At 46.6% G+C, this 230,686-nt stretch carries 186 protein-coding genes, 2 pseudogenes, 1 riboswitch and 1 other annotated feature (1 of these 190 cut by a window edge); of the genes and pseudogenes, 40 read left to right on the top strand and 148 right to left on the bottom strand.

Features of this window, described 5'->3' with window-relative positions; genetic code table 11:
* Positions 1 to 106: 106 nt before the first annotated feature.
* Together modB and modA are read right to left on the bottom strand one after the other, a co-directional pair.
* On the bottom strand, positions 107 to 793 hold the full coding sequence (modB, locus tag MKX68_RS17285; protein ID WP_340913224.1) for a molybdate ABC transporter permease subunit: 687 nt from the start codon (positions 791 to 793) through the stop codon (positions 107 to 109).
* Positions 790 to 1,662, bottom strand: coding sequence for a molybdate ABC transporter substrate-binding protein (modA, locus tag MKX68_RS17280; RefSeq protein ID WP_036673450.1), 873 nt, complete (start codon positions 1,660 to 1,662; stop codon positions 790 to 792). Before modA ends, modB begins: the two co-directional genes overlap by 4 nt.
* 237 nt (positions 1,663 to 1,899) lie before the next feature.
* On the opposite strand from modA, the gene MKX68_RS17275 reads away from it, so the two are divergent.
* Positions 1,900 to 2,943 carry a substrate-binding domain-containing protein gene (locus MKX68_RS17275; protein ID WP_249912876.1) on the top strand — a complete coding sequence of 348 codons (1,044 nt, stop codon included), beginning with the start codon at positions 1,900 to 1,902 and terminating at the stop codon, positions 2,941 to 2,943.
* A 132-nt stretch (positions 2,944 to 3,075) separates the two neighbouring features.
* Here MKX68_RS17275 and MKX68_RS17270 read toward each other — a convergent pair whose 3' ends face one another.
* Positions 3,076 to 5,148: a beta-galactosidase gene (locus MKX68_RS17270; RefSeq protein ID WP_340913221.1), complete on the bottom strand. Its 2,073-nt coding sequence runs from the start codon at positions 5,146 to 5,148 to the stop codon at positions 3,076 to 3,078.
* 181 nt (positions 5,149 to 5,329) lie between these two features.
* Here MKX68_RS17270 and MKX68_RS17265 point away from each other — a divergent pair, with 181 nt between their 5' ends.
* Positions 5,330 to 6,181 (top strand): helix-turn-helix transcriptional regulator, encoded by an 852-nt coding sequence (locus MKX68_RS17265; protein WP_340913219.1) that lies wholly within the window; start codon positions 5,330 to 5,332, stop codon positions 6,179 to 6,181.
* A gap of 74 nt (positions 6,182 to 6,255) precedes the next feature.
* Here the strand turns inward: MKX68_RS17265 and MKX68_RS17260 are convergent, their stop codons facing one another.
* The 30 genes from MKX68_RS17260 to MKX68_RS17115 all read right to left on the bottom strand — a co-directional run bounded on the left by MKX68_RS17260 (position 6,256) and on the right by MKX68_RS17115 (position 38,088).
* Positions 6,256 to 6,489, bottom strand: a complete 234-nt coding sequence (locus MKX68_RS17260) for a helix-turn-helix domain-containing protein (RefSeq protein WP_036605834.1) — start codon at positions 6,487 to 6,489, stop codon at positions 6,256 to 6,258.
* 9 nt (positions 6,490 to 6,498) lie between these two features.
* Positions 6,499 to 6,975 carry a DUF2975 domain-containing protein gene (locus MKX68_RS17255; RefSeq protein ID WP_192136289.1) on the bottom strand — a complete coding sequence of 159 codons (477 nt, stop codon included), beginning with the start codon at positions 6,973 to 6,975 and terminating at the stop codon, positions 6,499 to 6,501.
* Between the two features lie 276 nt (positions 6,976 to 7,251).
* The gene (locus MKX68_RS17250; protein WP_340913215.1) at positions 7,252 to 7,587 is read right to left on the bottom strand and encodes a DUF3024 domain-containing protein; all 336 of its coding nucleotides are present in this window, start codon (positions 7,585 to 7,587) and stop codon (positions 7,252 to 7,254) included.
* Positions 7,588 to 7,631: 44 nt separating this feature from the next.
* Positions 7,632 to 7,901, bottom strand: a complete 270-nt coding sequence (rpsN, locus tag MKX68_RS17245) for a 30S ribosomal protein S14 (RefSeq protein ID WP_036605831.1) — start codon at positions 7,899 to 7,901, stop codon at positions 7,632 to 7,634.
* A gap of 310 nt (positions 7,902 to 8,211) precedes the next feature.
* Positions 8,212 to 9,408 carry a GTP-binding protein gene (locus tag MKX68_RS17240; protein ID WP_340913213.1) on the bottom strand — a complete coding sequence of 399 codons (1,197 nt, stop codon included), beginning with the start codon at positions 9,406 to 9,408 and terminating at the stop codon, positions 8,212 to 8,214.
* A gap of 559 nt (positions 9,409 to 9,967) precedes the next feature.
* The gene (gene cntE, locus MKX68_RS17235; protein ID WP_340913211.1) at positions 9,968 to 11,188 is read right to left on the bottom strand and encodes a staphylopine family metallophore export MFS transporter CntE; all 1,221 of its coding nucleotides are present in this window, start codon (positions 11,186 to 11,188) and stop codon (positions 9,968 to 9,970) included.
* A gap of 41 nt (positions 11,189 to 11,229) precedes the next feature.
* Positions 11,230 to 12,423 (bottom strand): staphylopine family metallophore export MFS transporter CntE, encoded by a 1,194-nt coding sequence (cntE, locus tag MKX68_RS17230; RefSeq protein ID WP_340913209.1) that lies wholly within the window; start codon positions 12,421 to 12,423, stop codon positions 11,230 to 11,232.
* A gap of 13 nt (positions 12,424 to 12,436) precedes the next feature.
* Positions 12,437 to 13,189 (bottom strand): ABC transporter ATP-binding protein, encoded by a 753-nt coding sequence (locus MKX68_RS17225; RefSeq protein WP_340913206.1) that lies wholly within the window; start codon positions 13,187 to 13,189, stop codon positions 12,437 to 12,439.
* Entirely contained in the window at positions 13,190 to 13,999 is an 810-nt protein-coding gene (gene cntD / locus MKX68_RS17220; RefSeq protein ID WP_340913203.1) for a staphylopine uptake ABC transporter ATP-binding protein CntD, read from the bottom strand.
* The gene (cntC, locus tag MKX68_RS17215) at positions 13,980 to 14,876 is read right to left on the bottom strand and encodes a staphylopine uptake ABC transporter permease subunit CntC (protein WP_340913201.1); all 897 of its coding nucleotides are present in this window, start codon (positions 14,874 to 14,876) and stop codon (positions 13,980 to 13,982) included. The genes cntD and cntC overlap by 20 nt, the downstream gene beginning before the upstream one ends.
* Complete coding sequence (gene opp1B, locus MKX68_RS17210) at positions 14,876 to 15,808, bottom strand: nickel/cobalt ABC transporter permease (protein ID WP_340913199.1); 933 nt, start codon at positions 15,806 to 15,808, stop codon at positions 14,876 to 14,878. Before opp1B ends, cntC begins: the two co-directional genes overlap by 1 nt.
* 13 nt (positions 15,809 to 15,821) lie before the next feature.
* Complete coding sequence (gene cntA / locus MKX68_RS17205; RefSeq protein WP_340913197.1) at positions 15,822 to 17,450, bottom strand: staphylopine-dependent metal ABC transporter substrate-binding lipoprotein; 1,629 nt, start codon at positions 17,448 to 17,450, stop codon at positions 15,822 to 15,824.
* Between the two features lie 282 nt (positions 17,451 to 17,732).
* On the bottom strand, positions 17,733 to 19,019 hold the full coding sequence (locus MKX68_RS17200) for an opine metallophore biosynthesis dehydrogenase (RefSeq protein WP_340913194.1): 1,287 nt from the start codon (positions 19,017 to 19,019) through the stop codon (positions 17,733 to 17,735).
* Between the two features lie 57 nt (positions 19,020 to 19,076).
* The gene (locus tag MKX68_RS17195; RefSeq protein WP_340913192.1) at positions 19,077 to 19,871 is read right to left on the bottom strand and encodes an SAM-dependent methyltransferase; all 795 of its coding nucleotides are present in this window, start codon (positions 19,869 to 19,871) and stop codon (positions 19,077 to 19,079) included.
* A gap of 42 nt (positions 19,872 to 19,913) precedes the next feature.
* Entirely contained in the window at positions 19,914 to 20,774 is an 861-nt protein-coding gene (locus tag MKX68_RS17190) for a diaminopimelate epimerase (RefSeq protein ID WP_340913190.1), read from the bottom strand.
* Positions 20,775 to 21,104: 330 nt separating this feature from the next.
* Positions 21,105 to 22,331 carry an amidohydrolase gene (locus MKX68_RS17185; RefSeq protein ID WP_340913188.1) on the bottom strand — a complete coding sequence of 409 codons (1,227 nt, stop codon included), beginning with the start codon at positions 22,329 to 22,331 and terminating at the stop codon, positions 21,105 to 21,107.
* 50 nt (positions 22,332 to 22,381) lie between these two features.
* On the bottom strand, positions 22,382 to 23,443 hold the full coding sequence (locus tag MKX68_RS17180; protein WP_340913185.1) for an LLM class flavin-dependent oxidoreductase: 1,062 nt from the start codon (positions 23,441 to 23,443) through the stop codon (positions 22,382 to 22,384).
* 121 nt (positions 23,444 to 23,564) lie between these two features.
* The gene (locus tag MKX68_RS17175) at positions 23,565 to 24,437 is read right to left on the bottom strand and encodes a LysR family transcriptional regulator (protein WP_017692495.1); all 873 of its coding nucleotides are present in this window, start codon (positions 24,435 to 24,437) and stop codon (positions 23,565 to 23,567) included.
* A 69-nt stretch (positions 24,438 to 24,506) separates the two neighbouring features.
* Positions 24,507 to 25,055: an NADPH-dependent FMN reductase gene (gene ssuE / locus MKX68_RS17170; protein ID WP_074096318.1), complete on the bottom strand. Its 549-nt coding sequence runs from the start codon at positions 25,053 to 25,055 to the stop codon at positions 24,507 to 24,509.
* A 25-nt stretch (positions 25,056 to 25,080) separates the two neighbouring features.
* On the bottom strand, positions 25,081 to 25,995 hold the full coding sequence (locus MKX68_RS17165; protein WP_340913180.1) for an ABC transporter permease: 915 nt from the start codon (positions 25,993 to 25,995) through the stop codon (positions 25,081 to 25,083).
* 60 nt (positions 25,996 to 26,055) lie between these two features.
* Entirely contained in the window at positions 26,056 to 26,988 is a 933-nt protein-coding gene (locus tag MKX68_RS17160) for an ABC transporter permease (RefSeq protein WP_036605816.1), read from the bottom strand.
* Between the two features lie 41 nt (positions 26,989 to 27,029).
* A complete protein-coding gene (locus tag MKX68_RS17155; protein WP_340913177.1) occupies positions 27,030 to 28,673 on the bottom strand; it encodes an ABC transporter substrate-binding protein in 1,644 nt (547 codons plus the stop codon).
* Positions 28,674 to 28,844: 171 nt separating this feature from the next.
* Positions 28,845 to 30,188, bottom strand: a complete 1,344-nt coding sequence (locus MKX68_RS17150) for an LLM class flavin-dependent oxidoreductase (protein ID WP_339789192.1) — start codon at positions 30,186 to 30,188, stop codon at positions 28,845 to 28,847.
* Between the two features lie 322 nt (positions 30,189 to 30,510).
* The gene (locus MKX68_RS17145) at positions 30,511 to 30,789 is read right to left on the bottom strand and encodes a glutaredoxin family protein (RefSeq protein ID WP_339789189.1); all 279 of its coding nucleotides are present in this window, start codon (positions 30,787 to 30,789) and stop codon (positions 30,511 to 30,513) included.
* A gap of 352 nt (positions 30,790 to 31,141) precedes the next feature.
* Complete coding sequence (locus MKX68_RS17140) at positions 31,142 to 32,854, bottom strand: glycosyltransferase family 2 protein (RefSeq protein ID WP_340913174.1); 1,713 nt, start codon at positions 32,852 to 32,854, stop codon at positions 31,142 to 31,144.
* 66 nt (positions 32,855 to 32,920) lie between these two features.
* Positions 32,921 to 33,568, bottom strand: coding sequence for a GT-D fold domain-containing protein (locus MKX68_RS17135; protein WP_340913172.1), 648 nt, complete (start codon positions 33,566 to 33,568; stop codon positions 32,921 to 32,923).
* 899 nt (positions 33,569 to 34,467) lie between these two features.
* The gene (locus MKX68_RS17130) at positions 34,468 to 35,199 is read right to left on the bottom strand and encodes a sugar phosphate nucleotidyltransferase (RefSeq protein WP_036605812.1); all 732 of its coding nucleotides are present in this window, start codon (positions 35,197 to 35,199) and stop codon (positions 34,468 to 34,470) included.
* A complete protein-coding gene (locus MKX68_RS17125) occupies positions 35,196 to 35,969 on the bottom strand; it encodes a glycosyltransferase family 2 protein (protein WP_047841258.1) in 774 nt (257 codons plus the stop codon). Before MKX68_RS17125 ends, MKX68_RS17130 begins: the two co-directional genes overlap by 4 nt.
* A complete protein-coding gene (locus MKX68_RS17120; RefSeq protein ID WP_340913169.1) occupies positions 35,969 to 37,081 on the bottom strand; it encodes a glycosyltransferase family A protein in 1,113 nt (370 codons plus the stop codon). The genes MKX68_RS17125 and MKX68_RS17120 overlap by 1 nt, the downstream gene beginning before the upstream one ends.
* Positions 37,082 to 37,122: 41 nt before the next feature.
* On the bottom strand, positions 37,123 to 38,088 hold the full coding sequence (locus tag MKX68_RS17115; protein ID WP_340915415.1) for a glycosyltransferase family 2 protein: 966 nt from the start codon (positions 38,086 to 38,088) through the stop codon (positions 37,123 to 37,125).
* Positions 38,089 to 38,529: 441 nt separating this feature from the next.
* On the opposite strand from MKX68_RS17115, the gene MKX68_RS17110 reads away from it, so the two are divergent.
* Both MKX68_RS17110 and MKX68_RS17105 read left to right on the top strand, forming a co-directional pair.
* Positions 38,530 to 38,802 (top strand): hypothetical protein, encoded by a 273-nt coding sequence (locus tag MKX68_RS17110; RefSeq protein ID WP_340913167.1) that lies wholly within the window; start codon positions 38,530 to 38,532, stop codon positions 38,800 to 38,802.
* A 45-nt stretch (positions 38,803 to 38,847) separates the two neighbouring features.
* Complete coding sequence (locus MKX68_RS17105; RefSeq protein ID WP_340913166.1) at positions 38,848 to 40,413, top strand: M4 family metallopeptidase; 1,566 nt, start codon at positions 38,848 to 38,850, stop codon at positions 40,411 to 40,413.
* Positions 40,414 to 40,586: 173 nt separating this feature from the next.
* Here MKX68_RS17105 and MKX68_RS17100 read toward each other — a convergent pair whose 3' ends face one another.
* Positions 40,587 to 45,791: a WIAG-tail domain gene (locus tag MKX68_RS17100; RefSeq protein ID WP_340913164.1), complete on the bottom strand. Its 5,205-nt coding sequence runs from the start codon at positions 45,789 to 45,791 to the stop codon at positions 40,587 to 40,589.
* Positions 45,792 to 46,306: 515 nt separating this feature from the next.
* Here MKX68_RS17100 and MKX68_RS17095 point away from each other — a divergent pair.
* Positions 46,307 to 47,437 carry a YheC/YheD family endospore coat-associated protein gene (locus tag MKX68_RS17095; RefSeq protein WP_338588446.1) on the top strand — a complete coding sequence of 377 codons (1,131 nt, stop codon included), beginning with the start codon at positions 46,307 to 46,309 and terminating at the stop codon, positions 47,435 to 47,437.
* An 85-nt stretch (positions 47,438 to 47,522) separates the two neighbouring features.
* Positions 47,523 to 48,314: an archaetidylserine decarboxylase gene (asd, locus tag MKX68_RS17090; protein ID WP_047841263.1), complete on the top strand. Its 792-nt coding sequence runs from the start codon at positions 47,523 to 47,525 to the stop codon at positions 48,312 to 48,314.
* Between the two features lie 347 nt (positions 48,315 to 48,661).
* On the opposite strand, the gene MKX68_RS17085 is transcribed toward asd, so the two are convergent.
* Positions 48,662 to 49,447 (bottom strand): AraC family transcriptional regulator, encoded by a 786-nt coding sequence (locus tag MKX68_RS17085; RefSeq protein WP_036605807.1) that lies wholly within the window; start codon positions 49,445 to 49,447, stop codon positions 48,662 to 48,664.
* Between the two features lie 369 nt (positions 49,448 to 49,816).
* Entirely contained in the window at positions 49,817 to 51,274 is a 1,458-nt protein-coding gene (pdxR, locus tag MKX68_RS17080; protein ID WP_340913162.1) for a MocR-like pyridoxine biosynthesis transcription factor PdxR, read from the bottom strand.
* A 155-nt stretch (positions 51,275 to 51,429) separates the two neighbouring features.
* Between pdxR and MKX68_RS17075 the strand changes: the two genes are divergently transcribed.
* The 3 genes from MKX68_RS17075 to MKX68_RS17065 all read left to right on the top strand — a co-directional run bounded on the left by MKX68_RS17075 (position 51,430) and on the right by MKX68_RS17065 (position 53,867).
* Positions 51,430 to 52,047, top strand: a complete 618-nt coding sequence (locus MKX68_RS17075) for a pyridoxamine 5'-phosphate oxidase family protein (RefSeq protein ID WP_338588448.1) — start codon at positions 51,430 to 51,432, stop codon at positions 52,045 to 52,047.
* A 178-nt stretch (positions 52,048 to 52,225) separates the two neighbouring features.
* Positions 52,226 to 53,524 (top strand): aminotransferase class I/II-fold pyridoxal phosphate-dependent enzyme, encoded by a 1,299-nt coding sequence (locus MKX68_RS17070; protein ID WP_340915413.1) that lies wholly within the window; start codon positions 52,226 to 52,228, stop codon positions 53,522 to 53,524.
* A 217-nt stretch (positions 53,525 to 53,741) separates the two neighbouring features.
* Complete coding sequence (locus tag MKX68_RS17065; RefSeq protein ID WP_206759599.1) at positions 53,742 to 53,867, top strand: YjcZ family sporulation protein; 126 nt, start codon at positions 53,742 to 53,744, stop codon at positions 53,865 to 53,867.
* 179 nt (positions 53,868 to 54,046) lie between these two features.
* Here MKX68_RS17065 and MKX68_RS17060 read toward each other — a convergent pair whose 3' ends face one another.
* From MKX68_RS17060 to MKX68_RS17040, 5 genes are all read right to left on the bottom strand, one after another.
* Positions 54,047 to 55,264, bottom strand: a complete 1,218-nt coding sequence (locus tag MKX68_RS17060; RefSeq protein ID WP_340913157.1) for an ABC transporter permease — start codon at positions 55,262 to 55,264, stop codon at positions 54,047 to 54,049.
* A 2-nt stretch (positions 55,265 to 55,266) separates the two neighbouring features.
* Entirely contained in the window at positions 55,267 to 56,019 is a 753-nt protein-coding gene (locus MKX68_RS17055; RefSeq protein WP_340913155.1) for an ABC transporter ATP-binding protein, read from the bottom strand.
* A 27-nt stretch (positions 56,020 to 56,046) separates the two neighbouring features.
* Positions 56,047 to 57,420, bottom strand: a complete 1,374-nt coding sequence (locus tag MKX68_RS17050) for a DEAD/DEAH box helicase (protein ID WP_315937820.1) — start codon at positions 57,418 to 57,420, stop codon at positions 56,047 to 56,049.
* Positions 57,421 to 57,857: 437 nt separating this feature from the next.
* Positions 57,858 to 58,631, bottom strand: coding sequence for an SDR family NAD(P)-dependent oxidoreductase (locus tag MKX68_RS17045; protein WP_340913153.1), 774 nt, complete (start codon positions 58,629 to 58,631; stop codon positions 57,858 to 57,860).
* Positions 58,632 to 58,687: 56 nt separating this feature from the next.
* Positions 58,688 to 59,146: a chemotaxis protein CheX gene (locus MKX68_RS17040; RefSeq protein WP_036605799.1), complete on the bottom strand. Its 459-nt coding sequence runs from the start codon at positions 59,144 to 59,146 to the stop codon at positions 58,688 to 58,690.
* 457 nt (positions 59,147 to 59,603) lie between these two features.
* Between MKX68_RS17040 and MKX68_RS17035 the strand changes: the two genes are divergently transcribed.
* Positions 59,604 to 60,506, top strand: coding sequence for a LysR family transcriptional regulator (locus tag MKX68_RS17035; protein WP_036605798.1), 903 nt, complete (start codon positions 59,604 to 59,606; stop codon positions 60,504 to 60,506).
* Between the two features lie 30 nt (positions 60,507 to 60,536).
* Entirely contained in the window at positions 60,537 to 61,346 is an 810-nt protein-coding gene (locus MKX68_RS17030) for a histidinol-phosphatase (RefSeq protein ID WP_091020855.1), read from the top strand.
* A gap of 450 nt (positions 61,347 to 61,796) precedes the next feature.
* On the opposite strand, the gene MKX68_RS17025 is transcribed toward MKX68_RS17030, so the two are convergent.
* From MKX68_RS17025 to MKX68_RS17000, 6 genes are all read right to left on the bottom strand, one after another.
* Positions 61,797 to 62,429 (bottom strand): GNAT family N-acetyltransferase, encoded by a 633-nt coding sequence (locus MKX68_RS17025; RefSeq protein ID WP_340913149.1) that lies wholly within the window; start codon positions 62,427 to 62,429, stop codon positions 61,797 to 61,799.
* Positions 62,430 to 62,597: 168 nt separating this feature from the next.
* Positions 62,598 to 63,329, bottom strand: coding sequence for a metallophosphoesterase family protein (locus MKX68_RS17020; protein WP_340913147.1), 732 nt, complete (start codon positions 63,327 to 63,329; stop codon positions 62,598 to 62,600).
* A gap of 226 nt (positions 63,330 to 63,555) precedes the next feature.
* Positions 63,556 to 64,530 carry a metallophosphoesterase gene (locus tag MKX68_RS17015; RefSeq protein WP_340913145.1) on the bottom strand — a complete coding sequence of 325 codons (975 nt, stop codon included), beginning with the start codon at positions 64,528 to 64,530 and terminating at the stop codon, positions 63,556 to 63,558.
* Between the two features lie 175 nt (positions 64,531 to 64,705).
* Positions 64,706 to 65,470 (bottom strand): succinate dehydrogenase iron-sulfur subunit, encoded by a 765-nt coding sequence (gene sdhB, locus MKX68_RS17010; protein ID WP_036605794.1) that lies wholly within the window; start codon positions 65,468 to 65,470, stop codon positions 64,706 to 64,708.
* Between the two features lie 542 nt (positions 65,471 to 66,012).
* Positions 66,013 to 67,755, bottom strand: a complete 1,743-nt coding sequence (sdhA, locus tag MKX68_RS17005; protein ID WP_036673387.1) for a succinate dehydrogenase flavoprotein subunit — start codon at positions 67,753 to 67,755, stop codon at positions 66,013 to 66,015.
* Between the two features lie 43 nt (positions 67,756 to 67,798).
* Positions 67,799 to 68,467, bottom strand: coding sequence for a succinate dehydrogenase cytochrome b558 subunit (locus MKX68_RS17000; protein WP_091037822.1), 669 nt, complete (start codon positions 68,465 to 68,467; stop codon positions 67,799 to 67,801).
* 295 nt (positions 68,468 to 68,762) lie between these two features.
* Between MKX68_RS17000 and MKX68_RS16995 the strand changes: the two genes are divergently transcribed.
* Positions 68,763 to 69,686: a LysR family transcriptional regulator gene (locus MKX68_RS16995; protein ID WP_091037825.1), complete on the top strand. Its 924-nt coding sequence runs from the start codon at positions 68,763 to 68,765 to the stop codon at positions 69,684 to 69,686.
* 60 nt (positions 69,687 to 69,746) lie between these two features.
* Here the strand turns inward: MKX68_RS16995 and MKX68_RS16990 are convergent, their stop codons facing one another.
* A complete protein-coding gene (locus tag MKX68_RS16990; RefSeq protein WP_017692455.1) occupies positions 69,747 to 70,418 on the bottom strand; it encodes a potassium channel family protein in 672 nt (223 codons plus the stop codon).
* Positions 70,419 to 70,472: 54 nt separating this feature from the next.
* Complete coding sequence (locus tag MKX68_RS16985) at positions 70,473 to 71,792, bottom strand: TrkH family potassium uptake protein (protein WP_371129102.1); 1,320 nt, start codon at positions 71,790 to 71,792, stop codon at positions 70,473 to 70,475.
* Between the two features lie 446 nt (positions 71,793 to 72,238).
* Here MKX68_RS16985 and MKX68_RS16980 point away from each other — a divergent pair, with 446 nt between their 5' ends.
* The gene (locus tag MKX68_RS16980; RefSeq protein ID WP_340913139.1) at positions 72,239 to 73,936 is read left to right on the top strand and encodes a CPBP family intramembrane glutamic endopeptidase; all 1,698 of its coding nucleotides are present in this window, start codon (positions 72,239 to 72,241) and stop codon (positions 73,934 to 73,936) included.
* On the opposite strand, the gene uvrC is transcribed toward MKX68_RS16980, so the two are convergent.
* Both uvrC and trxA read right to left on the bottom strand, forming a co-directional pair.
* Positions 73,905 to 75,992: an excinuclease ABC subunit UvrC gene (gene uvrC, locus MKX68_RS16975; RefSeq protein WP_340913136.1), complete on the bottom strand. Its 2,088-nt coding sequence runs from the start codon at positions 75,990 to 75,992 to the stop codon at positions 73,905 to 73,907. The genes MKX68_RS16980 and uvrC overlap by 32 nt on opposite strands.
* Before the next feature lie 294 nt (positions 75,993 to 76,286).
* The gene (gene trxA / locus MKX68_RS16970) at positions 76,287 to 76,604 is read right to left on the bottom strand and encodes a thioredoxin (protein WP_017692451.1); all 318 of its coding nucleotides are present in this window, start codon (positions 76,602 to 76,604) and stop codon (positions 76,287 to 76,289) included.
* 263 nt (positions 76,605 to 76,867) lie between these two features.
* On the opposite strand from trxA, the gene MKX68_RS16965 reads away from it, so the two are divergent.
* Complete coding sequence (locus tag MKX68_RS16965) at positions 76,868 to 77,023, top strand: YqzM family protein (RefSeq protein WP_091037832.1); 156 nt, start codon at positions 76,868 to 76,870, stop codon at positions 77,021 to 77,023.
* A gap of 179 nt (positions 77,024 to 77,202) precedes the next feature.
* On the opposite strand, the gene dnaI is transcribed toward MKX68_RS16965, so the two are convergent.
* From dnaI to MKX68_RS16910, 11 genes are all read right to left on the bottom strand, one after another.
* Complete coding sequence (gene dnaI / locus MKX68_RS16960; RefSeq protein WP_062837925.1) at positions 77,203 to 78,153, bottom strand: primosomal protein DnaI; 951 nt, start codon at positions 78,151 to 78,153, stop codon at positions 77,203 to 77,205.
* Positions 78,154 to 78,417: 264 nt separating this feature from the next.
* Positions 78,418 to 81,201, bottom strand: a complete 2,784-nt coding sequence (locus MKX68_RS16955; RefSeq protein WP_340913133.1) for an alpha-mannosidase — start codon at positions 81,199 to 81,201, stop codon at positions 78,418 to 78,420.
* Entirely contained in the window at positions 81,198 to 84,377 is a 3,180-nt protein-coding gene (locus MKX68_RS16950; RefSeq protein WP_340913131.1) for a beta-galactosidase, read from the bottom strand. Before MKX68_RS16950 ends, MKX68_RS16955 begins: the two co-directional genes overlap by 4 nt.
* Positions 84,374 to 85,693: a glycoside hydrolase family 125 protein gene (locus tag MKX68_RS16945; protein WP_340913128.1), complete on the bottom strand. Its 1,320-nt coding sequence runs from the start codon at positions 85,691 to 85,693 to the stop codon at positions 84,374 to 84,376. Before MKX68_RS16945 ends, MKX68_RS16950 begins: the two co-directional genes overlap by 4 nt.
* 257 nt (positions 85,694 to 85,950) lie before the next feature.
* Entirely contained in the window at positions 85,951 to 89,175 is a 3,225-nt protein-coding gene (locus tag MKX68_RS16940) for an alpha-mannosidase (protein WP_340913126.1), read from the bottom strand.
* Between the two features lie 4 nt (positions 89,176 to 89,179).
* The gene (locus MKX68_RS16935; protein ID WP_340915411.1) at positions 89,180 to 91,534 is read right to left on the bottom strand and encodes a glycoside hydrolase family 3 N-terminal domain-containing protein; all 2,355 of its coding nucleotides are present in this window, start codon (positions 91,532 to 91,534) and stop codon (positions 89,180 to 89,182) included.
* Positions 91,535 to 91,570: 36 nt separating this feature from the next.
* Complete coding sequence (locus tag MKX68_RS16930) at positions 91,571 to 92,491, bottom strand: carbohydrate ABC transporter permease (protein ID WP_289390314.1); 921 nt, start codon at positions 92,489 to 92,491, stop codon at positions 91,571 to 91,573.
* Positions 92,492 to 92,515: 24 nt separating this feature from the next.
* Positions 92,516 to 93,445 carry an ABC transporter permease gene (locus tag MKX68_RS16925; protein ID WP_091037846.1) on the bottom strand — a complete coding sequence of 310 codons (930 nt, stop codon included), beginning with the start codon at positions 93,443 to 93,445 and terminating at the stop codon, positions 92,516 to 92,518.
* Between the two features lie 77 nt (positions 93,446 to 93,522).
* On the bottom strand, positions 93,523 to 94,995 hold the full coding sequence (locus MKX68_RS16920; protein ID WP_036605779.1) for an ABC transporter substrate-binding protein: 1,473 nt from the start codon (positions 94,993 to 94,995) through the stop codon (positions 93,523 to 93,525).
* A 281-nt stretch (positions 94,996 to 95,276) separates the two neighbouring features.
* Positions 95,277 to 96,791, bottom strand: a complete 1,515-nt coding sequence (locus MKX68_RS16915) for a response regulator transcription factor (RefSeq protein ID WP_340913121.1) — start codon at positions 96,789 to 96,791, stop codon at positions 95,277 to 95,279.
* A gap of 1 nt (position 96,792) precedes the next feature.
* Positions 96,793 to 98,622, bottom strand: a complete 1,830-nt coding sequence (locus tag MKX68_RS16910) for a sensor histidine kinase (RefSeq protein WP_445671079.1) — start codon at positions 98,620 to 98,622, stop codon at positions 96,793 to 96,795.
* A 438-nt stretch (positions 98,623 to 99,060) separates the two neighbouring features.
* Here MKX68_RS16910 and MKX68_RS16905 point away from each other — a divergent pair, with 438 nt between their 5' ends.
* Positions 99,061 to 101,841, top strand: coding sequence for an endo-beta-N-acetylglucosaminidase (locus MKX68_RS16905; RefSeq protein ID WP_340913119.1), 2,781 nt, complete (start codon positions 99,061 to 99,063; stop codon positions 101,839 to 101,841).
* Between the two features lie 127 nt (positions 101,842 to 101,968).
* Here the strand turns inward: MKX68_RS16905 and MKX68_RS16900 are convergent, their stop codons facing one another.
* From MKX68_RS16900 to MKX68_RS16890, 3 genes are all read right to left on the bottom strand, one after another.
* Positions 101,969 to 106,090: an immunoglobulin domain-containing protein gene (locus MKX68_RS16900; protein ID WP_340913117.1), complete on the bottom strand. Its 4,122-nt coding sequence runs from the start codon at positions 106,088 to 106,090 to the stop codon at positions 101,969 to 101,971.
* Positions 106,091 to 106,430: 340 nt separating this feature from the next.
* Positions 106,431 to 107,966 carry a helicase DnaB gene (locus MKX68_RS16895; protein ID WP_074096359.1) on the bottom strand — a complete coding sequence of 512 codons (1,536 nt, stop codon included), beginning with the start codon at positions 107,964 to 107,966 and terminating at the stop codon, positions 106,431 to 106,433.
* A 383-nt stretch (positions 107,967 to 108,349) separates the two neighbouring features.
* Entirely contained in the window at positions 108,350 to 108,643 is a 294-nt protein-coding gene (locus tag MKX68_RS16890; protein WP_091037866.1) for a YuiB family protein, read from the bottom strand.
* 412 nt (positions 108,644 to 109,055) lie between these two features.
* Here MKX68_RS16890 and hemQ point away from each other — a divergent pair, with 412 nt between their 5' ends.
* The gene (gene hemQ, locus MKX68_RS16885) at positions 109,056 to 109,802 is read left to right on the top strand and encodes a hydrogen peroxide-dependent heme synthase (RefSeq protein WP_062837936.1); all 747 of its coding nucleotides are present in this window, start codon (positions 109,056 to 109,058) and stop codon (positions 109,800 to 109,802) included.
* A 210-nt stretch (positions 109,803 to 110,012) separates the two neighbouring features.
* Here hemQ and MKX68_RS16880 read toward each other — a convergent pair whose 3' ends face one another.
* Positions 110,013 to 110,264: a hypothetical protein gene (locus MKX68_RS16880; protein WP_340913111.1), complete on the bottom strand. Its 252-nt coding sequence runs from the start codon at positions 110,262 to 110,264 to the stop codon at positions 110,013 to 110,015.
* Entirely contained in the window at positions 110,261 to 111,454 is a 1,194-nt protein-coding gene (locus MKX68_RS16875; protein ID WP_036605766.1) for an NAD(P)/FAD-dependent oxidoreductase, read from the bottom strand. Before MKX68_RS16875 ends, MKX68_RS16880 begins: the two co-directional genes overlap by 4 nt.
* A gap of 654 nt (positions 111,455 to 112,108) precedes the next feature.
* Here MKX68_RS16875 and MKX68_RS16870 point away from each other — a divergent pair.
* Together MKX68_RS16870 and MKX68_RS16865 are read left to right on the top strand one after the other, a co-directional pair.
* On the top strand, positions 112,109 to 113,083 hold the full coding sequence (locus MKX68_RS16870; protein ID WP_210437008.1) for an NAD(P)/FAD-dependent oxidoreductase: 975 nt from the start codon (positions 112,109 to 112,111) through the stop codon (positions 113,081 to 113,083).
* Between the two features lie 76 nt (positions 113,084 to 113,159).
* A complete protein-coding gene (locus MKX68_RS16865) occupies positions 113,160 to 113,411 on the top strand; it encodes a hypothetical protein (protein ID WP_340913109.1) in 252 nt (83 codons plus the stop codon).
* Between the two features lie 21 nt (positions 113,412 to 113,432).
* On the opposite strand, the gene MKX68_RS16860 is transcribed toward MKX68_RS16865, so the two are convergent.
* A complete protein-coding gene (locus tag MKX68_RS16860; protein WP_017692430.1) occupies positions 113,433 to 113,576 on the bottom strand; it encodes a sporulation histidine kinase inhibitor Sda in 144 nt (47 codons plus the stop codon).
* Positions 113,577 to 113,931: 355 nt separating this feature from the next.
* Entirely contained in the window at positions 113,932 to 114,591 is a 660-nt protein-coding gene (locus MKX68_RS16855; protein WP_340913107.1) for a YheC/YheD family protein, read from the bottom strand.
* Between the two features lie 238 nt (positions 114,592 to 114,829).
* Here MKX68_RS16855 and MKX68_RS16850 point away from each other — a divergent pair, with 238 nt between their 5' ends.
* Together MKX68_RS16850 and MKX68_RS16845 are read left to right on the top strand one after the other, a co-directional pair.
* Positions 114,830 to 115,084 carry a hypothetical protein gene (locus MKX68_RS16850; protein ID WP_340913104.1) on the top strand — a complete coding sequence of 85 codons (255 nt, stop codon included), beginning with the start codon at positions 114,830 to 114,832 and terminating at the stop codon, positions 115,082 to 115,084.
* A 26-nt stretch (positions 115,085 to 115,110) separates the two neighbouring features.
* On the top strand, positions 115,111 to 116,640 hold the full coding sequence (locus MKX68_RS16845) for a Ppx/GppA phosphatase family protein (RefSeq protein WP_340913102.1): 1,530 nt from the start codon (positions 115,111 to 115,113) through the stop codon (positions 116,638 to 116,640).
* Here MKX68_RS16845 and ppk1 read toward each other — a convergent pair.
* Positions 116,600 to 118,681, bottom strand: a complete 2,082-nt coding sequence (gene ppk1, locus MKX68_RS16840; protein WP_036605760.1) for a polyphosphate kinase 1 — start codon at positions 118,679 to 118,681, stop codon at positions 116,600 to 116,602. The two genes, MKX68_RS16845 and ppk1, sit on opposite strands and share 41 nt — an antisense overlap.
* 248 nt (positions 118,682 to 118,929) lie before the next feature.
* Here ppk1 and MKX68_RS16835 point away from each other — a divergent pair, with 248 nt between their 5' ends.
* From MKX68_RS16835 to MKX68_RS16825, 3 genes are all read left to right on the top strand, one after another.
* Positions 118,930 to 119,157, top strand: a complete 228-nt coding sequence (locus MKX68_RS16835; RefSeq protein ID WP_338588477.1) for a hypothetical protein — start codon at positions 118,930 to 118,932, stop codon at positions 119,155 to 119,157.
* A 347-nt stretch (positions 119,158 to 119,504) separates the two neighbouring features.
* Complete coding sequence (locus MKX68_RS16830; protein WP_445671078.1) at positions 119,505 to 120,554, top strand: glycoside hydrolase family 53 protein; 1,050 nt, start codon at positions 119,505 to 119,507, stop codon at positions 120,552 to 120,554.
* Positions 120,555 to 121,234: 680 nt separating this feature from the next.
* Positions 121,235 to 121,690, top strand: a complete 456-nt coding sequence (locus tag MKX68_RS16825; protein WP_310339808.1) for a hypothetical protein — start codon at positions 121,235 to 121,237, stop codon at positions 121,688 to 121,690.
* A gap of 538 nt (positions 121,691 to 122,228) precedes the next feature.
* On the opposite strand, the gene rarD is transcribed toward MKX68_RS16825, so the two are convergent.
* The 5 genes from rarD to MKX68_RS16800 form a co-directional block, all read right to left on the bottom strand.
* A complete protein-coding gene (gene rarD, locus MKX68_RS16820; RefSeq protein ID WP_340913098.1) occupies positions 122,229 to 123,107 on the bottom strand; it encodes an EamA family transporter RarD in 879 nt (292 codons plus the stop codon).
* 150 nt (positions 123,108 to 123,257) lie between these two features.
* Positions 123,258 to 123,836 (bottom strand): hypothetical protein, encoded by a 579-nt coding sequence (locus MKX68_RS16815; protein ID WP_340913095.1) that lies wholly within the window; start codon positions 123,834 to 123,836, stop codon positions 123,258 to 123,260.
* 337 nt (positions 123,837 to 124,173) lie between these two features.
* On the bottom strand, positions 124,174 to 124,569 hold the full coding sequence (locus tag MKX68_RS16810) for a hypothetical protein (RefSeq protein ID WP_340913091.1): 396 nt from the start codon (positions 124,567 to 124,569) through the stop codon (positions 124,174 to 124,176).
* Between the two features lie 256 nt (positions 124,570 to 124,825).
* Complete coding sequence (locus MKX68_RS16805; RefSeq protein WP_340913089.1) at positions 124,826 to 125,467, bottom strand: NAD(P)-dependent oxidoreductase; 642 nt, start codon at positions 125,465 to 125,467, stop codon at positions 124,826 to 124,828.
* Positions 125,468 to 125,692: 225 nt separating this feature from the next.
* Positions 125,693 to 126,049, bottom strand: a complete 357-nt coding sequence (locus MKX68_RS16800) for a HesB/IscA family protein (protein WP_253440679.1) — start codon at positions 126,047 to 126,049, stop codon at positions 125,693 to 125,695.
* A 636-nt stretch (positions 126,050 to 126,685) separates the two neighbouring features.
* Between MKX68_RS16800 and mqnE the strand changes: the two genes are divergently transcribed.
* Complete coding sequence (gene mqnE / locus MKX68_RS16795) at positions 126,686 to 127,792, top strand: aminofutalosine synthase MqnE (protein WP_315937868.1); 1,107 nt, start codon at positions 126,686 to 126,688, stop codon at positions 127,790 to 127,792.
* A 240-nt stretch (positions 127,793 to 128,032) separates the two neighbouring features.
* Positions 128,033 to 129,094: an NAD(P)/FAD-dependent oxidoreductase gene (locus tag MKX68_RS16790; protein ID WP_036673332.1), complete on the top strand. Its 1,062-nt coding sequence runs from the start codon at positions 128,033 to 128,035 to the stop codon at positions 129,092 to 129,094.
* On the opposite strand, the gene MKX68_RS16785 is transcribed toward MKX68_RS16790, so the two are convergent.
* Entirely contained in the window at positions 129,091 to 129,345 is a 255-nt protein-coding gene (locus MKX68_RS16785; RefSeq protein ID WP_036605750.1) for a YuzB family protein, read from the bottom strand. The two genes, MKX68_RS16790 and MKX68_RS16785, sit on opposite strands and share 4 nt — an antisense overlap.
* A gap of 80 nt (positions 129,346 to 129,425) precedes the next feature.
* On the opposite strand from MKX68_RS16785, the gene MKX68_RS16780 reads away from it, so the two are divergent.
* Positions 129,426 to 129,671 (top strand): NifU family protein, encoded by a 246-nt coding sequence (locus MKX68_RS16780; protein ID WP_053783253.1) that lies wholly within the window; start codon positions 129,426 to 129,428, stop codon positions 129,669 to 129,671.
* Positions 129,672 to 129,811: 140 nt separating this feature from the next.
* Here MKX68_RS16780 and MKX68_RS16775 read toward each other — a convergent pair whose 3' ends face one another.
* Entirely contained in the window at positions 129,812 to 130,591 is a 780-nt protein-coding gene (locus tag MKX68_RS16775; protein WP_340913080.1) for an SDR family oxidoreductase, read from the bottom strand.
* Positions 130,592 to 130,806: 215 nt separating this feature from the next.
* Here MKX68_RS16775 and MKX68_RS16770 point away from each other — a divergent pair, with 215 nt between their 5' ends.
* Positions 130,807 to 131,763 (top strand): DUF2167 domain-containing protein, encoded by a 957-nt coding sequence (locus tag MKX68_RS16770; RefSeq protein WP_340913079.1) that lies wholly within the window; start codon positions 130,807 to 130,809, stop codon positions 131,761 to 131,763.
* A 132-nt stretch (positions 131,764 to 131,895) separates the two neighbouring features.
* On the opposite strand, the gene MKX68_RS16765 is transcribed toward MKX68_RS16770, so the two are convergent.
* The 6 genes from MKX68_RS16765 to MKX68_RS16740 all read right to left on the bottom strand — a co-directional run bounded on the left by MKX68_RS16765 (position 131,896) and on the right by MKX68_RS16740 (position 137,597).
* The gene (locus MKX68_RS16765) at positions 131,896 to 132,735 is read right to left on the bottom strand and encodes a MetQ/NlpA family ABC transporter substrate-binding protein (RefSeq protein ID WP_340913077.1); all 840 of its coding nucleotides are present in this window, start codon (positions 132,733 to 132,735) and stop codon (positions 131,896 to 131,898) included.
* A gap of 74 nt (positions 132,736 to 132,809) precedes the next feature.
* Entirely contained in the window at positions 132,810 to 133,469 is a 660-nt protein-coding gene (locus MKX68_RS16760; protein ID WP_340913075.1) for a methionine ABC transporter permease, read from the bottom strand.
* A complete protein-coding gene (locus MKX68_RS16755; RefSeq protein WP_340913073.1) occupies positions 133,470 to 134,504 on the bottom strand; it encodes a methionine ABC transporter ATP-binding protein in 1,035 nt (344 codons plus the stop codon).
* 126 nt (positions 134,505 to 134,630) lie between these two features.
* Positions 134,631 to 134,772: riboswitch (SAM riboswitch) on the bottom strand.
* A gap of 136 nt (positions 134,773 to 134,908) precedes the next feature.
* Positions 134,909 to 135,625 carry a Cthe_2314 family HEPN domain-containing protein gene (locus MKX68_RS16750; protein ID WP_340913070.1) on the bottom strand — a complete coding sequence of 239 codons (717 nt, stop codon included), beginning with the start codon at positions 135,623 to 135,625 and terminating at the stop codon, positions 134,909 to 134,911.
* Positions 135,626 to 135,824: 199 nt separating this feature from the next.
* Positions 135,825 to 136,763: a COX15/CtaA family protein gene (locus tag MKX68_RS16745; RefSeq protein ID WP_340913068.1), complete on the bottom strand. Its 939-nt coding sequence runs from the start codon at positions 136,761 to 136,763 to the stop codon at positions 135,825 to 135,827.
* Positions 136,764 to 137,252: 489 nt separating this feature from the next.
* Positions 137,253 to 137,597, bottom strand: a complete 345-nt coding sequence (locus tag MKX68_RS16740) for a thioredoxin family protein (protein WP_340913066.1) — start codon at positions 137,595 to 137,597, stop codon at positions 137,253 to 137,255.
* A gap of 142 nt (positions 137,598 to 137,739) precedes the next feature.
* On the opposite strand from MKX68_RS16740, the gene MKX68_RS16735 reads away from it, so the two are divergent.
* Positions 137,740 to 139,026: a DUF2515 family protein gene (locus tag MKX68_RS16735; RefSeq protein WP_340913064.1), complete on the top strand. Its 1,287-nt coding sequence runs from the start codon at positions 137,740 to 137,742 to the stop codon at positions 139,024 to 139,026.
* Positions 139,027 to 139,226: 200 nt separating this feature from the next.
* Here MKX68_RS16735 and MKX68_RS16730 read toward each other — a convergent pair whose 3' ends face one another.
* The 11 genes from MKX68_RS16730 to MKX68_RS16680 all read right to left on the bottom strand — a co-directional run bounded on the left by MKX68_RS16730 (position 139,227) and on the right by MKX68_RS16680 (position 152,556).
* Entirely contained in the window at positions 139,227 to 140,855 is a 1,629-nt protein-coding gene (locus tag MKX68_RS16730) for a putative polysaccharide biosynthesis protein (RefSeq protein WP_339789040.1), read from the bottom strand.
* A gap of 61 nt (positions 140,856 to 140,916) precedes the next feature.
* Entirely contained in the window at positions 140,917 to 141,357 is a 441-nt protein-coding gene (locus MKX68_RS16725) for a DUF456 domain-containing protein (RefSeq protein WP_047841365.1), read from the bottom strand.
* Between the two features lie 54 nt (positions 141,358 to 141,411).
* The gene (locus MKX68_RS16720; protein ID WP_076253219.1) at positions 141,412 to 142,161 is read right to left on the bottom strand and encodes a Cof-type HAD-IIB family hydrolase; all 750 of its coding nucleotides are present in this window, start codon (positions 142,159 to 142,161) and stop codon (positions 141,412 to 141,414) included.
* 393 nt (positions 142,162 to 142,554) lie between these two features.
* Positions 142,555 to 143,427 carry a metal ABC transporter permease gene (locus MKX68_RS16715; protein WP_340913059.1) on the bottom strand — a complete coding sequence of 291 codons (873 nt, stop codon included), beginning with the start codon at positions 143,425 to 143,427 and terminating at the stop codon, positions 142,555 to 142,557.
* Positions 143,427 to 144,386, bottom strand: coding sequence for a metal ABC transporter permease (locus MKX68_RS16710; protein WP_339237544.1), 960 nt, complete (start codon positions 144,384 to 144,386; stop codon positions 143,427 to 143,429). The genes MKX68_RS16715 and MKX68_RS16710 overlap by 1 nt, the downstream gene beginning before the upstream one ends.
* Before the next feature lie 3 nt (positions 144,387 to 144,389).
* Complete coding sequence (locus MKX68_RS16705; RefSeq protein ID WP_338588493.1) at positions 144,390 to 145,211, bottom strand: metal ABC transporter ATP-binding protein; 822 nt, start codon at positions 145,209 to 145,211, stop codon at positions 144,390 to 144,392.
* Positions 145,212 to 145,242: 31 nt separating this feature from the next.
* The gene (locus MKX68_RS16700) at positions 145,243 to 146,187 is read right to left on the bottom strand and encodes a metal ABC transporter solute-binding protein, Zn/Mn family (RefSeq protein WP_340913056.1); all 945 of its coding nucleotides are present in this window, start codon (positions 146,185 to 146,187) and stop codon (positions 145,243 to 145,245) included.
* Positions 146,188 to 146,423: 236 nt separating this feature from the next.
* The gene (locus MKX68_RS16695; protein WP_445671077.1) at positions 146,424 to 148,397 is read right to left on the bottom strand and encodes a peptidoglycan D,D-transpeptidase FtsI family protein; all 1,974 of its coding nucleotides are present in this window, start codon (positions 148,395 to 148,397) and stop codon (positions 146,424 to 146,426) included.
* A 370-nt stretch (positions 148,398 to 148,767) separates the two neighbouring features.
* Entirely contained in the window at positions 148,768 to 150,804 is a 2,037-nt protein-coding gene (locus tag MKX68_RS16690; RefSeq protein WP_340913054.1) for a peptidoglycan D,D-transpeptidase FtsI family protein, read from the bottom strand.
* Positions 150,805 to 150,909: 105 nt separating this feature from the next.
* Positions 150,910 to 152,055, bottom strand: a complete 1,146-nt coding sequence (locus MKX68_RS16685) for a transglutaminase domain-containing protein (protein ID WP_124117457.1) — start codon at positions 152,053 to 152,055, stop codon at positions 150,910 to 150,912.
* Positions 152,056 to 152,073: 18 nt separating this feature from the next.
* Positions 152,074 to 152,556, bottom strand: coding sequence for an ATPase (locus MKX68_RS16680; protein WP_174806458.1), 483 nt, complete (start codon positions 152,554 to 152,556; stop codon positions 152,074 to 152,076).
* A 190-nt stretch (positions 152,557 to 152,746) separates the two neighbouring features.
* Between MKX68_RS16680 and MKX68_RS16675 the strand changes: the two genes are divergently transcribed.
* Both MKX68_RS16675 and MKX68_RS16670 read left to right on the top strand, forming a co-directional pair.
* The gene (locus MKX68_RS16675) at positions 152,747 to 153,922 is read left to right on the top strand and encodes an MFS transporter (RefSeq protein ID WP_340913051.1); all 1,176 of its coding nucleotides are present in this window, start codon (positions 152,747 to 152,749) and stop codon (positions 153,920 to 153,922) included.
* A gap of 489 nt (positions 153,923 to 154,411) precedes the next feature.
* Positions 154,412 to 154,759 carry a toprim domain-containing protein gene (locus tag MKX68_RS16670; protein ID WP_036605733.1) on the top strand — a complete coding sequence of 116 codons (348 nt, stop codon included), beginning with the start codon at positions 154,412 to 154,414 and terminating at the stop codon, positions 154,757 to 154,759.
* 75 nt (positions 154,760 to 154,834) lie between these two features.
* Here the strand turns inward: MKX68_RS16670 and MKX68_RS16665 are convergent, their stop codons facing one another.
* The gene (locus MKX68_RS16665; RefSeq protein WP_340913048.1) at positions 154,835 to 155,446 is read right to left on the bottom strand and encodes an SCO family protein; all 612 of its coding nucleotides are present in this window, start codon (positions 155,444 to 155,446) and stop codon (positions 154,835 to 154,837) included.
* Positions 155,447 to 155,886: 440 nt separating this feature from the next.
* Between MKX68_RS16665 and MKX68_RS16660 the strand changes: the two genes are divergently transcribed.
* A complete protein-coding gene (locus tag MKX68_RS16660; RefSeq protein WP_338588498.1) occupies positions 155,887 to 156,867 on the top strand; it encodes a metal-dependent hydrolase in 981 nt (326 codons plus the stop codon).
* A gap of 115 nt (positions 156,868 to 156,982) precedes the next feature.
* Here MKX68_RS16660 and MKX68_RS16655 read toward each other — a convergent pair whose 3' ends face one another.
* Positions 156,983 to 157,201, bottom strand: a complete 219-nt coding sequence (locus MKX68_RS16655; protein WP_017692386.1) for an alpha/beta-type small acid-soluble spore protein — start codon at positions 157,199 to 157,201, stop codon at positions 156,983 to 156,985.
* Between the two features lie 120 nt (positions 157,202 to 157,321).
* Between MKX68_RS16655 and MKX68_RS16650 the strand changes: the two genes are divergently transcribed.
* Complete coding sequence (locus MKX68_RS16650; RefSeq protein ID WP_017692385.1) at positions 157,322 to 157,522, top strand: hypothetical protein; 201 nt, start codon at positions 157,322 to 157,324, stop codon at positions 157,520 to 157,522.
* Positions 157,523 to 157,637: 115 nt separating this feature from the next.
* Here MKX68_RS16650 and trpS read toward each other — a convergent pair whose 3' ends face one another.
* Complete coding sequence (gene trpS, locus MKX68_RS16645) at positions 157,638 to 158,630, bottom strand: tryptophan--tRNA ligase (RefSeq protein ID WP_133387433.1); 993 nt, start codon at positions 158,628 to 158,630, stop codon at positions 157,638 to 157,640.
* Positions 158,631 to 158,706: 76 nt separating this feature from the next.
* Positions 158,707 to 158,973: a binding site (T-box leader), on the bottom strand.
* A 245-nt stretch (positions 158,974 to 159,218) separates the two neighbouring features.
* On the opposite strand from trpS, the gene MKX68_RS16640 reads away from it, so the two are divergent.
* Positions 159,219 to 160,193, top strand: a complete 975-nt coding sequence (locus tag MKX68_RS16640; RefSeq protein ID WP_340913044.1) for an aldose 1-epimerase — start codon at positions 159,219 to 159,221, stop codon at positions 160,191 to 160,193.
* A 205-nt stretch (positions 160,194 to 160,398) separates the two neighbouring features.
* Complete coding sequence (locus MKX68_RS16635) at positions 160,399 to 160,632, top strand: alpha/beta-type small acid-soluble spore protein (RefSeq protein ID WP_047841310.1); 234 nt, start codon at positions 160,399 to 160,401, stop codon at positions 160,630 to 160,632.
* An 85-nt stretch (positions 160,633 to 160,717) separates the two neighbouring features.
* Here MKX68_RS16635 and MKX68_RS16630 read toward each other — a convergent pair whose 3' ends face one another.
* Together MKX68_RS16630 and MKX68_RS16625 are read right to left on the bottom strand one after the other, a co-directional pair.
* Positions 160,718 to 161,128: a hypothetical protein gene (locus tag MKX68_RS16630; RefSeq protein ID WP_017692381.1), complete on the bottom strand. Its 411-nt coding sequence runs from the start codon at positions 161,126 to 161,128 to the stop codon at positions 160,718 to 160,720.
* Between the two features lie 282 nt (positions 161,129 to 161,410).
* Positions 161,411 to 163,216 (bottom strand): M3 family oligoendopeptidase, encoded by a 1,806-nt coding sequence (locus MKX68_RS16625; RefSeq protein ID WP_340913040.1) that lies wholly within the window; start codon positions 163,214 to 163,216, stop codon positions 161,411 to 161,413.
* A gap of 118 nt (positions 163,217 to 163,334) precedes the next feature.
* Here MKX68_RS16625 and MKX68_RS16620 point away from each other — a divergent pair, with 118 nt between their 5' ends.
* Positions 163,335 to 163,505, top strand: a complete 171-nt coding sequence (locus MKX68_RS16620) for a YycC family protein (protein ID WP_017692379.1) — start codon at positions 163,335 to 163,337, stop codon at positions 163,503 to 163,505.
* Positions 163,502 to 163,735 (top strand): hypothetical protein, encoded by a 234-nt coding sequence (locus MKX68_RS16615; RefSeq protein ID WP_017692378.1) that lies wholly within the window; start codon positions 163,502 to 163,504, stop codon positions 163,733 to 163,735. The genes MKX68_RS16620 and MKX68_RS16615 overlap by 4 nt, the downstream gene beginning before the upstream one ends.
* A gap of 12 nt (positions 163,736 to 163,747) precedes the next feature.
* On the opposite strand, the gene MKX68_RS16610 is transcribed toward MKX68_RS16615, so the two are convergent.
* The 3 genes from MKX68_RS16610 to MKX68_RS16600 all read right to left on the bottom strand — a co-directional run bounded on the left by MKX68_RS16610 (position 163,748) and on the right by MKX68_RS16600 (position 165,310).
* Complete coding sequence (locus MKX68_RS16610) at positions 163,748 to 164,479, bottom strand: DUF2225 domain-containing protein (RefSeq protein WP_338588502.1); 732 nt, start codon at positions 164,477 to 164,479, stop codon at positions 163,748 to 163,750.
* Between the two features lie 43 nt (positions 164,480 to 164,522).
* A complete protein-coding gene (locus MKX68_RS16605) occupies positions 164,523 to 164,900 on the bottom strand; it encodes a globin domain-containing protein (RefSeq protein ID WP_036605723.1) in 378 nt (125 codons plus the stop codon).
* A 245-nt stretch (positions 164,901 to 165,145) separates the two neighbouring features.
* Entirely contained in the window at positions 165,146 to 165,310 is a 165-nt protein-coding gene (locus tag MKX68_RS16600; protein WP_155984997.1) for a hypothetical protein, read from the bottom strand.
* A gap of 153 nt (positions 165,311 to 165,463) precedes the next feature.
* Here MKX68_RS16600 and ylbJ point away from each other — a divergent pair, with 153 nt between their 5' ends.
* Both ylbJ and MKX68_RS16590 read left to right on the top strand, forming a co-directional pair.
* Positions 165,464 to 166,720 (top strand): sporulation integral membrane protein YlbJ, encoded by a 1,257-nt coding sequence (ylbJ, locus tag MKX68_RS16595; protein WP_340913037.1) that lies wholly within the window; start codon positions 165,464 to 165,466, stop codon positions 166,718 to 166,720.
* 100 nt (positions 166,721 to 166,820) lie between these two features.
* Complete coding sequence (locus tag MKX68_RS16590; protein WP_036673293.1) at positions 166,821 to 167,624, top strand: NAD kinase; 804 nt, start codon at positions 166,821 to 166,823, stop codon at positions 167,622 to 167,624.
* Between the two features lie 28 nt (positions 167,625 to 167,652).
* Here the strand turns inward: MKX68_RS16590 and MKX68_RS16585 are convergent, their stop codons facing one another.
* Both MKX68_RS16585 and lipA read right to left on the bottom strand, forming a co-directional pair.
* Complete coding sequence (locus MKX68_RS16585) at positions 167,653 to 168,072, bottom strand: YutD family protein (RefSeq protein ID WP_340913035.1); 420 nt, start codon at positions 168,070 to 168,072, stop codon at positions 167,653 to 167,655.
* Positions 168,073 to 168,086: 14 nt separating this feature from the next.
* Positions 168,087 to 168,986 carry a lipoyl synthase gene (gene lipA / locus MKX68_RS16580; protein WP_017692371.1) on the bottom strand — a complete coding sequence of 300 codons (900 nt, stop codon included), beginning with the start codon at positions 168,984 to 168,986 and terminating at the stop codon, positions 168,087 to 168,089.
* A 241-nt stretch (positions 168,987 to 169,227) separates the two neighbouring features.
* On the opposite strand from lipA, the gene MKX68_RS16575 reads away from it, so the two are divergent.
* Entirely contained in the window at positions 169,228 to 170,298 is a 1,071-nt protein-coding gene (locus MKX68_RS16575; RefSeq protein ID WP_340913032.1) for a M23 family metallopeptidase, read from the top strand.
* A gap of 88 nt (positions 170,299 to 170,386) precedes the next feature.
* On the opposite strand, the gene yunB is transcribed toward MKX68_RS16575, so the two are convergent.
* The 4 genes from yunB to zwf form a co-directional block, all read right to left on the bottom strand.
* Complete coding sequence (gene yunB / locus MKX68_RS16570; RefSeq protein ID WP_340913030.1) at positions 170,387 to 171,265, bottom strand: sporulation protein YunB; 879 nt, start codon at positions 171,263 to 171,265, stop codon at positions 170,387 to 170,389.
* 264 nt (positions 171,266 to 171,529) lie between these two features.
* Positions 171,530 to 172,174, bottom strand: coding sequence for a fructose-6-phosphate aldolase (gene fsa / locus MKX68_RS16565; protein ID WP_036605718.1), 645 nt, complete (start codon positions 172,172 to 172,174; stop codon positions 171,530 to 171,532).
* A gap of 86 nt (positions 172,175 to 172,260) precedes the next feature.
* Entirely contained in the window at positions 172,261 to 173,154 is an 894-nt protein-coding gene (gene gnd, locus MKX68_RS16560) for a phosphogluconate dehydrogenase (NAD(+)-dependent, decarboxylating) (RefSeq protein ID WP_017692367.1), read from the bottom strand.
* A gap of 544 nt (positions 173,155 to 173,698) precedes the next feature.
* On the bottom strand, positions 173,699 to 175,153 hold the full coding sequence (zwf, locus tag MKX68_RS16555; protein WP_340913029.1) for a glucose-6-phosphate dehydrogenase: 1,455 nt from the start codon (positions 175,151 to 175,153) through the stop codon (positions 173,699 to 173,701).
* Positions 175,154 to 175,568: 415 nt separating this feature from the next.
* On the opposite strand from zwf, the gene MKX68_RS16550 reads away from it, so the two are divergent.
* On the top strand, positions 175,569 to 175,889 hold the full coding sequence (locus tag MKX68_RS16550) for a winged helix-turn-helix transcriptional regulator (RefSeq protein WP_036605715.1): 321 nt from the start codon (positions 175,569 to 175,571) through the stop codon (positions 175,887 to 175,889).
* A 178-nt stretch (positions 175,890 to 176,067) separates the two neighbouring features.
* Here MKX68_RS16550 and MKX68_RS28710 read toward each other — a convergent pair whose 3' ends face one another.
* The 40 genes and pseudogenes from MKX68_RS28710 to MKX68_RS16355 all read right to left on the bottom strand — a co-directional run.
* Positions 176,068 to 176,235 carry a helix-turn-helix domain-containing protein gene (locus tag MKX68_RS28710; RefSeq protein WP_445671076.1) on the bottom strand — a complete coding sequence of 56 codons (168 nt, stop codon included), beginning with the start codon at positions 176,233 to 176,235 and terminating at the stop codon, positions 176,068 to 176,070.
* 2 nt (positions 176,236 to 176,237) lie between these two features.
* Entirely contained in the window at positions 176,238 to 176,381 is a 144-nt protein-coding gene (locus tag MKX68_RS16545) for a helix-turn-helix transcriptional regulator (protein ID WP_340913027.1), read from the bottom strand.
* A gap of 307 nt (positions 176,382 to 176,688) precedes the next feature.
* Entirely contained in the window at positions 176,689 to 176,964 is a 276-nt protein-coding gene (locus MKX68_RS16540; protein WP_340913025.1) for a hypothetical protein, read from the bottom strand.
* 30 nt (positions 176,965 to 176,994) lie between these two features.
* Positions 176,995 to 178,308 carry a lipase family protein gene (locus MKX68_RS16535; protein ID WP_340913023.1) on the bottom strand — a complete coding sequence of 438 codons (1,314 nt, stop codon included), beginning with the start codon at positions 178,306 to 178,308 and terminating at the stop codon, positions 176,995 to 176,997.
* An 88-nt stretch (positions 178,309 to 178,396) separates the two neighbouring features.
* Positions 178,397 to 178,678 (bottom strand): hypothetical protein, encoded by a 282-nt coding sequence (locus MKX68_RS16530; protein WP_340913021.1) that lies wholly within the window; start codon positions 178,676 to 178,678, stop codon positions 178,397 to 178,399.
* A 173-nt stretch (positions 178,679 to 178,851) separates the two neighbouring features.
* Positions 178,852 to 182,187: a DUF5704 domain-containing protein gene (locus tag MKX68_RS16525; RefSeq protein WP_340913018.1), complete on the bottom strand. Its 3,336-nt coding sequence runs from the start codon at positions 182,185 to 182,187 to the stop codon at positions 178,852 to 178,854.
* Positions 182,188 to 182,222: 35 nt separating this feature from the next.
* Positions 182,223 to 183,539 carry an S-layer homology domain-containing protein gene (locus tag MKX68_RS16520; protein WP_340913017.1) on the bottom strand — a complete coding sequence of 439 codons (1,317 nt, stop codon included), beginning with the start codon at positions 183,537 to 183,539 and terminating at the stop codon, positions 182,223 to 182,225.
* Between the two features lie 93 nt (positions 183,540 to 183,632).
* Positions 183,633 to 184,946 carry a lipase family protein gene (locus MKX68_RS16515; RefSeq protein ID WP_405170643.1) on the bottom strand — a complete coding sequence of 438 codons (1,314 nt, stop codon included), beginning with the start codon at positions 184,944 to 184,946 and terminating at the stop codon, positions 183,633 to 183,635.
* Complete coding sequence (locus tag MKX68_RS16510; RefSeq protein ID WP_340913014.1) at positions 184,903 to 185,211, bottom strand: hypothetical protein; 309 nt, start codon at positions 185,209 to 185,211, stop codon at positions 184,903 to 184,905. The genes MKX68_RS16515 and MKX68_RS16510 overlap by 44 nt, the downstream gene beginning before the upstream one ends.
* A gap of 175 nt (positions 185,212 to 185,386) precedes the next feature.
* The gene (locus MKX68_RS16505; protein ID WP_340913012.1) at positions 185,387 to 188,752 is read right to left on the bottom strand and encodes a DUF5704 domain-containing protein; all 3,366 of its coding nucleotides are present in this window, start codon (positions 188,750 to 188,752) and stop codon (positions 185,387 to 185,389) included.
* A gap of 14 nt (positions 188,753 to 188,766) precedes the next feature.
* Positions 188,767 to 190,002, bottom strand: coding sequence for an S-layer homology domain-containing protein (locus tag MKX68_RS16500; RefSeq protein ID WP_340913010.1), 1,236 nt, complete (start codon positions 190,000 to 190,002; stop codon positions 188,767 to 188,769).
* A 622-nt stretch (positions 190,003 to 190,624) separates the two neighbouring features.
* Positions 190,625 to 190,909, bottom strand: coding sequence for a hypothetical protein (locus tag MKX68_RS16495; protein ID WP_340913007.1), 285 nt, complete (start codon positions 190,907 to 190,909; stop codon positions 190,625 to 190,627).
* 233 nt (positions 190,910 to 191,142) lie between these two features.
* A complete protein-coding gene (locus tag MKX68_RS16490; protein WP_340913005.1) occupies positions 191,143 to 191,313 on the bottom strand; it encodes a hypothetical protein in 171 nt (56 codons plus the stop codon).
* Complete coding sequence (locus MKX68_RS16485; RefSeq protein ID WP_340913001.1) at positions 191,307 to 191,777, bottom strand: RHS repeat-associated core domain-containing protein; 471 nt, start codon at positions 191,775 to 191,777, stop codon at positions 191,307 to 191,309. Before MKX68_RS16485 ends, MKX68_RS16490 begins: the two co-directional genes overlap by 7 nt.
* A 16-nt stretch (positions 191,778 to 191,793) precedes the next feature.
* Positions 191,794 to 192,027 carry a hypothetical protein gene (locus MKX68_RS16480; RefSeq protein ID WP_340912999.1) on the bottom strand — a complete coding sequence of 78 codons (234 nt, stop codon included), beginning with the start codon at positions 192,025 to 192,027 and terminating at the stop codon, positions 191,794 to 191,796.
* Between the two features lie 187 nt (positions 192,028 to 192,214).
* A complete protein-coding gene (locus tag MKX68_RS16475) occupies positions 192,215 to 192,751 on the bottom strand; it encodes an imm11 family protein (RefSeq protein WP_340912997.1) in 537 nt (178 codons plus the stop codon).
* A 194-nt stretch (positions 192,752 to 192,945) separates the two neighbouring features.
* Positions 192,946 to 193,089, bottom strand: coding sequence for a hypothetical protein (locus tag MKX68_RS16470; protein ID WP_340912994.1), 144 nt, complete (start codon positions 193,087 to 193,089; stop codon positions 192,946 to 192,948).
* 452 nt (positions 193,090 to 193,541) lie between these two features.
* Entirely contained in the window at positions 193,542 to 194,807 is a 1,266-nt protein-coding gene (locus MKX68_RS16465) for an S-layer homology domain-containing protein (RefSeq protein WP_340912992.1), read from the bottom strand.
* 303 nt (positions 194,808 to 195,110) lie between these two features.
* Complete coding sequence (locus MKX68_RS16460) at positions 195,111 to 195,665, bottom strand: hypothetical protein (RefSeq protein WP_340912990.1); 555 nt, start codon at positions 195,663 to 195,665, stop codon at positions 195,111 to 195,113.
* A gap of 44 nt (positions 195,666 to 195,709) precedes the next feature.
* On the bottom strand, positions 195,710 to 196,948 hold the full coding sequence (locus MKX68_RS16455) for an S-layer homology domain-containing protein (RefSeq protein WP_445671075.1): 1,239 nt from the start codon (positions 196,946 to 196,948) through the stop codon (positions 195,710 to 195,712).
* Positions 196,949 to 197,483: 535 nt separating this feature from the next.
* A pseudogene (locus MKX68_RS16450) lies at positions 197,484 to 198,611 on the bottom strand (IS3 family transposase).
* A gap of 196 nt (positions 198,612 to 198,807) precedes the next feature.
* Positions 198,808 to 199,335 (bottom strand): hypothetical protein, encoded by a 528-nt coding sequence (locus tag MKX68_RS16445; protein WP_340912985.1) that lies wholly within the window; start codon positions 199,333 to 199,335, stop codon positions 198,808 to 198,810.
* Positions 199,336 to 199,337: 2 nt separating this feature from the next.
* Positions 199,338 to 200,636, bottom strand: coding sequence for an RHS repeat domain-containing protein (locus tag MKX68_RS16440; protein ID WP_340912983.1), 1,299 nt, complete (start codon positions 200,634 to 200,636; stop codon positions 199,338 to 199,340).
* Between the two features lie 89 nt (positions 200,637 to 200,725).
* The gene (locus tag MKX68_RS16435; RefSeq protein ID WP_340912981.1) at positions 200,726 to 201,427 is read right to left on the bottom strand and encodes a hypothetical protein; all 702 of its coding nucleotides are present in this window, start codon (positions 201,425 to 201,427) and stop codon (positions 200,726 to 200,728) included.
* 81 nt (positions 201,428 to 201,508) lie between these two features.
* Positions 201,509 to 201,991, bottom strand: coding sequence for a hypothetical protein (locus tag MKX68_RS16430; protein ID WP_340912978.1), 483 nt, complete (start codon positions 201,989 to 201,991; stop codon positions 201,509 to 201,511).
* Position 201,992: 1 nt separating this feature from the next.
* Complete coding sequence (locus MKX68_RS16425) at positions 201,993 to 206,855, bottom strand: RHS repeat-associated core domain-containing protein (RefSeq protein ID WP_340912976.1); 4,863 nt, start codon at positions 206,853 to 206,855, stop codon at positions 201,993 to 201,995.
* 175 nt (positions 206,856 to 207,030) lie between these two features.
* On the bottom strand, positions 207,031 to 210,513 hold the full coding sequence (locus MKX68_RS16420) for a DUF5704 domain-containing protein (protein WP_340912974.1): 3,483 nt from the start codon (positions 210,511 to 210,513) through the stop codon (positions 207,031 to 207,033).
* Between the two features lie 32 nt (positions 210,514 to 210,545).
* Positions 210,546 to 211,802, bottom strand: coding sequence for an S-layer homology domain-containing protein (locus tag MKX68_RS16415; protein ID WP_340912972.1), 1,257 nt, complete (start codon positions 211,800 to 211,802; stop codon positions 210,546 to 210,548).
* A 682-nt stretch (positions 211,803 to 212,484) separates the two neighbouring features.
* Positions 212,485 to 213,015: a SecY-interacting protein Syd gene (locus tag MKX68_RS16410; RefSeq protein WP_340915405.1), complete on the bottom strand. Its 531-nt coding sequence runs from the start codon at positions 213,013 to 213,015 to the stop codon at positions 212,485 to 212,487.
* 243 nt (positions 213,016 to 213,258) lie between these two features.
* A complete protein-coding gene (locus MKX68_RS16405; protein ID WP_340912970.1) occupies positions 213,259 to 214,521 on the bottom strand; it encodes an S-layer homology domain-containing protein in 1,263 nt (420 codons plus the stop codon).
* 814 nt (positions 214,522 to 215,335) lie between these two features.
* Positions 215,336 to 215,812, bottom strand: coding sequence for a hypothetical protein (locus tag MKX68_RS16400; RefSeq protein WP_340912968.1), 477 nt, complete (start codon positions 215,810 to 215,812; stop codon positions 215,336 to 215,338).
* Between the two features lie 208 nt (positions 215,813 to 216,020).
* Complete coding sequence (locus MKX68_RS16395; RefSeq protein WP_340912965.1) at positions 216,021 to 216,224, bottom strand: RHS repeat-associated core domain-containing protein; 204 nt, start codon at positions 216,222 to 216,224, stop codon at positions 216,021 to 216,023.
* 144 nt (positions 216,225 to 216,368) lie between these two features.
* Positions 216,369 to 216,773 carry a hypothetical protein gene (locus MKX68_RS16390; RefSeq protein WP_340912963.1) on the bottom strand — a complete coding sequence of 135 codons (405 nt, stop codon included), beginning with the start codon at positions 216,771 to 216,773 and terminating at the stop codon, positions 216,369 to 216,371.
* A gap of 22 nt (positions 216,774 to 216,795) precedes the next feature.
* Complete coding sequence (locus MKX68_RS16385; RefSeq protein ID WP_340912961.1) at positions 216,796 to 221,643, bottom strand: RHS repeat-associated core domain-containing protein; 4,848 nt, start codon at positions 221,641 to 221,643, stop codon at positions 216,796 to 216,798.
* A 184-nt stretch (positions 221,644 to 221,827) separates the two neighbouring features.
* A complete protein-coding gene (locus MKX68_RS16380) occupies positions 221,828 to 224,551 on the bottom strand; it encodes a DUF5704 domain-containing protein (protein WP_340912958.1) in 2,724 nt (907 codons plus the stop codon).
* A gap of 783 nt (positions 224,552 to 225,334) precedes the next feature.
* Positions 225,335 to 226,600 (bottom strand): S-layer homology domain-containing protein, encoded by a 1,266-nt coding sequence (locus MKX68_RS16375; RefSeq protein WP_340912956.1) that lies wholly within the window; start codon positions 226,598 to 226,600, stop codon positions 225,335 to 225,337.
* A 684-nt stretch (positions 226,601 to 227,284) separates the two neighbouring features.
* The gene (locus tag MKX68_RS16370) at positions 227,285 to 227,803 is read right to left on the bottom strand and encodes a SecY-interacting protein Syd (protein WP_340915402.1); all 519 of its coding nucleotides are present in this window, start codon (positions 227,801 to 227,803) and stop codon (positions 227,285 to 227,287) included.
* Between the two features lie 381 nt (positions 227,804 to 228,184).
* Positions 228,185 to 228,432, bottom strand: a pseudogene (locus MKX68_RS16365) (hypothetical protein).
* A 223-nt stretch (positions 228,433 to 228,655) separates the two neighbouring features.
* Complete coding sequence (locus MKX68_RS16360) at positions 228,656 to 229,108, bottom strand: SMI1/KNR4 family protein (RefSeq protein WP_340912954.1); 453 nt, start codon at positions 229,106 to 229,108, stop codon at positions 228,656 to 228,658.
* Between the two features lie 24 nt (positions 229,109 to 229,132).
* A protein-coding gene (locus MKX68_RS16355; protein ID WP_340912952.1) for an RHS repeat-associated core domain-containing protein crosses the window boundary here: on the bottom strand, positions 229,133 to 230,686 show its 3' portion. It continues 3,282 nt past the right edge of the window; 1,554 of the gene's 4,836 nt are visible here — the last part of the coding sequence; the start codon falls outside the window, past its right edge — the gene reads right to left on this strand; the stop codon is at positions 229,133 to 229,135.

Raw genomic sequence — 230,686 nt, 5'->3', positions numbered from 1 at the left:
ACTGAACGATTAAATTTTGGGAAAATTTTTATTTTTTTATGTTAAAAAAGCTTTACATTTCCATTAAGACCAATTTGGCAGGATATTGATATTGGTACATATGAAATCAGACATTTTTTCCATCTCGCTGCTGTCTGGTCATCAGTAACATGATAAACGAGATGATGATAATGGAAATAGTCCATGCCCAAGCCATGGTCTGATTGCCCGAATCCACAGCGACATAGATTGCCGTGGGTACCGTTTGCGTTTTGCCCGGAATATTCCCTGCAATCATCAGTGTCGCACCGAATTCCCCCAGTGCACGGGCAAAGCCCAGGATGAAAGCGGTCATCAATGCTCTGCCTGCGAGCGGCAGGGAAATATAACGAAAAACCTGCCACTCATCCGCCCCAATCGAACGACCCGCATCCTCCAGATCCCGATCCACACCACTGAATCCCGATTTCATCGTCTGATACACAAGTGGAAAAGCAACCACCACCGAAGCAATCACCGCAGCCCACCAGGTGAAAATAACCGGAGCGGAGAATATGGCTTCAATCCATTGTCCAAACAGACTTTTACGCCCCAGTATGACAAGTAACAGAAATCCAACCACCGTTGGGGGAAGGACTAGCGGCAGCATAAATGCCGTTTCCAGCAGGATCTTTCCCCGAAATGAAGAACGTGACATCTTCCAGGCTATCGCAATTCCGAGCACAGTGGCCACCACGCTGGATAACAGCGCAACCTGAAGTGACAAGCGCACCGGTGACCAGAATACGGACCAATCTATGGCATTCACATTCATTCCGGAATTGTGAATCCGTATTTCGCAAAGATATCGAGCACTTCAGGGGTTTGTAAATACGCATAAAATTGTTCGGCCTCTGTACGGTGTTTGGTTCCTTCAATAATGCCTATTGGATAATTGGCGGGTGTGTAACTGTTCTTGTCCACCTCAAACGCAATTTTCACCTGATCCGAAGTAAGAGCATCCGTTTTATATACAAATCCTGCATCAGCATTACCTGTCTCTACATATTGAAGAACCTGTCTAACGTCTTTCCCCTGCACAAGCTTGCTTTCCAGTTCATCCCACAGCTTGGCATTGGTCAGAGCTTCCTTGGCATAGGTTCCCGCAGGAACACTTTCCGGAATCCCAATGGCTACCGTCTTGATGGAGTCGCTGGTGAGATCCGTTTCACTGGTTACTGTGTGAGTCCCATCTGCTGGCACTATGGCCACCAGTGAATTCTGTAGCAAATTCTTCTGATCGCCCGATGCAATCAGGTTTTCATCCACTAGCGCATTCATATTTTTTGTTGCCGCCGATACAAAAACATCAGCCGGGGCACCCTGTTCAATCTGCTGTTGCAAGGCACCCGAGGCGCCAAAGTTAAAATTAAGTTCTATATAAGGATTAGCTAGCTCATAATTGGTTTCAATCTCTTTCATCGCATCGGTCAGACTGGCCGCCGCAGAGATTGTCAGATCTACCGTTTCCTGCGGATCAGTATTTCCTGCTGACGAACTTTCACCTGATGCCGCTGGCGTTGAGGTCGTTTGTTCTGCACCCGTGGATGTATCCGTAGTGCCCGTGCTTGCGCCACAACCAGCCAATACAAGAGCCAGTCCCAGTGACATACTTCCCAACACATATCCGATTCTCTTTCTCATTCATTTCTCCCCCAACGTTATCTTTGGTTATAACTAGTTATAATTGATTATATCTAATTATACACAAGACAAAAAAAATGGGAAGGTGATTAAGATCACATTTGATTTTTGTTATCTGTCCTATGCGTTTATTGCGTGTTCTCAGGTTTATGGCATCCCTCAATTAATGATATAGTACAAGAAACATTCATAACAAAACCATAATTGCTCTATACCTTTGAAGGAGGATCTTCACTTATGACGGAGGAGCAATCCTACACTACCGAAGAAATATCCAAGCTGCTCAAAATATCGAAACTGACGGTCTATGACCTGATCAAAAAGGGAGACCTCGTGGCATACCGTGTGGGTAAACAAATGCGAATTGATGCAACCGATCTGGAGGCATATAAACGTCGCTCCAAACAACTTCAGTCCTCAGGTCAGCGTATCCCGACTCCTCATCAGACCTCGGCATCAGGAACTCATCCAGGTCAGGGTGATTTTCAGGGAACTTCCTTACAATTGACTACACCTGTAGGGTCTGCGCATGCGATTACTCCAGCGAGTTCTGCTCATGCAATGACTGCTGTACCACGGCATCTGGTCATAACAGGTCAGGATGTCAGTCTGGATATCCTAATGCGCCATATGGAAAAACAAACTCGGGACATTCGTCCGCTACGCTCGTTCATGGGTAGTCTGGATGGGCTTATCTCGATGTATCGCGGTGAGTCCGATCTGGTCAGCACCCATCTGCTCGACGGAGATACCGGTGAGTATAATCTGCCGTATATTCGCAAAATTCTGACGGGACGATCTTATGTTGTGGTGAACCTGCTGTCACGACCTGCCGGACTGTATGTACAGCGTGGTAATCCGCAGAACTTGCAGAATTGGACCGATCTGAGCAAGTCTGAACTTCGACTCGCTAACCGGGAGATAGGTTCTGGCGCGCGAGTATTGCTGGATGAGCAACTTCGACTGCATGGAATTCCTGCCGCAGGTCTGATCGGATATCAAGTCGAAGAAACCAGTCACATGGGCGTGGCGGCCAAAGTCAGTTCAGGCGAAGCTGATGTCGGAGTTGGCATTGAGAAGGCTGCGCGACTTGTGGGACAGGTTGATTTTATCCCGCTCGTTCAGGAACGTTATGATCTAGTCATGCTGAGGAAGCAAGGTAATGAAGCCTGGACAAAATCTGTACTGCGGATTCTCCAATCGCCGGAGTTCAGGCAGGAACTGCAATCATTCGAGGGATATGATGTATCCCGGACAGGTGAAATTTTGTACGAAGCATAGTTATACGAAATAAGTTCATGCTAAATATATGTTACACATCACATCATGCATATACAAAACGCCTTGCAATGGCTGCAAGGCGTCTTTGGTGTTTCTTTCTATATATAACGCATATATGGATGAATGGATTGCTTAATGCGGCAAATCGATCTCAAAAATGAACACACCATACGCGGACATGTTGATTTCATTCTGCATTGTTGTGCCCGATAGTAACTCTTTTGCTTGTTTCTTAAGCTTGATGGGTACTTGTTGATCAGAGTAGTTGAGTAAAAAGACATAAGCTTTATCCTTACCGGAACGGATACCAAGCTCAACTTCGGACGGTACCTCTACCAGGTCATCCACAGGCGAGACTAGCCCGATTTCATCCAGGAGAGCATCTACGACCGGTTCATTGTAAGCCGCTCCATAATACCATACTTGTCCCTGACCTACCGCACGTTTGGTCAATGCAGGACTACCTGCATAATATTCGGATGCATACTCGGCTACGACCTGTACGTCAGGATGCTCCACATGAAGAACTTCGTTAAATCCGGCCGTTGACGTTCCCTCCTGAAGTCGCTCACTCGCCCCACTCCATTGCAGTTTGGCTGCTGGAATGGTTCCTTTGATTAAGGTAAAGTCCTCTACGGTTACACCACACAACTCAGCGACAGCCCCAGGGAACGGTCTCATATAACAATGTCCCTTGAGATCCTTATAGCCGGTGCGGGCACCGAAAAACAGGATTCCCCCTTGACTGACATAGGCTTGGAGAAGTTCTGCTGTCTCGTCTGTCATGATGGCCGGGTGAGCATAGATGATCACCTTATATTCGGATAACTCTTCCAGTGTTGTCGTTGGTTGCAGTGTAACCATGTCCGTCGGAATATGACGATACTGGAGCTGCTTATACCAGGAGCGTACACTCTGTTGCTGAAGCGGGCCGTGCCACTCGTCCAACTCTCCGTCCCAGATGTTATCGTAATCCTGCAGGATGGCAACATCGGCTTGATATGTAGTGCCCGCAATAACACGCCCGATCTTGGCAAATTCTTCCCCTACTTGTGCAACCTCGCGTACCCTTCTGTTGGGCTGATTATGGTAATCATTGATGCCATGCCAGTACATCTCGGTGCCAAATGTTGCCGTCCGCCAGCGGAAGTAGACGAGCAGATCTGTTCCATGAAGAACAGATTGATACGACCATAATCGGATCTGTCCCGGTCTTGGCGTACCCATGCCTATACTGTCGACCCAGCCTCCTGGCCCAGACTGTTGTTCCATGACGCAGAAATTCGGTGACATATTGCGTACGTTCGACAGTTTCATGCTCCAGGCCCGATCTTGTAATGAGTTATCGTCTGTCCCTGGGAAGATCGTGGCAAACTGCGGATACGAATCATAGGAGAAGAAATCCAACAGGTCTTCTGTCATTTCATGATTATCCAAGTGTCCAAACGTACCGTTCGTTGTGATCCAATGTTTCGGATCCAGTTCCCGAATGATGTCCACCTGAAGCTTGGCAAATGAAATGGTATTTGCTGAGATGAATCTCTTTTCATCTAATGCCAGGTGAGGATTTGGCGATTGGCTGACCATATTTCGGGTAAGGTGAACTTGCTCCCAGTCGGAATAGGTCTGACTCCAGAAAACGGTTCCCCAAGCCTGGTTCAGGTTCTCCAACGATTCATAACGATTCTTAAGCCATTCACGGAAGGCGACATGGTCAGCCTCAGCATAGAAAACATCCATATGACAATTGAATTCGTTATCGATCTGCCATCCAATGAGAGCAGGATGATCTTTATAGGCAATCACCATATTACGCACGATTTTCTCACATTGCTGTCTGTAGATTGGGCTGCTGTAGTTGGTATGGCGTCGCATACCGTGTTGATACAATACCCCGTCCTTATTTGCGTTTAATACTTCAGGATATTTGGATGTTAACCATGCTGGTGGAGTTGCAGTAGGTGTTCCCAAAATAACGCTTAAACCGTATTGATGCGCCAGATCCAGTGCCTTCTGGAAAAAACTAAAATCGAACTGACTTTCTTCCGGTTCAAAGATGGACCATGCAAATTCAGCCATCCGAATAACTGTGATATTCATCTCTTTCATTCTACGGAAATCGTCCTCCCACAACGCTTCCGACCAGTGCTCAGGGTAATAACAGACCCCCATTTTTAATTCATCCAATTGGATTGATTTTGCCACCTTTAATTGCCCCCTTAACCTGCCATATTGCCTCCATTCTATTGGAACCTTCACATATAATAAATGACAAGATTATGCGACTTATAATAAAATATTGTCATTGCTGAATATTCAAATAACAGTGGGCTGAATCTATTTCAGTTCACTACATAAAAATATTGCGTTTAAATGGAGGATGCACGTGAAAGAACACATCTTTCTCCCCAAGCCGGTTTTCCCCAGACATGTATGTTTTCCCGATTTTATTGGAGGGTACAGTGACTTTCCCAAGCATCATGTGAATCGGGAATATCGAACCAAAGATATCAACTTAGATCATTGCTACAATATGCACCTTGTACTTGAAGGTAAAGGGTTCCTGGACACTGGAACCGCTTGTTATGAGTTAACACGTGGGCAGGGATTTCTCTATGGTCCCGGTCTTAGACAAACCTACTATTCAGATTTGGATGATCCTTGGAGTATTCGTTGGATTCACTTCTACGGAATTCGTCTCGAAGAACTGTTAAATGGAAAAGGCGTTGACGAGCCATGGCTGTTTCAATGCTCCAACTTCCCGGTGGTTACCGCGCTCATGGATCGATTACTGGAGCTCGGAAGAGGCTATCAGGTGGAGGACGAGCACAGCATGGCAGCTACTTTATATGAACTTCTGACCCAATTGCAATCCGCAGCGAGCCAAATTAATGTTTCGTTAAATCACACATCAGAGCGAATTCGTGAAGCAGGGAATTATATTCGTTCTCATAGTAACGAGCACATTACACTTGACCACGCTGCCGGGATTGCCGGATACAGTACAACATACTTTAGCCGCAAGTTCAGTCAGACGTTTGGTATCTCCTTCCCGGAATTCCTGATGGAATCCAGGTTATTACATGCGAAACAGCTGCTTGCCACAACCAACCTTTCCATTAAACAAATTACGCTGGAAACGGGATTTTCACAGTCAAGCTACTTCATCCGCTGTTTTAAAACCCAGGAAAACGTAACGCCTATGCAATTCCGTATGATGCACAATCATTCGTTATAGGCAAATGTTTCTTGAACAAGCTGACGCCAAAGAAGACTCTGCATACAACATGCAGAGTCTTCTTTGGTCATTTTTCATATAAGTTCATTTGTATCTTCGTCCTCGTCAGCCTTATATTCCAATATATCTCCAGGCTGACAATCCAGTGCTTTACAGATCGCATCCAAAGTAGATAAACGGATCGCTTTTGCTTTTCCTGTTTTTAATATGGAAATGTTGGCGATCGTGATCTCAACTCTCTCTGCAAGCTCGGTAACCGTCATTTTCCGCTTTGCCAACATTACATCAATATTGATTATAATGGCCATATATTCACCTCAGACCACTAGGTCATTTTCTGATTTGATATCAATCGCTTCCTGTAACAATCTTTGGAGTACAGCAGAAAACACTGCGATGACCAATGAAGCAAAAACAGGAACCATTCCCATAAGAATGAGGCCTGGGGCATCATCTTTCTCTGCTACAACATAAACAAAAGGCAACATCACAAAATAGAGACTACTGATTACAATAGCACAATATTTTATTGTTTTTAAGGATTTCACTGATATTAGAGAGAACGCTTCATTTTTGTCGATGTAGCTCAGCAGACGGAATGCCTGGTACAGTGCAACGATAAACGGAATAACGGACACATACATAATAATCACTATGGGGTATAGTGCACCTGCATAATTCGGATTCACCGGATTATTCGCTAACCAAGGTATGCCGAATATACATAAGGCAAGAATGGGAACACCAATAAGCAACACAGCCAATTTTAAAAAGATGGTTGTACCTCGCTTCACAAAAAGCACCTCACTTGTTTTAAGTGATATGAATTTATCATAATATTTATTGTTTTACAATAAATTTTTATTGTAAAACATATTTTATTTATTCTTTTGCCCACTAAGGAAGGAAGACCAAAAGATCCCCCCTCTTTGCTTCAGTGATTCTTGGACACAAAAAAAGCCCGAAGCTAGCCACTGTTTCGCTAGCTTCGAACTCGGTTGCATATACGCCATATTTGTCTGAATTAACATTAATTTTCACGAATGAAATATACTCTTAACCGATCTCGCTCACGTACGCCAGAACAGTCCAGCCTCATCCCGTTCCACCTGCTCGAGCACATTCTCAAAATCGGAACAAGGTGTAATAACATCTACCGGATTCCAGCTGCTCTGTTCATCTCTGGCATACACTTTCCACTGATTTTCTTCCCAGTAAAATCGGGCAATATACATCTTATCCCATTGATACCGTTCCTCGGCAGGTCTTTCTTCGGTCAGGATCAATTCATTGTCATTCATCTCATATGTCAACTTCACCATCGTACGCAGTGGCGCAGGTACCTTCTCGTGAATATATCCGTTCATTACGGACTCAATTCTCCGTAACGTAAACAAGTCCAGCATGAAGATGCACATCCTTTCAGCAAAATACGCAACCCTTGATCATTTTACCAGCTGGATTTAGTTACACCAGGAATCTGACCTTGATGAGCCAATTCACGGAACTTAATTCGAGATACCTTGAACTTGCGTAGATAACCCCGCGGGCGACCTGTCACTTCACAACGGTTCTTCAAACGAGTCGGAGATGCATTCCGCGGCAATTTCTGCAATGCCTCGTAATCCCCTTTTTCCTTCAGTTCCCGGCGCAGGTCCGCATATTTTGCTACGATCGCCTGACGTTGCTTCTCACGTACCACTTTTGATTTTTTAGCCATGAATTACAGCTCCTTTATTCATCGAATTTATGTTTATGACAGAACAACCTTCCGATCGCTGTTATCCCCAGATTTTTTTGATTCCTATTATAAAGGGTAAATCCGGGGATAGCGTATGCTTCCGATGTAGCTTTCTTGCAGAAAGCTTGTAGGCGAAGTGTATGCTTTCGAAGTAGCTTTCCTGCAGAAAGCTTGTAGCTCCGCTTCTTCAGGTCCTTTCTGTCCTCTCCGTTTTGTGTAAATGTTTATTTCAATTTATATAGATGTGCTTATACAGCGCTACTCCCAATGCAGAACATCATCTTCCGAGTTATAAGACTTCCACAGGCCATGGCAGTGGATTGTCGAAATGGCCCCAGTCGCCCAGCATTTCTTCATCACTGAGCAGGCACTGGTCCAGCTCGTCTTCAATGCTCTCACGCTCCATTTCAATCCCAATCATGACAAGTTCCGTCTGACGATCTCCCCATTGGGCATCCCATTTCTCCAGAACATCTGGCTCGTTACGTAAAATCTCTTCTTTGTCCGCTTCCGGCAACGCCGCGATCCAATGTCCCGCAGGACCGAATTGAATGGATGGTCCCGCCTGACTCAGGCTTGCAGCAACATCCCCTTCGGCCGCGAGCCATACCAAACCTTTGGCACGTACCACTTCTTCCGGCCAGTAACTCATGAATTCAGCCAGACGGGAAGGATGGAACGGCTTTCTGCGGCGATATACAAAGGAACCAATGCCATATTCCTCGGTTTCCGGTGTATGCGACTCCTTCTCCAACTCCTGAATCCATCCAGCGGACATGCTCACCTTCTCAAAATCAAAGCGGCCTGTATTCAGAATCTCGGACGGATTCACCTGTCCATTCTCGGTCCGAATGATCTTGGCGTTAGGCTGTAACTTGCGAATGATACCTTCGAGCTTGTTCAGCTCGGTGTCATCGACCAGATCACATTTGTTCAGCAGCAGCACATCACAGGTTTCGATCTGATCAATCAACAAGTCTACGACGTCACGGGTGTCCTCATCTCCGGTCGCTTGGTTACGATCCAATAGACTCTGCCCTGATCCAAAATCATGCCAGAATCGATTGGCATCCACCACCGTTACCAGACAATCCAATCGGGCCAGACTAGTCAGGTCAATACCCGACTCCTCATCGGCGTATGTAAAGGTCTGTGCAACGGGAACAGGTTCACTGATGCCGGTGGATTCGATCAAAATATAATCATACTTGCCTTCGTTCACCAGCTTCTCAATCTCCTGCATCAGATCATCCCGCAAGGTGCAGCAGATGCAGCCATTCGATAACTCCACCAGTTTCTCTTCGGTTCGAGACAAGGTTGCCTCCCCCTTAACCAGCGCTGCATCAATGTTCACCTCACTCATGTCGTTAACGATCACGGCAACCTTAAGCCCTTGTCTGTTGTTCAACACATGATTCAAAACCGTCGTTTTCCCTGAACCGAGGTAACCACTCAGTACGGTTACCGGAACTTGCTTTTGTGTCATAGAAATCTACTCCTTATATGTGCAGTCTGCGTAATCCGGACTTTAATAGTAATTATTACGATTAACAACAATGACTATAATCCTGTTGGACGGTCGTTGTCAAACTATTTTTGATTCAACCTGCAAAAAAAGGTTGATGACCGCCCCTTACACTTTCGCATCCTGATGATACGTTTTGGCAAGAAGTGAGTCATAAACCTCCTCTGTAAATGTTCGCACTACATGCGGGATAGGCTAGACAGCGGAACTATCAATATAAATTAGAAGTACGCCTGTACCGGGACATATTCAACAAAACTATATAGATTGAACTGAACATTTACACGAAACGGAGAGGACAGAAAGAACCTGAAGAAGCGGAGCTACAAGCTTTCTGCAGGAAAGCTACTTCGAAAGCATACACTTCGCCTACAAGCTTTCTGCAAGAAAGCTACATCGGAAGCATACGCTATCCCCGGATTTAACCTTATAAAAAGGAATCAAAAAAATCTGGGGATAACAGCGATCGGAAGGTTGTTCTGTCATCGGAGTGATCCGTGTAAATGTTCTTTAGTTCAATTTATATAGTCACCACAGATCTGGCCTTATTGCCCGCTTCCATCCGTTGCCTGAACACCAACACCAGTACCATCGCTGCAATAGACAGCAACGTGCAGATCATAAACATGGTCGAATACGAACTCACCTGTACAATGAGCCCCATCGCCAGTCCTCCCAGAGAGAATCCAAGGTCATACGAGGACATGAAAATCCCCATGAGTACATATCTGGAATCCGCAGGCAGCATAAAAGATAGATATGTGGTTAATGTCGGGTACAACAATGCCAGGGCAAAACCGCTGAACACCGCGGAGAGATACACCAATGGCCCGATGATCTCCATCAGGCTGAGTAACTGGGTTCCCAGTGCTGCACACAGCATTAATCCTGCCATCAGCCAGGTATTCCAGCTACCGTCGGACGGAATTTTTTTACGCAAAATAAACCTGCACAGGATCACAACCAATCCCTGTATCGTCAGAAATACGCCTGCACTCGCCGTTCCGGTGGATACCATATACAAGGGAAGGAAGGTCGCTGTTGCCCCAAAAACGCAGGACGCAAACAGCATCACCACACTGCTGATCAGCAGTGGCGTACTGCGCCAGATGCCGCCGAATGAACGAAACATATCGCCCAAGGTATACGATTTGTTCTGCACGGTACTCCGCGGCAGATCCACATTATATCCAATCAGAAGTGGCAAAGCCGCCAGTCCGATCATCAGCAGCGTAAACGCCAGATCACTGGCATTTTCCCAGATTTGTATGGCCAGGATCGGAATGACCAGAGAAGGAACCATCGTAAACAGGGTGTACATGGACAGCCCTTGTGCCCGGTCTTTGTCCTCCAGCTTTTCCACAATGCCTGCCTGCATCGTCATGGAGAAAAACGCCGTAGCCACCCCTTGCAGGGCTCGCAACCACAGATACGTCTCCACACCAAAAACAACAAACAGCAGTAGCGTGCCCGCATGCAAAAGCAATAACCATTGCATCACTCGAAGTGGACCATACTTGCCCAGCAGCTGTGCTGCAAAAGGTCTCAAGAGCATACAGGTGAACATATATGCCCCCATCATCAGACCAATCTCGGCCTGGTTCAATCCGGCGGCCTCGCTTCTCAAAGGCAGAATAATCGTCAAAGCAGAATTCGCCGCAAAAAATAAAAAGGCCAGCATATAAAACCGGATAAACGAAAAGGATACCGGATTTAATTTCCCATTGGATGTTGCCGTCATTGAAGCCTTCAAACGTTCGTCACCACTTTCTCTTCTGGCAGTCAATTCATAGATGTACCTGTCACGGGTCTACGCCGTTCATAGGCAAAAACGATCATTACCGCTCCTAGGATAGCACAGATCATGTACATAAATGAATAGGAAGAGAAGTCAGCGACGGGTCCCATAATCACACCACCCAGAGAAATACCCAGATCGGCCATCGCGATAAATAACCCGATCAGGACGTTCCGGTTCAGCTTAGGCAAGACAAAAGATAAATAGGTCGTGAGTGTCGGATACAGGATCGCCTGACCGATTCCCATGAATACAGCGCCCACATAGAAAAAGACCACCCCGCCTGTCACGGCAAAACTGACACATTGCGCAGCTACGGCGAGCAGACACATGGTGCCCATCATGAAAGGAGAATGCCAACTGCCATCAGAAGGAATCCTTTTTCGAAGCATAATTCGAGCCAGCACCACCGTTCCTGCCTGAAGCATCAGATATACGCCCGCATTCCCGTTTGGTACTTGGCTCGCATACAGCGGAATAAAGGTGGTAATCGCGCCAAATACAACCGAGGCAGCGAGCATTAACACACTACAGCGAAATAAATACGGATTCTTCACCAACTGACCAAAGGATTCCCACATGCCCACATTCTGCTCCGATGGATTCTCAGCAGGTTGCTCCTTGTTTGGTTCCATTTTGGCGGTATATCCGAAGATACCCGTACAGATGGCAATACCGATCAGAACCACTGTAAAATAATCCATGCCTCCCGCCTGCCATATCCCCAATGCGAGCACAGGCCCCAAAATCCCTGGTATGTAACTGAACAGCGAATAATACGAAATGCCCTGTGACCGATCTTTCTCCGGAAGGGCATCAATAATGCCAATCTGCAAAGCCATAGAAAAGAACGCTGTCGATACCCCCTGCAAAATACGAGCAACCAAATAACCGCTGAGTCCCGTAAAGGTATATAAAATCAGCGCAAATCCATTGATAATCAGAATCAGACGTAATATTTTGATTGGTCCGTGCTTTTGAATAATCCGACCTGCCCATGGTCTGAAGAACATCGTTGTGAACATATAAGCGCCCATGATCAGTCCAATCGTTGTACCGCTCGCACCCAAGGACTCCCCTTGCAATGGGATGATCACGTTAAGAATGGCATTGGCACTGAAATATAGAAGAACCAATATGTACAAACGTAGAAAAGGCCAAGACATCGCTCCACTCACAATGGGGCTCCTCCTAAAATGGTATTAAATGCTTCAATAATCGCTTCGCATAATCGGACTGTACGTCCTTAAGTTGCTTGGTCGGAACGATTTCTACAACCTGTCCCTCTCTGAAAATGATTACCCTGTCACAGATATAGGCTGCCGCCTGTATATCATGCGTGATAAAAACATAGCTCAGCTTGTAGATTTCTTTCAGCTCTTTCAACAATTGCAACACCTGAATCTGAACAGATACGTCCAGTGAGCTGATCGCTTCATCAAACACGATAAGTTTAGAAGCGGTAGAGATGGCCCTCGCAATGCACACTCTCTGAGCCTCACCGCCCGATAGTTCATGCGGATATTTGGATCTATAGGAAGGGTCCAGTCCAACTTGGCTCAGCAACAGATCCACCTTCTCTGAATTACCCTGATCCTTTCGCAGCTTTTGCTGTGCTTGCTTCGGTTCCATAATGGCATCTTCAACCGTAAGAAACGGATTAATAGAAGACGTGTAATTTTGAAAAACGGCGCTGATGTTACCCATCCGTACACGTCGATCCTGTACGTCTTTACTATCGAGCGAGATCGTTCCACGATCCGGGCGTTCAATGCCCAGAATCAGACGGCCCAACGTAGATTTACCGCTTCCGCTTTCACCGATGATACCGAGACACTCGCCCTGCTGGCATTCAAAGGTAACCTGTTTCAAAACTTGTTGTTTGTGCTTGGAGAACAGTCCGCCTTGGTTATATGATTTTTCGATACCTTCCACCTTTAGCATCTATGAGTCCCCCTGCATCAACGCCTTAAAATGATTGCTTAGCTCCAGCCGGGTAGAGACCAGATACTGCGTATAGGCATGCTTCGGCTCTGTCAAAACAGAATGCATGCTGCCACGCTCAACGATCTTGCCGTCTTTCATAACCATCACGTCATCTGCAATCTTCTGGACGACGCCGAGATCATGGGAGATGAACATCATGGAACAGCCCATGCGTTCACGTAATTGAATCAATTGCTCCACCACTTCATATTGAGAGATCGTATCCAGTGCCGTTGTCGGCTCATCCGCAATAATCAGATCGGGCTCCAGCACCAATGCCAGTGCAATCATGATTCGTTGCAGCATCCCACCAGACAGTTGATGTGGATATTGATTCAGAATCTCGCGTGGGTATCTAAGCATGACGCTTTCCATGGCATGGATGATTTTCTGTTCAATCACGCGGGTGTTCCAGCCAAAATGCTGCTGAAGCGTCTCCCGGATATGCACACCAATGACACAGGAAGGATCAAATGCACTCATGCCATTCTGCAAAATCATACACAGATGCTTGCCCCGCTTACGCCGCATCTCCGGTTCCGAAAGCTGGTTCAGGTCTTCGCCCTGAAATAACATTGTGCCCGATTGGCGAATCCATGGCTTGTTCAGTCGCATGATAGCCCTGCACGTAACGGACTTCCCACTACCACTTTCCCCCACGATGGCCATACAGCTTCCCTGTTTGACTTCAAATGAACTGTCATGAATAATCACTTTGCCTGTATTGCTGTCCCATACTTTTAAATGTTCAACCTCGACTATATTCATAAGTGGCCTTTCTCACCTCACTTTCGTAAGACTTGTCAGACTTACCTTGAGAGGTCATCAATTTGGGGTCCAGAGCCACTTGAAGCGCATCCGACAGAAAATTAAAAGCAGACACCACCACCACAATGGCCAGGCCTGGTGCCAACATCAATTCAGGTCTGGAAAACATGACTTCCCTCGCCTCATTGAGCATCATGCCCCACTCCGCATGCGGAGCCTGAATGCCAAGCCCCAGAAAGGAAAGGCCGGAGATCTGCAACATCATCGAACACATGGAACCGCTGGCAATGACAGCAATATCGGCAAATGTAACCGGAACAATATGTTTGGTTATAATTCTCAGATTAGGCGTGCCGGAGGCTTTAGCAAATTTTACATAATCCATATCAGAGAATTGCATCACAGATGTTCGAATAACGCGGGCAAACCAGGCCCATTTCATCCACACAAAGGCAATCAAAATATTCTCCAGTCCTGCACCCAGAATGCCAACCACCGCCAGTGTCATCACGTATCCGGGAAAAGACAGCATAATGTCACAGACTCTCATGATCCACGCATCCACTTTCCCCTTGAAGTAACCTGCGATGAATCCAACAATGGCCCCGATCAGAACAGAAAGGCTCAGCGCAACCAGAACCCATAACACACTTGGACGGATGCCATAGATAAGCCGAGATAATACACATCTACCCAGATGATCATTGCCTAATAGATAATCCCAGGATGAGGAGGCATACCGAAGCTTCATGTTCACTTGTCCAGGATCATGCGGCGCAATAAGCGGAGCCAGTACGCCCGCCATAATCGTGACCATAATCACTACCAAAGAGGTCATCGCAAGCTTGTCTTTGCTCAGATTTTTCAGTATTCGCATCAGAATTCCTTTCTCAACCGGGGATTCATCGTCGCATTAATGATGTCGGATAACGTATTAAACAAGACAAAGGTGACAGCCAACATCAGAACATACGCCTGAATAATCGGAAAATCCCTGCTTAAAATGGATTTTACACTGAGCCTACCGAGCCCCGGCCAGGCAAATACATTTTCGATGACCACCGTACTGCCCAATACGATCGGGATCGCCATGCAAAAGATGGACACGGCCACCTGTAATGAATTTCTTAGAATATGCAGGGTAACTTTCTTCTCGCTCAGACCGCTTGCCCTTGCATATAATACATAGTCCTCATTCATATTGCTCAGCATGGAACTTCGAACCGTTCGGAAATAAATGCCTGTATAACTGACCGTGATTACAATCACCGGAAGAATGTAGCTTCGATATGAGTCCATACCACTGGTAGGTAGCAGATCCAGCTTGACGGAAAAATACCAGATCATCATGGCTGCAAGCCAGTAGGATGGCATGGCGGTAAGGAAAAATGATACGCCTCTGACCGATCGATCCAGCAGCTTGCCTTCTCTCATGGCACAGATCACTCCCAGCAGAATGGACAGCGCAATAATGAATACCGATGAGACAAGCGTTAACTTCAATGTGTTCATAAAAGCCGGCCCCATCATTGACCATACGGGTTCACCAGATACATAAGAGTTGCCAAAGTCCAACTGCACAACAGCCATGATCCAGTTCACATACTGGATCATGAACGGCTGATCGAACCCCAATGCCTTGTTGGTCTGGGCAATTAATTCCTCTGTGATCTGCGGAACTTCCTGTGCCTGTAACACAACAACCGCCGGGTCCAAAGGAGATAAATTAATCAGAACAAACGTTATAAATGAAATGATAATCAGTAAAGGGATGGTTAACAGAATCCTTTTGACGATATAACTTCCCATATCCATCTCCGCTCTATTTAAAATTCATTTGTTCAAATGGCAGTTCATATTGAGTCTGCTTGAATGAGATTCCATCGAGATTCTCGGGAGCGACAACGGTGACACGTCCGTTGGTAATCGGAATGAACAACGCTTCATCATGGACGATCTTCATAATGTCGGCATACAGGGATTGGCGTGAAGCCTCATCCGTGGAAACCATGACCGCATCGATTTTTTTGTACAATTCATCTGCTTTGGCAATTCCGCTTGTTGTATGCTTGTATGCCGAATCTGATGTAAATGCAGCAATGGTACTCTGTGGATCATAGGCCAGTCCCCAGGTTTGATTAAAGAGTAGATCATATTCCCCGGTTGCTCTCCGATTCGCGATGGAAGTAGACTCTTCGCCCACGATCTCAAGCTGAACACCCAATTCTTTCATCGAATACTGGATCAATTCGGCCTGTATTTTCTGTGAAGACGAGTTGCTGTCATAGTATAGTTTCATGGCTAAAGGCTGACCGTTCTTCGTTCTCACCTCTTTACCATCTGCCAATGTCCAGCCAGCTTGGTCCAGAAGCTTTTTAGTCATTTCCGGATCATATTCCCGTTTCTTCAGGTCTACCTTGGCGTAATTGACATTGGCTGAAAATAGCGTGTCCGCTACGGTCTGCGTTCCGTTGAAAATATCTTTACTGATCGTTTCCCGATCGATGGCAACCCAAAGCGCTTCCCGAACTGCCGTTTCCTGAACCGGACTATTCTGGCGACTGCTATTGGCTACGATCATATTGGTATTCATCGCTTCACTTCGGACCACTTGATAACCACCAGATTCAGCCAATTGGTCCATGGCTTCGACATCGATACTGTCTGCTCCCCGGTCATCGGTAAACACAAAGTTGATCTCTCCCTTTTGTAATGCCAAGAATGTCGTTTCGCCAGCCGGAAGAACCTTGGATGTGATTTTCTTGATTGCAGGTGCACCACCCCAATAGTCTTCATTGGCTTCAAACGTGGCATTCTCTTCGACTTTATGAGCAGTAAGCTTGTAAGGTCCTGTACCGTGGAAACCACTCACTCCGTCTTTGGTTCCGCCATCTTTGAAATCCTTGGGTGATATGAAGACGTAAGGTCTTGTCATGGACAATTCCACCAGTGCCGGATAATAGGCTTCCGATAGCGACAGCTCCACCGTGCGCTCATCGATAACTTTTACACTCGTGATTTTGGTAGACAGCTTGATCCAGGCATGTTTTTCGGCATTCGCCTGTACTGCATCGATATTTTTTTTAACTGCCTCTGCGTTGAACGGCTCTCCATCATGGAATTTCACATCTTGTCGCAGATGAAAGGTAAAGGTCTTGCCATCCTCCGAGATATCCCATGATTCCGCCAGCAATGGCTTGATCCCATCAGGTGTGTTTTCCACCAGAGACTCATATACCATCCCTTGCGCAGGCATGGAGCCTGTGTACAGATGGGGGTTCATATCATTAATATCTTTGGCCGAGGCATAGATGAGTTCCGTTTGCACCTGACTATTGGCGGACTTCGTTTGGGCACTCTCTTTCTCTTTTGTACTCTGAGCGCATCCTGCCAGCACCGTAATGGCAGATACCAGCAATAATAACCATTTAAAAGTACTACCTTTTTTCACAACATTTCCTCCTGATGATGAAATTACAAGCAGACCTTGTAGGTTACATCGGGCAACTCCGATTGCAGTACCATCTTCCGATCGCTGTTATCCCCAGATTTTTTTGATCTCTTTTCCAAAGAGAAAATCCGGGGATAGCATATGCTTCCGAAGTAGCTTTCTTTCAGAAAGCTTTTAGGCGACCGCTTCGCTTCTTCAGATTGGTTCTGCACTCTTCGTTATGATGTAAACATCAGGTTCAACTTGATTAATTTGAGATGTAATTAACCCAATTACTCAAAGTCAAAGTCCGGTGCAGATCATGCGGATATCCTCGTCAAAGGATTGAATCGCAAAGGCGTTGGACAAGCGCTGATTCGGGTGTGCGTCAGCTACTCCCTGAATTTTTGCCTCATATGTGGCGATGAATTGATCAATCGTTGGGCAGCTCACATCGAGATGTCTGGCAATGCCCTGAATGATTTTGATGCGGTAGTAATCTTCCTTGGGCATCCGGGGGATGTCCAGTTCCCCTTCGCGGTTCATGAACGTTTTGCGGAATGGGACTGCTGAAAAGTCAAAATATTTCCCTGCCGAATCGGGTTCCGAGAATGGATCAATCAATAAGGAGGTGTACCGTATGTATAATAAATACTCTTGATGAATGACCTGCAGCTGATTGAAATTCTCGATATCCTGGCGTGATATACTCTCTAATCGAACCGGATAGTTGTCATCCGTCATGAATTGAAGCAGGTTCACTCCCTGAATATCAAGTCGGTCCGTAATATTCATAATCTCCTGCCACTGTGCCCGCATTTCCCGTATCAAAACTTGTGTAATCGGACCTTCAGGATACATCTTGTATACGTATTTCTGAGTATCTGGAGCTCCAAAGATGGCTTCTAATGAGAAGTCATTCATGAACAAGGGTGGATGCACGTACAACGAGATATTTCTCGTTTCCGCCTCCAGTGGAGATCGCATCACTTCCAGCGCAATACCCAAACGTTCATAAACTTGGCGTAACATACTGACCTGTTCAGACGGGTAACGAGCGGAACCGATATAGACCTTTTTCTTCACCCCTGTAGTAATCACATGATTGGACGGATGTTCGTGCATCCAACGGGTATCTCCAAGGTAGGTAGAGAAACTGATCACTTCCGGCGTTGCATTCCGCTCTCTCATATAATGGGTCACGAGTCGATTCGACCCAAACGTTGGAGAAATCAAAATGATACATTTCAGTTGTTTGATGAATTCATTTTTCATTTTTTCCAATACATCGATATAAGCATCGGTGGTAACCGCCAAAATGAGTGTATCCCATTCCCCCTGGGTGGTGTCATATCCCTTGAACACATGATCAACGAAACACTCACCTGCGAGCGATTGATGTTTCTCATTTTGAATGCTGACCTGAATACGTTGATTGTTCTGTTCGAGGGCTTCGTACAGCGAAGCTGAACGAACCGATGGTCTCCCTACAATACCTATGCAACAGTTAAAATGAGCTTTGAGCGTTACCGCCAACTGAATGGATACCGGTCCGGTTCCAAGTAACAAAATTCGCTGAAGATTGCTCATATAAGCCTCCTTTATTTCAAAGTTCAACCTGGACTCCATTTAGATTAACTTGGATGGCTATGCTTTTTGGTACAACGCAATATCGAATACATCATCCGGACGCAAAATCTTGTCGACTAGCCTCCACTTGCTGTTGTCCGTCTCTCTCATGGGATAATTGAACAAGGACTTCAACTGGTCACCATATCTCATAGCTACTACCACCTGCGCATTCGTCAGGGTATGCAATTGATCTAGCAAATCATATTTTGTAGCGACGGTAGAGCTGAAAATGATATGTGTTGCTTCCTGGGTATACTCCAGATTTTCCAGCAATGTTGACTCCAAACGAATCTTCAAGCCCGCGCCCAGCGTCTCCACCACTTTTCGCCCGAGTGTAATGGACTCTTCATCAATATCGATCCCGACAACCTGTGCACCTGTTCGCTTGGCGATGAGTAATGGTGTCATTGGGAATGAACCTGAGCCTACCAACAACACTCTGGAATCGGAGGTGACATGGAAGCTGCCGAATTCTTTATCGATACACTCTTCTATGTTTTTGAAATAATCGGCAATCTGCACATCCCCGTTCTCTAACTTTAATGCACGATATTTCTCCATGATCGCCACACACTGGGCGGATTTATTTCTTAACTGCCACACAAGCAAATCAAGCTCTTCCAGCTCGGAATGCTCCAACTGTTCCCAGGCTGCCTTATTCTCCTGATCGGTCACAAAGCGGGAGTAGTCATTGATCACAGCCTCCAGCTCCGAACTATGCTGAATCGTATGATCATACTTGCTCGCGAGCTTATCGAATATCTCTGCAAATTCACTCAAACATGTCTGAAAATGGACCAATGTGATCATTTCTTTTCCCCCTAAACCTTGTATTTATCATGATCATGTCCCTCATGTATTTACAACGCTCCATTCTGCTGGAGCATCTATGAAGGCTTTGCCCTGAGCCACGATGCCAACAGATCCCTCAATTGTAATACTCCCAAGTTCTGCGCCATTCCACTGGGCTACCACTTTAATCGCACCACCAGGCTGCTTGATGTACTGTGTAATCTGCCTCTGCTGGCTCCATGCGAGATACGCTCCGACGGAGGCCGTACCCGAACCACACCCTCTCTCCCAGATCAGACTATCCAGCTCCGGAACATAGATGAGGGGGGCCATTTCTTGCGAGTGTGATTGATATAACAGGATACCGATCAGCTTATCTCCCAGTGTTAGTCCAAGTAACCTTGCAAGAGTCTGTGCCCTCTTCTTCATCGTATCGTCGAAGTCATCAACTTCGATCACAATATGGATGAACTCAGCGTACCGGATGATCACCATATCGAGTTCGATGCCTTCGTATCGGATTGTTCGTTGTTCGATCTGCTTCGGAATCGGCATAGTTACCTGGCAGTTGTATTCGTTCTGCTGTTTCTTCACATGGCACATGATCAATTGATCGGTTCCGGAAACCTCCAGCATGATATCCATAAATTCCTGTTGTGCCAGTCCTGCTTCAGATGCGAGGTGTGCTGCAAGTGCCATGCAGGCATTGCCACAGAACTCGCCTCCGGCCATTTCCAAACGGGCAGCAGCTTCCGGTCTCCTCGTTGGTTTAATGAATCCCACTTGTTCAGCGTAAACGTTATCATACGACATTAGACGAGTCGCAATATGATTGTATTTCTCTGCTGCATGATCCGTTTTAACCAGAATCGTCATGTTTTGGGTGGGACTGAACTTGATAAAATCGATCTCCTGTTTCATCGCAGCAGCTACTCCTGTCCTTCATTTTTCACTAATAGTAATTATTACTATTAAAGGTCGAGAAAAATATAGCACACCCTTTTAGGGAGCGTCAACAAATATTTCCATTAAAAAAATAAAATTTAACAATACCTTCAGCTGCCCCTCCTGTAAGAAAACCCAAACAAAGCTGACGCTTATGCGCCAGCCCTAGCCATAACTACACCATATAACAAGATTCAACGAATCGTCGTTCCTACCTCGCTCTCATTTAAAAAAGGGAATTCGAAAAACGGTTGCCGTCGAACGGAACCGTTTCGATCTGGATATGCCAGAGATTAACAATACTCATCACTCTTGATGTGCTTGCACATTGTGCAGTGCTTTCTCAGCCAGTGCAGCCAGAAGATGTGCTCCGAGCGGCAGTGCCTGTTCATCCACATCAAAGCCAGGGTGATGCCACTCGTGCGGGCCAGAGGTGCCCAGGAAGAGGAACAGGCCGGGAACTTCTTTTTGATAAAAAGAGAAGTCCTCACCTGCTGGAGAAGGTAACGGTCTAACGCTATTTAATCCAATCTCACTTGCAACTTGTTCCGCCGCAGATGCGAGAGCTTCATCGTTGACCACGGCAGGTGGTCCCTGAATCCAGCGAACCGTAGCTCGTGTGCCATAGGCTGCCGCCACACCGGCGACCACCTGATTGAAACGCTCGCGAATCCGTGCACGCACTTTCTCATCAAAGGTACGTACTGTGCCATCAAGGATTGCTTCATCCGGGATAACGTTCCAGGCTGTACCGCTGTGGAGCTTGGTGACGCTAATTACGGCACTCTCCTGTGCTCCCACATTACGGCTCACAATGGCCTGTAGTGCCGTAACAATGTGGGCAGCAACCACAATCGGATCAATGCCTGCTTCCGGCACGGCTGCATGGGTGCCTACACCTTCCACTTTGACAACAAAACCGTCTGCTGCTGCCATCAACGCACCTTCCCGAATGCCCACTGTACCCACCTGGAGATCAGGCTTGTTATGCAACCCAAATACGGCCCGAACATCGGACAATGCGCCGCTCTGGATCACTTGTCGTGCACCCGTTGCTTTTTCCTCCGATGGCTGGAATATCAACCGTACTTTCCCAGGAAGCGTGGACTCACGCTGCTTTAACAATCGTGCTGCACCAATCAGAATCGCCGTGTGTGCGTCATGTCCGCAAGCGTGCATCTTTCCATCTACCTGGGAGGCAAATTCCAGCTTTGTCTCTTCTTGAATAGGCAGCGCATCAATATCTGCTCTTAGGGCAACCACAGGTCCGTCCCCTTGGCCTACTTCAGCGACAAGCCCTGTCCTCAGCGCATATTTGTCTGCAATACGGACGCCTTCCTCTTCCAGCCAACTGCGGATGGCTGCCGTCGTCTCTCTTTCCTCGCCGGACAACTCCGGGTTACGATGCAGGTGTCGCCGAATAGTGATTAAACGTTCCGCGAATGCTTCTGCCCGTTCACCGTGAAGCTCATGCTCGGCGCCCTGTACTAATTGCTCAGTCTGCTGCTCGGGCTGTTCCAGATCACTTTTCATCACATGGCCTCCCATTCGTATATATTCACTGCTATATTAACTGCCTAATTCTATCCGATTGCAGCTTCCTGTTCCTTGGATTCCAGTGCAAATTCGCTTAGTCCCTGCTCTGCCAGAATCTCACGCAACAATTCAAATGAACGAATTCGCTTGGTAAAGTCCCGTGTAGCTGTAGTCACAATGAACTCTTCCACAGCAAAATCCTGCTGGAACTTCAGCAGCGCCTGACCTACGCTTTCCTTCGTACCTCGGGTCACACTTGGCTCCAGAATCTCGATCCGATAGGTTTCGTTTGATTGACGTCCGAATTCTTCCGCCTGTTCCACAGAACCCACCGTCAGCACCTTTCCACTCTCCAGATGGATCTTCACCAGCATATGCTCACTCGCAAGACCTTCCGCTTCTTCCTCACTTTCGGCCACAATTAACGATATGGCTAATGCAGCGTAAGGCTCCCGTCCCTGGGAACGATCAAATTGTTCACGATATACACGGATCGCTTGAAGTGCTACCTCTATATTACTGTTAATGAACAGTGAAAAGACATATGGAAGTCCCAGTTCCGCAGCCATGCCTGCACTATCGACACTTGCTCCAAGTACGTACAGTTCCGCTGGAATGTCGGACACAGGCGAGGCGCTGAGACCTGCAAGTGGATGCGACTGATCTTCAAGCGGCTCATTGTGGATGTATCGTTTCACCTGAACAATCTTCTCTTGAAGAGAGGCAGCTTCCTGAATACCTTCCTGCAACGCCTGCGTCGAACGAGGTAACCCGCCTGGTGCACGACCGATTCCCAGGTCAACTCTTCCTGGTCCAAGCGCTGCGAGGATATTGAAATTCTCGGCGACTTTGTATGGACTATAATGCTGGAGCATTACTCCGCCAGACCCCAGCCGAATCCGCTTTGTATGCGCAAGCAAGTGGGAGATGAGTACCTCCGGGGAGGAACCTGCAACATGCCCTGAATCATGGTGCTCCGATACCCAGAACCGATGGAATCCAAGCTGCTCTGCCCGCTGTGCCAGCTCAATCGTATGCCGAAAAGCATCCACCGCCGTTTCCCCTTCATAGATGGGAGTCTGATCCAAAATGCCAACACGAATACTCATATCCTTCTCCTCCTTGATTGAGCTGAACCACTGTTCTTGAATCCCTATTAAGTTGAACTGGAGATGTTAAAGTTCTGCACTCTCCGTTTTGGTGTAAAAGTCAGATTCAACGTTAGACGCTTTATAGTTGCCGCAGCAGTTCCCCGAAGGGCTCTGCCAATGGCGAATATTCTTCCTTTAACGTGACAACGCTGATCTGCAACGATACACCTGCTACCTCATGTACCTGAATGGGGAACAGCTCCTGATTCTGCACTTCCTTCTTCACCGTCAGTCCCGGGAGAAAAGCAATGCCTGCCCCTTGCATAACCAGTTTCTTCGCTGTCTCCGAATTATCGACATGATATGTAATATTCGGCGGATGTTCCAGCGAGTCGAAAGCCCGGTGAATGCGAAGCCAATCCAGTGAACCACATTCGAAAAAGACCAGTTGCTCATTCCGGATGGCTTCCATGCTGACATGCCCGCTCTCAATGAATGGATGTCCTTTGTACACATAGAGCTGGATCGGATCTTCATAAAAAGCAACCGTACGGATCGCAGGATGCATGACCTTGCGTACAAAGGCAAGATCGATCTCCTGACCAAGCAGTTTGGCAATCAGCTGATCCGTCGTTGCTGTCGTCAATTTGATGTTAATTTCGGGGTAAGCTTCCTTGATCTTGGGTAGAAAATCAGGAATGACATAATTGGACACCGATACTGTACTACCGAGCCGAAGCGCATCCGGTGTTGATCGCCGTTGCTGAATCTTCTGCTTGCCCTTCTGAATCACTTGCAGCACTTGCTGCGCATATGGCAGGAATTTCCGACCTTCCTCTGTCAGCACAATTTGCTTGCCAAGCCGATCAAACAACTTGCAGCCCAGCTCCCTTTCCAGTGACTGAATGCGAGCTGTGACCGAAGGTTGGGACAAGAAGAGTACTTCGGCAGCCTTATTGAAGCTTCCATAATGATTGATATATACAAATGCTTCAATATTCTCGATATTCATGAGCGCCTCCGTATCCACGTCCGCAGACGTTTGATCTTATATTGATTTATCCAATATATTTACTTGGTTTTATGATATCGTAATCCCATCCTTTTCCAGTGTCAATATCAATTCATCCAGCGAGCGATCCAGACGTGTAGTAATATCCGCCGAGAGCACAAATTTCCCATCATCCAATCGTTCAATTCCCTGATCCACAGCATACACGCCACCCAAGATATGTCTTCCACCAAGGGCTGCCAGTACAGGCTTCAATGCATAATCAATGGCGAGCAGATGAGCAATGGAGCCACCAATAACGAGTGGGAGTGTCAACTTACCCCGTAGCCCTTCTTGCGGAATCAGATCCAGGAACAGCTTGAGCACTCCCGAGTACGATGCCTTATACACAGGTGTAGCCACAATAACTGCATCCGCCGCTTCCACGACAGCAAGTGCATCACGAATGAACGAGCTGTCAAACCGGGCTTGCACCAGATCCTCAGCGGGAAGATCCACAACATGAATGACTTCAACGGTGATGCCTGCCTCCGTTAATTTTTGGCTGCTGTAATCCGTCAGACCTGTCAAACGCGAACGTTTGGAAGGTGATCCGGCAATAATGACAACATGTGACATAACGTATTCCTCCTTGGAATAGCGGTCAAGCCGCTCCTTTTACTTTGGGATCCAACCGATCGCGAATATCGTCTCCAATCAGATTAACCGCCAGTACAAACAAAGTGATCGCCAGACCCGGGAACGTACAGATCCACCAGGCAACCGTCAGATACCCTCTACCTTGCGAGAGCAATGCGCCCCAATCCGGTATTTCCTTCAACACCCCAAGTCCCAGAAAACTGAGTCCGGAACCCGTAAGAATTGATGTCCCTACGCCCAGTGTAGCCATGACCAGCAAGGGTGACAACGAATGTGGCAGTACATGTTTCCAGAAAATGCGTGTATTGGAACCGCCCAGTGAACGTGTCGCTGTAATGAAAGGCAGACCTTTAACTGATATGACCTGCCCACGCATCACCCGTGCGTAGCCCGGAATGGAGGAAACCGCAACAGCCAGTGCAATATTCATCAGTCCTGGCCCGAGAGCAGCTGCAACAGATAATGCAAGCAGTACGCCGGGTACAGCCATCAGAATATCAACAGCCCGCATGGTGATGGTATCAACAATACCTCCGGCATAACCGGAGATAATACCAAGAGCACTGCCAACAATCCCGCCTACAAGTACCGAGGCGAATCCAATGAGCAATGAATCTCTGCTCCCATGCACAACCACGCTGAAGATATCTCTGCCAAAATAGTCCGTCCCGAACAGGTGCGCAGCAGAGGGAGCCTGCAGGATGGCATCCGTCATCATCTGAGTTGGATCATACGGAGCAATCCAGCCCGGTACAATCGCACATGCCACGGTAAACACGACCACCAGCAATGCTGCATAAAAGAATAATCGGGATACCGCGAGTGAAACGCGATAGCGCCAAGGGCGGCGATTCCACAGACGTATGCGTCCTACGTCCGCCCATACTTTTTTGTCACCAACCAAAGGTTTCATGCTCATGAGCAACAACTCCTCCTTCCATACTCCGCATCAGGACACTTCTGACTGTTCCGGCTGTCATCATGTTCGGACTGCACGCCGAACCCGGGGATCAATGTACGAATACGAGATGTCCACCAGCAAATTCAAGACCACATAGATAATGGATGTAAAGAAAACAACCCCTTGCACCACGGGCAGATCTTTGGCCATTAGCGCATCTGCAATAATCCGGCCGATTCCTTGTCTGGAGAAGACAGTCTCCACCACAACCGTACCCGCAAGCAGATCACCGATCAGCATGCCAATTACCGTTACGGCAGGGATCAGCGCATTACGCAGCGCATGGCCATACATGATGGCGCGCTCCGAAAGTCCTTTGGCCCGTAAAGCCACGATAAATGGTTCATTGATCACTTCCAACATGCTGTTCCGCACCATTCGTACGATAAACCCTGCACCAACGAGACCCAGCGTAGCTGCCGGAAGAACCAGTGAGCTGAATCCGTCGGAACCCATCGCAGGGAACCAGCCAAGCTGTACTGAAAATAACAGGATGAGCAGTATCCCCGTCCAGAAGGTTGGCATAGAGATACCGAACAGTCCAACGAGCCGGGCGACGAAATCAATCACGCCATTGCGATGAATTGCAGACAGTACACCAAGTGTAATTCCAATCGTGATGGCAATGATTGAACTGAGTGCGGTCAAAGCCAGTGTCGCTGGAAAATGTTCCAGGATTTTTGGCAAAACCGGATCCGAATTGATCATCGATTTACCGAAATCCCCACGCAGCATATCACCGAAATAGTTCGCAAACTGGATGTAAAACGGCTGATCCAGTCCAAGCTGAACCCGCAGATTCTCGATCATCTCCGGGGTAGCCGAGGACGGGTCCAGCATGAGTAGAACCGGATCACCCGGCAGGAGATACATGATGCAGTACACCAGCACCGAAGCTCCGAAAATAACCAGAAGCGATGTTGCGAGTCGTGACAGTATCGTTTGAACCATACCGGGATATCTCCTTCCTGAATCTGGATTGGCCGTTCATGTTAGGGCTGAATGCGGACATCGTTAAAGAGTGGATACCCCAGTGAATCAAACTTGATGCCTTCGACCTTTTTGGATGCTGCGACAGTATAAGGGAATACATAGATCGGCAGAATTACCGCTTGCTCAATCAGGTATTGTTGGATCTGATTGTAGATCTCGACACGTTTATCCGCGTCACTCTCAACCGCCCCCTGTTCCAGCAATTCATCGATCTTCGGATCAGACAAACCGGATAATGTCGGACGCTGTCCCTCTGCACTCGTATGATAGAAAGCGTACAAGGCATTGGGATCGGAGTTGACCTGGCTATTGCCATATAGATCATAATCCCAGTTTTGATAGATGACCGTTGCTACGTCTTTGGTAATTTCCACTTCAACAGCGATGCCTACCTGCTTCAACTGTTGTTGAATAATGGCGGCAATGTCATTTCGTTTCTCCCGATTGGGCGAACCATCGACATAACGCAGGGTCAGCTTCTGGCCGTCTTTTGCACGAATGCCATCGGCACCTTTCACCCAGCCTTGTTCGTCCAGCAGCTGATTGGCTTTGTTGATGTCCGGGTTAATGCTTCCTTCCAGCGATGCATCATAACCCAGAATTCCAGGAGACAGTGCAGACCACGCACGTTCGTAGTTGCCCAGATACAATGTTTTAACAATCGATTCCACATCTACAGCGGATTGTACCGCCTGCCTTACTTTCACATCATCCCAAGGCGCTTTGCGCAGATTGAAAAAGAGTGTATATGGCAATCCCACCGTGTTAGCCTGCAACAGTTGCTGGTTCGGATCGTTTTTCAATGCAGCGATATTTTGCGGTGGAACGGTCTCGGCAGCGAGTACCTGACCACTTTGTACACTTCCGATGCGTGTCGCTTCTTCCGGTACAATTTTGAATGTGATCGTATCCACATGGGGCGCGGCTTTATTTTCAACCGTCTCAGGTCCCCAGTTGTAATCCTTGTTCTTGGCAACGACGATATCCGCATTTTCATCCCATTTCACAAAGGTATACGGACCTGTGCCCACCGGATTTTCACCTAATTGGTCTCCATATTTTTGAGCAGCCGTAGGGGATACGATTCCCAGCAGCGCCTGACTCAAATTGCCAAGAAAAGCTTGTGATGGTGATTCCAGATTTACCTTGATCGTATATTCATCAATGACCTCGGAGGAGCTATAGGGTCTAATCAGGGCAAGGGAATTGGCAGCTTTGGTGGCCGGGTCAATCACCCGGTCCAGATTGTATTTCACGGCTTCCGCATTAAAAGGTGTACCATCATGGAACTTCACACCTTCACGCAGCTTGAACGTATAACTCTTGCCATCTTCGGATACGCTCCATTCCGTGGCGAGCCAAGGTTTGATGGAACCATCAGGCAACTGCACGACCAGATTATCGTAGATCGTCCGGATCGCACGTACCGTTACGGCAAGCCCACTGCGATGAGGGTCTAGTGTATCCGGTGAAGTCGCGAGTGCAAAAGTCAGGTTGCCTCCTTCAGCTTGCCCGGCCTGCCCCCCACCTGATGCCTGTGCCGTACTGTTCGTGCTGCCTCCCGCCGCTCCGCAACCGGATAATACCATCACCAATACTGCTGCCAATGCCATATATTTCATCCATGAGATAGACCTGTTCATATCGCTTCCCCCTCTGTGTATACAGGTGTCATTATATTGATGCATATACTTGATACTTGATATATCCTATGAGTTAAGTCGGTTTTAAGATAGTACGAAACGTAGTAATTACTTTATTACCGGTTGGAGATAACAGCAGACAACATCAGATGCTCGTTCGCTCCCTATCCGTCATGCCAAATCAGATACGACTTGTTCCTTGGCAGCCGTATAACGGTTAACCGGAATCTGTACCCCAAGGTTCCCCCGCAAAGTATCGTGTTCATAGTCCGTACGATACAGACCGCGTTCTTGCAGAATCGGCACAACGAGTTCCACAAAATCAGACAACCCACTTGGCAACTCCGAAGCAATAATGAAACCATCCGCTGCTTCCGTCTCAAACCATTCCTGAATCTTGTCAGCGACCTGCTCCGGTGTTCCAAGGAATTTGCTACGCGGTGTTGCTGCCCGCAGAGCCACTTCACGCAAGGTCAATCCTTGCTCTTTGGCGTCCTTCTTGATCTTGTCGGTTCCACTGCGGAAGCTGTTGCTTCCAATGCCATTCAGCTCCGGGAAAGGCTCATCCAATGGATATTGGGAGAAATCATGATGTTCGTAGAAACGTCCCAGATAATCCAGCGCTTTATCAATGGTGACCAAGCTTGCGATTTCCTGATATTTCTGTTCAGCCTCCTCTTCCGTCCGTCCAACAATAGGATTGATGCCTGGTAGAATGACAATATCCTGTGAAGAACGTCCATAGGAAGCCGCTCGTGTTTTGACATCCTTATAGAATGCCTGTGCATCTTCAATACTGTCGTGCCCAGTGAATACTGCATCCGCTTCTTGTGCCGCCAGCGTTTTGCCATCTTCCGATGAACCTGCCTGGAAAATCACCGGCTGTCCTTGCCGTGAACGGGCAATATTGAGCGGACCTTGTACGGAGAAAAACTCTCCTTCATGATTAAGCGTGTGCAGCTTGGATGGATCGAAGAAAACGCCGCTCTCTTTGTCTCTTACAAAGGCATCATCTTCCCAAGAGTCCCACAACCCTTTGGTTACCTGTAAATATTCTGCGGCAATGCGATAACGTTCCGGATGCGAAGGGTGACTGCTCTTACTATAATTCTTCGCCGTCCCTTCCAGCGGAGAAGTCACGACGTTCCAGCCTGCACGGCCATCACTGATCTGATCGAGAGAACCGAACTGTCTGGCTACGGTGAACGGATCACTATAGGATGTTGAGAGGGTACCCACCAGTCCAATGCGTGAAGTAACGGCAGCCAAAGCGGAGAGGATACTGATTGGTTCGAAGCGATTCAGGAAATGCGGAATGGATTTCTCAGTAATATACAGACCGTCTGCGATAAAGACCAGATCGAACTTGCCTTCCTCCGCTTTCAGTGCCTGACGTTTGTAGAATCCAAAGTTAACGCTGGCATCCGACAGAACCTCCGGGTGTCTCCATGTGGTGTTGCTTCCTCCAACCCCATGAATAATGGCTCCAAATTTCAAACTGCGTTTCGCTGTCATATGCACTCCGCCTTCCTTGGATTAGAATCTTCAAAAGAATGATCAAGGGCCAACTGAACTGATTACGTATGCAAAATAACTTAAAAGTTAACTATTCCTATGAGTTTGGTTTGTTTTAATTTCACAAATCTTATCACTGCCCCGTAAAAGGGTCAACAGCGTGACTAATAGATTTTTTCTATATGAACATTGAAGATGTAAATAAGACCATTTACATCCCAAGTGAGCCATAACTTATGAACGTTCCAGCTGCTGTACAAATGCGATCTTGCATCATGCAACAGCCGGAACGGCTTGCTTCAAAGGTATATATTAACTCCCGTTAGACTGCTGCCGCTTCGTCCGTTCGTGCCAGAAGTTCAGCCAGCTTCTCCAGATCAGGTTCCAGCAAGGCTTCAAACTTGCCGTCCCCTCCCACTTCAATGACAGGTACATGCCGAATGCCATATTTTGCTTCAAGCACATCTCGCAGCACGTCATTTCCCTGCACTTCAATGTTCTCAAAAGGCTGGTTTCGCTCTGTCAGAAATGCTTTCACTTCCCCGCAGAAATGACAGCCTGTTTTGCTCCACAGCACGACTTTTTTGGTTGATGATGACATCGACATACCTCCTGATTGGTTTTAAGATCAAGGTCTGGGTGATTAACTATGAACGCCCTAGACCTTCAATTCCCATCTGTTAAATAAGAATTATGGCTCTAAATGTACTCCTGCGCCCCTCATGCGTCAATGGATTTGCTAATAGAATAAACCTATAACCAAATAGAAAGATTAAATTATAAATTTGAAAGATGGCTTATTTTACAGGAATGAATCGCTCTGCTTCAGTAGTCTAGCTAACAACTCATATGTAATATTCGGATGCGGAATGAATCAGAGCGATTACACAGGGTACCGCTACATTTTCCATTCCGCATCATACTGCCAATCTGGATAAACAGATCGCCTGACATTACAGATCCGGGTTCAAGAGCTGAGGTGGGGCGATAATGGGCCAGCCTTCTTCCATTGAATTCAGTTGGTCCGCAGACACGCTGATAATATGCCCAGAATGTACACCCCAACGTTCTGCCGCATAGACCGAAACAAATCGTCTCCGCTTGTCTCCGCTGATCTGATATCGACTCTCGGGTGCATCCACTGCGGCAACAATACTTCCTTCTGCCCAGCCATGGTGAGAACCATGAACCGCTGTCGTATGCACCTGTTGTGATTCCCTCGGCCATCCTTGCACGTCCCCCGCTGATATCAGTGCTTCTCCGGCAGGAATGGCGAGCAGGTCCGGTTTGGCAACCTGAACAGGAGATATTCCACGCGGTACAGGGATATTCAGCTTACGCCGCCGACCGCCAGTTAATGTATAGACATCTCCTTTGGCATCGGACAGGAACGAGCCTTCCGGGTAGAAGTCATAACTGTGTCTGAATTGTAATGCTGGATCTTGGCTGCCCTGCGTTGAGATTCGCTGACGCGGATCCATTGGGTTTGTGTCACCATCCTCTTGTTGACCAGATGGGGTACCAGAGGTTTGTTCTCTAGCCAACCGGGAGGTTTCGGCAACCAGCGCATGGGGATCTCCCCACTTTTGGCTATAAAACTGCTCGTTATCCTTATTCACTACAGCAAAGTCCTGCTCACCCAAGGCTTTCATACTGACACTTCCGAAGTGGTGGATAAAAGCATCCCCGGCTACCGCAAGCTGGTATCCTGCCAGCTTCACCCGAATGATCCAGTCATCATCTTCGAAATTGCCCACCGCGTACCCTTCGTCCAGATAACCTACTCGTTCCAGCAGCTCCCGTGAGAACAACCAGCAGAATCCGACCAGGCGATTGGTTATTCGATGTTTGTCTGCATCCGGACGATTATGTGTCGCGGCAAAAGGCCACATCTCTTCTACCTCACGGTACGGAACCTGAATCTGCTGATCCCCACCAATATAGTTGGTCACCGGACCCACCACACCAATCTTCGGATCACTGGCAAGACAAGTCATCATGTTATCCAGCCAGCCTGGAGTAACGAGCGTATCGTTGTTCAGCACGATGATATGTCGTCCTCTCGCCATCATCAGCCCATGATTGACACCTCCGGCAAACCCCCGGTTCTGATCAAGGGCAGCCACCCTCACCATGCCGCCTTTGCGGAGCATGGCCTCGGCAGTTCCATCCTTGGAGCCATTATCCACGACAATGATTTCGAAGGGGGCAGGGGTATGTTTCTCGATACTGGACACACATTGCAGCACATACTCCCGCTGATTGTACGTGGGGATAATGATGCTGACTCCTTCAAAAACAAGACCAAATGAACTCTGTCCCTGGCGGACACCTTCGTCGTATCCTCTACGATACCCCTGTTTGTAGATCCTGGCGCCTTTGGCTGTGCGCCTGCTTTTGCCTTTACGTCTGGATTTCTGCATTGAGCGACGACCTGCTGCATGCAGGACTGCCATCGCAGGTCTCGAGACATCGCGCTGCGCGGCACGGCGGTTCGCTTTTTTTTCGCTGCTTACGCTGCCATTCCGGTTGTTTTCACTGCGAGTGCTGATATTTGGAGTGATGTTGTGATAACTGTGACCATTTCGACGAATGACGTTTCGAGCATTAACCTTGTTGCTGCGGCCATGACGTTTTTCCCCGCGCTGTTGATCGGGTGTGCTCATGTTGCTCCCTCCATTTCCACTTGTCCGTGAGGCCAACACGCACATAACCAGCCCCCGGACGGTCCACTAGAGTTGAAGCTCTCCTGTTACCAGTTTGTCAGCCAAATGTCCAAAATCCAGAGCGACCTTGCCGAGTTCACCTGCAATTCGCCGACACAGAATGACCGCCGGAATTCCCGCCGCCACCAACGCGATATCAAAAGCATGTTCTGAGGTTTGCTGCATCACCCTCGGAATATCCATAACTCCTGCCACAGAACCAATGATGCCTGTGACATGAATCCCCCGGTTATGCAGCAGTGCCGCAAGCTCTGGTGCCTGGCTACCTATGAGCAGAACCCGCCGTCCTTGCAGCAAGGGCAACACCAGGCCGGACTGATGCAGACTGTAATTGATCGTGGAACTGGTCAATTTCAGCCGGGACCAGTCGATCCCGAAGTAGCGCAATACCGGGAATAACAGCCCCTGGAATGTCGGCGCCCGCGAGATCGGCACGCCAACCCAGTCGGCGGCCTGTATGGCTTCCGCAAGCATCGCGCGGATGTCTGGCGTTGAGCTTGGCACCCCTGCATAGGGCAGAAACGGTGCCAGCTCCTGCACTTCCTGGCCTGGCAGCACCGTATCGGCTGCCAGCGTGAGCAGTTCGCCATCTCCGAGGCGAACGACAGACAAGGGGCGCTGCGCATCCAGCGCCGCCGTGATGTGTCCAGCCATCTCATGAGGGCTGGACAGCCGGGCCAGGCTGGGCGCGTATTGGCGGAATCCCGCCGCGATCAGATCTGCCGCCGCCACGGCAGGCAGAATGTGATCCGGCGGGATGTGCTGCGCCACCAGCGCCTCCCCGCCGGCGAATACGCCGTCGCGGTAGCCCTCGGCGTAGCCGCCGGGCACGGCCTCCGCCTGCACTGCGTGCTCCGCGGGCGGAGGCGGCAAACCCTTCGCGCTGCCCGCCTTCGCGCCGGCAGCGCCTCCCCGCCCCGCGGGGGCGACACCCTTCGGGTGTGTCACCTGGCGCGGGGCGGGGCCAGCACCGCTGGCAGGCATCGCCTGTGGCGTGCTGGCTTGCGGTGCTGGCATGGGCGCACGGCGCATCGCCGTGCGCTGCTTGGCGCGGGCAGCGGCACGCCGGCCCCGCGCTGGTGCAGGCCTGCGCCCAGCAGTGGCCCGGCGCAGGCCGGCTTTGCCTTTGCCGGTGCGGCTGGCTCTTGCCGCTTTGCTCGCGCTCGCAGAGCCAGCTTTGCCTGCTCTGCCAACAACACTGCCTGTGCTGCTCGCTTTGCCTGCACGGACCTTATGCGCTGCGCCTGCAGATGTACCCGCTTTGGTCAGGGTACTACGTTTCCCTGACTTCACACCTCTGACTCCAGCAGACCCTGTATCTGCTGCTGCCGGAGTGCCACTGCCCATAAATACGGCCGGGTGGATGCCCCGGGGCTTACCCGACACGGAGGCCCTAGCGGCCCCGGTGCGTGTCACTACTCTCACGCCATTCCCTCCTTTGGCATGCACGAGAATTGTCGCTGCGCAAAGCGCCGGAGCATCCTTCCAGCTCCGGCGCAGAGTGTTCTGCTCCCATGGGGCACCGCACAGCGGCAGCATCAGTCGCATATATTTTAGGGCAATTGTCCTTTCATACGGACAGCTGCTTCCTGGAGGGATTCAAATGTACCTGCATCACTCCAGTATTTCTGCAAAATATCGTATTCCAGTCCGCCAGCAGATGCGTAGTGATTATTCACATCCGTAATTTCAAGTTCTCCACGCGCAGACGGCGCAATGTTGCGAATCAGGTTAAATACATGATCGTCATACATATATATGCCCGTCACACAATAAGAGGTTTTCGGCTGGCTTGGCTTCTCCTCAATGTACGAGATTCGCTCTGGATGCTTTGGATCAAAAACAGGCACCCCGTAACGTCGTGCATCATCCACCTCTTTGAGCAGAACTCGCGCTGTACCAGCAGGTTGCTGCATGTAACGGTCCACATAAGGCTTCAGATCATCGCTGAAGAGATTATCTCCGAGAAGCACAACGAATTTTTCGCCAGGAAGAATAAAAGAAGTTGCCAGATCCAACGCTTCCGCAATCCCGCCTGCCTTTTCCTGAATGCGATAAGTCAACTTGACCCCATGATCCGCTCCGCCACCAAGATACTCTGTATATAACCCGGCGGAATGTTTGTTGATCACAATCAATAGTTCATCAATGCCTGCCTGGCGGAGCCTGTCGATGCCATACATAATCATCGGATGTTTACCGACTGGAAGCAGATGTTTGTTAATGAGCCGGGTCAGCGGATACAGTCTAGTTCCTGTTCCGCCGGCAAGAATTACACCTTTCATTCCACGTTCCCTCCTTCATCGGATATGTCCATATATTCAAGCGGATCGACATGCCATTTGTTCATAAAAATCGAACGATTACGCTCAAGCAGCTGTTTCCACGCTACCGGATCTGTCTTCTGGAAGCTGGCACTTCCCTGATGATGCACGAGAACATCTCCACATACCAGCAGGCGATATCCCTGCAATCTTGCTCTATAACAATAATCGTCATCCTCATAGTGTCCCGGAGAATATGCCTCGTCAAGCAGTCCAACCGATTCCACGACATCTCGTTTCATCAGCATGCACAGACCGACGATCCGGCGTACTTCCCTCCACCTTGAAGAATCCGCAACATTATTGGAATTGGCCAACTCCTGAAAATGCTCCATGTCCCGAAACTGCAGTTTAATCTGCTGGATGCCGCTTGCATAATTCGTAACAGGCCCCGTGATCCCAATACTTGCGTCACTGTACAGAGCCGTTCGCAGGTTCTCCAGCCAACGGGGCGTGACCGTAACATCATTGTTCAACAGCAACAGCTCATCCCCGCAAGCTGCACGAAGTCCAGCGTTACACGCTGCCGGAAACCCACGATTGTCCGGGAACCTTACAAATCGAATTCGCTCCAGCGCACAATATTCAGCCGTTCCATCCGTCGAACCGTTATCTACCACGATAATTTCATATGACGCAGGATCGCCCGAGTATTGACGTATGGCATCGATGCAGGGCCTGATCAGATCCAGACCATTGTAAGTTGGGATAATCATACTCGTCAGTGTCATTAGGCGTTCCTCCTGTAAGCCACTTCTACACGGGAGAGTGTATGTGCCTGGGCTGGATTCCAACCTGTACCCAGCAATGTAGCCAGTGCCTCCAGATGATCTCCAATGATCAATTTGGCGACATCATTCCCACTTCCCGTGTTACCAGGACGCAACCGATTGGAACGAATAACATCCACCTGACTTGGTGCCGAGACGTTCATTCCATGCTGAATAGCTAGACTTTGTGCCTTCGGTGGAACGGCCAGTGATGCTGACTTCACCGTCTGAATCATACGACGAGATAATGCATGAGGCACGGCTGTCATGGAATTGGAACCAAGATCTGCCCTGCCTAATGTTCGGTTCAGATATGCTTTGATCCGGCTTACCTCATCCTGCCCGGCAAACGCAGGAAGCAAAGACGTCAGATTATTCAACGCCACATCCTGTCCCCGATCAACCGCGAACAGAAAGGGTGCAAGCTGTTCAGCAGAGACGACCATATCTCCATCCACAAAAAGTACCGTCTCCGCATCCGTCATCTTGGCTCCAAGTGCCCGGCCCACATCATGTCCTGCCCGATCCGGTTCATAGATTACTGTAAGTCCCGGCTGCCCTAGTACCTGCTTCAAACTGTCATCTGTCGTTCCATTCAGTACCACAATAATATCCGTCAGAGGCAACCGCTTTAGTTGCAATAACACCTGCCCCAGTGTATGTTCCTCATTACAGGCACAGACAACGGCAGCAGCCGAATGACGAAGGGGTAGCGGCACGATCTGGAATGAATGTCCCGAGGCCTGAGCATAACCCTGCATAAATGCCTTACCTGACTTCAGAGCTAGCTCGAAGTTACTTAGCTCCCCAACGTTCGCCGCGTGTGCATTCCATACGAGACGTGCATGTTCTTCTGATACTGTGTTGTTCGCCTTTGCCTCGCTTCCTGCAACTTGCCCCGCTTTCCACATCAAGTGCAGATCTACTTGGCCAGACTTTGCTCGGCTTCTTCTTTTTTTTTGAATATCTACATGTTTCTTTTTCCTATGACGCTTGTTCATTACTGTTCTTCCTGCTGTCATTTGTCTACTTGTTGTCCGCCTGCGGCGGACAACCCCTGAACGTCCCTTCATTTCCTCACCTCCAGCATGCTGCATCATCCGATGCGACATGCTTACCTCGCCAGGTTGCGAACACGTTTCAGATCGGTATAACCTCCGCGGGGACCGAGCGTATCCGTAATCCACTTAATCGCTGCCATATGATCATTCAGTACCACTTGACTGAGCGGATCAGGTCCGCTTCGCTTCTTGATTCGCACTGCATTCATTCTACCCACAGGTACGTGATGAACAGCGCGTACTCGAAGTCCGCCGATCACTGCCTTCGCTTGTGCGAGTGGCGGAACTTCCAGTGAGGATATGCCCATGACCTCAAGTCCTTTTCGGCTTATTGCATGTGGAATAGCTGTCATGGATGCCCCCCGGAGATCGGATCTTGCGAGTATGCTGTTCAACATGTGTTTGGCCTCCACTACCGGATGAACAGGATGATGAGTGACCGGCCCATGGTAGTCGTTGAGTGCCACATCCGTTCCCTTCAGCACAGCCTTCACGTAAGGTGCAAGATGCTCTGCGGGAATTGCGATATCTGCATCAGTAAATAGCAACACCTGACCACGCGCCTCCGCTGCGCCTACTTTTCGTCCTCCATCATGCCCTAGCGCTTCTGCATACGTGAGCACTCGTGCTCCAGCCCGTTTGGCTGCGCTAGCCGTACCGTCTGTTGAACCATTCACAATGACAAGCACTTCAGCATCACGGCATATCCGCCGCGCTTCACGAACAACTGCACCAATCCTTTTCTCCTCATTCATAGCAGGGATAATGACCGAGAGGATCGGTCGCTGAGAAACATCCCTGTGTGAAGGAGCATCACTCATGCCATTTTCCGCTCCATTCTCTACTCCATCCTTAGCCTGTGACATCAGCTGTTTGGATGGAATAACGAACGTATAGGCCTTTGTACCCTTTTTGTGTCCAGACTTCCATCTTCGTTTCTTCAGCACCGTTTTTCTTCGTGTCACATTGGATCGAGTTGCATAACGTGCTGTAGTACGGGTTTTGCGCAACAGTTTCACCTCCCGCATTCGATCATCGGCATGCCAAGGGAGTACACGTTATTCTATGTATTCGTGGAGCAGTGGAAACGGCGTTTGTCCTTGCACTAAGCAGGTTCTCCCTGTAAACACGAGAGTACAGGCCTTGCTTTTAGACAAAATACGCCAAAATATGTGAAAAACGCTACCTCTCCCCTACTTCAGACACAATTTTAGCAAAAATCTAAATTTGTATCTTTTCCAAAGTTTTACATTGTGTTAATATACGTTCCAAGCAGTTTTATTTACAAAAATAACCTTGTTGTGAACATAAGTTCTCATTCATTTTTTAAATCATTTATTGACCTTAGGTTGATTAGATTATGACCTCATTCACAGAACCTGTTAAGCAGATACATTTTACTCTTGAGAGGAGTGATGCCGTTCAGAACACACTGCCTTTGTCATTTACGCAAACCCGGATTGAACACCCCAGTTTTCCGTGAACGTATCTTCTACCTGCGCAATTGGACAACCCCCGGCTTTCTGAAAGAGGAACACAATAGACGATTAAACCTTCGGGTTGAACTGAATAAACGGTTATCCTTTTCGTTTGGTGTTGCGCTTAACACTTCCCGAGCTAAGGCCAAGCCGATTTTGTTCCAATCGTTTCTTGTCTCATTCCACGCTTCAGGTTCAGCCCCACGCTCCGCGCTGCCCAAGTTGCAGACGGAATTCCAACCGAGACTGGCATGAACATTTTCCAACCAAAAAATAAGTATAAGAATGGGAGAGTTTACTATGAAATTTGCCAAAGTTATGCCAACAATTCTTGGAGGAGCTCTTTTGCTCGCTTCCGTATCCTCTGCTACTGCAGCTCCAGTGTCTGATCAATCCATTCCACTTCAGGCCCCTTATGCCTCTGAGGAGGGTATTCCATTGAACAGTGGAACAGATGACACCATCTTTAATTATCTTGGACAGCAGGAACAATTCCTGAATTCCGATGTGAAATCCCAGCTCAAAATTGTCAAAAGAAACACAGATACATCTGGCGTAAGACACTTCCGCCTGAAACAGTATATTAAAGGTATCCCGGTATATGGTGCAGAACAGACGGTGCACCTGGACAAAACCGGAGCCGTGAGTTCCGCACTTGGCGATCTTCCACCGATTGAAGAGCAGGCCATTCCGAATGATGGTGTAGCCGAGATCAGCGGAGAAGACGCGATCCGTATTGCAACCGAAGAAGCAACTTCCCGGATTGGAGAACTTGGTGCCGCGGAAATCACACCTCAAGCTGAATTGAACATCTATCATCATGAAGAAGATGGTCAGACGTATCTGGTTTACATTACGGAAGTAAACGTACTGGAACCTGCCCCTCTACGGACCAAATATTTCATTAACGCAGTGGATGGCAGTATCGTATCCCAGTTTGACCTCATTAACTTTGCCACTGGAACAGGTACAGGTGTGCTTGGAGATACCAAAACCCTGACAACCACCCAATCCGGAAGCACCTTCCAACTGAAAGACACCACTCGCGGCAATGGCATCCAAACGTACACGGCGAACAATGGCTCCTCACTGCCTGGTACCTTGCTCACGGATTCGGATAATGTATGGACCGATCGTGCAGGTGTAGATGCTCACGCTCATGCAGCTGCTACGTATGATTTCTACAAGAACAAATTCAACCGTAACGGTATTAATGGTAACGGATTGTTGATCAGATCAACCGTGCACTACGGCTCCAATTACAATAATGCCTTCTGGAACGGGGCACAGATTGTCTTTGGGGACGGAGACGGAACGACGTTCCGATCCTTATCTGGTGACCTCGATGTTGTGGGTCATGAACTAACGCATGGTGTTATTGAATACACAGCCAATCTGGAATATCGCAATGAACCAGGTGCACTCAATGAAGCCTTTGCCGATATTTTCGGTAATACGATCCAAAGCAAAAACTGGCTGCTCGGTGATGATATCTACACACCTAACATTCCAGGAGATGCGCTGCGCTCCCTCTCCAACCCTACATTGTATGGTCAACCTGACAAATACAGCGATCGCTACACAGGCACACAGGACAACGGCGGTGTCCATATCAACAGTGGTATCATCAATAAAGCCTATTTCCTTGCTGCTCAGGGCGGAACACATAATGGTGTAACTGTTACCGGAATCGGCCGGGATAAAGCGATCCAGATTTTCTACAGCACACTGGTGAACTACCTGACAACAACGTCCAAATTTGCCGCTGCCAAAACAGCTACCATTCAAGCAGCCAAAGATCTGTACGGAGCAACTTCTGCTGAAGCTACTGCTATTACCAAAGCATATCAAGCTGTAGGCCTGTAAAATCTTATTTTATTGTGGTTGAACTTATAATGTACTCATCATAATGGTAACGAAACGTTCAGACACCCCCTCACCGTCCGAACGGATTAAGCTTATATCAACCAAAAGCGGTGTCCCGGACAACTCTGGACACCGCTTTTGTCATTTGTGTATTACGGATACAACAATCGGCACTATTCTTGCGAAGGTCCCGCAGCAATCCATGACAACAACCCGTACGTATGCTTGCAATCTGCTGTACGTGACACTTCAAGTACCGCTTCGTCCTCACTCTGTGAGAGCAGGGAAATCTGGAATCCCCGATCATTGCTCATGCCCACAATCACATAATGTTCTGAAGCAAATGATTCTTCAAAAACAACGGTTACTTCTGTGCATACTTCACTCTCTGGCAGTACAAAAGCTTCCATCCCGAATTGTTGTACAACCGGTTGTTTGCTTACGCTGCGAACGGGTTGGAAGGCCAGATGTTTGGCCTGAACTGCCCCCGATTGCAACTGGCTGCTGCCCACGGCATCATCACAGAGATGTTCCTGTTTAATCGATTGTTCACTCAACATAAACTCCGTAGTTCCAGCGATCTCTTGTGACTGTTCAAGCTGTGGTTGCTGAGCCTGATCTGCCTCATCTGCCTGCTCCGTCGTGAACAAAGCTGCCGGTAGTTCACCAAGCTGATCTGTTTCGGATATCAGCTCTTGTTGTTGCTCCAGATCAGTACTCGGTAATGCCTCAACGATTACCTGCTGTGATTGCTGTACACCTTCATTTTCTGGTTGAAGCAATCCCTCTTGTCTTTTGATAGCTGCCAGTTGCTCCAGCGTTTCTCCACTGAACTGACGGATCGCATTCCATATCTCTTCGCTCAGATGCGCTGGACCTACAATCCCCGCATTCAAATGATTAGAGGTAATACTCTGCTCACTCAGTTTGCTGCCGTTCACGCTGCCATCGGCCAATTTGGCACTGGTGACAGACCCATTTTGCAGATGAACCCCGCTTACTGCTTCCTCTTCCAGATGGGTTGTGCGAATACTGCGTTCCTGAATATGATCAGCAAGAATGGTTCCATCCTGAATATGACGAGTTTGCACACTTTTGTCTGCTATGTGGATAGCCGATACCGCACCTTCAAGCAATTTATTTCCGTTTACACTGCCGTCAGCCATCTTGGCACTTGTAATGGAACCATTGTGCAGGTGAATCGCACTTACCGATTCCGCTTTGAGGTGGGAGATCCCAATGCTTCGCTCTTGAATATGGTCAGCATGTATGGCTCTCTCTTGAATATGACGGGATTGCACACTTCCATTGGCAATATGGACATCCGACACCGCATCTTCAAGCAGTTTGCTACTGCTCACACTGCCATCCGCCAGTTTGGCACCCGTTACGGCCCCATCTTGCAGATGAATCGCACTTATTACTTCCTCCTCCAGATGGGACGTACCGATGCTATGCTCCAGAATATGATCAGCAAGGATCGCTCCTGCCTGGATGTGGCGTGTTTGCACACTTTCCGATGCGATATGGCTCCCCAATATAGTATCTTCGAGCAATTTGCTGCCGCTAATGCTACTGTCAGCCAATTTGGCACTTGTTACGGACCCATTTTGCAGATGAACCGCACTTACTGCTTCCTCTTCCAGATGGGCTGTGCCGATGCTTCGCTCCTGAATATGACCAGCCTGAATAGCTCCTGCCTGAATATGCCCGGATTGCACACTCTCCGATGCGATATGAATCCCGGATACGGTACCTTCGAGTAACTTGCTGCCGGTTATACTGCCATCCGCCAGTTTGGCACTCGTTACAGATCCATTTTGCAAATGAATGGCACTTACCGATTCCTCTTCCAAATGTGCTGTGCCGATACTCCGTTCTTGAATATGATCAGCAAGGATTGTTCCCTCTTGAATATGACGGGATTGCACACTATCGTCTGCAATGTGGATATCCGATACTGCTCCTTCAAGCAACTTGCTGCCGGTTACACTGCCGTCGGCCAACTTGGTACTTGTTACAGATCCATTTTGCAGATGAATGGCACTTACTGCTTCCTGTTCCAAGTGAAGCATGCCAATACTGTGCTCCTGAATATGGTCAGCAAGGATTACTCCTGCCTGGATATGGCGGGATTGCACACTTTCAGAGGCGATATGGATTCCCGACACCGCATCTTCGATCAACTTGCTGCCGGTTACACTGCCGTCGGCCAGTTTGGCACTGATGACAGACCCATTTTGCAGGTGAATCGCACTTACTGCTTCATCCTCCAGATGGATTGTGCCGATGCTCCGCTCCTGAATATGGTCAGCATGAATGGCGTCTGCCTGAATATGCTCGGATTGCACGCTTTCGGATGCAATATGAATCCCCGATACCGTACCTTCAAGCAATTTGCTACCGTTAATACTGCCATCCGCCAGTTTGGCACTTGTTACAGATCCATTTTTCAAATGAACCGCACTTACAGAGTCCTCATCCAGATGAATGGAGCCAATACTGCATTCTTGAATATGTTCAGCAAGGATCGCTCCTTCTTGGATATGACGGGTTTCCACACTTTCGTTGGCAATGTGGGCAGCCGATACTGCCCCTGCAGCTAATTTGCTGCCATCTACACTACCACTCGCCAGTTTGGAGCGTGTGACAGATTCATCCTGCAAAATAATCGTACTTACCGCTTCTTCTTCCAGATGCATCGTTCCGATGCTGCGTTCATGGATGTGATGAGGAAGAATTTCACCATCTTGAATATGACGGGAATGTACAGCTCCTTGCTGCAGGTGAACAGCACTTGTCGACTCTGCCTGAAGATGCAAACCACTGATCAAACCTGGCTGAAGATGAGCCGCTGTAATCGATAAAGGTGCCAGATGGTCTGTTTCCACAGATCCAGGTGCCAAGTGGTGGGACGTGACCACCTGTTCAGCAATATGCTCCTCATGAATGATGTCCGGCTTCAGATGTTGTGAGTTCACTACTTGAGTTCCCAAATGTTCCGATTTCACGCTGCCTTCAGCCAGATGGACCGATTGTACAACGGATGGCTGCAAGTGCTCGCTACCTACAGCAGCCTGTTGTAGCTCTGTCCCGGATACCGAGTCTGCTGTCAAATGGTCTGCACTTACGGAACCATGCCGAAGTTTGTTGCCCGTAATACTGCCATCAGCGAATAATTCCGGCGAGCGTATTTCTTCCGACAAATGTTCCAGTGAAACGGCATGCTGCTTCAGGTGATACCCGCGAATGGTTCCTGCTGGAATATGTTTGGCGTTAATGCTCTCTGCCATAATCTTGGAAGAAGTCACGCTGCCGTCTGCCAGTTTAGCTGACGTGACAGCAAAATCCGCCAGTTTATCTGTGGCAACACTCTCTGGTGAAAGCTTGGGGGAGGTAACCGCATGATCTGTTAGATGAGGCGGAAAAATGGACCCGCCAGCCAACTGGGCTGAAGTTACACTATCAATAGCCAATTTGTCAGTTGTGACCGCGGCCCGTGCAATCGCATCCGTTTCAACACTGCCCGGCTGAAGATGAGGTACACCTACGGCATGTTCTGTCAGGTGTTCCGATTTCACTGCATAAGGTCTCAGGGCCTCGGAACCCACGCTGCCTGGAGCCAGATGTGTACCTGTGACTCCACCACTCGCAAGATGCGAGGATATAACACTTCCCGGGGCAAGCGCTCTGCTACTCACCGATGCCGTTCCAAGCTTTTCTGTTGTCACACTTCCATCCGCGAGTTTAACGTCTGTGACGGCAGCATCCTGTAATTCATAACTACCCACGGCCGCCTCTGCAAGATGCCGCTCACACACCACGTCGTCTGCAAGAGCGTCTCCGGACACACTTCCGGCAGATAGATGAGTTGCCTCGATGCTTCCACTTGCAATGTGAATGGAGTGAATTGCAGAATTGTCCACATGTACCGGTGTGATTCCTCGATTCGCAATGTGTTCCGCACGAATGGACCCTTTGGCAAGATGTTTACCTTGTACGGCTTCATCCGCAATTTTGGAAGAAATGACGCTCTGATCAGAGATCTTGGATGACGTAATGGACTGCTCCAGCAATTTTGCTGTTCCCACAGACTGGTCTGCCAGTTTGCTGCTGGTTACTGCACCTTCCGTCAAATGCTCACTGCCCACTTCTCCATTGCCTATCTGCTCCTTGCCAACGGAATGAGCGCGAATCTGACTTGATCCGATTGAACCATCCAAGAGATGTCTTCCACTTAGTGAACCCTCAGCTAAATGTCTTGTTTGTATGGATCCATCTTCTATCTGGTCACTTCCAATACTGCCATTTAAAAGTTGTGAACGACCGACAGACCCTTCTGCCAGATGTGTCTGTTTAACAGCACCTGCCTGAATATGGTGAGACTCGATGGATAGTTCTTCGATTTTGCTGCCTGTGACAGCAGCTTCCCGAATTTTGGATGTAGTCACTGCATCGTCAGCCAGTTTGGAGGTATTCACAGCTCCCCCCGTGAGATGTCTTGTATCCACCCCGCTAATCGCAATTTTGTCTCCAGTTACGGCATGATTCTTGATTAATTCTTCCGTTACCAGCATGCGGCTGAGGTGTCTTGTGCCGATGGAACCGTCGGCAATTTTGGTCGAATCGATGACCTGGTTGCCAAGCTTCTGAGAAGTAATACTGCCATCTCTGATTTTCTCACCGGCAATCGAAGCATTTCGTATTTTATGACCAGACACAGAGCCGTCTATCAGGTGTTCCTCAGATACAGACGCTTCCGCAAGTTTCGCCGAAACAATGGCCCCGTCTGCAATGTGAATGCTGGTCACCGCATAATCCTGCAATGCTTCACTGCCGACCGCATCCGGTTTCAGCTTGGAGGCATCCACAGAGAAAGGAGCCAACTTGCTCTCCGTAACAGCAAATTCACTCAAGTCGTCCGTGTAGATGTAGTGTCCGGTATGACCCGGCATCTGATTTTGGTTCAGGATCTGCAGCCGATCCTTGCTTGCTAACTCCTGCTTGTTGATGTCCTGCTCTTCTTCCAGAGCAAGCGTAGCCAAGCTGCTAACCTGAATCTGCTTTTCCGAACTATCTTGTGTCTCAACTTCCTTGCTATCAGACTCTACGGGTTCCGGCTTGATTTTGGCTTCGATCTCTAGCTCTTCCAGCTCGTTCGTTGAAGCAGGTAGCTCTGTTGATTCAAATAGAAATTCTTCCGACTCCTGAACAGCCCTCGAATCCCTTTTATTCGTATTCAAACGTTCTTCCCTATTCACAGTAAAACCTGAGTTCATCTTGTCTGCCCGGCGATCAGTCAGTTCCAATTCCTTGAATTTCGGGCTCACATGCCGCAGTTTCGGCGTCGGAACCTTCTTTTTGCCATTTTTACTCATGCAGCTTGCTCCTTCCTCTAACGTTCGTCTCCGGCATCATATGCTTCCATATGGGCATCTGCCACTTCATTTATGACTTTTGCGGATTCCAGAGCACGAATGTACAGGCGTGAAGACAGGAAGGTTCGATGATCTTTGTGGAAATAGGCGTGTCAGGGCTTCAGATGAAAGGCGGCTGTCCACGCCCCCGTCCCAGTCATGTCATAGGATATTATATCTAGGTCGTGTCTGAAAACTCGCTGAAGTGCATCTTTCAGCGTCTTTTCGCCCTCTGCTACGTCACTTTCCCTTGACGTGCCCCGGCACGCATGCGGAAAACTTCCTTGCTTGGAACGGAAATTCGGCAAAACCTGCTTCCTTCGGAGTTTTAGACACGCCCTGAGCAAGCACTAGTGCTTGGCGATGCATCTTACACACCGGTCTGCGTTATCGCGATGTCTGAGCCATGCGGTGACAGGCCGGCATTCCATGAATGGACGATCCATGGTCGCGATAACATCGAAGGAGGAACGGTCATGCTCCAAGAAACGATCGGCATTATGTTCGATTCACGCATGTACCGGGGGATACCGGCCGGAAGGACCGGTCAGGAATCACTCGCGAATTATGAACAGGCAGCGGCCAGTTATGGATTAACCCCCTGCTTTTTGAGGCTGGAAGATATTGATTCGGATCAAAAGACTTGTCTTGCCTATGTAAAAAAAGAAGGCAGATATGTTCGCGAGCGCATGCCACTGCCCTCCGTCATTCATAACCGATCACTCCAACTTCGCCGGACGGAACAGCATCAGATTACCAAGCTGATGTTGCAGGGTATCCAGGTATTTAATGTTCGCAACCGGTACCGTAAAGATCACATTCATGACATGCTTCATCAGGACCTCGCCTTGCGAGAACACCTGCCCCACGCAGTTAAAGCTACGCCAGAGTCTCTGGCCTATATGATGGAACAATATGATGACCTCGTCATCAAACCATGCAGCGGTAGCATCGGTCATGGGATTATGCGAGTCTTTGAGCGAGATGGACAGTGGAAACTAACCTGTGAGACGAAGGCTGCACGCAAAGGGTGGGCTACCTTCCGATTGAGCAAAGGACAGCTTCCTTCCGCCACCCTAAGGCGGATCTTTCGCCATGCCTACCTCATTGAAGAGCGTATCCCACTGGTACGTTATGAGGGCAGGCCAGTAGATTTGCGGGTATCTGTACAACGTGGCAGCGATGGTCTTTGGGGAATAACAGGCATGTTTGCCAAAGCCGCTCCTGCCCATACGTTTGTCACCAACATCGCCCAGGGCGGTAAAGTCATGAAGCTCGCAGAGGCCCTTGGATTAGAAGAATCTGGCTTTGACCTGGCTCGACTGGAATACAGAATCGGACTCGTTGCACTTCAAATTGCCCAGAACCTGGCGACCAGTCTGCCACATCTGGCTGATCTGGGCCTTGATCTCGGGATAACGCGCAGCGGCCAAATCTATTTTATTGAATGCAATGGACGGGATCAGCGTTACGGTTTTCGCAAGGCGGGAATGTCGGAACACTGGAAGGCAACGTACAGCAAACCGATGGCTTATGGGCGTCTGCTGCTGGAACAGAATTCGAGGATTCCGAGACAACCGCAGACATACGATAGGAGACTATATTGATTTCGTGTGCATTCTGTGTCAATATTATGCAGAACGGCCGGTCTTGCCGGCCTTGAAGTTCGCATTAACCCTAAGGGGGATATTCATGGCAAAAACGCTGTTGCGATTAATGACCGAGCTTTCTTCGCGCAAATGGATCTCCCGGACTGTGGGAGCCTTCTCCAAAAGCCGGGGAAGTAAGGCATTTATCCCTTATTTTGTCCGGACCTACGACATCCCTGTTCAGGAGGCCGAGAAAGACTGGAAGGAATACCGTTCACTGAACGATTTCTTTACCCGCAAATTAAAGCCGGGCATGCGCCCGTTGGAACTTTCAGAGCATGCACTGATCAGCCCGGTAGATGCCAAGATTACGGCAGCCGGTCCAATATCTGCAGGAACACTCCTGAATGTTAAGGGACAAAATTATACACTTGCTGAATTATTAAACCATTCTCCCCATCTGGAGAAGTACAAGCACGGGTACGGGTTCGTCCTCTATCTCAGCCCTCGCGACTATCACCGCATTCATGCACCTGTCAGCGGCCGCAAAATAGAGAGCGAACACATCAAAGGCAAAGTTTATCCCGTGAATGACTTTGGCCTGACCCATATGAGATCCGTGCTTAGTCGAAACGAACGGCTCATTACGTATATCGCACACGATTACGGTGAAGTGGCGGTTGTCAAAGTAGGCGCGATGAACGTGAGTAGCATACAATATGCTGATACGGACACAAGTACCTGGGCACAAGGCGATGATCTGGCCTATTTTGAATTCGGTTCCACCGTTGTTCTGCTGACGCAAAGTGGCACATTCGAACCAAACCCGGGCTTACAGCCAGGCGATTCGGTCAAAATGGGTGCATTGCTTGGTCGTTTGAAACCGAAAAACTAATGAGTCCATACGCAAATAAAGAGGATGGCGCAGCACCTGTAACCAGGTATTGCGCCATCCTCTTTATGCTTTCATATCCATCCATGTATACATGCAATACGAAGCTTCGCTCCGTCGTTATTGGTCTGCTGAGTTCTCCTCAAAACCACACATCTTGCAAGTCCTCTGCCGGTTTGAAGCGACGCAGACGGTTCCGGAAAATATTGCATCCCTTCGTAGAGCATCCCCGGTTGCGGACCCGACGTTTTCCGTTCATCACAAGTTCCCCCTTTTGGTCATCTGGAATGCTAGATAATTACCCTTGCATTCCAGACTTGAAACGGTGCCATGTTCTTCCCATCAGAATTTTAACGAATCTCGGACGGGCTTTTGCCGGTATACTGCTTGAATTGACGACTGAAGAAGAAAATATCCCGGTAGCCCAGAGCATCCGCCACTTCGGTCACATTCATGCCGGTATGCACCAGCAGATGTTCCGCCCGTTCAATACGCATGCGGATAATATAAGATTGCACTGATGATCCCACCAGTTCCTTGAACTTGATCGAGAAGTATCGGGGCGATAAGCCGGCCCGGGCAGCCAGATCTTCCACCCGATGCGTAATCCCCGGATGCTGACGCACATAATTGGCGACCTCCTGGATGACATCGGACAACTGGTTGCTTACCTTTTTCTCTACAGGTTCTTCCGTATCGGCGCGCAGCAAATGAATCATCAATTGCTTCAGAATCAATCGACTCTCTTCATCACGTCCGTACACATCCGATAAGAATAGTCTTACATAACGTGCCAGCAAGTGCTCAAACTCCACCGTTTCCTGTACCTCGCGATAGGACTGGGGAACGTCAGCAACAGGCACGTCCACATCAAAATGAATATACGTAAGTACCAACGGTTTTTGCTTATTATGCGTTGCAGTAGGATGATCTCCTGGCCTGAACAAGAAACAACTACCCTTGCCAACTTCATACGACTGGTCATTCAGTACAAGCGTTCCTTCACCACTCCATACATAAAATAAATCATAGTTTTGCATCGGTTTTTCCCGTTTCTGCCACTTCCAGCCCGGTTCACAGACAATTTTGGCGACAGCGGGCAAAATAACAAATGATGACGGCGATGCCTGCAGCATGTCGCCACTCCCCCTTGATAGTTAATCTCTCTGCATATGGCATCATTCTGATCTGAATCTCACTTCTTCAATCCAGGCCATATGTATTTCAGTATCTATAGAAATTGAACTAAAGAACATTTACACTTGCCACTCCGATGACAGAACAACCTTCCGATCGCTGTTATCCCCAGATTTTTTGATTCACTTTTTCAAAGGTGAAAATCTGACGATAAAGGCGAACGCTCCGCTTCTTCAGGTTATTTCTGCCCTCTACGTTTTCGTGTAAATAATTTGTTCAACTTGTATAGCATCATTCAATCCAACTTGCTCATATATGATCTCTGCTCTTACAGGAGCGAAATGTCTTATCCCATTATACAGCGGAATTCACCGAAACGAAAATGTGCACTTCTCCCAGGCTAGCCGCATTCGCCGGATTCCCTCTGTTATCTCTTCTTTCTCCAGATGTGCAAAAGCAAAGCAGGCCGCCGGATGACCTGAAGTCAACCGATATCGCTCTGCATCACGGAACAATATGCCATCCTCCTCAGCAAGCTTTTTAAATCGCTGATAACTGTCCACATCGCCATTCCAGGTGGCGTAAATATGCAGTCCAGCATCACCAAGCTGCATCTTGAATGCTTCCGGCAACTGTAGTTCCATCTCTCGGACAAAAAAATCATGCCGTTCCCCGTATAACCGGGTTAACCGTCGTAAGTGCCTCAGGTAACCTCCTCTGGTCATAAATTTCGCCAGTGCGCGCTGCTCTAACAGCGCCGGAGGTACCGGTTCATACAGCGCCTTGGCGGCAAGAAGAGGTTCTACCAGACCAGGCGGCAGTACGGCATAGCCAAGTCGGAACGAAGCAACCATCGTTTGTGAGAATGAACCGACATAGATGACACGCTGTTCACGATCAAGCACTTTGAGGGGTTCAATCGGTCTTCCGCCCCATCGGAATTCACTGTCATAATCATCTTCTATAATGACTGCATTCCGCTTTGAGGCCCACGTAAGCAAGGTACGTCTTCTGTCCAACCCCAGTACGGCACCAGTTGGAAACTGCCGGGTAGGGGTGACAAATAACGTCTGTGCCTCCCAAGGCTGAGGAATAATGCCTGCGGTATCCACCTCTGCCGGGATGATGTGCCCACCGCAGGATTTGACGGCATGGGCAATGCCCGGATAACCCGGATTCTCCAATACAACTGCTGTATTCTCCGTAATCAGCAGTTGAGATAACAGGGTGATGCCTTGCATTGAACCACTGAACAATACTATCTGAGATGCTTCAGCCTGGATACCACGTGTCCATCTGAGATGAGAGGCGATGGCCTCACGCAGTTCCGGATCACCGGCTGCACCACTCGATTCTCGCCAACCACTGCGATGAACAGCAGCGAGTGCACTCTTCCACTCCCCTAGCGGGAAATGTTCTGCAGGCATGCGCTGCATTTGAAAATTAATGACGGACGGCTTCGGTGAAAACATCTGAGTCCGCAGGACTTCATGTTGCGTATTCAACATCTGTACTCGTTCGCCCCAGGGAGACAGCTTGAGAACGGCTTCCTGTTTTTCATTTTCCTGAGTGGATAATGTTTCGGTTACAAATGTACCTCTTCCCCGATGAGCATGGACATAACCATCCGCAAGCAGCATGTCGTATACCTGAGCCACCGAACCACGTGACATCTCATATTGCCTTGCCAACTCACGGGTGGAAGGAAGCCGCGTGCCTCCCACCAATGTGCCTGCATGAATGGCATCGCGTAACGCATGGTACAGTGCCTCATACTTGTATCGATGCTGAAGTTCATAGGTTTCCATCGGCAGCCACAATTCCATCATGCACCTCTCTTCATTTGTCTTCATCTGTGATCCCCGACGAATTGGCCTACTAAAGTGAATGTAAATTGGATCTATTTCATTGTCAATGTATGAACTATTGTTATCCATAAGATATGGCGTTCTATTATACATTCAATGATGGGGGAATACACATGAGACGGAAAGAATTCACAGTAGATGAAGAACAGGAGATTACCGCATTTCTGGATCAGTGCTCCTTCGGGTTTCTGGGAACGGTCAGCCCGGACGGACAACCACGGGTTACACCACTGAATTTCGTATATATGGACGGTTGCTTTTATTTTCATGGCAGTCTGGCTGGAGAGAAGATGAAACAGATCAAACAGGATTCATCGGTCAGTTTCACGGTAGCTGAAGAGTTCTCCCTGATTCCATCTTATTTCAGTGATCCTGAGCTTGCTTGTCCGGCGACTTCTTTCTTCAAAAGTGTCATGGCCTTTGGTGAGGCTGAACCGGTTAAAGATCTGGACATCAAAGGTAAGGTACTGCAACGATTCATGGAGAAACTCCAGCCGCAAGGCGGATATGTACCCATTGACGCTACTGACTCGCGTTACACAGGCAACCTCAAAGCTGTAGCCGTAGTCCGAATTAATCCAGAACGGATCAGTGCCAAGTTTAAATTTGGACAAAACCTCTCGAGTGAACGATTCGATCATATCAATGGTCAGTTGGAACAGCGCAATGAAGGAAGAGATGCCGAAACTGCTGAAATGATGCGGAAATACTGTCCATTTCATCAGCAATAAGTTTCATTTCTTGAGGATTACTTCAAGGTTGAATTCAACGATAACCCACCTGAAAACCCTCTGCAACAACGCGGTAAAGTGATATAACTGTCATATTGCGTAATTTCCGTGACGGGGGCATGTCAAGGTGATATAATGTTAGGCAGTTGAATCACAAAGACTTGGAAGGATGAAAAGAATGAATCCACTGGCTGAACAGTTGAACGAAAGTATTCAGACAGGCAGCAGTCACGTCTACTCCATGCTGTCACAGCTTGGCAAAGAAATTTATTTTCCTAAAGAGGGGATTTTGAGTCAATCTGCTGAAGCAGCAAGCTTGGCCAAGACCCATAATGCCACGATTGGTATCGCCCTGGAGGGTGGTGTGCCGATGCATCTTCAGGTTATTCAGGAGAAGCTGTCTGCATTCCAGCCAAAGGATCTGTATCCTTACGCTCCACCTGCAGGCAAACCTGAATTGCGGACCGTCTGGAGAGACAAGATGCTGAAGGAAACGCCTTCCCTGGAAGGCAAAACGTTTGGCAATCCAATTGTAACCAATGCATTAACCCATGGACTAAGTATCGTAGCCGACCTGTTCGCCGATGAAGGGGACGCTGTCATATATCCGGATAAAAACTGGGAAAATTACGAGCTGACCTTCGGAATTCGTCGTCATGGCCAGTTGGTTCATTATCCCCTGTTCGATGATCAGTTGAACTTCAACAGTGAGGGTCTGCTTCAGGCTTTGCTTGATCAAAAGGACAAAGGTAAAGCGATCGTTCTGCTCAACTTCCCGAATAACCCAACAGGTTATACGCCTGGAGCGGAAGAAGCAGATGCAATTGTGAACACGATTCTTAAGGCAGCTGAAGCCGGCGTTAACGTGGTTGCTGTAACAGATGATGCTTACTTCGGACTGTTCTTCGAAGATTCCATTCATGAATCCCTGTTTGGCAAACTTGCCAACATTCATCCACGTGTGTTGACTGTAAAAGTGGATGGTGCAACCAAGGAGGAGTTCGTATGGGGCTTCCGCGTTGGATTCATTACGTATGCCCATGAAGATGCAGCCGTTCTGCATGCATTGGAACAGAAAACACTCGGTATTATCCGGGCAACGATCTCCAGTGGCCCGCATCCTTCCCAGACTTTTGTACTGGATGCGCTCAAAGCACCGGAGTTTGAAGCACAGAAACAGGAGAAGTTCGAGATTATGAAAGGCCGCGCCAATAAGGTAAAAGCCATTCTCGATAGCGGCAAGTATGGAGATGCATGGGACTATTATCCTTTCAACTCCGGTTACTTCATGTGCCTGAAGCTGAAAGAAGTTGGCGCTGAAGAACTTCGAAGCCATTTGCTGCACAAATATGGTGTGGGTACAATCGCGCTGGGTGAATCGGATCTTCGAATCGCCTTCTCCTGTATTGAAGAATCCGGGTTGGAAGATCTGTATGAAACCATTTATCGTGGAGTTCAGGATCTGCGGACGACTTAGTTAACATAGACCTGAACCCTGAATGATATAAGAACCCTTTGTATAACGGCGACGCTTCATGTCTCTGGATATACAAAGGGTTCTTTTGTGTTTTATCAGCCCAAAAGCGTCAATTTCTGGCTTTACCGGGCATCGGCCCAATCAGCCTACCCCCAAGGCACATAATATACGATGTACGCAAGGGCGTGCCAAACAACCACTTGAAAGGGGAATGACCATGTCTGGAGTTGAAGATACAAGAGGCGGTTATGGATGCGGCGGTTACGGAGGATTTACTAACACAGGTGCCATTCTCGTTCTGTTCATCTTGCTCGTGATTATCACTAAATCGTTCCTCTGTTAGTACCAATACACACTTGCGCGAGAACCCAGTGATCTGATTGCATGATTCCATTACAGCAGTAAGAAGGGTATTCCGGGATACAGCCCGGAATACCCTTCTTTGTTAATTTAAGTAGAAGTCACCCTCCACCTCGACCCACCATCTTGGCTGGCGAGAGGTACGAAGGTACGGTCTCTTGTTTACTCGTCTTCTTCTTCCTTCAACCACTTGTTGCCTTGCGAACGCCGCATGATCACAATCACCAGTATACCCAAAATAAGTGCTACTCCGGTGACAGTCAGTCCATTTGCTCCGGCAACCAGCATAGGCAACCACATGAGTAACGCAGCCAGTGCGTGTAGATGGAATATGAATCCCAACACCTGAGAACGACGACTCTCACCCGAGATTGGATAGATCATAATCCAAAACGATTCACTATGACTGCGACGCAGCGCACCAAGCTGTACACCTGCAAGCAACAGGAAGAACAAATACACACCGACACCAAAGTAGCTGCCTGCTGTCCACCAGGATAGTAACATGCCCAGTACAATTAGGCGTAACACGATTGAGAACACTTCGGTTCGAATAAACGTTTTGGTTATCAAGTAACGGTAAGCTTTCCCCGCATTCCAGGGAAGAGCGTTCCCCAATTTGCTAAGCCAGCGACGCGAACTTACTTTCTGTCCGGATGAATGTACATCCACAAACCAGCCAAGCGTCCGCATAACCCTTCCAGCCTGACCCTGCTCCACCTGAATCAGTCTTTCCCACGCTACCCGATGTTTCACTGGTATACGCAAGGCGACGATGTAGACAACAGCCAGCAACAACAGGAACCATACGCTCCGCTGCGGTGGTTGCCATAGCCAGGCGCCAACCGCCAGCACTGCCAGAGCCCATCGCAAGAGGCGATATCCTCTTGCTGCCCCAACCTGAACCATTCTTAGCTCTTGCCATGCTCCATAACTGGACAACCCTTTCCACAGCAACAGGAATACGATGAACCAGCCAAATGGCCTTGCATCCAGATCTGCTCTGACATAGAGGGGCCACAGTGTAACAAACACAAGCAGCAAGCCCAGAGTTTTATAGATGATGCCCCGGGCAAAGCTGTTCTTCAAATATTCCTGCATCCGGTATTCCTGTGGTCGCAGGAACACGATATCTGCCGGAAGCAGATATGTACGAAAACTGCTAAACAGCACCAGTGGTGCCAGCAGCAGCAATGCAATCCAGCGAATGGGGAATTCTGCGGGAATGTTCTGAACAAACGATGTATACCAGGCGGAGAACGCAATGACGAGAAATAAAAAGACCATAGCTACACCGCTCTGGATCACATAACCCAGATAAGGAAGAATTCCGTTCCAGAATCCTGTGCGTCTTTGCTTCCATAGCAGCTTGAGATCCATGCTCAATCCCTGCCTTGTACGAGGGAATAGAACATGTGCTCCAGCGTGGCATCCGATTCCCCGAATTGGGAGCGCAGTTCATTCAGCGTCCCTTGAGCAATAACCTGCCCACGGTGCAGAACGATAAAACGGTCACAGTAATTTTCAATCGTGGACAGAATGTGTGAACTGAGCAGAATGGATGATCCCGAAGCTTTCATCTCAAGCATAAAATCAAGCAAGGAGCGGATACCCAGCGGGTCCAGCCCCAGGAAAGGCTCATCAATGATGTACAGTGGTGGTCCGGCCACAAAAGCACACATGATCATGACCTTTTGCCGCATCCCCTTGGACAGGTGAGTCGACAGACTTGTACTTTTTTCATTCATACGGAACAGTTCAAGCAGTTTCTCCGTACGTTGTTTGAAATCAGCCTCCGACACATTGTACGCTCTTGCCGTAAACTCCAGATGCTCCATCACCGTCATCTCATCATACAGTTCGGGTGATTCCGGTACAAATGCCATGGCCGATTGGTAGATCTGCGCATCCTCGTCCCGCTTCTTGCCCATCACTCGCACTTCGCCCTGTTGAGGTGTCATCAAGCCGAGGATATGTTTCATGGTTGTACTTTTTCCAGCACCGTTTAAGCCGATTAGTCCGACCATCTCTCCACGTCCAACTTCCAGATCGATGCCGTGAAGGACTGGCCTTTTGGCACTATAACCTCCGCTTAACCCGCTGATTTGCAGAACAGGTGATTGAACGTTCCCCATCTATCTCTGCACCCCTTTCGTCAGATTCTATTCTTCGGAGCGTGGCGTTTTGTCTTTACTCCACTTGGGTGCTCCTTTGTTTTTACGATCCTGGTCGCGCTCCGTACGACCTGTATTCCCCGTTGGTTTGCTACCTGCTGGACGCGAATTGGAGATTGTAGCTCTAGTTCCCCCATTACGATTGCCCTGACCTGGTTTGCGATCTCTGGATTGCCCTGGTTTTCTGGAGAACGAATGTCCCTCAGGCCGCGTGTCCGGACGCGGATCAGCCTCCAGTACTTTACCGCCAAAGAGTACACGTTCTGACAGTTCTATTCCGAGTTCGCGTGCGAATTTACGCATAATAAAGATCTGTGTTTCATCCACAATGGACAAAACGATACCCGAACGTCCCATCCGGCCTGTACGACCTGCACGGTGAACATAGTGCTCCGAGTCAAAGGCAGGGTCATAGTTAATGACCATTGGCAAGCCTTCAATATCCAGTCCTCTGGCAGCGACTTCGCTGGCAATCAGCAACTGAAGTTTGCCATTACGGAAGGCAGACAATACGTTACTGCGGGTCACTTTGTCAGCATCCCCATACAGCGCAGCAGCAGACAAGCCCAGATGATTCATTTTTGCTTCAACTTCACCAATATCTTCGGTTGCATTCACAAATACGATCGCCCGATCCGGATTGTACTGTCTGACCAGACGACGCAACATGTCAATTTTGTTCCGGTTTTCTTCTACAAAATAATAATGCTCCAGGCCCGCAGCCGTAGCTCGATCCGGTTCAATTCCGATCTGAACAGGCTCTTTCATCTCACGCTTCGCGAGTCCGGCCGTATTCTCATCAATTGTTGCTGACAGGAAGATCAACTGACGATCCCGCAATGCGCTCTTGAGTACAAAGTTCACGTCACTTACGCCGCCAAGTTGGAACACTTGGTCCGCTTCATCGATAACAATCGTAGAGACGTTGTGCATTTTCAGTTTTTTGAGTGTAATCAATTCCTTCAGTCGTCCCGGTGTACCCACAACCAATTGGGGATGCTCACGCAGCTTCTCGATCTGACGTTTAGCCGCTGCGCCACCAATCAGACCTAATACGCCGATCTTGCGTTCTTCCCCGTAGCGCTGTGCCTCACGTACAATCTGCATCGCCAGCTCTTGTGTAGGTGCAATAATGAGTTTCTGCGTACCTTTGATATCCATTTTGATGGATTGTAACAGTGGCAGCAGATATGCCAGCGTTTTTCCTGTTCCCGTCTGGGATTTGGATACGACATCCCGGCCTTCCAAAATAACCGGGATCGTCTGAGCCTGTACAGGTGAAGGTTCGTTAATGCCATGTTTCGCCAAAACGGCCTCCAGATCCTGTTCCACGCCAATTGAAGCAAATGTTTGATTCGTCATGTATGTCCATCCTTTTAATTTTATTCATTTTGATGTTATATAAGTTCAACTAATGATTATTTACACTGACACTTCGAGGACAGAACAACCTTATGATCACTGTTATCCCCAGATTTTTTTGATCGAATTTTTCAAAAGGAAAAATCCGGGGATAAAGGCGAAGCATATGCTTCCGATGCAGCTTTCTTTCAGAAAGCTTTTAGCTTCGCTTCTTCAGGTTATTATTTCTGGCCCCTCCGTTATTGTGTAAAAGTTTAGTTGAACATATAAGTTGCTTGTATAAAACCGAAGCCTGTCATCACATTACCTTTCATTATATGCGAAAAAAGCCTGTGTACCAAATCTTATTCCAGAATTGTATGTATACACGCCAAAAAAAAGAAAAGCCCCTCGGCGGAGCCTTTCTTTCATTCCGTATATGATGCCTCGTATCACATTTACTTCTGATTCATTACACCGTGCGACAATCGATCTGCAAGACGAGGAAATAGCTGGTACAACCATATGCCAGCAGAAGCAAGTCTTGGCAGATTCACTTCTTCCTTGCGCTTTTTCATCGCCCGAATCATATGACCCGCAACGTCTTCCGGTTTCAACATCATCCAGCGTACATTATTCACATAATTGCCAGAAGGGTCAGCCCGATGGAAAAATGGTGTATCAATCGGACCTGGATTAATCGTTGTCACCATGACGCCAGTCTTCCGAAGCTCTTGACGCAGCGCATTACTAAATCCGAGTACAGCATGTTTCGTAGCAGTATAGGAAGCGGATTTGGCTGTACCGATTTTGCCAGCCATGGAGGCCACGTTCACAATCTGACCTTTGCCCCGTTCCAGCATCTGTGGAAGCACTGCTTTGGTACAGCGGACAATGCCCATGTAATTAACGTCCATCATCTCATCGAATTCCTGTACAGACATCTCTGTCATCGCTGCGAATTTCCCGTAACCTGCGTTGTTCAGCAAAATGTCAATTCGTCCGTATTTATGCAATATCACATCCACAGCTGCCTGAACCTGCTCACTATCCGTAACATCAAGCGTGAGTAATTCATGCGGCCCTTTCAGCGAGGCACCAATCTCTTCCAGCTTGTCCCGCGAACGGGCAGCCAGAATTGGGATGGCTCCTTCTTCTATCAGCATCTGCGCACACAGCGCACCGATACCACTCGATGCACCTGTGATAAACACTACCTGATCTTTCAGCATCCGTGATGTCCTCCCGTATTGAACACATATTGCCTTTTGAGGCGTATGGTTCTATTCTACGAGATCATGACCTGAATATCCATCTCACCAATGCCGTCCATCAGCAAAGGAATACTCAGTGCTTTCGTTGCACTAAATGTAGTCAGATGTTCGGACTTCATCACTTGTGGAGGTGTAATATCGACCACAACACCCTGGTTCGACAGAATAGTGCTGGCATTACCACTGATCATATTACCCAGTTCCGAAATCGCACTTTTGCTCATTTCATCCATTTCTGTAATGACAAAACCGCCCATCATCGCAGATACAATTTTCAATGCAACTTGTTCATTGATTCCAAATACAATGTTTCCGCTAAGTTGTCCGGTCATTCCGATCACGATCCAGACATGGTCTGCAATGTACTCTACATTTTTCACGCCAAGACTCCCGGTGGAAGGCGAAACCTGGATGAGCTGTTCGAATACGTTCCGTGCCGATTCCAGGAAAGGATTAATCACTTCCGCTTTCACTGTCTATGTCCCCCTCACACTGGGTTATTGGTCACACACCAAAAGTCCCATATTCATTAAATTTATTATACTTTATCACGTACAAGAATTCATTAAGAATTCGTTAAATCATGTGTACTATAATTTATCGTCATCCGTGGGGCAAATGTTTATAGCTGATTCTAGCGAATAAACAGCGCTTTTCACTTCTTTTGAAGAAAGCTTTTCGTTCATGGTGCGTGGCAAAAGGCATTTAGGACTTTATTACTGCTTTCTCACAACTGTAAAAAAAATCAAATTCTTGTATTCGCGTTTTTTTCACAGTCTCTTGAACTACTTTTGATCCTGATAATTACCTTCATTGCTCTGCTGTCCTGAATCACCTATAATTTAAGATAACGGAACAATAACCAGTTACGGGATTACATCACACCAAACACTACATAATCAAGATACTTTGCCTGCAAGGAGGTCACCTATGAACATAAGCCAACTGGAGACACTAATTACCATTTCCAAAACGATGAGCTTCCGCAAAGCGGGAGAACTTCTGAACCTGACCCAGCCTGCCGTCTCGGCCCAGATCAAAAGTCTGGAGGACGAATTCAGCACCGTTCTTGTGGATCGGAACCAACCCGTTACCCTGACAGACCGTGGACAGGTATTCCTGGAGCACGCTGAACGGATGCTCGATATCGTTGATGAGTTGAAACAAAAATTGTCCGATCTTGATGAAACGCCTCAGGGACGTATCGTATTAGGCACAACAACTTCCATTGCTATTCAGATCTTGCCAAGGGTGTTATCCTATTTCCAAGATCAATTCCCGCTGATCAAAACCAGTATCCAATCCCTTCCTTCATCACAGATCTATACCCAGGTCGAAAATGGTCTGGTTGATATTGGTATCGGTTATCTCACGGAGCGTAATCCCAACCTGAATACATCTGTGCTGTACTATGACACATTTGAACTCGTGGTATCTCCTTCCCATCCGCTGGCGAAGAAGAAACATGCTGCAGTGGATGTGCTCCGGAGTACACCATTGATTCTGCTGTCCCCTGATACAGTAGGACGAAGGTTTACGGAAACGATCTTCAAGAAACATAATATTGAACCTAATATTGTAATGGAGTTGTCGAGCAGCGAAGAAGTGAAACGGATGGTCGAGATTGATCTCGGGGCAGCTGTCATCTCCAAACAATCTGTTGCGCATGAGTTGCGTCAAGGTACATTGCGAATGATACCCTTAAGTGAGCTGGAGGTCAGTCACCCTGTTGGTGTTATCTATAAGTCCAGTCGGTACCTTAACTCAGCGATGCAGCAATTCATAAGTGACCTCAAAGGTATGCCGGAAACCCAATTCATCAGTTCAGAATGACAATGAGCCATGAGAAAGGAAGGATTCCATATGAAATTTGATCTTCATACACATCATTTTCGTTGTGGTCACGCAGACGGCAACATCCGCGATTATATAGAGGCAGGTATTAAGGCAGGACTTCAGGCCATCGGTATCTCGGATCATACGCCGTACTTTGGCAGTGAGCTTGAGCAGGCATTTCCCCGGATCGCAATGGGCAAGTCGGAATTGCAGCATTATGTGGAAGAAGTCCTTGCTTTGAAAGAAGAGTACGCTGGTAAAATCGATGTGCTGCTCGGCATTGAATCCGACTACTTCCCTGCTTATGCAGAATTGTACCGTACCACACTGGGACAGTATCCTTTTGACTATATTATTGGTTCGGTTCATCATACCGAGGATGTGAGTATCTTCAACAAAACCCGGTGGAATGGACTGAGCAATGCTCGCAAAGTTGAAGTGAAAGAGAGTTATTATTCATTAATCCGGGAATCGGCTCGCAGCGGTATGTTCCAGATTCTTGGACACATTGATGCGATGAAAGGAAACTATCCACCTTTCTCCGAAATTATCGCTGATCAGGCCATTGATGAAACGTTGCAGGTCATTGCAGAATCCAACGTAGCAATCGAAATTAACACATCTGGCAAAACCAAACTCAGCGGTGGCTGGTATCCCTCGGATGCCATTCTGGAACGCGCCCATCATTATGGAGTGAAGGTGACATTTGGATCAGACGCTCATAAACCACAGCGGGTGGCAGACGAGCTGGATGACGTTCGTACACGTCTCAAGGAGATCGGATTCACCGACTGGGTATACTTCAAGCAAAAACAGATGCAGGTTGTACCACTGTAAAAAATATAGGACCACATAGAAACCCCCACAGCGCGCTTGTTCATGCTGTGGGGGTTTTGGGTTTAATTCTAAATAAAATAATATTATATAAAGTTAAACTACATATTTACACGATAACGTAGAGGACAGAAATAACTTGAAGAAGCGAAGCGGTCGCGTTTATCAACGGATTTTCCCTTTTCAAAAGGGAATCAAAAAATCTGGGGATAACAGCGATCAGAAGGTTATTCTGTCATCGGAGTGGCCAGTGTAAATACTCCACAGTTAACTTATATGGGCAAAAAAAATGAACCCGCTCGCGCGGGTCCCAACAGCATTATCTATTATCAAAAAGGGGGTCATGAGATAAGTTTACCCCCTGTCTGTTAGAGTTCAATTGCAGCTATATTTCATTTGTGTAACAAATGATTGAAGTTCGATTCATTCACGTTTGACTACTCTTACTCTATGTCATTGCGGCTTGTCAGATACCAGGGTTTGCAGGTCTTTTTCCTGAAGCGGGCGTACGTATTGTTCCCGGTACATGCTGTACACTTTGACATCCATCAGGGATTCTGATGCCTCGTCATCTTCATCATGCAGTCCGAACGAGGGAAGACTCCGCTCATAGGACATCCCTATTTTGCTTAACACCCGTTGTGAAGATACATTGGCCTCATAACAACGTGCTTCCACCCTCCACAAATGAAGATCGTCAAATCCAAACTGCAACAGCCGCTGTACCGCCTCGGTAGCCACACCCCTGCCCCAACAGGACCTGTTCAGGATATAACCAATCTGTGCGGTACCATTCTGATCATTCCAGTGCTGGAATGAGGTGATTCCAATCACATGTTCCTTGCCTCTCCAGCAGATCCCATAATGTAACGAATCCAACTTGGCGCTGCTGCTCCGTATCTGGTTCAATAACCGTCTCGCCCTGGTTGGCGTGGGCTGGCTTCCCCTATTCACATATCTTATGACTTGAGGATCGGAAAAAAGTTCCGATAATGTGCTGTAATCACTTTGACGTAATGATCGCAGGACAAGACGCTCTGTCCACAAAGCCGGCAGACCTTGAACCAGCATTTTTCGGGTAAGCATGACAATCGCTCCTTTTGCCTAAACGGGCTCTAGTCCGGTAAGACAAGCATGCTCTGATGATGATCCGGCGTAATACCATTTGAACTGATCCACGAACTTTAGTATTCGCATTTTAGTATTAATATATTGCATCATTCAATTCCTCAAGCAAAAAGGCCCAGATGCTGACTACTCCTGCAACCCGCGATAGATACCCGTACGAATCTCACGAATATAGAAATCCAATGCAGGAACATTCGCCGACTGTGCAACCTGTACTTCTCGCTCAATATCATAAGGTACCCGCACAAATTGAACATTGAACGGGGCATTGTTATCGTTGCTGTCTTCACCCTCCAGAATACAGTAAGAAGCCTGGGGAAGATCGAGTGGATTACCAACACTGCCTGCATTAAACAGTAACTTGCCGTTCATATACTGCAAGTATGCGTTATGCACATCCCCATAACCTACAACATCTGCAACACTTTGCTCAGGCTCATCAGCGGGAGGATCAAACATTGCCAACCTTTTTTCTATTGCATCCCACGGCTGTACACGATGGTACACACTTTGAGGTGAAGCATGGACCAGACGGATGGTGCGACCGCTCAGTTGAAATTGATGACTGAAGGGTAGGCCCGCCAAGTACGCCAATCGTTCTTCACCCAGCCGTTCTGCTTGCCACGTAAAGTTCTCGTTGTCCTGGTTAACCGCAACCAGTTCATCCCAATTGCCACGGATGACAAGTTCGCACGTTGCTCTCACCTGATCCACAACTTGTACCGGTTCTGGTCCCTTGCCCACGAGGTCACCAAGACAAAAGATTCGCTCCACGCCCCGACTTCGGATATCTTCCAACACTGCTTCCCAGGCAGTCATGTTGCCATGAATGTCGGATACAATCGCAATTCGTTCCATCTGGATAACCTCCATTCATGTTGAATCGTTCACTGTTGTACGTTTACACTTGCCACTCCGATGACAGAATAACCTTCCGATCGCTGTTATCCCCAGATTTTTTGATTCCCTTCTTCAAAGGGAAAATCCGGAGATAAAGGCGAACGCTTCGCTTCTTCACGTTATTTCTGTCCTCTCCGTTCTCGTGTAAAAAGTTTAGTTGAACTAATATGATCTCATATTCCTTTTATGTGGTTAATCCTTTAAGCTCAAACACCGTTAATTCTGGTCTGCACAGAAAACGAATGGGCAGTTGAGTCATGCCAAAACCACGATTCACATACACAGGCATTTGTGTCTGGGTGGTGTAATATACCCCCTGGACATCCGTGTAATACAATCCTTGAACATACTTGTGTGAACCTCGCGGAGTTGTCAGTGCCCCGATCCAGGGAAAACGTACCTGTCCACCATGGCTATGACCGGAAAGTTGTAATCCGAAACCATAGGGAGTGGCAATATCGGCATAATCCGGTTCATGCATAAGTAACAACTTCCACACATCATGATCCAATCCCTTGATGGCTTGGGCAGGATCAGGCCTGCCTGTAAGTGCGTCATCCAGACCAGCTATGGCCAGACGTTCGCCCCCTTGTTCAATCACCACATGTTCGTTCCGTAACAAAGTGAATCCGGCTTCACGGAACATGGTTGTCACTTGATTCTGCTGTCCGCCCCGATAATCATGATTCCCCAAAACAGCAAATTTGCCATACTTCGCTTGCATGGAGGCGAGTACCGGAATACATTCACGCATCGGCTCTGCTTCCCTCTCGACGATGTCTCCGGTAAAACAAATCAAGTCCGGTTGCTGCTCCTCAATCGTTGCTGCCAACTTCTTCAGCTCTTTCACCCCGGTATGAAAACCAAGATGGGCATCGCTGAACTGAACTACACGCAAACCGTCAAATGCCTTTGGAAACTTCGGAAGTTTCAGCTCCACTTGCTTGATCTCCAGACGACGCGGTTCCCATAACCAGGCATAACCTCCTGTAAGCAAACTGGCACCCGCCGTCATCAAAACCATGCGCAATAAGAAACTTCGGCGAGAGGGATCATGATCCTTTTCTTCTCCAGGAAACACAGACTCTTCTGCACCTGATGCTTTGTGCGAGCGCTGGGACGGCGAGTTGTTGCTGCCCTGACGCGGTGTCTCTGCCATATCTCCCCCTCCTTCTACGCTCTTAATCCATCCCCTTAGTATATCATATTCTGCATGGGTAGCCCGGTTCCTCTGCTTCATTACAAAAAGAAGCCGGGATCTCCGGCATGTTGCTGCCCGGGATCACGACTTCTTCTAAGTTGCAGATTACACTTCTGCACATGTTATGACGAGATTATACACCCAACCAGCGTTTGAACATATGCTTGGTCGTTTGTTTGTTCATTTCGGCAATGGAGGTTGTCAGTGGAATGCCTTTTGGACAGGATTGCACACAGTTCTGTGAGTTACCACAGCCCTCAATGCCTCCATCTTCCATCAACGCTTCCAGGCGATCGTCGGCGTTCATCTCCCCTGTTGGGTGAGCGTTGAACAGGCGCACTTGGGACAGTGCTGCTGGACCGATAAAGTCTGTTTTCTCATTGACGTTCGGACATGCTTCCAGACATACACCACATGTCATGCATTTGGACAGTTCATATGCCCACTGACGCTTCTTCTCAGGCATCCGTGGACCTGGACCGAGGTCATAGGTACCATCGATCGGAATCCATGCTTTTACGCGTTTCAGGGCGCTAAACATCCGGCTACGGTCGATGACAAGGTCACGAACCACCGGGAATGTCTTCATCGGTTCGATACGAACAGGCTGTTCCAGCTTGTCGATCAGGGCTGCACACGCTTGACGAGGCTTGCCGTTGATAACCATGGAGCAGGCACCGCAGACTTCTTCGAGACAGTTGGAATCCCAGCACACAGGAGCAATGGATTTGCCATCTGTATTAACCGGGTTACGCTGAATCTCCATCAGGGCGCTGATCACGTTCATGTTGGGACGGTACGGAAGCTCAAATTCTTCGTTGTACGAAGATGACTCCGGGCTATCCTGACGGGTGATGATAAACTTGACGGTTTTGTTGGCTGTAGCTTGTTCCGCCATATCGTTGTCCCCTCCTCTGGTGACGATGATTGGTGTTGCTGATGCGCAAAATGGTTTGGTGCACGGGAGACGCTTCGTCAGCGGAATGCCCCTCTGATCGCTGTTATCCCCGGATTTTTTTGATCAACCCTTTCCAGGGTTAAAATCCGGTGATAAAGGCGAGCGCTTCGCTTCTTCTGGGCATTTCCGCTTCCTCCGCTACGTCGTGCACTGGGTCACTTTGCTGGAAACTGCACTCCAATTCATTGTGGATGGCAGTATTGAAGTGCTGAAGCATCGCTAGGCGCTTTGCTTCTTCTGGGCATTGCTGTTTCCTTCGCTATGTTGTGCACGTTGGTCACTTTGCTGGAAACTGCACTCCATTCATGCTGGATGGGCAGTATTGAAGTTCTGAAGCATTGCTAGGCGCTTTGCTTCTTCTGGGCATTTCCATCTCCAACACGTTGATGGCAGTAACTTTGAAGAAGCTTTGCTTCTTCAAAGTTCTCCTGCCTCTCCGTTCAGGTGTTTAACTATTCATTACCTGAATAGTATGGTAGTTCTTAATCTTTGGAGTAATCCCGGATACGTGGTGGGATCAGGGATACGTCTACTGGCTCGTACGAGATTTTCGGGCCTTCCTTCGACCAGCTTGCGATAGTCGTTTTCAAGAACTCTTCGTCATTACGTTCCGTAAATTCCGGTTTGTAATGCGCGCCGCGGCTTTCGTTACGGAGTAGAGCACCGAGAGTCATCGCTTCTGCCAGTTCAATCATGTTCCACAGTTGGCGAGTGAATGCTGCGCTAGGGTTATTCCAACCAGAGCTGTCGTACATGTTGATTTTGCCATAACGCTCTTTCAATTCCTTAATCTTGCCAATCGTGGCTTCAAGCTTGTCGTTGTAACGTACAACCGTCATGTTGGCTGTCATCCACTCGCCAAGCTCTTTATGAATGACATAGGCATTTTCCGTGCCCTGCATTTTCAAGATGCCTTCGTATTTGTCGCTTTGTTGTTTGGTGTGTTTCTCAAATACGGAAGATGGGATATCAGCGGATGATTTTTTAAGTCCTTTGATATATTCAGCCGCTTTTGGTCCAGCCACCATACCACCATAGATCGCAGATACCAATGAGTTTGCACCCAGACGGTTTGCACCATGGTATTGATATTCACATTCACCAGCTGCGAACAGCCCCGGAATGTTAGTCATTTGGTTGTAATCTACCCACATACCGCCCATGGAATAATGGACTGCCGGGAAGATTTTCATTGGGATTTTACGCGGGTCATCGCCCATGAACTTCTCATAGATCTCAATGATTCCGCCCAGTTTAACGTCCAGTTCCTTCGGATCTTTGTGCGACAGGTCGAGATAAACCATGTTCTCGCCGTTCACACCCAGACCCATATCTACGCAGACGCTGAAGATCTCACGAGTTGCGATATCACGTGGAACCAGGTTACCGTAGGATGGATATTTTTCTTCAAGGAAGTACCAAGGTTTTCCGTCTTTGTACGTCCAGATCCGTCCACCTTCACCACGAGCGGATTCAGACATGAGACGCAGCTTGTCATCCCCTGGAATGGCTGTCGGGTGAATCTGAATGAACTCCCCGTTGGCGTAATTTACACCTTGCTGATACACCGCACTTGCCGCTGTACCTGTGTTAATTACAGAGTTGGTCGTTTTACCGAAGATAATACCCGGACCACCACTCGCCAGAATAACCGCTTCTGCCGGGAAGGTCTGTACCTTCATCGTTTTCAGATCCTGAGCCACGATCCCGCGACATACGCCCTCATCATCCAAAACCGCCTGCAGGAACTCCCAGTTCTCATATTTCGTAACCAGGCCCGCTGCTTCCCAGCGACGTACCTGCTCGTCTAATGCATAGAGCAATTGTTGTCCTGTTGTCGCTCCGGCAAACGCCGTACGGTGATGCTTCGTTCCCCCGAAACGACGGAAATCAAGCAAACCTTCCGGTGTCCGGTTGAACATTACGCCCATACGGTCCATCAAGTGAATGATGCCAGGTGCTGCTTCGCACATCGCTTTAACAGGAGGTTGGTTCGCCAGGAAGTCACCGCCGTATACCGTATCGTCAAAGTGTACCCATGGGGAGTCACCCTCACCCTTGGTATTCACCGCTCCGTTAATGCCGCCTTGTGCGCATACAGAGTGGGATCGTTTAACAGGAACCAGTGAAAATAAATGAACATGGACTCCGGCTTCAGCCGATTTGATCGCCGCCATCAATCCCGCGAGACCGCCGCCCACAATAATTACATTCGTTGATGCCATTGCTGTTCACTCCCTTATAAGTCAGCATTTATACGCTAAATGCTTAAATTAGAACTGTTTTTACTACATCAACCATCGAAGTTACTGCTTGGAAATCCATGCTCCGGAAAGCGAACAACGAAGCAATAAACATAATGGAAATAATACCAAACAAACTCATGCACACATAAGAGGACACACGCTGCGCACGCGGACCCACGGTAATTCCCCAGCTAACGAGAAACGACCACAGACCGTTGGCAAAGTGATAGGATGCCGCAACCACACTGATCAGATATAGAATAAATGTTACCGGGTTCATCACGATCTCATGAATGACACCACCAAGTTCTTCGTGGGTGACTGTACCCAACGCAACCTGCACCCGAGTCTCCCATACGTGCCAGATTACGAATACAAACGTAATGACACCACTGACCCGCTGCAACGTGTAACGCCAGTTGCGCTCATTGCCATAACGGCCCACGTTAGGCTTGGCCTGATAAGCAATATACAGACCATATACACCGTGATAGAACAACGGTAACCAGATGAGGAGCGTTTCCAAAACAATAACCAGTGGCAGACTGTTCAGAAATGCAACAGCACCGTCAAAAGCCTCTTTGCCGCCTTCAACTGCCGAGAAGTTCGTCACCAAATGCTCAACAAAAAACAAACTGAGCGGAATGACGCCAAGCAAGGAGTGCAGCTTTCTGGAGTAAAACCCTTTCATAAAATGTCGATCCCCTTTCGCTAAATACAACGTTTTCATAAATGATTTCACTTATCATGACACGAATCCTTTTCCATGAAAAGGTTCGACAAATTGTTCCGTTTTCCCCAGGTGTGAACAACTTGTGTCACGATTCATGTTACTCCTTTTTTTCTTATAAGGGAATTGCAATATAATTATTAAATGTTATAACCTATAGGTATAAGCAGTGAAACATTGGGTTTACAGGCTATACAACATGGAAAACGATTAAGCAAGGGCAAGAATCACATACATGGAAAAGAGGTTATTGTTCATGTTTGAGGAGTTAAATGCATTTGCAGCGGTCGTGGAGCAGTCCAGCCTGAACCGTGCATCCAAGTTACTGAACTTGTCCCAACCCGCACTCTCACGCAAAATTGCCAAATTGGAGGATGAACTCGGGGTTGCCCTGTTCCACCGCCGTGGCAAACGGCTGGAGTTAACCAGTGTGGGCCAGTTCGCCTATACCTTCGCTGTAGAACAGAAGCAGCAGCAACAGAAGTTCCTCACCATGCTCGCCCAATATAAAGACGAAGAACAAAGCACCATTACACTCGGAGCCAGTCTGACGACGCTTCAAACTACGTTACCACCTCTCGTCAATGCCTTTATGGAGAAACATCCAAATGCCGAACTGAAACTGTTGACGGGAAAAACACATGAGATTGTCTCGTTTGTGCGTGACAAAAAAGCCGATGTGGGCATTGTCGCCTCCTCCATCAGCGAAGTGGGGCTTAACTGTGTGCCACTCTTTGACGATCACCTGGAGCTGGTTGTGCCGCTCACACACCCTTTGTCCGGCAAGGAAGCCGGGATGGAACATTTGCAGGATCTGCCGATGATCACGTTCTCCAAAGGCACCTGGTACCGCAAGTTAACGGACGACCTCTTCCAGCGCTGTGCCGTGATGCCGGATATTCGCATGGAGATTGATTCCTTTGAAGCGATCATCCGACTTCTGCCTTCCGCCAAAGCTGCTGCTCTATTGCCCAAGTCATATCTTCGTCCACAATTACTCGCGGACAATGATCTTGTTTCTGTTCATTTGCCTCAATTACAGCAGACCCGCAGAACAACCTGTATGATCTATGGGGAAAAAGAGGACCTCAGCGAGACCTCCAGACAATGGGTCAAGGAGACGGCTGCACTCTTTACAGCAAAGGCGCCATTGCCCTCACGGAGGACTACGACGCCTTAGCTTTGATCTGAATCAGCCAGGCTCTAACCCCTGGCTTCCTTATTTAACTCATCTTAATTATCAGCTCTCCTGGCTGATAACCTCTTCTTCAAATCGGTCGATATCTGCATTATTACCAATAATGACCATAATATCCCCCATCTGAAGCGAATCCAGTGCTGTCGGAGCAATAATGACCCCAGCTTCTTTCTGTAACGCCACAATGCTGCAACCAAAACGTACGCGTGCATTCAAGGTTGAAAGTGTCTTGTTGTGCAGACAGGCGGGAACCTTCATCTCGACAATACTGTAATCATTGGATAATTCAATGTAATCCAGCAAGTTCGGGGTAACCAGCTGGTGGGCAACCCGAATGCCCATATCCCGCTCAGGATAAACGACTCGATCAATCCCCAGTTTATCCAATGCTCGTCCGTGAAGGACGGATATGGCCTTGGCCACGACCGTCTTGACGCCCAGCTCTTTTAACAGAATCGCGGTGAGAATGCTCGTCTGGATATCATCCCCGATGGCAACGATGCAGCAGTCAAAATTACGAATACCCAGGGAGCGCAGCACTTCCTCATCTGTGGCATCGGCTACAACGGCATGGGTGACCAATTCACTAATGTCTTCGACGACTTCTTCATTTTTATCAATCCCTAGCACCTCGTAGCCGAGTTCCATTAATTCCTGTGCCAGACTGGAGCCAAACCGCCCAAGCCCAATCACCGCAAACTGCTGTGTTTTCATTGTTCTTCACGAACCCCTTATCCAAATCAATTTCAAAACTCACTAAAAATAGATTTATCCAATAATCATTTTGCCTTCCGGATACCTGTATAACTCTTTACCCTTTTTCTGCCCGAGTGCATACGCTAATGTGATCGGTCCGAGCCTTCCTGCAAACATCGTAAAACAGATCAGGAGTTTGCCCAATGTAGTCAGTTTCAGCGTCAGTCCGAGCGATAATCCAACGGTACCAAAGGCCGATGTCGTTTCAAATAAGATCATCATAAAACTGGCGTCTTCTGTGGTACTCAGTGCCATCGTTACAGCTATGATGAACAAGAGTGCCAGCAATGTAATGGTAAGCGCCTTGAAGATCCGTTCCTGTACAAGCCGATAGCGGAAAAATACGATATCTTCACGACCACGCATCATGGCGATGACCGCACCAGCCATAATCATAAATGTCGTTGTTTTGATCCCGCCTCCGGTAGAACCCGGCGAAGCACCAATAAACATCAGAATGATCATAAAGAACTGTGTTGCCTGCCTGAGTCCGGCAATATCTACCGTATTGGCTCCTGCTGTTCGCGGCGTAACGGACTGAAAGAATGAACCGAGAATTTTGCCACCCCAGTTCAGGCCACCCAGTGTCCGCGGATTGCTAAATTCAAATACGAAAATGACAAGTGCACCAAACACAATCAACAATCCAGTCATTAACAGTACAACTTTGGAGTGTAGAGACAGCTTCCGCGTTTTGCGGTAATCCACCAGGTCTGACAACACCACAAAACCGATACCGCCAGAGACAATCAGGAACATTGCTGTAAAATTAACCAACGGGTCATACACATAACCGGTCAGACTGCGGAAATCGCCAAACATATCAAAGCCCGCATTGTTGAACATGGAGATCGCATGCCAATAGCCATAATAAATCGCCTGTCCGACTGGCATGTCGAACGACCAGCGGATGGCAAACAACGTGCCACATATCCCTTCGATAATGAGTGAGTAGATCACAACTTTACGAATCAGCCGGACGATGCCCTCCATCGTGCTTTGGTTCATCGCTTCCTGTAGAATCAACCTTTCCCTGAGCGAGATCCGCCGTTTGAACGCAATGGCAACCAACGTGGACATCGTCATGAAGCCCAGTCCGCCAATCTGAATCAAAATCGCGATCACAACCTGACCCAGCACCGAGAAATGAGTCCCTGTATCGACCACAACCAAACCAGTGACACAAACAGCCGAAGTTGCTGTAAAGAGCGCATCAATAAATGCAAGACTGTCACCGTTACGGCTGGATGCCGGAAGCATTAACAGCAGTGTGCCAACCAATATGATGCCAGCAAACCCTAACACAAGAATACGGGGTGGCGATAATCGCATCCATTGAACATTCAGTTTCACTTGAGTATCTTCCACCTCTTCTAAAATGAAAATAACTCCACACCCCGTGGAGCCTTCTTCATTTGAAATGCTGTTGCCAAACGTTAAACAAGTATGATTCAGATTAAAACGACATATATAATGAAGTTGGAATATATCCTATTCGTTCCCTTGTTGGGCGAAAGACATGCGAATCGTTGCACATTTGTTTCAAAATTATAAGCGCTGCGACGTTTGTAGACAAAACGTTTTTTGTGTAAATCGGATCGAATTCAGCCAAAAAGGGAAGAACTCAGATATGGCGACGGATGGATCAGATTCTTTCGGTCCTTTTCATTCATTTTCAAGGATTTACACCTGTTTTCGTTACATCATTGGCATTCGGTGCTTGGCCTGTGCTATGTTAACTTTAATATCCATATTAGATTAAGGAGGAACACCATTATATGAATCCCTTAGGGCAGCCTTTGCAACTCAAGGCTAACTTCAAGCGGCTGGGGTTGCTTGCGGCGATTGGCCTGATTCTATTTTTTGTATTTCAGATCTTTCCTGCTACCTCATCGCAAACAACAGAAATTCCGTCCACGTCCTTCATAACCAAGGAGCAGGCGACGCAATCCGCACGATCATTCGCAGCTTCTGTGGATGACTATACACTGCCAAATGATGATGAAAAAACCCTGGTAACCTACCAGACACATTCCGATATCTACGGGTATATGGCCAAAACCAAACAACTTGATACCTATAACCAGAAATGGGAAACAAGCTATCCTTACGATGTATTCCGCGTTCGCTTGCCTGATCAACACAAGGGCGGTTATCTTCATGTTGACGTACATATGAAAACAGGAAAAGTAGTCGGCTTCAAACGAGAACTGCCTTCTTCCCTCTATACCGCCATTGAAGCGGAACAAAGCACTGGGAAAGTGACCACATCGCAAGTACTTGCTGAAGGTAATATATCTCTGGACGAGAAACAACAGCTTGCTGCTGGCGTTCTGACCGAATTCGGTTATGAAGTGCCGACACTTCAACTGGAGACTCGCGATGGTGAAGCGGGACTGAAGTATGTGGATTCTGCAAAAAACATTGGAGACTCCAAGCTCGAACTGAACTTTACGTTTGAAGAGGGTGCGGTACGATCGTTCGATCCTGGCTTCTCGGTCCCTGAATCCCATACCGATTATGTGAAAGATCAAACGCGCCAAGCCAATTGGATGACCTATGGCGGCTATGCATTCCTGACCTTTGTTCTAGGTGTGCTGGCAATCATCTATAGCATTCTGACCCGAGCACACACGTCTTTCAAACGCGGGATCATTCTATCGCTGGTGTATTTCGCAGCTTCGGTAATTGGTACGCTGAACATGATTCCACTCTTTCAGGCACAAGGGCTCTCCAGCTTCATGTTAGCGTTCCTGATGTTAATGCAGGCGGGAATTACGCTCGTCATGAGTGCAACCATCTATCTGTCCCTCGTTGCTGGTGACGGCATGTGGCGTAAAATAGGTCTGAACCCATGGCCTCGTGCGAAAGAACCCGGATATGGAAAATATGTACTTCATAGTATGTATGCTGGTTACCTGTGGGCATTCATTCTACTGGGTGTGCAATCCATCCTGTTCTTCATTCTGGAGCGAAGCATTGGCACATGGTCAACGACGTCAGCAGATCAATCTACATTTAATATGACCTATGCCTGGCTCTTCCCGATCATGGCCTGGATGGCCGGTATTGGTGAAGAAACTGTCTATCGACTGTTCGGCATTCGCATGATGCAGAAGATTGTGCGTAACACGTTTATTGCCTGTCTGATTCCAACCATCATTTGGGCACTTGGACACACACTGTATCCGATCTATCCAGTAATCACTCGTCCCATTGAGCTGATGGTGATTGGATTGCTGTTCAGTCTGATCATGCTGCGTCATGGCTTCATTGCCGTTGTATTCGCACATGTGATCTTCGACAGCTTGCTTATGGGACTCAGCTTAGTGTTTATGGGTGATGCCCTGAATATGGCTGCCGGACTCTTCTGGATTGTACTCCCGGCCATCGTTGGATATATGGTCTACAAATTCAATCCAAAACAAAAAGAGAAGCCGTATGTTACGACTCCTCATCACGAAGTGCTGCAATAATCTGATTTGCCAGTTTGTCACCAATAGATAGAGGCCGGAAGTCTTCGACGCTGGCCTCTTTTATTTTGCGCAAAGAGCCAAAATGCTTCAACAGCAGCTTACGCCGCTTCTCTCCAATACCCGGAATGGCATCCAAACGTGATGTCACCATGGATTTTCCACGCTGTTCCCGGTGGAACGAGATCGCAAAACGGTGGACCTCTTCCTGTATCCGCTGCAACAGGTAGAATTCCTGACTATCCCGAGGCAGGGAGATAACTTCCGGTGGATTACCGATCATCAACTGCGAAGTCTTATGCTTCGCATCCTTCACCAGACCGCATACCGGAATAAACAGCCCCAGCTCATTTTCCAAAATATCGACCGCAGCCGAGATCTGTCCTTTACCACCATCGACCACGATCAGGTCAGGCTGGGTCAGGTTTTCTTTTAATACCCGCTCGTAACGGCGACGGATGACTTCTCTCATCGTTTCATAATCATCCGGTCCTTCAACCGAACGGACCTTGTACTTCCGATATTCTTTCTTATCCGGCTTACCATCGGTAAATACGATCATGGCAGATACCGGGTTCGTACCCTGGATGTTCGAGTTATCAAACGCTTCAATACGGTGAAGCTGATCCAGTCCAATAAAACGTCCCAATCCTTCGGCAGCTTTGGATGTACGTTCTTCATTTCGCTCAATCAAGCGGAACTTCTCTTCCAATGCCACACGTGCGTTATCCACAGCCATGGTGATCATCTGGCGTTTCAATCCACGTTGCGGGATGAGCACTTTGATCTCCAACCACTCCTGTAAAGCAGCAGCAACCTGAGTTGGATCTTCCAGTCCTGATGGAAGCTTTTCAGTTGAAGCAGTTGTGTCCGTTATTGGAGCATCCTCTTGCATACTATCAGGTTGTTCACCTTCTGCCTCAGTGGAACCTCCGTAAGCTGCACGAGTCTCAGCAACCAGTGGCTGGGAAGCGTTACTATGCTCCACTTGTCCCGTCTGCTCAAACTCAACCGTAACTGCGGCAGGTACCGATCCATCAGCATCAGAACCCGTATCCAAATTGTCGTTATCCGTTGCAAGATCCTTGGGCATTTCCGGCAACAAAATCTCTTGTGGCAATGCCGGATTATCACTGTAGTACTGTGTTACATAGGACATGAAATCACTGTACGCCTCACCGTAAAACGGGAAGGTTGATACGTGACGTTCAATCATTTTACCCTGACGCATATATAGAATCTGGACACACATCCAGCCTTTATCAATGGCAAAACCAAATACATCACGGTCTCTGGCATCGGCCATCGTAATTTTCTGTTTTTCCATCATCGCATCGATGGCGATTACCTGGTCGCGCAGTTCCTTGGCACGTTCAAAATAAAGATCCTCCGCGGCCTCCTGCATCTTACGCTGCAAATCCTTCTTGATCTCTTCGTGACCACCGCTCAGAAATGAACCAATCTCTTGTGAAATCTGGTCGTACTGCTCCTTCTCCACTTCCTTCACACAAGGGGCAAGACACTGTCCCATGTGATAGTACAGGCACACTTCTTTGGGCATTACACCACATTTGCGCAGTGGATACATGCGGTCGAGCAGTTTTTTTGTTTGGTGTGCCGCATACGAGTTCGGATAAGGTCCGAAGTATTTGGCTTTATCTTTCAGCACACGCCGGGTTACTTCCAGTCGGGGGTGCTTTTCATTGGTAATTTTAAGATACGGGAATGTCTTGTCATCCTTGAGCAACACGTTGTACCGCGGCATATGTTTCTTGATCAGGTTACACTCCAGAATGAGTGCTTCCATGTTACTGCCCGTCACGATATATTCAAAATCACGGATTTCGGAGACCAGACGCTGGGTCTTTCCGTTATGACTGCCGATAAAATAAGAGCGTACGCGGTTCTTCAGCACTTTGGCCTTACCTACATAGATAATGGTGCCTTCACTGTTCTTCATCAGGTAACATCCAGACATATCTGGCAACAAAGCGAGTTTGTGACGAATCTGCTCCAATGCCTTCTCCTGATCCTGCAAATCATTGATGAATTGATCCATAATTCGGTGAATCCTCCTTCCCGAAAAAGCTGAAATCCTCACGTTACATGAAATACTCCGACGACAGAATGATCTTTCGATCGCTGTTATCCCCAGATTTTTTCGATTCCCTTTTTTAAAAGGGAAAATCCGGTGATAAAGGCGAACGCTTCGCTTCTACAGCTCATTTCTGTCCTCTCCGTTAACATGTAAATTTCCAGTTTCATTTTATAAATTTATATTGTCCTATATAAAGGTATTCGACGCAAAACGCCCCCGGCATGTAAACCGGAGGCGTATGTGTAAGCCTGTAAATTATTGGTGTTTTGCGATAATTCCTTTGAGCGCATCTTTCGAGTTCAGACCAACCACTTTATCTACTGGTTGACCGTCTTTGAAGAAGATCAAAGTTGGAATGCTCATTACGCCAAAGCGGGAAGCAGATTCCGGATTTTCATCCACGTTAACTTTAGCAATTTTCACTGCATCGCCAACTTCTGTGGACAGCTCTTCCAGGATTGGAGCGAGCATTTTACAAGGACCACACCAAGGCGCCCAGAAATCAACAAGAACCGTTCCTTCGCCTTCTACTTCAGCGTTGAAGGATTGATCGGATACGTTAACAATAGCCATGAAATTGTCCTCCTTATATATACTTACGGTTTATTTTAACCTGTAACGTCGTGAACGACACTTCCAGTATAACACAGGTACGTCAAACTTGTGAATTGAACGCTGCAATGTTCATCTTCCCAACATCAAATCTTCACAATTACAGGATGTGACATACCAACTGCAAAATCTTTACAAACGCTTTCTTTTCCAAGTATACTAAAATTACTCCGGGTTTCAGCCCCCATACGGGCAAGCTGCATTCCCCATAAGGAGGCAATAACATGGATGCAAATGTGCGGATCAGCGACCCGCGTGAACATGTGAACGAGGAACCCCGCAACGATCTGTTTGATCTAATCGTGGGTGTTGCCGGCATGGCCGGCCTGATGACAGTCATCTTTTTCGGTATGGTTATCTTCAAATTCATCACCGAATAGGATACTCACAGGTCTCACGCAGGACCAGAAAAGCCCGGTTTTCGCGACAATGCGAAAGCCAGGCTTTTTTTGGGACTACTTATCGTTTGTTTGCAATCAGCTCAGCTTCTAAATCAAAAGCTCCACCGATAATTTGAAGATTAACCTTGTCCAGAATCATTTCGTTCAATTAGATCGGTTTAACGTTTGCCGCGCTGATTCTCACCGCGCACGGAGATGACATCCACGAATGGACGAATCCGGTCCATGAGACGCTGGCCTTTATTCGATTCCTCGCCATCCCGATTGGTGAAGCTCAGATGTTTTTCAAGCCCATCCAGATTGTAATTGGACGTATAGAACGTTGGTTTGCGATTCATCCGATAGTTCAGAATGGACCCCATCACATGATCCCGAACCCAAGGGTTCAGATTTTCTGCCCCGATATCATCAAAGATGAGCAGATCACAACTTTTCAAAATATCCGTCATTTCCTTCAGCTTCTGCCCTTCACTGATCATGGATTTCAGATCCTCCACAAAGTCAGGCATATAAATAATGACACCCGTGTGCCCTGCAACCGCCAGTTCATGCAGCAGATAACACATCAGGAACGTCTTGCCTGTCCCGAAAGTTCCTTCCAGAAACAGTCCTTGCGGAGATAATCCGTTCTCCTTGGTCTCCCTAATATAACGAAGCACCTGATTCACTGCCGGAGCACGCATCCGATCCTTGCCCATGATCTCCACGTCGTTGTATCCGGCACTGAGCGCACGCTCGTCCACATAGAAACTGCGAATGCGTTGCTTAATGATATGTTCATTTTGCCGGGCGATATGTTTGGAACAAGGTGCTTTTATATCTATGATTTCGGGTTTACCGTTAAAATGTTCTACTTCCAGTTTACAAAAGTGGCCCTGAAAATCGTTAGGACAGTTGTCGAGTCCTGGACAATTCGCACAGTTCTTAGAGTCTTTGGCGTACTGAAACAGCTTGCTCAGATCGGTCATGAGCTGTGCATCTTGCAGTTCAGGATGACCTGCGCGGAATTCGCGTACGTACGGATTTTCCATCAATTCCGCCGCAATCCGCCGCGATTGCTCACGAAAGGCAGGGTTCAGCTGCTGAAGCAGTCCTCCCAAGGATTCCATGGCTTCAAGCCCCCTTAATGTTTCAATATAGAATGAACAATTGAAGTGTACCCATGGCCATCTTGATGGCATAGGAACTTTCGATCATTTGTAATTCTACTGTTCATTCTATAGAAAAACAACCAATAACTCAACAGATACATCTGGTAAATAGCGTAACCCTTCCGCCACCGTACGTAATGCCTAGTTCATAGTACGCTTGCAGTCCTGTACCTTTTATTGTGTATTCAAAAGTTTGTTTTTCGACTCTTTAAACAACTTTTATTAGCGCCGTAAGCCGATCGTAATGATCTCGCATGAACCTGTCTGTATGTTCCATTCCTTATTAGCAAAGGATAATGTCGATGCCTCTTCTATGCTGTGGGCATGAAGCATTTCGCCCTCTTCCTCCAGGATGTTGCTTTTGTACGCCGTTTCGAATGACTGTGCATTCGCTTGCGAAGCAGCAAGCTTCAACGTGGCAGAGTCGGTCGTCATATTAAACCAGCGTAGCATGACATCGCCGGAATCCTCATTTACCTTGAGTGAAGAAAATGCTAAAGCGTCTCCTTGCCATGCAAACGGTGTGTTGTTAGGTGTCAGATAACCTGGGTGTACTTCGGTTTGCGCCAGCGTCCAAGGAACCTGGAACTGATACGCCTCAATATATGCACCTGACGCTGCACCATTGCCATCATGCGGAATGATCTCGATCTGAAATGTATGTTCACCAAGGCATTGTGCTTCAGGTGTCGGGAACAAGCCCCAGTCTCCAAGTTCGCCCACAGCACGAAGCAGCGTAACCGCGATGGTGTTGCGTCCATCCTGAAGTACTTCATATTCATTCAGGCCCAGATTGGCAACGACCAATCCGGCGTCCTTTTCACTCACATCCACAAAATTCTGTTGATGCTGTGTATTGCTTGGATTTTGCCACTCCGGTGCAGGCGTACTATCACGCGTTGCAATTTCGAACATGGAATCGACATGATGAACAGCTGATACAAGATCCGTTGGGAAAAGAGCACGTACCCGATGATCCTTCGCCTGATTGTTGAAGGTTGTCTCCATTTGTACTCCTTTTCCACTACGACTGAGGGATACAACCGTGCGGATCTGGAGCGGAATCATCTTCGTTGAACGCTGGGCTTTACGGTATGGATAATAAATCAGTTCTCGCTGTTCCTGATCCAGCATCTCATCCGCAGACTCCGGTATTTCCCAATGATGAATCACTTCGAACGAGGCAGAGTATGATGTATCTTCTAATACCCGAATCTCGGCCTGAAGCGCTTGTGTTGTCCGCGCCACTTCGTTCTCTGGCTGTTTGAACATGTATTCATTACCGATATCACCCACATTTTCGTACACCCCAAGGTCCTTATAAGTCCGACCTGTTCGTTTATCCGTGATTGTGAATGAACCGTTGTCTGCAATCGTGACGATCAAATATTGATTTTCCATGCCACGTTCACCACGCAACAGCGTAGTCGTTTTCGACGGAGTACCACGCTTAGCATCATCCGCAGAGTTGACCAATGCATAGGTTTTCAGGCCAAATGCAGCTACATTCTCTGTTTCAAAACGAATACGTACTCGCCGACAGCTATACGGCTGACGGAAGCGATCATCTGGCAGATCATAGCCAAATTGCAGACCCAGATCCTCCACCGTACATGGAATGTGGTTACCATCTTCATCTACAAGTACGCGGTCTGACAGGTCAACGGCTTTCATCTGCGTCGCCATCTCTTCCAACGTATGTCCATCCCGGAAATACAACCGAGCCGCGTCCAGTTCCATCTGAACTACACCGCTACGTTCCCAACCCGTTGTATTAAACACCACAACAGGCCGAGCCCCCTCACCGTAACGCTCAAATATGGAGGTATCCACGGCTGTAGCAATCTGGCTGGTGCTCTCTTCAATTAGAGCCTCTGCTACATGACGGCTCTTATCAAACCGTGTCACCATCTCGCGGTGCACCTCATCCACACTGCATCCACAGATGCTGTCATGCGGGTGATTTTGCATCAGCGTTTTCCAGGCATACGTCAGTTGATCATGTGGATAGGCATGTCCAAGCAGATAGGCATAGGTTGCCAGGGGTTCAGCCACTTTTTCCAGCATGGTCTGGCCCAGCTGGTTCATCTGTTTCAGATACACACGAGCCGAGGCGGTGTTCACTAGAGTTCCCCAGCCATCGGTTCGTTGGCTGCGGAGTTCGCCTTTGACCGTGGACAGTTCATGTTCAGACGATGCTCTCAAAGCTTCCAGATAATCAGGAAAATTGGAGTGAATGAACTCGATATCGGGATGTAATTGTTCAGCCATGCGAATCGCTTCTGGCAGATCTCGTTGAATCGGTTGGTGATCACATCCGTTCATGAACAACAACTCATTCGTTGATGCATATTTCTCAGCGTCTGCAAGCTTGGTTTCCCAGAACTTGCGGGCCGATTCCTCGTCTACTGGAACTTCATTTCCGTTGGAGTACCAGTTGGCAAACAATACGCCGAGCACTTTTGATCCGTCTGGTCCTTCCCACATCAGCTCCGAGAAGCTTGATTCATATCCGGCATCCGATACCGTATTATTGAAGCCTGTCGGCTTGACGCCACGTCCAAAGAACACATTATCAATGCCCGATTGCTGCATCAGCTGCGGAGTCTGCCCGACCAATCCAAATGTATCGGGAAAATAACCAATTTTCGAAGGTATGCCGTAACGTTTGGCGTCCTTATGTCCAACCTGCATGTTGCGCACATTGGCTTCTCCGCTCGTCAGAAAAGCATCCTGCAAGATGTACCATGGTCCAATCACAATCCGTCCATTGCGGATATGTTTCTCCAGTCGTTCCTTCTGCTCCGGGCGAACCTGAAGATAGTCATCGATGATAATCGTTTGTCCATCCAAATAAAAGCTTTTATAGTCCGATCCCTCATCAAGCTGATCCAACAGTGAATCGACGAGCTGAATAAGACGCATATGATGCTTCTCATACGGCAAGTACCATTCCCGATCCCAGTGGGTATGCGAAATAATATGTGCTCTCTTTTTCTTGGTCATCGTGTTATCCCACCTCTTTCATCTTGTTGTACAATCTCAACCTCATCAGGGCGATACACCGCAGTCAGCTTTCCGGAAGCATCTGTCGCAAACAGCACCGAACGATTTTTCTCCAATTGGAACGAGTACGATACACCTTTACGTTGATCTCTCACATGAACTTCATGGTTAAAGGCAAACTCCGATACAAATACGTACAGATTTCCCTTTGGAAAACTCAGCTTCCGGCCGTAGATTCCTGCTATATCCCCACCGGATATCCATTCCATCTCCTGTTCGACGCCCGAAATTTCAGTCGCATAACGATACAATTCAGCAAGTGGTTCATCCCGTCCGTTTAACTCCAACGGCAATGGGGTCCAGATTAATTTCCCTTTACCCAAAGGCAACACGATTACTTCATCTGGTGTACCATTATCCCCATGAAGCAAAGTCTCCTTCGCCACCTCGGCGATCCGACGCCGTCCATAGGTCACCCGGTGATTCACTCCATTAATATTGAGCAGTTCTTCCCGCTGCACGTTACCCAGACTGCGTTTGCCCACGATATGATCTGCCCGGTCAGTGGCCTTCCAGTACGCATCCAGCCCCAGCGGTCCAGTAATAAGCAGGTTCGTGCCTTCCTTCTCTGCAAACGTGAGCAATTGTTGCAGTGCGTCGCTGTCCATATTATGTGGACTCGGCACGATGATCAGTTTTGGTGGCTGCTGCTCCAGCGCTTCCAGATGATATTCGGATAACGCACGGAAAGGCAATTTCAGATCATAGGACATCACACGGGTCAGTTTTGTTGTCGCATCATAGGCCAGGGCACGGTTGGAGAAGTCATTGGAATACGGGAACACCACTGCAATATCCTCCAGCTCGCGGTCTTCAAAGAGATCACGAATGCCATGCATGAATCGGCCAAAATCATAAGACACATCCGCCTCTGGTTTCTCCGTACCATCTGCACGCAGGGCTCCAATATGAGATTCATTGGCGTTATCCATATAGAAGTTGGTGTTCCAGATCCATTGCACCGCTCCAGCGCCACCTGTCGAGAAAGCATAGGCATACTTGCGTTCGAGAATGCCGCGCAGCTCTTCTTCCGTACGTTTGGCTCGTCCATCCGGGGTTTCCACATACATGATGCCCGTCTCCTGAATGAGATTGGGTTTATGAGGCGTTTTGGCGAAAATGCCGTCCCAGATCAGATCATCGTTTAACCACCAGGAATGCACGGTTGTATAGTCCACTTCACGTTCATAGAAGAACGGCGAAGGACGCTGTGCACCAAGGGCTTCATCCTGTCCCACAGTGACCAGATGATTCGGTACCAGATCCTTGATCGTACCTACAAGCTCTCTTGCCCAAACATTGTGCATCTCCATAGAGAAAAGACAGTAATCGAGCCAGCGTGTTCCTTTTTTGGCCTTGTGCATGTCCTGTACATCAAAATTAATCTCTTCCGCCTCCGGGATCACCGCGGCTGCAAAGTTCGGAAGCTGCTTCGGTGACATGTTCCATGCCTCCTGCAACGCCTCAATCGTCTGATGACGCTGCTGAAGCCAAGCGATATAAGCCTGCTGTTCATATGAATCCCTCGCCGAGCGTGGACCAGCTGAGAAGATACGCACCGGATCAAACATGGATGGCTCGTTAATCAGATCCCAGTCCACATGTGTTGTATGCGTGTGACGACTGACGATGCTGCGAATGAAACGTTTCTGAGCCTCGACACTCTGCGGGTCCAGATACGGATTCGTGCCTTCCCATGTCTCCGGTGTAAAGGAGAAGAAAGTGAATGTGACCTGTAAGCCATGGCGTTTCGCCGTTAAAATAAAGGCATCAATGGCACGAAGCACATCCTCTGCCATATGTCCGTCCACCTGCATCATGTTGCGATAGGCGGTCCAGATTCCCGTCCGAATCCAGTTGATGCCGGCTTTTGCCATCTGAGCCATGTCCCGATCCCAGACATCCGCATTCGGTAGAAAGAGAAATTTCCGTGCCACATCGGAGGTCATGTAGGTCATGCCCACAACAGGGAGAGGACGTCCGTCTTTTACAAAATAGTCTCTGCTGCGGGTAATCACTTCCCCTTCTGCCAGCAATGCTGCATCTTGTCCCCAGAAGCCTTGACGCAAGGTCCGAACTTCCCCGTCAGGTGCCTGTGCGCGGCATACGATCCGATACAGCCCACTTTCAATGGAAACCGGGAGAAGTATACGTTCGAAACGCTGCTCACCGGAAAGTTCCATCTCCAGTTGATGGCTCCATACCTTCTCCGTCGTACCACTTGTGCGATCTTCATGCTCGACTGTTATGTCGAATGCCCACAGCTCGGACTCGGTAAGTCTGTTGCCTGCACGCTGTAAAATCTGGCCTTGAAGTGTGAGTACAGCCCGTTCATCTGGCTCATACGAAGCATAATTCGTTTTGAGGGATAACTCCGTTACACCTTGCGCGCAGAATTGCGCCCACTTCACAATCTCGTCAGCACCATCCTGCGTCCAGAATGAGGTGGTCAGCGGCAGATGCACAAATATCCATCGTGAACCAACGAAAGTCCCGCGCGAGTTTTCCCACAGAACGACCGGAGCGGCGATGCTGCGTCCATCCTTGCTCATGCCACGAAGTAACGGATAAATCTGCGTACTCATGGGGCCGGATGAACCCATCTGGTGGGGCAGATCACTTGTTTTGGTTGTATGTGGAACCAGATTCCATGTATCTGAAATCTCAAAAAGTCCTTCTTTGCCGGCAAGAAGCGGGATCTGTTCAGATGACGTGTACGATTGCACATTGGCAGCAGATACGTTCAACGCCTCATGAATATAGAGTTCCTGGTGATACGCGGTCTGCTCGGACTCTACAACCCATGCCCCATTCTCATATCGAACCGGACGTTTGAAAGGCGCACCACCAACACTGATCAGGCTCCCTCCCTGATGCAGGTAAGCTGCAATCTCCGTCCAGGCGGACTTGGGAAAATAGGGTGCATGCAGATTGACCAGACATCCTTCACCTGCTGTAGTCTTCAAAGTCTCTGCGAGTTCTTCGGCGTTTACAACGATGATCTCTTCAACTGCTTTCCATGCATTCAGAGCCTGCTCCGTTGGAAAAGCACCATCCACTGGAAACGCAGGGTCAGCGAAGATAATCAGCTTTTTATCATCAGGTTGGATACTCATAACAGGCCATCCTTCATGGATTTATAGACCAACTGGGAGAACAGGCTGTTGGACCATGCAAACCATTTTCGTGTAAAAATCGTTGGATCATCGGCGTGGAAGCCTTCATGCATATAACCTGTATCTGCATCTGTCGCTTCGAGCATGCGAATAATCTCCAGTTTCTCCTCGGCAGACTGTGCAGTCAGTCCTTGCATGGACAATCCCATATGCCAGATGTAATCTGGTGGTGTGTGCGGACTTCCGATCCCTTTGGCAACCTTGCCCTCATAATAGAACGGGTTCTCTTTGCTCAGAGCGAAGCGGCGCGTATTCTGGTAGATCGGATCATCCGCTGTGACGTAACCCAGATATGGAATGGACATGAGTCCTGGTGTACCCGCATCGTCCATTAGACAGTGGTTGCCATAACCGTCCGTCTCGTACGCATAGATCGGTCCAAATTCCGGATGACGATAAATCCCGTACAGCTGAATGCCGTAATCCACGTCCTGCTCCAGATCCTTCAATTCCTGCAAAAGTTCCATATCCCGGAACACCCACTCGGCAAACTCCTGCATTTGGCGCAGAGCTACAACCGCGAACATGTTGCCAGGGATGTTGTAGTGGAAATCACACGCATCATCACTGGAACGGAAGCCGGACCAGATCATACCTGTGTAGTTGACTGGCATACCTTTTCCGTGATTACGCAGGGAATCTGTTGGGATACCGTTATTACGAGTGAAGCGATATGGAGATTGTTCCATGTGATGCTGTTCGACTTTGAACAGGTCCACGATTTTACGCATCGCTGCTTTGAAGCTTGAATCGAAAATGTCAGTCAGCTCGGTTTCCTTCCAATATAAATAGGCCAGGCGTACAACAAAACATAATGAGTCAATCTCAAATTTGCGTTCCCACACCCAAGGTGACATCTCGGTTTCGTCGGTGGTGTTCCAGTGCCAGTCGTTGGCCGTCTCATTGAAGGCATTGGCATATGGATCGATGTGAACATATTGGATATGACGTTTGATCAGCCCGCCAATGATGCGTTGCAGGTCCTCGTCTTCTTTTGCAAACGGAATATAATGTACCACCTGCTCCACGGAATCACGCAGCCAGGAAGCCGGAATATCTCCTGTGATGACAAAAGTGGTACCGTCCTCCATCAACTTGGTTGTTGTTTCGATGGTGTTGGGGAAACAGTTTTTGAATAATTGAAGCAGTTTTGGTCGGTGAGCCAACTTCTGTTCCGCTTCTTCGAGCACGGCTTGAATGGATTGTGGCAAAGCAACAGGTGGCATTGGTATTTTGGGTAATCTGAACTGTTCCATGGATGAGTGCAACTCCTTAAACAAATTGAATGGTGTAGCTATACAGGATCAAGCTGAGAACATTCACACTAGACCACTACGATGACAGAATAACCTTCCGATCGCTGTTATCCCCAGATTTTTTTTGTTTCCCTTTTTAAAGGGTAAAATCTGGGGATAAAGGCGAACGCTTCGCTTCTTCTGGTTATTTCTGTCCTCTCCGTTAACGTGTGAATAAAAAGCTGGACATATATAGCTCAAAAATATTTCAAAAAGGTTTACCGCAGTAGCACGGTTTGTATTTGGTAAGGTTTAAAAGATAGTGTAATCTGGCCATGGGTATGGGCCAGTGGTTGGACCGGTTCTTCCAGTGCGTTGGAGTGATAGGCTTGCTCAAAGGCATGCGGCCATTGCAATGTGATGTTTTCGCGTTTGCCTGACGATTCATAGAAACGAAGGACTGTCCCGTGCCCATCCTCTGCCATTTTGACGGTATCGAGAATGACGTGATTACTATTAAAATCAATCCATGCTCCGGTTGCTGGGCGTACAGGGGCCGCATTAGCAGTTGCATCTGCGGTTGGAGCTACCTCAGTCCCTGTGCTTTGCTGTATTTCTTCCCTCTGCTGTACCTGCTCCATCTGCTGCTCTTGTTGTATCTGGCCCTTTTGTTGCACTTGTTTCACCTGCTGTATCGTTACCTCATGATTCAGCTCGGCTGCCTGACGTACGGTGTGTGCTGTTCTCCAGTCTCCGTCGTGTGGATACAGGGAATAGGTGAATTCATGTTCTCCCAGATCGGCGGTGCAATCAGGCCATTTTGGTGCTCGCAGCAAGGACAAACGGATGGTGCTACCTTGCACGTCGTACCCGTATTTGCAATCATTGAGCAGGCTCACGCCGTATCCATATTCGGATACATCCGCGAAGCGATGTCCACAGACTTCATACTGGGCTTGCTCCCAGCTTGTGTTGCGATGTGTTGGACGTTCCAGTGCGCCAAATGGAATCTCGAATGTGGCCTTGGAGGCCACCACATCAATTGGGAAACCAACTTTCAGAAGTTTGTGATCTTCATTCCAGTTCACCTGTGTCTGGAAGTCAATTCGCCGTGAGTCATGATAAAAGACGATATCTTGTGTAATCACCGATTGATGAAGCTTCCAGCGGAAACGCAAGACATCTTTCGTTGTACCCGCCAGCACCAGCTTTTTCTCCAACAGTTCCACTTCGCCAGCAATCTGTTCTTCATAACGACTGTCGATATCCCATGCATCCCAGAGCGTTGGACGATCATGGAAGAAGTGAAGTTGATTGCCCCGTTCACCCGACTTCAACATCTCACGCTCTGCGGTTTTATCCCACAGGCGGATGATCTCCCCACGTTCATTGAACTGCACATGATATAAGGCAGTATCCCATGTATCTTTAAAGGTTGGTTGTGCGGCAAGGTTCTTCATTTCCCGTACATTCGTTTCCCTTGTATTTTCCGGTACCAGCCAAATCGTTTTATATCCAAACGCCGGAATGTCTGTCACGAGAATAGACATACTGCCATCTTCCCGATCCATCCGCAGGCGCTGACCTTTTTCATCGATGCCATAGCGATCCAAGCCATCCTGCACAGCCAATTGAACGACTGCACTTCGTTTCCAGCCCAGACTGTTGAATACAACATAGGCTACTGAACCTTCTGGCCCCTCTGTGTTGATACCCGTTGTTAATGCTGAAACGCCTTGATCCAGTCCGGTTCTGCCCAATTCAAAAACCTGTACATATTCCTCATTCGAAGTCACGTAGGATTCCGTAATCGCCGATCCCGGTATAATATCGTGGAATTGATTCAGCAAAATTAATTTCCAGCCGTCATGCAGTGCTGAACGCACTTGAACTTCGGTATTCGCCTCCATATCTGGCAGAGCGAGTGTATTCCACAGCTCAGCTTCTCGATACAGAACCTCCGCTTTCCGGTTGTTGCGCTTATTGCGCGCATGGGTCGTGTAGGTTCCCCGATGTAACTCAAGATACAGATCGCCATGCCACTTCGGAAGTACAGGTTGCTCCTTTTCAATTCCGGCAAAGAAAGCTCCAGCTGTGCTATATCGACTTGCAGGCTGACCTACCATCAGGTCTGCGCGATCCACATACTCCAGCATCTCGCGTGTTACCCCGCCGCCGCCATCTCCGTGTCCGTATAGAAGCATGTGCTCCGGATGCGCTGCTTTCTCACGGTAGGACTGCCAGTGATCATGAATATCCTTCGGCAGCGTGTGCTCGTTAACACCATGATTGAGGTAAGAAAGAATTGGTGTTCCGTCAATGCCCACCCAGTGGAAGAGATCATATGGAAATACATTTGTGTCATTCCATCCGAGCTTTGTTGTCATGAAATACTCCACATTGCCATGCTTCAAAATCTGCGGCAGGGAGGCACAGTACCCGAATGTATCCGGCAACCACTCAATCTGTGATGTCTTGCCAAACTCCTCCATATAGAACCGCTGACCATACAACATCTGGCGTATCAGGGACTCCCCACTCGGGATGTTCAGATCCGGCTCAACCCACATGCCGCCAACCAGTTCCCAGCGGCCTTCTACAATCCGCTGCTTCACCCGCGCATACAGCTCGGGATCATGCTCCTTCAGAAACGCATATAATAAGGGCTGACTCTGGGAATAAACATAGTCGGGATATTCATTCATAAGTGCATCCACGGTGGAGAAGGTACGGCTCGTTTTGCGAACCGTCTCACGTACAGGCCACAGCCAGGCAATATCAATATGGGATTGTCCCACCATATGCTCCAGACCTTCTGCGTTGCCGCCAATCTCACGCACATGATGCTTCAGATTATTCTCAATCTGACGAATACCCTCTCCCTGCTCAATCTCTTCTGCTGACATGCCTACAAATTGATCCATCGCACGATACACCAGTTCTAACAGGCGAACCCGCCGAAAGTCACTTTCCGGTAGCAACACAGCCGAATCACGCACAATAATGACGGTATACATCAGACTGCGAACCGCTTCATTGGGTCTCACCAGCAGGCTCGTAATTGATGTGATCGGCGGCTGAATAACCGCCTGTTGATTCAACGGGTCTACAGGTTCAGGTACCGGGTCAAACATCTCAATCTCAAGTTCCGGAGCGTTTCCGACTTTGGATGGATCAAGCGTGACGTAGGTATGATTGCGGTCAAGGCCCTGATAAGAGTGCCCATTTACCCGAAGCAAGCCTTCTCCGCCTGTTTCAAATACAAGCCCATAAGGTGCTTGCTGCCATGTAGCAGGGATCTCCAGACGTGTTCTAAAAAAATAAGTCGTTCCCTGTTTGCTCGGAAAACGCTCAAAATCTTGGCCTTCCGGGTACTCACCCTGATCCTCATACTGTCCTGGCACATTATAATAAGCGCGGGTAATATCCCAGCTGCGCAGCTGTAATTGCTCCAGCCACTGATGTTCGGACAACTCGCGAATAAATCGTCTGATACGTTCCAAAATCTTACGCCTCCCTTACGTTCAGTTCGGCCATTTGCGTATCGTTTACGCTGCTGCCGATATGAATATGGAATTTTCCCGGTTCGACAACAGGCTTCAAGTCACGACCAATATACTGTAACTGCTCGGCTCCGATTTGGAATTCCACGGTCTGTGTCTCTCCAGGCTCCAGGTTCACTTTTGCAAACCCCTTCAGTTCCTTGGCGGGACGAGTCAGTGAGCTGACCACGTCAGCAATGTACATCTGTACAACTTCTGCACCTGCATAAAGGCCGATGTTGGTCACATTCACCGATACCGTAACTGAATCATCAGCTGTCATGGACTCAGCACTCAGCTGCGGTTCACTGTACTCAAATGTGGTATAGCTAAGTCCGTATCCAAATGCATAACGTGGCTCCAGATCCTCTTCGAGGTAACGCTTGCCTCGGGAACGTTTGCCGTTATAATAGATCGGTAATTGGCCGACATGCTTCGGAATGGAGATCGTCAATTTGCCTGACGGATTCACATCACCGAATAAAATATCTGCAATGGCATGCCCGCCCTCTTGACCCGGATACCACGCCTCCAGAATTGCATCAGCATGTTCATCCACCCAAGGTTCAGTGATGGGACGACCGTTAATGTAAACAACGACAAGTTTCTTGCCGAGCTTGTGAATCTCCTGAATGAGTTCCAACTGTACTCCGGCAAGACCCAACGTCATCCTGTCGATCCCTTCGCCACACTCCATATCATTCCAGGAGTTATCGGACACATTGGAAGCACCCGTCTTCAGATCAATTGTTCCTTCTCCAAAGTCACGTGCACTGGAACCGCCAACCACCATAATCACAGTATCCGCTTGGCTGGCTATTTCGATTGCACGCTCAAATCCTTCTTTTGAATCCCCTTTAATCCGGCAGCCTGGTGCATATAGAACCTGATCTGTACTGCTGCCACCAGTCAAAGGACCAACAGAACTCTTCTCCGTTCGCCCATCCACATGACTAGCCAGCTTACTACGAATCCCATCCAGTACCGTCGCCACTTTCGACTTCGGTTGCGGAGATGTGTAATCACCCAGTTGATTGTAGGCCTGATCCGCATTGGGACCAATGACGGCAATCCGACCCACATTTGCTATCGATAGAGGTAACATGTCAGCCTCATTTTTGAGAAGTACAACGCCTTCCGCAGCCAACTGTCGTGCCAGCTGAACATGCGCTTCACTGCCAATCACTTCCGCTGCCTGATCGGCATCCACGTAAGGCTGTTCGAATAAGCCCAGTCTGAACTTCAACGCCAGCACGCGAGAGGCAGCCTGATCCAGAATCTTCACATCAAGCTTGCCTTCTGTTAACGCCTGCACCAGATATTGCCCAAACATCTCACCGGACATTTCCATATCGATGCCTGCCACAATCGCCTGTACGGAAGCTTCCATTCCATCTGCCGCGACATCATGCCCACTTGCCAGCATGTTGATCGCACCACAATCCGTAATGACCAGACCGTCAAAACCCCAATCCTTACGCAATACATCTTCCAGCAATTCCGTATTCACGGTGCAAGGCGTGCCATCAATTTCGTTATATGCTGGCATGATCGACGCAGCGCCAGCTTCCACCGCTTTGCGGAAAGGATACAGATCCACTTCCAACAGTTCACGCCAGCCCATATGTACAGGCCCTGCATTACGTCCACCTTCCGAGCTGCCATAACCTACAAAATGTTTCAGCGTTGCCGCTACTGTATCGCCACGGTCAAGACTCTCACCCTGCAGTCCTTCCACGGAAGCAACTGCCAGTTCTCCAATGAGAAACGGATCTTCACCGAAACATTCCTCGGTACGTCCCCAGCGCGGATCACGCACAACATCCAGTACCGGAGAATAGGTGACCGCACCACCTTGAGCACGTGTCTCCCTTGCTACTGCCTGGCACATCTCCCGATACAGATCCACATTCCAGGTGCTCCCCAGTAAAAGGGGGACAGGATAGACCGTTCCGTCAATGGCCATATGACCATGCGAGCACTCTTCCCCAATCAGGATGGGAATCCCCAGTCTGGAATGCTCTACCGCATAACGTTGAATCAGATTAACCGCCTCAGCGCCTTCTCTGGCGGATAGTCCATTTTCCAGCGTAACGCCAGTCCACGGATCTGCCCGAAGCGCACCGTAAAGGGAGCCGATGCCCCCATTTTCCACTTGCTGCTTAAACGATTCATTTAACGTAATGTTCCCTTGATCATTCGTATAGGTCTGCCAGCCAAATGGCTGCGTAAGTTGGCCTACCTTTTCTTCCGTAGTCATCAGGCTAAGCAGGTGTTGTACCCGTTCCTCTACGGATTTGCTTTGGTCCTTGTAAGTCATCAATCTGCATCTCTCCAATCCTATAACGTGATCCGGTTATTCTTTGACCGCGCCCACCGTCAGACCCTGTACGAAATAACGCTGGAAGAACGGATAAGCGAATATAATCGGCAACGTAGCAAGCACAACCATCGCCATTCGGGACGTATCCTGCGGAATGGACTGCATGGCTGCCAGACTCATCGAACTGTTAGCAGAGTTCTGCTGGATAAACTGGATACTCGACTCAATCCGCATTAACATGGATTGCAGCGGTACCAGATTCGGATTATCGATGTATAATAGCGCATTGAACCAATCATTCCAGTAACCGAGTGTACTGAACAACCCGATGGTTGCAAGTCCCGGCAAGGAGAGTGGAATCACGATTTTCATAAAGGTATAGAACTCACCGGCGCCATCAATTTTGGCCGATTCAATGACTGCATCCGGCACACTAGTGGAGTAGAATGTACGCAGGATCATAATATAGAAGGCATTCATCGCCAGCGGCAGAATCAGTGCCCATAACGTATCTTTCAACCCAAGCAGCTGGGATACGACCATATAAGTTGGAATCATCCCGCCGTTGAATAACATGGTCAGAATCGCAAAGATGGAGAAAAATCTCCGGTATCTGAAGCTCTTGCGGGAAATCGCATACGCATACAGCGACATGAGAATCAGACTGATGATGGTACCGAGTACCGTCACCAGAATGGTCACTCCATACGCCCGCAGCAGCGTGTCCCCACTCTGCCAGACAAACTGATATGCCGCGAGACTCCATTCTGCCGGAATCAGACGATACCCATCACGGGCCAGTGCTTTCTCGTCCGTAAACGAGATAATGACTACAAATACAAAAGGAAATACACAGATCAGAGCAAATAGACCGGCGATGATGTTCATGATCACGTTCCATCCGTTGGATACATGATGGAAGTCGCGTTTTTTAACGAGCCTTGCTTGAGCCATAGTGGTTCACTCCTTTCCCTTGTTCTAGAATAGGCTGCTGTCTTTATCGATTTTGCGGACCACATAGTTGGAGATAATAACAAGCACAAAACCCACCACGGATTGATACAATCCGGCAGCTGTACTCATCCCGATCTCACCGCTCGTTTTCAAACCACGATATACATACGTATCAATAACATTTGTCACGGAATAAAGCGTACCCGAATCCCTTGGCACCTGATAAAAGAGTCCAAAGTCAGCATAGAAAATGCGGCCTACGGCCAGCAAGGTCATAATCGTGATGATGGGCGACAGCAACGGAATCGTAATGTTGCGAATCTGCTGCCATTTGCTTGCTCCATCAATCATGGCTGCTTCATACAGTGATTTATCAATCCCCAGTATGGAAGCCAGATAGACAACGCTGCTATAACCGATGGTTTTCCATAACGCGACGAATACCAGAATATACGGCCAATATTTCGCCTCGGAGTACCACTGAATTGGTTCCATCCCAAACCAGCCGATAATCTGATTCAACATCCCGCGGTCCATGCTCAAGAAGCTGAATGCGAAGTAACCAACAATAACCCAGGATAGAAAATACGGCAGAAACATACCAGTTTGATACAGTTTGGCGAGTCGTTTATTCACTAGTTCCGAGAGCAGGATTGCCAATGCCACAGCAAACACCAGTCCCAGGAAGATAATGGCGATGTTATAAAAGAGGGTGTTGCGTGTAATGAGCCATGCGTCACTTGTGCTGAACAGGAATTTGAAATTGTCCCAGCCAACCCATTCACTCTTCATCAGACTTGCCCAGAACCCTTCACGGCTGAATCGATATTCTTTGAAAGCAGCCACTGTGCCCACAAGTGGTAAGTAGGAGAAGAAGAAGAACCAGATGGCGCCTGGCAGCACCATGAGCAGCATGACTCGGTTTCTAATCAGGTTTTTCAAAAATGTAGTCATTGTGGAGATCCTCCTTCAGGCTTGAATGAAAAAGGACCGGACGCGATAAGCAGCCGCCCGATCCTTACGATGTACTGTTACTTGTTTTCCGCTCTCCAGGCATCCAGCTGGCTTTGGGCTTCAGCCATTACTTTCTCCAGTCCGGCTTGATTGAACTTCTCAATCACTTGATCCAGATTGGCTGCCGGGTCCAGTGTACCTGTCATCAGTGCTGCCCAATATTGCTCTTTCACGTTCTGTACCGCCGTCAGTTCGGACGATACATTGCTTGCATCAAAGTTAAAGCTGAGGATCGGGGAATTGACACCTTCAGCGTTAAACTTCTTGAACTCATCCCATTTGTTATCCGGGTCATTGCTGTTCAGATAGAGCAGCATGTTGTTCCCAAGGGAGTATGAAGGCATATCGTAGTTTTTCGATTCAGGCAGATTTTCCATATGCGTGTCATCCACTTTTTTGTAGTGTGTGCCCTCAATACCGGAGTCCACCATATTACGCAGCACAGGATCTGTATTGAGCAGGTTCAGGAATTCCATCGCTTTCTCCGGATATTCCGAGTTCGCCGAGATGGCCATAATGGAGCCTTGTACAGATGTATTTGTTATAATTGCTTCACTTGCAGGTGTTGAAACGACTTGATAACCGTAACTTGCAGACCATTGATTGTCCGCGAGCGGCTGAGTCTGTGCACGATCTAGGAACCAGTTGCCCGATGTTGTCAGGTCGTTCGTGGAACCTGTTGTTGCCGCTTCTGCCGATACATAACCGGCTTTGTAGTACTTGTGCATCGTGGTTAGTGCTTCTTTCATTTCAGGTGTTTCCAGTATGTTCACGAGCTTATAGTCTGTTGTATCCAGTTTGATTGCCATTGGCAGATTCTGAATGACATAATCATATGGCACGTAAGGAACATAGTTTTTATCCATGGCAAATGGTGTTACACTCGCCTCGTTTTCCTTAATTGTTTTGAGCAGAGGCTCCAGACTGTCTAACGTACGAACGCCAGAGATGTCCAGCTTGTATTTATCAACCAGCATTTGGTTAAAGCGCCATACCTCTTGTTGAGGCAGCTCTTTGTTGGCTGGAATTCCGTAATTATGTCCATCTACCTTGGAACCGCTGAGGAATGCAGGATCAATGGTCTTGGTAAGATCCTGACCGTATTCAGCAAGCAGGTCATCCAGTTCAAGGAATGCGCCTTTTCTGGCATTTTGGACATAATCAAATCCACCAGAAGAAGTGAACAGAATGTCCATTGGCTCACCGGAAGCTACGTTAACCTGCATCTTCTGGGGGTAGTCACCCCAGTCAACCATTTTCATCGTTACCGTGGCATTAATTTTCTCTTTGGTATACTTGCTGACTTCTTCCATCACTTTATTGACGTCTTTCTGAGGGGTACCGATGGTATACCAGATCAACTCTACCGCGTCATCTCCAGCTCCCCCGGATTCTGAAGCATCTTTGCTTCCTCCACAGGCACTAAGAACAAGTGTAACGGCCATTAACAATGCAAGAACGAGTGAGAAGCGTTTTCTTTGTTTACTCATTTCTTTGATCCTCCCTTTTCGTGTTCCCTTAGGCTCTACTTACTAACTGCTTTAACCTTATCGAATGAAAGCATTTACAAAAAGAAGATAAACTTAAGTTTTCGAGGTACAAATTAAAGAGAAATCATCCTTGGACAACTATTTTGTACCTGTTTAAATAAATCGCTTACATGAAAGAGACATGCCGGGTAACGTATGCCATGATTTTCATCCATGCCATTCCTGTTCCCGATATGTCTCTTGGCTCTCTGTCCGCATAGTTGGATCTACCCGTCACCGAATTAACCAAACACCTTGAAATCAGTCGGTGAAATCCCCACATATTTGCGAAACTGTTTATAGAAATACCCCGTCTCCCAATACCCCACATTTCGGGCGATCTCATGTACCTTCAGATTGGAATTGCGTAGTTGCTCCTTCGCACGTTCAATCCGGTATTTGTTGATATATTCGGCAAACGTCTCCCCGGTCTCCTTATGGAACAATTGTCCCAAATACACCGGATGCAGATGATAGTGGGCACCCAGCAGCTTCAGGGAAAGCTCTTCTGCGTAGTGTTTGTCGATATGCTGAAGCACTTGGTTTACAATTGGATTCTTCAAATCCTGCAATAGGGACTGGATCGTCTGGGACCCAACCTGCTGAAGCGCCCGCACGAGTTCATCAAAAGTGCCACTGTCCAGTACAAGTTGAAGCCCTTGTTGGTATATGGCAGACTCATCCGAGTGTTTGATGCTCTCCAGTTCCATTTTAAAGCGAATCACAACTTCCAATGCGGTATTCTGTAACTCCCCAGGCGTAAGCCCATCGCGATGCTGTTCAAAATCCATACGAATCCGGTCGGCAAGTTGTTCTGTATTGCGGGACAGAATGAGTTTGGCGTATTCCCTCCAATCAATGAAAAAGGTCGCCGTTGAACTTCCGCACCTTTCCAGCATGGCATGGTCGATCACTTTAAGGTCGGGATAAATCATCACATACTGGAGTGCTTTTTTGGCCTCCGCATAACTGGTCGGCGCATGGTACAGCCCTTTCATCAATCTGCCTGCTCCAATGCGTGCCGCGGGATGGGTTACGGTTATCTCATCAGATAATGCCTGCAGGCCATCCATCAACTTCTGTTCCTCGTCCCTTGTACCCTGAATATTGGCAATAATGACGATGTCTCCATCGATGTCATGAAATACGTTCAGATGGCGTCTGTCTCTCAGCATCTCTTCTACGCGTTCAAACATGCCGGGTACTTGCCCTTTGTCACGCAGAATGGCCACAGCAACGTCAGGTGCATCCAGCGAAAGGTTCATAAACTGGGCACGTTCTTCAAATTCGGTAGCTGCAATCTGTCCCGTAAGCCATCGATGAAGAATGTTATCTTTCAGAATCTGGATGCCATACGCATCATCGGCTTGAGGTGATACCGTATGATCCAGCTTGGACGCGGTGTTGCTCAGCGTGGATTCCAGTTCCTCTACATTAATCGGTTTGAGCAGATAGTTTTCAATCCCCAATTGCATGCCTTCCTTCAGATATTCGAACTCATTGAAACCACTCAGGATAATGACCTTAATCTCAGGTTGTACACGCCTTGCTTCACGAATCAGATCGAGACCATTCATGAGTGGCATGGATATATCCGTAATCAGAATGTCCACAGGCTGAGAAGATAGCGCTTGTAACGCTGCTTGCCCATTACCTGCATGACTCACAATTTCCATACCAAATGAAGACCAATCCACAATATCGTATAAGCCTTCAATGATGAATGGTTCATCGTCCACAATAAACACCTTGTACATGTTAAACACCTGTCCCTTCTGTATGTGGATAACGCACCCTGATCCGTGTTCCTTCTCCGAGGGTGCTCTCTATGGTGATACCGAACTCTGGCCCATACAGGAAGCGCAATCGACTATGAACACTGCGCAGCCCGAACATCTGACCAGACTCTTCAGGACGTTCCAGTTCTTCAAGGATTTCCGTCAGGCGTGCAGGATCAATGCCTTTGCCATTATCTCTGACCTCCACCTGTACCACGTCATCCGTCTCTTCCACAACAATCGATAATCGATTATCCGAACGTTCTGTCTGAATACCATGCACGACATAGTTCTCAATGATGGGTTGCAGCGAAAGTTTCACCACCGGGTGTTGATAATAAGCAGCGTCGATCTGGATCGTATATATGAAAATATCCTTGTAGCGGATTCGGAATAACTCCAGATACAAACGGCAAGCTTCCATCTCATCCTTCAGCGTATAATTTTTCTTCTGCTGTACCAGGCTCTTGAACAATACGGATAGGCTGTAGATCATTTCGCCGACGTCTCTCGCCCCCTGGGATATGGCCCTCATCCGAATCACTTCAAGTGTATTGTAGAGAAAATGAGGGTTGATGCGCGCCTGTAATGCGACCAGCTCGGTCTCCTTCTGTTTGATCTCGGCTTTGTAGACCCGTTCAATATAGAGATTCAGCTCGTCCAGCATGTCGTTGAAGCTATGGGATATCTGCCCCAGTTCATCATCACGCGGATCGTCGATGCGAGCTGTAAAGTTGCCATATTTCACTTTTTGGGTGAAGCGAATGATTCGGCGGGTTCGTTTGGCAAAGTTAATAATGAAAAATGCCGGAACCAGCACAGCAAATAAAATACACACAATACTGATCGAGATGATGGTATTGCGAATGCCCGCATAGGTTTCAGCCATCTCTTCTACCGGAACGGTGCCAATGACCACATAACCCTGATCCGCGGAGACAAACTTGTTCACATACATGTTCTGCTCTTTTTTCATCGAATCCATATCCGTCTGATCAAACAGAGAATCGGCCACATTCACATAGGGGTACTGCTTGCCATAATAATGATTGTTGGAGTCAAACAGGACTGTCCCTTTCGCCGATAACACCACGATTTCTCCCTTGAGATTGCTCTCGTAGTTATCCAGCGCGTTACCGATTCCCTCCGAGTCAAAGAAGACAAGAAACTGGCCCAGATTCCGAAGAGTCTGTGTATTGTTAATTGGTACGCGGATGGAATAGAGCGCAGGGTCCCATTGATTGATCTCTTTGCGAATCCAGTAATTGGGTGCACTGATATTGGGCGTTTCCATCGCCATCACGTCCGGAATATAGGAATGAGCCACATTGGTGTCCAGCTTGCGGAACTGCTTGTGTTGATTAAAGGTAGACAGATCCTGCTGCTCCGCGCTATACAACATGAGTTGGTTAATCTGCGAATTACGATCCATAATGTTCTGAAAATGTTTCAACACATCGGCAGAATAGTCTTCCTGATTGGCGTAATATCCATTGGTCATGTGCTGAACATATTCAGCGTACGAATGATTCATCAGATACGTAATGTTGGCGGAGAGCGCCTCATTCTGATGCATGTCCCTCACCATATTTTGCACCGATTCATACTGCTGATGAATGTACCGATCCACATGTTCCATCGCCGCTTTCTGGATCGCCAGTTCCCGGCGAATCGTGGAGTCGGACACCGACAGAAAGATGATATAAGACAATGTAATGATCGTGACAATGGATATCATCGAGAAAATCAGGAGCATTTTCATAAACATATTATTTTTGAAGAAATTATTGTAAACGCTAACAATTTTCAAGTCGCATGTTCCCTCCGATGCTGTTTTCCTGACTATATAAGTAGAACTAAAGATTATTAACACTGACACTACGATGACAGAATAACCTTCCAATCGCTGTTATCCCCAGATTTCTTTGATTCTCTTTTCCCAAGGGAAAATCCGGTGATAGCGTATGCTTCCGATGCAGCTTTCTTTCAGAAAGCTTTTAGGCGAACGCTTCGCTTTTCCAGTTTTTTCTGTCCTCTCCTTTTTCGTGTAAATGATTAGTTTAACTATATAGAATTATATCATCAGGCTTCTGACATTAACTTGTCACCTGGAACTTTTCTTTAGTTTGTACTAGCGATTCTTTAATTTCACCCTATTTAAAAACGCTTTCATCCACTATCGTTAACCATAAGTTTAGCTTTGTGTAAAAGAATACCTTACATTCATTCCACTTGAAGGAGGAACAGCATGACACGCAAACTCAAAGCAAAAGGCATCATTCCCAAGGTAACCGCCATGGTCCTTACTACGGCTCTGCTTGGACAAGTTGTTGCATCATCCGTTTATGCCGGAGACACGCTCCCTTACACCGGTGAAAGTGCCAAAGGGGTGAATCAGCCCTATCAACACGGGTACACCTCGGCCCAGATTCTGAACTGGACACCGGAAAGTGATATCCATGGTGACCTGCTTCGTGCCCATGTTCCCTTGCAGCCCCGTAATGAAGCTTTCGCTGCCACACAGGCATATCCTGAGCTCAGCCCGGACACCCAACTGTTCACAATGAGTGGTGATTACGGCAATGCATTCTTCGATAGCACACCTTATACCAATGAATTCAGCCAGTACCTCTTTAATTATTGGCAATATACAGACTACTACAGCTATTGGCACGGCATGGCCTCTGCGGGAGTACCTGAGGAGCTGTATGACCCGAGTAAAGAATGGACGGAGAAATACTTCGAGTTTGGCATTTTGAACATTCCGAATCCGGCCTACACCAATGCAGCCCACAAAAATGGCGTTAAGTCCATTGCTAACATCTTTTTCTCGGACAATGACCGTGGGCCACAAACCTATAAACAAATGCTGATCCAAGATGAAAACGGTAATTTCCCTGTGGCCGAGAAACTGGCCGAGATGGCAGAATACTACAACTACGATGGATATTTCTTCAATCAGGAAGAGGTTGCCCGGGGTGTAGCCCCTGAAGATATCGCTTCCTACAAAAAATTCATGAAATATCTAAGAGATAAAGGCCTGTACGTTCAGTGGTATGATTCCACCATCAATACAACAGGCAAGATTCAATACCAGAACCAATTTAACGGGCTCAACAGCCCCTTTGTACAGGATTCCGTTCTCGGCAGAGTCTCGGATTCCATCTTCCTGAACTATGTATGGAACCACAAGATGCTCCGCGATTCCCGTGATCATGCCCTTAGCCTGGGTCTGGATCCATTGGAAACCGTATTTGCTGGTGTTGAAGGCGGACATGACAAATTCGGCCGCTGGAAGCAATCCTATGATCTGCGCCATAATCTGGATGAGAACGGTCAGCCCATGAATAGCATCGCGACACTCGGTGCTGACTTCACCCACAACGCCTTGGATGAAGAGATGGGCGATGGCAGTACCAATCATCGAGCTGAGGATGAGTACCAGTGGATGACCTTTGTACGTGATCGTGCGTGGTGGTCTGGTCCAAATCAAGACCCGACAGATGCACGTCGTAATGCGTCTGCCGATCTGTCGGATGTGTATGCTTCCGGTGCAAATTGGGATGGAATCGCTGCGTATCTGACCGAACGCTCCGTTATCAATGGCTCCAATTTTGCAACCAGCTTCAATACGGGCCACGGCCTGAAATATTATGAAGACGGTGCTGTCTCGAACGATAAAGAATGGTCAAATATCAACATTCAGGATATCCCTGTCACTTGGCAATGGTGGATGGATAGTGAAGGCGACAAGCTCAGTGTTGATTTTGACTATGGTCCCTCTTATGAGAAAGGCGCAAGGTACAACTATGACTCCATCGGCGCATTCAATGGCGGCAGCTCTCTCGTGGTGAACGGTACATTGAACGCGGACAACTTCCTGCGCCTATACAAAACCGACCTGTCCGTCAACGGACAATCCAAACTGGATCTGACGTATAACAAACCGTCAACTAGTGACGCTTCTTCCCTGCATGTTGGGCTGATCTTCGAAGATGATCCATCCAACGTGGTCAATGTGGTAGTGCCTAATTCAGGCCAGCATACGGAAGGCTGGAAGACAGCTACACTGGATTTAAGTGCCTATCAAGGAAAAACCATTGCCGCTATGGGATTATCCTTTGACCCTAATGGCGAGTCAATAGAGAATTACCAGATGAATATAGGCGAGATCCGTATGTTCGACGGTTCAGCGGCTGTACCGGATGCACCTACCGGATTCCATATTGCCAAAGCACTGACCAACACCGATGAACTGGTTGTTGCATGGGACATGAAGGACTATTCAGAGGTCAAACAATACAATTTATATGAAAATGGTGACTATGTTGGCGGCGTGTATGATTCTACTTTTTATATCAAATCGCTGAAACAGCCGTCTGGTGAACTGTCCATTCGTGCGGTTGGTGCAGATGGTACCGAAAGTAAAGCAACCGTCCTGCCTTACGATCTGAATGCAGCCGTTCAGAATATTGATGTGAAATTCAAAAAGAATGGCGATGCTATTGTAAGCTGGAAAAACCCGAAAAAGGCAAAAGAATCAGGCAAAGACAAAGGTAAAGGCAACGAGTCAATTCAGCTCACACTAGAAACCGAATACACAAAAGAACCCTTCACCAAGTCGCTTCAGGTCAAAAAAGGAAAACAGTCTGCCATCCTGACCGGACTTCCGACCAATGGTGAACATTACGTGCTGAACATTGCCATTGGCGGGCAGAACCCGGTAACCCATACCGGACAGCTGGCAGATCTTCAGATTACACCATACGCCAAGGAAAAGGTCACAGTAAAAGATGGAAAATACACACTTGCCCTGCCGGATCTGGAGGACTGGTACAAGATCTATGTATATGAAAATGGGGTACCACGCGAGTTCGGAGTCACTTACGTTTCGCAGAAATTCCCGTATATCATTCGGGGTAGAACGAAGCTCAGTGAACTGACCTTCACACCTGTGTCCAGCAGCAGCTCTTTGAAGCTGGTCATTGAGGATTATGCGGGCAATCAGGCCAGTACGATTTTGAGGTAAATATATCATTAGAAAAATGTACAGCCCTCCACTTCCAAAAGGAAGTTGAAGGGCTGTATTAGTTGATCTCGAAGTATATTAGGGACTGGGACTGAAACTTAAAGCATTTAAGGGGCCTTGATATATCTTAAATTAATTCCGACTGAATGAGCAGATTTCGAATCATCGTGGCAACCTCAGCTCGGGTTACATAAGCTTTTGAATCTAATATGTTTCCGTTCCGACCGGTTACAATACCTGCCAACAACGCATCGGATACACCAGCTTTTGCCCAAATGGAAACTTTATTCGCATCCACGAATTGGCCGAGCAATGTCGCAGCATCTTGCCCCTGTAGCTTGAGCTTATCTTTCAGACCGCTGATTGTCATGGCTTTAGCGATAATGACCATCGCCTGCTCACGTGTGATGCTGTCGTTTGGATGGAACGTGCCGTCCTCAAAGCCATCGATAAGTTTGAACGCTGAAGCTGTTTGCACTGCGGCATTGTACCAATCAGCGGATTGAATATCGCTGAACGGCGCCTCGCCATTTTCCAAACGAAGTCCCAATCCTCGTACTATAATCGCTGCAAACTCTGCTCGGGTCATGTTCTGGTTAGGCTTGAAAGTTCCATCTTCAAAGCCGTTTATAACCATCCTCGATCCCATGTCATTCACCGCTTCTTTAGCCCAATGATTTGCGGCATCGTTGAACACAAGCGGATGCCACACGATAGAGTACGTGCTATTTGTCAGACTGTTGATCTTGGCAAAATAGGTGTCTTCCGTTCGTACAACCTTCGTCGGCACGTGACGTACCGCACCATCCGGCTCCACGACCACACCTGTCGTTATCTTGTTAGGATCGATGCCAGCCGGAATCGCAATCGTCCGCTCTACATATGCATTGAATTTACTTATTTCTACAGTTTGGTCGCCATAAGAGGTGTACACAGCGAAGTCCATTGCGGGAACAACGAGTTCAAAGTTACCGCTGGAAGCAGCCTTCTCAACAACCTGAACGGTTTCCGCCTTCGGTTCGGCAATCTCAATCTTGATTATAATATCCTGCAATTGCACATTGCTGCCCACTTGCTGGGATAAAGCATCAATATTCATTTGTTTGGCTGGCAGCGTATAGCTGGCATTTTTCGTCCGGATTACCACCGTTGCCTGCCGATTCTCCATATTTTTAACCATCTGACCGTTAAGTTCGCCGATCACCACATCCGAATTCGTGTTCACCGGAATGATGATGACAGCACCGTTGCCTTCTGCCTCAAGGCGCTGTTCCAGCTTTTTCTCGTCGACCACAACAGTTGTGATCGTCTGACCGCCTTGCTGGATGGTTGTTGCTATGCCAGCATTCTCAACCTTTCCGTTCACTATAACGTCCACTCCAGTGGTACCAGGCGTTTGTGGTATCAAAGGTGGTGTTGATGGTGATGGTGTCGGATTTGATGGCGTAGGGTTCGACGGTATCGGAGTTGATGTCGTCGTGTCGCGAACCGTAAGCGTCAATGTCTGAGCTGTTCCTGCGCTGAAGTTCAACGTCAGTGTCGTTAAGCCAACAGGCTGTGTAGCCAAGTACTCTTTCTTTATCGTCACCGTGGACCCACTGACTGTGTAATCAATTCCCCCGCTCAGCAGTGTCACACCGTTCGCGATGTTGATTAGCATGTTGCCATTTAAGCTCATCGTCGTCTCAACATCCCGGTAGGACCCGGCTAATGTGTTCGTCGTGTTTTTATCAAACGTCGCCGTCGTTGGGCTAATCGGGCCGGGTAGTGAGACCGAGTTCACCGTCAGCAACGCGGCGTTGCTCGTTACGTTCCCCGCCGTGTTAGTCACTTCTACTGTATAGCTGCCCGCATCCACCGATTGCGCATTGGTAACAGTGAGCGTGGATGATGTCGCACCGTTGATGTCAGTGCCGTTCTTCTTCCACTGGTAGCTCAGCGGCGTGTCTCCGCTTGCCGTTACGCTGAACGTCGCTGTCTGACCTTCCGTAACTGTCTGGTCACTTGGCTGGCTTGTGATTGCCGGCGATACTAGTACCGGATTTACCGTCAACAACGCGGCGTTGCTCGTTACGTTCCCCGCCGTGTTAGTCACTTCTACTGTATAGCTGCCCGCATCCACCGATTGCGCATTGGTAACAGTGAGCGTGGATGATGTCGCACCGTTGATGTCAGTGCCGTTCTTCTTCCACTGGTAGCTCAGCGGCGTGTCTCCGCTTGCCGTTACGCTGAACGTCGCTGTCTGACCTTCCGTAACTGTCTGGTCACTTGGCTGGCTTGTGATTGCCGGCGATACTAGTACCGGATTTACCGTCAACAACGCGGCGTTACTCGTCACATTCCCTGCTGTGTTGGTCACCTCTACCGTATAGCTGCCCTCGTCTACCTTTTGTGCATTAGTGACGGTAAGCGTGGATGATGTCGCACCGTTGATGTCAGTGCCATTCTTCTTCCACTGGTAGCTCAGCGGTGCGTCCCCACTCGCCGTTACGCTGAACGTGGCCGTCTGGCCTTCCGTTACCGTCTGATCGCTCGGCTGGCTTGTAATCACTGGCGTCACGGGTGCCGGATTTACCGTCAACAACGCAGCGTTGCTTGTTACATTCCCCGCCGTGTTGGTCACCTCTACCGTATAGCTGCCCTCGTCTACCTTTTGTGCATTAGTGATGGTAAGTGTCGCTGATGTTGCGCCAGTAATATCGGTGCCATTCTTCTTCCACTGGTAGCTCAGCGGTGCGTCCCCACTCGCCGTTACGCTGAACGTGGCTGTCTGGCCTTCCGTTACTGTCTGGTCACTTGGCTGGCTTGTGATTGCCGGCGATACTGGTGCCGGATTTACCGTCAGCGACGCAGCGTTGCTCGTTACATTCCCCGCCGTGTTGGTCACCTTTACCGTATAGCTGCCCGCATCCACTGCTTGCGCATTGGTAACAGTGAGTATCGCCGATGTTGCCCCAGTTATGTCAGTACCGCTCTTCTTCCACTGGTAGCTCAGCGGTGCGTCCCCGCTTGCCGTTACGCTGAACGTCGCTGTCTGACCTTCCGTTACCGTCTGATCACTCGGCTGGCTCGTGATCGCCGGCGCCACTGGTGCTTGAGTAGAAGGTTCGTATGTTAAGAAACCCGTTACATCGTTATATACGCCGAATCCCCCTTCATACCCGCTATAAGGCACATATCCATACTCTGAAGAAGCTGCAGAATCTATCGTATACCAATCTTTGGATAATGAACCAGTGTTCGTGAACTCCTTCATTTTTACCGTATTGTTGTTACCATTAAAATTATAAAACACGATCTTACCATCCGCCTTTGAAAGTATAAGCGGATTCGGCATCGTCGCCTTATAGCCACTAGACACCGGCCCGAGAGGTCCTCCTATTACAACTGGACTTCCTACAACATTGCCATTCTGATCATAGATACTCATAGACATCTGGCTGCTTGCATCACCAGATATAATAGCAAAATTTGAATTGGATAATGCCGTAGCGCGAAGGTTTGCCCCACTAACCACATCTTTTATTTTATTTCCGCTATTATCATATAATGTAGCCTGATACCCCGAGTCCGTTTTACTTGTCAGTAAAAGTCTATCGTTATTGTTTGCGATAACAGGATAATATTTTTCATTCCTGTCTATACGATCCTGAAATAACACCGTACGAACCAGACTTTGGTTTGAGTCGTAAAACTGCAATTCATAATCGTACAAGCTGGGGATATCGCTATGAAAAGTAATAGCCACTCCACCGTTGGAAAGAAGGGCAGCGCCGGTTGGATAAGTCATGTAGGTTGATGTCGCAAACGATGAGCTACTCCCCACATTACCGTTCTTATCGACAACCATATATTTATACTCACCGCCCGAATTCATATTATTCAAATCCTCAATATATGGAATGACTGTATCCCCTGTTGATGTAGCGAAAGGGAAAACTTTATAAGATCGATTCGTGCCAAAATCAAACAGTTTTTTGTCAAATTCGACAGTTCCGTCTGCCTTAACAACTTTGTACCAAATTTCTTTGGCATTATTGGAGTAATACATGAGGCCAATTTTTCCGTTCGGCAATCCAACTGTCGAATCGATAAAACTTCCTACAGGATCGTTGATCACACGAATAGATACATTCGAACTCGCATACGCCTGATTTGGAACGAAGTTGTAGAGAGTAATACTAAAGGTAAGGCATACGATAGAGAATATTTTAAATACAAATAGAAAACGATTTGGTTTGTTATACAATGTAATACTCCTCCTAAAGTTATGATTCTACAATGAGCCCTCTTACATTGATTAACTCTATGTTCCCCCTTGGGAATGAGTATAGCGGGGTCCACTGAACCGATTCTGAACATTGTAAGAACCTTTCAAACTTCTTGTGATTCATAACGGAGCTAGTGACTGCATATCCTGATCGTGACGAAACGAAAAGACAGCCTGCTACGAAGCCAGGCTGTCTTTTTTAAAACCTATTATGAATGAATAAGAGCTCAGGAAAGCAAAACAACGGAGAATTAATTATTTATCGCCACACGTATGAGTGAAAAATTCATCATTTTTATTAGTCAAATTCGCAGAACTTTTAAGAAGTTCCTTTTTGCTTACTGGCTTGCATCTGCTGGGCAAATCTCATCATCTCTTCGAACTCTTCCTCAGATACGGCATCCCCATCGGTGCTTATGTCTTGTACAATCGGAATTTCGGGCTTAGCTTTGGTTCCTTTGCCGTATGTACGGGTACGGGTTCCAGCTGCACCAGCAGCCTGTTTGCCTTTGACCTTGGCCTGATCACGAATATATTGAACAGCTTTCTCATATGAGTTCACCTGTTTAAGCAACATGTTGGAGGCAATGGCCTCAACGAAGTTACGGTTAATCCGCTGCTCTCCGCCGGATACTAGCAATGCCATCAAATAATGAATCAATACATTGATGACTTCACCAGGCAACTTGTAGCTCAGATCAATTTTCTCAAATATATCGATCAGATTGTCCGGTACTGCGCCCGGGAAGAACGTCTGCAGCAGGCGGGTATATGGCTCATTACGCAACATCATATTGTATTGATGAATATCACACTTCGTCATAAATTGTGGAGGCACTTCGACGTAGTATTCCATCTGTACTCCATGTTCAACAGGTGGTTCACCGGAGTCTTCTTTCCGCTCTGGCTCCTCCATATGCTGTCTCAGTGCTACGACCTTCGCGGCCTGTACGGTCTGTTGCTCATGACGCTTCTTCGTCTGTCTGAACTGCATACTTGCTTTATGCTGAAGATCATCCAGAATTAGCTGGCCCTGTGGACTGAAGATATCATCTTCATCCAGCAGACGGCATACATCCTGCACACTAAGGTTAAACTTGTTTACTACATAATTTACAATGCCCAGTTGTTCGTGATCGAACCGCAGCTGTTCCACATGACGGCGATTGACGGACTCCCGCGGGAAACGCAAAATAATGTCGGCATAGTTCAAACTGTTTTCTTCCGCTGCATCATTCGTGCCTGTCCGCTGGGCTGTAGTTGATACTTCCGACAAAGCCTGCTCCAACTCGTAATCAATTACATGGGTATTCAATTCAAATATATCGTAAAAGGGAACAGAAATATTCTCTTTATTGGCTGCCGGATAAGGTGCGTCCCCATTTTCCACTGCCGAGAAACCGGAACGCAGGGAAAGAACTGCGAATTTACCAATCTTGTCACGAAGCAGCAGTGTCAAATGCTGTGTCCGGAAAAACTCTGCCGGAGAGAGCGGCGGTTGCAGCTCATATTCGTAGATGTAATCATCATTTTCCGGTATATATAACCGTGAAGTCTGAAGTAGCCCCACTGCCTCAAGCTTGGATGTCTGCTCTAACATATATTTGCGCCCCTTCTCACTTGGCTCCAAGCCAAGCGTCATGAACAGCCTCCGTTGCTGTTCAAGCGGCGAATAACCGACCTGTTCACCGGGAAGATGCTGAAACAACAGCCGATACAAGCCAACCGCAAAAGCACCTACCATGGGCTGATATGCTCCTGTAAGCATACGGTCATCCAGGGCGCTAAGTCCAAACTCCCTGTATACGCAGTAGCGATGATGTTCAGTATAATGGTGCAGATTCTTCATGCGCATAGCCTGATCTCCTTCTCCCCAAAAGTATGTTTATCTATTCTATCATAAATGTCTGATCCTCAAATGCTCAAAAACAGGTAAAAAGATGGCCTGTTCTCGCTCCGTTTCATCCTAGGTCGACATCATTCACGTTTTCGCCGAATTCAGCAAATTTCTAAAATAAAATGTCGAGAGCCGCTAGAATACTATAAAAGCTGTAGCCGCAGAATACAAGGGAATATCTGAAGAGAATGTTCTCCAGATGTATATGAAGTACAAGTGTACAATAATCCTTCTAATATAAATGAACAGCAAAAAAGCCTTCCCTTTGTACTCGTAAGCGTTTACGACAAAGACAAGACTTTCACGCGATTACAGTGGCATGTGTAACTACTTCCAACAATCTAAAACATTCTGTACCCACCCAAACGCAACTTCTGGATCGTCCAGCCACTGATTATCGCACCAGCCAGTCCAGCGATGCCCGTCATATAGTCTACAAGCTGGAAAGAACCCAGATGTGACATCAGAGATGACGAATGATCCCATAGAGAGTACACGACGACAGGCAAAATCACAATGATGAACAGATAGGAAGGAAACCAGGTGGTCTTCATCAGCATGTTCAGAATGAAACCGATACCAAACATCATAACGAAAAATAATACCATCAATACCAACACAGGTATAAATTGCATCGGGCGACATTCACCTCTTCTTTCACACATTCAGGTTTCACTTCTGGATAGTAGTTAGTGTACCGCAAAAAATGTGGCGAAGCAACGAACTTTCTGGACAAATTTCCCTATATTTATACTCTGTTCATTTGCCCTTCTGCTTCATGTTGGGATACAATGTAAACGATAAAGCACTCACCCGTCCCTTATAGTACGTGTTCAAAAAGACTGGTTTTCAGTACCGAGAAGATGGAATGAAGCTAGAAATGGAGTAGCGGAGCGTAGGGAAAACTACGTGAGCAACGGACATTTCGGCTGAATGCCATATTCGATGCTGATGATGCCACTAGGCATCATTCGTAATCAAAAGCGGACTTTTTGAACAACCTCTTATAGGGATTTGGAAATATACCTTGCAGGAGGAACAAAACCAATGAACGAAGCCGCATCAACACTGGAGGGCTGGTATGCCCTGCATGATTTTCGCTCGATTAACTGGGCCGCCTGGAAAGCAGCAGATGATGAAGAACGCGCTGTAGCACTGGACGAGCTTCAGGAATTCTGGAAAGAATGGAAAGAAGTCGAGGATTCATCCAAAGGAAGTACCGTTGTATATACGGTTGTAGGTCAAAAAGCAGACCTCGTCATGATGCACCTGCGTGAAACGCTGGAAGATCTGAAGGCTGTTGAGAACGCGTTTAACAAAACGATGTTTGCTCAATACACAACGAAGTCGTATTCCTACGTCAGTGTAGTGGAACTGAGCAACTATCTTGGCAAAGAAGGCGAAGACCCGATGCAGAATCCAGAGATTATCGCCCGTCTGAAACCTGTTCTGCCACAACGACAATACATCTGTTTCTATCCGATGAACAAAAAACGTGAGCTGAACGACAACTGGTACATGCTGTCCATGGACGAGCGTCGTACCATGATGCGCAGTCACGGCATGATTGGTCGTAGCTATGCGGGTAAAGTAAAACAGATCATTACGGGCTCTGTCGGTTTCGACGATTGGGAATGGGGCGTTACACTGTTTGCGGATGATGCACTTCAGTTCAAAAAACTTGTCTATGAGATGCGTTTCGATGAAGTTAGCGCACGGTATGGCGAATTCGGTTCGTTCTACGTGGGAAGTCTGTTGAACGAAGGAACACTGGAAGACATGCTTAAGCTGTAAAAATAACACCAAGCACAATAAAGCACCGCGACATCTCCTGTAAAGGATACTGTCTGCGGTGCTTTATTATCTATCAATATTCTACTACCTCAAGCTTGATTTAGATCTATATTGTTTGAACTATTTAACATCTGGGGATAACAGCGATTGGAAGGTTATTCTGTCATTGAAGTGTATGTGTAAACATCTTTAGTTCAACTTATATCGTCTCTAATCTTGCTCCTCATCTACCGCTTTCAGCGATTCGAGGAACTCAGCTGTGGCCCGGTCACGGTCACGACCCTTCTCTTTAAGCCGCTCAATCGCAGGCATAATGAGAATATCCACTTCTTTCTGCACAATGTAGGCCAGATCATATTGATCCTGTTCCTCCAGATAACTCCCGACCTGCATCAGGGCGTTGTATCGATCCAGCTCTTCACGTGTTAATAGTCCCCGGACCTGAACACTGCAATGTCTCATCCAAAAAACCGCCCTTTCTTCAGGACTAACGGAATACCACCAATGATGAACAGATAACGCAGATCAACCAGCTTCTTCAGCTGAGCCGCTTTCCAGCCTTTGTATTTCTTGCCGCCTACAACGGCAATAGCTTCACCTTTACCCAGTGATGCAACCGTGCCTTTGCTCGTAAATACAAAAGGTTGTGGCTGTTTCTTGCGAATGGATGCCACGACGTTCTTGGCGCAGTTCACACCCTGTTGCATCGCAATCTGAGCTGTTGGTGGATAAGGCCGTCCTTCAGCATTGAACACAAGTGAATTATCACCAATGACATAGACATGCTCATGCCCCGGAGCACGCAAGTAGTCATCTACTTTCACACGTCCTCGCATCACTTCAAGACCTGCTTGTTCCAACAGTGAGTTACCACGAATACCACCGGTCCACACAACTGTGGCAGCATCGAGCTTTTCTCCCTCTCCCACAATAACTCCATCCGGGAGACATTGCTTGATCGGAACACCAATCTTGAAGGTCACGCCCTTCTTCTTCAGCACATTCATCGCATGTTCTACCAATTCCGGGTCAAATCCAGGCAAGGCCGAAGGCGCTGCCTCTACATTATAGATGTGCACATGTTTCGGGTTTACGTCGAACTCTTTGCACAGCTGGGGAATACGATCTGCAAGTTCAGCTACGAATTCAACACCGCTGAAACCCGCTCCACCTACGACAAACCGAATACGATTTCGTTTGTTATCGTTTTTGTACATCGCAAATTGATATTCGATGTGTTCTCGAATCAGTCTGACCGAGTTAATGCTGCGGATTGTCATGGCGTGATCAAGCATACCCGGAATACCGAAGGTCTCAGGCTCACCGCCTAGTCCAATAATCAGATAATCATAGGATAACGTGCCGTCCTCCAGAATAATCTTCCGATCCTGCAGACGAATCTCCTTCACGGAAGACTTGACCAGATCAATCTTGAACTCATCAATCAGCTTGGAAATGGGCACTCTTGCATGCTCAATGGTATCCGTGCCGGCTGCCGGCATATGTAGATGTGTAGTAATATAATGATAATCATGCCGATTCACCAGTGTGACGTCGGCCTCGTTATAGTTCAATTCCTTCTGCAGCCGCTGGGCTGTCAGAATCCCGCCATAGCCCGCGCCGAGGATGACGATTTTGGGAATACTGCTCATGTCTATACCCCTTCCGGTTTCACTTGCATCAGCCCGATCTTGGGTGAGATGCAAAATGCACATACTTACAAATATTGATGAGGTCTTGCCCATTATGACGACAAATGTTAACTTCGCGAATTTATTTAAACGTTTGCATCAATTTCATGACTCACTAAAAATGGATTTTATGAAACTAGATATCGACATATCGAACTGTTTTGATCGATATCTAGACTTGATTGAAGCAACTAAAGGGTTTATGAAATTGATACGTTTGCACGCAAGTTATCGTTTCATGTTGTGAAATTAACCACAAGATTCTACAAAACACGGGATCTGTCTTCATATTACATATTGACTCTAAATTAGACAAAAAAACACATAGTACAGGTCAAGGATATCTGTATTTCTAGTAAAGATCAAGGTTTTTTTTGTTATTTTTCATAACCTTTCATTTCCAATTTCATCCTATTCTCATCTGATCTTCATCAATTATTCTCAGTTTCGTGACGCCGCTAACTTTGCAACCCTGAATACACCGTTTATAATAGGAAAGACAGTTCAGCACCAATGCCGGTTACGATCCGTAGCCTGCACATTCTTTCTGTTAACTACCTATTAAAATATGAAAGGTGTTGTTGATTCTTGACTGCACAAAATTCCAGTCATGATATGACTGATTTACTTATTATCGGTGGAGGCCCTGCGGGTCTGTTCGCCGCGTTTTACGGTGGGATGCGTCAGGCATCCGTTACACTGGTTGAAAGTATGCCACAGCTTGGCGGACAGCTTGCCGCTCTTTACCCGGAGAAATACATCTATGATGTAGCCGGATTCCCGAAAGTAACGGCTCAGGAACTGGTGAATAACCTGGTTGAGCAAATGAGTCATTTTAACCCGAACATCCGCCTTGAAGAAAAGGTTGTATCGGTGGAGAAAAAGGATGAACAACATTTCGTCGTGAAGACGGATGAGAATGAATATCATGCCAAAGCCGTCATTATTACAGCTGGTGTAGGTGCATTCGAACCACGTCGCCTGGAGCTTGAAGGTGCTGCCAAGTTCGAGAAGAGCAACCTGCACTACTTCATCAGTGATCTGAATGCCTTCGCTGGCAAAAAAGTACTGATCAGTGGCGGCGGTGACTCCGCGGTAGACTGGGCACTCATGCTGGAGCCTATCGCTGAGCAAGTGACGCTGATCCATCGCCGGGACAAGTTCCGTGCACATGAGCACAGTGTTGAAAACCTGATGAATTCCAAGGTGAACGTTGTTACACCGACCGAAATCACGGAACTTCATGGGGATGATACCATTACCAAGGTAACCCTTTCCCATGTGAAAACCAAAGAAACTCAGGAAATCGAAGTAGATGACGTGATCGTTAACTTCGGATTTGTCTCTTCTCTCGGACCGATTGCCGAGTGGGGTATCGAAATTGACAGCAACTCCATCGTTGTTGATTCCCGCATGGAAACATCTATTCCAGGAATCTTCGCTGCCGGAGATATCACAACCTACCCAGGTAAACTGAAGCTGATCGCTGTCGGATTCGGCGAAGCTCCAACAGCCGTTAACAATGCGAAGGTATACTTCGATCCAGATGCCAAGTTGTCCCCAGGACACAGTAGTAACATGAAACGCTAGTTTTGCGGAAATAACATATATTGATACAAAAAAGGGTATCTTACTCCTGAGTGAATCCATATCAGGAGGGATACCCTTGTCTTATATATGCCCGCTGTGTAACGGTCTGGTTGTACCGGAGCAGGCTTGCCCCCACTGCCTTCAGGGACTGTTAGAATGCAGCAAATTGGATGATTACACCGGACCATACAGCCCCTACGTATTCCAACCTTCCTCTGACACGGCAGACGAAGTCGAAAACGTTTGCAATCATGTGATGTACTGTCACCATTGTCAGACGAGCACGCCATGGCCTGTCTCACTATGGGACTTGTCCGGAAACCTGTAACATTGCCTGCAATGAGGATCTCTAGTGAAGAATGGCAGATACGTCGGTACCCAGTTTGCGCTTATGGATTTCTGCCAACAGCAGTGCGATGAAATCTCGTTCGAGATTCAACTCAATCGCTTTATGGTAGGAATCCAACAACATCTCATCGGATAACATAGCCATTTCCCGCCACAACCTTTCCTTTTTTTTCCTCAAAACTATCATATCAGAGATTCATATAGAGAACAAGCGTTCTTGTTATCCACAACAACATGTGGAAATCCTGTGCATAGTTTGTTGATAAATGGAAAAAATATAGAGTAATCAACGTGTATAGTGTGGACAATATTTATGCACAGGAAGTTTGTACTACTGTCAGAACGTTTATCAGCGTATTTTTTTTGGAATAAATTCATAGTTTCAAGACTTGTTGCGAGTAAATTACCCAGTAATGTAAAATTTCAAACGGTTTTCATACCGTTTTCTTCTATATATTATCGGTTTTTCTTGGATTTTCTTGAGCTTTCCCATTCATTTTCTATTGGGGTCTGGTATTCACTTCCAAAATCCAGATCTTGCCTGAATAATCCAGTCCATAATCAAAGCCAAGCTGGCCTACACCAGGGAACTGACGTTCCATAATGTACGTGCATGTCAGTGTAAGTGAACGCATCTCCCGGCGTTTGTGCCGACCAGATATATGAGGCAGGGATAAACCAAGGGCTCTCCTTCCAGATAACATGGTGCCACCCTTGCTCAGATTCGTCACACAGAGTCCTGGACGAGCTAGTCGTCCTACCAAAGAACGAAATACCCAGCCTCGTTCGGTTTTGACAACTTTGACTCTGTAATCAACAGGTCTCCCTTCAATCGTTGCCAGATGAATGCCTTGCTGGATCAAGTACCTGCGTCTAGCCTTCACACGCACCAGAGAGCGATACATCTGGCTGAAACTGGCGAAAGAACGGGTCGTTTTCATATGGGTGTATCGATAAGCCCCACCGCTCGCCGATACCCGGATGACACCGTAACCTCCGCCTCCTACGATAGGTTTGACATACACCATTCCATAACGACTGAGCATGTGCAGCAGATTACCCGAGTTGAATGCCTTGGTCTGTGGGATATGGACAGCCGCTACCGGGTATTTCATCAGTGCCGCTGTCTTCCGCCATTTGCTTGCAAGTTGTCTCGACATGGGTTGATCTCCTTCCTTGAAACAATAGTCCTTCCTTATACATACTCAACAGAAGCCTTGCTTTCTTGGATGTTTGTCCGCGGCAGGGGCCCCTTTTCCATGAAACCTGTCCCAGGGGTGATGGCGGAAACGGGAACAAGCGCCCGGTTTGCTTTTCAAACAAGTCAATCTGTCGTATGCTACTAAGGAATGGCTTGGAAGGGCTTAAATATGAGGATCTAAGGAGCGTTCAGAACAAATGGAATCATTTTTCAAATCACTTTATGGCGTAGCCTATTTTGCAATGTCGATCGTTCTGGTAGCCGTTACGGTACTTCTCTTTGTCACAGGTATTCGACTGTTTATTCAAAAGCGCAATCGCGGCTTTGCCGTGAGTTGTCTTATATTTGCCTGTTTCATCGTCTTTATCATTGTTGTTATGTTAACTACGCCCTTCTCTGCCACACCGCCGGGTTCACCGGAAGCCATGGCTGCCCTTCTTCACTTCGGGTAGTTGAACCTCTGTAGAAGGAGATGCTTATGACACATACTAATGAAACCTTAGGAATTATTGATATCGGCTCGAACTCGATTCGTCTGGTTATATATGAACTGGATCAGGACGCAGCCTATCGCATCATTCATGAAGACAAATACGCCGCTCGTCTGAGCAGCGTTGTTGAGCCGGATGGAACCATCCTCCGACATTCTCTGGATAAAGCCATCACCATCTTGCGTCAATTCAAAGCGACCTGTGAAGCGTATCAGACCAAACTGATTCGTGCAGCAGCTACGGCAGCCATTCGTAATGCAAGCAATGTCCTGGAGATTATCGAATGGCTGGAGACAGAGACAGGGCTTACCATTGAATGTGTATCCGGAGATCGGGAGGCCTATTATGGGTTCCTTGGTGTCACTCAATCCATTGAATTGGCAGACGGTTACGTCGTTGATATTGGAGGCGGCAGCACAGAGATCACAGTCTTTCGGGATCGGAAGAGGTTACATAGTATCTCCCTCCCCATTGGTGCAGTGAATTCACATGCCCGTTATGGGGGTGAAGATCAGTGGACCGAGGCGAATGCAAATGCATTGTGCAACGAAATCATTGAGGCTCTCCGTGGACAGGATTGGATTCGTGAGCATCCCGGCCTGCCACTCATCGGACTTGGCGGCACAATGCGTACACTTGCCAAAGTGGAACAGAAGCGTACCCAGTATTCTTTGCCGGTCACCCATCATTATGAGATCAGTGAGGAAGCGATGGATAACATCGCTCGCTCCTTGCCTCATCTCACCTCGGCACAGCGCAAAAAGGTACCCGGGCTCGCCAAAGATCGCGCAGACATCATTGTCCCCGGTGTGCTGATCCTGCGAACCGTCTTCCAGTTAATACAGGGAGATCGTTATGTGGTTAGTGGTGCGGGTCTACGAGACGGGTTATTGCGAGATTACATGGCTGGAGGTCAGCCGGTCGTTCCGGACGCGCTGAAGGACAGTATCCGCAACTTTATCCATTTTGGTCCGCCTATTCCAGAGAAACGTCTGCAACGGATTCATCAGGATACGGTTACCCTGTATACGGCATTACAAGGTACCCCTCCTGATCAAGCAGATGCCCGAATCCTGTATGCGTCCTCCATGCTGCATATGGCAGGTAAACAGATTAACTATTTCCGTTATACACAGCACTCGGCCTATTGGATCATGAATTCAAGCATCTATGGACTTTCTCATCGGGAGACCATTCTAAGTGCCAGCGCAGCTGATTATCATCCAAAAAAAAGAACGCCCCAGCTGCTGAATAAGCACCGGGACATTCTGAAAAACTCGGATGAGCGGCATGCTCATCGTATTGGCTCTCTGCTGCGCGTAGCCGAAGCCATTAATCGATCCGAGAGCATCGCTGCGATCGAAGCAACAAAAGAAAACGACTCGCTGCAGGTGCAATTCACCTGTACAGCTGAGCCGTTACTGGAACTTGATGGCCTGGAAGAGGCCGTCAAGGATCTGAAGGAAGCCTGGGGAGTTACGTTAACGCACTCCATTCAGCAGGCTTCCAAGGGATAATACCCATGGCCTCCGTCTGACTTCTCAGCGGGGGCTTTTCATTTTCTACAAATACATAATTGCCACCAGGCATAAGTTGTCTCGCTTTGACATTATCCATAAGGGACAGATTAAGGATATCGACCAGCATTTTCTTCAGCTCTGGATCGAATACGGGACACATCAGTTCAATTCTTCGATTCAGGTTACGTGTCATCCAGTCTGCACTGGAGATGAATACATCCGGGTTTCCGCTATTTTCAAAATAAAACAACCTTGAATGCTCCAGAAAACGATCCACAATGCTAATGACCCGAATATTCTCACTGAGCCCCTCTACCCCCGGACGCAGACAACATACACCACGCACAATCAGATCGATCTGCACGCCGGCTTGAGAAGCCTCGTACAATTCATCAATCATTTCCTGATGGGATAAGGAGTTGATCTTGGCAATGATTCTGGAAGGTTTACCTTTCAGCGCATGCTCTGTTTCTCTACGAATCAGTGCAAACAACTCATCCTTCATACCATCCGGAGCTACGCGGAACGCCTGCAATGCCTTCGGACCGGAGTATCCGGTAATCTCATTAAACAATTCGGATGCATCTTCCCCAATAATCGGATTAGAGGTGAACAGACCCACGTCCGTATACACTTTGGCTGTACTCTCATTATAGTTACCGGTTCCTACATGAACATAACGTCTCAGCCCCTGCTGTTCCCTGCGTACGACAAGAATGATTTTGGCATGGGTCTTCAGTCCAACCAGTCCATAAACCACGTGACAACCGGCCTTCTCCAGCTTACGGGCCCAAGCAATGTTGCGCTCTTCATCAAAACGTGCTTTCAGTTCCACCACCACCGTGACCTGCTTACCACTCTCAGCGGCAAGAGCAAGTGCCGGAATAAGGCGTGAATCGCCATTGACCCGATATAAAGTCATCTTGATCGCCAGAACTCTTGGATCTTCCGAAGCCTCCAATATAAAATCAGTGACTGGTTCAAACGATTCGTATGGATGATGCACCAGTACATCGCGTTTGCGCAGCAGCTCAAAATGACTTTCTCTTGGCAGAAACTCAAGTGGGTAGACTGGCTTCACCGGACTGTATTTCAGATGTGAAAAACTTTCCAGACTGTCCACGAATCCAGCCAGAAAACTCAGATCGAGTGGTCCATCAATTTCGTATACCGGGTCCTGAATATCAAATTCATCCTGCAATTCCAATAAGGCATCCGGACGAAAATCCTTGCAGACTTCCAGTCGTACAGGAGCCCCGCGGCGTCTGCGTCGCAATTCTTTTTCAATAGCCTCAAGCAGATCTTCCGCTTCTTCTTCATTAATGAACAGATCCGCATTGCGGGTCACTCGGAATTCCTGTGCAGCAAGCGAGATATATCCACTGAAGAGCGTATGAATATGATGTTTGATAAGATCTTCAATCAGTATGAATGTTTTCTTTTTGCTATTCGCCCGAATGGGAGCCTGAACTACCCGCGGCAGATTGGAAGGTACCTGAACAATAGCCATAAATGGCTCGCCCTCTTGCTCCCCTTCCTTCTGAAGCATCACGGATAGGTAGACAGACTTGTTGTGTACCAGCGGAAACGGACGACTCTGGTCAATCGCCATTGGTGTGAGTACCGGAAAAATAATCTCATGAAAGTACTGGTCCATTGCACGCTGCTGTGTCACATTAAGATCGGTATATTCCTGAATGTTCACGCCTTTTTTGGCGAGTAGACGAATGAGTTCACGATACGTTTTATACTGTTCGGCGACCATGGTCCCGGTTCGTTTGATCAATCTGCGGTACAATCCCGAAGGCGTGTATCCTGTAAAATCTTTTTGCGTGAATCCGGCCTTGATCTTCTCTTTTGTCTCCGCCACCCTTACACTGACGAACTCGTCCAGATTACTAGCGACAATGCCGAGAAATCTCATGCGTTCCAGCAGAGGCGTTGTTGGATCCTGGGCCTCCTGAAGTACGCGCCGATTAAATTCAACCCAACTCAAATCACGATTAACGTAGTTGCCTGTTTTGACGTCTCTATGCATGTATGGCCTCCGAATGTGTTGCATATCTATTCTTGGTTAGAAGTTCTCATATAATTGTACTATTCGTAATCAACATCAAGCGTCAGCGCAGTGTAAACGCTACGTAAAATTTATGTAAATGATACCTCATGGGCGCAACTTTTTCCATCCCTTTACAAAGGTCAATAGACAGAGTAAAGTGAAGTACAGTGTGATTTGGTCCGGTTGCTTGTTCTCATTCCAAATATATTTGATTAAAGGAGTATATAATGAAATCCAACAAACCTAGAACGTTACAAAAAAATATAGAATTTTTCACGGCTGCACTATCCCAATGTATGGTAAGCGCATGGCAGGAAGACCCGGCTGGCGTCTACTGTGAAGTGGGTTGCGGCGTTGTGGAGCGGATCAGTGAAGACAGCGTGCGCATCCGAAACAATGACGGAACAAAGAGTCATTATGCACGAGATATTACGATGTTCCAGACTGAAAAATAATTTTGCTTAAATACGTAAAAAAGACTAGCTTTCCGAAACAAGGTGTTGTATACTCTTGCCACAAGGAAAGGAGGTGCGTCAACATTTCTAATGTCATGTTGAACGTGTCCCTTACCCGATCCACTAGCTCAAATTAAAAGAGTCTGGTGGAGGCGCGGGATACGGATCAATGTTTCAAAAAGCGCCACGGGTAGAAAAGCCGTCTTCGGACGGCTTTTTGTTTTCTCTTTTTCAGTAGAGAGGTTGAGAAAACACCCAAAATATTGGAAATGGACCCTTTAGTAGAGCAAACCAGGATGGCTATAATTAGGATGCAACTCAACTTAAATCCGAGGAGGCATCTTGTAATGTTTAAAAATGTAAGGGGTTTCAAGACATCCATCATGTTGGCTTTTGTTTTGTTATTCACCTCCATCATGTTGCCCGCAGGTCAGCATGCCAGCGCAGCACCAAGTTTCGCCAAAGGAGCTGACATCAGTTGGGTTCCCGGAATGGAAGCCCAAGGTTACAAATGGAAAGATAAAAACGGGGTACAGCGCGACATCATTGATATTTTGAAAAACGACTATCAAATCAACTCCGTTCGCATTCGGGTCTTTGTTAATCCTTCGAATGATTATGGGAACGGTTACATGAATAAGGATCGTGCGGCTGCACTCGCCCAACGTGCCAAGAATGCCGGCATGAGTGTAATGCTTACCCTGCACTACAGCGATTCCTGGGCAGACCCTGGTCAACAAACCAAACCTGCTGCCTGGAAAAACTATACGTTCCAACAGCTCATGGATGCGGTATGGAACCACACTCGTGATGTGATGACGGCGATGCAAAGCAAAGGCGTTACCCCTGACTGGGTTCAGATCGGTAATGAAACAAGCAACGGCATGTTATGGGAAGATGGCAAAGCATCCACTAACATGAAAAATTATGCGTGGCTGGTGAATACAGGCCATAACGCAGTGAAATCCCTGAGCAGCGGCACCAAAACCATTGTGCATCTGGCAGGTGGAGATGATAACGCCCTCTATGTATGGAATATTGGTGGTCTGATCAATAACGGAGCTAACTTTGACATGATCGCCATGTCCCTCTATCCTTCAGCTTCCGGCTGGAACACCGCTGTGACAAATACGGTAAACAATGCTAAGGATATGATCAACCGTTATGGCAAAGAGATCATCATCTCCGAAATTGGCATGGACAATAATCAGGCTGCAGCTGGAAAAAGTTTTGTTGCGGCGATGAAAAACCAAATCCGCAATCTGCCAAATGGCAAAGGTAAAGGTGTATTCTACTGGGAGCCTCAGGCTACACCAGGATACAACGGCGGCTACGGCAAAGGCGCATGGCAGTCCAATATGATGCCAACGGCTGTCATGGAAGGATTTATTGACTAGGTACGGTGGGTAGAAGTGCGGGCTTTGGGGGGCAGCGTGGTGGGCGTTCCGGGGTCGGATCGTTCTTATGATCGCTGTTATCCCCAGATTTTATGAATTCCCCTTATAGGGAGAAATCCGGGGATAGCCTATGCTTCCGATGTAGCTTTCTTGCAGAAAGCTTTCAGGCGAACGCTTCGCTTCTTCAGAATCGATTCCGCCCCCTCCACTGCGTTGCTGCTCCTTGAGACACTTCTAAAACCGTGTGTAGGCAAATGATTAGTAGTAAGGTAAAAGAAGGGCTTGAGGCGCTGTTCCCGGTGGGAGTAGCGCCTTTTGGTGATAAAGTGCGTTGAGGGTGCAACGTGGTGGCGTTCCGGTGTCGGATCGTTCTTATGATCGCTGTTATCCCCAGATTTTATGAATTCCCCTTATAGGGGGAAATCCGGGGATACCCTATGCTTCCGATGTAGCTTTCTTGCAGAAAGCTTTCAGGCGAACGCTCCGCTTCTTCAGAATCGATTCCGCCCCCTCCACTACGTTGCTGCTCCTTGAGACACTTCTAAAGAGTGTCGCGATCAATCGAGGAGGGGTACACCACTCGGGCTGGAGACTGATGTTCTTTTGGCTTACATATGAATATAATAAGTTTATTGAGATAACACATAGGATCAACTTTTTATTGGAGAGGAGGCATAAGGATGAGTTTTTTAAAAGGGCTAGGTCAGTTAGCTGGGGAAGTAACCGGGAAAGTACTCGGCGGCAGCGTGAGGGTTGTTGGTGAGATTGCAGGAAGCCCCTTTATCAAAGAAATCGGAAACGGCGTAGAGAAAGCAACGATTAATACAGGCAAAACCGTTGGACAACTGGCTAGTGGCACGTATGATCTTGCCAGTGGTGCAATTCGAAAAGATGATACCGCCATAGACGCAGGACTTGCCGATATTGGAGGTGCTGTAACCAATACTGCAAAAGGTGTAGCGATATCAGCCAAATATGTATATAACAGCGGTAAAGATGTTGTTGTGGGCATGCAAGAGGAAGATAAGGACAGAGTCAAGCTTGGTGCCAAGAATCTTTTAGCTGCTGCTGCGGTAACAACACTCGCTGTCGGTGTCATTGATGCGGTCGATGGGGCTGAAGGTGTGGATACGTAGGAATTTGGATTAGATCACCAATAACACAATAACTGAAGAAACACAGCCTAGTAGGGCAACAAAAATATGGAGACAACTAAATGAGATTTTTTCAAGTAAAATCCGTTGTCTCTTCTGAATAAAATACGAGTAGATGAACACCGTTATCACAATGGGCAGATATAAATGAAGATCCGGACCATCCGTGCTCGGTAATAGTTTATTAATATATCCACCTATCGTCTCGTTGACCATCATGAACCCATATATACTACCGATTATTGCTGAAACTGCAAACTGAAATAGTATCTGAACTACAGCATTCTTTACAAAGAATGGTTCACGTTTGCGGTAACGGTTATTAACCATCATATATCTGTTGCCTCCTCGTTTTTTGGTTACTATTTTTGATTACTACTCCTGTATTTTACCATAACGTTGATCAGCTGCCTTTTTAGTTTTGCTGAGCTATCTTTTCTTTTCTTTTCTTCATAAACGCAAAATGCCCTGTCCACCTCATAGGCGGGCAGGGCATTTTTAACGATTCAAATACCTCTGTTCAGCTTACCTTAGCAAGTCTCGTAGCGCGCATCGATGCAACAGCGTATACGATGAGCGCTGTCCAGATGAGTGCGAAACCAACGAGCAGAACTGGCGAGACGGTCTCCTTGAACACGAACACACTCAGGATCAGCATGATTGTTGGCCCAATATACTGTACGAAGCCCAGTGTGGACAACGACATTCGAGCAGCCGCCCGTGCAAAGAACAGCAGCGGCAACGCCGTCACCACACCAGATAGAAGCAGTTCAAAGAACATGGGCGCAGGCAGCGTCCATGCCGTTGCTTTTCCTACAACAGCCAGATAGATCCAGTAGCCGAGTGCGACGGGAAGAACTACAGCTGTCTCTGAAAATAAGCCCACAGAAGCATCTTGCTTGATCTTCTTCTTTGCAAGACCGTACAAGCCAAATGACACGGCCAGCGAGATCGCAACCCACGGGAAACGTCCGTAGTCTATAGCGATGATAAGTACCGCGACACCAGCGATAGCAATCGCAAGCCATTGTCCACGGTTTGGCTTTTCATGAAGGAAAACAACCGCCAGTAACACGTTCAGCAACGGGTTCAAATAATAGCCCAGACTGGTCTCAACGACATGACCGTTGTTAACTGCCCAGATAAAGATAAGCCAATTAATAGCAATTAGCAGCCCACTTGCGGTAAGGGACAGCAAGGTCGAACGACTGGTCAGAATACGCTTCATGTCACCCCAACGACGTTGGACGGCAACGAAAATCCCCATAAAGACAAATGACCAGACTACCCGATGCGATAAAATCTCGCCTGCCGGTACATTTTCAAACAACTTCCAATACAGCGGGAGAACCCCCCACATGATATACGCAATGATCGCGTTGATTAACCCATTATTCATAACTTTTTCCCCTCTTACTTACTCTAATGTCTCAACGGATTATACGCCTCGAGCCTTGTTTAAGTAAAGGGGTCATAGGTCATGTTGGAAGCCATGCTCTCGTTCAACTAACTTATCTTTGGGCAAAAGCTTCACGTTAGTGCAGCGAGATTATACTTTTCCCTTTTTCTTTCTTACTCTCATAAACAGGATAAAAATCACCGCAAATGCAACTACACCTATGATATACAAATCAATATCTTGCTCAAACATAAACCACATTTTGTGTTCTAAGTTTACTTGTTGTTTTGGTGGATATCCTTCCCCGAATAGTTCAGTTGCTTGATTAAGATTATTCATTTCGATAGTCACACTGCACGGACTACTGCTTAACTCGCCATCCACTTCGCTAAAGTATATTAAGTATTTGTTGCCTTCCTTAAAATCAACCCCCCAAGTGTAGTTAGTTGCAATAATGAGTTGAGAGTCAACTTCAGTATTCCAACTCCTTTCAGCCTCCACTAAAATATATCTAATTTTCTCTTTGGTCCCCGTAAACCCCTCTTGCTTTAAGTCGACCTTTATTTGCTTTACTTCACCATAAACAGCTCCATCATATATTTCTAACTGTTCTTGGGGGCTTCCCGATTCGGCACATGACAAAGCGTTAACATCTTGTGCATTTGAGATAAAGAATACGGTGGATATAAAACATATTAACGTGAATATACGAAGCTTCAGTTTTCCCACCTTCTTCTCATGACGTTATTTCGTACATCTTTATTGACCTTTTCAATAGGAAAAATGTTGCATTTTCCCTTGCCGTTAGGAGAATGAACAACGAAGCAACCCATCGGACACAGTTGGTTGCTCCATTTGTCTTTATTAAGTTACAATTCACGAATAATCTAAAAGAAATAAAACTAAGATATTTTTCGTACAGCAAACCATAGCTCAACAAAATTCAGTCCATCTTTACCACCAGTAATTTCAAATTCCATCCCGTCGACCTGTTCATATCCTGTAGTAGGAAGCCATTCAGAAAAGAATCGTCTATGGGTCACATTTGATCCTAATCTGGTTACTTTCACTTTCCTCCAACATGAAACACACCAATTACGGTTTCACCATCCTTGTCATACAGTGGAATATCCCATCCGTCTGGTGATCTGCTGTTCTGTATCGCAATAGCTTCTTCAGGTGTTTTTGGTTGCTCGCCATCCACGTCTTTTTTCAGCAGATATCCATCTGTACCATCCACACCAGTAGCCAAGATTAAATCAGGTTCCGTTTCTGGAGAAGTCGCATATGCGGCAGAACCATATGTCTGTCCATTCTTATTTTTCGGATAAAGAGAAGTGATGTGAATTTGATTCAACGTATTTTTAACGTTTGGATATTGGGATAACCCTGAACCACTCGATTCATTCATCATAAAAACCACAAAGATCAATAGTATAACTCCATTAGAATACATCTTCACAACTGTTCACTCCCTTATACTTTTGAACTCGCAGAAAATCCGATTAAAAGAAGTTGGCCTTCCATATAATCGTAAGTCGAATTCCATATTTAGAATAATATAACATAGATTCATGGGACTAGTTGGAAATTGGACGATAATCATCTAACCTGTCTAACGTTATTGCAGAACATCCCTCTTCGATAACATAAAAAACGGACACCGATCTGTGGAGATCAGCGTCCGTTTGTATGTTCCATATTATCATTTATAAGTATTACTTCGCTTCGCCTACAACGGTAAAGCGCTCGTTTTTGTGTTGTGGATTTTCGATCTCATCAACCAAAGCAATCGCATAGTCTGCATAGCTGATGTAACTGTTGCCTTCACTGTTCACGAGAATAACGTCGTTGCCTGCTTGATATTTGCCAGTGCGTACACCTTCTGGATTAAAGAATCCAGCCGGGCTCAGGAATGTCCATTGAATACCTGAAGATGCTTGCAGATCCTGCAAGTTTTGGCCTTGGTTCGTTGCAGTTGCTTTGTAAGCATCCGGGAATCCTGGGGATTCAAAGACACGCAATGTTTTGGACTCGTCTGTGAACAGGCTTCCTGCTCCACCCACCACGATCAGACGAGTGTTTGGTGCATCTTTCAGGATGTTGATCAACGCTTGTCCTACTTCCACATGCAGGTTTTCTTTACCCGCTGGAGCACCAAATGCATTTACAACCACATCAAACGCTTTAAGATCCTCAGCGGTAAGATCGAGTACATCTTTCTCCAGCGTGTTCAGGCTTTTATCTTCCAATTTGGATGCATTACGAACGATCGCCGTTACTTTATGACCTCTGTCTGCTGCTTCTTTCAAAATTACACTTCCTGCTTTGCCTGTTGCACCAATGATTGCAATGTTCATCATGATCTCTCCTTTAAATTATCGATATGGTTTATGTTTGAACTTTATATTGTAACTATAGTTGTTACAACTAAGTTTGTCAACCATGTAACTTTCAGTACACGCAAAAAAGCCCCTGATATCATGCCCGTGCAAAACGGATACAATTCAGAGGCTATCTATTAAAGGGATTGCAAACTGCTTATTTCAAAACAGAATTGGGAAACCGCTGTACAACTCAGTTTCTTAACAATCCTTATCAGGCACACCCGCATCTTCCTTCGTACGGAAAGAAGATCCACAGCCACAAGTGGCTACCGCGTTTGGATTATGGATGGTGAACCCGCCCGACATACCGGACTCTTCAAAATCAATTTCAAGTCCATTCAGATATTTCAGGTTTTCCTTCTCAACTACAACCTTCATGTTCTGAATATCCATATACAGGTCCTCATCGGACTCTTTATCGTCAAAGCCCATGGCGTACGAAAATCCGGTGCAACCGCCCGGTGCTACGCCAAGACGCAGGAACATACCAGGTGTCTCTTGCTGTGCAAGCATCTCTTTCAATCTGTCAGCAGCCGTTTCGCTGATGTTAATCATGCCAGGTCACTCTCCTTTTTCATATAAAATCATGTTCAAAAAGGGCGCTTTTCAGTACCAAGAAGATGGGATGAAGATAGAAATGGAGTAGCGGAGCGTAGGCAAAACTACGTGAGCAACGGACATTTCGGCTGAATCCCATATTCGACGCTGAGATGCCGCTAGGCATCCTTCGTAATCAAAAGCGGACTTTTTGAACTACCTTTCATTAACTCTTCTTTAAATTATACTCCACCCCGTCAAGGGTCTCAAGTCATGTTTGCCTCTTTCCGCGTTCCCCCTGTACTCCTTTTTCTTCCCAGTGTATTGAACCCCCGGGACACGAGGTTTATAATGAATAGGTGGTCGCACTGAAATGTAGGGATTTTGTCATGACTTATTCAGACGATGGTCATAATTGGAGTTGTAATTTTTTTCACATTTCGAGACTGCAACGCAGTCCCCAATGCATATATGAGTCACAACAGACTCCATTTTTTTGAAAAAATTTAGCTTTCATATGCAGCACACGCTGCACCGGGTAAATAAGAGTTAGTCCATATAAGAAGGCGGCAGTTGACCGCATCTTTGCTATGTAGTTCTGTAAGTCAGGTCCTACACACAACTCAATTCCGGTAAAGAACAGGAGGAAACAGTATGTCTACATTGGTAACACCGTTCACAGACAAAAGAATGGCCGAAATCGTTGAGAAAGTTCAGAACGGCGTAAGGCTGAACGTAGAAGACGGCGTATATCTGTATGAAACAGATGATCTGCTGACTTTGGGCCAGCTGGCCAATGAGGCCAACTTACGGAAAAATGGCAAGAAAGTGTATTTCATCGAAAACATGAGTCTTTATTTTACGAACGTATGCGAAGCCCGCTGCGCTTTTTGTAATTTCCGCAAAGACCAGGGTGAAGAAGGCTCCTATACATTATCCGGTCAGGAAATGATCGATTATGTAGAACAGCATATTCATCCGGGCGTACGTGAGTTCCATATCGTAGGCGGACATAACAACCATGTTCCTTTTCAATATTATGTCGATTCCCTGCGTGCTTTAAACGAGAAATATCCGGATGTTACGCTAAAAGCTTACACGGCAGCCGAGATTGATTTCTTCACTCGGATTAGCGGACTCAGTATCAGGGAAGTTCTGCAAGAACTGCAAAAAGCAGGTCTGAAAACATTGACTGGTGGCGGCGCTGAGATTCTGTCAGATGAGTATCGCAAAAAAATGCGTGTAGACAAAGCCAACGTGGATCGTTATCTTGAGGTGCACCGCACAGCTCATAATCTCGGCATGCGTACACATACTACGATGTTGTATGGATCAATCGAATCCTATGAGGACCGCGTCAACCATATGGTGCAGATTCGTGAATTGCAAGACGAGACCAACGGATTCATGGTCTTTATCCCGCTTTCCATGCAGCCAAAAAGTAAAAACGCGAGCATTATGCGTCGTAACTCGGCTTACGAGGATCTCAAAACAATTGCGATCAGCCGTCTGATGCTGGATAACATCGATCATATCAAAGCCTACTTCATTAACATCGGTCCACAACTCGCTCAAGTCGCTCTTGGATTCGGTGCTTCGGATGCACACGGTACGATCGTTCGCGAACGGATTAGTCATGCGGCAGGTGCACTTACACCTGAAGGCCTTACACGTAAAGAGCTCATCTGGCTCATTAAAGGTGCAGGACGTATTCCGGTAGAACGTGATACGTTCTACAACGAAATTCAAGTGTACGAATAGGATCTAAATAGAACACCATCTAAAACCAATACAGCACAAGCACCACTCCAGAGCGCAGCTTTCATTATAGGGAGACGTTTGAATTCGAGTGGTGCAAACTGCTGAATGATATCTTCAATTTTCAATGTCACCTTTTCAATTATTCAAATCCAAACAAAAGGAGCAGCTATGTCATTGCATAGCTGCTCCACAGTTTACAGCCCCATTTCAGTGGGACTGATGCAGAAAGGAAGCCGAGTCATGAAAAATTTCGTCATTCTTGGAGGCGGCTATGGCGGCCTCACCATCATCAAGGAACTTCTGGAAGGTAAAATTCCATCCGATACACAAATTATTTTGGTGGACCGCAGCCCCTTTCAGGGATTAAAGACAGAATATTACGCACTCGCAGCAGGAACCGTATCTGATTATGACCTGCGTATCCAATTTCCAGTGAGCGATAAAGTCACTTACCGTTATGGAGAAGTTACTTCGATTGACCTGGAACAGCGTCAGATTGAATTTGAAGGCCAAGACCCGCTTGTGTACGACAAACTTGTCATTGGACTCGGTTGTACAGACCGTTTCCACAACACGCCAGGTGCAGAAGACTACAGCTGTACCATCCAGAGCTTTAGCAAAACACGTGAGACTTACCTACGCCTTAATGAAGTCAAAGCCTATGGCAACGTGCATATCGTAGGCGGAGGATTAAGTGGTGTCGAGATGGCAGCCGAACTTCGTGAGAGCAGACCGGATCTGAACATCAGCATTTTGGATCGTGGTGAGCGTGTATTATCCGCTTTCCCGCAACGTCTGTCCGTGTATGTGCATGAATGGTTCAACGAACACCAGGTAGAGACACGTGGGCATATCGCCATTTCACGCGTTGAACCAAATGCCATCTATAACCGGGATGAACAGATTCTAACGGATGCTGTCGTATGGACTGCAGGCATTCAGCCCGTAAAAGTGGTACAGGATCTGGACGTGACCAAAGACCCTCAAGGACGTGTCGTCCTGAATGAATACTACCAAATCCCGGAATATACCGATGTGTATGTCGTTGGTGACTGTGCAAGTGTACCTTATGCACCTAGCGGTCAAGCTGCGGAAGTACAGGGTGAGCAGATCGCCCATATTCAGCATGCCCTCTGGAAAGGCGAAAAGCCCAATCCACATCCACTCAAGCTTCGTGGCACACTGGGTGCACTCGGCAAGAAGTCTGGGTTTGGGCTGATGGGCAAAACGTCCATGATGGGACGTGTACCTCGTATTCTAAAAAGTGGTGTGCTCTGGATGTCCAAGCGCCATCTCGGTTAGTCGAGATCGAGCTCGTCCCAGACATCGGCTTCGGCAATTTTGGCCAGAATGGCGTTATATAGATCTTCCACTTTGTCCGTGATGACAACTTCTCCATTCACCAGTGCAAATGGAGTCATAGAACATTGGCCGCAGTTGGTGAGGCAGCCGTATTCAATCACATCATAGTCTGGATTTTCTTCCAGTTGATCCATGACTTCATCTGTGCCAAAATGCATATTATTGGCACAAAATTCAATAATCGGTCTCATTTAAGTTCACCTGCTTTGTTTGACCATTTTAATTTGTGGCCATTTGTAATATAATATAGGAAGGAAAGGAGTTGAACAATATGAGCGAAAACGCACAAAGCACCATGTATGATGAGGTATCTGATGTGCTTGATAAACTTCGTCCGTTCCTGCAACGCGATGGCGGTGACGTGGAACTGGTCGACGTGGAGGACGGCATCATTAAGCTGAAACTGGTCGGTGCCTGCGGCAGTTGCCCAAGCTCCACCATTACCTTAAAAGCCGGGATTGAACGCGCCCTTCTCGAAGAAGTTGAGGGTGTACAAGAAGTCGTACAAGTATTCTAATCAATCCTTCACGAAATAAACCTCAAGAGCCTTCGCTTCGCATGAAGCGGAGGGCTCTTTTTTTGTGCGCCTATTCAGAGTGTCCATTTCATCTGTCCCCAGTTTCAACGGGTTTCCACGTCCAATCCTACAAACTCACCTTAAGTATCCTCGCGCTGTATGGTCGGACGAATCGGATCAAGCCCTCCCGATACATCCATAATGTTGCCTGTTATAAAATCGGAATGATCAAGGCACAGATACGTAATCACTCGTGCAATATCTTCACCGCTGCCAGGACGCCCTCTTGGCGTTTCCTCATCGGTGATACCTGCCATTTCATCAATCGTTTTCTCTTTGTTGGCACCGCGAATATCTCCCGGGCATACCATGTTGACCGTAATTCCATACGGGGCTTCCTCAACGGCGAGTGTCTTTGTAAAAGATACCAGACCCACCTTGGCAGCTGCATATACGGCGCGATGAGGCCAAGATCTCGCTTCTCCAGCATGACTGAAGCCAAAATGGATAATGCGTCCCCATTGCTTGCGTCTCATCTCTGGCAATACACGCTGATCCAGTAACATCGGTCCCAGCAGATTTCCCTGCACAAGCATCTGGACCTCAGCTTCAGAATAATCCGCAAATAATCGTCGTTCACGGACAAATGGACCCGCATTATTCACCAAAATATCAATGCTGCCCAGGTTGCCTTCCACCTGTTCAACCAATGAAGAGATATCTTCCACCTTGGATATATCAGCCTGGATGGCAATACACCGCACACCCTTGGCTGTAATCTGAGCCCTTAAAGCCTCAGCTTCTGTTCTGCTGTGTACATAGTTGAGGGCAATATGACACCCTTGATCTGCCAGACTGAGGGCCGTCATTTTACCAAGACCTTTGGCACTTCCCGTTATGAGGGCAATCTTTCCCTTCACGTTCATCCCCCTCTTCAAAGAGCAGTCACTATCCAGTATAAAAGATTTATCGTCCTCCTACAACTCGCTTATCCACAAGGGATTATCCACCTTTAATTCCAAATATATCTTGATCGAAATCAGACACCTATGGTACTGTCGAGGATATAACCTGAAAGGACCTCTACATGAATATGATGAATAAAAGATGGATATCATTTCTTACACTTTTGATGGTGAGTTTATTAACTGTCTCTGGTGCCTTGCAGGTTTCAGCGGCAAGTGAGAATGACCCAGCGCCTGATGAGTATGATTGGATTACCGGACCGGCATCGGTAACGCTGGATGGCAAAGCCACCCTGGAAGTCCCTGAGAGCCATTCCTATCTGGATAAGACGAACACTCAACGCTCGATACTTAACAGCGGGGGCAAACCTAACGGGAACGAAATCGGAAGTCTAACCAGCAATAGCGAATTTGGCTCGTGGTATGTTGTGTTTGAATACGTAAAGACAGGTCATATTCATGATGACGATCAAAATCTGAGTGCCGAAGAACTGTTAAGCAGTTATATCAGAGGTACAGAAGAAGATAACAGAGAACTTGATCCGGAATATAGAACGTACATAACGGGGTGGGAAATTGAACCGGCATATGACAGTACCAAACATCAGTTGGTCTACTCCCTTGGTTTCAAGAATGCTGATCAGCAAGCCATGGTCAATTACAATGTAAAACTCCTGACACGCGAAGGGTACATTAAAGCCATTCTGGTCACAGATACGGCCACCTTTCAACAGAGCCGCCAGGCATTCGAGGAAACCGTCCTTAATCAACTTAACATCAATGCAGGATATACCTATGAGGAGTACAATGCTTCGACTGACAAAACATCCACTATAGGGCTCAACAGTCTTCTGATGGGCGGGATCGGGTACACGGCTTCCCAGCAATTCAGTGCTCTTCTTTTGCTCAAAAAAGGATGGGCCTTGATCCTGGTTGTTGTCCTTGGGCTAATCGGTTGGATCAGATACAAAATCAAAAGCTCAAATGGAGAAGAAGAAACACTATCTCCGTCCGAGAGGACGTACCTGCAGGAAGCAGATGAACAGCAGTATGCTGATCAAAATGAATTATCCTACTACCGTCAATCTGGACATCACTCCAATGCTGACAAACCGGAAAAACTCTGACTTATGTTGATCCCCACCTCAGCACAGACTCAGGAAACATAAAATAAGCCGTACATCTCTTCTTGAGAGATATACGGCTTATTTCTTTATTTATTACAAACTTCACATCGTATCATACTTATATATCGTGAATTATTCAGTTGCAGGTTCAACTGCACCTTTATAACGCTCTTTGATGAATGTTTTTACTTCTTCAGAGTGCAATGCAGCAGCCAGTTTCTGAATTGCATCTGAATCCTTATTGTCCTCACGGGAAACGAGGATGTTTGCGTATGGGTTACCTTGCAGATCTTCAATCAACAAAGCATCATTAGCTGGATTCAGGTTTGCTTCAAGCGCATAGTTGGCGTTGATGAATACCAGATCCGCTTCATCCAATTGACGAGGCATCATGGCTGCATCAAGCTCGATGATATTCAGGTTCTTCGGATTGGCTGTGATATCTTGAATCGTAGATGTGATATTTGTGTTGTCTTTCAGCGTAATGATACCTTCCTTCGCGAGCAACAACAGAGCACGTCCACCATTGGATGGGTCATTTGGAATTGCTACTTTTGCGCCGTCAGCCAATTCATCCAAAGACTTAATTTTTTTGGAGTATCCGCCAAAAGGTTCAACATGAACAGGTGTTACAGCAACGAGGTTGAATCCACGTTCTTTATTCTCTGTGTCCAGATAAGGCTGATGCTGAAAGAAGTTTGCATCCAATTTTTTATCAGCAAGTTGCTGGTTGGGTTGTACATAGTCATTAAACGTAACAACTTGCAAACGAATACCTTGTGCTTCCAGTTCAGGCTTGATGCTTTCCAGAATCTCTGCATGTGGTGTAGGTGAAGCTCCAACTTTCAATTCCACTGTGCGTGGTGCACCTGCTGAATTGTCTGCGCCGCTATCGGCATCCTTGTTGTTTCCGCAAGCTGCGAGAACTGCAATCAGCATAAGGCTAAGTAGAGCGAAAGACCATTTTTTCATGTGTAAAACCCCTTCTCTCATCATTTTTTCATGTGGCGTCCGCACGAATGCATGTCCATCATGTTATCTATGTGTTATTTCCTGGTGAAAAATGTAACCAAGCGATCTCCAGCCATCTGGAGAATTTGCACTAGAATAATCATCGACACTACGGATATGATCATGATTTCATTTTGATAACGGAAGTATCCATAGTTAATTGCCAGTGTTCCCAGACCTCCACCACCAACCATGCCCGCCATCGCCGTATAGGAGACAAGCGTAACAATAGTGATCGTAATCCCCGCAAGCAGACCAGGCAATGCTTCAGGCAACAACACCCGTCTTACAATCTGTCCGGTTGATGCTCCCATCGCCTGCGCCGCCTCAATGACACCCCGATCGACTTCACGCAACGTGTTCTCAACCAAACGAGCGAAATAAGGAGCTGCTGAAATAACCAAAGGAGGTATTACGCCGAGAACCCCTGTAGCTGTACCGACGAGTATACGAGTGAATGGAATAAGAGCAACAATTAATATGATAAATGGTACCGAGCGCAAAATATTAACAATCAGGGATAGTATAGAGTATACTGTCCGTGACTTAATCGAAGCAGATCGGGCTGTCATAAACAGCAGAACTCCGAGTGGTAAACCTAAGATAACGGTGAACAAGCCTGATACACCCAAAATTTGCAGTGTCTCAATGGAGGCTTTACCAACCTCTTCCCAACGTACGGTTGAAAAATCCATCTAACGAAGCACCTCCACATCAAGTCCCTCAGCGGTTAATTCTGATATCGTCCGATCAATCGCAATGGAATCGCCCTCGAAACGAACGGTCAGCTGTCCATAAGGAACCTGTTTGATCGTTGAGATTGTACCTTGCAGGATGGCAAAATCCACGCCTGTCTTACGTACCGTTCTAGACAAAATCGCTTCATAGGTTTTGTTACCCAAAAAGGATATCTTCACAAGTTTGGAAGCAACACCTGCCTGCAATTCAACGCCTGCATTCGCCAGAGCGGTCTCTTCGAGAGCAAGTCCAGCTTCATGGTCACGCATCATGAAGTCCCGCGTAATCGCATGCTGCGGCTTCAGGAACACTTCTGTTACAGGTCCTTGCTCCACAATGCCGCCTTGATGAATGACAGCCACTTTGTCACAAATGTTCTGAATGACATGCATCTCATGTGTAATCAGCACAATCGTAAGGTTGTACTTTTCGTTAATGTCGAGCAATAACTTCAGGATTGAATTTGTCGTCTGCGGATCAAGTGCTGAAGTAGCCTCATCACAGAGAAGTACATTCGGATCACTCGCAAGTGCTCTCGCAATCCCTACACGTTGTTTCTGTCCACCCGATAATTGAGCTGGATATTTGTTGCTATGGTGCTCCAGACCAACCAGATTGAGCATTTCCTTCACTTTGCGATCAATGGCATCTTTGGGTGTATTCACAAGCTTTAATGGAAACGCCACATTGTCATATACCGTTGCCGAGGATAACAGATTAAAGTGTTGAAAAATCATCCCGATCTTGCGTCTCTGTTGCTGCAATTCGGTTTTGCTCAGTTCAGTCAGGTTGATCCCATCAACCCATACTTCACCCTCCGTAGGGCGTTCCAACAAATTAATACAGCGAATCAATGTACTTTTGCCCGCTCCGGAATGGCCAATCACGCCGTAGATTTCACCCTTTTGGATGCTCAAATTCAGCTCGGATAACGCTGTTGTAGATCTTTTCCCTTTGCCGTACGTTTTCGTTAAACCTTTTAATTCAATCAATCGCACTTGCCCCTTTCCAACCACCTACATGTATCTTTACCCGATCTAAAGGAAAACTCCCCTTAAAGTACAAAAAAAGAGCCCTTTGCAGATACAAAGAGGGCTCTTCACGTGAAAGATTATACCTTCTCATCTGCCAAAATCGTGCTTTGCACCATTTTGTAGGAATTAGCACCTAACATCTATAACGAATGATACATCTATCATGTCGTTACAAATCGGTTGCCGGGCTTCATCGGGCCTGTCCCTCCGCCGCTCTCGATAAGAAATATGTTGTTGTAGGATTTTATAAGTTCATGTAGTTCAAGCTTTATAATGTGAACGTAACTTTTGAAATATCAATTCATTCTTTGTCACTGTAACATTCTAGTTGAAACTCAGTATATTCCAAGTATTCCGATTTGTCAAAGGGAATTATTTCTTTTCCATATATTATTGATGTAATTATAAGAGGTTGTTAACGTTTCACAGACCATATCCACGCCCTGACGCATTTCCTGTACATGCTGATTCAGATCCTCCAACTTCACTTTACCTTGCAAGGTCTGGTGTAACTGCCACAGGTCATCGTGCATTTCGGAGTTCATGTAGTGAATTTCCATATTACGACGTTTGCGCAGCTTGCTCATCGGCTCCCGATAAGAGTCCTTGATCTGAATCAATCGCAATGCAAGATCATGATGCTCCCTCACATAATCAAACTGTCTTAACACAGTAAAATAAGAAAAATGCGCTTTGGTATTTGAAGTATTCAGTTGGAATATTTCATTCAAGACGGTGCCGACTTTATCCAGAATGGCAAAGCAGCGGATAAAGCCATCTTTGTAAAAATACACATACCGGGCATACTCGGCCTTTTCAGCTGGCGTCATATCATCCGTTGAGCCTGCAACAACCTTTTTGCGAAAATGAGCAGCAGCAAAGCAGCTTTGCTCCAGTTCATCCAGTGAGGAGATGAGTCCCTGAGTCCACACATACAGCTTCCGATAGTCATGCGTGGGATCATGGTCCACATGCATTTGGCGCTGAAATAGCTCAAGGGTATGCGCCATTGCGTCCATCGCTGCCTTTAATTTACCTTCATTGATACGCGGTTTTTCCCCCAGCAACGTTCGCAGCATATCTAACCTCCTCTTTTCCAAATCAACAAGATTTAATCACCGTTAACACATCATCCATTCCGTGTAATTGCTGCTTGCCATAGGTTGCCCTGATCCCCCTGACATCAAACAAAGTCCACCTGTCCAATGATGTACATCACTGGATGGTGGACTTTCATATTTAGCCCAATTCCTTTTAGAAAATAAATGAATCTATATCTTAGAACCGATTAACCGGACGATGTAGCTTGTACACCAGGAAACTCATATAGGTTAAAACCCCGAACAATATGGCGATATCCAGCATATGAGCAAGAGCTACGAACATGTATACTTCCGGACGGTTCATTGTCACCATCATGAAAATACCAATCACGACTTGCATCAGGATGAGAATAACGGATACTACGCCAAGGGTGCGCATCTCCTTGTTGTCCGGATGATTACGGTAAGCGAAGTGACCCAGAATTGCAATAACAATCACAAGCGATGCAGCTGCTGCACGGTGAGCAAAAGCAACCGCTACCCCACCCGAAAGCTCAGGAATAATCTGCCCGTTACAGAGCGGGAATCCGGAACATCCGCCGGCAGAATCCGTGTGACTCACAAATGCACCCGTGTATACCACGAGATATGTGTAAATGGTGGAAAACCAGACCAGATTCCTGAATTTTTTGCTAACCCGAGGGTATTTATTCAGGCGCTCCAATCCGCCATCTTTTGCCTCCTGCCTTATGCCCAGCGCCATCATTAGGGAACTGGCAAAAGCAATCAGTGCAAAACCAAAATGCAGTGCCATAACTGCTGAAGATTGGGAGAAGACAACGGCAAAAGCCCCCATGATTCCCTGGACGATAACAAATACCAAGGTTAAGAAAGAAAACAATTGCAGATCACGGCGTGACTTGCCAAACCGCAGAAAAGCAACAAACGAGGCAATGGACAACAATCCAGCCAGTGCGCTCACAGCGCGATGGGAATATTCAATGAGTGAAGCCACAGTATGTGCCGGAACGAGTTTTCCGTTACATAAAGGCCATTCCGTTCCGCAGCCAAGGCCTGATTCCGTTTTGGTTACGATGCCTCCACCAAAAGTGGCCAGAAACATGACAAGACAGGTTAATACGGTTAACCATTTAAACAAAGTTAAGTGTTTCAATTTTTTCTCACCCGCTGTTGGTTTAAGATGGCGAAGAATATTCTCCGCTTGTTTCGGTACTTTGACACTTATTTCACAACTAAATTCATTATACCGGATAAAATGTTCATTGACGTCGCGCTTTGTGACAAAATGTTAACGTCTGGTGAAATAATGACCCGCAGGTCATTGGGACTATGTACAGAAACGTTTCTTACCTAGAACGTATCGAACATACAAACGCCATTTCCCTATTTCAAGAGAAATGGCGTTCTTTTAAGTATACCCTTTTACAACATGAACCTGTCATACTTTTATATAAGCTCAATTAAACATTTACACCATAACGGAGAGGACAGAAATAGCCTGAAGAAGCAAAGTGTTCGCCTTTATCCCCGGATTTCCCCTTTATAAAAGGGATTAAAAAAAATCTGGGGATAACAGCGATCGGAAGGTTATTCTGGCATCGTAGTGTCTGTGTAAATATTCATTCGTTGAACTTATATAACATTATTTATGGATCGTGTTGTACACTTCGACTGCGCGATTCAGGAACTGCTCAATCTCTTCTCTCGACTTGCGCAGCTTGTTCACATACCGTACGAGTTCGCGGCCATCTGTATACGCCACAAAGCTTGGAATGCCAAGTATATTCTGCTCTTCGCTAACCGTTCCAACCTGATCCACGTCGACCTCAATCAAAGTCAGTTCACGTGCATATTTCTCTTCAACCTCAGGCATAAACGGATCGATGTATTTGCAGTCTCCACACCAGTCTGCCTTGAATACGGCAATCGTCAAACGTGGGGATTGGATGGCTACATCAAAAGCCGGTTTGGAAGTAATCTGTTCCATTCGGTTCATCTCCCTTTCTGTACCTTGTCTTACCCTAAGTGAAGCAAATTGGCGAGTGGAAGTCAAATAATCAGCGCATACTTAGAATAAACCACATGCTCTGTGAATTTAAACCCAGAACATCATGAAAGGATGTCACATCATGACTTCCACCAGAACCGATTCTTCCAGCGAACAACATCACGGGTCCCTCCTGCAGATGGTCCGTTCCATTCCGGGTGCTGCCCGGGAAATCTGGCGTGGCAAACAGGCTGCATGGCAAGCTTCTGCACAGCTTCGTCACCCATTGCGTGACATCGAGTGGGATACAGATACGGCAGCTGCCTTACAGTCTGAGGTGGAGCGTTTTTTACCTGCCAGCGGCAAGTCTTTTGCACGCACGGACCAGGTTCAAAGCGCACTCGTCTGCGAAGAAGATTGCATCATTCTGGAAGAGATTAAGACACTGACTCAGGAGCACAATCGGAGTAATATCACCCGCACGGCAGCCTACTTGGAATGTTATGAGCAATATCCCGAACTGCATTGGGCACTGCTGGCCCATATGGTCTCTCGCAACGGCGGATATCACATGACAGATCTTCAGAGTGATTTAATGCATAATCTACAGGATCAAAGCGATCGCGAGCATATGTACCGACTGCTGGAGCGATGCAATGCACTCATTTTCCAGGATGCCTATCCACAGCTTCTGCTGTATATGAACAGTCGCCGGATCGGACGAAGCTGTTTCCATCTCTTGTCGCACTTTCACGTCTCGGCGTTTATGACGCCGTTTTGGGAACGCTTTTGGCTGGAACGGTGCAGTTCACTGCTTAGTGTGGCATTAATTATTAATGAGCAGAACTATATCGAGAGCCGGGTGGTGCAGCATCCTTATTTTCAAAAAGAAGTCCTCTCCAAACCCGCATTCCATCTGCATAATTTGGCGGGTCTGAATCATATCGTCTTCCCTCTTGGACGGGGAGCAGGACTCGCAGGACGCGTCATTGAACATTTTGGCAAGCTGGATGAGCGAATCATGTTTGGCAAAGGGCTATATGCCCTGTTGTTTGGCGTGGAGCAAGTACACACACAAGTGTCGGAGTTTGCACGTTCGGTTCCCCATCGTGGCTCGCGTGCCGAATATTGGCCTGGTCTGTTTACCAATCGTGAAGACGAGGCGGGTGATCACACATTATACGCTCAGGCGCTGCTTGATGAGGAATGGCTTCCAGAAGGGCAACGATTATATAGTCCGGAACTGCTCTCCGTATGGGGGGACACGCCTTATGAACCGATCACCAGACAGGACTGGCTTCAGACTCGGGATTGTCTCGGTTATCTGACGGCACCGCGTCGGCCATGGCTGTTTGAGATGAGTCACGAACACCGGTATGGCATGCTGAAAACAGCACTGGCTCATGATGCCAAAGCCATCACACACTAATGCTAAAAATCATATAGAGCAGACAAAGACGGATGATATGATACCCCGATGTATCGCTAATCCTCGCTTGCTGGGCTAATGTCGAGTTCAGTCGCTCAGCTCGCCTTAGCTAAACAAAAAGCCCTGTCCGCTTAACAGCAGACAGAGCTTGTATCCTATTTTCACAAAATATTAATGCTTGAATGATGCTCCTTGCATTTTTAACCTCTTTGCCCAGCTCCACGTTGAAGACGCATAAGTGGACGAAGAATTTTTTGCAGAATACGGGGGTAACTGCCCAGCTCGTCCTTGCGCAGTACACGCAGCACAACCATGAGAACCAGATACACCACCACAACAAGCACACCAACCACAAGGCAGGTAAACAAGAAAGATACACGCGCTGGCAGGAACAGTCCAAAGATCGTATTCCCAATCCAGTTCGTTGCAAATCCTACACCTGCTGCAAGCAAGACCGTAATGATAAACCCTTTCCAACGATCTCCCATGATGGAGAAATCAACGATTTTGCGAAGGACCCGCAGATTCAGGTATGTGATAACCAGGAAACAAAGGGCCGTTGCAATAATGATACCGTAAATGCCAAAGATCGGCGCCAGAATCAGACTTGCGATCAGTTTGATCACAACACCTGCTGCCACACTGACCATCGTAATCCGCGGTTTACCTACCCCAAGCAAAATGGAGTTGGTGGTCATCATCGTAATCTGGAAAATGGTACCGAATGTTAACAAGGCAATGATCGGCGTTCCATCCAGATTGGTAAACAGCAATCCGTTAACCGAATATGCTGCCGCACAAAGTGCAATGACAATCGGCATACCTGTCAGAATCGAAATGCGCAACGCAAGTGTAACCTGACTCTTCAGATGCGCTTCATCCTTGCGGGCAAATGCTGCCGATATGACAGGCACCAACGATTGACTCAAAGCGATAGCCAGAATCGGAGGAATACCCGCAATACTTTGGGCTTTTGCACCCAGGATCGCAAGTACACCTGTCGCTTCTTCGAGTCCGATCTGGCCACTAAGCAGTGGTACCACAAGGGATGAATCGATGAAGTTAATGGCTGGAACCGCAAGTGAAGACAGCACAATTGGAATAGACAGCTTGAAGATATCACTGTAGATACCTCGCATCGGTAACTGCTCTGCACGCTCGTAATTCAATTGGGCCGCACGGTCGCTACGACGCAACTTCAAGGTGAAGTACAGCATGACACCGAAGGCACCAACACTTCCTAATACCCCACCAAATGAGGCACCCGCAGCAATCGTCTGGTCATCATAATTCCATTGCAGCATGACATAAGCCACGATAATGGCTGTACCTACACGGGCGAACTGTTCCACAATCTGTGAAATACCACCTGCTGTCATGTTGCCGCGTCCCTGGAAATATCCACGCATCATCGCGATGGCCGGGAACAGCAGCAAGGCAGGAGCCAAGGCGCGAATGGCGCTGACCGATGCCGGTACTTTAGAGACATACGTGGCATAATAAGGTGCAGCGAACCACAATAAAGCAGACATGACTACCCCGGCGACAGCGGCAAAGATCAGGGCTGCACGGTAGATCTGTTGAGCTTCACTCGCGCGTCCGAGCGCATAACGTTCCGATACCATTTTACTAAGTGTGCTCGGTATGCCCGCCGTTGCTACAGTTAACAGCATTAAATATACCGTATTGGAGATCGTAAACGATGCGTTACCAACATCTCCGAGAATATGCTCCAGCGGCACCCGTTGAACCAATCCGAGTACTCTTGCGATCAGCGCAGCGGCCGCCAGAATGAGCGTACCCCTAATGAATGTTTCTTTCTTAGACAAACGAATTCCCCTTCTTTCCTCCACACCGGACGTGCATCCCGTTGAAGCTAATCCTGAACGTTTAGGCGAATCTTACCACCCAGATAATAAAGAGAACAATCATGACGATTTGCAAAATAATTTTCATCACAGTGCTCGTAAATAGTCCCACCACGGAACCAAAACCAACTTTCGAAGCTTTGGAAGGTGAAGACCCTCCGATCAGTTCCCCGATAAAAGCACCGATAAATGGTCCCAGCACCAGTCCGAATGCCGGAATGACAAATGGCCCAATAATAACACCAATGGTACTCAGCGTGGTCGATAACTTGGAGCCACCGAACTTCTTCACGCCCCAAGCGCTGACGACATAATCAGCCACGAACAACACGACAACAATCAGAATCTGGATGATCCAGAACCACACGCCAAACGGATCAAAGCTGAAGAACCAGCCGTAGACCAGAAATGCAAAGAAAATCGCTACAGCACCAGGCAGTATGGGATATACCGTTCCAGCCATCCCCACTGCAAACAGCAGTACAATTAAAATCCAGGCAACGGTTGCGAGCAAAGGTTACTCCCCCTTCAAAATATGTTCACGGATCACTTCGACGATGCCGTCTTCATTGTTACTCGCTACGATCAGATCAGCCGCTTCCTTCACCTGCTCTTGCGCATTACCCATAGCCACACCCAGACCCACGGCCTCAATGACAGCCAGATCATTCAAACTGTCTCCGACAGCAACAACTTCGGACATCTCGATACCCAGTAGCTTGCAGACTTCGGCTACACCACTGGCTTTGGATACGCCAGCAGGGTTGATCTCAATATTAACGGGTGAGGAGTTGGTCATTTGCAGACCACCCATTTGTTGCAGTTCCATCATGATCTGGTGACGAACTTCATCCACTTCCGTATTGAAGCCGAATTTCAACCATTCCAGACCTTCAATATTGTCCGTCCAGCGGTCACGATTGAATAGTTCTTCCACGGAGTATGCCCAGTACCAGCTGTTATATTTCTCACCAATCTCCTGCATCTGGCGAATCAATGCCGGGTCCATCAGATGACGCATATGCAGATCATGCGGGGCTTTCCAGACCTCACTGCCGTTAACGGTAACCATCGGTGTCTCCAGTCCAAGCTGGACCGCATAAGGCATCGCGTGGAATACCGCTCTTCCCGTAGAAAGGCACACATGTACACCCCGACGAATGGCAATCTGTATCCACTTGGCGGTCTCCTGTGTAATTTCATGATTATCGTTAAGCAATGTTCCATCCATATCCAATGCAAGCAATTTGTATTTCAGTTCACTCATACAGTAGTTCCTCCTAGGTTGTCTCTCTCCAAGTTGAACTCATGGATATCCATTCAGGCACTACGCGGGCCCTCTACGTTCCACAATGGTTCTCCAGTTCAACTTAAAGGTTCTCTTTATCCATTTTAAACATTCTCTCACAACAAGATCGCCCGGCACCCGTAACAACGGACGCTCCGGACGTCACAGCTAACGACATTTTACCACAGATCATCTGTATGCAACAAAATAACCCTTAATCGGCAGGATGAAGCTACATGTTCATCTTATATTGCATATCTTATATCCGGTTGCCCTTGTAAAGTAATAAGACCAGACACGCAAAAAACCGCCTGCATTGCAGACGGCTTCTTGTAATTTTGTTTATTCATCTGTTATTCAATTAAACTTTCATTACCTTGCCGCGAATTTGCGACGAGCGTAACGGAATACGATGCCATGTTTCGGTGACAGCAGCAGTGCGAGAACAAACAAAATCCCAGCAACAGCTACCATACAGCCCGCAATGGAAGCATCCAGGACGTATGCCATGATGTAACCTCCAACCGAGGATACTGCTCCGATCAGGACGGCATACAGAATCATTTTGCCCAGACGATCTGTGAGCAGGTAAGCCGTTGCCGCAGGTACAATCAGCATACCCACAACGAGAATCGAACCAACACTTTCAAATGAAGCTACGGACGTCATGGAAACGAGTCCCATGAGCAGATAGTGGAACAGCACTACTGGAATGCCGCAGGCCGCAGCCAGCGCCGGATCGAAGGCACATAGCTTGAACTGTTTGTAAAACAGCCCAATGACGACGAGGATGACTAGCAAAGTGATACCCAGCATCCAGACCGCCCTCGGCCCGACATCCGTACCCCCAAGGGTTAGCGTATCCCACTGTACATAAGCGATCTCACCAAACAAGACACAGTCCAGATCCAGATCAATATGCTGGGCGTTCAGACTAATCAGAATGACCCCTACGGCGAAGAGTGCTGTAAACACAATTCCGATCGAGGCATCTGACGAGAGTCCACCCGCCTGCAAACTCTGTATGAAGAACACCGTCAGTAGTCCAAACACCGTTGCACCAAGTAGCATCCATAACGAATCTCTGGAACCGCTCCACAGGAAAGCAATCGCAATACCGGGGAGAACCGCATGGCTAATCGCATCACCGACCAGAGCCATTCGCCGCAGAATCAGAAAACACCCCAGAATGGCGCAGGCAGAAGAAACCAATACGGCCGTCAAGATAATCCAAAACGTTGCCATTACATCTCCCCCCGTTCCTGCTGATTTCGCTGTGTGGCGAGAGTCTGAAGTGTAGCCCGCTCTTCACGCATATACGCGGACTTTGCCTGAATACTGCGCAACCGTCGAGCTAATAATCCACGACGCGGAGCCAGCAAAGCTGACCCGGCAAACAACACCGTAGCCGCAAGAACGGTTACAGGGCCTGTCGGCAGATTAGGTACAAGCGTACTGAAGATCGTGCCTGTTGCACCACTCAATGCACCAAATATGCCTGCCAATACCACCATCAGTGCAAGTGAGTCGGTCCAGCAACGTGCCGCTGCTGCTGGAGTTACCAGCAACGCCGCAACAAGCACCACACCAACGGCCTGAATTCCGGCCACCACCGCGATCACCGTCAAGAGCAGGATGAGCTGCTCCAACATCGCAACTGGCAGACCCATACCACGTGCAAATCCCGGGTCAAAACTCACCAGTTTGAATTCCTTGAACCAGGCAAGACAGGCAATCAGTAATACGAGACATACACCACCCATGACATACACATCCGTCATGACCATGGATGCCGCCTGCCCAAACAAATATTTATCAAGTCCGCTTTGGCTTCCACTCGCCCCATGCTGGATGCGCGTCAGCATCACTACACCAATCCCGAAAAATACGGTCAGCACAATTCCCATCGCCGCATCCTGCTTGATCCGGGAGTAGCGCGTAATCCACGAGATTCCGAAGGTAGCGACAATGCCTGCCACCAGAGCACCGAACAGGAATAATCCGACCGACTTCGTTTCCGTCAACATAAATGCGATACAGATCCCAGGCAGAGCAGCATGAGCAAGGGTGTCCCCCATTAGGCTCTGTTTACGAAGAAAGGTGAAGGAGCCAATAATTCCGCTACTGAATCCTAACAACAGACAGCCAAGCAATATCCAACGTGTATTAGGGTCAGATAAGATAGCGATGATCCAGTTCCACATGCACTACACCTGGCCTTTCTCCGTCCGGCTTCCGATCATCGCAATCCGGCCTCCGTACGTCTCTTGCAGTGTATCCGGTACAAATACTTCACTTGTCGGTCCACCTGCCACCAGTCGTCCATTGAGCAGCAGCACATGGTCGAAGTATTCCTCGACTGTCGCCAGATCATGGTGAACGACCAGTACCGTTTTGCCTTGTTTCTTCAACTGTTCCAAAAGCGAAATGATCGCTTTCTCTGTGGTGGCATCAACACCTGCAAATGGCTCATCCATGAAATACAGATCTGCGTCTTGTACGAGTGCCCGCGCCAGAAAGACACGTTGCTGCTGTCCACCGGACAGCTGACTGATCTGGCGGTACATGTAATCACCCATGCCTACTTGCTCCAGGCAGTGTGCCGCCAAGTCCCGCTCCTTTTTCCCCGGACGACGGAACCAGCCCAGATGACCATACCGTCCCATCATCACCACATCAAGCGCATGCGTAGGGAAATCCCAGTCCACCGATTCCCGTTGGGGCACATAACCGATGCGGCGACGTTGTTCCCTGTACGACTGTCCGAAGATCCGAACCTCTCCATGCATCTTCGGTACCAGTCCCAGAACAGCTTTGATCAGGGTGGATTTCCCTGCACCATTTGGTCCGAGAATTCCGATGAGCTGTCCTTCCGGAATATCGAAGGATACACTGCTAAGCACCGGCTTTTTGTGATACGCAACAGCCAGATCCCTCACACTAAGAGGAGCCGATGTTGGCTGCGTTCCCTGTAAGTGACTGTTGTTCAGATTTGTAGGAGTTTGTTTCGATAAAATTGTATCTTCCATAATCCTGTAACTCCTCTCTTCATGTGATTCATTATTTTAGGGCTTCTACAATCGTCTCAACATTGTGGCGAATCATACCGATATATGTGCCTTCTTCCGTTCCTTCAGCCCCCATGGCATCCGAGAACAGTTCTCCACCAATGTTGACTGTGTGCCCTTTTTGAGCTGCTCCGGCAATGATGGCTTCCATCGCTTTTGCAGGCACACTCGATTCAACAAACACTGCTTTGATATGGTTATCTACGAGATAATCCCGCAGTTCGCTAACATCTTTTGCACCATATTCGGCTGCTGTACTGATGCCCTGAAGCCCCATCACTTTCATGCCATAAGCCTGACCGAAATATCCAAATGCATCATGCGCCGTAACCAATACCCGGCTTGCTTCCGGAATCTCCAGAATCTTCTCACGCACCTCGGCATCCAGTGCTTCGAGTTTCGCTAAATATGCCTCTGCCTGAGCCTTGTATTCTTCCGCATGGTCCGGATCCGCCTCCACGAGCGTATCGCGTACGGCTTCTGCCGCATGCATCCAGTGGCTGACGTTAAACCAGACGTGTGGATCATATTCGGTGCCGCCTGTATCTTTGCCTGAATGTAACTCCCCAACTGGAATAGTCTCTGTAACAGCAGTAACCCGTTTACTTGAGGACATTTTCTCCAAAATATCTGTCATTTTGCCTTCGAGATGCAGTCCATTATAGAAAATGACTTTGGCTTGTTCCAGCTTGCGAATATCACCTTGGGATGCCTTGTACAAGTGGGGGTCAACTCCCGGGCCCATTAACCCGGTAACATCAACATATGCCCCGCCTACCTCACGTGCTACGTCAGCGATCATTCCCGTTGTAGCGGTTACTTGAAGCTTGCCACCACTGCTCGTCTCTGCATCACTGGAACATGCCGTAAGTACAACCACCAGAACCAGAGCGGCTAGCGTAATGAACCCCCTCTGAATACTCCTCATTTTCACCATTAACAATTCAACCGTCCCCTTTCCCTCTCCTAAAATACTTGTCTGCATCTAATTTTGTTGTACAAGGTATTAAGTTTTAATCAAGACTAATAATGTTTCCCTTGTGCAAATTTTATCCGAAGCCAAAAAAAAAGGCAAGGGATTATTTCCCCTGCCTGTCCAAATTCATATGTTGTTCACTTCATTAACCTGTTGGAGGTGATGTAAAAGCGCTGATCTGCCGCATTTCTTTTACATTACTCGTTGTCTTTTCCTTCGTCTTTCTTACCTTTTGGCGTTCCATCGAGACCATACACTTCATCGTATGCATCGAAGATTTTCCGTGCAATCGGCGAGGCACTGACTGACCCGAACCCACCTTCCGGTACAACAACAGCTACAGCAAGCTTCGGATTATCTCGCGGTGCAAAGGCAATAAATACACCATTCTCTTTTTTGTTCGGTCCGGTCCCCTGCTCTGATGTTCCTGTTTTCCGTGCATAATCGTAAGGGAAACCGTCAAATGAGCTTACTTTGGTAACCATACCTTTATGAACTTCATTCCAGTGCGCATCGGCAAAATCAACTTCATTGAGTATTTTAGGTTTGATTTCCTTCACTACATTACCATCCGCGTCACGGATTTCCTTCACCAGATGTGGTTCCATCCGTTTGCCTTTATTGGCAAGCATCGTCGTGTATTGTGCGAGTTGCATTGTAGTGTACTTGGCTTGCTGTCCAAAGGAGGCAAATGCCAAACGTGTTAGAGCTGATTCGTCATCATTATTATATTCTAGCCTACCCAAAAATTCATTAGGCAGATCTACACCAGTGGACACACCCAAGCCAAATTCCTTCATGTGTTTGTCCCAGATATCAATTCCTTCTGAGCCATATTTGCTTAACAAACGTTTACCTACCATATCGATCATGAAGGCATTGGAGGATTTCTCAATCGCTCTTCTCGCCGTAATAGAACCATTATAAGCAGAATGTGAGTTCTTCACTTGTCGTCCGTCTTTCCCCAAAACCGCATATCCCTGATCATGATAGGTCTGTCCTGCTGTAAATAATCCCTCTTTCAATCCAATCAGGACACTTAACGGCTTGATTACTGATCCAAGAAGTATAACAGATTCCGCCCGACTAGGCTTGGCATCATTCGGTGGGAACGACTCGGTGGTTCCGTTCCGGAATACATATTTGATTTTGTCATAATCCCAATCGTTTGGATCATAATCTGGCATACTTGCCATAGCCACCACATTCCCCGTATCCACTTCCATGGCTACTGCGTATCCGGTAATTGCCTTCGGAAGTCTGCGCAATTCGTCCGTTATCGCCTTTTGTGCGGCCATCTGAATTTCCTTGTTAATGGTGGAAACCAGACTGTAGCCTTTTTCTGGTGGCGTTTGTAACATCGTTCCATCTGGCAGATTACGTGCGTCAATATCAATGGATTGGTAACCGCTTCGTCCACGGAGTTCTTCCTGGTATTGAAGCTCCAGCCCATCGAAGCCCACCTTCTCTTCCTCATGATAGACAAGCCCTGGATCACGCTGGGTACTTGCTCCTTCACGGATGGCCTTATATTTGGCAATAGAATCTGGTGCTCGTTTGAACTCTCTTGTGTAACCCACAACCTGAACCGCTACGCCATCCGGGTCATATTTTCTTATGTTTTCTTCCAGCACCATAACGCCCGGATAATCCGCTTTCTTCTCCATAAAAAAGGCAATCTCTTTTGTCGATAGATCCGACTTCACCAATCTTGGCACATACCCGAACGTTTTCTGATAATCCAGATCCAGTCGTTTGATGATTTCTTCCGCATCCGGCTGCTCCTTGTCTCCTGGATTAAACTGCTTAAACACAGCAGCAAGATCATGAGCCAGTTCCTCTGCTTCCTGCCTGCGTTCATCATTCCGATAATCCTCATACAACAACACATAGAGGGACTGCACAGGTTCGGAATAAGCTAGTGCTACTTCCCCTGTCGCATCATAGATGGGACCACGAACAGGTGCGAGTGGAATGTCTTTAGTATTACGACTCGTTTCCATATACGTCAGCTCAGGACCCTCCACAAACTGCACAAAGGCTAATCTGAAAATAAGGATACTGAATATGACAAATGCCGCGAAAAAAAACAGATTCAGCCTTGCGGTGGAAGGCTTGTTGACGGGTGTATCTTCCTCAGCCATGGGTTTCTTCCTCAATCGGTTAAACATGTTTTAAGCCTCTCCCGTTCCTCTATAAAAATAAAAATATTTAATCCGTCTTGTGAACGCGTTCAATCCAAAATTTAATCCTTTCTCAACCAAGTCTACCAAAGGTTAGCTGTCAAGTCTTTCAATATTTGGTTACATTTTCGTAAACAGAACCGTTACACTACCCAATCTACCGATTCCAATGTAAACACTGACATATCAACGTTATCCCGTTTTTCGGATCGCGTTTCCCCTTCCCTTATATAAACGTGGTACAGCTTATATGGTTACATATTAATGCAACTAATTAGTTCACTCTTATGATCCATTCTCCACGTAAAACAAAAAAAGAGGACCCACGAAGGGTCCCCTCTGTAACCAATGTCTCACATCACTGTGTGCCTGATTCCGAATCTGAATCTTTATTTTTGTCCTTTTTCGGTACACCGTCGAGACCGAATTCCTCGTCATAGGCATCGAAGATCGCACGTGCAACCGGAGCCGCACTGCTCGATCCAAAGCCCCCTTCGGGGATAACCACAGCGACAGCAAGCTTTGGATTATTACGTGGTGCATAGGCGATAAATACACCGTTATCCACCAGTTTACCGCCTACTACCTGTGTCGATGTTCCTGTTTTTCTGGCAAAGTCATAAGGGAATCCGCTAAATGCAGATACCTCGGTTGCCATGCCTCGTTGTACTTCATTCCAGTAGGCATCGTTAAACTCCACCGTGCTGAGTACCTTCGGTTTTATTTTCTCAACCACGTTGCCTTCCGAATCCCGGAATTCTCTAACCAATTGTGGCTCCATCCGCTTTCCTTTATTCGCCAGCATTGTCGTGTACTGTGCTAACTGCATGGTTGTGTATTTTCCCTGCTGTCCAAAGGAACCATACACGAGACGAGTCAGCGAGCTTTCCGTGTCGTTCATGTAATCCCGTATGCCCAGGAATTCATTCGGCAGATCAACCCCTGTAGATACCCCAAGGCCGAACTGCTTCATGTATTCATCCCATTTGTCAATTCCGGTCGCACCGTATTTTGAGTACATCTTCTTCCCAATCTCATCAATCATGAATACGTTCGAGGAATGACGAATCGCATCACGAGGATACATTGCACCATACACATGCCCTGATGAGTTCTGCACTCTGCGATTGTCCCCACCAAAGGTCGTTGAACCTCTATCCGAATAAACCGTATTGGTAGTGAAGAAACCTTCTTTCAAACCGATCAAGACACTGAGCGGTTTGATGGTGGAACCGAGTAGCACGATCGATTCAGCTCGCTTTTTAGAGTCATCCGGAGGGAATGAACGAATCGTACCATTTTGATACACATATTTGATATCATCATACTGATCATTGGTGATACTGCCTGTTCTCCAGATGTTGGTATCATAATCTGGCATACTGGCAGCAGATACGATTTTCCCCGTATCCACTTCCATCGCAACCGCAAATCCGGTCTTGGCATTGGGATGCAATCGACCGGAAACCTGATTCCGATGAAGCCAACTCAACTGATCCAGAATGGCCTGTTCTGTTTTCACCTGGACGTTCTTGTTAATGCTGGAAATCAGGTCGTAACCTTTCTGCGGCGGGGTAGAACCTGCTACACCTTCAGGCAAATTACGCAAATCAACATCAACGGATGTATATCCGCTTTTGCCGCGAAGAGCATCCTGATATTGCAGTTCCAGTCCATCAAAGCCTACAAATTCATTTTCCGTATACACCAGGCCCGGGTCCGTTTGCGTTTTATTGGCCTCGTCCACCTCTTTGTATTTGTCCAAGGACTTCGAACTTCTAAACTTCTTCAGATAACCGATTGTCTGAACCGCTACCGTATCCGGATCGTAGAAACGTACACTCTCTTCGACGATCTGAATACCTTTGAACTCGTCCTTATGTTGCAGGAAATAAGCGACTTCTTCCTCGGACAGATCACTCTTGATCAGACGCGGCATAAAACCGTTCGCTTTGCGGGAGTTCAAGTCCATCTCTTCAATAATTTTCTCCACTGTAAGTGACTCTGAATCCTTCAGCTTGTACTGTTCAAATACATCATGCAACCGGGTTGCAATATCCTGTACTTCCCCTATGTTAGGACTCGGTTTCCCATCAACATCCCCATAGTTTTTATACAGCGTCAGGTAGAGAGACTGAATGGGCTTGGAATAAGCCAGCTTCACTTCACCTGTGGAATCATAGATCGTGCCTCGCACAGGAGGAAGTGGTACATCCTTGGTAATGTTACTTGCTTCTTCCTGACTGAGTTCAGGCCCTTCCACAAATTGCAAAAAGGCCAAGCGTACAATAATAACGCTAAAAATAACAAAGGAAGCGAAGAAAAATACGTTCATTCGGTAACTGAAGCGCCGTTTGTCTGTAAGTTCATCCTTCTCATTGGAATGCTTTTTCATCCATCCTACCTCTTTCATGACTTGATGCATACCGCTCAAACAGATGCTTCGCGGCATGATAACTTGGCAACGTCGTCATATTCCGGACCCATGTCCGTTGTAATGTTAAGCTGACTGATCCTTTAGATGGGTGTCGGCAAAATTCGGAGGATTAAACCAGTCTCCACTGATCGCCCATGTCGGGTCAAGCGGAACCCAGCTCTCGGAATCACTCAAATACACCTCATTCCACGCATGTGGACCGTACCCTCCCTGGCCGTTATAACCCAGTCCCGTAACAACTTTGACTTCAAGTCCTTGTGAACGGGCCATCACGGCGTAGAGACGGGCATAATCAATACATACGCCTTTGCGTGTATCAAATGTATTCTGTGGATTCTGTTCATGCCATATGCCCTTTTGCTCATAGTCATCCACTTTACCATAGTCATACTGAATACGTGAACCTACCCAGTCGTATAGTGCTCTTGCTTTGGCTTCATCTGTCGATTGGCCTTTGACAATCTCACTCGCTGCAGATTCAATATCCGTCGGAATATTATGGTCGATGACTTCATATTTGCGTTGCAGGATGCCGCCCAGTTCCTTCTGCACAGCCTGCGTAAATACGGGTAGCTTGTCCTTGATAAACGTTCCAGACAACGGTTCGATAACCGATTTGGCCCCTTGCATATAGATCGGAGATGCTTCCACATATCGGCTGAACATGCTCCCAGGGTAAAGACTGACAATCATGAACAAGACCGCAATGACAATCATTCCGCGGACGGAGCCTATGATCGTGCCAATGAATGCACCGGTTAACCGACTGAACATACCTTTAGGCGCACTTTCCTCGGCTGACCCCTGCCTGCTGCTGAAAATAAATGAAGAGAGAAACCCGAGAATCAATCGGATGAGTCCATAGCTTAATACAAATAATACAGCGAACCGCATCAGCGGAAAATCTGCAATCGCCGTAACCAACGTATAATACATCTGTTCCCACCGGTTCAACTCACGGTTAGGCATGGCTGAAGCATACTCAGACAGCCACTGCTGTACATATGGTGCAAGCCACAACGTTAAACCGATCGACAACAGAATACCAATGACCGCCATAATGCCATCCATCAGGAACCCGAAGAGTCTGCCTGCTGAACGCGAAGCCCCTCTGGACCAACCCTGCAATAATGAAGCAGCCACAATCAGCAGCAGCATAATCGTGATGCCATTCAATTCCTTTAGGCTGTCCAGCCAATTCTGCAGCACGTACCGATTCCCCCTTTACTACGATGCTGGTGCTGTTTTGTTCTCCTGTGCCTGTTCGACAAACGTACGTATGGTTTCATTGTCGAGTTTCCATTCGCCAAGTGAAATTCCGCGGAAAGTAACATCAACTTTATCCGATTGAGTTCTGCCCTTAATCTCCACATTGGGACTTGTGATGGTGAACGCTCCATCCTGTCCTTTGACGTATTTTGCTTTGGAAGCCTCCTTCAGCATCATGCTGGTTGCTTCCTTCTTCAATGTGTCCATCGTACTGGATTGTACGTCTGTCACTGTCTGTTTGATCTGATCAATGGAGATGCCGCTGTATATCAGTAGAGCCGCAATAATGATGATGGCAATCGCCCATTTCAATACGGTTTTGACCACATTCAGAACAAAGAACAATATGATCAATGCAACCACGATCACCAGCCAGTTCTGCATCACAAACTCTTTGATTACTTCTATGTTCATGACTACACCTTCCGTATTAGAATTCATTCGTAACACTCCCGAATATTATACATGATTTCCGAAGCTGCTGTCAGCTAAGCCCTCTCCCTTAAAAATAAACGGTCTAAGTTCGTCCCGCCGGGCGTACAAGTAGTACCATGAGGTTCTGCCGGGCGAACGGGGAACACGTTCAAGACCTGTAATTGGAACATGCATCGCTTAACAAGGAGGGGCTTATGTGAAAACGGCCATCTGGCTATACCTGTTTTTGTTCCTTGCCGTATTTGATTTGCACGCCCAGTATCCCATTCTGACCCCTTTTGCCATCTCGCTGGGAGCCGCCCCTACTTTCATTGGCTGGATGATGGGCATCTATTCCTTAACACATCTTCCTGGCAATCTGATTGCTGGAACACAAATCGATAAACATGGCAGTCGCCGCTACATTGTATTTAGTCTACTCGGTGCAGGATTCATCCTGCTCCTGCAAGCCTATGTCCAGACACCATGGCAACTGCTGGCGCTGCGTTCCATCAGCGGTTTTGTACTGGCCTTTCTGTCTCCTGCATGTCTCGCCCTGCTTGCACAGTTATCCAGCGATCCGGTGAAACAGGGGAAGTATATGTCGGGTCACGGGGTAGTACATACCCTCGCATCTGTGGTATCGCCAGCAGCCGGTGCAATCATTGTGGGTTCCATGGGATTCTCTGCTACATTCTCAGGATTGGGCTATCTGCTTATTCTCACAGGTGTCATTGCTTTCATGACCATGCCTCGTGGTATCGTCAAACAGCATGAGAAAGTAACAGTACCTGCCAAACTTGACGTTTCACCAGCAGATGCCACAAGTGCATTCCTGCCGGTGTCCTGGCGATACTTTGCCTTGCCTCTGGTGATTGCCTGTGCCCAAGGGATTCTCTTCTTCGAATTACCCCTGCGGGGCGGAGGACAATCGTCCATCTTGTCTACCGGCCTTTTATTTTCCGTAATCAGTATTGGGGCACTCTTCACACTCAGCATGTTATTTCTCAACCGGTATTCCCCCAAGCTGCGTCTGGTTGTGGGCGTGCTATTAATGTCCTTGTGTTTTTTTGTGATGGCAGCCATTCCGCAAGTTCCGTTGTCCACCGTATTATTTGTACTTGGGATGTCCAAAGGCATCATCTTTCCAGCTATGGCTACCCTATTTATCCGTCTGAGCGGAGGAAGCAGATTAGGCCGCATATTCTCGCTGCAATCCATTGCCACCTCCATCGGCTCTTTCATCGGCCCCATCACAGCCGGACAACTTCGTCTCATGTTATCACCCTATTTCATCGCATTTCTTTTGTTAATGATTGGTATGCTACTGCTTCCATACTATACATCCAGACGCGAAGCTACCTTTTCCGATCCGAAAAGTATATTGAATTAGGCTGGCCAGTATTTTCATTAGCTTTGCATCATTCCCCCATTTACAGCTAAACTATATAAAATGGACTGATGTTTTACACGTTGATAAAAGCTAACTGGGAGATCTATCTTTCACAATCACCGAAGGTTTTATCTTATTGAAGAGCATCATTAAGGTTGAACGCTGAGCCAAAAGTAGTGAAGGGGACGGAATCGATTCTGAAGAAGCGATAGCGTTCGCCTTTGTCTCCAAATATTGACTTTATAAAAGTAAATCAGAAATATATGGAGACAACAGCGATCGGAAGAACGATCCGTAACCGGAACGGCCACTGCAAGCTATTACTTCCCTAATGATGCACTTATGAAATAAGACCTTAAACTTGATGGGTTGTTCTATCCAGTTAGCAGTCGTGTAAAGAAAGGAGTCCATTTTATATAATCAGTCGATTTTCGCTGCAACATTTCCCGGGGAATGTCGACATAAGCTCTCGAACAAGAGGTGAATATCATGCCTATTCATGTCATTGTGGAAGGTAAGAATGACCGAAGCAAACTGAAACGTCTGGTTGGACCCGAAATCAACATTCTATGTACGTTTGGGACACTAAATTCCCTCAAGCTGGAGACTCTGCGCAAGCAAGTCGGTTATGATGAAGTCTTTTTATTTATGGATAATGACAGTTCCGGCAAAAAAATTAGAGGTGTCCTTCGGGATGCTTTCCCGGATGCAGTACAGATGTATACACGACGAGGATATGCGGGTGTGGAAGGAACACCTGATGAGTATATCATTGCCCAGCTGGAAAAGGCCGGGTTAGAGACATACATCCAATACCCTGAACATCCTTCCTATTAAAATGAAATACCAAAAGGCTGCCTTTGGATTGATATCCAACCAGAAGGCAGCCTTTACAGTATGATGATCAGATGATTATTCCTTAATCAGATTGCGAATATCCTCGGCAATGACAGCAGGCACAACGTCCTCTGTATTAAATGCATTATATACCTTGCGCAGCTGGTTGTTCTCATCCACCAGACCAATCATATTCATATGGGCAAAATCATCCTTACTCTCCCCATCGATCAGGATCTGGAATGATTCCTTGGCAAACTGTTTGGTTTTGTCCATATCCCCTCGCAAGAAGTACCATCCAGAATAATCCGCATGGAAGCGGTCCGCAAACGTCTTAATCTTCTCTCTTGTATCGACTTTCGGGTCGAATGAAATGGATACAAATGAGACATCTTTACCAAAGGTGTCGTCCTCTTTCAACAGATCCTGCACCTGGGATAACGTAAACGTCGTAATCGGGCAGACATCCGGACAACTGGTGAAATAAAAGTAGAACAAACGGACTTTCCCTTGCGTATCCTCCAGTGATACCGTACTGCCATCTACATTTTCCATGGAAAAGGGTTGGATCTCACGAATCTCGGGTAATTTTTCCTTACTGGCAAATACGGTGCCCCACATCAGATACACAGCCATAATGAGTGCGAGCCCAAGCAGCATCCATGTCCATTTGTACTTTTTCAGCATCTTCCTCGTCCCTTCTGTATCTTCTCTTATGAATACGCATACATATGTGAACCTAAAATCACGTTTGTTTCGCTCCATCCATCTACTGTGACATATGTATTCAAAGAAACCTACTTTTTATGAGATTCTTTCTATATTATTGTAACGGTTAAAAGGAACAATGCCCATAAATTATTTTAGCGTTGTATATCATTCGAATAGTATCGTACGTTCTCTGGCGATTTTTCTCACTGTATCCGATATAAAGTTTATCATAGGAACTGCCAAAATAGTTTGACAAACTGCGTACATTTATTGGGTATGTCACAGGAAATTGTCATAACTTTGAAATTAGGGATGTTTTGCATCCTGACAGAAGGATATTATACACTATATATGGGTATCACCTAGATAGAGAAGTAATATGCCTTAGAACGATACACCACACAAAGGAGACGTTTATGGATACCTCTACACATTTTGTCATGGGGATTGGTCTAGCCGGTCTGGCTTATGTCGATCCTGTCGTTGCAGCGAGTCCCATGCTTGCAGCTGCGGTAATGGTTGGCACGATCGCCGGTTCCCAGGCCCCTGACATTGATACTGCGTTACGTCTCAAAAGCAATTCGCTTTACATTCGGAATCATCGGGGCTTGTCACACTCTCTGCCATTTCTCCTGTTATGGGTTTTGCTCATCACCGGCGTCATTGCACTGATATTCCCTGGTGTCCCTATTGGACACGTTGCCACCTGGACCGCCGTGGCCGTAGGCGTTCACGTATTCACCGATCTGTTCAACACCTATGGAACCCAAGCCGCCCGGCCTTTTACGGAACGCTGGATTGCCTGGAATATCATTCATATTTTTGATCCGTTTCTATTCACTACACATGTCATAGCTATCCTGTTATGGGCCTTTGATCTGATCGCCCCTGCACCACTCTTCGTTACGTTGTATAGTTTGACCGGTTTATATTATATATGGCGAACGATTGCTCGTGCACAAGCGGTCAGAAAAGTTAGACGTCTCGATAACAGCCCAGAGCAGGCAAAATACATCGTCATTCCAACGATATCCTGGAACCGCTGGCATGTGGTTAAACGAGTTGAGGACGGCAGTTATGTGATCGGTAAAATGGATGGTTCTAATCTGGTATGGAGTCTGCACGCCTCGTCTTCTACTCATGCGGCCGTTGCTGCTTCACGCAAATCACCGGAAGTCAGCGCCTTCCTCTATTTCACCTCCTATGCGGTGGCAGAGGTTGAAGAACTGCCTGCCGGTTACAAGGTCCGCTGGGCAGATGTACGTTATCGACACCGGAAACAATATCCATTTGTCGCTGTAATTGTGATGGATCGGAATTTTGAAACGATTGATACGTATGTAGGCTGGTTAAGCGATGAGAAAATGGATAAAAAACTTTTATCTGCACGCCCTTGACGAAGTGAGCCTGGCAAGGCACAATCAGACATAGGAACTGATACGCGAGAAAGCCCGGAGCGTTTCCGCTCCGGGCTTCTGTTTATCCTGTTTTGTTGCTGTTGGTTAAAATAAATTATTTGCCAGACCCAGCCAGAGACTGCTCAGCGATTTGTACCAGACGTTTGGTGATATATCCACCCAAAGATCCTGTTTCACGGGAAGTGTAGTTACCATAGTAACCGTCTTGTGGGATAGTTACACCCAGTTCCTGTGCAGCCTCGATTTTCAATTGTTGCAGTGCTGAATTTGCCTGAGGTACCACCAAGTTGTTAGAACGAGATCCTTGAGCCATATTTATAATCTCCCTTCAATCTGTGTCTGTAATGTAATTGCAAGCTTGCAAGATTATTATGGCTCGTAGGCTACAGGTTATACGGAGTTTTACTAAATTTGTAGATGGAGGTTTTTCCCAATGAGTAAAGGCTTATCCTTATGGTTCGCATTCTCTTCGATTATCTTGTTAACGGTTTCAGCAATTATGATCTCCTACTCCGGTTGGTTTGCTGCACTACTGTTTGTCCTGTCCATTGCCAACATTGGCTGGGGATTTGTGATTCGCGCCAAAAAAGAACGTCAGGAAGTTCGCTCGGCTGCTTCAGAGCCCACTTCTTGAGCAGGTCATTTGATAGTTCAATAATGAACGCATAAATAAAGAGGAGTCCTTCAATAGGACTCCTCTTTATTTATGTTAACTATTCATTGCATGAAATGAAGATCTTTGTTCAGGACTACTGTTTACGTCTCGGAACAAATCCCATACGTTCTTTCACTGCATCCAACGTTTGAGCAGCAACTTCTTCTGCACGACGGGCTGACGTATCCAGAATATCCGCCAATTCGCCAGATTCACGAATCTCATTATATCGTTGTTGTAGCGGTTCAATCACAGATACAACCACTTCAGCCAATTCCTTTTTGAATGGACCGTACATCTTGCCTTCATAACGCTCAGCTACTTCCTTAAGCGTCATACCTGCACATTCAGCATAGATACTCATCAGATTGCTGACTTCCGGTTTGTTTGCCGGATCATATACGACTTCACGTCCCGAATCTGTAGTGGCACGGCTGATTTTTTTGCGAATCACATCCGGCGGATCCAGCAGGGCAATATAGCTGCCAGCGTTAGGGTTACTTTTACTCATTTTCGAAGAGGCATCATCAAGTGACATTACCCGTGCACCCACCTGTGGAATATACGGATCTGGAATGGTGAAGTACTCCCCATAACGGTGGTTAAAGCGTCCTGCCAGATCACGTGTCAGTTCCAGATGCTGCTTCTGATCCTCGCCTACTGGCACAAGGTCAGCATTGTATAACAAAATATCAGCCGCCATTAATGATGGATACACGAACAGTCCGGCACCAACGGAATCTTTACCAGATGATTTATCCTTAAACTGAGTCATGCGTTCAAGCTCACCCATGGAGGTCAGCGTTGTCATCAACCAGCCCAATTCAGCGTGCTGCGGTACATGGGATTGCAGAAATACGTTAGATTTCGACGGATCAATACCTGCTGCAATAAACAGTGCAGCTACCGCTTCCGACTGTTCACGCAATGCTGCTGGCTCCTGAGCCACGGTGATGGCATGAAGATCAACCACCATGAAATGACATTGATAGTCATGCTGGAGTTTTACAAAATTTTTGATAGCACCAATATAGTTGCCCAATGTGAGCTTACCGCTTGGCTGAATACCTGAAAGTACTGTTTTCATTGCACATAACGCCTCCCTGATTGTATATAAAAAAAACTCCTGCCATTCTCTGCGAACGCAAAAAGGCCCCACATCCGCAAGGGACGTGAGACCGTGGTGCCACCCTTATTCGCTTTTCTTCGACTGCTCTGACCCTGAATCAAGTCAAGCCGAAGAAATGCCTTCATTGTTCCGTAACGTGGATTATACGGCAGACTCTAGTGGGGCAAGCCCATCTCTGGCTTAACCTGTTCAAACCTACACTCAAGGGTCCATTCGGTAAAGAGCTCACACCGGTTCACATCAACCACCGGCTTTCTGAAGAGGATTCTCTTGGCCTACTTATCCCTGTCATCGATTTCTTGTCATTCAATTCTAATAAATGCTTTCAGAGTTCCATCTTAATGCGCACAGGCGCGAATGTCAAAATGAGTTGAACTTTTTTACCCGAGACACTGAAATCTGTTATGATGGAATTGCTTATCCTGATGACTCGTTCACACGAAGCAGCGCAGGAAATAGCTGGCATGTACACAATGACACGCCTGCAGCAGTAGCTTCATCACAACTGCTTGCAGACAGATTTCAAGTGGGAAAAGGAGCATCGATATGAAACAAGTGACCAAAGGCCAATGGAATGGTTACGACACGTATATCCTACATAGCCGTGAATTGGAAATCACCCTGCTGCCGCGTCTTGGGAATAATATTATTTCTATTCGCGATTTAGTGCAGGACAGAGATGTCGTCCGCCGTCCGGATGAAGACGATCTTGCCTTTTATCTGCAGAAGCCGTACCATTTTGGCGTTCCTCTCCTGATTCCACCAGGACGCATTCATCGGGGACAATTCGAATATGAAGGTGTCGGTTACCAGTTCGATCAGAACACGGCGAATGACAACCATATTCACGGCCTCCATCGTACCCAATCCTGGTGTGTCAGTGACATTGAGGAAGATGAAGACGGTTGTGCAATAACGACCGAATTACTAACCGAAAATGAAGAGCATTGGATGGCTCAATTCCCGATTCCCCTGAAACTCGAGATGACGTTCAGTCTGCAAAACGCTGTATTTAGCCAGCGTCTGCGAGTCACCAATCTGAGCTCAACGCCTGCTCCTTTTGGGATGGGATATCATACATGGTTTTTGTTAGACGGCAAACCTGCCGACTGGACACTGCAATTGCCTGTTTCCGGAATATACGGACAGAATGAAGAACAACTACCGACAGGTGAACTGGAGTCCCTGGGTGAATGGTCTGCTCTGAACGAAGGCATCAATTTGCAGGGACGTAACTGGGATACCCTATTAAAAGCTACCGAAGGTGAACCGGCTACGGCTTCCTTACGCAGGCAAGATGGATATACATTGAAATATTCAGCAGATGAAGCATTTTTCAAACATTGGGTTCTCTTTACCAAAGGTGAATCCGATCAGTTCTTGTGCATTGAACCGTACACTTGGCTCCCGGATGCACCTAATTTGGCTTTATCGGATGAACAAACCGGGTTGATTCGCTTGGAACCGGAACAGCCTGTTGAGTTATTCACACGTATTGAGGTTATACCTCCTACAGATTAAGCGAGCTGATCATGCTCTATTTTGCTTTTACGCATATCAACCTTTATTTTGATATCCAAATACAACTTACCGACCCGCATTGGGTCGGCTTTTTTATGTGTCCTGTGCACTGATAGTTATCCATATTTTCCCTTACGCCATATCATGTATATTTCCGTATTCTCTAACCATACTAACATCACCAACCCATAAGGAGGTGACACATATGTACGGAAGTCAAAACCAAGGTAGCGGTAGCCGCTCCAACAACCTGGTTGTTCCCCAAGCAACAGCAGCATTGCAACAATTGAAAATTGAAGCTGCTCAAGAGCTGGGTGTAACTATTCCACAAGATGGTTACTACGGTAACTATACTTCCCGTGAGACAGGTTCTCTGGGTGGATACATCACTAAACGTCTGGTACAAATCGCTGAGCAGCAATTATCGGGTCGTTCGTAAGCTCGTAATTATTGCTTGAGCCTAAGCAGAATCCAAAAGCAAAAGCGGCCTTCTTCGGAAGTGCCGCTTTCTCTTGTTTAACTAATTATGAGGTCGACTCCATATCTGAATCCTTGTATGTATTGGTTCTAGGGTAACGAATCATCAAGCTTGCCATATTGTAATTAGACTCCATCGTTGCATCTACCAAAATCATACCTTGTCTTACTGTGAAGTCGTACGATATTTCGCCATGTGTCCAATTGCGCTTAAATTTCAAAGTCTCCAGTGCCATCGCACGGAAAGAAGTTCTCTGGGTTTCGTTTAGCCCCCCTTCCTCCACATCCATCTGCCCATCTCGTCCAGCTATCGGATTATGTCGAATACCGAATTTCCCAATTACGTTGTTTCGTATTTGCACAAAAACTACCCCTGAATCTAACCCTGATAACTCATTATCAAGTTCTTTGAATACCAGATCCAACTGTCTCGCTAATGAAAGCTCATCAATTTTCATATTAACACTCTCCTTATATGCTTATAGTCCTATACATTAAGGACTTACGACTCATTATATGACATCATATGTGCTCATTCAACAAACAAAGGCAAAGTTGGGTATTTCTTACTATTATTTGCACAATTAATTGCCATTCCACTCCCTTAAACTGAGCTTTTTCACTTAATTACGACAAAATCTTCGAGAATCAAAAATGAGGATTCTGTACAAAAAGAGGCTGCAATCCCGTGTCTGTTAACAGGGGATTGCAGCCTCTTTCATATTATCAACCTATTATATTCAACCTTTTTTTTCGGTTGCTGTCATCTGCAGAAACTGCTCAATATCGGCAATAACCAAGTCCGCAGCATTTTGCCAGAATTCCGGTTGTGTCAGGTCCGTACCCAGATGTTTCTGAGCAAGTTCTTCGACCGTCATACGCCCTGTATCCCGCAACAAATCATCGTATTTATCTGCAAATGCTGTCCCTTCTTGCTGTGCTCTCGCATAGATTCCCGCACTGAACATGTACCCAAACGTATAAGGGAAGTTATAGAATGGCACACCTGTCAGATAGAAATGCAGTTTGGATGCCCAGAAATGAGGATGATCTGATGCAAGTACGCCACAGAATGCTTCCTGCTGCGCCTCCACCATTAATCTGGATAATTCATCCGCGTTGACCAGCCCTTTTTTGCGTTGTTCATAGAAGCGATTCTCAAACAGGAACCGGGCATGGATGTTCATAAAGAAAGCCACACTTCGCTGTATCTTGTCTTCCAGCAAAGCCAGCTTCTCTTGCTCATCTGTTGCTGCCTGCACAAGGGCATCTGCTACAATCAGTTCAGCAAACGTGGATGCTGTCTCAGCCACATTCATCGCATAACGTTGATTCAATGCAGGCAACTCTTCCATAATGTGTTGATGATATCCATGACCAAGTTCATGCGCAAGAGTCGACACATTAGATGGTGTCCCGGAGAAGGTCATGAAAATTCGGGTTGCTTTGCTAAGTGGCAAAGACGTACAGAATCCGCCTGGACGCTTGCCAGGACGGTCTTCTGCTTCGATCCAGCGTTTCTCAAAAGCCATCTCTGCAAACGAAGAAAGCTTAGGACTGAACTTGGCAAACTGTTCAACAATATTGATGGCTGCCTCATCGTAAGTGATTTTGCCACTCGATTTACCTACAGGTGCATCTACGTCGCTCCAGCTGAGCTTGTCTACTCCCAGCAGTTCTGCCTTGCGCTCCAGATATTGAACAAGCGCAGGTTTGGCACCGTTAATCACATCCCACATCGTATCCAGTGTCTGACGTGACATCCGGTTGATGGTCAGCGGTTCTTTGAGGATATCATCCCAGCCACGTTTCTCATATAACTTCAGACGGAATCCTGCGAGGTGGTTCAGCGTGTCAGCGCAGAAATCTTCGACATCGGTCCAAGCCTGTTCCCAGTTTGCAAATACCGTCTCGCGTACATTCCGATCACTATCGCTCAGCTTGTTGGCAGCCTGTCCTGCGGAGAGCATCACCGTTTCCCCATCTTGCTCAAATGGAATGTTCACCTTGCTGACAATCGTGTTGTAGAATTTGCCCCAACCATGGTAACCATCCACACCCAGATCCAGAGCAAGTCCTTCCAGTTCAGGCGACAGCTTCTCACGAGCCAGCGTACGACTCTCGTTTAATACAAATGCCATCGGCTTAATATCTTCCCGAGCGATCCATGCATCCCACACCGAATCCGATGTCTGACTAAGTGTATTATCAAACTTTGATTTGCTGCCGTTCAGCATTGCAGCAATAGAACTGATGGCGCCCTGAAGCTGCGTTGCCTTTTTGTCCTTCTGGTTTTGCGATGAGAGACAACCTACAAACGCAGAACCTTCCGATACGCGCATATAACAGCTTTGCAGCAGTTCCAAAATCGGATCAAATGCAGCCGTCTCTTGTAATGAAGTCGGTGCAGGTGTTTCGTTCAACAGATGTTGCAGTTTACGTACATCCTCTTCCAGTTCAATCAAATACGCAGCGAATGTCTCGGAGGAAGAACCTCCACTAAAAATGGACTCCAGATCCCATACGGGGTGTAATGGCGTTTTCATTTAATAAGGCACCTCTCTCTATAAATTGGATGGTTAGGATTGAATTAAAAACTGGTTTTATGCGTGCCATATCTCTATACTAGAGAAATACTTATAGCAACCTTCAGGAGGTAAACGTATGAAACCTTTACAAGTATCGGCTGATACAGCCGTCAAATTAGCAGAATCCCTTGGCGTACCTTTAGAGCACCTGATGCACATGCCCCAACATATCCTGATGCAGAAGATTGCGGAACTCGCCAAACAAGAAGCCTCCAAACCTTCCGCACCAGAAGGCGAACAAGAATGATTCCATTTGAGAACAGCTGGCCTTACGATATTGTGATGGGAGACATCTATGTACAGCAATGTCCCTACTGTCATGCAAGCAACGTGCTGCTCCCCCTCAAACCCAAAGAGCTTGTGCTCATTCGCGAAGGCAAAAAGAAATTACTGGTCTTTCCCTGCTGTAATACAAGCATGACCGTGATCGACAACGACAGTGACTATTTGTTATCCAGCCGTCCTGTCCGTAACTAATGAAAGATCAACCTAGAGGGGGCTGCGCTTCGCAGCCTCTTTGTCTGTTTCCAGCATCTCTTCAGGGAGTTCCAACTTACTTGAAATCATCTGCTCACGCAGCACAGCCCACTGTTCCCTTGAAGCACGAATCATGGCCGCATCTGTGATCCGCTTGTCATGAATGACCTTGCTGAACCATTGCACTGCTTCATTAAACCGTCCTACCCTGCGGTTCAATTCCCCGAGCAAATACAACAGTTTGGCTTCATTGCCACCCGTTCCTTCACGTTCGAACACCTTCACATAGGCTTCAAGGCTAAATTCAAGAAAACGATGTTCCTGTGCATGGTCCTCCATATAACGATACAACCAAGCTATATGATGCAACAGACCCGCGACGACACGATCTTTCTCCTGGATAACCTGTGCGCACAGCAAGGCAAGCTTGTACGTAGCCAGCGCCTGTTCCAGTGTTCGTGCTCCGCTATAATCACGTTTTACCCAGCGATTACCGACCTGTTCCTTAAAAGCCTTGCGCTGAGCATCATTCAAATGCTCCGTTGCGTTTTCCGTCGAGGCAAACCCGCACTGCGGACAGATGCGAACCACATAAAAATCTGGATTCTCCAGCTTGTAGTACGCACAAAAATCCGAATCCGTCCGGTAGGGCCTTTTCAAACTCGGTCTTACCCGTGAGGTTTCATACTCGGTTTCGCAATAATGACAGGTCACCTTCACCTTATATAGCGGCTCTAATTCCAATCTCTTCCATCCCTCTCCCGTACGCTTTTAATCATATTCGGAACTACGGTGTATTCACAAAATGATGTGCTGGCCCGGATAAACGCTGCAGGATAAATGAATGCAAGGGCTCCTCCACACCAATCTGTGTTAAGGCTTGATCCATACATGCAAGCCAAGCCTCGGCCCGTTCAACCGTCACTTCAAAATGCATATGACGGGCACGCATCATCGGATGTCCAAATGCCTCGGAAAACAGCCCTGGTCCTCCAAAAAATTGAGACAAAAACATATACTGCTTGTCGATGACCGGCTGAATATCTTCCGGGAAAAGCGGAGCCAGTTGCTCATTCTGCTGAACGATTGGATAGAAAGCCTCGACCAGTGCGCGAACACCTTTCTCACCGCCAAGATTGTCATAAATACTCAAACTGGGATTCATGCGTCTGATTCCCCTTTCTGATGTCGAATTTTGCCATATATTACACGTTCCGTGAACATTGTGAAAACAGTAACAATATCAAGGCCCCAAAAGCCTTTATCTCCATTCTATCAAAAAAAACCAAAAAGTCCTATATAACATGAAATCATCAGGACATGTAACCAGGTCATCTGTATATAGGACCTTCTTCAAAAAATAATAAAAAAAAAGCGCCAACCGCATAGGTTGGCGCACTAGATATTCCATTAATAACTCCGCCAGTCCTCTTCCTCAGAGCGTACCAGCGAGGCACGTATCACATATACAAAAGCACAGACCAGGATTCCGGTGACAAGACTCATGATCATCACTCCATCCGAATTGAATTCCACCTTGGAGACAATTAGGTGACGTTCAGGCGTTTTTCTCATTTTAGCATACATCACTCAAAAACACAGCCACTTTTGCAAGCGCTTTCTACGTATAATTTTGTACTGTTTGTCCACTTTTTTTCATATATTGATGGCAATAGGCATCACAGACTTCCGCACACCGACCATTCCAAAAATAAAGGAGAAGAATTCATGGCTGCTTCACAACGACTCACCCATGTCCTGGTCACACTCGCTCTCCTGATCCTTTGTGTGTTAATGGTCTTGTATCCAGCGGAAACCTGGCATGCAGGTGTACGCGGACTGTCCATCTGGTGGGACGTATTGTTTCCCTCCCTTTTTCCTTTTTTGGTGCTGTCCGAGCTGCTGCTCGGCTTTGGCATTGTTCATTTTCTAGGTACCTTGCTGAATCCACTGATGCGTCCATTGTTTCGTGTTCCCGGAAGCGGTGGTTTTGTATTTGCCGTGAGCTGTGCATCCGGTTATCCAACAGGGGCGAAACTGACCGCTCAGTTATGGGAACAAAAGCTGGTTACCCGGGAAGAAGGAGAACGGCTCGTTGCCTTCACGACATCATCCGATCCGATCTTCATGATTGGAGCGGTATCGGTTGGCTTCTTCCATAATGTCGCCATCGCCCCAGTATTGGTTGCGAGCCATTACGCTGCAGCTTTTCTGGTGGGTATGCTCATGCGTTTTCACGGGGGTACAGCAAAAGGCTCACAGCCAGACAGCTCTTCTGTATCTCCACCGAGGGAAATACATAGAAACAGACTGGTCCGGGCCATCTATGCAATGCATGAGGCAAGAAAGGCTGACGGACGGGCATTCGGTGAACTGCTGCGCCAGGCAGTCTCCTCATCCCTTCGCCTTATTATTATCGTAGGAGGGCTGGTTGTATTCTTCTCGGTCATGATGGAGTTGCTTGTACAGACCGGTTGGCTTGGTGGATTATACGGGATAACCGAGCAATTGCTTCGACATAGCGGGCTTCCTCCATCCTTATCTCCTAGCTTGGTCGGGGGGTTATTTGAAGTAACGCTGGGGAACAAAGAGGCCGGAAGTGCCGGTGCGTCCATCCCACTCGTCTATAAAGTCGCAGCAGCAGCCTTTGTTCTCTCCTGGGGCGGATTATCCGTCCATGCACAGATTATGAGTATTTTGAGCAACACACCCATGAGATACGGTCCATTTCTATTTGCCAGAGCAATTCATGCGCTAATCGCACCTATGCTGGTTCTGATGTTGTGGACACCCATGATGGGGCGTTCCTCTTCACCCGTTCTCATGGAGCCCGGTTTCATCCCGTCGTTATCTGCGTATACACCGGACTGGGGACTGATTTTCTTATCCGGAATGATTGTTTTTGTAAGCCTCATCGTATTGTTGTTATTCCTTGCGATATTAAGTTCCATTCTCAAGCCTAGACGACATGCCAAAAATAAGTGAACGATTCATCTATATTTAACTGAATATGCGCCCAAACGTTGTGTTCTTCCGCGGAATTGATTATCATCGGTAGTATAATGACCACAAAGGAGCTTTCATCTTGAGATACTATGTTCAAGACCGCGGAGACCAGTTATCGATTGATCTCAGTCAGCAGTTTCATGCGCTGGCGAAGGAAGAAGGGTTCAAGCTGGATGCAGAATCGCCGGAGATTGTTATCTCCATCGGGGGCGATGGTACGATGCTACAGGCATTTCACAATTTCATCGACCGCATTCCGGATATTGCTTTTGTTGGGGTTCATACAGGCCATCTCGGCTTTTACGCCGATTGGAAGAAGGAAGAATTACGTGAATTAGTTCGGCTGATGAGTGGTAAGGGAGATCCGGAGCGTCTCAAACCACGCATTGTACAATATCCGCTATTGGAGCTTGAGATTCGCAAAAAGTCGGGGAATTCCTCTTACATCGCCCTTAATGAATTTACGTTAAAAGGTGTAGACGGTACCGTTGTGGCGCAGGTCGATATTAACGATGTGACATTTGAAATGTTCCGTGGAGATGGCATCTGTGTATCCACGCCATCAGGCAGCACGGCATACAACAAAGCCCTTGGCGGTGCCATGGTTCATCCAACCATCGAGGCGATTCAGATTGCGGAGATTGCATCGATTAATAACCGGGTCTATCGGACACTTGGTTCACCGGTTATTTTGCCCAAGCATCATCATTGTGATATTTTCTCCCGCAAGGATCAGCGGTTATTGATGACGATTGATCATGTGAACGTAATGGTGGAGGATCTGATCTCCGTCCGTTGTCAGGTATCCAGTCACAAGGTCAGTTTCGCACGTTTCCGCCCTTATCCATTCTGGAACCGGGTTCGCACGGCATTTCTTGACTAAAATAAACACACCAAAAAAGCGGTCCTTCTCAGGAACCGCTTTTTGCTTTGGCTTGAGGCTGATCCTTGCTCTTCTGAAGCACAAAGTATGCACAGCCAAAATTACAATATTCATTGATATAATCCACCATACTGGCGATTGTGGAATCCTTCGTCGCTTTTGGATGGTTATCACGGTAAAAACCTTTTAACCTCAACTGGCTATAACCCCAGTCTCCGATAATATAATCATAACGCTCCAGCACTTCACTGTAACGATCACGGAAGACCTCTGGATTCCAGCCCTCTTTGTGGTTCTGGACGATTTCATAATTTTTGCCGCCGATCTGTACAATGACCGGTTCTTTGGGCTTTTCCTCAACTGATTCAACAACCGATTCCTGAACCGGCTCCTGGATCTGCTCCTGAAGTTGGTCCTGAATCTGTTCTGTTTTTTTTTCTTCTTCCAATCCGGTATCCTCCATCACGCGTGTGTTGCCGCCTGTTCAGCATGTTTGGTAGCAGATTTCACCTGTTCATGCGCATGGTAGGAGCTGCGAACCATCGGGCCGGACTCGACGTGGCTGAACCCACGTTTCAATCCTTCCTGTTTCAATGCAGCGAACTCCTCTGGCGGATAATACTTTTCAACATACAGATGTTTCTCCGATGGCTGCAAATATTGACCAATCGTCATAATATCACAGTTCACCGCACGAAGATCATCCATTGTTGATAAAATTTCATTATATTCCTCACCTACACCAAGCATAATGCTTGATTTCGTAGGGATGTTAGGTTGCATTTCTTTGGCACGAGCAAGCAATTCCAGTGAACGTTTATATTTCGCCTTGGCACGCACTTTGTCTGACAACCGCTCAACCGTTTCAATATTGTGATTCAGAATGTCCGGTTTGGCATCCATTACAATCTGCAAAGATTCCCGATCGCCCAGAAAGTCTGGAATGAGTACTTCAACGCTGCACAATGGCAACCGCCGCCGTACGGCCTTTACCGTCTCTGCAAAAATCGTAGCTCCCCCGTCTTTCAGATCGTCACGGGCTACACTTGTAATTACGCAGTGTTGCAGATTCATCTGCTCTGCTGCTTCCGCCACACGTTCTGGTTCCTGCAAATCAAGCTCCGTTGGCAAGCCTGTATTCACCGCGCAAAAACGGCATGCCCTTGTGCAAATGTCGCCCAAAATCATAAAAGTGGCCGTTCGATTGGCCCAGCATTCATAAATATTCGGACACCGTGCTTCCTCACATACCGTATGCAGCGTTTTGGAACGCATCATCGTTTTCATTTCCTGATAGTTATCGCCGGTTGTCAATTTGATCCGAATCCAATCCGGCTTCGGTTCTTTAACACGTTTAGCCAATGCATAAACCTTCTTTCTAACTGAAGTTAGGCTGTTGCTCGGAACATATTATACCATGAAAGCGCTGGAAAAACCCCCATTTGTCACATCTTGTGCATTCCTGCCCGATTTGGACAATTTGTAAAATTCGATTCACCCCAAGAGCTTACATGGATAAAATGAGAACTTTTGAAGAACGCTAACCTTTAGCTTGGTTCATCGGGTACCTTGTATCATTCTAATGGAAAGGGGCTGCTTCCCAGTGCAACAACGCTTGACCTTCAGGCACACGTACCGCTTTTGGATCAAAACATTACTTGCAGGTACTCTGCTTCTCCCATTCTTGCCTGTTGAAGTTTACAGTGAACCCGCCCAGGCCGCTCCCAAAACACAGGCTACCGAGTTAAAACCCGCAGAAATTTTCGCTGCACGTCGCCATTTATATGAAACCATCGGTCAGATGACCCAGATTCCCTGGTACAGGCTTGCTGCCATTGATCAGTATGAACGAACGATTACCCGTGCACACCCGAAGGATCGCAAGCATCCGGAGCGGCTTACGGGTATCTTCATGACCCCTCCGGCCTGGAGAGGATGGCTAAATCCCGATGAGACGGATCAACATCCGGAATCCATTCTTTTTTTCAAAGGATATGGACGTGATGGTTCAGGAGACGGTATAGCGGATGCCAACAATGATCAGGATGTGCTGTACAGCATGGCTTCGGTTATTCAAGGTTATGGAAACAAACAAGAGGACTTCAACATTGCCTTGTGGGAATATTATCACAACTCCCGTGCCGTGCAACGGATACAGCAATTCGCGAAGTTATATGAGCATTTTGACAATCTAGATCTATTCGGACATGCCTTTCCGGTCCCGCTCGGAACCAACTACTCCTATCGTAGTACCTGGGGGACAAAAAGAAGCTGGGGCGGTTATCGCATTCATGAGGGAACGGATATCTTCGCTCCGCATGGCCTACCTGTGCGCAGTACCTGTTACGGGGTCGTGGAAATCAAAGGCTGGAACCCGTTTGGCGGCTGGCGCATCGGAATTCGGGATTTGAACAACCATTATCACTATTACGCCCACCTCTCGGGTTTTGACAAGAGCGCACGCATTGGTGAAGTTGTGATCCCCGGTCAGGTTGTGGGTTGGGTTGGCAGTTCGGGTTACGGTAAACCGGGCACGCAGGGCAAATTTCCTCCACATCTGCACTATGGGATCTACCGGGATAGCGGACTGCACGAATGGTCTTTCGATCCTTATCCACTACTGAAACATTGGGAACAGGATGAACGCAAACAAAAGAACAAGAAAAGCAAATGAGACGAGGATATGCACGATCAGCAAAGCGAAAAAGGGACCTCTTTAATAGAGGCCCCTTTCTTTGCTTTGCAATTCAAATTTGTGTGTATCATGGCTGGGTATCCTTATTAGGTTGCAACCCCCCATTCATATCAGGCAGATCATCCGGCTCAATTTCAAGTTCATTCCCTTGCAAATGATCTGACGGCGTCTGTTGCTGGTTCTGGCTAGGGGGATTCGTGGTTACTCCAGTACCGCTTGATACACCCGTATGACCTGATGGCAGCGCAATAGCTGGAGCATTACTGCCGTTACTGCCCACTGGCTTGCCCTGATTATCGTAATAATACATTGGCACATCCCCGACAACCAAAAGGTAGGAAATCGGGATTTCCGTATCAACCGTTTCGGGTTCCATATCGAAGGGCACCACGACCGCGACCTCAGCAATGATATGAATGTACACTTCCACCAAAATCATGTTAATACCCGCATTCTGTTGACGGGTGTTCAGATCCACTTTGACAGCGCCTTGGGGCTCAATACGAACCGGTATACTCGGGCCAAATGAAGCCAACACCGGACTGCCCAGCGCCTGCCCCAGCGGGATTTTTTCTTTTAACATGTGTACATTCTGCAGCGTGGATTGCACAATATTCATCGTACTTGCTGTGATTCGCATATGCTCATTGTAGTTCAGCATGAAACCGGACACTTTCCCTGCGGTATCCGTCTTCCAGTCAATCAGTCCTTCGTTGGTTTTGCCATCTGCAACCTGTGCTGTAATCGCCTTGTTGATCGCTTCGGTCGCAATCTGCTTCACTCTGATCTTGGCCAAGTGCATGATGGGGGGCTTCATTTTCTTATCTACATAAGCAAAGCCCTGCATCAAACAAAATGCCGTGACCAATAAAATAATCAACCACATTTTGCGCTTGCCGCTTGGCGGCTTACGGCGTCTCCGGCTTCGCCATTTTCTTCTCATCATCGAAGTGTCCCTCCCCTGCGGGATGAGCTATAGGCTATATGTTAACCTTATGCACCGTTGTCCCGAAAAAGAAGGACAGTACGTGGACACTGAACAGAAAGTACAACCAACATTAGAGGGACAAGTATTCCTTAATGGCTAAACTAACTGGAAATCGGAAACTACGTAAACAGAGATAAAAAAAGCCTTTCGCCCGCAGATTACTCTGCAAAGCAAAAGGCTTTATGTTCAGACCACCCAAAGATTCAGGTAATGTCTTTCCTTTTATTTCGGAACTGATTCCCAGTCTTTCAGGAAACGTTCAATCCCGCTGTCCGTCAGTGGGTGTTTCCAAAGTGTCGGCAGAAGTGAACCCGGAATGGTGGCAATGTGCGCACCGGAAAGGGCTGCATCTTCTACATGTTTGATATTACGAATGCTTGCTGCGATAATCTCGGAAGGCAGATCATACATGTCCAGAATAAGACGCAGATCACGAATTAATTTCATACCATCCACCGCAATATCATCCAAGCGACCAACGAATGGACTGATGTAGGTTGCACCGGCTTTTGCCGCCATCAGGCCCTGTGCTGCGGAGAAGATCAGCGTGACATTGGTTTTGATGCCTTTTTGCGTCAACTCATGACAAGCGTACAGCCCATCTTCGGTCATCGGCAATTTAATGACTACATTCGGTGCCCATTCTGCAATTTCATAAGCTTCCTTCAACATATCCTCGGCTTTGAGACCGATGACTTCAGCACTGACCGGGCCTTTAACCACGCCACAGATCTCCTGAATGACTTCTTTAAATACGCGGCCTTCTTTAGCAATCAAAGACGGGTTAGTCGTGACTCCATCCACCAGACCCAGACGTTCGATCCGTTTGATTTCTTCCACATTCCCTGTATCCAAGAAAAATTTCATGATATGTTACCTCCACTTGATGAATTCGTAAACACGATATAAGTCATTACCCGATTCTCATCCTATGTTAACAGTTATATATAAAATTAATTTTTCTCTACAGCGTGACCGCCAAATTCATTACGCAATGCTGCTACCACTTTACCTGTGAATGTATCTGTTTCCAGGGAACGATAACGCATCAGCAAGGACAACGCGATAACCGGTGTAGCGGTTTGAAGGTCAAATGCCGTTTCTACTGTCCAGCGTCCTTCACCGGAAGAGTGCATTACGCCTTTAATTTCATCGAGGTTTGCATCTTTGGAGAAAGCACGTTCTGTCAGTTCCATCAACCAAGAGCGGATAACGGAACCGTTGTTCCATACACGTGCTACTTGTTCGAAGTCGAAATCAAATCCACTTTTCTCCAATACGTCAAAACCTTCACCGATGGATGCCATCATACCGTACTCGATACCATTGTGAACCATTTTGAGGAAGTGCCCGCTGCCCGCTTTACCTGCATACAGGTAGCCGTTCTCAACGGAAGTATCTTTGAATGCCGGTTCAACGATTGCCCAAGCTTCCGGGTCTCCACCGATCATATAACATGCTCCATTACGTGCACCTTCCATACCGCCAGATGTACCTGCATCCATGTAGTGAATGCCTTTAGGTTTCATCTCTTCGTAACGGCGGATGGATTCTTTGTAGTGGGAGTTACCCGCTTCAATAATGATGTCGCCTTTGGACAACAATGGACTCACTTCAGCCAGCACAGCATCTACCACGTTGTGAGGGACCATGATCCACAATACACGTGGGGATTCGAGCGAAGCCACCATCTCTGCGTATGAAGATACGCCTTCAGCGCCGTATTCTTTCATTTCATTTACTGCTTCAGCGTTCAGGTCAAAAGCAACCACTTCGTGTTTGTGATCAATCAGGTTTCTACCCAGGTTCAATCCCATTTTTCCTAATCCGACAAGTCCTAGTTTCATTTCAAAATCCTCCTGTTATGAACAATGTTTAAATTTCATGTGCGCTCAATATTAAAAATAAGTGCTTAACGTTTGGCGAAGTAACCGTTCCGGTAACGAATCGTTCTTTTGATCGCTGTTATCCCCAGATTTTTTTTGAATCTCCTATATAGGAGAAAATCCGGGGATAAAGGCGAACGCTTTGCTTCTACAGAATCGATTTCGTCCCCTACACTACATTCTCAGCGTTTAAGCCAACCCATTTTCAAAACTGAACAGCTAATCTATATTCAAAAATTTTCACGGCCTTCCGGCAAACATAACCGGAAGGGCTTATGCAAAATTGGAACGGTATAATTCGTAATAGATACTGTGTTATATCAACAATTTACCTTCGATCCAACTCGCTTCTGAGTTCAAGCTCTAAGGTAATAAAACATCTCGTTCTATATCCTGTTGACTTGGAAGAAGCATTTGGATTGTGCAAAATGTTCATGGGTGAGCAGAACGGATTGTACTGTTGTCTTTACTATTCTGTTCTCTTGTGCTCACTTTTTCGTTTCACTTACCACCAACGGTAGCCGTCTGCTGCTGTCAGGCGATCTGCTGACTCTGGTCCATGCGAACCTGCGCTGTACGTATCCAGTGGCACACTGCCTGCTTCGAATACTTCCTGAATCGGTTGCACCCATTGCCATGCCAGCTCCACTTCGTTCCAATGAGCGAAGAAGGTGGAATCTCCACGCATCGCATCAAAGATCAGATTCTCGTAGGCTTCAGGGATGTTACGTTTACCTGAGTTGAAGGTCATATGCATTGGTTCCACTTCACCATGGTTCAATGGATTTTTCGCATTTAATTGAAGGGAAATACTTTCTCCCGGACCAATTTCAATCGTAAGCAGGTTAGGTTCCGTTGTATTCTCGGATTCATGCCCCGTTTTGAGTGGAGACTTGAATTCAACAACGATTCTGGTGGATTTCTCAGCCAGGCGTTTACCTGTACGGATATAAAATGGAACCTCGCTCCAGAACGGATCATCGATCCAAAGTCTTGCGGCAACATAGGTCTCGTTCTGAGATCCGGCTGGGATGCCAGGCTCGTCCAGATATCCAACAACTGAAGATCCTTGCAGTTCACCTTCTGCATATTGCGCACGAACAACTTCAGAAGTGATATTTTCTTTCGTCAACGGACGAAGTGCTTCAGCAATTTTTTGTTTTTTGAATTGAATTTCTTCCGGTGTGCAACGTTTTGGCAAATGTAAACCAATCATCATCAGCAACTGAAGCATATGGTTCTGGAACATGTCACGAAGGGCACCGCTTTGGTCGTAATACGCGGCACGTTCTTCAACACCCACCGTCTCACTTGCCGTGATTTGTACATTGGCAATATAACGGTTAGACCACAACGCCTGAATTACCGGATTTGCATAGGTGAGCGTCTCAATATTTTGAACCATCGGTTTACCGAGGAAATGGTCAATGCGATAGATCTCTTCTTCCGCAAAGGTATTGCTCAGTTTTTCGTTCAGATCACGAGCCGATTGCAGATCGTGTCCGAATGGTTTTTCGATAATCAGTTTCTTCCAGCCTTTGGTGTTACCCAGGCCACTTTCTTGAATGTTTAATGCGATTGGCTCAAAGAATTCCGGTGCCACCGACATGTAGAACATGCGGTTTTCGGGAATGTTAAGCTCTTGTTCACGCTGTTGAACCAACTCCAACAGTTTGGTGTAATCTTCAAGCTTCGTATTATTTAAAGAACAATAACGGAAAGCTCCAATGAAATCACGAACCTGAGATGCTTCTTCTGGCGTCTGACGTGAGAATTCGCGCAGTGACTTTTCAACATTGGCCTGGAAGTCCATATCCGACAATTCACGTCGTCCCAATCCGATAACGGAGAAAGATTTCGGCATTTTCTGATCCATGTACAAGTTATATAATGCAGGGTAAATCTTGCGTTTGGCTAAATCGCCTGTTGCCCCGAACAGGACAAATGTCATTGCATCCATTGGAGTGCCTCCTGTGATCTGTGCAGTATAGTATATGATGTTGCAAAATGTTCAAATCCAAGCATGACAAAAGACGGAATAAGTGGGTGTGTTCCCCGCCTTGCCTCCGTTTATATAACGCACCTGAATTCAACCATGGAACATTCCTTCTCTCCACAACCTGTTTATAGGTTATAAATTGTAACCATTTGAATTAACGTTACCCATATTACACCTGTCGTCACAATTCGTCAACAATCGTGTCGAACCTGTGAACTCCAGTGTTTATAGGGTTTTTATTTGATGATAACGCTTTATGTGGTAACATTAAGAACAATTGGTATGTGACATTTTACACATATGGCCTGTGGACAAGTAGGTTACAATAAGTATACTAATGATATTACAAGCAATACTAAATCAAAGGAGTACAATCATGAGCGATGATGAGAATGCCAAGCAGATATGTACAAAAGTGGAACAATCTTATCAAATCATTGGCCGAAAATGGGTAGCCCTCATTATCCATGCGTTGATGGAGGAACCCAAACGCTTCAGTGAGATTCACGCTTATATCCCTGACTTGAGCAAACGTGTGTTAAATGAGCGAATGAAGGAATTGGAGGAAGAAGGACTTGTGGTTCGCCATGTGGTCACGGAACGTCCAGTTCGAACTGAATATATGTTGTCACGAAAAGGAACGGAACTGGGGAGGGCGCTAAGCGCCGTGGAACGTTGGGCTGATAAGTGGCTGTAACAACTTGAGGAATCCTTAAGGTTTATTTAGCTTGAAGGTTACCGCTGTTGCAATCCCGGAGGTGGAGTATCGCATTTAGCAACTGGCTAGTGCACTCCACATTCGGGATTTTTTCACTTCAAACGGTGAATACTAATTGTATATAAAGACGTAATAACGCTATTTTTTATAATTCAAATTAATGCTTACTGCTCTGTTCAAATTGTTGTCGATACTGCAGCGGGGTCGTCCCGGCAGATTTGCAAAATAACTGGATGAAATACGATCCACTTGAAAATCCTGCACGTCTGCCATTCTCGTCAACCGAAAGTGTTGTTGTCTCAAGGAGCGAGTAGGCATACTGCACATTCAAACTTTGACGTATTCCGTAATGCTGCTACCTGTCTTTTGATGAAAAATGCGGGAAGCATACGATTTGGACAGATGAACATCTGCCGCTATCTGGTCCAATCTGATCTCATATTTGAAATGCTCTTCAACCCATTGCATCATCTTCTTCGAGTGCCTCAAATGACGTGAATCCGCTAGCTGCGAAAGCGTTTCATCTACTCCATCTTTCTGTTGATTATCGTCAAAGGGATTATTATCTGGAAGCGTTCTCGAAGATAATCGGATGAAGGTTCCGGGTTAATTGATTTTTGGAGTTGTAGACGCAACAAACGTAGCAAAAAGATGCCACTTCACTATTACGTGAGGTGGCATCTTTAGATACTCATAACAATGACTATTTTTTTGGATTAGATCATTATTTCAAGATTAAAACAAACTTTTATGTAAAAATAAAAATCTCAATATACTTTTAATAGCTTCCATCAGCATCCTTTATTCTCTTGATCGCATCTAACATTTCTTGTTTTTGTTTGAGGAGTAACTGTGTCCGAGTATCCAGCTGATAGAAGAATACTTCCACCTTGATTCGAAGTTTATCGGCTGATTGTCCCTTCCAGGTGTTCAACTTCCCATACAATACACGTGCTTCTCTCTCGTTTTCTCTCAATTCGCTAAGGATAAGATCCAACTCTTGTTCTGCCTGTAATAACTGATCCAAGTCCATGGCTATACCGCTTCCACTCATTACATCTTCCTGCCTTTCTACCCATGTTCGTTAAGCTACTGTTCCACTATCGGCCTGGATAAATAGATCCGCCTTGTTCTGAATATAATCTACAAGATCAGTGGTATGTTCCAGATGCCATTCATCTAACTGCTTAATACTCATCTGAAGATCCCATACAATCGGCACAAGCCGCTGACTATGACTGCTCTCGGTGTACTCAAAAAAGTTCCGTTGGATTCGCTCGAAGGTACGGCTCATATCCTGTGCTTGGCGACTCCATTTCCCTGCAATCTCCTTCAATTCTTCTGGCGTTAACTCGATGGTTCCTGACGAATACCCACCTACAACGTTAACCACAGACTTGAAACCTTTGGATAGGGTATCCCATGCTTCACGTGCATGATCCAGGATGTTATGATCCGAAGGTTTTCGCGGAGAGTAACTCACTCGTTCTCCCGTAATTTCATCATACAAGGTATTATCGATATATCCATCGTCATCGAAGCTGTAATGCTTCATATCGTGAAATCCAGGGCCATCCTCAAATAATGTATCCCTAACCTTGGCCCAAACATTCATCCCATAGTTATCATTTGCATCTGCATAATTTGAATTAATAAGAAGCGTAGATCCCACATGCCGCTCATAACCCTTAAAGAGACCACTCGCAATTCCATCGCCAGGATGTATAAAATTGGTCACTTGTCCATCGAACGCCCCTTCCTCGGCTCTCCTTCTCATCTCTGGCGTCAATGCGGCCACAACTGTTGGTGCACTAAAAGTGACCGCGTCGAGCCCCGTGTACACTGCTGCATATTGCGCATTGGCCCCGCCTAGAGAATGGCCCGTGAGTGTGAAATCTGCATCCGGATACTTGCCCTGCAGTTCCTTCACATAATCTTCCGCTTCGTATAACTGATTATCGGGTCCAATATCTTTACTCATTCTCTTTCGAGTATCTCCCATTAAATTGTTAAGCCAAGTAATTCCTAGTGCATCTTCGGTGCCCTGAATAACTCCCCCCCAGGATTCAGGCCATGGATTATATTTTCTATCAAACGTAGCTTTTATTTCGGGTAGACCAATATTTAGAACGTCCGTTTTTAGATCAGGGTACGCCCTCTCAAGAGGAGCACTTCCCTCGGTTCCCCGGAAAGCAATGACGGCTTGTTTGGTTTCAGGATTATAAAAAGTAACAGCATCCATTCCTGATGTGTTATGTTTCTGATCTAGTACTTCCCATCCAGGGAGTATTCTAATTTCTTCTCCTGTTACATAATCACTATAAGCTGCTTCAGACATTTTCTGATAAACCTGATCCGTTAGCTCTATTTTACTTTTTCCACTATTATCCTTACTCATTCTTAAAGCGGCCTCCAAATAGAATAGAGCTATAGACACTTCCCCTTACTCTTAATACCCCCTAGCATAAACAAAAAAATAAAACATCTCAGTTATAGGGGTCGAATCCCCGTTTGTTAAGCATATTATGAAATTCTTTGCTGAACGAGAGTAATTCCGCTACATTTGATTCATAATTTACTGAGACATTAAAATGTTGATCTTTATGTCCTGTTACATAACCATATATTGTCACGCGAGCTATAGCCATTTTAGGGAGCATCTGTCTCCTTGTAATGGTCACCTCCAAATTGTAAGAGTCTTTTAGAAATTGAATAGCGACTGCTTCCGAACGGTCTATAATTTCTTGATCCTGATCTTCTTTATTCACTCCTGAACACCCTCCCAATATCCCAATGATCATTGTGGCAAATACGACACTCTTAATTATCCGGGACATGACCATCCCTCACTTTATCGTTATATTATTGCGAAACAGATCGAAGAATGCTCGATAAATAGCTTTCTTCGATCATTTCACTATTTAAATATTACCTTTATTTCTTAATGCGGTACCTGCGCACTGAAATCATCCCGGCTGGAGCGATCCGCATGGTAGAAGACCACGTCTCCATCCCGCAATGTAAAGCTGTTTCCGTAGCTATCCTCTACCTCACGCTGGAATCCTTCCAGCAACCATTGATTCATCAGTGGAGCATGGATATACTGCAGATGCGGTGCTGCCAGATTTCCCTCTCGAATGGACTCAAAGTTGAAGTTCACCACGACATACCCATCCTTCAGGAAGATCGGCGATTTAGCATCCAATCCGCCATGCGTACGTCCATACTCAGCCAAGTTTGTTCCCGCTTGTACCACATAGGGCTCAGCAGGTAGACTGTATTCCCCGTACCATTGTTGAATGGCTGCATTCGCACGCAGGACATCTGCACTGGCGGTGGTGGGAATATTCGTTTTCGGACCGATAAATGTCCGCAACTGTTCTGGTATCAAGAGTAGGCTGTATCCGCCTACCGGAGTTTTCATTTTCGTGAACTTGTCTCGATAGTACTCTTGATACGCTCGTTCACTCATCATCCCCGGATGGATTTCACCATATCGGTTGTATTTGTACGTCGCTGTATCTCGTAGTTGTTCGGACGGAACTTGACGTAGCCGATCATTCAGAATCACAAATCGTTTCACTTGATCTTCTGTCGAACCGATGCGAATAAAGTTCCGTTGGTTGGTGGAGTAATACAGATCCACGGGCACACGCGTACTTCCATCCTTACTCACAAAATCAAAGGTTGGCGTGAGACGAATGCCATCTCGCGGGCCGAACATGTTGCCTTTTGTTTTAAAGTCAAACTTGAAGTGATATCCCGTCTTCACCGCCACATTTTGGTACCCTTGCAGCGGGTGACTGCCCGGACGAATTGGGACGGTAAACTGAGGTTTGTTCCCCCGCTTATCTCCGTCAATATCCTGCGTGCCGGTCCAGTAACTGATCCAGGTTGGCGCAAGGCTATTTTTGAAACGGCGGAAGACCAGCTCCCAATTATAATCGGCGATATCGGTAATCTCAAAGTCGTATAGTCGCCCAATGACCTCCACAGATACTTCGTCCGAAGCGGCGTGATAGTACAGGTCTGTGTTGGCATCGGGCTGGGCGTCGATCTTCGGCTGGGTGCTAAAATTCGACGGGGCATTTTCAGCGATATTCCGGAATTCCACTTGGTAGTCTCCTTCATCCACCCACACCGGCAGATAGAAGGTCGTATCCAGTACCGGGACCTGAACATCAATCCACGTATTTCGTGGATAAAATTGCGTTCGGTCGGCACTGTACACGTCAAAAGGAAACCGCACTTGTTTGATCCGATAATATTTAGCGTAATCCCGATCGCCATATCCCGGGTAGGATCCCGCATCCAGATGTTGTCCGCTGGTCGGGATGCGAACTGTGAACGGTCGCTCCAAAATGAGCGCAGACCGACTCATGTTCGGCACCGTTTTCTGGTTATGTGGCTGATCATCCGAGACAAGCGAGTAGTTCACAACCGGGGTATGGACGGTGACCATGTTAATGGAATTGATCGGAAAAGTCATTCCTTGGCTGCCTCCCAAGGTTGTAGGATGAAGCGCATACTCAATCTCCCCCGTCGACTCTGTATTCGCCCTGTTCAAGCGGTCCTGGGGGATTAACAGCTGATCTGCGTACAGCACCTGCTCTCCGGTGTTTTTATACGAACCGATCTTGGTCGGTGCTGGGATTTGCGCCGGATCCGGTCCGTTTTCAACGACAGTGCTGCCATCCATTACCTTCGTGGTTGAACCTTCCCACGTAAAGTCAAGTGCATCGTTCTTCACATCAGGCGGGCCCGTTTGACCCTCAGCTATGCCTTTAAGCAGTTCTGTATCATCCGGTACTTCAGGCGGCTCATATCCATCGCCTGCCACCACGTCGGGAACGAAGCTAATCTCCCCCGTTTCCTGCGGTATCACATGAATCTCCACCTCCTCATCATGCTCCATCTCCAGGTCGGGCGCTGTATACTCCTGAGGCCAGAGCGTGATCCGACCACCATCAGGGAGAGCATAATTCTCCATTTCGGCTTGCTCAATGGAATACAGTTCAACGTTATTGATCTTCCAGTAGCTGTAATTCCTCTCAAAGCTGAACTTGTACTGGTGTGGATATTCATCGGAACCTTGAGTATCTGGTTGCGGAATCGTTGTGCCATTAGGTCCCGGTAGGGCTGGTTGTTTAACCTTCCAAGTGCGGGCATAGGTAATATCGGCGGTACAATCATAGGTAATGGTACCTTTCTGTTTGCCAAAGGTATGCTGGAACAAATAGTTCATCGCCCAGGTGTTGGCATACAGATGCTCCGAGGTTGGTATCCCCAGCGTAGCATCAAAATGTATGTCGTTAGTTGGGTCATCCGCCAGAATATGCCCTTGAGCACCCGGATCCATATATTCTACTTGCGGTGAAGCTATCTCGTTCGGTGGATTAATGTTAGGTTTGCAGGCTGCCTTCCCGTCCGGGATAGGATCATCAGGAATAACTGTCGTTACTTTACGATATACACCTACTACATTCGTACCTCCAAGATAATTTGTAAAATTTCTTTCTGATAACTTTGCATTTCTCTCTGGATCACCCGTTTGTACAAAATTCTGCTCATTTAACTTCCGTTTAGACTGAACATACGACTTCACTAGCTTATAGGTATCACCTTGAAACGGATAAGTTTTATCTAACATTACTGTATCTACTGGTTTACCTACTGGCCAATTTTTATCTACATCTTCAATGTCGCTCTCTACTTTTGCAGAATACATCTCTATGCCTTCACTAGTTCGATATATCTTGGTAACTGGATAGTATCCATTCACTTTTACAGGAATATCATAGTACTGTCTGAACTTACTTGGGTCAGCCCAACTTTCAGCATTCTTTATACTCTGAAGAGTCACGAAATCCGTATTAGGTCTAGATCCGTTAATAACATGAAATATAGAGCTTAACCAAATCTGTCCACCATTGGTTATCTTCTCGAGTCCAGCAGCTTCTAAAGCATCATTCACTTGATTAACAGGAATATTGAAATATGTAGTAACCGTTCCATTGGTGTTATGTACTTCTCCTACCTGAGTAATTCTGACTACACCATGCGGCCCCCCTTGTTGAGGGGCACAATTGGTTGAGGTGCATCTTGCATTACGAGCTATTGTGAATCCGACCGTTTTATACCGAATGGATGTGGTTGCTCCTGTTGAGGTTGTACTAAATTTAATTGAACCTGACGGCTCAAATTGAATATCATCTGCAGCATATGCTGCAGGTTTGATACTGAACACAACCAGTAATTCTATTATTAATGAAACCATCAAAAAACATAAGACGAATCTCTTGAGAAGCTTCTTCATTTCACTTCACGTACTATAGAGTTGTCACTAAATAGTGTAGCCATGCCACTGACCTTCAAATCATACGTATTTGAATTCGTAGATAACGGAATATCTGCATATCCTGCATATTTTTTTCCTTTTTTAAAGGTATCAGCATCTATGAAACGTTCATCAAATATGATGTTTTCGTATTTAATGTAAGATTTGATCTCAAAACTAAACCTAGTTCGAATAAAATAACCAGCTAACTTATCCGCATCAGTCACCATAGAAGGTTCTGCTACCAAAGACCCTGTCATGATGATTTTGTTTTCCTTAACCCACTTCACATATCGTCTCATATCCGCAAGTACCACCCTGAAAGCCTGATTGTGATATGTAAATAATGTATTGGCCCATTCTTCATCAATTGTTCTGTAGTCTACGTTAAGCATCAAGTTATAGTAATTCTCCGTTGTTTGTTTCCATTGATCCATTAGAGCCTTATTGTTAAAGTTTCTATCCATCTTGGCTAGTTGGGCAGAAGTCGTATCTACAATAATATTGGGTTTCATCTCATACATCTCATTCGGATACTCTTCCAAAATATAAGGGAAATCTTTTGCATTTTTAGGCAAATTGGTGGTTCGAATAAGCCGCCCCCACGGATCCCGCTCCGCATTCTTCGCTTTTTCTGCATTCTTTAAAGCTACTGTATCTACTTTCAGTGTCTGTCCACTTCGCACTTTACCAATTCGGTCTACAACAGTTAACGCTTGAGCACGAGTGGTTGTACCCTCGGGATCAAGCTTTCCGTTTCCCGTACCCGAAAGTAACCCATTTTTTACAGCAAGATATAGAAAATCATAATCATCTGTACCAATCTTCCCAATGGCCCGTGCCGCCACGTGTACCATTTCCATGCGCGTCATGGGTTTAGACCAATCTGAGGATGGAAAATCGGATTCAACATACAATTTATTGACTTTGGCAGATGTGACATATGGATCATACCACTGCATATTGGTCTTTGTAGGCTCTGCCTCATGGCCCAGTGAACTAACTATGAGCTTTAGAAACTCTGCACGCGTTACTTTATTTTCTGGATAAAACATGCCATTGGGATAACCACTAACAATCCCTTTATCCACCGCTGCCTGAATACTGGATACTGCCCAATGCCCTTGAATATCCTTGAATGATTTTTTTTGTCCCGCGTCACGATCTGTATTTGAATTCATTGGCTTGCTATTTAAACTACCATCCAAGGAAATTGATGTTTCCGCATGAACCTGAACTGTCGCTGCTAAAAGAGCTATTATCGTACTCATGACGATTACTTTCTTTTTCATCTGTGTTGGCCTCATTTCAATAAGAATAGTTAATTTCTTTGTTATGTAAATTCTTGCTGTTTATATGTGTATAGTGATCAAACTTTAAAGCTACTAAGCTCCCACACCACTATCGGCCTGGATAAACAAATCGGCCTTGTTCTGGATATAATCTACAAGATCCGATGTATGTTCCAGATGCCATTCATCTAACTGCTTAATACTCATCTGAAGATCCCATACAATCGGCACAAGCCGCTGACTATGACTGCTCTCGGTGTACTCAAAAAAGTTCCGTTGGATTCGCTCAAAGGTACGGCTCATATCCTGTGCTTGGCGACTCCATTTCCCTGCAATCTCCTTCAGTTCCTCTGGCGTTAACTCAATGGTTCCTGCCGAGTACCCACCTACAACGTTAACCACCGACTTGAAACCTTTGGATAGGGTATCCCATGCTTCACGTGCATGATCCAGGATGTTATGATCCGAAGGTTTCCGCGGAGAGTAACTCACTCGTTCTCCCGTAATTTCATCATACAAGGTATTATCGATATACCCATCGTCATCGAAGCTATAATGCTTCATATCGTGATATGAAGGCCCTCCCAGTGTATCCTTTATTTTGTCCACAGCACCGTAACTAGCATTAAAATCGTCATAATTTTTATCAATCACGAGAGTTGAACCCACGTGCCTCTCATATCCTCCCAGCATACCACTTGCAATGAAATCCCCAGGATGAATGAAGTTGGTTACCTGACGATCGAAAGCACCTTCTTCTGCTTTCCTACGCATTTCTGGTGTTAACGATGCCACGACGGTAGGCGCACTAAACGTGACTGCATCCAGTCCTGTATACACCGCTGCATATTGTGCATTTGCCCCGCCTAATGAATGCCCCGTAAGTGTAAAGTCTGCATCGGGATATTTGCTCTGCATCTCCTTCACATAATCTTCAGCCTCATATAGCTGATTTTCAAAACGCAGCCCCTTGCTGATGTTTTTTTGAGTATCTCCTAGCCAATTCTCAACTTGAGATAGACCTAACGAGTCTTCTATTCCTTTAGAAATTTCCTTTTCCAATGGAAATCGGAGATCGTCAAATGCTCTATTGATCGTTGCTCCAATTTCAGGAAAACCAATATTTAGAACATCCGCTTTTAAATCAGGAGCTTTTCTATCCAAGGTACTGGAGCCTTCCGTTCCTCGGAAAGCAACGACCGCTTGTTTTGTATCAGGATTATAAAAGGTCACTGCATCCATACCTGATGAATTATGTTTTTGGTCTATTATTTCCCAACCTGGGAGACTATCTATTTTATTAGTCTTAAAATCATTGTATGCTTCGCTCGACATTTTTTTATAGGTTAAATCACTAATGTCCCTATTTCCCACTATTTCCACCTCTATCTCTAATATATGGGTCATAGCCCTTATTAACTAAAAACTCTTCTAATTCTGTATTAAAACTGAAAGATTCCTTTTCATTCGACTCGTAATCAACTGACACACTGAAGATAAGATTCTCATGATCTGTTACATGTCCAGATACGGTAACCCAGCTCATCGCCATTTTAGGCAAAATTTTCTTTTCTATAATTGTCACATCCAAGTCATATGTTTCTTTCAAATACTGAATGGCAATGGCCTCCGAACGATCTATAATTTCTTGATCTTTATCTTTTGTATCCACTCTTGAACACCCTCCTAAAATGAAAACTATCATCATGATAAATGTAACTATCTTTATCATCCGGGACACAACCATCCCTCACTTTATTGTTCTATTTGTAAATAGATAGAAAAAATCCTCTTGTAAAAGGATTTTTTCTATCAGGGTCTAATCCTAAAACTAACTTGCTTTTTCTTTAATGCGGTACCTGCGCACTGAAATCATCCCGGCTGGAGCGGTCGGCATGGTAAAAGACCACGTCTCCGTCCCGCAACGTAAAGCTGTTTCCGTAGCTATCCTCTACCTCACGCTGGAATCCTTCCAACAACCATTGATTCATCAGTGGGGCATGGATATATTGCAGATGCGGTGCCGCCAGATTTCCCTCTCGAATGGACTCAAAGTTAAAGTTCACCACGATATACCCATCCTTCAGGAAGATCGGCGATTTAGCATCCAGTCCGCCATGCGTACGTCCATACTCAGCCAAGTTTGTTCCCGCTTGCACCACATAGGGCTCGGCGGGCAAACTGTACTCGCCATACCATTGCTGTATTGAAGCATTCGCACGCAGTATATCTGCACTGGCGGTGGTGGGAATATTCGTTTTCGGACCGATAAACGTTCGCAATTGCTCTGGCATAAGCAGTAGGCTGTATCCGCCTACCGGAGTTTTCATTTTCGTGAATTTGTCTCGATAGTACTCTTGATATGCTCGTTCACTCATCATCCCCGGATGGATTTCACCATATCGGTTGTATTTGTACGTCGCTGTATCTCGCAGTTGTTCGGACGGAACTTGACGTAGCCGATCATTCAAAATCACGAACCGCTTCACTTGATCTTCTGTCGAACCGATGCGAATAAAGTTCCGTTGGTTGGTGGAGTAATACAGATCCACGGGCACACGTGTACTGCCATCCTTACTCACAAAATCAAAGGTTGGCGTAAGACGTATGCCGTCTCGTGGGCCAAACATGTTGCCTTTCGTTTTAAAATCAAACTTGAAGTGATAACCCGTTTTCACCGCCACATTCTGATACCCTTGCAATGGGTGACTGCCCGGGCGAATCGGGACGGTAAACTGGGGTTTGTTCCCCCGCTTATCTCCGTCAATATCCTCCGTACCCGTCCAGTAACTGATCCAGGTCGGCGCAAGGCTGTTTTTGAAACGTCGGAAGACCAGCTCCCAGTTATAGTCGGCAATATCGGTAATCTCAAAGTCGTATAGCCGCCCAATGACCTCTACGGAGACTTCGTCCGAAGCGGCGTGGTAGTACAGGTCTGTGTTGGCATCGGGCTGGGCATCGATCTCCGGCTCGGTACTAAAATTCGACGGGGCATTTTCAGCGATATTCCGGAATTGCACCTGGTAGTCTCCTTCATCCACCCAAACGGGCAGATAGAAGGTCGTATCCAGCACAGGTACTTGGATGTCGATCCACGTGTTTCGAGGATAAAATTGCGTTCGGTCGGCACTGTACACGTCAAAAGGAAACCGCACTTGTTTAATCCGATAATACTTGGCATAATCCCGATCGCCATATCCGGGATAGGATCCCGCATCCAGATGCTGTCCGCTGGTCGGGATGCGAACTGTGAACGGTCGCTCCAAAATGAGCGCGGACCGACTCATGTTCGGCACCGTTTTCTGGTTATGCGGCTGATCATCCGATACGAGCGAGTAGTTCACGACTGGGGTATGGACGGTGACGGTGTTGATACCATCGATGTCGAACTCTTGGTCATCGCCTCCATTCACACTGTTATCCATTAAGGTATAACGAATGGTACCCTCGCTGATGGTATTTTGTTTGTTCGCCTTACTGATTGGAATATAGTTATAGGGACTATATAATACATTCTCATCAATCTGCACGGGAACTGGAATTTCGCCGGGCTGTGGGCCGGATTCAGGAGACCGCTGCGGATCCATAACCGTACCTCCATTAAAGTAAAAGGCATCATTTTCTACCTCTACATCAGGGACTGCATCCTCAGCCACACTTTGTAGATCTTCATCGGGCGGGGAGGGTCGATCCTTTCCTCCCGTTTTTGTGCCAGGCGGAGCTGTGACTTTGACTGGATTGGGTGGCGGATAATAATTCCCCGTCGTTTCCGCCTGAAAATCCGGTGGGACATATCCTTCGGGTTGCAACGTGATTTGTCCAGATCCAAAAGCATAATTGATTAGCGTCGCCTCATCGATGCTGTATACACTTAACGTATCGATCGTCCAGTAAGCGTATGGACGCTCAACAGTATATTGTTTGCTAACCGGTTCTTCCGCTTCCTGTGGATCTGGAACTTCCCTCTCATTGCCCTCCGCATCGGTCTCTTTCTTCTTCGGATCCCACTTCAGGCTCCATATTTTCTCAACTTCAAATTGATATGTACATGTGCCCGTCATCTGTACAAAGGTATGTTCAAACAAATAATCTCGACTAAATACGTTACCATAGAGGCTTTCAGAGGTGGGAATCCCCTTGAGAACATCAAAAGGTTCATTCCCCCGTTGATCTGCCCTAATCATAGCTGTAACGACTGGATCCATAATCTGGCCTTCTAATGTCCGTCCGGGTTGGGGCTGTGAACATGCAGTTACAGGTTCTTCTGGAATCTCGTTATCTTCCCCTACGGTTATCGTGACGTTTTCCCAAATATAATACGGACCTTTTTTCCAAAAAGCAGTGATTTTTGCAGTCCCTCTGCCTTCCGCCTTCACTACTCCGTTGGAATTTACTGTTGCAACACTCTCTTTATCTGTCTTCCATTCGGTTTGTTCACGAGTTGAGACGTTTACCCAGTCTGTTGTATTCCCTTGATAGTCAATCTCGCGCACTTCTGCAGCAAGCTGAACCGTTTCTCCCTCCTGCAATGTGTTATCCGAGTTCACCCGGATCTCTTTTGTTTCATAAACATGAGCTATATAATCAATATGCAATGGAGTCCAATATGCTACTTGCCATTTTTTTTTGCCGTCAGGTCTAGTACCATAATCTTTTTCTTCACTGAATGGTTTCGGATATCCTGTAAAGACGTTAATCTCAATGAATTTATCACCTTGTGTAAATCTCGGCTTTTCATTTCCAGGTTCATATGCTGGGCCATCTAAATAGTTAATATCTTTAACTCCAAGATCATCCATAAACCTTCTATCAAACGCATTCCCATTGATATCTTCCAGAGAATCTGGAGCGTAAACAGTAGCATCTATCTTGTCAATAAACCTCTCACTGACTGGATATCCACGAGTTCCACCCTGGTTCCAATGTGTTGTCGTAGTGACCCTACTACTTGGTAACTCTCCAGTTGCGGACCATATTTCCCCATCCCCCTGTGTCCATATCACCTTAGGATTGGGATCTTTCTCCCCAGTAACAAGTACTTTTATTTTTTGTTTTCCTCTTGATCTACCTTGAGCATCAGTAGCAATCAATTTCTCAAGATTACTTGGATAACCTTTATTGAAATGGTAATCACTAGCTCTCGCTACACCGTGGGGGTAAAGTCCCATTAATACAGTCATAATTAAGATAATATGCAGAATTTTATTTTTCATAAATCGCCTTTCACTCATCTCCCATAAATACTCACACTTGAACCATCATCTGTTTTAAACCTTGCCACAAGTCCTTTGTAGTTCTTGTCGTACCACTTACCAATCCATAACCGCACTCCGTTGTTCGATGAATAATTCGAAAAAAAGTTCTCAGCGTTTGAAAACGGTAGAGTTTTATATCCGAATTGCCTTGTTATGTCTTGATCTAGCCTTTGACCAAAGAACGAGTTCGCTAAGCCACCTCTATAGTCATCCAGATTAAATCCTTTTTTGCTTGGATAAATTGTTATTTCTTGAAAAACGGCAACAATATTTTTTCTTTTTGCAGTAGACTGATACCAATCTTTTTCCGATTCGGAAATAAAGAACGGGGCATATACTCCCCTCTTATTATTCCATTCTGTAGGGTCAACAGCTATGGTCCGATGGAGAACTAAACTCCCACTTTTATTGCTAAATGTCACTTTCTTCTCGCTTGCATCTGAAAAATCACGACCAGTTGTAAATTCAAATGGAGTAATCTCTTTAAAATTAGATTTCGCTACCCCGACAGATCTGATTTCATTTAGTGCTTCGAACGACGATGCCTTCTTGCCTTCCATATTGGCTATTCTCAATAGAATTACCGAAGCTTCTGCACGCGTGGTTGTTTTACTTAAACCGAAAGAGTGATCTGGAAATCCTGTCATTATACCGGTTCCTATCGCTACCGCTATATAAGGTGCTTTACTTTGAGAGATCCCTGGAGAGAATGCTTCTTTTACAGGAATTAAAGATGTCTTGGTATCCTCCAGAGCTTGTTCGAAGTCTTTGTCAGCAGCTGCTAATCCGGAACTAATCCACTTGGCCATCTCTTCACGAGTAATTATCGCACTCGGCTTAAAGCCGTTTGGATAATCCTTTACGTTAATAAATCCAAGAGATACTGCACGGTTCACTTCTGTTTCACTCCAGTGACCGGTCAAATCCTTAAATACATTACCTTGCCCCGTCTCTGGAGTCCCTTTCGCGACTCGGGCCAGCAATGCTGCAAATTCTGCCCGCGTCACTGTTGCTCCAGGCTTAAACGTGCCATCACTAAATCCTTTGAAGTAGCCTTTTTCTACAGCTGCATCGATGGATGCTTTCGCCCAATGGCTTGTAGACACATCTTTAAATGAGACAACGGCTGCTTGACTGGTGTTTCCGGTGAAAGGGAATATCCCCATTACCAATGCACCGCTTAATATGAGTTGTGTTACTTTTTTCAAATCGTTCACGCTCCATTTTTATTGTTTTCTGTGGAACCTTTATGCCTATGTATCTTTTTTCTTGAATCTACTATTTTGCTATTATCAAATATATAGGACTTACTTAAATAAAATAGTTTACTAAGGAATATATCCAATTCCAGTTCCATGAATATTTTACCATAACACGATGCCTATTCATAGGTATTAAGACTTATTCTCCCTTGTGTAAATCCCCCTGAATCCAGATATAATGCTTCCCATCTGTCTAGCATTTTTGATATATCTCCGTGGGAGTACATTAACTTATTATGAATACATTCAGCTTCACTTTTCAGGAGTTAACATACCTGCTCGCTCTCCCCGATTTACTTGAATACCCAAAGCTTTTATATGCTTGCCTCTCTCATCATCATAATGTAAGAAACCTTTGAATGGCTTATAAACATCATTCAAAGGTTTCTTAGTTTTGATTCTATTATTTAATTTTGATACTTTTATATTTATAAAAACTTCCCATTGCGACTAGGACTACCTCAGACTTTTATTAATTGTTGAGAGACAAAGGCTAACCATGGTTCGTCTCACCAAAGGTTTGCATAGCTTCTAAGGCAGTAAAACAAAAGATTTCATTACTTTTACTCTAATAGCTTAAACTATATTTCGAGGTATTTAGTATATATTGATTTAATGGAACACAATAATTAGGTTCAATTTCTATGGTGACTCCCCCTCCAGCAACAATGGACAAAGAGCTACTACCAAAAGGCCAATCAATAGCCGAAAAAATTTCATAGTTATACCCATCACGGCCACTACTTATATTCCAATTTTTATGAATTTTGCATTTGGATCCATCTTTCTGGTGAATATGTTCATGGGGCTTAGTCTTTGTAAGAAGCTCTACTTCAATATCAATAGCTTCCACACCTTCAAATCGAATAGTTGAAAAACCAGATATATATATATATTGTCATTAAACGAAAACTGGTCCTTACTTAGCCCATACTGTTCTATACTAAACATTTTTAAAGGTATTATTATGCCCCAGACATCCAAAGACAAGTTATCGGAATTTTTTAAAGGACCCATGAATTGAATAACTGACTCCGTAAAATCATAAAGCTCATATTGATCTTCGGAAATATCCAACTTTATCATCTAATATTTCCTCCTTAATATAACTTCAAATTGTCTTTCTAATGATTTGTCTGAGAAAATCTTACCGTCAGTTGTTTTCTGTACTCCAAACATCAAATCACCAGAAGCCTTTCCTCTGCTAACTAATTCAAAACCAAATTGCTCAAAATATTTAGCATCTGCGCTCACCATATTTTTAAGAACGGATTCTTCTCACCTCCTACAACTTTAAGAATGCCTCCGTTCTCTAGTATTCTTGGCACATCGCTCTTCAAAATGTCATAGCCATGTGGATTTTGAGCAATAACTTCTGAGAAAGAACGTGTGCTGAATGGTAAATGATTTGCACTCGCTACAACATCTATCCCGTTGACTTTTCTTATATCAACATTGAGTGCTCCCTGTAAAGGATTATCACCGGAACCTAAGTTCATAGTTTTACTTTCATTACCATATGGTAATGCCAAGTTCGTTTCAAACTTCGTCAATCCCAGTGGATCAATGTAACTCACTGGATTCCCGTTCACATACGCATATCGGTTAAACGTCTGACCATCCTGAATGTCTCCACGGATCACATCTCGGTTCAAGAAACGCTTCAGCTTCGGATCATAATACCGCGCTCGCATGTAATACAGGCCGTTGGCATCCGTCATGACCCCATCTCGACCATTATACGCAAATGGCCTGCTGGGTTAATCCTTCACGCTGCTCCAGTTCACCATATAATCCATACGTATAACGGTCGGTCACCCGGTTCTGCTCGTCCGTTAGCAACGTCGTACTGCCACGTAGATCATAGTGGTAACTCAGATACGTTCCGTCGGCATCTTCACGTCCGATTAGACCCAGACCATAGATGTAACGGGATTTCACATGCCCTTCCCCGTCCAGCTCTATCAGCACCCGGCTCAGTTCATGCGAATTGTAACAATCCTTCAGCTTACCCGCTTTCCCCAGACGATTGGGGGTATCGCATTCTCATGTAGTAGTGGTGCTGCCATCAACCTCATACAACTTCCAGTGTGTTTATTCATGTGAATTATAAAAATGAAAAACCTTGAAAGGCCAAAGCCAATCAAGGTTTATAACACTAAGTAAACTGAACCCCTTTAATATTATTTCTTTCAAAGACTTCTTTAAGGTCATCAGATATAAGAACATGGGACTTATAATCTTGATTTCTAACTAGATGATGATTGTTAGGTAAACCGTCAAATTTATAAACTATCTTCTTAAAGTTTAATATGGAATCCGTTCCTTTAATTGTAGTAAATTCTGATTCAGTTTTATCTATTACCTCGATAGTACTTACTATATTCAAAAGATAGTAATCGGGGATTTTCTTTTCCCCTATGTAAACATTCGCCTCAAATATCTGTATATCTTCAGGACAAATTTCTTGTAAAATTTCCACTACCTTTTTTGAAACTATCAATAGAAGTCCACTATTCGGTAATACATCAGTTAGGGATTCTTCTAAACATTCAAATACAATTTTTGGGGAAACAATTTGACCAGTTAATTCTCTACCTTCTCTAAAAACAAATCTATCAGTACCACTACCTTTTACATATTCACCTATTCTTTTATTTGGGAATTTTTCAGGAACAGACCATATCCATAACAAGCATATCACCTCTTATTAATTAGCCCAAGGGCGCTTATATTTATTTAAAGCTCTGCTTCCATCTCTTAACAAGTGTCTCTCCCCACTGATTATACCACGAAGATCATCATTATATTGTTGTTGAGTCCACCCACTTGCTCTACCATTACTCGAGAACTTCAACCATTTGATTTGCTAAATTTTAACTAACGCTATTAGGGTGTTGGGTCATCCACCAGAATATGCCCTTGGGCACCAGGGTCCATAAACGCAGTTTCGGGTGCGGCTACCTCATTCGGTGGATTGATGGTATATGTACAGCCTGCTACTTCCCCTGGTGGGGTTGTCCCATCACCCACCGTGACTTCTAAGATCGTATTGATATGGATCGCCGCTTTTCCAACGTACAGAGATCGTAGCGGTTCCCGGGCTTATACCTTTGGCTGACAACTCCTAATGTTGGCCAAGGTGCTTCAGGAGGACCAACGCTGTTAACAATCTCATCTCCTCGAGATGATCTAGCAACCCACTTTCCATCATCCCTTTGGACCCAATATACACCCGGATTAGCTGTCCGTACCCCATCAACTTTTCTTACAACTTTTTGATAACCCGTTGGACCAACTGGAGATGCAACAGAAGCAGTAAGTGGTTCCCTATCCTCTGGATTAGAACTCACAGCAATAACTTTAGTAGAATTACCCGGAGCAGAAAAAACCAACATCATCTGATAGTTACTACATACAATAAATACAGATAATATTACTATACATTTTCGCAGACCTCTAAATTTCATATGTACATCCTCTAATCAATTTGGTATATAAAATGACGTAAGGGAGTTACCGACCCTTATAGATGAACCGTTTAAAGTAACATCCTCCGAACGATATCGATTGATAGATTGGGCCATCCAATATCGCTTAGAAACCCCTTTTTTGAAAAAGCCAGATTTCACATAATCTACCCTTGGTAAGTTTATTATTCCATATTTTTTTATAGCTCCACTTGTAAAATTACTTGCTGCACCACTAGTTAAGCGATATCCAGTCGAGTTAGCTAAGGCAAGATTGCTAAGATTATTTCCATTAGGAGTAACTGTTACTTCCATAAAAACCATGTAGCGATCTTCATCAATGAATCTGTCAAAATCTTTATCGATAAACATTTTTCCATACATATTCTTCACAGTCGAAGCAGTGGGGGCGTCGGCTATGATCATTCGATGAACTATCATTTCTCCAAGATTGTTACGAAGTGAAAAAGGTTTCTCCGTTATTAAGTCAAAACTATTCAAATAGTTTGCGTTCTCATATTTACTGTAAACAAATGGCGTCGCAGAAGTCAGATTCGTTCCTGTCAGACCTACCTCGCGCATTTCATTCAGATCTCTATACGACGTTGCCTTACTTTCCTGCACCTGTTCGTATCGTGATAAAATCACAGCCGCCTCTGCTCGTGTCGTTGTTTTCCCCGGACCAAACGTACCGTCTGGGTACCCGCCCATCAATCCAGTTCCCAATACCACCGACACATAGGGATAAGCTGCTTTCTTCAACCCGCCCTTATAATATTCTGCCACAGGCACTAGCGTATTCTCTGTATCCTTCAGCGCTTGCTTGTAATCCTCATCCTGAGCCGCAAGTCCTGAGCTGAGCCACTTCGCCATTTCCTCTCGCGTCAAAGCCGCGCCTGGCTTAAACCCATTCGGATAATCCGAAGAATTCAGAAAACCAAGGGATAACGCACGATTCACTTCTATCTCACTCCAATGCCCCGTCAAATCCTTAAACACATTAGCTTGCTCCATTTCCGTCGCCCCTTTAGCCACTCGGGCTAGCAATGCTGCAAATTCTGCGCGCGTCACTGTTGCTCCGGGCTTAAACGTGCCATCACTATATCCTTTGAAGTAGCCTTTTTCTACAGCTGCATCGATGGATGCTTTCGCCCAATGGCTTGTAGGGACATCTTTGAATGAGACAACGGCTGCTTGACTGGTGTTTCCGGTGAAAGGGAATATTCCAATTACCAATGCACCGCTTAATATGAGTTGTGTTACTTTTTTCAAATCTTTCACGCTCCATTTTGTTTTTTTGTGGAACCTTAATGCCTATGTACATTTTTTCTTGAATCTACTATTTTGCTATCATCAAATATATAGGACTTATTTAAATAGAATAGTACAATAAGCAATATACCCCATCCAAGTTTCATGAATATTTTACCATAACAAGTTGCCTATTCATGGGTATTAAGACTTATTACCCCTTGTATAACCCCCCCTGAATCCACATATAACTCCTCCTACCATGTCTAGCATTTTTGGTATATCTCCATGGGAGTGCATTATCTTTTTATTAATACATTCAGCTTCACTAATTCAGGAGTTAGCATACCTGCTCGCTCTCCCCCTATTTACTTGAATACCCAAAGCTTTACGTATATACTTGCATCTCTCATCACCATCTTGTGTAAATCTCGGCTTTTCATTTCCAGGTTCATATGCTGGGCCATCTAAATAGTTAATATCTTTAACTCCACGATCATCCATAAACCTTCTATCAAACGCATTCCCATTGATATCTTCCAGAGAATCTGGAGCGTAAACAGTAGCATCTATCTTGTCAATAAACCTCTCACTGACTGGATATCCACGAGTTCCACCCTGGTTCCAATGTGTTGTCGTAGTGACCCTACTACTTGGTAACTCTCCAGTTGCGGACCAAATTTCTCCATCACCCTGTGTCCATATCACCTTAGGGTTGGGGTCTTTGTATCCACTAACAGTTACTTTAATCTTTTGTTTCCCTCTTGATTTACCTTCAGCATCAGTGGGGACCAATTTTTCAAGGTCATCTGGATAACCGTGACGAAAATGATAGTCACTAGCTTGTGCCACCACGAGGGGGAGAATCCCTGTTATTAAAGTGATCATTTAGATTATATTCCAGATTTTTCTTTTCATAATTACCCTCTCTACTATCTTCCATATATCTGTACACCCGAACCATCATCTGTCTTGAATCCTGCCACAAGTCCTTTATAGCCCTCATCATACCACTTCACAATCCATATTCTTACTCCATTAGTCGATGAATATTTCGCAAAAAAGTTCTCAGCGTTGGACTTTGGCAAAGTTGTATAACCAAATTTTTCAGCCAAGTCTTCTTTCAGAGCGGACCCAAAAAATGAATTACTCAAACCTTGTCGATAGTCATCGAGATTGAATCCTTTTTTATTCGGGTAAATAGTAACCTCTTGAAATACAGCTATTAATTTCTTTGGATAAGACTGATACCATTCTTTATATGACTCTGAGAAAAAGAAAGGGGCATATACTCCTTTCTTATTGTTCCAATCGGAGGCATCAACAGCTATAGTGCGATGGAGAACCAGACTCCCACTTTTATTGCTAAATGTCACTTTCTTCTCGCTTGCATCTGAAAAATCACGACCAGTTGTAAATTCAAATGGAGTAATTTCTTTAAAATTAGATTTCGCTACCCCGACAGATCTGATTTCATTTAATGCTTCGAACGACGATGCCTTCTTACCTTCCATATTGGCTATTCTCAATAGAATTACCGAAGCTTCTGCACGCGTAGTGGTTTTAGTTAAGCCAAATGATTTATCCGGATATCCCGTCATTACACCTGTTCCGATCGCTACTGCTATATAAGGTGCTTTACTTGGAGAGATCCCTGGAGAAAATGCTTCTTTTACAGGAATTAAAGATGTCTTGGTATCCTCCAAAGCTTGTTCGAAGTCCTTGTCAGCAGCTGCTAATCCGGAACTAATCCACTTGGCCATCTCTTCACGAGTAATTATCGTACTCGGCTTAAAGCCGTTTGGATAATCCTTTACGTTAATAAATCCAAGAGATACTGCCCGATCCACTTCTTTTTGACTCCAATGCCCGGTCAAATCCTTAAACACATTATCTTGCTCCGTTTCTGGCGTCCCTTTAGCCACTCGGGCCAGCAACGCTGCGAATTCTGCGCGCGTGACCGTGGCGCCAGGCTTAAATGTGCCATCACTATATCCTTTGAAATAACCTTTTGCCACCGCTGCATCGATCGATGCTTTCGCCCAATGGCTCTTAGGCACGTCTTTAAATGAGGTCACTGCTGCTTGACTCGTGTTTCCGGTGAAAGGGAATATTCCAATTACCAATGCACCGCTTAATATGAGTTGTGTTACTTTTTTCAAATCGTTCACGCTCCATTTTTATTGTTTTCTGTGGAACCTTCATGCCTATGTATCTTTTTTTCTTGAATCTACTATTTTGCTATCATCAAATATATAGGACTTATTTAAATAAAATAGTTCACTAAGCAATATATCCCATTCTAGTCCCATGAATATTTTACCATAATATGATACCTATCCATAGGTATTAAGACCTATTATCGCTTGTATAAATCCCCTTGAATCTACATATAATGTTTCCTACCTTACTTAAATCACCAGATCTTTACGTATTGTACTTGCTACTCTTTCCCTCATCTTTTCTCACAACATAAGCTCATCCCAATAATGAAAATACCTTTGAATGGCTTTTAAACACCATTCAAAGGTTTCTTAGTTTTGATTCTATACTTTAATTTTAATGTTTTATATTTATAGAACTTTACCTTTGCGGCTGTGACTGCCTAAGACTTTTATTTATTGTTGAGAGACAAAGATGAACCCTCCTCCATATAATAGGGACTGCACCCCTTTTATGATATAGAGATCAAAACACCTTGCAAGTTTAAGCAGCCAGTCTTCGGAAATTTATCGGAGACTGGTTATTTTCGCTTGAATCTGATAGTAAGTGATGTAATCTCAAACGCTCTGTTCAACGATGGCTGTCGTTGTGCACCTAAGATCTTCGAGGTAAACGTTTCAGACTTTAGTGTGGAATGAAACGACTAAATGGGGGCATTATCAGCGGGCGTCCCTTTACGGGACATGCTCATTGTAATGCCTTTTCCCTTTATTACAGTTTGGTAAACTCGAGAAGTATACACGCTACCCTGGTCGCTGTGGAGCAGCATATTTGTCCGCTCTGGAAGTTGCTCTAGCGTATCCAAAACCAAGGATGTGTCCTGCTTGTCCGCTATACTGTAAGCGACAATCTCTCCGTTGTACAGATCCAAAATGCTTTAAAGGTATAACATTTTATTACCGAAAGGCAAATAAGTAATGTCGGTCACCTGTTTTTGCAAAGGAGTTTCTGCATTAAATTTGCACCATAGTAGATGTTCCGCAGGTTTTGCAGGTTGCCCCGTGTTCTTTCATTTTTTCATTCTCACTCGACATTGTAAAACATCGTACTGCATAATTCGCTGTATTCGTTTATGATTTATGGGACCTTCAATCCGAAGCAAGGCAGTGTTTTTCGAATCCATACCGGAACTAGTGCTGAGTACAAAGCTGAACTACTTTCACGACCATCGGATCTGGACACTTGCTCTCCCAAGCTGTCTTCCAGCGGTAGTATGTCGCTCGAGCAATTCCAAGCCATGCACAAGCCCCAGACATCGTCACTTCTTTTCGAATGGACTCGACCCAAGCGATAACGACTTTTGCTTCCACCTCTTTTCGAGTTTATTGTACTTTTTTAGCAGATCCAGTTGCTGTTTCAAAAATCGGTTTTCTGCTTTTACTTTTTCGAGTTCTGTCTTGTCTTCTGGACCTCTTCCGTAGCTATATTGCTTACCAACCGGTTGATCTAAGGGATGTAATTCTCCTTTTCGATACCATATCATCCCGTTTTTAATTGTGACTTATTTCGTATTTCGAGCTGATCCATAACCTCTTTCACGGGTACCTCTTCCAATCTCATTTCTATGGCTTTCATCTTTAATTCCACGGGATAACTCACTCTTGATGCCATTACAAAAACACCTCCAAGATGATCTCCTTATCTTACGACAAGGTTTCATTCTCTTAAAGGTGTTTTGATTTGTCTCACGTTATGGGGTCAGTCCAAAGCTCTAAGCGCATATTGTGGTATTTTTTTATTTTCGTAATATAGCCTAATTTATAACTGATGATAAGATAATAAAAACAAACACATACTATAAAATCAACTAATTTATTATTTTCGATACTTTTGTACCGTCAAACTTATCACCCCATCCTCTATTTTCTTTAATAGAGTAAATCAAAAATGACTGAATATCTGGTAAAGGGAAATTACTGTGGTTCATAAAATTGATAATCTTCTGCAATGAATTCAAACTATTTTCACCATATCCTTCAATTACAGAATAAGCATGGCTAATACCTAATTCATAAATATCTCTAATTGAAGTATTTATCGATCCATCAATATATTGATATAATTTAAATAAATATAGAAATTCATCTTTACTCAATCGCTCAAACTCATGTTCTTCATAAGTTTGAAACTCCAGTAAATTTTCAGGAATTAATTCAACTACAACTTCATTCCAATCATCTAAATATTGAGTACTAGTAAATTCCCATAAATAGTTCAATACAAGCTTCCAATCATTAACATCATATTTGAAAGTTAAAATTATGTTTTCAAAACAGCTTATCCCATATGCTACCCTACCTCTCAATGATATATATTTAAATTGCTCCATATCCATGTCTACTTCTCTCCTTTAGTCCAACCCGTTATAGCATCAGCAACCGTCCCCTTGAAAGTGCTTGTACAATTTTCACAAGCCAATTTTGTTTTTCCAAAAGATGAACGTGTTGTTTCGATCGTAACTAAATATAAGTCATTTAATTTCGCATTCTGATTCAATGCTTGGTTAATTGCATCTACTTCTGAACAATTTCCTACCTTATAATCATTGAGAGAATTTTTAGGCAATATCCCATCTTGATTTTTGTTTCCAAATAACACTGTATTTTTCACATCTCCACTTAGATCCACTCCTTTGTTCATACCATAATAGTAATTACCTGTTTTTGCATCGTAAGCTAGAGTGGCCGTATTAAAAAGATCCCTTTTTCTATTTGATGGTGCTATTGATTTCTGCATATTAGACCACTCACTAACAGAACTTAGTAACTCTTCATCGGATGGTATCCGTGGTACATCACCTTTACTCGCACCCTCAGACTTTGTTTCCCACTTACTCAACCCTAACGGATCGATGTAACTTACGGGATTCCCGTTGACATACGCATACCGGTTAAACGTCTGCCCATCCTGAATCTCTCCGCGAATTACATCCCGGTTCAGGAACCGTTTCAGCTTCGGATCATAGTACCGTGCACGCATGTAATACAGGCCGTTTGCATCCGTCATGACCCCATCTCGACCATTATACGCAAATGGCTGCTGGGTTAATCCTTCATGTTGCTCCAGTTCGCCATATAATCCATACGTATAGCGGTCCGTCACCCGGTTTTGTTCATCCGTCAGCAAAGTCGTACTACCGCGCAGATCGTAGTGGTAACTCAGATACGTTCCGTCGGCATCTTCGCGTCCGATGAGTCCCAGACCATAGATGTAACGGGTTTTCACATGCCCTTCCCCGTCCAGCTCCATCAGCACCCGGCTCAGTTCATGCGCATCGTCGATGACATAGCGGGTCAATTGCCCTCGCTGGGCGAGTTCAATCCGGTCACCCTGCGGGTTGTACCGATATTTCAGTTTCCCTGCCTTCACCAGACGGTTTCGAGCATCGTATTCGTAAGCGGAAGCGGTGTTACCATCCGTTGCATACAGCAGATTTCCGTTGGCATCCATTTCAACTGGGTAGTCCCCCACCCGCTGAAGTCGGTTATCCCAGGTATAGTGCAGATGCTGCGTTGGCGACATACTCGTGGATTCCGTTTCAGATGTTCCTACCTGTTCGGTTGTCAGGTTCCCCGATGGGTCATACGTGTAGTGTACAACACGGCCTGGCTCAGCGCCACTGCGCAGACGTTTCAAGGTATCGTACGTGTACTGTTTGTTTTCTTCTTCAGAAGCAAGCCGCTTGGGCTGTATTCGTACTTGAATTGCTGTAAACGAATGCCTTGTCAGCTCGTATCCGTCAGGCGAATGAGCTGGCCAGCCGCATCGTATTCCCGTTGCTCCTGGCTGCCGTTCGGGCGCCGAGTCTCGATAAGCTTCCCGCTTGCATCATAGCGGTACCGGGTCAGACGGCCGTTCCAGTCCTTCACTTCAGCCAGTTCACCCGTGGCTTGGTAGCGATATTGCACCACTTTGCCATCCGGATAGGTCAGTGCCGTCATCTGGCCTGCTGCATCATACGCATATTGCAATAGATGCCCAAACCCATCGGTTCGGGTAAGCACTCGTCCTGCCGCATCGTAGGTTCGTTCCTCATGCTGCTCGGCTTCCAGCACACGGGTCACCTGTCCATCCGGTGTGTAGGTCAGCACGATTTCGCCCGCTTCATCGGTTGCCCGGATCAGGTGGCCCGCGGCATCATACGTGTACCGTGTTTCTTGTCCCTTGGCATCTAGCTTGGCGCTTAACCAGCCACGATTATCATAAGTATACGCGGTCCGTGCGCCTGCCGCATTCGTTTCCTGCAACAAGCGTCCGCTGCGGTCATACGTTAGACGGGTCTCGTTCCCACTGGCATCGGTGTAGCTCATATGGCGATCTTCCCCATCCCATGTCTGGCGATAGGTCACTTCATCTGCGCCTTCGCCATTGATGACGGAGACCAGACGACCTGCACCATCGGTAACAGAGACACGTTTCGTTCGCATTTCTGGGCGCATATCTTCATAAAGAAAGATAGCCTGTTGAGAATAAGTTCTCAACAGGCTATCGTCCATATAATATCAATGCTAGTATGATTCAAGTTGTTCCTTCTGGCTTTCCGCGATTTGTTTGTACGGATCAAATACTATTGCTAGTTTTTGATCGAATAATGGTTCCTTTAGTATACTGTTATTCAAATTAATCTCACCCATTATTGCATAAAAATTCAGAAATTCATTTATCGATGATGAATTTGAAGGGTCATCTTCGTCACTCAATTTGCTAATCAAATCGCGTAGAGTTATTTTATTTTCGAGAAATTGGAGATAATAATACCCTACTATTACGTCACTCTTCGAGAACCTATTTTTTTCATAATAGGATTCATCTAACATCTTAGCCCCTACAGCTAAAGATAATTCATTTAGGTCCTTAGCTAAGGACACTTCATATATCCAATCTTCTACAATATCCTTTTTCAAAATTTGTCTATCAGCCCACTCCTGCCAGTCCACCTTAGAGTAATACCCACTTACACATGCTATATATAAATTACTAGCTATGGTCAATTTATTTCCTCCCTTTTGGAGTCTGCGGATGTAGTCCTGGAACACCTTTCCCATGCTGGTCCGGGTTCAAAAATGAGTTTGGATGATGATGTGGAATTGTATGAGTAGCTATATCATTCCTTCCATGATCAGTAAAATCATTATTACCTATTCTCCGTCCATATTGATCAAATATGGTTTCCCTCACATAGGTTTCACCAGTCTTATTATTAATTTTTATGTCTTTAATACTTCTTTCACCAGGAACAGTATAAACTCTTTGTCTGGTATTTATTTCTTTACCGTTCATTACTTTCCAGATTTCTTGCCCGTTCTCTTTGATTTTTTCAAGTGAACCGTGCCCCTGTTTCCAATAAGATTCATACCTAGTCGCTTCTACCGAATCCATCATATCAACAAACGATTCCTTTTGTTTCCCCGTCCCCCCAGTCTCACACCCCATCAATCCCAACGGATCGATATAACTCACCGGGTTGCCATTCACATACGCATATCGGTTAAATGTCTGCCCATCCTGAATTTCTCCGCGAATTACGTCTCGATTCAGGAACCGCTTCAGCTTCGGATCATAGTACCGTGCCCGCATGTAATACAGTCCATTGGCATCCGTCATGACCCCATCTCGGCCATTGTAAGCAAACGGCTGCTGGGTTAATCCTTCATGATGCTCCAGTTCGCCATATAATCCATACGTATAGCGGTCCGTCACCCGATTCTGCTCGTCCGTTAGCGACGTCGTACTTCCACGTAGGTCATAATGGTAACTGAGATACGTTCCGTCGGCATCTTCTCTTCCAATCAATCCGAGTCCATACACGTACCGTGCCTTCACATTTCCTTCGCCGTCCATCTCCATCAACACCCGGCTCAGTTCATGTGCATCGTCGATCACATAGCGGGTCACTTGCCCTCGCTGCGCGAGTTCAATTCGGTCTCCCTGCGGATTGTACCGATACTTCAGTTTCCCTGCCTTCACCAGACGATTTCGAGCATCGTATTCGTAAGCGGAAGCCGTGCTACCATCGGTCGCATACAGCAGATTACCGTTGGCATCGATCTCGACGGGATAGTCCCCTACCCGCTGAAGCCGGTTATCCCAGGTATAGTGCAGATGCTGCGTTGGTGAAGTACTCGTGAATTCCGTTTCAGATGTCCCTACTTGTTCGGTTGTCAGGTTCCCGGATGAATCATACGTGTAGTGTACAACACGGCCTGGCTCAGCGCCACTGCGCAGACGTTTCAACGTATCATACGTGTACTGTTTGTTTGCTTCCTTCAGTAGCAAGCCGCTTGGGCTGTATGCGTACTTAAATTGCTGTAAACGAATACCTTGTCCGCTCGTATCCGTCAGGCGAATGAGCTGGCCAGCCGCATCGTATTCCCGTTGCTCCTGGCTACCGTTCGGGCGCCGGGTGTCGATGAGCTTCCCGCTAGCATCGTAGCGGTACCGGGTCAGGCGGCCGTTCCAGTCCTTCACTTCAGCCAGTTCACCCGTGGCTTGGTAGCGATACTGCACCACTTTGCCATCCGGATAGGTCACCGCTGTCATCCGGCCCGCCGCATCATACGCATATTGCAGCAGGTGTCCAAACCCATCGGTTCGGGTGAGCAATCGGCCTGCTGCATCGTAGGTTCGTTCCTCATGCTGCTCGGCTTCGAGCACACGCGCTACTTGTCCATCCGGCGTGTAGGTCAGCACGATTTCTCCTGCTTCATCCGTGGCACGGATCAGGCGGCCCGCAGCATCATACGCATACCGAGTTTCCTGTCCCTTGGCATCTAGCTTAGCGCTTAACCAGCCACGATTATCATACGTATACGCCGTCCGTGCGCCTGCCACATTCGTTTCCTGTAGCAAGCGACCGCTGCGGTCATACGTTAGACGGGTCTCGTTTCCACTGGCATCGGTGTAGCTCGTATTCCGATCTTCCCCATCCCATGTCTGGCGATAGGTCACTTCATCTGCGCCTTCGCCTTGAATGACTTCGGTCAGACGGTGCGCGGCATCGTAGCGATAATGACGGGTATGCCCATCCGCGTCAATATCTTCGACGCGTTGATGGAGGGCATTGAACCGTAGCCGCGTCATGTGGCCGAGCCCATCCTGCCATGCCACGGGGCGACCAGCCGCATCATAGGTCAGTTGCTGGACGGTCCGACCTTCGCCATCGATGACGGAGACCAGACGACCTGCGCCATCATAGTGATACTTCGTGATGTGTCCTAACGCATCGGTCACGGTCTGCAATCGACCTGCGGCGTCATAAGATAACTGCGTGGTTTCACCGAGGGCATTCGTTTCGGCGATTAGGTGGTTTTCGGCATTATAGGTATACTGCCGGGTGTGGCCGAGCGCATCGGTGATGCTCGCCACTTCCCCGTTCGGCGTATACGTATACTGCATGGAGGCCCCAGACGGACGGGTCTCCCGAATCCGCTGCCCACTGGCATCATACACGGTCTGCCACGTGAGGCCCAGCGGGTCGGTGATGGATGTCAGGCGATCTGCACCATCGTAGCTCCGGCGACTCACACTTCCTGCGGCATCCTTCAGTTCGACCAGTCGGCCTGCTTCATCCCAGCCAATCTGTAAACGTCGACCTTCCGGATCCAGCGTATGTTGCAGCTCACCTGTCTCGCTATAGGCATAGGTCCAGATGGCTCCCGTGAAGTCCTGGTACGTGGCCGTTTGTCCTGTTTCGGTGTAGGTCCACTTGCCTGTACTGCCATCTGGACGGGTCACTTCGGCCAGACGTTGTTGATCATCGTACTGGTAGCGGGTTACGCCACCTTCGGCATCCGTTTCACGCGCGACTTGGTGGTGGGAGGTATAGTGATATTCCGTTTCATGACCTAACGGGTCGATTTCTCGGATCAGATGCCCCTCTTCACCGTAGACATACGTCGTCGTTTCGCCCAGTGGGTTGGTGACACTGGCTATCTGTCCCTGCGGCGTGTAGGTATAACGTGTAATACCGCCATCTTCGGCATGCACTTCGAGGAGCTGTAAGGCATCATCATGCACAAGGATGCGTGCCTGACCCAAACGATTGGTAACGGTAGTCCACGTCTGACCCGGATGGCTCTCGGTATCATACTGGAAGTAGAATTTGCTTCCTGCCGCATCCGTCTGTTCCACAATTCGGTAAGATGCATCGAAGGTGTTTATAAACTGGAGGATGTCACTCTCCGTCAGGGAGATCAAACGTCCATCCTCATCCGAAACCAAGTCGGTTACTACATCACCCGGCTCGATCACGCGAACCAATACGCCCTCCGAGCTATATTCAAATGTTACACGCCGCAGGGCATCCTTCACTTCTTTCAGTTCACCTGTCGAGGTATAGTCCAGATGCAGGGAACGCTGGGTTGCCCGATCGGTTAGGGTCATCAGGCGACCTGCTGCCTGATAAGACATGTCCAGCGTTAGGCCACTGGATTGCGTGTGACTGAGCAGTTGTCCTTCTTCGGTAAATCGATAGATCTCACGCGGCTCACGCGTTGTCAGTTTCCAACCCTCATCTTCCCGTTCGAGCACGTCCCAATACACATCGAGATCTGAACTTCGATAGGTTCCATCAGCTTGATGGACAAATTGGTTGTGACGTCCTGCTGTCCAATAGACGTCCACGGCAGGCGCGTGCTCAGCTGAATCTTGGATTGAAGAATGAACATGCAATCGCAGTCCGTATTGGTGCGTCCAGGCAGGTCCCAGTTCCCCTCGTTGCAGCAGGCCTGAGTGGTAGATCAAGGTCAAGGGCCAATCGGTAGCCCCATGCAGCGTCAGGATATCATGGTTCATAAACTGATAACCGGTAGCCGCATGGATCGGATCACCCGGACAGCTTTCTTTGTTGGATTTGGTTACATTCTGCGTTTCGGTGTTTCGACCCGTAGAGGGGGATTGCGACGAAGTTTCGATATCCTTCGACTTGGGCGCCCCTGGCGCATCTACGCCTTTCGGAGCACTACCTCCGGGTGTCTTCTTTATCATCGAAGCGGCCGCTGCAGAGCCCGTTCCTGCCGCCGTTCCTGCTGCAGCCGCTGCTTTCTCGGCATCGGTGAGTCCCGTATCGTGGCGTGTGGACCCGGCATCGCTTGGCGCATCGTCTGCTTTGCCCGTTGGTTTGTTACTTGTCATCGGCGCGTCACCTGTATCCCTGGAGCCCGCGGGGGCTTCGCCTGCCTTGGTCGACTTCGGCGTCGCTCCGGCAATATCCTCTCCGGCTTCTCGGGTCGAGTTCCCGGGTACGCCCGCCTTGTTCGGGCTGGTCGGGATCGCATCGATCGCATCATCGGCGTTGCGACCGACGGTTTTCGCTGCATCTGCAGCGTCGTCCGCATGCTTCACCGCTTTCCCGGTCAGATCCATAGCTTCATCCGCATATTTAAAGAGGGAAGCCGCTTTATTGGCTCCTTTCCCCAGCGGCCCCAGCACGGAGAGACCTCGTTCGTACCATGCGAGCTTCTCTCCCGTGAGCAGATCCCGACCCGTGATGGCCTCAATAATCCCTTTCACATTGCCAACGACAGGCAAGAAATCCAGCACCGTCCCCAATGCAAAGGTGAGGAAGCTCGCCAGCTTCCCCCAGTTGAATTTTTTGCCCTCCCGATCCGCTTGTTCATATTCTTCTCGTTTGCGACGGGTCAACTCCGACAACAGTTCCAGCTTGCTTTGCAAGCCGTCCAGTTCCCGCATCAGGTGGGTGAACGTACTTTGTACCCCACCTTGGCTGAGGGTTTTATAGCTTAGGCTGTTCATGGACCGATTCAGGTCCGCGCGCAGATCCCCCATCTCATCTGCGGCTCCATTCAGACTTTTTGAGGTCCGCTTCAGGTCAGATAGGCTGACTTCCAATTTCATGGCTGTTCCTCTTTTCTATGTACAATGGCGTTGCAATTCATTTTTTAAATTGATACTTCTTACTTTGCTCATCGTTCTAAATAAATGCGGTACACCGTAAGGCATACCGCATAAGCTCTACAACGTTCTCTCTAACTAGACTATATCCTGCTATTTCTCTTTTCTACATCTGAAACTAATGCGGTACCTGCGCACTAAAATCATCCCGGCTGGAGCGATCTGCATGGTAGAAGACTACGTCTCCGTCCCGCAACCTAAAGCTGTTTCCGTAGCTATCCTCTACCTCACGCTGGAATCCTTCCAACAACCATTGATTCATCAGTGGGGCATGGATATACTGCAGATGCGGTGCCGCCAGATTTCCCTCTCGAATGGACTCGAAGTTGAAGTTCACCACGATATACCCATCCTTCAGGAAGATTGGCGATTTAGCATCTAGTCCGCCATGCGTACGTCCATACTCAGCCAAGTTTGTGCCCGCTTGCACCACATAGGGCTCGGCGGGTAGACTGTATTCCCCATACCATTGTTGAATGGCTGCATTCGCACGCAGGACATCTGCGCTGGCGGTGGTGGGAATATTCGTTTTCGGACCAATAAACGTTCGCAGTTGTTCTGGCATCAAGAGCAGGCTATATCCACCTACCGGTGTTTTCATTTTCGTGAATTTGTCTCGATAGTACTCTTGGTACGCTCGTTCACTCATCATCCCCGGATGGATTTCACCATATCGGTTGTATTTGTACGTCGCTGTATCTCGCAGTTGTTCGGACGGAACTTGACGTAGCCGATCGTTCAAAATCACGAACCGCTTCACTTGATCTTCTGTCGAACCGATGCGAATAAAGTTACGCTGGTTGGTGGAGTAATACAGATCAACAGGCACACGTTCGCTTCCATCCTTACTTACAAAATCAAAGGTTGGCGTGAGACGAATGCCGTCTCGTGGGCCGAACATGTTGCCTTTTGTTTTAAAGTCAAACTTGAAGTGGTATCCCGTTTTCACCGCCACATTCTGGTACCCTTGCAGCGGGTGACTGCCCGGACGAATTGGGACAGTAAACTGGGGTTTGTTCCCCCGCTTGTCTCCGTCAATATCCTGCGTACCGGTCCAGTAACTGATCCAAGTGGGCGCAATGCTATTCTTGAAACGGCGGAAGACCAGCTCCCAGTTATAGTCAGCGATATCGGTAATCTCAAAGTCATATAGTCGCCCAATGACCTCCACGGAGACTTCGTCCGAAGCGGCGTGGTAGTACAGATCTGTGTTGGCATCGGGCTGGGCGTCGATCTCCGGCTCGGTACTAAAATGCGATGGGGCATTTTCAGCGATATTCCGGAATTCCACCTGGTAGTCTCCTTCATCCACCCATACCGGCAGATAGAAGGTCGTATCCAGTACAGGTACTTGGATATCGATCCACGTATTTCGTGGATAAAATTGCGTTCGGTCGGCACTGTACACATCAAAAGGAAACCGCACTTGTTTGATCCGATAATATTTAGCGTAATCCCGATCGCCATATCCCGGATAGGATCCCGCATCCAGATGCTGTCCGCTGGTCGGGATGCGAACCGTGAATGGTCGCTCCAAAATGAGCGCAGACCGGTCCATGTTCGGCACCGTTTTCTGGTTATGCGGCTGATCATCCGAGACAAGCGAGTAGTTCACGACTGGGGTATGGACGGTGACGGTGTTGATTGGATCGACAGAGAACGTTTTTCCTCCACTGCCTCCCAAGGTGGTTGGATGGAGGGCATATTGGATTTCCCCTGTGGACTCCGTATCCGCTTTATTCAAGAGTGTCCGGGGAATCAACAACCGATCTTCATAGAGCACCTGCTCCCCGGTGTTTTTATACGAACCGATCTTGGTCGGTGCTGGGATTTGCGTCGGATCCGGTCCGTTTTCAACGACAGTGCTGCCATCCATTACCTTCGTGGTTGAACCTTCCCACGTAAAGTCAAGTGCATCATTCTTCACATCGGGTGGACCCGTTTGGTCTTCGGCCATCCCTTTCAGTAACTCCGTATCATCAGGTACATCAAGCGGTTCGTACCCCTCAGTCGCTAGTACCTCGGGAACATAGCTGATTTCTCCTGTTTCCTGCGGCATGACATGAATCTCCACGTCTTCCTCATGCTCCATCTCCAGGTCGGGTGGTGTGTATCCCTGGGGCCAGAGTGTAATCCGGCTTCCGTCAGGAAGAGCATAATTCTCCATCTTCGCCTGTTCGATCGAATACAGTTCGACGTTATTAATTTTCCAGTAGCTATAGTTTCGGTCAAAGCCGAACGTGTACGTCACGTCGACCGTATCCGAATCCTCGGTATCGGGTTGCGGGATAGACGTACCATTCGGTCCTGGCAGGTTAGGCTGCTTCACTTTCCAGGTCCGGGCATATGTAAGTTCCGCGGTACAATCATAGGTTATGGTACCTTGCTGTTTTCCAAAGGTATGCTGGAACAAATAGTTCATCGCCCACGTATTGGCATACAAGTGCTCCGAAGTCGGGATCCCGCGCGTGGCATCAAAATGAATGCCGTTCGTTGGATCATCCGCCAGAATATGCCCTTGGGCACCTGGTTCCATAAATGCAGTTTGTGGTGAGGCTACTTCATTGGGTGGATTGATGGTATATGTACAGCCTGCGGTCCCACCTGGCTCATGCTGGATCGGACCATCTCCTACGGTAACGTTTAAGTATGCAATTAGGTCATATTCGTATGGATTACCACTTTGCCATCGAACGGAGATTTTTGCGGTTCCCGGGCTTACGCCTTTAATCTTTCCACTTGGGTTCACCTCAACGATACCTTCCTGATCTGATTTCCATTCCACACCCGAACGAGTGGAGATATCTACCCAGTTGCCAAATTGCTTAGCTCCATGACTCATCGTAGCCACTTCACCTTTGAGATTGGCTTCTTCATCTTTTTTTAATCGCTGAGTACCTGTAAGTCGAATTTTTTTCTGCTCCGTCCACTTACTTCGCCATGTTATATTTAAAGGCGTTAAATATAAGGTACTGTACTTGATTTTTCCACTGGGATTTTTCCCATAATCTTTTGTGTATTCCTGTACATATAAATCCGAATCTTTTTTTCCTGTATCCGAAGTTAAGGTTACTATTTTCTTTGTAGAATCCAGTTCGAGATTGGTAATAAGGGAGTTCCAGCCTTGTACTTCCGTTGTCTCTACTTTCACAATATGTGGGCTAGGGATGGCAACATCCGAAGCCACTTGAGCTTTAGTTTGATCTATATACTTATCAGGCACATACACCGGATTATTTGCCATCTGAATTTGATCTCGAACTGATGTTTTCACAGGTGCATACTTGTCTCCGTCCTCAACATAGTTCGCTGGAATATTTCCAAAAGACGTTTCTGCAATCCACTTGAGACTATCAATCTGGTACCAGTACACCCCTGGATTAGCTGTTTTGACCCCTTCAAAGATTCTAACCACTTTTTGATAACCCGTTGGTCCCTCAGGAAGGGCTACAGGTGCAGCAAAGTCTTCTAAATCTTTCCGATCTTCCAGATCTGGACTGACAACAATTTTTTTTAATATCTTGGCTACATCATCAGCTGCAATTACAGTGTTTTCCGTTGTAGCTGTAATAAGTAATGGACTAATTAAGAAAAAAAACAATAAGCCTCTCTTTAATCCTCTAATTACATTGTTCATGGAATTCTGAAGAAAGTACTAGTTTGTTTATCAACTACAAATGCCAACATGGATTGGCTCACAGACGTGCCTGCTGATCTTCTAAGATAGAACTTCATCCAAAACGTGCGAGGAACTCCTTTTTTAAAAAATCCTGAATCAACATACTCCTCTACTGGCAAATTGTTGATTCCATATTTTTCTTTAGTCCCGCTGCTAAAATTCCCGACTGTTGTAAAAATATCTCCCACTGCTTGAATAAATGCTAGATTTCTTAAATTGTTTCCATTTGGAGTCACCGTTACTTCCATAAAAGCTTCATAATAACTATCACGTAAGGGGTATCGATAATCCTTATCAATAAATAATTTTCCATATAAGTTTCGAATCATAGTCTTGGTTTGTGCATCAGCCACAATCATGCGATGGGCAGTTATAGTTCCTAGATTATTGCGTAGATTTACTTTTTTTCCAATTACACGATCAAAGCTTTCTGCGGTCCCATCCTCTCTTGTGAAATACTCGTATGGTGTAGCTGTAGTCAGATTGCTTCCCGTCAGACCTACCTCACGCATTTCATTCAAATCTCTGTAAGAATCGGCCTTACTTTCTTGCACTTGATCGTAACGGGATAAGATCACAGCCGCCTCTGCTCGTGTCGTTGTTTTTCCTGGACCAAACGTTCCATCGGGGTACCCACTCATCAACCCAGTTCCTAATACGATCGAGACGTAAGGATATGCTGCTTTCTTCAACCCGCCCTTGTAATATTCTGCCACAGGCACCAGCGTTTTCTCTGTATCCTTTAACGCTTGCTTGTAATCTTCATTTTGCGCTGCAAGCCCTGAACTAAGCCACTTCGCCATTTCCTCTCGTGTCAAAGCCGTGCCTGGCTTAAACCCATTCGGATAATCCGAAGAATTCAGAAAACCAAGGGATAACGCACGATTCACTTCTATCTCACTCCAATGCCCCGTCAAATCCTTAAACACATTAGTTTGCTCCGTATCCGGCGTCCCTTTAGCCACTCGGGCCAGCAATGCTGCAAATTCTGCGCGCGTCACTGTTGCTCCGGGCTTAAACGTGCCATCACTATATCCTTTGAAATAACCTTTTGCTACTGCTGCATCAATCGATACTTTCGCCCAATGGCTTGTAGGCACATCTTTAAATGAGGTAACTGCTGCTTGACTGGTGTTTCCGGTGAAAGGGAATATTCCAATGACCAATGCACCGCTTAATATGAGTTGTGTTACTTTTTTCAAATCTTTCACGCTCCATTTTTATTTTTTCTCCCTTGATCTCTTCATACTTATGTACATTTTTTAAGTCTGCTGTTTGATTCCGTTTATATTCGTTTTTCTTTAAGACCTTCCGTAGTTTCAAAATGTTATCCTATGCCTAGGATATCTATAACCTAAGATCCAATCAAAAATGCCATTTATATGAATATTTTACCACTATAGACTCAAAAAATATAGGTCTATTGAATCAAATAAATCATTACTAACCCTAAGTAGGTTCTAATAAACGCTAAAATTAAAACAGAATTTTCATTTAAGTTTTCAAATCTTACTTCGGTCATACAATAGATGGGTCTCATCTCCACTAGCACCGATTTAGCTCGTACTCCCGTACTCCCTATCCCATATCTAGCGATAGGTCACTTCATCTGCCCCTTCTTCTTGGCCTACTCGTAGTCAGGTTTCCGATAGACTGTACTTCTACTTGAACTTCTGTAAACGAATTCCCAGTAAGCTCGTATCCGTAAGGTTAAATAATTGGCTACCTCGTCATACTCCAGCTGTTCCTGACTGATTCAGATGTTGGAATGTGGTATTATTTGAAAATCAGATGACAAAAAAACAGATTAATCATAGTGGGATTTAACTATGATCAACCTGCAAGATGTAACGAGATAACTTAATTAAGAGCGAACAATGATAATTTGAATATTTATTTTTGTAATCGTAGAGTTACAATTAATTGCTCAATGCCCTCTGAAATTACATCAAATGATTTTCGTTCGAAATCCTCAAGTTTGACTAACCCATTCTGATTATCAACCACAACAATAAGCCCGTTACCCTCTATCCCTATAGGAATGTGCTCGAGTTTGTTATCGTGGTTGTGGTTGTGCTTGTGCTTGTATCCCACAAGTAAGTTGAAGTAAGATTCTATATCTGTTGTTTGCTGTACAGACTCTAGTTTTATATAATGGTCAGTAATAAAACCATCTAAATCTGCAAACCAATACGAATTAAAATACTCAATGACAGATACATGCATTCTAATGCCTAATTTTTCTTCTAGTGAGCTAAAATCATAAATTTCTTTTTTTTTGACAGGTCTCCAAGAGATATAATCATTCTCGTCAACTTTTCCATAATAAATAAGAGATTCTACATCTTCATCAAATGGTGTTTTAAATAAAAAATCTAATCCTCCTTCAGCGAGGGACTTCCTTAATAAAAAATATTGATTCATCGCTTCTTTTATGGACACATCTATCACCCTTTACTTATTTAAGAATCTTTCTAGCATTTCAGCATATTGGCTATCACTACCCCAAGCTCCTGCTTCTTTTTCAACATTGTGTATGCCGCCCGAACTAGGATACAATTCGGAAACTTGCTGCACTAGCATGATAAACACCTGTAACAATGAGAACCATCACAAGTCCAATAGCAAGGATTAAAGGTGTAATTAATTTCTTTCTTCTCGTAACTTTCATCTTAGTGGAAGACTAAATGACGCTTTTGTATTATTATCAATGAAAAAAGTTTTCCAACTGTCTGATGAGGATCCGTCAGAAGTTCTGGCCAATCCAAATCTCATCCAAAACTTTCGATCCACTTTTTCTTTAAAAAATCCAGAGCTTACATAGTCCTCAACGGGAAGATTATTTATCCCGTATTTATCCACTGTTCCACTATTGAAGTTGTTTACCGTTGTAAATACGTTAGCAACCTCCTGGTAAAATGTTAAATTTTTTAAATTATTACTACTAGGGGTTACGGTCACTTCAATGAAAACCTCATAATATCCTTCTTTAATGGGATATCTATAATCTTTATCAATAAACATCCTACCATAAAGATTGTTAATACTTGTCTTGGATTGTGCATCAGCAACAATCATCCGATGCGGGGTCATTGTACCTAAATTGTTACGAAGTTTTACTGTCTTGCCCACTATACGATCAAAACTCGAACTAATACTCTCTTCGGATTTTAGATATATGTATGGTGTTGCAGACGTCAGATTTGTTCCTGTCAGACCTACCTCGCGCATTTCATTCAGATCTCTATACGAAGTTGCCTTACTTTCCTGCACCTGTTCGTATCGTGATAAAATCACAGCCGCCTCTGCTCGTGTCGTTGTTTTCCCCGGACCAAACGTACCGTCTGGGTACCCTCCCATCAATCCGGTTCCCAATACCACCGACACATAGGGATAGGCTGCTTTCTTCAACCCGCCCTTGTAATATTCTGCCACAGGCACCAACGTATTTTCTGTATCCTTCAACGCTTGCTTGTAATCCTCATCCTGAGCTGCAAGTCCTGAGCTGAGCCACTTCGCCATTTCCTCTCGTGTCAAAGCCGTGCCTGGCTTAAACCCATTCGGATAATCCGAAGACTTCAGAAATCCAAATGATACCGCACGATTAACTTCTGCCTCACTCCAATGCCCCGTCAAATCCTTAAACACATTAGCTCGCTCTGTTTCCGGCGTCCCTTTAGCCACTCGGGCTAGCAATGCTGCAAATTCCGCACGTGTTACTGTCGCCCCAGGCTTAAATGTACCGTCACTATATCCTTTGAAATAACCTTTTGCTACCGCTGCATCGATCGATGCTTTCGCCCAGTGGCTCGTAGGCACATCTTTAAATGAGGTAACGGCTGCTTGACTGGTGTTTCCGGTAAAAGGAAGCATTCCAATTACCAATGCACCGCTTAATATGAGTTGTGTTACTTTTTTCAAATCGTTCACGCTCCATTTTTATTGTTTTCTGTGGAACCTTCATGCCTATGTATCTTTTTTTCTTGAATCTACTATTATGCTATTATCAAATATATAGGACTTATTTAAATAAAATAGTTCACTAAGCAATATATCCCATTCTAGTTCCATGAATATTTTACCATATCACGATGCCCATTCATAGGTATTAAGACTTATTTCTCCTTGTATAAATACTCCTGAATCCACATATAATGTTCCTACCTTTCTAGCATTTTTTGATATATCTCTATTGAATGCTTTATCTCTTCACTAAAACATCCAACTTCACTGTTTAACGGATTAGCGCCTCCCCTCTACCCTATTTACTTAAACACTCAATACTTTACGTATGTACTTGCTACTCACAACATAGACTCTCATGATAAAAAAATGAAATTGTATAATAGCATAAAGCATGCCACACTTAACACAATCAATAAATCTTCCCCTGGATTGTATTTCTCCTCATAACCCCTCAATAGATCTGATAGAAATAATTTTAAAGATATTTCTATGTTCAATCCATATTGATGAAGTTACTTTAGAGCTCTTGCTAACGTCTGCACTTCTTCTTTTCCCTTCTAACTCTATTATCCCAAGATATTTACTAATTTTAAAATCAAAAAGTTATAATTTCCAACATCTTTCGACAATTCATCGCTACAAGAAAAGTAGCCAGTTTCGTTCTCACTGGCTACACCTTCTCAAATATATTACATCTAGTACGCTTTTGACTGTTAGTTGTAGATAAATTATCTAAGTTTTTCTAAAGAAAGAAAATTCCTATTTATGCGATTGAGAATTATGCCAAATTTATCCTTTTGAGAAATTGGTACCAATCATCTAGATGTACATCAGGTACGAGTTCTCCATATTTTGGACCAAATACATAATTAAAAAGGAAGTAGTTAAAATCCCCAAAAGTTTTCTCAGCGCTTGCTGAATATCCTTGTTTAAAAAAGCATACTTGTCCAGAGTGCTTATCAATTACTAATGGCTCGTACAATACTTGCCCTACTTCCATCCATTTCTCTGTTCCTCCTATAAAATCAGAAACCCGATATTGATGCTCATCTAATTCATTAATCGACCATAAATCGATTGCTCCACATCTTGCACCATCAGATTTTCCCAAGAACTCAAAGTACAGTTTCAGGACTTTATTATCCATTGTAGTAGCTGTAGCACCTTCACATAATTCACCATAAATAATACTATCAGGTTCAGTTTTCAGTTCTTCTTTTACCCTCATTATTAAGTCGTCAAGTTTTTCATCCATCTACTTTCCTCCCAATTGAATATTAATCTTAATTTTTGTACCAGTAGGTAAGATCCCTTGATACAGGCTTTTGTGCTTTGTATTAAAGACCTTGATCACCTAGTTCCTTTAACTTATTAGCCTTTTTCTCAGATTCACGTTTTGGCATTTCACTATCATATTTAAGAGTTATCTCATTCTCACACTTCATCAACCCTAGCGGATCGATTTAACTCACCGGATTCCCATTGACGTACACATACCGGTTAAACGTCTGCCCATCCTGAATCTCTCCACGAATCACGTCTCGATTCAGGAACCGTTTCAGCTTCGGATCATAGTATCGTGCCCGCATGTAATACATTGCGTTCGCATTGGTCATGCTCCCGTTCAGGCTGTTATATGAAAAATGCTTGGAGACTACTTCCTTCATATTGACTAAACTCATAAATTCAAAAAAACCTTGACAGGCAAATATGCCCATCAAGGTTTTAATTTACTTGACCAGAGTTGCCACCATGGCCCTATATCCATGTAGCCGTAGGATTGGATCGTTGTAGCTAGTAAAAAGTATGTTCTACTCGCCTTCTAAGATTTCATCACATTCAATACTTCGCATGAATATCATCATTACACGTAACGCAGCCTTAATTTCATCAATATTTAATTCGGGAAATTCGCTCTCAATTGCATTAATTATTTTCTTCTCCCCTTCAATAAAATACATGATATCTGTTAAAAGAATAGCTTTCTTTTTTATTTTTAATCCATATATTTTTTTATATTCATCAGTAACATACTCTTTTTCAACTCTTCCATATTCCATCTTTTGTACAGCATCAACATTAAAGGGTGTATGAGAGGATTGCATTAAAAAACTTTTTTCAAAATCTTCTTGACTATATTCTAATTCGCTTTTTTTAACTAATTCTTTGGTGTACTCCCTAATTTTGTCCAAAAATTCACTGTTATTCTGAAACATATTTCTCACCATCCATTAGTTATTATCTTCCTTTATTCTTTTTAGAAGTAGGAATTTTCTCTGTTGTGATTTTAACAACCCAGTCCTTATTAAACTCATCCAACAGGCCAGATCCCACTCCATATGAGCCTGCTTCATTTTTGGATTTGATTACAACACGATTTGTATACTTGGATTCTCCCCCAACCATATCTTCAAAGTCTATCCCTTTTGACTGGAGCCAGTCTTTTGCTCCTTTTCTAGTTTCAATCATGATTGTGTGTGTATAATTCTCTCGGTCTCCAAGATCTCGAGGATCTCTTGTACTCCCCTTCTCTGAAATCCATTTACTCCCTCTTGATACCGTTCCGTTATCATGAACTTTAGGTACCAATCCTTTTGCATCCAGTGAATCCCTAGCCTCTTTCTCAGAACCATATCTAACATAGTGTTCGTTCTCACACTTCATCAACCCTAACGGATCGATGTAACTCACCGGGTTCCCGTTGACATACCCATAGCGGTTAAAGGTCTGTCCGTCCTGAATCTCCCCGCGGATGACGTCCCGGTTCAGGAAACGCTTCAGCTTCGGATCATAGTACCGCGCTCGCATGTAATACAGTCCGTTCGCATCGGTCATGACCCCGTCTCGCCCATTGTACGCAAACGGCTGCGAGGTGACGCCTTCATGCTGCTCCAGTTCGCCGTACAGTCCGTACGTATAGCGATCCGTCACCCGGTTCTGCTCATCTGTCAGGAGAGTTGTACTGCCGCGCAGATCGTAGTGGTAGCTCAGATACGTGCCATCTGCATCTTCGCGTCCGATTACCCCCAGACCATAGATGTAACGGGATTTCACATGCCCTTCCCCATCCAGCTCCATCAGCACCCGGCTCAGTTCATGTGCATCGTCGATCACATAGCGGGTCACTTGCCCTCGCTGGGCGAGTTCAATCCGGTCTCCCTGCGGGTTGTAGCGATACTTCAGTTTCCCTGCCTTCACCAGACGGTTTCGGGCATCGTATTCGTAGGCCGAAGCGGTGCTGCCATCGGTCGTATACAGCAAATTTCCGTTGGCATCGATCTCCACCGGATAGTCCCCTACCCGCTGAAGCCGGTTATCCCAGGTATAGTGCAGATGCTGCGTTGGTGAAGTACTCGTGTATTCCGTTTCTGATGTCCCCATCTGTTCGGTTGTCAGGTTCCCGGATGAATCATACGTGTAGTGTACAACACGACCTGGCTCAGCGCCACTGCGTAGGCGTTTCAAGGTATCGTACGTGTACTGTTTGTTTTCTTCCTTCAGCAGCAAGCCGCTTGGGCTGTATGCGTACTTGAATTGCTGTAAACGAATGCCCTGTCCGCTCGTATCTGTCAGGCGAGTCAGTTGGCCCGCGGCATCATACTCCCGTTGCTCCTGGCTGCCGTTCGGGCGCCGAGTCTCGATGAGCTTCCCGCTTGCATCATAGCGGTACCGGGTCAAGCGGCCGTTCCAGTCCTTCACTTCAGCCAGTTCACCCGTGGCTTGGTAACGATACTGCACCACTTTGCCATCCGGATAGGTCAGCGCCGTCATCCGGCCCGCCGCATCATACGCATATTGCAGCAGGTGTCCAAACCCATCGGTTCGGGTAAGTAATCGGCCTGCCGCATCGTAGGTTCGTTCCTCATGCTGCTCGGCTTCGAGCACACGGGTCACCTGTCCATCCGGCGTGTAGGTCAGCACGATTTCTCCTGCTTCATCCGTGGCACGGATCAGGCGGCCCGCAGCATCATACGCGTACCGTGTTTCCTGTCCCTTGGCATCCAGCTTGGCATTTAGCCAGCCGCGTTCATCATACGTATACGCCGTCCGTGCACCTGCCGCATTTGTTTCCTGCAGCAAGCGGCCACTGCGGTCATACGTTAGACGGGTCTCGTTTCCACTGGCATCGGTATAGCTCGTATTCCGATCTTCCCCATCCCATGTCTGGCGATAGGTCACTTCATCTGCGCCTTCGCCCTGAATGACTTCGGTCAGGCGGTGCGCGGCATCGTAGCGATAATGGCGGGTATGCCCATCCGCGTCAGTATCTTCGACGCGTTGATGGAGGGCATTGAACCGTAGCCGCGTCATGTGGCCGAGCCCATCCTGCCATGCCACGGGGCGACCAGCCGCATCATAGGTCAGTTGCTGGACGGTCCGACCTTCGCCATCGATGACGGAGACCAGACGACCGGCGCCATCATAGTGATACTTCGTGATGTGTCCTAACGCATCGGTCACGGTCTGCAATCGACCTGCGGTGTCATAGGATAACTGCGTGGCTTCACCGAGGGCATTCGTTTCGGCGATTAGGTGGTTTTCGGCATCATAGGTATACTGCAGGGTGTGACCGAGCGCATCGGTGATGCTCGCCACTTCCCCGTTCGGCGTATACGTATACTGCATGGAGGCCCCAGACGGACGGGTCTCCCGAATCCGCTGCCCACTGGCATCATACACGGTCTGCCAGGTCAGTCCCAGCGGGTCGGTAATGGATGTCAGGCGATCTGCACCATCGTAGCTCCGGCGACTCACACTTCCTGCGGCGTCCTTCAGTTCGATCAGTCGGCCTGCTTCATCCCAGCCCACCTGTAAACGTCGGCCTTCCGGATCCAGCGTATGCTGCAGCTCACCTGTCTCGCTGTACACATAGGTCCAGATGGCTCCCGTGAAGTCCTGGTACGTGGCCGTTTGTCCTGTTTCGGTGTAGGTCCACTTGCCTGTACTGCCATCTGGACGGGTCACTTCGGCCAGACGTTGTTGATCATCGTACTGGTAGCGGGTTACGCCACCTTCGGCATCCGTTTCACGCGCGACTTGGTGGTGCGCGGTATAGTGATATTCCGTTTCATGACCCATTGGGTCGATTTCGCGGATCAGATGCCCATCCTCATCATAGACATACGTCGTGGTTTCGCCCAGTGGGTTGGTGACACTTTCCATCTGTCCCTGCGGCGTGTAGGTGTATCGAGTTATACCGCCATCTTCGGCATGCACTTCGAGGAGCTGTAAGGCGTCATCATGCACGAGGATGCGCGCCTGACCCAGCCGATTGGTCACGGTAGTCCACGTCTGACCCGGGTGGCTCTCGGTATCGTACTGGAACTGGAATTTACTTCCGGCCGCATCCGTCTGCTCCACAATTCGGTAAGATGCATCGAAGGTATTCGTAAACTGGAGGATGCCACTCTCCGTCAGGGAGATCAACCGTCCATCCTCATCCGAAACCAAGTCGGTTACTACACCCCCCGGCTCGATCACGCGAACCAATACGCCCTCCGAGCTGTATTCAAATGTTACACGTCGCAGGGCATCCTTCACTTCTTTCAGTTCGCCTGTCGAGGTATAGTCAAGATGCAGGGATCGCTGGGTTGCCCGATCGGTTAGGGTCATCAGGCGACCCGCTGCCTGATAAGACATGTCCAGGGTTAGGCCACTGGATTGCGTGTGACTGAGCAGTTGTCCTTCTTCGGTAAATCGATAGATCTCACGTGGCTCACGCGTTGTCAGTTTCCAACCCTCATCTTCCCGTTCGAGCACGTCCCAATACACATCGAGATCTGAACTTCGATAGGTTCCATCGGCTTGATAGATGAATTGGTTGTGACGTCCTACTGTCCAATAGACGTCCACGGCAGGCGCGTGCTCAGCTGAATCTTGAACCGACGATTGAACATGCAATCGCAGTCCGTATTGGTGCGTCCAGGCGGGTCCCAGTTCCCCTCGTTGCAGTAGGCCTGAGTGGTAGATCAAGGTCAAGGGCCAATCGGTAGCCCCATGCAGCGTCAGGATATCATGGTTCATAAACTGATAACCGGTAGCCGCATGGATCGGATCACCCGGACAGCTTTCTTTGTTGGATTTGGTTACATTCTGCGTTTCGGTGTTTCGACCCGTAGAGGGGGATTGCGACGAAGTTTCGATATCCTTCGACTTGGGCGCCCCTGGCGCATCTACGCCTTTCGGAGCACTACCTCCGGGTGTCTTCTTTATCATCGAAGCGGCCGCTGCAGAGCCCGTTCCTGCCGCCGTTCCTGCTGCAGCCGCTGCTTTCTCGGCATCGGTGAGTCCCGTATCGTGGCGTGTGGACCCGGCATCACTTGGCGCATCGTCTGCTTTGCCCGTTGGTTTGTTACTTGTCATCGGCGCGTCACCTGTATCCCTGGAGCCCGCGGGGGCTTCGCCTGCCTTGGTCGACTTCGGCGTCGCTCCGGCAATATCCTCTCCGGCTTCTCGGGTCGAGTTCCCGGGTACGCCCGCCTTGTTCGGGCTGGTCGGGATCGCATCGATCGCATCATCGGCGTTGCGACCGACGGTTTTTGCTGCATCTGCAGCGTCATCCGCATGTTTCACGGTTTTTCCCGTCAGTTCCAGCGCCTCATCCGCATACTTGAAGAGGGAAGCGGCCTTATTGGCTCCTTTCCCCAGCGGCCCCAGCACGGCAAGACCTCGTTCGTACCATGCGAGCTTCTCTCCCGTGAGCAGATCCCGACCCGTGATGGCCTCGATGATCCCTTTCACATTGCCGACGACAGGCAAGAAATCCAGCACTGTCCCCAATGCAAAGGTGAGGAAGCTCGCCAGCTTCCCCCAGTTGAATTTTTTACCCTCCCGATCCGCTTGTTCATACTCTTCTCGTTTGCGGCGGGTCAACTCCGACAACAGTTCCAGCTTGCTTTGCAAGCCGTCCAGTTCCCGCATCAGGTGGGTGAACGTACTTTGTACCCCACCTTGACTGAGGGTTTTATAGCTTAGGCTGTTCATGGACCGATTCAGGTCCGCGCGCAGATCCCCCATCTCATCCGCGGCTCCGTTCAGACTTTTTGAGGTCCGCTTCAGGTCAGATAGGCTGACTTCCAATTTCATGGCTGTTCCTCTTTTCTATGTACAATGGATATACTTTTTCAATAGATACTTCTCATGATTTGCACCGCTTATTGTTCTAAATAAATGCGGTACACCCTAAGGCATACCGCATATGGGTCTACAACGTTCACTTTAAAATACGACCTAGACTATATCCTGCTATTTCTCACTTCTATATCTGAAACTAGTGCGGTACCTGCGCACTGAAATCATCCCGGCTGGAGCGATCTGCATGGTAAAAGACTACGTCGCCGTCCCGCAACGTAAAGCTGTTTCCATAGCTATCCTCTACCTCACGCTGGAAGCCTTCCAGCAACCATTGATTCATCAGTGGGGCATGGATATACTGCAGATGCGGTGCCGCCAGATTTCCCTCTCGAATGGACTCGAAGTTGAAGTTCACCACGATATACCCATCCTTCAGGAAGATCGGCGATTTAGCATCCAATCCGCCGTGCGTACGTCCATACTCAGCCAAGTTTGTTCCCGCTTGCACCACATAGGGCTCGGCAGGTAGACTGTATTCCCCGTACCATTGTTGAATGGCTGCATTCGCACGCAGGACATCTGCACTGGCGGTCGTTGGAATATTCGTTTTCGGACCGATAAATGTCCTCAACTGTTCTGGTATCAAGAGTAGGCTATATCCACCTACCGGAGTTTTCATCTTCGTGAACTTGTCTCGATAGTACTCTTGATACGCTCGTTCACTCATCATCCCCGGATGGATTTCACCATATCGGTTGTATTTGTACGTCGCTGTATCTCGCAGTTGTTCGGACGGAACTTGACGTAGCCGATCGTTCAAAATCACGAACCGCTTCACTTGATCTTCTGTCGAACCGATGCGAATAAAGTTCCGTTGGTTGGTGGAGTAATACAGATCAACAGGCACACGTTCGCTTCCATCCTTACTTACAAAATCAAAGGTTGGCGTGAGACGAATGCCGTCTCGTGGGCCAAACATGTTGCCTTTTGTTTTAAAGTCAAACTTGAAGTGGTATCCCGTTTTCACCGCCACATTCTGGTACCCTTGCAGGGGGTGACTGCCCGGGCGAATTGGGACAGTAAACTGGGGTTTGTTGCCCCGCTTGTCCCCATCGATATCCTGCGTGCCGGTCCAGTAACTGATCCAGGTCGGCGCAAGGCTATTTTTAAAACGGCGGAAGACCAGTTCCCAGTTATAGTCGGCGATATCGGTAATCTCAAAGTCATATAGTCGCCCAATGACCTCCACGGAGACTTCGTCCGAAGCGGCGTGGTAGTACAGATCTGTGTTGGCATCGGGCTGGGCATCAATCTCCTGCTCGGTACTAAAATGCGATGGGGCATTTTCAGCGATATTCCGGAATTCCACCTGGTAGTCTCCTTCATCCACCCATACCGGCAGATAGAAGGTCGTATCCAGTACAGGTACTTGGATATCGATCCATGTATTTCGTGGATAAAATTGCGTTCGGTCGGCACTGTACACATCAAAAGGAAACCGGACTTGTTTAATCCGATAATACTTGGCATAATCCCGATCGCCATATCCCGGATAGGATCCCGCATCCAGATGTTGTCCGCTGGTCGGGATGCGAACCGTGAATGGTCGCTCCAAAATGAGCGCGGACCGATTCATGTTCGGCACCGTTTTCTGGTTATGCGGCTGATCATCCGAGACAAGCGAGTAGTTCACGACTGGGGTATGGACGGTGACGGTGTTGATTGGATCGACAGAGAACGTTTTTCCTCCACTGCCTCCCAAGGTGGTTGGATGGAGGGCATATTGGATTTCCCCTGTGGACTCCGTATCCGCTTTATTCAAGAGTGTCCGGGGAATCAACAACCGATCTTCATAGAGCACCTGCTCCCCGGTATTTTTATACGAGCCAATCTTCGTTGGTGCCGGGATTTGCGTCGGATCCGGTCCGTTTTCAACGACAGTGCTGCCATCCATGACGTTTGTCGTCGAACCCTCCCAGGTAAAGTCCAATGCATCGTTCTTCACATCGGGTGGACCCGTTTGACCCTCAGCCATGCCTTTAAGCAGCTCGGTATCATCAGGTACGTCTAAAGGCTCGTACCCCTCAGTCGCTAGTACCTCGGGAACATAGCTGATTTCTCCCGTTTCCTGCGGCATGACATGAATTTCCACGTCTTCGTCATGCTCCATCTCCAGGTCTGGTGGGGTATACCCTTGAGGATACAGCGTAATTCGCTCCCCGTCAGGAAGCGCATAATTCTCCATCTTGGCCTGCTCAATCGAATACAGTTCGACGTTATTGATGTTCCAATAGCTATAGTTTCGGTCAAAGCTGAACCTGTACGTCACATCGACCGTATCCGAATCCTCGGTATCGGGTTGCGGGATAGACGTACCATTCGGTCCTGGCAGGTTAGGCTGCTTCACTTTCCAGGTCCGGGCATATGTAAGTTCCGCGGTACAATCATAGGTTATGGTACCTTGCTGTTTGCCAAAGGTATGCTGGAACAGATAATTCATCGCCCACGTATTGGCATACAAGTGCTCCGAAGTCGGGATCCCGCGCGTGGCATCAAAATGAATGCCGTTCGTTGGATCATCCGCCAGAATATGCCCTTGGGCCCCTGGTTCCATAAACGCAGTTTGTGGTGAGGCTACTTCATTCGGTGGATTAATGGTATATGTACAACCTGCAACTCCACCAGGTTCAGGCTGGGTCGGGCCATCTCCTACGGTCACGTTTAAGTACGCAATGAGATCATATTGATATGGATCGCCGCTTTTCCAACGTACAGAGATTTTTGCCGTCCCCGGACTTACCCCTTTAATCTTTCCACTGGAATTAACATCCACTATGCCTTGCTGATCCGATTTCCATACCACACCAGAACGAGTGGAAATATCTATCCAATTTCCGTAATCAGTATCTCCAGAGTTCATCGTAGCAACTTCTCCTTTAAGAGAAGCCTCTTCATTTATAGCCAATCTCTGGGTTCCCGTGATACGAATTTTCTTTTGCTCAACAAGTTTTCCTCGCCATGTGATATCAAGGGGTGTATGATACAGTGTTTTATGCTTAGGTTCGTGATCTGTATTTTCTCCATATTTATCGTTGTACTCAGCTTTATATAGCTCTGAATTTAGTCTTCCCGTTTTCGATACTATCTTCACACCTGTTTTTGATGAAGTTAATTGAAGACTTTTAATAACAGACTTTATACCTTGTAATTCAGTTGATTGAACTTTTGCGATATGAGGATCAATAATTTTACTTTGATTTACTGAATTACCATATTGATCAGTGTACGTATTAGGGAGGTACTCCAACTTACCAGACATCTCAATTTGATCTGGTACTTCCGTTACTACTGGGGCAGGATCAGCTCTTGTACCTTGATTATCGGCTACTATCCTATCATTAGAAGCTTCAGCTACCCAATCTCCGTTATCTACTTGAAACCAATAAACCCCAGGAGTAGCTTGTTTAGTTCCTTCAACAATATTCACTACTTTTTGATAACCAGTTGGTCCATCTGGTGAGGCTACGGGCTTGGGTAAGAGATTAAAATCTTCTTGATCCTCAGCATCAGAACTTATAGCAACAACCCTCTGGCTCTCAGCATTAGCTGCGAATACGGTGACAGGTTGAAATACTAGAATCCAGCAGCAAAATAATATACTGACTTTATACATACCTTTCATTAGGCTCACCAAATTATCTCCTTAAAACTTTATAGGCAAATGAAAAGAAGCTATATCTTCACCAATCACAATGGTTTTACCATTGCTTCCAGCGGGCCCTCCATGTTTTCTATTCAACATAGTCATCATCCAAAATTTTCTTGTTACTCCTTTTTTAAAAAATCCTGATGTGATGAAATCTCGTTCAGGTAGATTTACTACTCCATATTGTCCAACTGTCCCACTACTAAAATTATTACCAGGTGTCAATTTATCAGCAATAGCCTGACTAAATGTAAGATTCTTTAAATTATCGCCACTAGGAGTAACAGATAATTCAATAAAAACAGTATAATAATCATTCAGAACAGGGTATGAATATTCCTTATCTATAAACATTTTTCCATACAAATTATTTATATCTGTTTTGGAAAGGGCATCCACAACAATCATCTGGTGTAAAGTCGCTACTCCAAGATTATTACGCAGTTGGACTGGTTTCTCTTTAACCTTATCGAAACTATTAACGATGTTTGTTCCAGCTTTTAAACCGTATACATATGGCGTAGCAGAAGTCAGATTCGTTCCTGTTAGACCTACCTCCCGCATTTCATTCAGATCGCTATACGACGTTGCCTTACTTTCCTGCACCTGTTCGTATCGTGATAAAATCACAGCCGCCTCTGCTCGTGTGGTTGTTTTCCCCGGACCAAACGTACCGTCTGGGTACCCGCCCATCAATCCAGTTCCCAATACCACCGAAACATAGGGATATGTTGCTTTCTTTAACCCGCCCTTGTAATATTCTGCCACAGGCACTAGCGTATTCTCTGTGTCCTTCAACGCTTGCTTGTAATCCTCATCCTGAGCTGCAAGACCTGAGCCGAGCCACATTGCCATTTCCTCTCGTGTCAACGCCGTGCCCGGCTTAAACCCATTTGGATAATCCGAAGACTTCAGAAATCCAAATGATACCGCACGATTAACTTCTGCCTCACTCCAATGCCCCGTCAAATCCTTAAACACATTAGCTCGCTCGGTTTCCGGCGTCCCTTTAGCCACTCGGGCCAGCAATGCTGCAAATTCTGCGCGCGTCACTGTTGCTCCCGGTTTAAACGTGCCATCACTATATCCTTTGAAATAACCTTTTGCTACCGCTGCATCGATGGATGCTTTCGCCCAATGGCTCGTAGACACATCTTTAAATGAGGTCACAGCTGCTTGACTGGTGTTTCCGGTGAAAGGAAATATTCCAATGACCAATGCACCGCTTAATATGAGTTGTGTTACTTTTTTCAAATCTTTCACGCTCCAATTTTTATTTTTTCTCTCTTGATCTCTTCATACCTTATGTACATTTTTTAAGTCTGCTGTTTGATTCCGTTTATATTCGTTTTTCTTTAAGACCTTCGGTATTCTCAAAATGTTATCCTATGCCTAGGCCATCTATAACCTAAGATCCAATCAAAAATGCCATTTATATGAATATTTTACCACTATAGACTCAAAAAATATAGGTCTATTGAATCAAATAAATTATTACTAACCCTAAGTAGGTTCTAATAAACGCTAAAATTAAAACAGAATTTTCATTTAAGTTTTCAAATCTTACTTCGGTCATACAATAGATGGGGCTCATCTCCACTAGCACCGATTTAGCTCGTACTCCCGTACTCCCTATCCCATATCTAGTGATAGGTCACTTCATCTGCCCCTTCGTCTTGGCCTACTCGTAGTCAGGTTTCCGATAGACTATACTTCTACTTGAACTTCTGTAAACGAATTCCCAGTAAGCTCGTATCCGTCAGGTTAAATAATTGGCTACCTTGTCATACTCCAGCTGTTCCTGACTGATTCAGATGTTGGAATGTGGTATTATTTGAAAATCAGATGACAAAAAAACAGATTAATCATAGTGGAATTTAACTATGATCAACCTGCAAGATGTAACGAGATAACTTAATTAAGAGCAAACAATGATAATTTGAATATTTATTTTTGTAATCGTAGAGTTACAATTAATTGCTCAATGCCCTCTGAAATTACTTCAAATGATTTTCGTTCGAAATCCTCAAGTTTGACTAACCCATTCTGATTATCAACCACAACAATAAGCCCGTTACCCTCTATCCCTATAGGAATGTGCTCGAGTTTGTTATCGTGGTTGTGCTTGTATCCCACAAGTAAGTTGAAGTAAGATTCTATATCTGCTTTTTGCTGTAAGGACTCTAGTTTTATATAATGGTCAGTAATAAAACCATCTAAATCTGCAAACCAATACGAATTAAAATACTCAATGACAGATACATGCATTCTAATGCCTAATTTTTCTTCTAGTGAGCTAAAATCATAAATTTCTTTTTTTTCGACAGGTCTCCAAGAGATATAATCATTCTCGTCAACTTTTCCATAATAAATAAGAGATTCTACATCTTCATCAAATGGTGTTTTAAATAAAAAATCTAATCCTCCTTCAGCGAGGGACTTCCTTAATAAAAAATATTGATTCATCGCTTCTTTTATGGACACATCTATCACCCTTTACTTATTTAAGAGTCTTTCTAGCATTTCAGCATATTTGCTATCACCACCTCAAGCTAAAGCGGTTTCCTCTCCCTCACTATCGCCACAGGGTAATCTAAAGTTGCGAGTAAATTGAATAAAACGTAAGAAAGCGAACTTAACAAAAAACAGGTCAATCATGGTGATTTCTTACCATAATCAACCTGTTCGTTATTTAGGTTTATAACATTAAAGCTTCTTATGTGCGTACAAGCGAAAGGGAGGATGTATTTGCGTTATTTGGTGGATGATAAGTTCATTCGGCTCTGGGTAGCCACCAAATGAAAAAAACCTTGAAAGGCACGAAGTCAATCCAGGTTTTCATTAACATTAAGATTCAAATGTAGTTCTATCGGGGAAATGTCCATTTTCCCTAATGAAACAAACTGATAACCTTTGTGCTGCTCTATCGAAATAAAAATTTTGTTAAAAAGTTCGGGTCAGGAATCAGGTCTAATTCGGCAAACTTCCTCGTTATTTTATTTAATTCTCCCCATAACAATCTCATTCGGACCAAATTTATAAACAACCTTTTCCTCATCTTCCATTTCCTCAAGTAACAAAACGAACGAAGCCAATATATGTCGCCTCTTATTATGGATTCCACGGACGACCTGAATCTAAAGTTTTATCTTGTGCTGTCCTATAATTTGTTTTGAAGATCCCTTCGAATCTCGACTCAAACAATTCATGATTTAGAAATTCAAAAAAGAAACCTTGAAAGGCAAAAGCCCATCAAGGTGAATGTCATTTTTAATATTGAAAAAATTAAAATCTGTCAATTATACGATTTTGTTATCACTATTCCAATTGTTCCTCCTCTTCATCTTCAACTAATTTAGTAAAAAAATCAAAAAATGTTTTCCATGTATCAGGTGGTGATATGAAAGACATTGTATCTATTCTTTCGACATCTGTTGCATCACACCATATAACAGATGGATTATTTTGGGTATCCATAATAATAATACTGTTTGGTGGCTCAGCTAACACAACAAAATTTGGTGGTAATTTAATCGCGTTTCTAAGCCTAAGTGTTTCATCTACAATATTAGGTGTAATATCTTTATATGCAAACGCAAAACAACTTATCCCCCCCAGTAAATCCCCACTGTAAAATTTCGCTATGTCCCGAAAATCGTCGGGAAGTTTTAACTGAAGAAGTTCCTCGATTTCTCTTAAAACATCCTCATCGATTCCATTTTCAGGACACAACTGAATATATCTCTCATATATTTCCTCTACACTTGACATAGATAAAACCTCCTTGAAATTAATTTATTGATTTGTTACACGCCATTTCCAATATTCACGAGTATCTACACCAAATTTGTGACGGTCAATGGGAAATTCAGGATGAGGCTTACTTCTACCATATTGACTATGCAATATATCTTGTCCGTATTTACCAACACCATGATACCTTGTACTTGCCTCTACTAAAGCTCCCCTTGAATCTTGTCCTAGATGGTGAAGGGTACCAAAGCTCCCATCATTTAATTGGGGTGCAAGTCCTCTTTTTGCAGCTTCAGCATTTGTTTTACCGATAAATTTTTGGGCACCAGCAGTACGAATATAATCCCATTCAATATCGTTTCGTTGATATACAGCATAGGTTTGTTGAGTTCCTTTAGGTCTGGTTGCTGTCCAAGCTACAGGTTCATGAGAAAATACTTTACCTGTCCCTTCACACTTCATCAACCCTAACGGATCAATGTAACTCACCGGATTCCCGTTCACATACGCATATCGGTTAAACGTCTGCCCATCCTGAATCTCCCCACGGATCACATCTCGGTTTAGGAACCGTTTCAGCTTTGGATCATAGTACCGTGCACGCATGTAATACAATCCGTTGGCATCCGTCATGACCCCATCTCGACCATTATACGCAAACGGCTGCTGGGTTAATCCTTCATGTTGCTCCAGTTCGCCATATAATCCATACGTATAGCGGTCCGTCACCCGGTTTTGTTCATCCGTCAGCAACGTCGTACTACCGCGCAGATCGTAGTGGTAACTGAGATACGTTCCGTCGGCGTCTTCTCTTCCAATCAATCCGAGTCCATAGACGTACCTTGCCTTCACATGCCCTTCGCCGTCCATCTCCATCAGCACCCGGCTCAGTTCATGTGCATCGTCGATGACATAGCGGGTCACTTGTCCTCGCTGCGCGAGTTCAATCCGGTCCCCCTGCGGGTTGTACCGATATTTCAGCTTGCCTGCTTTCACCAGACGATTTCGGGCATCGTATTCGTAAGCGGAAGCGGTGTTTCCATCCGTTGCATACAGCAGATTTCCGTTGGCATCGATCTCCACGGGATAGTCCCCTACCCGCTGAAGCCGGTTATCCCAAGTATAGTGCAGATGCTGCGTTGGTGAAGTACTCGTGTATTCCGTTTCTGATGTCCCCATCTGTTCGGTTGTCAGGTTCCCCGATGGGTCATACGTGTAGTGTACAACACGACCTGGCTCGGCGCCACTGCGCAGGCGTTTCAAGGTATCGTACGTGTACTGTTTGTTTTCTTCCTTCAGCAGCAAACCGCTTGGGCTGTATGCGTACTTAAATTGCTGTAAACGAATACCTTGTCCGCTCGTATCCGTCAGGCGAATGAGCTGGCCAGCCGCATCGTATTCCCGTTGCTCCTGGCTACCGTTCGGGCGCCGAGTCTCGATAAGCTTCCCGCTTGCATCATAGCGGTACCGGGTCAGGCGGCCGTTCCAGTCCTTCACTTCAGCCAGTTCACCCGTGGCTTGGTAACGATACTCTACCACTTTGCCATCCGGATAGGTCAGTGCCGTCATCCGGCCTGCCGCATCATACGCATATTG

It is taken from the genome of Paenibacillus sp. FSL M8-0212 (assembly GCF_038004645.1).
Taxonomy (GTDB): domain Bacteria; phylum Bacillota; class Bacilli; order Paenibacillales; family Paenibacillaceae; genus Paenibacillus.
Note: the sequence above shows the minus strand (reverse complement) of the source record. Positions and strands in the feature narration are given on the sequence as shown.

Bases quoted from the DNA above. Each gene is read 5' to 3' on its own strand.
- modB (WP_340913224.1), bottom strand. From the start codon at position 793: ATGAATGTGAATGCCATAGATTGGTCCGTATTCTGGTCACCGGTGCGC.
- modA (WP_036673450.1), bottom strand. From the start codon at position 1,662: ATGAGAAAGAGAATCGGATATGTGTTGGGAAGTATGTCACTGGGACTG.
- MKX68_RS17275 (WP_249912876.1), top strand. From the start codon at position 1,900: ATGACGGAGGAGCAATCCTACACTACCGAAGAAATATCCAAGCTGCTC.
- MKX68_RS17260 (WP_036605834.1), bottom strand. From the start codon at position 6,489: ATGGCCATTATAATCAATATTGATGTAATGTTGGCAAAGCGGAAAATG.
- MKX68_RS17250 (WP_340913215.1), bottom strand. From the start codon at position 7,587: ATGCTGGACTTGTTTACGTTACGGAGAATTGAGTCCGTAATGAACGGA.
- rpsN (WP_036605831.1), bottom strand. From the start codon at position 7,901: ATGGCTAAAAAATCAAAAGTGGTACGTGAGAAGCAACGTCAGGCGATC.
- MKX68_RS17240 (WP_340913213.1), bottom strand. From the start codon at position 9,408: ATGACACAAAAGCAAGTTCCGGTAACCGTACTGAGTGGTTACCTCGGT.
- cntE (WP_340913211.1), bottom strand. From the start codon at position 11,188: ATGACGGCAACATCCAATGGGAAATTAAATCCGGTATCCTTTTCGTTT.
- MKX68_RS17225 (WP_340913206.1), bottom strand. From the start codon at position 13,189: ATGCTAAAGGTGGAAGGTATCGAAAAATCATATAACCAAGGCGGACTG.
- cntD (WP_340913203.1), bottom strand. From the start codon at position 13,999: ATGAATATAGTCGAGGTTGAACATTTAAAAGTATGGGACAGCAATACA.
- cntC (WP_340913201.1), bottom strand. From the start codon at position 14,876: ATGCGAATACTGAAAAATCTGAGCAAAGACAAGCTTGCGATGACCTCT.
- opp1B (WP_340913199.1), bottom strand. From the start codon at position 15,808: ATGGGAAGTTATATCGTCAAAAGGATTCTGTTAACCATCCCTTTACTG.
- MKX68_RS17200 (WP_340913194.1), bottom strand. From the start codon at position 19,019: ATGAGCAATCTTCAGCGAATTTTGTTACTTGGAACCGGACCGGTATCC.
- MKX68_RS17195 (WP_340913192.1), bottom strand. From the start codon at position 19,871: ATGATCACATTGGTCCATTTTCAGACATGTTTGAGTGAATTTGCAGAG.
- MKX68_RS17190 (WP_340913190.1), bottom strand. From the start codon at position 20,774: ATGAAACAGGAGATCGATTTTATCAAGTTCAGTCCCACCCAAAACATG.
- MKX68_RS17185 (WP_340913188.1), bottom strand. From the start codon at position 22,331: ATGAAAAGTGATCTGGAACAGCCCGAGCAGCAGACTGAGCAATTAGTA.
- MKX68_RS17180 (WP_340913185.1), bottom strand. From the start codon at position 23,443: ATGAGTATTCGTGTTGGCATTTTGGATCAGACTCCCATCTATGAAGGG.
- MKX68_RS17175 (WP_017692495.1), bottom strand. From the start codon at position 24,437: ATGAATATCGAGAATATTGAAGCATTTGTATATATCAATCATTATGGA.
- ssuE (WP_074096318.1), bottom strand. From the start codon at position 25,055: ATGTCACATGTTGTCATTATTGCCGGATCACCTTCCAAACGTTCGCGT.
- MKX68_RS17165 (WP_340913180.1), bottom strand. From the start codon at position 25,995: ATGAGCATGAAACCTTTGGTTGGTGACAAAAAAGTATGGGCGGACGTA.
- MKX68_RS17160 (WP_036605816.1), bottom strand. From the start codon at position 26,988: ATGGTTCAAACGATACTGTCACGACTCGCAACATCGCTTCTGGTTATT.
- MKX68_RS17155 (WP_340913177.1), bottom strand. From the start codon at position 28,673: ATGAACAGGTCTATCTCATGGATGAAATATATGGCATTGGCAGCAGTA.
- MKX68_RS17150 (WP_339789192.1), bottom strand. From the start codon at position 30,188: ATGACAGCGAAACGCAGTTTGAAATTTGGAGCCATTATTCATGGGGTT.
- MKX68_RS17145 (WP_339789189.1), bottom strand. From the start codon at position 30,789: ATGTCATCATCAACCAAAAAAGTCGTGCTGTGGAGCAAAACAGGCTGT.
- MKX68_RS17140 (WP_340913174.1), bottom strand. From the start codon at position 32,854: ATGAGCACACCCGATCAACAGCGCGGGGAAAAACGTCATGGCCGCAGC.
- MKX68_RS17135 (WP_340913172.1), bottom strand. From the start codon at position 33,568: ATGGCTGGACACATCACGGCGGCGCTGGATGCGCAGCGCCCCTTGTCT.
- MKX68_RS17130 (WP_036605812.1), bottom strand. From the start codon at position 35,199: ATGAAAGGTGTAATTCTTGCCGGCGGAACAGGAACTAGACTGTATCCG.
- MKX68_RS17125 (WP_047841258.1), bottom strand. From the start codon at position 35,969: ATGACACTGACGAGTATGATTATCCCAACTTACAATGGTCTGGATCTG.
- MKX68_RS17120 (WP_340913169.1), bottom strand. From the start codon at position 37,081: ATGAAGGGACGTTCAGGGGTTGTCCGCCGCAGGCGGACAACAAGTAGA.
- MKX68_RS17105 (WP_340913166.1), top strand. From the start codon at position 38,848: ATGAAATTTGCCAAAGTTATGCCAACAATTCTTGGAGGAGCTCTTTTG.
- MKX68_RS17100 (WP_340913164.1), bottom strand. From the start codon at position 45,791: ATGAGTAAAAATGGCAAAAAGAAGGTTCCGACGCCGAAACTGCGGCAT.
- MKX68_RS17095 (WP_338588446.1), top strand. From the start codon at position 46,307: ATGCTCCAAGAAACGATCGGCATTATGTTCGATTCACGCATGTACCGG.
- asd (WP_047841263.1), top strand. From the start codon at position 47,523: ATGGCAAAAACGCTGTTGCGATTAATGACCGAGCTTTCTTCGCGCAAA.
- MKX68_RS17085 (WP_036605807.1), bottom strand. From the start codon at position 49,447: ATGCTGCAGGCATCGCCGTCATCATTTGTTATTTTGCCCGCTGTCGCC.
- pdxR (WP_340913162.1), bottom strand. From the start codon at position 51,274: ATGGAATTGTGGCTGCCGATGGAAACCTATGAACTTCAGCATCGATAC.
- MKX68_RS17075 (WP_338588448.1), top strand. From the start codon at position 51,430: ATGAGACGGAAAGAATTCACAGTAGATGAAGAACAGGAGATTACCGCA.
- MKX68_RS17070 (WP_340915413.1), top strand. From the start codon at position 52,226: ATGAATCCACTGGCTGAACAGTTGAACGAAAGTATTCAGACAGGCAGC.
- MKX68_RS17065 (WP_206759599.1), top strand. From the start codon at position 53,742: ATGTCTGGAGTTGAAGATACAAGAGGCGGTTATGGATGCGGCGGTTAC.
- MKX68_RS17060 (WP_340913157.1), bottom strand. From the start codon at position 55,264: ATGGATCTCAAGCTGCTATGGAAGCAAAGACGCACAGGATTCTGGAAC.
- MKX68_RS17055 (WP_340913155.1), bottom strand. From the start codon at position 56,019: ATGGGGAACGTTCAATCACCTGTTCTGCAAATCAGCGGGTTAAGCGGA.
- MKX68_RS17050 (WP_315937820.1), bottom strand. From the start codon at position 57,420: ATGACGAATCAAACATTTGCTTCAATTGGCGTGGAACAGGATCTGGAG.
- MKX68_RS17045 (WP_340913153.1), bottom strand. From the start codon at position 58,631: ATGCTGAAAGATCAGGTAGTGTTTATCACAGGTGCATCGAGTGGTATC.
- MKX68_RS17035 (WP_036605798.1), top strand. From the start codon at position 59,604: ATGAACATAAGCCAACTGGAGACACTAATTACCATTTCCAAAACGATG.
- MKX68_RS17030 (WP_091020855.1), top strand. From the start codon at position 60,537: ATGAAATTTGATCTTCATACACATCATTTTCGTTGTGGTCACGCAGAC.
- MKX68_RS17025 (WP_340913149.1), bottom strand. From the start codon at position 62,429: ATGCTTACCCGAAAAATGCTGGTTCAAGGTCTGCCGGCTTTGTGGACA.
- MKX68_RS17020 (WP_340913147.1), bottom strand. From the start codon at position 63,329: ATGGAACGAATTGCGATTGTATCCGACATTCATGGCAACATGACTGCC.
- MKX68_RS17015 (WP_340913145.1), bottom strand. From the start codon at position 64,530: ATGGCAGAGACACCGCGTCAGGGCAGCAACAACTCGCCGTCCCAGCGC.
- sdhB (WP_036605794.1), bottom strand. From the start codon at position 65,470: ATGGCGGAACAAGCTACAGCCAACAAAACCGTCAAGTTTATCATCACC.
- sdhA (WP_036673387.1), bottom strand. From the start codon at position 67,755: ATGGCATCAACGAATGTAATTATTGTGGGCGGCGGTCTCGCGGGATTG.
- MKX68_RS17000 (WP_091037822.1), bottom strand. From the start codon at position 68,467: ATGAAAGGGTTTTACTCCAGAAAGCTGCACTCCTTGCTTGGCGTCATT.
- MKX68_RS16995 (WP_091037825.1), top strand. From the start codon at position 68,763: ATGTTTGAGGAGTTAAATGCATTTGCAGCGGTCGTGGAGCAGTCCAGC.
- MKX68_RS16990 (WP_017692455.1), bottom strand. From the start codon at position 70,418: ATGAAAACACAGCAGTTTGCGGTGATTGGGCTTGGGCGGTTTGGCTCC.
- MKX68_RS16985 (WP_371129102.1), bottom strand. From the start codon at position 71,792: ATGCGATTATCGCCACCCCGTATTCTTGTGTTAGGGTTTGCTGGCATC.
- MKX68_RS16980 (WP_340913139.1), top strand. From the start codon at position 72,239: ATGAATCCCTTAGGGCAGCCTTTGCAACTCAAGGCTAACTTCAAGCGG.
- uvrC (WP_340913136.1), bottom strand. From the start codon at position 75,992: ATGGATCAATTCATCAATGATTTGCAGGATCAGGAGAAGGCATTGGAG.
- trxA (WP_017692451.1), bottom strand. From the start codon at position 76,604: ATGGCTATTGTTAACGTATCCGATCAATCCTTCAACGCTGAAGTAGAA.
- MKX68_RS16965 (WP_091037832.1), top strand. From the start codon at position 76,868: ATGGATGCAAATGTGCGGATCAGCGACCCGCGTGAACATGTGAACGAG.
- dnaI (WP_062837925.1), bottom strand. From the start codon at position 78,153: ATGGAATCCTTGGGAGGACTGCTTCAGCAGCTGAACCCTGCCTTTCGT.
- MKX68_RS16955 (WP_340913133.1), bottom strand. From the start codon at position 81,201: ATGACCAAGAAAAAGAGAGCACATATTATTTCGCATACCCACTGGGAT.
- MKX68_RS16950 (WP_340913131.1), bottom strand. From the start codon at position 84,377: ATGAGTATCCAACCTGATGATAAAAAGCTGATTATCTTCGCTGACCCT.
- MKX68_RS16945 (WP_340913128.1), bottom strand. From the start codon at position 85,693: ATGGAACAGTTCAGATTACCCAAAATACCAATGCCACCTGTTGCTTTG.
- MKX68_RS16935 (WP_340915411.1), bottom strand. From the start codon at position 91,534: ATGACTTACAAGGACCAAAGCAAATCCGTAGAGGAACGGGTACAACAC.
- MKX68_RS16930 (WP_289390314.1), bottom strand. From the start codon at position 92,491: ATGGCTCAAGCAAGGCTCGTTAAAAAACGCGACTTCCATCATGTATCC.
- MKX68_RS16925 (WP_091037846.1), bottom strand. From the start codon at position 93,445: ATGACTACATTTTTGAAAAACCTGATTAGAAACCGAGTCATGCTGCTC.
- MKX68_RS16920 (WP_036605779.1), bottom strand. From the start codon at position 94,995: ATGAGTAAACAAAGAAAACGCTTCTCACTCGTTCTTGCATTGTTAATG.
- MKX68_RS16915 (WP_340913121.1), bottom strand. From the start codon at position 96,791: ATGTACAAGGTGTTTATTGTGGACGATGAACCATTCATCATTGAAGGC.
- MKX68_RS16905 (WP_340913119.1), top strand. From the start codon at position 99,061: ATGACACGCAAACTCAAAGCAAAAGGCATCATTCCCAAGGTAACCGCC.
- MKX68_RS16895 (WP_074096359.1), bottom strand. From the start codon at position 107,966: ATGCGCATGAAGAATCTGCACCATTATACTGAACATCATCGCTACTGC.
- MKX68_RS16890 (WP_091037866.1), bottom strand. From the start codon at position 108,643: ATGCAATTTATACCTGTGTTGGTATTGATGGTATTATTTTTCGTTATG.
- hemQ (WP_062837936.1), top strand. From the start codon at position 109,056: ATGAACGAAGCCGCATCAACACTGGAGGGCTGGTATGCCCTGCATGAT.
- MKX68_RS16880 (WP_340913111.1), bottom strand. From the start codon at position 110,264: ATGAGACATTGCAGTGTTCAGGTCCGGGGACTATTAACACGTGAAGAG.
- MKX68_RS16875 (WP_036605766.1), bottom strand. From the start codon at position 111,454: ATGAGCAGTATTCCCAAAATCGTCATCCTCGGCGCGGGCTATGGCGGG.
- MKX68_RS16870 (WP_210437008.1), top strand. From the start codon at position 112,109: ATGACTGATTTACTTATTATCGGTGGAGGCCCTGCGGGTCTGTTCGCC.
- MKX68_RS16860 (WP_017692430.1), bottom strand. From the start codon at position 113,576: ATGGCTATGTTATCCGATGAGATGTTGTTGGATTCCTACCATAAAGCG.
- MKX68_RS16855 (WP_340913107.1), bottom strand. From the start codon at position 114,591: ATGTCGAGACAACTTGCAAGCAAATGGCGGAAGACAGCGGCACTGATG.
- MKX68_RS16850 (WP_340913104.1), top strand. From the start codon at position 114,830: ATGGAATCATTTTTCAAATCACTTTATGGCGTAGCCTATTTTGCAATG.
- MKX68_RS16845 (WP_340913102.1), top strand. From the start codon at position 115,111: ATGACACATACTAATGAAACCTTAGGAATTATTGATATCGGCTCGAAC.
- ppk1 (WP_036605760.1), bottom strand. From the start codon at position 118,681: ATGCATAGAGACGTCAAAACAGGCAACTACGTTAATCGTGATTTGAGT.
- MKX68_RS16835 (WP_338588477.1), top strand. From the start codon at position 118,930: ATGAAATCCAACAAACCTAGAACGTTACAAAAAAATATAGAATTTTTC.
- MKX68_RS16830 (WP_445671078.1), top strand. From the start codon at position 119,505: ATGTTTAAAAATGTAAGGGGTTTCAAGACATCCATCATGTTGGCTTTT.
- MKX68_RS16825 (WP_310339808.1), top strand. From the start codon at position 121,235: ATGAGTTTTTTAAAAGGGCTAGGTCAGTTAGCTGGGGAAGTAACCGGG.
- rarD (WP_340913098.1), bottom strand. From the start codon at position 123,107: ATGAATAATGGGTTAATCAACGCGATCATTGCGTATATCATGTGGGGG.
- MKX68_RS16805 (WP_340913089.1), bottom strand. From the start codon at position 125,467: ATGAACATTGCAATCATTGGTGCAACAGGCAAAGCAGGAAGTGTAATT.
- MKX68_RS16800 (WP_253440679.1), bottom strand. From the start codon at position 126,049: ATGATTAACATCAGCGAAACGGCTGCTGACAGATTGAAAGAGATGCTT.
- mqnE (WP_315937868.1), top strand. From the start codon at position 126,686: ATGTCTACATTGGTAACACCGTTCACAGACAAAAGAATGGCCGAAATC.
- MKX68_RS16790 (WP_036673332.1), top strand. From the start codon at position 128,033: ATGAAAAATTTCGTCATTCTTGGAGGCGGCTATGGCGGCCTCACCATC.
- MKX68_RS16785 (WP_036605750.1), bottom strand. From the start codon at position 129,345: ATGAGACCGATTATTGAATTTTGTGCCAATAATATGCATTTTGGCACA.
- MKX68_RS16780 (WP_053783253.1), top strand. From the start codon at position 129,426: ATGAGCGAAAACGCACAAAGCACCATGTATGATGAGGTATCTGATGTG.
- MKX68_RS16765 (WP_340913077.1), bottom strand. From the start codon at position 132,735: ATGAAAAAATGGTCTTTCGCTCTACTTAGCCTTATGCTGATTGCAGTT.
- MKX68_RS16760 (WP_340913075.1), bottom strand. From the start codon at position 133,469: ATGGATTTTTCAACCGTACGTTGGGAAGAGGTTGGTAAAGCCTCCATT.
- MKX68_RS16750 (WP_340913070.1), bottom strand. From the start codon at position 135,625: ATGCTGCGAACGTTGCTGGGGGAAAAACCGCGTATCAATGAAGGTAAA.
- MKX68_RS16740 (WP_340913066.1), bottom strand. From the start codon at position 137,597: ATGGAACAGATTACTTCCAAACCGGCTTTTGATGTAGCCATCCAATCC.
- MKX68_RS16735 (WP_340913064.1), top strand. From the start codon at position 137,740: ATGACTTCCACCAGAACCGATTCTTCCAGCGAACAACATCACGGGTCC.
- MKX68_RS16725 (WP_047841365.1), bottom strand. From the start codon at position 141,357: ATGGCTGGAACGGTATATCCCATACTGCCTGGTGCTGTAGCGATTTTC.
- MKX68_RS16720 (WP_076253219.1), bottom strand. From the start codon at position 142,161: ATGAGTGAACTGAAATACAAATTGCTTGCATTGGATATGGATGGAACA.
- MKX68_RS16715 (WP_340913059.1), bottom strand. From the start codon at position 143,427: ATGGCAACGTTTTGGATTATCTTGACGGCCGTATTGGTTTCTTCTGCC.
- MKX68_RS16710 (WP_339237544.1), bottom strand. From the start codon at position 144,386: ATGTGGAACTGGATCATCGCTATCTTATCTGACCCTAATACACGTTGG.
- MKX68_RS16705 (WP_338588493.1), bottom strand. From the start codon at position 145,211: ATGGAAGATACAATTTTATCGAAACAAACTCCTACAAATCTGAACAAC.
- MKX68_RS16700 (WP_340913056.1), bottom strand. From the start codon at position 146,187: ATGGTGAAAATGAGGAGTATTCAGAGGGGGTTCATTACGCTAGCCGCT.
- MKX68_RS16695 (WP_445671077.1), bottom strand. From the start codon at position 148,397: ATGTTTAACCGATTGAGGAAGAAACCCATGGCTGAGGAAGATACACCC.
- MKX68_RS16690 (WP_340913054.1), bottom strand. From the start codon at position 150,804: ATGAAAAAGCATTCCAATGAGAAGGATGAACTTACAGACAAACGGCGC.
- MKX68_RS16680 (WP_174806458.1), bottom strand. From the start codon at position 152,556: ATGAATTCTAATACGGAAGGTGTAGTCATGAACATAGAAGTAATCAAA.
- MKX68_RS16670 (WP_036605733.1), top strand. From the start codon at position 154,412: ATGCCTATTCATGTCATTGTGGAAGGTAAGAATGACCGAAGCAAACTG.
- MKX68_RS16665 (WP_340913048.1), bottom strand. From the start codon at position 155,446: ATGCTGAAAAAGTACAAATGGACATGGATGCTGCTTGGGCTCGCACTC.
- MKX68_RS16660 (WP_338588498.1), top strand. From the start codon at position 155,887: ATGGATACCTCTACACATTTTGTCATGGGGATTGGTCTAGCCGGTCTG.
- MKX68_RS16655 (WP_017692386.1), bottom strand. From the start codon at position 157,201: ATGGCTCAAGGATCTCGTTCTAACAACTTGGTGGTACCTCAGGCAAAT.
- MKX68_RS16650 (WP_017692385.1), top strand. From the start codon at position 157,322: ATGAGTAAAGGCTTATCCTTATGGTTCGCATTCTCTTCGATTATCTTG.
- trpS (WP_133387433.1), bottom strand. From the start codon at position 158,630: ATGAAAACAGTACTTTCAGGTATTCAGCCAAGCGGTAAGCTCACATTG.
- MKX68_RS16640 (WP_340913044.1), top strand. From the start codon at position 159,219: ATGAAACAAGTGACCAAAGGCCAATGGAATGGTTACGACACGTATATC.
- MKX68_RS16635 (WP_047841310.1), top strand. From the start codon at position 160,399: ATGTACGGAAGTCAAAACCAAGGTAGCGGTAGCCGCTCCAACAACCTG.
- MKX68_RS16630 (WP_017692381.1), bottom strand. From the start codon at position 161,128: ATGAAAATTGATGAGCTTTCATTAGCGAGACAGTTGGATCTGGTATTC.
- MKX68_RS16625 (WP_340913040.1), bottom strand. From the start codon at position 163,216: ATGAAAACGCCATTACACCCCGTATGGGATCTGGAGTCCATTTTTAGT.
- MKX68_RS16620 (WP_017692379.1), top strand. From the start codon at position 163,335: ATGAAACCTTTACAAGTATCGGCTGATACAGCCGTCAAATTAGCAGAA.
- MKX68_RS16615 (WP_017692378.1), top strand. From the start codon at position 163,502: ATGATTCCATTTGAGAACAGCTGGCCTTACGATATTGTGATGGGAGAC.
- MKX68_RS16605 (WP_036605723.1), bottom strand. From the start codon at position 164,900: ATGAATCCCAGTTTGAGTATTTATGACAATCTTGGCGGTGAGAAAGGT.
- MKX68_RS16600 (WP_155984997.1), bottom strand. From the start codon at position 165,310: ATGAGAAAAACGCCTGAACGTCACCTAATTGTCTCCAAGGTGGAATTC.
- ylbJ (WP_340913037.1), top strand. From the start codon at position 165,464: ATGGCTGCTTCACAACGACTCACCCATGTCCTGGTCACACTCGCTCTC.
- yunB (WP_340913030.1), bottom strand. From the start codon at position 171,265: ATGATGAGAAGAAAATGGCGAAGCCGGAGACGCCGTAAGCCGCCAAGC.
- fsa (WP_036605718.1), bottom strand. From the start codon at position 172,174: ATGAAATTTTTCTTGGATACAGGGAATGTGGAAGAAATCAAACGGATC.
- gnd (WP_017692367.1), bottom strand. From the start codon at position 173,154: ATGAAACTAGGACTTGTCGGATTAGGAAAAATGGGATTGAACCTGGGT.
- zwf (WP_340913029.1), bottom strand. From the start codon at position 175,153: ATGGATGCAATGACATTTGTCCTGTTCGGGGCAACAGGCGATTTAGCC.
- MKX68_RS16550 (WP_036605715.1), top strand. From the start codon at position 175,569: ATGAGCGATGATGAGAATGCCAAGCAGATATGTACAAAAGTGGAACAA.
- MKX68_RS16545 (WP_340913027.1), bottom strand. From the start codon at position 176,381: ATGATGCAATGGGTTGAAGAGCATTTCAAATATGAGATCAGATTGGAC.
- MKX68_RS16540 (WP_340913025.1), bottom strand. From the start codon at position 176,964: ATGAGTGGAAGCGGTATAGCCATGGACTTGGATCAGTTATTACAGGCA.
- MKX68_RS16535 (WP_340913023.1), bottom strand. From the start codon at position 178,308: ATGAGTAAGGATAATAGTGGAAAAAGTAAAATAGAGCTAACGGATCAG.
- MKX68_RS16525 (WP_340913018.1), bottom strand. From the start codon at position 182,187: ATGGTTTCATTAATAATAGAATTACTGGTTGTGTTCAGTATCAAACCT.
- MKX68_RS16520 (WP_340913017.1), bottom strand. From the start codon at position 183,539: ATGAAAAAGAAAGTAATCGTCATGAGTACGATAATAGCTCTTTTAGCA.
- MKX68_RS16515 (WP_405170643.1), bottom strand. From the start codon at position 184,946: ATGACCCATATATTAGAGATAGAGGTGGAAATAGTGGGAAATAGGGAC.
- MKX68_RS16505 (WP_340913012.1), bottom strand. From the start codon at position 188,752: ATGAAAAATAAAATTCTGCATATTATCTTAATTATGACTGTATTAATG.
- MKX68_RS16490 (WP_340913005.1), bottom strand. From the start codon at position 191,313: ATGGTGAGCGCAGATGCTAAATATTTTGAGCAATTTGGTTTTGAATTA.
- MKX68_RS16485 (WP_340913001.1), bottom strand. From the start codon at position 191,777: ATGACGGATGCCAACGGCCTGTATTACATGCGAGCGCGGTATTATGAT.
- MKX68_RS16460 (WP_340912990.1), bottom strand. From the start codon at position 195,665: ATGATCACTTTAATAACAGGGATTCTCCCCCTCGTGGTGGCACAAGCT.
- MKX68_RS16445 (WP_340912985.1), bottom strand. From the start codon at position 199,335: ATGGATATGGAGCAATTTAAATATATATCATTGAGAGGTAGGGTAGCA.
- MKX68_RS16435 (WP_340912981.1), bottom strand. From the start codon at position 201,427: ATGCGAACGAAACGTGTCTCTGTTACCGATGGTGCAGGTCGTCTGGTC.
- MKX68_RS16425 (WP_340912976.1), bottom strand. From the start codon at position 206,855: ATGAAATTGGAAGTCAGCCTATCTGACCTGAAGCGGACCTCAAAAAGT.
- MKX68_RS16410 (WP_340915405.1), bottom strand. From the start codon at position 213,015: ATGAATCAATATTTTTTATTAAGGAAGTCCCTCGCTGAAGGAGGATTA.
- MKX68_RS16400 (WP_340912968.1), bottom strand. From the start codon at position 215,812: ATGGATGAAAAACTTGACGACTTAATAATGAGGGTAAAAGAAGAACTG.
- MKX68_RS16395 (WP_340912965.1), bottom strand. From the start codon at position 216,224: ATGAAGGAAGTAGTCTCCAAGCATTTTTCATATAACAGCCTGAACGGG.
- MKX68_RS16390 (WP_340912963.1), bottom strand. From the start codon at position 216,773: ATGTTTCAGAATAACAGTGAATTTTTGGACAAAATTAGGGAGTACACC.
- MKX68_RS16385 (WP_340912961.1), bottom strand. From the start codon at position 221,643: ATGAAATTGGAAGTCAGCCTATCTGACCTGAAGCGGACCTCAAAAAGT.
- MKX68_RS16380 (WP_340912958.1), bottom strand. From the start codon at position 224,551: ATGAACTCTGGAGATACTGATTACGGAAATTGGATAGATATTTCCACT.
- MKX68_RS16370 (WP_340915402.1), bottom strand. From the start codon at position 227,803: ATGAATCAATATTTTTTATTAAGGAAGTCCCTCGCTGAAGGAGGATTA.
- MKX68_RS16360 (WP_340912954.1), bottom strand. From the start codon at position 229,108: ATGTCAAGTGTAGAGGAAATATATGAGAGATATATTCAGTTGTGTCCT.